At 52.9% G+C, this 216650-nt stretch carries 171 protein-coding genes; 76 read left to right on the top strand and 95 right to left on the bottom strand.

Annotated features, from left to right (window positions below; genetic code table 11):
• The 9 genes from J2I48_RS13500 to J2I48_RS13460 form a co-directional block, all read right to left on the bottom strand.
• A partial coding sequence (locus J2I48_RS13500) for a DUF8812 domain-containing protein (RefSeq protein ID WP_207335988.1) occupies positions 1-1200 on the bottom strand: 1200 nt, incomplete at its 3' end.
• Positions 1201-1233: 33 nt separating this feature from the next.
• Positions 1234-2016: an OmpA family protein gene (locus J2I48_RS13495; protein ID WP_207335987.1), complete on the bottom strand. Its 783-nt coding sequence runs from the start codon at positions 2014-2016 to the stop codon at positions 1234-1236.
• Positions 2017-2052: 36 nt separating this feature from the next.
• On the bottom strand, positions 2053-4125 hold the full coding sequence (locus J2I48_RS13490) for a hypothetical protein (protein ID WP_207335986.1): 2073 nt from the start codon (positions 4123-4125) through the stop codon (positions 2053-2055).
• Between the two features lie 16 nt (positions 4126-4141).
• On the bottom strand, positions 4142-5227 hold the full coding sequence (locus tag J2I48_RS13485) for a hypothetical protein (protein ID WP_207335985.1): 1086 nt from the start codon (positions 5225-5227) through the stop codon (positions 4142-4144).
• Positions 5228-5269: 42 nt separating this feature from the next.
• Entirely contained in the window at positions 5270-6481 is a 1212-nt protein-coding gene (locus tag J2I48_RS13480) for an ATP-binding protein (RefSeq protein WP_207335984.1), read from the bottom strand.
• Between the two features lie 41 nt (positions 6482-6522).
• The gene (locus J2I48_RS13475) at positions 6523-7689 is read right to left on the bottom strand and encodes a glycoside hydrolase family protein (RefSeq protein WP_207335983.1); all 1167 of its coding nucleotides are present in this window, start codon (positions 7687-7689) and stop codon (positions 6523-6525) included.
• 48 nt (positions 7690-7737) lie between these two features.
• Positions 7738-10056: a WG repeat-containing protein gene (locus J2I48_RS13470; RefSeq protein ID WP_207335982.1), complete on the bottom strand. Its 2319-nt coding sequence runs from the start codon at positions 10054-10056 to the stop codon at positions 7738-7740.
• 71 nt (positions 10057-10127) lie between these two features.
• Positions 10128-11345, bottom strand: a complete 1218-nt coding sequence (locus tag J2I48_RS13465) for a GTPase domain-containing protein (protein WP_207335981.1) — start codon at positions 11343-11345, stop codon at positions 10128-10130.
• A 20-nt stretch (positions 11346-11365) separates the two neighbouring features.
• On the bottom strand, positions 11366-11971 hold the full coding sequence (locus J2I48_RS13460) for a GTPase domain-containing protein (protein WP_207335980.1): 606 nt from the start codon (positions 11969-11971) through the stop codon (positions 11366-11368).
• A 271-nt stretch (positions 11972-12242) separates the two neighbouring features.
• Here J2I48_RS13460 and J2I48_RS13455 point away from each other — a divergent pair, with 271 nt between their 5' ends.
• Entirely contained in the window at positions 12243-13637 is a 1395-nt protein-coding gene (locus tag J2I48_RS13455) for a helix-turn-helix domain-containing protein (RefSeq protein WP_207335979.1), read from the top strand.
• 408 nt (positions 13638-14045) lie between these two features.
• Here J2I48_RS13455 and J2I48_RS13450 read toward each other — a convergent pair whose 3' ends face one another.
• The 3 genes from J2I48_RS13450 to J2I48_RS13440 all read right to left on the bottom strand — a co-directional run bounded on the left by J2I48_RS13450 (position 14046) and on the right by J2I48_RS13440 (position 26248).
• Entirely contained in the window at positions 14046-15047 is a 1002-nt protein-coding gene (locus J2I48_RS13450; protein ID WP_207335978.1) for a glycoside hydrolase family 26 protein, read from the bottom strand.
• A gap of 137 nt (positions 15048-15184) precedes the next feature.
• Positions 15185-22108, bottom strand: a complete 6924-nt coding sequence (locus tag J2I48_RS13445; RefSeq protein WP_207335977.1) for a cellulose binding domain-containing protein — start codon at positions 22106-22108, stop codon at positions 15185-15187.
• A 132-nt stretch (positions 22109-22240) separates the two neighbouring features.
• Entirely contained in the window at positions 22241-26248 is a 4008-nt protein-coding gene (locus J2I48_RS13440; protein ID WP_207335976.1) for a cellulase family glycosylhydrolase, read from the bottom strand.
• Positions 26249-26487: 239 nt separating this feature from the next.
• On the opposite strand from J2I48_RS13440, the gene J2I48_RS13435 reads away from it, so the two are divergent.
• From J2I48_RS13435 to J2I48_RS13380, 12 genes are all read left to right on the top strand, one after another.
• Positions 26488-27102: an RNA polymerase sigma factor gene (locus J2I48_RS13435; RefSeq protein WP_207335975.1), complete on the top strand. Its 615-nt coding sequence runs from the start codon at positions 26488-26490 to the stop codon at positions 27100-27102.
• Between the two features lie 78 nt (positions 27103-27180).
• Entirely contained in the window at positions 27181-28308 is a 1128-nt protein-coding gene (locus J2I48_RS13430) for a FecR family protein (RefSeq protein ID WP_207335974.1), read from the top strand.
• A 162-nt stretch (positions 28309-28470) separates the two neighbouring features.
• Positions 28471-31887: a TonB-dependent receptor gene (locus J2I48_RS13425; RefSeq protein WP_207335973.1), complete on the top strand. Its 3417-nt coding sequence runs from the start codon at positions 28471-28473 to the stop codon at positions 31885-31887.
• A 34-nt stretch (positions 31888-31921) separates the two neighbouring features.
• Positions 31922-33592 (top strand): RagB/SusD family nutrient uptake outer membrane protein, encoded by a 1671-nt coding sequence (locus tag J2I48_RS13420; RefSeq protein ID WP_207335972.1) that lies wholly within the window; start codon positions 31922-31924, stop codon positions 33590-33592.
• Between the two features lie 179 nt (positions 33593-33771).
• On the top strand, positions 33772-36573 hold the full coding sequence (locus tag J2I48_RS13415; RefSeq protein ID WP_207335971.1) for a DUF1553 domain-containing protein: 2802 nt from the start codon (positions 33772-33774) through the stop codon (positions 36571-36573).
• A gap of 13 nt (positions 36574-36586) precedes the next feature.
• Positions 36587-38071 carry a DUF1501 domain-containing protein gene (locus tag J2I48_RS13410; RefSeq protein ID WP_207335970.1) on the top strand — a complete coding sequence of 495 codons (1485 nt, stop codon included), beginning with the start codon at positions 36587-36589 and terminating at the stop codon, positions 38069-38071.
• A 164-nt stretch (positions 38072-38235) separates the two neighbouring features.
• Positions 38236-38814, top strand: a complete 579-nt coding sequence (locus J2I48_RS13405) for a TetR/AcrR family transcriptional regulator (RefSeq protein ID WP_207335969.1) — start codon at positions 38236-38238, stop codon at positions 38812-38814.
• A gap of 73 nt (positions 38815-38887) precedes the next feature.
• Complete coding sequence (locus tag J2I48_RS13400; RefSeq protein ID WP_207335968.1) at positions 38888-39742, top strand: SDR family oxidoreductase; 855 nt, start codon at positions 38888-38890, stop codon at positions 39740-39742.
• Positions 39743-39745: 3 nt separating this feature from the next.
• Positions 39746-40864, top strand: coding sequence for an L-dopachrome tautomerase-related protein (locus tag J2I48_RS13395; protein WP_207335967.1), 1119 nt, complete (start codon positions 39746-39748; stop codon positions 40862-40864).
• 436 nt (positions 40865-41300) lie between these two features.
• The gene (locus J2I48_RS13390; protein ID WP_207335966.1) at positions 41301-41915 is read left to right on the top strand and encodes a Crp/Fnr family transcriptional regulator; all 615 of its coding nucleotides are present in this window, start codon (positions 41301-41303) and stop codon (positions 41913-41915) included.
• A gap of 57 nt (positions 41916-41972) precedes the next feature.
• Entirely contained in the window at positions 41973-42950 is a 978-nt protein-coding gene (locus tag J2I48_RS13385; protein ID WP_207335965.1) for a DUF4267 domain-containing protein, read from the top strand.
• A gap of 101 nt (positions 42951-43051) precedes the next feature.
• Positions 43052-43702: an NAD(P)-dependent oxidoreductase gene (locus J2I48_RS13380; RefSeq protein ID WP_207335964.1), complete on the top strand. Its 651-nt coding sequence runs from the start codon at positions 43052-43054 to the stop codon at positions 43700-43702.
• 152 nt (positions 43703-43854) lie between these two features.
• Here the strand turns inward: J2I48_RS13380 and J2I48_RS13375 are convergent, their stop codons facing one another.
• From J2I48_RS13375 to J2I48_RS13340, 8 genes are all read right to left on the bottom strand, one after another.
• Positions 43855-44760 carry an oxidoreductase gene (locus J2I48_RS13375; protein WP_207335963.1) on the bottom strand — a complete coding sequence of 302 codons (906 nt, stop codon included), beginning with the start codon at positions 44758-44760 and terminating at the stop codon, positions 43855-43857.
• 11 nt (positions 44761-44771) lie between these two features.
• Positions 44772-45209, bottom strand: coding sequence for a DUF2141 domain-containing protein (locus J2I48_RS13370; RefSeq protein WP_207335962.1), 438 nt, complete (start codon positions 45207-45209; stop codon positions 44772-44774).
• 92 nt (positions 45210-45301) lie between these two features.
• Positions 45302-46213 (bottom strand): helix-turn-helix domain-containing protein, encoded by a 912-nt coding sequence (locus J2I48_RS13365; protein WP_207335961.1) that lies wholly within the window; start codon positions 46211-46213, stop codon positions 45302-45304.
• A 445-nt stretch (positions 46214-46658) separates the two neighbouring features.
• Positions 46659-48074, bottom strand: a complete 1416-nt coding sequence (locus J2I48_RS13360) for a glycoside hydrolase family 28 protein (protein WP_207335960.1) — start codon at positions 48072-48074, stop codon at positions 46659-46661.
• A gap of 38 nt (positions 48075-48112) precedes the next feature.
• A complete protein-coding gene (locus tag J2I48_RS13355; protein WP_207335959.1) occupies positions 48113-49969 on the bottom strand; it encodes an alpha/beta fold hydrolase in 1857 nt (618 codons plus the stop codon).
• 18 nt (positions 49970-49987) lie between these two features.
• Entirely contained in the window at positions 49988-50950 is a 963-nt protein-coding gene (araD1, locus tag J2I48_RS13350) for an AraD1 family protein (RefSeq protein WP_207335958.1), read from the bottom strand.
• Positions 50951-50967: 17 nt separating this feature from the next.
• Positions 50968-51762, bottom strand: a complete 795-nt coding sequence (locus J2I48_RS13345; protein WP_207335957.1) for an SDR family NAD(P)-dependent oxidoreductase — start codon at positions 51760-51762, stop codon at positions 50968-50970.
• A 17-nt stretch (positions 51763-51779) separates the two neighbouring features.
• Complete coding sequence (locus J2I48_RS13340; RefSeq protein WP_207335956.1) at positions 51780-53507, bottom strand: IlvD/Edd family dehydratase; 1728 nt, start codon at positions 53505-53507, stop codon at positions 51780-51782.
• 137 nt (positions 53508-53644) lie between these two features.
• Here J2I48_RS13340 and J2I48_RS13335 point away from each other — a divergent pair, with 137 nt between their 5' ends.
• Entirely contained in the window at positions 53645-55069 is a 1425-nt protein-coding gene (locus tag J2I48_RS13335; RefSeq protein WP_207335955.1) for a sugar porter family MFS transporter, read from the top strand.
• A 118-nt stretch (positions 55070-55187) separates the two neighbouring features.
• On the opposite strand, the gene J2I48_RS13330 is transcribed toward J2I48_RS13335, so the two are convergent.
• The 5 genes from J2I48_RS13330 to J2I48_RS13310 all read right to left on the bottom strand — a co-directional run bounded on the left by J2I48_RS13330 (position 55188) and on the right by J2I48_RS13310 (position 58381).
• Positions 55188-55658, bottom strand: coding sequence for a hypothetical protein (locus J2I48_RS13330; RefSeq protein WP_207335954.1), 471 nt, complete (start codon positions 55656-55658; stop codon positions 55188-55190).
• Between the two features lie 225 nt (positions 55659-55883).
• Positions 55884-56339 (bottom strand): YybH family protein, encoded by a 456-nt coding sequence (locus tag J2I48_RS13325; RefSeq protein WP_207335953.1) that lies wholly within the window; start codon positions 56337-56339, stop codon positions 55884-55886.
• A gap of 10 nt (positions 56340-56349) precedes the next feature.
• Positions 56350-56772: a DUF2141 domain-containing protein gene (locus J2I48_RS13320; protein ID WP_207335952.1), complete on the bottom strand. Its 423-nt coding sequence runs from the start codon at positions 56770-56772 to the stop codon at positions 56350-56352.
• A gap of 6 nt (positions 56773-56778) precedes the next feature.
• Positions 56779-57417 (bottom strand): NAD(P)-dependent oxidoreductase, encoded by a 639-nt coding sequence (locus J2I48_RS13315; RefSeq protein WP_207335951.1) that lies wholly within the window; start codon positions 57415-57417, stop codon positions 56779-56781.
• Positions 57418-57490: 73 nt separating this feature from the next.
• Positions 57491-58381, bottom strand: coding sequence for a helix-turn-helix domain-containing protein (locus J2I48_RS13310; protein WP_207335950.1), 891 nt, complete (start codon positions 58379-58381; stop codon positions 57491-57493).
• Positions 58382-58682: 301 nt separating this feature from the next.
• On the opposite strand from J2I48_RS13310, the gene J2I48_RS13305 reads away from it, so the two are divergent.
• Positions 58683-59570 (top strand): glycoside hydrolase family 16 protein, encoded by an 888-nt coding sequence (locus tag J2I48_RS13305; RefSeq protein ID WP_207335949.1) that lies wholly within the window; start codon positions 58683-58685, stop codon positions 59568-59570.
• Between the two features lie 11 nt (positions 59571-59581).
• On the opposite strand, the gene J2I48_RS13300 is transcribed toward J2I48_RS13305, so the two are convergent.
• From J2I48_RS13300 to dgoD, 4 genes are read right to left on the bottom strand one after another with little or no spacing between them, the layout of a single operon-like run.
• Complete coding sequence (locus J2I48_RS13300; RefSeq protein WP_207335948.1) at positions 59582-60430, bottom strand: SMP-30/gluconolactonase/LRE family protein; 849 nt, start codon at positions 60428-60430, stop codon at positions 59582-59584.
• 11 nt (positions 60431-60441) lie between these two features.
• A complete protein-coding gene (locus tag J2I48_RS13295) occupies positions 60442-62433 on the bottom strand; it encodes a galactocerebrosidase (protein ID WP_207335947.1) in 1992 nt (663 codons plus the stop codon).
• Positions 62434-62482: 49 nt separating this feature from the next.
• Positions 62483-63226, bottom strand: coding sequence for a FadR/GntR family transcriptional regulator (locus tag J2I48_RS13290; RefSeq protein WP_207335946.1), 744 nt, complete (start codon positions 63224-63226; stop codon positions 62483-62485).
• Positions 63227-63251: 25 nt separating this feature from the next.
• Positions 63252-64421 carry a galactonate dehydratase gene (gene dgoD, locus J2I48_RS13285; protein ID WP_207335945.1) on the bottom strand — a complete coding sequence of 390 codons (1170 nt, stop codon included), beginning with the start codon at positions 64419-64421 and terminating at the stop codon, positions 63252-63254.
• A gap of 171 nt (positions 64422-64592) precedes the next feature.
• On the opposite strand from dgoD, the gene J2I48_RS13280 reads away from it, so the two are divergent.
• The 15 genes from J2I48_RS13280 to J2I48_RS13210 all read left to right on the top strand — a co-directional run bounded on the left by J2I48_RS13280 (position 64593) and on the right by J2I48_RS13210 (position 85203).
• A complete protein-coding gene (locus tag J2I48_RS13280; protein WP_207335944.1) occupies positions 64593-67730 on the top strand; it encodes a SusC/RagA family TonB-linked outer membrane protein in 3138 nt (1045 codons plus the stop codon).
• Positions 67731-67745: 15 nt separating this feature from the next.
• Positions 67746-69383 (top strand): RagB/SusD family nutrient uptake outer membrane protein, encoded by a 1638-nt coding sequence (locus J2I48_RS13275; RefSeq protein ID WP_207335943.1) that lies wholly within the window; start codon positions 67746-67748, stop codon positions 69381-69383.
• Positions 69384-69568: 185 nt separating this feature from the next.
• Positions 69569-71695 (top strand): beta-galactosidase, encoded by a 2127-nt coding sequence (locus J2I48_RS13270; RefSeq protein WP_207335942.1) that lies wholly within the window; start codon positions 69569-69571, stop codon positions 71693-71695.
• Positions 71696-71974: 279 nt separating this feature from the next.
• Positions 71975-72781 (top strand): AraC family transcriptional regulator, encoded by an 807-nt coding sequence (locus J2I48_RS13265; protein WP_207335941.1) that lies wholly within the window; start codon positions 71975-71977, stop codon positions 72779-72781.
• 107 nt (positions 72782-72888) lie between these two features.
• Positions 72889-73683 (top strand): SDR family NAD(P)-dependent oxidoreductase, encoded by a 795-nt coding sequence (locus J2I48_RS13260; RefSeq protein ID WP_207335940.1) that lies wholly within the window; start codon positions 72889-72891, stop codon positions 73681-73683.
• Between the two features lie 28 nt (positions 73684-73711).
• Positions 73712-74140, top strand: coding sequence for a VOC family protein (locus J2I48_RS13255; RefSeq protein WP_207335939.1), 429 nt, complete (start codon positions 73712-73714; stop codon positions 74138-74140).
• The gene (locus tag J2I48_RS13250) at positions 74137-74832 is read left to right on the top strand and encodes a hypothetical protein (protein WP_207335938.1); all 696 of its coding nucleotides are present in this window, start codon (positions 74137-74139) and stop codon (positions 74830-74832) included. The genes J2I48_RS13255 and J2I48_RS13250 overlap by 4 nt, the downstream gene beginning before the upstream one ends.
• Positions 74833-74852: 20 nt before the next feature.
• Complete coding sequence (locus tag J2I48_RS13245; protein ID WP_207335937.1) at positions 74853-75236, top strand: nuclear transport factor 2 family protein; 384 nt, start codon at positions 74853-74855, stop codon at positions 75234-75236.
• 19 nt (positions 75237-75255) lie between these two features.
• Positions 75256-76104 carry an SDR family NAD(P)-dependent oxidoreductase gene (locus J2I48_RS13240; RefSeq protein WP_207335936.1) on the top strand — a complete coding sequence of 283 codons (849 nt, stop codon included), beginning with the start codon at positions 75256-75258 and terminating at the stop codon, positions 76102-76104.
• Positions 76105-76303: 199 nt separating this feature from the next.
• On the top strand, positions 76304-79783 hold the full coding sequence (locus J2I48_RS13235; RefSeq protein ID WP_207335935.1) for a VCBS repeat-containing protein: 3480 nt from the start codon (positions 76304-76306) through the stop codon (positions 79781-79783).
• 71 nt (positions 79784-79854) lie between these two features.
• Positions 79855-82407, top strand: a complete 2553-nt coding sequence (locus J2I48_RS13230; RefSeq protein ID WP_207335934.1) for a glycoside hydrolase family 127 protein — start codon at positions 79855-79857, stop codon at positions 82405-82407.
• 165 nt (positions 82408-82572) lie between these two features.
• Entirely contained in the window at positions 82573-83175 is a 603-nt protein-coding gene (locus tag J2I48_RS13225; protein ID WP_207335933.1) for a Crp/Fnr family transcriptional regulator, read from the top strand.
• 58 nt (positions 83176-83233) lie between these two features.
• Positions 83234-83683, top strand: a complete 450-nt coding sequence (locus J2I48_RS13220) for a DMT family transporter (RefSeq protein WP_207335932.1) — start codon at positions 83234-83236, stop codon at positions 83681-83683.
• Between the two features lie 85 nt (positions 83684-83768).
• On the top strand, positions 83769-84452 hold the full coding sequence (locus J2I48_RS13215; RefSeq protein WP_207335931.1) for a hypothetical protein: 684 nt from the start codon (positions 83769-83771) through the stop codon (positions 84450-84452).
• A 13-nt stretch (positions 84453-84465) separates the two neighbouring features.
• Positions 84466-85203 carry a GNAT family N-acetyltransferase gene (locus J2I48_RS13210; protein ID WP_207335930.1) on the top strand — a complete coding sequence of 246 codons (738 nt, stop codon included), beginning with the start codon at positions 84466-84468 and terminating at the stop codon, positions 85201-85203.
• Between the two features lie 26 nt (positions 85204-85229).
• Here the strand turns inward: J2I48_RS13210 and J2I48_RS13205 are convergent, their stop codons facing one another.
• From J2I48_RS13205 to J2I48_RS13155, 11 genes are all read right to left on the bottom strand, one after another.
• Positions 85230-85589, bottom strand: a complete 360-nt coding sequence (locus J2I48_RS13205) for a DoxX family protein (protein WP_207335929.1) — start codon at positions 85587-85589, stop codon at positions 85230-85232.
• A gap of 30 nt (positions 85590-85619) precedes the next feature.
• Positions 85620-86099, bottom strand: coding sequence for a hypothetical protein (locus tag J2I48_RS13200; protein ID WP_207335928.1), 480 nt, complete (start codon positions 86097-86099; stop codon positions 85620-85622).
• Positions 86100-86186: 87 nt separating this feature from the next.
• Positions 86187-86750 (bottom strand): Crp/Fnr family transcriptional regulator, encoded by a 564-nt coding sequence (locus J2I48_RS13195; RefSeq protein WP_207335927.1) that lies wholly within the window; start codon positions 86748-86750, stop codon positions 86187-86189.
• Positions 86747-88048: a glycosyltransferase gene (locus J2I48_RS13190; protein ID WP_207335926.1), complete on the bottom strand. Its 1302-nt coding sequence runs from the start codon at positions 88046-88048 to the stop codon at positions 86747-86749. Before J2I48_RS13190 ends, J2I48_RS13195 begins: the two co-directional genes overlap by 4 nt.
• Before the next feature lie 24 nt (positions 88049-88072).
• Complete coding sequence (locus J2I48_RS13185; protein WP_207335925.1) at positions 88073-89542, bottom strand: sterol desaturase family protein; 1470 nt, start codon at positions 89540-89542, stop codon at positions 88073-88075.
• A gap of 46 nt (positions 89543-89588) precedes the next feature.
• The gene (locus J2I48_RS13180; protein ID WP_207335924.1) at positions 89589-90938 is read right to left on the bottom strand and encodes a TolC family protein; all 1350 of its coding nucleotides are present in this window, start codon (positions 90936-90938) and stop codon (positions 89589-89591) included.
• The gene (locus J2I48_RS13175) at positions 90938-92050 is read right to left on the bottom strand and encodes an ABC transporter permease (protein WP_207335923.1); all 1113 of its coding nucleotides are present in this window, start codon (positions 92048-92050) and stop codon (positions 90938-90940) included. Before J2I48_RS13175 ends, J2I48_RS13180 begins: the two co-directional genes overlap by 1 nt.
• Positions 92051-92058: 8 nt before the next feature.
• Positions 92059-92994 (bottom strand): HlyD family secretion protein, encoded by a 936-nt coding sequence (locus J2I48_RS13170; protein ID WP_207335922.1) that lies wholly within the window; start codon positions 92992-92994, stop codon positions 92059-92061.
• Between the two features lie 12 nt (positions 92995-93006).
• The gene (locus tag J2I48_RS13165) at positions 93007-93696 is read right to left on the bottom strand and encodes an ABC transporter ATP-binding protein (protein WP_207335921.1); all 690 of its coding nucleotides are present in this window, start codon (positions 93694-93696) and stop codon (positions 93007-93009) included.
• A complete protein-coding gene (locus J2I48_RS13160; protein ID WP_207335920.1) occupies positions 93693-94475 on the bottom strand; it encodes a DUF4249 domain-containing protein in 783 nt (260 codons plus the stop codon). The genes J2I48_RS13165 and J2I48_RS13160 overlap by 4 nt, the downstream gene beginning before the upstream one ends.
• 2 nt (positions 94476-94477) lie before the next feature.
• On the bottom strand, positions 94478-96841 hold the full coding sequence (locus J2I48_RS13155) for a TonB-dependent receptor (protein WP_207335919.1): 2364 nt from the start codon (positions 96839-96841) through the stop codon (positions 94478-94480).
• Between the two features lie 190 nt (positions 96842-97031).
• Here J2I48_RS13155 and J2I48_RS13150 point away from each other — a divergent pair, with 190 nt between their 5' ends.
• From J2I48_RS13150 to J2I48_RS13135, 4 genes are all read left to right on the top strand, one after another.
• Entirely contained in the window at positions 97032-98141 is a 1110-nt protein-coding gene (locus J2I48_RS13150) for a sensor histidine kinase (protein ID WP_207335918.1), read from the top strand.
• Positions 98138-98851, top strand: coding sequence for a LytR/AlgR family response regulator transcription factor (locus J2I48_RS13145; RefSeq protein ID WP_207335917.1), 714 nt, complete (start codon positions 98138-98140; stop codon positions 98849-98851). The genes J2I48_RS13150 and J2I48_RS13145 overlap by 4 nt, the downstream gene beginning before the upstream one ends.
• A 47-nt stretch (positions 98852-98898) precedes the next feature.
• On the top strand, positions 98899-99492 hold the full coding sequence (locus tag J2I48_RS13140; protein WP_207335916.1) for a Crp/Fnr family transcriptional regulator: 594 nt from the start codon (positions 98899-98901) through the stop codon (positions 99490-99492).
• Between the two features lie 65 nt (positions 99493-99557).
• Positions 99558-100568 (top strand): NAD-dependent epimerase/dehydratase family protein, encoded by a 1011-nt coding sequence (locus tag J2I48_RS13135; protein WP_207335915.1) that lies wholly within the window; start codon positions 99558-99560, stop codon positions 100566-100568.
• A 19-nt stretch (positions 100569-100587) separates the two neighbouring features.
• Here J2I48_RS13135 and J2I48_RS13130 read toward each other — a convergent pair whose 3' ends face one another.
• The 4 genes from J2I48_RS13130 to J2I48_RS13115 all read right to left on the bottom strand — a co-directional run bounded on the left by J2I48_RS13130 (position 100588) and on the right by J2I48_RS13115 (position 104241).
• The gene (locus tag J2I48_RS13130) at positions 100588-101070 is read right to left on the bottom strand and encodes a hypothetical protein (protein WP_207335914.1); all 483 of its coding nucleotides are present in this window, start codon (positions 101068-101070) and stop codon (positions 100588-100590) included.
• A 54-nt stretch (positions 101071-101124) separates the two neighbouring features.
• Positions 101125-101718 carry a Crp/Fnr family transcriptional regulator gene (locus tag J2I48_RS13125; protein WP_207335913.1) on the bottom strand — a complete coding sequence of 198 codons (594 nt, stop codon included), beginning with the start codon at positions 101716-101718 and terminating at the stop codon, positions 101125-101127.
• 111 nt (positions 101719-101829) lie between these two features.
• On the bottom strand, positions 101830-103527 hold the full coding sequence (locus tag J2I48_RS13120; RefSeq protein WP_207335912.1) for an FAD-dependent monooxygenase: 1698 nt from the start codon (positions 103525-103527) through the stop codon (positions 101830-101832).
• 102 nt (positions 103528-103629) lie between these two features.
• Positions 103630-104241 (bottom strand): TetR/AcrR family transcriptional regulator, encoded by a 612-nt coding sequence (locus J2I48_RS13115; RefSeq protein ID WP_207335911.1) that lies wholly within the window; start codon positions 104239-104241, stop codon positions 103630-103632.
• Positions 104242-104415: 174 nt separating this feature from the next.
• Here J2I48_RS13115 and J2I48_RS13110 point away from each other — a divergent pair, with 174 nt between their 5' ends.
• The 3 genes from J2I48_RS13110 to J2I48_RS13100 all read left to right on the top strand — a co-directional run bounded on the left by J2I48_RS13110 (position 104416) and on the right by J2I48_RS13100 (position 106528).
• Entirely contained in the window at positions 104416-104994 is a 579-nt protein-coding gene (locus J2I48_RS13110; RefSeq protein ID WP_207335910.1) for a Crp/Fnr family transcriptional regulator, read from the top strand.
• A gap of 55 nt (positions 104995-105049) precedes the next feature.
• On the top strand, positions 105050-105778 hold the full coding sequence (locus J2I48_RS13105; protein WP_207335909.1) for an SDR family oxidoreductase: 729 nt from the start codon (positions 105050-105052) through the stop codon (positions 105776-105778).
• A gap of 114 nt (positions 105779-105892) precedes the next feature.
• The gene (locus J2I48_RS13100; protein ID WP_207335908.1) at positions 105893-106528 is read left to right on the top strand and encodes an endonuclease III domain-containing protein; all 636 of its coding nucleotides are present in this window, start codon (positions 105893-105895) and stop codon (positions 106526-106528) included.
• A 40-nt stretch (positions 106529-106568) separates the two neighbouring features.
• Here the strand turns inward: J2I48_RS13100 and J2I48_RS13095 are convergent, their stop codons facing one another.
• From J2I48_RS13095 to J2I48_RS13045, 11 genes are all read right to left on the bottom strand, one after another.
• Positions 106569-108740 (bottom strand): alpha-galactosidase, encoded by a 2172-nt coding sequence (locus J2I48_RS13095; protein WP_207335907.1) that lies wholly within the window; start codon positions 108738-108740, stop codon positions 106569-106571.
• 113 nt (positions 108741-108853) lie between these two features.
• Positions 108854-109588 (bottom strand): SDR family oxidoreductase, encoded by a 735-nt coding sequence (locus J2I48_RS13090; RefSeq protein ID WP_207335906.1) that lies wholly within the window; start codon positions 109586-109588, stop codon positions 108854-108856.
• Complete coding sequence (locus J2I48_RS13085; RefSeq protein WP_207335905.1) at positions 109585-109929, bottom strand: darcynin family protein; 345 nt, start codon at positions 109927-109929, stop codon at positions 109585-109587. The genes J2I48_RS13090 and J2I48_RS13085 overlap by 4 nt, the downstream gene beginning before the upstream one ends.
• Complete coding sequence (locus J2I48_RS13080) at positions 109930-110412, bottom strand: RidA family protein (protein WP_207335904.1); 483 nt, start codon at positions 110410-110412, stop codon at positions 109930-109932.
• Between the two features lie 62 nt (positions 110413-110474).
• Positions 110475-111053 carry a Crp/Fnr family transcriptional regulator gene (locus J2I48_RS13075; protein WP_207335903.1) on the bottom strand — a complete coding sequence of 193 codons (579 nt, stop codon included), beginning with the start codon at positions 111051-111053 and terminating at the stop codon, positions 110475-110477.
• A gap of 51 nt (positions 111054-111104) precedes the next feature.
• A complete protein-coding gene (locus J2I48_RS13070) occupies positions 111105-112625 on the bottom strand; it encodes a RagB/SusD family nutrient uptake outer membrane protein (RefSeq protein WP_207335902.1) in 1521 nt (506 codons plus the stop codon).
• Between the two features lie 7 nt (positions 112626-112632).
• Positions 112633-115980 (bottom strand): SusC/RagA family TonB-linked outer membrane protein, encoded by a 3348-nt coding sequence (locus J2I48_RS13065; RefSeq protein ID WP_207335901.1) that lies wholly within the window; start codon positions 115978-115980, stop codon positions 112633-112635.
• Between the two features lie 42 nt (positions 115981-116022).
• Positions 116023-117039, bottom strand: coding sequence for a FecR family protein (locus J2I48_RS13060; protein WP_207335900.1), 1017 nt, complete (start codon positions 117037-117039; stop codon positions 116023-116025).
• Positions 117040-117079: 40 nt separating this feature from the next.
• On the bottom strand, positions 117080-117718 hold the full coding sequence (locus J2I48_RS13055; protein ID WP_229376215.1) for a sigma-70 family RNA polymerase sigma factor: 639 nt from the start codon (positions 117716-117718) through the stop codon (positions 117080-117082).
• Between the two features lie 192 nt (positions 117719-117910).
• The gene (locus J2I48_RS13050; RefSeq protein ID WP_207335898.1) at positions 117911-119329 is read right to left on the bottom strand and encodes a glycoside hydrolase family 140 protein; all 1419 of its coding nucleotides are present in this window, start codon (positions 119327-119329) and stop codon (positions 117911-117913) included.
• A gap of 38 nt (positions 119330-119367) precedes the next feature.
• On the bottom strand, positions 119368-120819 hold the full coding sequence (locus tag J2I48_RS13045) for a hypothetical protein (RefSeq protein WP_229376213.1): 1452 nt from the start codon (positions 120817-120819) through the stop codon (positions 119368-119370).
• Positions 120820-121015: 196 nt separating this feature from the next.
• Here J2I48_RS13045 and rbsK point away from each other — a divergent pair, with 196 nt between their 5' ends.
• The 8 genes from rbsK to J2I48_RS13005 all read left to right on the top strand — a co-directional run bounded on the left by rbsK (position 121016) and on the right by J2I48_RS13005 (position 135452).
• Entirely contained in the window at positions 121016-121987 is a 972-nt protein-coding gene (gene rbsK / locus J2I48_RS13040; protein ID WP_207335896.1) for a ribokinase, read from the top strand.
• Between the two features lie 8 nt (positions 121988-121995).
• Complete coding sequence (locus tag J2I48_RS13035; RefSeq protein WP_207335895.1) at positions 121996-123564, top strand: ADP-ribosylglycohydrolase family protein; 1569 nt, start codon at positions 121996-121998, stop codon at positions 123562-123564.
• Positions 123565-123567: 3 nt separating this feature from the next.
• A complete protein-coding gene (locus J2I48_RS13030) occupies positions 123568-124578 on the top strand; it encodes a GRP family sugar transporter (RefSeq protein ID WP_207335894.1) in 1011 nt (336 codons plus the stop codon).
• Between the two features lie 55 nt (positions 124579-124633).
• The gene (locus J2I48_RS13025; protein WP_207335893.1) at positions 124634-125251 is read left to right on the top strand and encodes an RNA polymerase sigma factor; all 618 of its coding nucleotides are present in this window, start codon (positions 124634-124636) and stop codon (positions 125249-125251) included.
• A 118-nt stretch (positions 125252-125369) separates the two neighbouring features.
• Positions 125370-126425 (top strand): FecR family protein, encoded by a 1056-nt coding sequence (locus tag J2I48_RS13020; protein ID WP_207335892.1) that lies wholly within the window; start codon positions 125370-125372, stop codon positions 126423-126425.
• 42 nt (positions 126426-126467) lie between these two features.
• Complete coding sequence (locus J2I48_RS13015; protein WP_207335891.1) at positions 126468-129938, top strand: SusC/RagA family TonB-linked outer membrane protein; 3471 nt, start codon at positions 126468-126470, stop codon at positions 129936-129938.
• A gap of 27 nt (positions 129939-129965) precedes the next feature.
• Positions 129966-131723, top strand: a complete 1758-nt coding sequence (locus J2I48_RS13010; RefSeq protein ID WP_207335890.1) for a RagB/SusD family nutrient uptake outer membrane protein — start codon at positions 129966-129968, stop codon at positions 131721-131723.
• 108 nt (positions 131724-131831) lie between these two features.
• Positions 131832-135452 (top strand): VCBS repeat-containing protein, encoded by a 3621-nt coding sequence (locus tag J2I48_RS13005; RefSeq protein WP_207335889.1) that lies wholly within the window; start codon positions 131832-131834, stop codon positions 135450-135452.
• A gap of 50 nt (positions 135453-135502) precedes the next feature.
• Here the strand turns inward: J2I48_RS13005 and J2I48_RS13000 are convergent, their stop codons facing one another.
• The gene (locus J2I48_RS13000) at positions 135503-136726 is read right to left on the bottom strand and encodes a hypothetical protein (RefSeq protein WP_207335888.1); all 1224 of its coding nucleotides are present in this window, start codon (positions 136724-136726) and stop codon (positions 135503-135505) included.
• Positions 136727-136826: 100 nt separating this feature from the next.
• Between J2I48_RS13000 and J2I48_RS12995 the strand changes: the two genes are divergently transcribed.
• The 3 genes from J2I48_RS12995 (at position 136827) to J2I48_RS12985 (ending at position 139355) form a co-directional block, all read left to right on the top strand.
• Positions 136827-137726, top strand: a complete 900-nt coding sequence (locus J2I48_RS12995) for a helix-turn-helix domain-containing protein (protein WP_207335887.1) — start codon at positions 136827-136829, stop codon at positions 137724-137726.
• A 98-nt stretch (positions 137727-137824) separates the two neighbouring features.
• Positions 137825-138511, top strand: a complete 687-nt coding sequence (locus tag J2I48_RS12990; protein WP_207335886.1) for an NADPH-dependent F420 reductase — start codon at positions 137825-137827, stop codon at positions 138509-138511.
• 4 nt (positions 138512-138515) lie between these two features.
• Complete coding sequence (locus tag J2I48_RS12985) at positions 138516-139355, top strand: SDR family NAD(P)-dependent oxidoreductase (protein ID WP_207335885.1); 840 nt, start codon at positions 138516-138518, stop codon at positions 139353-139355.
• Positions 139356-139379: 24 nt separating this feature from the next.
• Here the strand turns inward: J2I48_RS12985 and J2I48_RS12980 are convergent, their stop codons facing one another.
• Genes J2I48_RS12980 through J2I48_RS12970 form a run of 3 tightly spaced genes read right to left on the bottom strand, consistent with a single transcriptional unit; the run spans position 139380 to position 145075 of the window.
• Positions 139380-140372 carry an aldose epimerase family protein gene (locus J2I48_RS12980; RefSeq protein ID WP_207335884.1) on the bottom strand — a complete coding sequence of 331 codons (993 nt, stop codon included), beginning with the start codon at positions 140370-140372 and terminating at the stop codon, positions 139380-139382.
• Entirely contained in the window at positions 140360-143713 is a 3354-nt protein-coding gene (locus tag J2I48_RS12975; RefSeq protein ID WP_207335883.1) for a tetratricopeptide repeat protein, read from the bottom strand. The genes J2I48_RS12980 and J2I48_RS12975 overlap by 13 nt, the downstream gene beginning before the upstream one ends.
• Positions 143714-143728: 15 nt before the next feature.
• Entirely contained in the window at positions 143729-145075 is a 1347-nt protein-coding gene (locus tag J2I48_RS12970; RefSeq protein WP_229376211.1) for a sugar porter family MFS transporter, read from the bottom strand.
• A gap of 110 nt (positions 145076-145185) precedes the next feature.
• Between J2I48_RS12970 and J2I48_RS12965 the strand changes: the two genes are divergently transcribed.
• Positions 145186-146058 carry an AraC family transcriptional regulator gene (locus J2I48_RS12965; RefSeq protein ID WP_207335881.1) on the top strand — a complete coding sequence of 291 codons (873 nt, stop codon included), beginning with the start codon at positions 145186-145188 and terminating at the stop codon, positions 146056-146058.
• Positions 146059-146078: 20 nt separating this feature from the next.
• On the opposite strand, the gene J2I48_RS12960 is transcribed toward J2I48_RS12965, so the two are convergent.
• The 6 genes from J2I48_RS12960 to J2I48_RS12935 form a co-directional block, all read right to left on the bottom strand.
• The gene (locus J2I48_RS12960) at positions 146079-146672 is read right to left on the bottom strand and encodes a hypothetical protein (RefSeq protein WP_207335880.1); all 594 of its coding nucleotides are present in this window, start codon (positions 146670-146672) and stop codon (positions 146079-146081) included.
• Positions 146673-147367: 695 nt separating this feature from the next.
• Positions 147368-147946 carry a hypothetical protein gene (locus J2I48_RS12955; protein WP_207335879.1) on the bottom strand — a complete coding sequence of 193 codons (579 nt, stop codon included), beginning with the start codon at positions 147944-147946 and terminating at the stop codon, positions 147368-147370.
• A 315-nt stretch (positions 147947-148261) separates the two neighbouring features.
• Positions 148262-148564: a hypothetical protein gene (locus tag J2I48_RS12950; RefSeq protein ID WP_207335878.1), complete on the bottom strand. Its 303-nt coding sequence runs from the start codon at positions 148562-148564 to the stop codon at positions 148262-148264.
• Positions 148565-148597: 33 nt separating this feature from the next.
• The gene (locus J2I48_RS12945; protein ID WP_207335877.1) at positions 148598-148867 is read right to left on the bottom strand and encodes a hypothetical protein; all 270 of its coding nucleotides are present in this window, start codon (positions 148865-148867) and stop codon (positions 148598-148600) included.
• Positions 148868-148939: 72 nt separating this feature from the next.
• Positions 148940-149611: a relaxase/mobilization nuclease domain-containing protein gene (locus tag J2I48_RS12940; protein WP_207335876.1), complete on the bottom strand. Its 672-nt coding sequence runs from the start codon at positions 149609-149611 to the stop codon at positions 148940-148942.
• Complete coding sequence (locus J2I48_RS12935) at positions 149608-150114, bottom strand: hypothetical protein (RefSeq protein WP_207335875.1); 507 nt, start codon at positions 150112-150114, stop codon at positions 149608-149610. Before J2I48_RS12935 ends, J2I48_RS12940 begins: the two co-directional genes overlap by 4 nt.
• Positions 150115-150384: 270 nt before the next feature.
• Here J2I48_RS12935 and J2I48_RS12930 point away from each other — a divergent pair, with 270 nt between their 5' ends.
• Genes J2I48_RS12930 through J2I48_RS12920 form a run of 3 tightly spaced genes read left to right on the top strand, consistent with a single transcriptional unit; the run spans position 150385 to position 152481 of the window.
• The gene (locus tag J2I48_RS12930) at positions 150385-151275 is read left to right on the top strand and encodes a ParA family protein (RefSeq protein ID WP_207335874.1); all 891 of its coding nucleotides are present in this window, start codon (positions 150385-150387) and stop codon (positions 151273-151275) included.
• Positions 151272-151772 (top strand): hypothetical protein, encoded by a 501-nt coding sequence (locus tag J2I48_RS12925; RefSeq protein ID WP_207335873.1) that lies wholly within the window; start codon positions 151272-151274, stop codon positions 151770-151772. Before J2I48_RS12930 ends, J2I48_RS12925 begins: the two co-directional genes overlap by 4 nt.
• Before the next feature lie 4 nt (positions 151773-151776).
• Entirely contained in the window at positions 151777-152481 is a 705-nt protein-coding gene (locus J2I48_RS12920) for a hypothetical protein (RefSeq protein WP_207335872.1), read from the top strand.
• Positions 152482-152830: 349 nt separating this feature from the next.
• Here J2I48_RS12920 and J2I48_RS12915 read toward each other — a convergent pair whose 3' ends face one another.
• The 8 genes from J2I48_RS12915 to J2I48_RS12880 all read right to left on the bottom strand — a co-directional run bounded on the left by J2I48_RS12915 (position 152831) and on the right by J2I48_RS12880 (position 164532).
• Positions 152831-157924 carry a helicase-like domain-containing protein gene (locus tag J2I48_RS12915; RefSeq protein WP_207335871.1) on the bottom strand — a complete coding sequence of 1698 codons (5094 nt, stop codon included), beginning with the start codon at positions 157922-157924 and terminating at the stop codon, positions 152831-152833.
• A 442-nt stretch (positions 157925-158366) separates the two neighbouring features.
• Entirely contained in the window at positions 158367-159077 is a 711-nt protein-coding gene (locus J2I48_RS12910) for a PD-(D/E)XK nuclease-like domain-containing protein (protein WP_207335870.1), read from the bottom strand.
• A gap of 81 nt (positions 159078-159158) precedes the next feature.
• The gene (locus J2I48_RS12905; protein ID WP_207335869.1) at positions 159159-159824 is read right to left on the bottom strand and encodes a hypothetical protein; all 666 of its coding nucleotides are present in this window, start codon (positions 159822-159824) and stop codon (positions 159159-159161) included.
• 177 nt (positions 159825-160001) lie between these two features.
• Positions 160002-160349, bottom strand: coding sequence for a hypothetical protein (locus J2I48_RS12900; protein ID WP_207335868.1), 348 nt, complete (start codon positions 160347-160349; stop codon positions 160002-160004).
• Between the two features lie 51 nt (positions 160350-160400).
• On the bottom strand, positions 160401-161090 hold the full coding sequence (locus tag J2I48_RS12895) for a hypothetical protein (RefSeq protein WP_229376207.1): 690 nt from the start codon (positions 161088-161090) through the stop codon (positions 160401-160403).
• A gap of 39 nt (positions 161091-161129) precedes the next feature.
• Positions 161130-163886: a toprim domain-containing protein gene (locus J2I48_RS12890; protein WP_207335867.1), complete on the bottom strand. Its 2757-nt coding sequence runs from the start codon at positions 163884-163886 to the stop codon at positions 161130-161132.
• Between the two features lie 17 nt (positions 163887-163903).
• Positions 163904-164203 carry a hypothetical protein gene (locus J2I48_RS12885; protein WP_207335866.1) on the bottom strand — a complete coding sequence of 100 codons (300 nt, stop codon included), beginning with the start codon at positions 164201-164203 and terminating at the stop codon, positions 163904-163906.
• An 8-nt stretch (positions 164204-164211) separates the two neighbouring features.
• A complete protein-coding gene (locus J2I48_RS12880; RefSeq protein WP_207335865.1) occupies positions 164212-164532 on the bottom strand; it encodes a hypothetical protein in 321 nt (106 codons plus the stop codon).
• A 168-nt stretch (positions 164533-164700) separates the two neighbouring features.
• Here J2I48_RS12880 and J2I48_RS12875 point away from each other — a divergent pair, with 168 nt between their 5' ends.
• From J2I48_RS12875 to J2I48_RS12850, 6 genes are all read left to right on the top strand, one after another.
• The gene (locus J2I48_RS12875; protein WP_229376205.1) at positions 164701-165396 is read left to right on the top strand and encodes a M23 family metallopeptidase; all 696 of its coding nucleotides are present in this window, start codon (positions 164701-164703) and stop codon (positions 165394-165396) included.
• Positions 165393-167561, top strand: a complete 2169-nt coding sequence (locus tag J2I48_RS12870) for a YWFCY domain-containing protein (protein WP_229376204.1) — start codon at positions 165393-165395, stop codon at positions 167559-167561. Before J2I48_RS12875 ends, J2I48_RS12870 begins: the two co-directional genes overlap by 4 nt.
• Positions 167562-167775: 214 nt before the next feature.
• Entirely contained in the window at positions 167776-168825 is a 1050-nt protein-coding gene (locus tag J2I48_RS12865; protein WP_207335863.1) for a DNA cytosine methyltransferase, read from the top strand.
• A 7-nt stretch (positions 168826-168832) separates the two neighbouring features.
• Positions 168833-169930 carry an HD domain-containing protein gene (locus J2I48_RS12860; RefSeq protein WP_207335862.1) on the top strand — a complete coding sequence of 366 codons (1098 nt, stop codon included), beginning with the start codon at positions 168833-168835 and terminating at the stop codon, positions 169928-169930.
• Entirely contained in the window at positions 169930-171759 is a 1830-nt protein-coding gene (locus J2I48_RS12855; protein WP_207335861.1) for an ORC-CDC6 family AAA ATPase, read from the top strand. Before J2I48_RS12860 ends, J2I48_RS12855 begins: the two co-directional genes overlap by 1 nt.
• Positions 171746-172750 carry a hypothetical protein gene (locus J2I48_RS12850; protein WP_207335860.1) on the top strand — a complete coding sequence of 335 codons (1005 nt, stop codon included), beginning with the start codon at positions 171746-171748 and terminating at the stop codon, positions 172748-172750. Before J2I48_RS12855 ends, J2I48_RS12850 begins: the two co-directional genes overlap by 14 nt.
• Before the next feature lie 99 nt (positions 172751-172849).
• Here J2I48_RS12850 and J2I48_RS12845 read toward each other — a convergent pair whose 3' ends face one another.
• The 11 genes from J2I48_RS12845 to J2I48_RS12800 form a co-directional block, all read right to left on the bottom strand.
• Positions 172850-173848, bottom strand: coding sequence for a hypothetical protein (locus J2I48_RS12845; RefSeq protein ID WP_207335859.1), 999 nt, complete (start codon positions 173846-173848; stop codon positions 172850-172852).
• Positions 173849-174041: 193 nt separating this feature from the next.
• A complete protein-coding gene (locus tag J2I48_RS12840; protein WP_229376203.1) occupies positions 174042-174362 on the bottom strand; it encodes a hypothetical protein in 321 nt (106 codons plus the stop codon).
• A gap of 2 nt (positions 174363-174364) precedes the next feature.
• The gene (locus J2I48_RS12835) at positions 174365-174628 is read right to left on the bottom strand and encodes a hypothetical protein (protein WP_207335858.1); all 264 of its coding nucleotides are present in this window, start codon (positions 174626-174628) and stop codon (positions 174365-174367) included.
• A 221-nt stretch (positions 174629-174849) separates the two neighbouring features.
• Positions 174850-175155: a hypothetical protein gene (locus J2I48_RS12830; RefSeq protein WP_207335857.1), complete on the bottom strand. Its 306-nt coding sequence runs from the start codon at positions 175153-175155 to the stop codon at positions 174850-174852.
• A gap of 131 nt (positions 175156-175286) precedes the next feature.
• Entirely contained in the window at positions 175287-175772 is a 486-nt protein-coding gene (locus J2I48_RS12825) for a hypothetical protein (protein WP_207335856.1), read from the bottom strand.
• A gap of 155 nt (positions 175773-175927) precedes the next feature.
• Positions 175928-179038: a lantibiotic dehydratase gene (locus J2I48_RS12820; RefSeq protein WP_207335855.1), complete on the bottom strand. Its 3111-nt coding sequence runs from the start codon at positions 179036-179038 to the stop codon at positions 175928-175930.
• Between the two features lie 59 nt (positions 179039-179097).
• On the bottom strand, positions 179098-179220 hold the full coding sequence (locus tag J2I48_RS28465) for a hypothetical protein (protein ID WP_262899089.1): 123 nt from the start codon (positions 179218-179220) through the stop codon (positions 179098-179100).
• Positions 179221-179274: 54 nt separating this feature from the next.
• A complete protein-coding gene (locus J2I48_RS12815) occupies positions 179275-180012 on the bottom strand; it encodes a LytR/AlgR family response regulator transcription factor (RefSeq protein WP_207335854.1) in 738 nt (245 codons plus the stop codon).
• Positions 179981-181201 carry a sensor histidine kinase gene (locus J2I48_RS12810; RefSeq protein ID WP_207335853.1) on the bottom strand — a complete coding sequence of 407 codons (1221 nt, stop codon included), beginning with the start codon at positions 181199-181201 and terminating at the stop codon, positions 179981-179983. The genes J2I48_RS12815 and J2I48_RS12810 overlap by 32 nt, the downstream gene beginning before the upstream one ends.
• A 65-nt stretch (positions 181202-181266) precedes the next feature.
• The gene (locus J2I48_RS12805) at positions 181267-181710 is read right to left on the bottom strand and encodes a hypothetical protein (protein WP_207335852.1); all 444 of its coding nucleotides are present in this window, start codon (positions 181708-181710) and stop codon (positions 181267-181269) included.
• Between the two features lie 138 nt (positions 181711-181848).
• Entirely contained in the window at positions 181849-182718 is an 870-nt protein-coding gene (locus tag J2I48_RS12800) for a hypothetical protein (protein WP_207335851.1), read from the bottom strand.
• A 648-nt stretch (positions 182719-183366) separates the two neighbouring features.
• Here J2I48_RS12800 and J2I48_RS12795 point away from each other — a divergent pair.
• Positions 183367-184374: a replication initiation protein gene (locus J2I48_RS12795; RefSeq protein WP_207335850.1), complete on the top strand. Its 1008-nt coding sequence runs from the start codon at positions 183367-183369 to the stop codon at positions 184372-184374.
• Here the strand turns inward: J2I48_RS12795 and J2I48_RS12790 are convergent.
• Positions 184344-185558 carry a tyrosine-type recombinase/integrase gene (locus tag J2I48_RS12790; RefSeq protein ID WP_207335849.1) on the bottom strand — a complete coding sequence of 405 codons (1215 nt, stop codon included), beginning with the start codon at positions 185556-185558 and terminating at the stop codon, positions 184344-184346. The two genes, J2I48_RS12795 and J2I48_RS12790, sit on opposite strands and share 31 nt — an antisense overlap.
• 14 nt (positions 185559-185572) lie before the next feature.
• Positions 185573-186274, bottom strand: coding sequence for a hypothetical protein (locus J2I48_RS12785; protein WP_207335848.1), 702 nt, complete (start codon positions 186272-186274; stop codon positions 185573-185575).
• A gap of 124 nt (positions 186275-186398) precedes the next feature.
• Between J2I48_RS12785 and J2I48_RS12780 the strand changes: the two genes are divergently transcribed.
• On the top strand, positions 186399-186917 hold the full coding sequence (locus tag J2I48_RS12780) for a hypothetical protein (RefSeq protein WP_207335847.1): 519 nt from the start codon (positions 186399-186401) through the stop codon (positions 186915-186917).
• 392 nt (positions 186918-187309) lie between these two features.
• Here J2I48_RS12780 and J2I48_RS28275 read toward each other — a convergent pair whose 3' ends face one another.
• The 6 genes from J2I48_RS28275 to J2I48_RS12750 form a co-directional block, all read right to left on the bottom strand.
• Complete coding sequence (locus J2I48_RS28275; protein ID WP_229376201.1) at positions 187310-187474, bottom strand: hypothetical protein; 165 nt, start codon at positions 187472-187474, stop codon at positions 187310-187312.
• Positions 187475-187502: 28 nt separating this feature from the next.
• The gene (locus J2I48_RS12770) at positions 187503-188954 is read right to left on the bottom strand and encodes a class I SAM-dependent DNA methyltransferase (protein WP_207335846.1); all 1452 of its coding nucleotides are present in this window, start codon (positions 188952-188954) and stop codon (positions 187503-187505) included.
• Position 188955: 1 nt separating this feature from the next.
• Positions 188956-190464 (bottom strand): RNA-binding domain-containing protein, encoded by a 1509-nt coding sequence (locus J2I48_RS12765; RefSeq protein WP_207335845.1) that lies wholly within the window; start codon positions 190462-190464, stop codon positions 188956-188958.
• On the bottom strand, positions 190461-191762 hold the full coding sequence (locus tag J2I48_RS12760) for a restriction endonuclease subunit S (protein WP_207335844.1): 1302 nt from the start codon (positions 191760-191762) through the stop codon (positions 190461-190463). Before J2I48_RS12760 ends, J2I48_RS12765 begins: the two co-directional genes overlap by 4 nt.
• Before the next feature lie 33 nt (positions 191763-191795).
• Entirely contained in the window at positions 191796-192983 is a 1188-nt protein-coding gene (locus tag J2I48_RS12755) for a DUF5677 domain-containing protein (RefSeq protein WP_207335843.1), read from the bottom strand.
• Between the two features lie 306 nt (positions 192984-193289).
• Complete coding sequence (locus J2I48_RS12750; RefSeq protein WP_207335842.1) at positions 193290-196061, bottom strand: type I restriction endonuclease subunit R; 2772 nt, start codon at positions 196059-196061, stop codon at positions 193290-193292.
• 420 nt (positions 196062-196481) lie between these two features.
• Between J2I48_RS12750 and J2I48_RS12745 the strand changes: the two genes are divergently transcribed.
• Positions 196482-197111, top strand: a complete 630-nt coding sequence (locus J2I48_RS12745) for a TetR/AcrR family transcriptional regulator (protein WP_207335841.1) — start codon at positions 196482-196484, stop codon at positions 197109-197111.
• Between the two features lie 125 nt (positions 197112-197236).
• The gene (locus J2I48_RS12740) at positions 197237-198847 is read left to right on the top strand and encodes an FAD-dependent monooxygenase (RefSeq protein ID WP_207335840.1); all 1611 of its coding nucleotides are present in this window, start codon (positions 197237-197239) and stop codon (positions 198845-198847) included.
• A 404-nt stretch (positions 198848-199251) separates the two neighbouring features.
• On the opposite strand, the gene J2I48_RS12735 is transcribed toward J2I48_RS12740, so the two are convergent.
• The 3 genes from J2I48_RS12735 to J2I48_RS12725 form a co-directional block, all read right to left on the bottom strand.
• Entirely contained in the window at positions 199252-199536 is a 285-nt protein-coding gene (locus tag J2I48_RS12735) for a hypothetical protein (RefSeq protein ID WP_207335839.1), read from the bottom strand.
• Positions 199537-199548: 12 nt separating this feature from the next.
• Positions 199549-200145 carry a nucleotide-binding protein gene (locus tag J2I48_RS12730; protein ID WP_207335838.1) on the bottom strand — a complete coding sequence of 199 codons (597 nt, stop codon included), beginning with the start codon at positions 200143-200145 and terminating at the stop codon, positions 199549-199551.
• Between the two features lie 163 nt (positions 200146-200308).
• Positions 200309-200908, bottom strand: a complete 600-nt coding sequence (locus tag J2I48_RS12725; protein ID WP_207335837.1) for a hypothetical protein — start codon at positions 200906-200908, stop codon at positions 200309-200311.
• A gap of 256 nt (positions 200909-201164) precedes the next feature.
• Between J2I48_RS12725 and J2I48_RS12720 the strand changes: the two genes are divergently transcribed.
• The 14 genes from J2I48_RS12720 to J2I48_RS12655 all read left to right on the top strand — a co-directional run bounded on the left by J2I48_RS12720 (position 201165) and on the right by J2I48_RS12655 (position 215631).
• Positions 201165-201503, top strand: coding sequence for a DUF4134 domain-containing protein (locus J2I48_RS12720; RefSeq protein WP_207335836.1), 339 nt, complete (start codon positions 201165-201167; stop codon positions 201501-201503).
• Positions 201504-201513: 10 nt separating this feature from the next.
• Positions 201514-202050 (top strand): DUF4134 family protein, encoded by a 537-nt coding sequence (locus J2I48_RS12715; RefSeq protein ID WP_229376199.1) that lies wholly within the window; start codon positions 201514-201516, stop codon positions 202048-202050.
• Positions 202047-202499 carry a DUF4134 family protein gene (locus tag J2I48_RS12710; RefSeq protein WP_207335835.1) on the top strand — a complete coding sequence of 151 codons (453 nt, stop codon included), beginning with the start codon at positions 202047-202049 and terminating at the stop codon, positions 202497-202499. The genes J2I48_RS12715 and J2I48_RS12710 overlap by 4 nt, the downstream gene beginning before the upstream one ends.
• A complete protein-coding gene (locus J2I48_RS12705; protein ID WP_207335834.1) occupies positions 202496-202834 on the top strand; it encodes a DUF4133 domain-containing protein in 339 nt (112 codons plus the stop codon). Before J2I48_RS12710 ends, J2I48_RS12705 begins: the two co-directional genes overlap by 4 nt.
• On the top strand, positions 202831-205326 hold the full coding sequence (locus tag J2I48_RS12700) for a TraG family conjugative transposon ATPase (protein ID WP_207335833.1): 2496 nt from the start codon (positions 202831-202833) through the stop codon (positions 205324-205326). The genes J2I48_RS12705 and J2I48_RS12700 overlap by 4 nt, the downstream gene beginning before the upstream one ends.
• A 22-nt stretch (positions 205327-205348) precedes the next feature.
• Positions 205349-206347, top strand: coding sequence for a TrbJ/VirB5 family protein (locus J2I48_RS12695; protein ID WP_207335832.1), 999 nt, complete (start codon positions 205349-205351; stop codon positions 206345-206347).
• A gap of 45 nt (positions 206348-206392) precedes the next feature.
• Positions 206393-207676 carry a TraJ family protein gene (locus J2I48_RS12690; protein ID WP_207335831.1) on the top strand — a complete coding sequence of 428 codons (1284 nt, stop codon included), beginning with the start codon at positions 206393-206395 and terminating at the stop codon, positions 207674-207676.
• Positions 207677-207716: 40 nt separating this feature from the next.
• On the top strand, positions 207717-207974 hold the full coding sequence (locus J2I48_RS12685; protein WP_207335830.1) for a hypothetical protein: 258 nt from the start codon (positions 207717-207719) through the stop codon (positions 207972-207974).
• Positions 207971-208585: a conjugative transposon protein TraK gene (gene traK / locus J2I48_RS12680; protein WP_207335829.1), complete on the top strand. Its 615-nt coding sequence runs from the start codon at positions 207971-207973 to the stop codon at positions 208583-208585. The genes J2I48_RS12685 and traK overlap by 4 nt, the downstream gene beginning before the upstream one ends.
• A 228-nt stretch (positions 208586-208813) precedes the next feature.
• Positions 208814-210334 carry a conjugative transposon protein TraM gene (gene traM / locus J2I48_RS12675; protein WP_207335828.1) on the top strand — a complete coding sequence of 507 codons (1521 nt, stop codon included), beginning with the start codon at positions 208814-208816 and terminating at the stop codon, positions 210332-210334.
• 350 nt (positions 210335-210684) lie between these two features.
• Positions 210685-211536: a conjugative transposon protein TraN gene (gene traN, locus J2I48_RS12670; RefSeq protein WP_229376197.1), complete on the top strand. Its 852-nt coding sequence runs from the start codon at positions 210685-210687 to the stop codon at positions 211534-211536.
• 3 nt (positions 211537-211539) lie between these two features.
• On the top strand, positions 211540-212100 hold the full coding sequence (locus tag J2I48_RS12665) for a conjugal transfer protein TraO (RefSeq protein ID WP_207335826.1): 561 nt from the start codon (positions 211540-211542) through the stop codon (positions 212098-212100).
• Positions 212101-212466: 366 nt separating this feature from the next.
• Positions 212467-214341, top strand: a complete 1875-nt coding sequence (locus J2I48_RS28725) for a YecA family protein (protein WP_207335825.1) — start codon at positions 212467-212469, stop codon at positions 214339-214341.
• A gap of 189 nt (positions 214342-214530) precedes the next feature.
• Positions 214531-215631, top strand: a complete 1101-nt coding sequence (locus tag J2I48_RS12655) for an SMEK domain-containing protein (RefSeq protein ID WP_207335824.1) — start codon at positions 214531-214533, stop codon at positions 215629-215631.
• Positions 215632-216650 lie beyond the last annotated feature (1019 nt).

The following is a 216650-nucleotide window of genomic DNA, read 5'->3' as shown; positions in this document are numbered from 1 at the left end:
AGTAGGCTGAAAGCCGTTGCCTGTTAGATCAGCATACTGTGGTTCAGTAGGTTGAAAGCCGTTGCCTGTTAGATCAGCGTACTGTGGTTCGGTAGGCTGAAAGCCGTTACCAGTTAGATCAGCATACTGTGGTTCGGTAGGAGCGGGTGTAGTTATTTCTGTCGAAGTATTCTCTATTAATGTAGTTAGATTAGTATAATTGGGACTGTGGGATGCATGTTCAGGTATTTGAGAATCGAGATAAGTAGAGGATTGGTTTTGTCCCAAAATTTCGTTTTGTAAAGTGTCTGGTGTATGAGGAACATTATTTTCATTTAGCTGAAAGCTCTGATTGTCAATTATAAACTGATCTGGATTAGTTTGTGATCCGAAATATAAATCCTTCAATGATTCACCATAATGATTATCAAAGTCAGCCCTTACCGCATGCGGATCGACATGAGGCAAGCCATCATGAGTAACACTTTCTGATGGAAGTTCCTTTGAAATGTCTAACTCTTGAATTCCCAGTTTCGCTAGTGTTTGTTCTTGCTCATAATTTTCCCTCATTCCAGGGTAAATAAATTCATTAAAATAGTTTTCATTTCTGCCAAGCGGTGCTCCATTTCCATCAACACGTGTATATTCAGCAGCAGCAGCTCCCCAGTTGTTATGTATAACGGCATCAGTAAGCATGGGAAAGTTACGTATACCACCGTTATACTCAATATCAACAAGAGCTCCTCGCTGTCTGTCATCTAAGTTAGCGAGTTTAACATCTTCTGGGTCGAGACCATTTTTTTGTGCAAAATTATTTAAAGCAGTTTGAGCCCTTTCTTCATATTGTGGAATCAAAACGTTAAACAACTCAATACGTTCAGCTGGGGTAATGTTAAGCTGTCTATGATCTGATGCCCATTCGCGAGCCTCTTTACCTTCTAAACCAGCTCCTTCTGAGAAGGCCGACGCACGTTCTTCACTCATACCAATACCTATTAACGTTGCACGTACCTCCTCTGGAGATCGCTCTTTCATATCGTACCCAGGACCTAATGTCACGCCTGAACTCGAGCTTCCTGGTGGAATATGTGGGTGTAAGCTGATCTCTTGAGTTTTAGGGTCTTTTCCCACTTCTTCTTTAAAGGTGAAATGATACCCATTCAAACTGGGAAGAGTAGGAAGAGACGGACCATATACTGGTTGATTATCTTGCTTTGCCATCCTTATAAAAGTTTTAAAAAATAGCTTTTGATTTCATTGAGAGATTGCAGAAAATTCAGTCGGGTCCTTAGCTATGTATGTACTCCGCTTTACATTTAATTCTACCTTGAAAATGACCCGTCGATTCTGGTCATTCGACAGGTTATCATCATATTTGGTTGAGCCGTATCCCGCTACGACCACGCGTTCAGAAAGCCCTAAATTCCAACCCTTGGTAAGCCTTCGTTTGCCCTCCAGTGCCCGGGAGGCTGACAATCCGATATTATCTGAGAAACAGTGATTCTCGTCAATATCCATTCCCTCACATGGCTTACATATCACTTTTCCCCCAAGAAAGGTGTCTCTGTCAGCATAGCCTTCGATGATCACAATAGAATTGGGTTCCTGTTCCAGCAGAGACTGTAGGGCTTTCCAGAAAGGTTCTAGGAGTGTCGGATCTTTAACTTCGAAACAGGGGTTCTCTGACTTGAATGTAATGTTTGTAAAAGTAAATTGCAGTTGGTCCGTATTCAGTTCAATGTACTTTTCCAGCGATGTACCTTTGATTACATCGACATAACATTGCTCCATCATCCTGCTTATCTCTTGCCGACTCTTAACAGCTTGAACCATGGCGGGATCAATCTTACCTGTATGCGTGGGCATCAGAGAATCTACAGTTGTTTGTAATTGCGATATTTTTTTTATCAATTCCGGCACCTTCTTTGTCTGCTTCCCGGAACTGAGCAAAATGGCGATCATAAAAAAAATTAGGATTGCAACGATTGAAGCCATAGCATCGCTAATCGTTATCCATTCAGTTTCTCTTTCTTTCATCTGCTTAAAGGAGCGCAAGTGTAAACGACTGGCATATTAGTTTCTGGGCAATTCGGAATCCTTTCGGTACTCACCGTTCTTTTCCTGCTCACCATTGGCTTTTTCCTTACTGTTGTGGACGACTCTGTCAGTATTTGCCTGAATGGCATCTACGATCTTTTTATATATATCCTGCTGATTATCAATTAGGCTACTCAGTTTGGTGCCCAAGAATCCGCGACCATCAAGCGATGAGGGTAGCTCGTTGTACAGCGTCGAAGTACTGTTCGTCAGGCGTTCAACGATATTCTTAATTTGCCCGAGTTCCTGCCCAATTTCAGTTAAACGTTGCTGGGGAAATGCAGTCACTAACCCGTTTAACTTTTCCTGGCTATTGAGTAAGGATTGCAATTGACTGTTTAACAACCCATTTTCTTTGAAAACATCCGTGATTATTGCGTTACTGTTCGTCAGGCGTTCGATGGTGTCCTTAATCTGACCCAGTTCCTGCCCGATTTCAGTTAAGCGTTGCTGGGGGAATGACGCAACCATTCCGTTCAGTTTTTCTTGACTTTCGATCAGGGCTTTCAACTGTTTGTTCAGTATGCCGTTCTCTTTGAAAACGCCAGTCAACTCAATGTTTGCCTGGGACGAATCGCCAGCAACTTGTTCAGCACTTTTGGCGACTCGATCAATGACTTGGTTTATGTCACTGAATTTTTCGTGGATATCTTTCAGCGTCGATTTCGTTTCACTTAACACATCGTCAATCACGCCGAGGTGTCTGTCCAGTTTTTCAATAACAACTTTAGTATCAGCAATGCTATCGGCAATGGTTCTCTTCATCTCATCCGTCGACTTTTCCAGAGTAGCACTGATTGTCCCAAGGGTTCCGTTCACCGATTCCGAAAAGGCACCAAATGATGTTTTTATTTGCTCATTAAAGCGGTTTATACTATTTCCCATCTCACCCGCATTTTTAGTCATTATATTTGATGAATCTTTCAGGGCCTTCTCAATCTCTGTTTTGAAGGTAGATACCGATTCTTTGAGCCCCTCAGCGACTTCTCCGAAGTCTTTCGTGGCGGTAGTCAGTGTTTTCGATACCATATCTACTAATTCCTTCATGTCCACAATGATAGGCCCGAGGTCTTTCACACTCTGACCGAAAGGGACCAATGTCTCTGAAACAGATTGCAGGTACTTCATGGATTCGTCTTGGAGCTGTAAAGATTTGTCCCAGTGAGCAATAGTCTCATTCCGGAAATTTTCTTGAAACCGCGACTGATACTCGTGAAAAATGGTGCTGATTTGATTTCCCTTGCCCACTTCTTTCACCAATCGGTCCTGAGTACTGATTATATCGCGATTTTGATCAACTAACTGGTTGTGTCGCTCGTTTTCGAGACGCAATGATTCAACTTGATACGTCCTCGTTCCTCGCTGGAAATTTTCTTGAAAAAGCATCTGATCTTTATAAAACTCAGCACTTTTCTGGTTTCCCAGATCCATTGCCGTTGCTATTCGTTGTAGGGCGGTAATAATCTCATTATTCTTCGAAATCACCTGATTATACCGCGTGGTTTCTGTATTGGAAAAGGATGCTTCTTTCGACTTCCATTTTTTTGAAAGGTCTGAGAGGTTCTCCTCGATGATCTGGCTCAACGTATTTTCCAGACGGTATAGAAAACCCAGCCTGAAAATTAAGTTGAATAGAATCCCCCAAATGCTGGTTTTGAATTTGGTTCCCAAAGCTTCAAGTACTTCCTTTATGCCCGATGGATCCCCGATATCCATTTTATCAATGGCCGGAGATAATTTGGTCAGCGATATGCCCAAGCTAATGAATGTACCCAATAGCCCGACGATCAGGAAAATACCCGGTAGTGACTGCAGAAACGAGTCCTGCCAGGAAGTAGTAATTAAATCTTTGATCGACTTGTCTGCGCCAGCATCAGTCAGCATCGACAAATCCGACTTCAATTCTTTAAGCTTTGCCTGCCAACGTTCCTCTGATTGGGTATACAAGTAAATGCCGACAGCCATGAGCAACACGAAGACCACCAACAGGATAATTTGTATCCATTGTATCGGGTCGTGGTCTGGTAAAAGAATTCTAATGATTTCCATGCATTTGATTTATGCTTTATTCAACATTGATTGTTTCATTCATTCCCATCTCCCTCATTTTGGCTTGGGCGGCTAAGCCAAACCGACGCATCCTCGATTTCTTGTGTTCCGCTGGTGGCACATTGCTATCCTGCCATTCAACGAAATCGGCCCCTACTTCAATCGCTTCTTCGCGCATCGCAGTAGAAATACGAGGGTCGTTTTCATGCTGAAAAATAAAGTGAATACCATTCAGTATATTCTTCATCTCGGTAGTATCTGCTTCCTTGGTCTTGCGGTCGCTGATGTCCGCTTTCAGGGCTTCAATAGATTTGCGGAGATCCTCTACTTCCTTGCGTTCCTCGTCTGTAATAGACTCAGGTTCGGATCTTTCTTTACGTTCGATTCGATCAGCCTTGGTGGTTAGCGCAATTTTGGCACTGTCTAATTGTTTGTTCAAAGCTTTCAATTCCTTGATGAGGGAATTACCCTGGTGCTGCCAGATGTCGGCTAGAGCTTCGCTTCCGATGATGAGTAGGTCTTTCCCATTGTAGAGTTGCTGGATCTGCTTATCAAGTTCCTCCAACTCCAGGTTAGATATCGAATTGGTCAGGAATTTCTGAATCAGGTTTAGAAAGGCGAGGTCGATCTCAGCAGGGGATCGGATCTCCTCCCGTTGGCTGACCAAGTCTTGCAGGAACTTGGCCGAGACGTAGTGGCGAGTATAATTCTGGAAAATCTCGAGGGAGTTTTCGCCCTGGTTTTCGTATTGAATCCCGATCATTTCCCGAACCATTCGGAAGATCTGTTTAACCTGCTCTTCCCCTTTAGTGCGTTCGCGATAGTTTTTCAGTTGCTTTTCGAGTTCGTTGATATACTCAGCCATTGCCACATCCTCTCCTACCACCTCAGCTCGGGTCTCATCGTAGCCCTCGTTAAAAATGCGAGCGACCTTGCCAGCGAACTTGCCAACTGCCTTGATAGCTTTCTTTGCCCCCTCTTTGATATAATCATACCCGGCACGGGTCGCTTTCACGATTGTACTACCTACGTTCGAAACGGCGCGAGCAAAGGATTTATAGCCACTACTCACTGCTGACTTGACATCACTCCAAAATCCCATGATTTTTAGATTAAAAGGTTACAATTAGGTATCAATGTCTTATTAGTTCTCACTGTTCCCGTTGAGGCCATACTGTTCACGGATTTCGTTAACCTTGGTGCGAACCCCAACAGTTCGGTTGCTTCGCTTAATAAAATCTACTGCCTCCAGCAGATGCTGTAGATGGAGAATGGGGTTTTCCTTATCAAGCATGACCGATTTTGGAAAGGCCAGTACCACAACCGTTGCAAGATCGGATCCAGAGAGTCCTTCGCTCTCATCTACTAAGCGGTCAATCACTTCTTCCCGTGGCTCGTTGAGAGGAATTGTAGGCAGAAGAATGTACTCCCAAAGCCGACGCAGCGTGCTCGTGTCTGGGAGCGAAAACGGTATGTGGTACGCAATGCGTCGCACGAAAGCCCGGTCAATGTTGCCCTCAAAATTGGTAGCAAAGACACAGACCCCCTCGAATCGCTCAAGCTCTTTCAGCATCGTCGAGCGCGACATATTAATTTCTGCATCTATTCCCTGAGTGACCGTACCCAATCGTTTCCCCAAAACCGTGTCGGCTTCATCGAAGAAAATGAGGGCATTCTCTTTCGTAGCTACCTGGAATGCTTCGGCTATGTTCTTGCTGGTCTGAGACATGAATTTGCTTTCCAGGTCCGCCAGGTTAACATCTATGAATGGCTTCCCTAAATCGGCAGCCAGTGCTTGGGCCGTGCGTGTTTTACCAGTTCCAGGCGGGCCAAAAAAACTCAGGATAGTTGCTTTCCCATAAGGCTTAATCTTCCTGTATTCCCAGGTTTCGTACAGCGTTTTACTGTAGACCATATTGATCTTAGCCTCCTCTATGCTCTTGGTAGTAGCCTCATTCAGAATAACATCAGCCATTGTCACCTGAGGTTCAGTCAGTTTGAAAAATGACACCTCGGCTGAGTCGCTGGCTTTGGGCTCGTTCATGTTCAGAAACACGACCGACTTAGCCAGCTCTCCAATCGAAATAGTGATTTTGTCGGATGGATTGTATAACCGCATGAGCGACTTGCTCATATTGGCCAGCTCTTTCAGCTTCTTCTTGTCACTCTCCTGCAACAATAGTTTCCGGCAAACCAAGCACTCCTGAATTCTGGATCCCGAGATGTAGAGATTATATTCCCTGAGTTCGCTCAGAGTGGGAAGCAGTTTAAACAAATGAATCGCGCCCGCATCGATCACCTTTTCGTGCTGGCATTGGTTCTGTTTTTCAATACTTAATCTTTCTAATTGTGTCATTGGGATTTGTTTTTGGTTGGTCGGAAATAGAACAGCAGGACTTAGTCTATTGAGGTAAAATCATGACCTCCATCCAAGTGACTATCTGGAAAACTCTGATCCGTATAGACCTCCAGTCCAGGGCTGCCGTTGGAAGGTGGGTTGGTTTCAAAACCATTTCGAGCCATGAACTCCTGCAAATCGTCGGGGGTCCGCCAGCCGCCCTGTACATTGAGACAATCGTTGTTCAGATAAATATCATCTGCAGTAGGCAGCTGGAGTAGATCAGTATTTTGTGGAGTAGTGTCCACCGGGATGCCATCTGCTGGATATGTCTCGGTGGTATCCACATACGTACCTGGGGCCAAATCAGTCGGCGTATGATCGGGAACGGAGGGATACCCAGGGTCACCAGGCTGATCTGTCACTAAATAAATATCATTTGCAGTAAGATGCGGGGAATAATCGATGTATGGTGAAATGTTGTCCACTGGAATGATCCCCACTGGCTGTGTTTCGGTATGATCAACAAGGGTATCTGGAGACGGAGTGGTTGGTGAATGGTCTACCGCAGAAGGATGCTCAGGATGTTCATGTTGCATATCCATCAAGTGCATCAAGTGAATCGTCGTTATAGCAGTATCCAGACTGTTAAAAGGTGAGTCTACGTAGTGGGATACAGAACTGGATGGATAATACAAGTCCGTGTTGTCATTATAACTACCGTTGTCGTTTAAATTCGGTAATGGATTCGTGTAATCATCCCGTATCAGACTGATTTCTTCCGTTGCCCGGTGACTAAGTTGGTTAAAAAGAACCGACTCCTGCATCTTAGTAGAAGCGTCAGTCCAGTGCTGCTGTTTGATAGCATCAATTACCGTATCTAACTTTTTAAAGTCTCTTTCTCCAAGATCATAAACCATGTCAATGATGGCAACTTGCTTGTTTGCCGGATAAGCATCCAAGTCGGGAAAGATAGAGCGGGCAGCGTTAATAGAGTGATCGATATCTTGGTTGAATAATTCTTCAATCTGAGTCTCTGTTAAGGACTCCGTACCATCTAACACACTCTCGAAGTTAGCCCCAAGACCTTCGATTCTTTCCCGAGCCCCAACTTCATCCAAATCAAAGCCAATACCGATAGTCGAATGACCATCTGGATCCGTATAGATCTGACTATCTGCTACCTCGTGCGAACGAATCCAGTTTGCGATAACAATTTTGTCCATGATTCCTTCCGTTTACGGTATTGTTGTTTAACAGTTGACAATTCATCATCATGTTTTGGCTTCGACCAGGATATTGCCCACGTTATCCAGGATAGCCCAGTTATCTCGATTGGTATAGCGGGCAAAAGCACGACTCTCTTGAAAAGGACTAACTTCCTGAAAAACGTAGTCGATGACCGTATTGCCTCCAAGATCAATAAAACCCCACTTACCCTCGACCCGTACAGCAGCGAGGCCATCGGAAAAAGGTTTTACCTGTTCGTAGATTGCCGGCACGATGAATTTATTGGCTGAGTCTATGAATCCCCAATAATCCCCCTGTTTGACAGCAGCCAGTCCTTGACTGAAAGGCATTATCGCTTGGTATGTGCAAGAGATCAGAGGGGTAAGCGAGGGAGATAGAAACCCTGCCCCTGTGCTACTCACTACCGGAATTGGCATCGAATCCGGCAGTGATACGTCAGGAATTTCTGATCGTCCAGCATCGGCTGATTTGTAGAGACGAATCGTATTCGATTCTTTTTTCAGAAGATAGGCCTGATTGATTTTCGATTTGTCGCCACTAACAGTGGTCCGATTAATCGAGAACAGATAGAATGAATCCGATAATTGATAAAATGAGTAGGCTTGCCAGGGAGACCCGTGAAACTTGTTTACTTCAGTAGTCGCCAGCGGGGTAAATTCCCAGTTTTTTAAGTTAGCATCACGAAGCTCGATCAGAAGCTTACTCGGGAGGTGATAAATGTAAAAGTTCGTTTCCTTGGAAAGCAAACAGAACTCATGATTCAAGTTTAGAATTTCATCGAATTCAGAATTCAATAAAATTTCACCCTCAACGCTGACCAGTCCCCATTTTTTATTTTTAACTATGACCCGGTCGTATTCCGCTACTCGGACCATTTCAAATTCTGGTGCAATTACTTCTGTGCCGTTAATACCAAGCAACCCCCATTTTCTATTGCGTTTAAAGCTTGCAAATCCTCCTCTTGGTGAATACAGGTCTTCGTACTTAAGAGCAACAGTTAATCTGCCATTTAAGCCAACCAACCCCCACTTACCATCTTTGCAAACAGCCGCCTGGTCTTCCGACATAAAATCAGCACCTTCATAGGTAAACGGGATAATTAGATAGCCATCCGTATTGAGGAATCCATACAATCCATCCTTGTTTTTCAACAGTAAGGTGCCGGACTTGAATTCAGGTTGGTGGCTACTATTCCAAAAGACCAAGTAGGGCGTTTGCAAAGTATTATCTACACCTCGAAATGACCATTTATTACCAACCACTTCAACGACTGATTTTGATTGAAAAGGATCGAAGTGTCCCAGATATCTGGCATCGTTGTCTGAAAGCAACTTGTTGTTTTTTAGTTTATTGAGTAATAAAGCTTGTTGCTGCTTGATACGAATTTGTCGGTTAGTAATAATCTTTTCAAAGCTGTCCCAAAGTCCAATAGGTTTTAGTTCATGTTCTTTGTCTTTCAGATACCTGGAGGTTTGAGATTGGTAAAGATTTGCAGGAACGTTTCGAAAGTACTCATCTAACAGAGTTTGAGTGTTTAGACCAATGAAGGTTTCCGTATAGGTCTCGAGCATATCGAGCCAACCGAAGTTGTTAGGTGCTTTTAAATTATCTGCCTTTATCGCTGCAATTCTGTTATATGAAATCTCCCAAAGGGTAGTAATCCGCGGACTAAAGTCGATTGAGGAAGTAGTTTCATCCAACTGGGTCTGGCCTTCCAGCATACCTGCGTAAAGGGCGTTTATTAATAAGGCAGAACCGGAGAATTCGGCGTAGAGAACAATGCATGGGCAGTTTAATTCCCGGTAGTAAAACGCCAGAACATCTGAATCGCTGGAGAATGATTCCATTGTTGTAATAATGGACAGCAGGTCGTGCTCGTAAAGAAAATTATAATGCCGTAACCGGCGGGCCACGCTACCCAATGGCGCAATACGGGGAGCCTCCTTTTGGAACGGATTAAACTCTTGTCGAGTATTTGTACTGATTATAATGAACGGAGCTGGCTTGTTGGGTAGATGAGTCTGTATCCAACTCCCGGGTGTGTAGTATGATTCGTTGGCTCGTTCCAATCGGTTCTGGTGGGCCCTTAATGCATATTCGTTTTCCTGGTGTTGGCGCTGATGCAGGGCACGTTGGTTAGCTTCCTGCCAGCGTGCCTGATTCTGGTATTCCTGTTGCAGCCTAAACAATTTAATTTGATTATCATGGCTAAGTTGCGCTCCTGTAATGGCAGCGTCCATAGAGGCTTTCCGTATCTGAGTCTGTAGCAGTAAATTCTGAGTACTGAGTACGGCAGAACCAGCTTGGGCTAAGATGCCGATGGTGGCGGGGTTAATTAGCATATATGGGTAGAGAGTTGGAAAAGCGAACTGATCTGGGTGATACTCCCGAATCAGTTCGTTATAAACCAGGGTTATTTACGTTTGCTGAAAGAAGCATAATGCTGAGACGCTTCCTGTTTCGCTTTCTCAATTGCAGTCCTGGCATCGTTTCCGAACGTGAAGCCGTTTGCAATATAAAGTAGCGTAGCCTCCCCAAAAATTAGGGTTCTCTTATACTTGTAAAAAGACAATGCAGCCCAGTCGACCATCCAACCGATTGGGCCAAGTGCTGAGGTAATGGTTTCGGCTACTGCTACAGCAATAAATTCCGCTCCAAGGAAGGTTGCACAGGCCTTCAGAATGTCAATCGCCATTCTCTTTTTGTCAAAATCGACCGGTTCTTTCCCACCCATAATCTTCACTAATGCATAAGCTAAACTGCCATACATGGCGGGAGCAACGATCAGGCTGTCAAATGGAATAAAACCGGTACCAACAGCACCGATAGCGTAGGCCTGAATGACTCGTCGGGCGACCTTTTTGCGGATTTCAACGATCTTATTATTAATGCCGTGCGAAAGGTCGGCAGCGCGTTTCGCCGGGTCAAGAACGTTAACAATCTGCCCCAGGGTACCTGCATCAGCATACAGCCTATCTTCAAGCTGGGGCAGTTTCTGGCGTACCATTTCGTCTGTTTCATCGTCCTTTAACTGGGCACTGCCGAAGACAATGTCCTCATCGCGCTTAACGTATTTCCGCATTTTCTCCTTGATGCGCTGAATGACCATGTCCCGGTCGCGCTTGGTCATGTGCTGCAGCCGATCAAACTTATTGACAAAAACAACCCGAGGAGCGTCTGGCATGTAGTTGCTAATTAAGTCAAAGAGCTCGATCTCCAAGTCGAACGGCTCCTCCTCTACCACAAATATGTGTCCGTGTGCCTTTCTCGCTTCTTCAAGTGCAGTTTCGGCATTGACCTTTTTACCCAAAATGCCTGGCACATCGACAATCATCCACGGCTCTTTGCGGTAAGGGGTTGCCCTATCGGTTAGGTCGTGTTCAACACCTACTTGGTGTATGTCTTCCCCAATTATGGAATTAGCGATAGCGGATTTACCTACCGAGGTTCGTCCGAAAAGCGCAATCCAGATCAGTCCTGTTTTCAGACGTTCGATCAGTTCAATGATCTCATCGACTTCCTGCTGAATAGCCGCTTTTTCTTTAGCATTCAGCTTGTTGCCAACTTCGGCAAGCATTTTATCCAAACCCTCCTGCAGTTCCTTCTGAAGAAGTGCCATTTCGTCCTTCATCTGATTATACTCCATTTGTGCTACATGAATTGGTGAATAAGTGATTTAAGTTCGTTGATATCTGGGCGTTGTATCTTCCCGAATTTTACCGGTGCAGAGCTGCCGAAAGCAATTTTAGAGGCAGGAATCCATTTGGCAAGCTGATTAATAATGGCCTCCCGCTCGGTTTTAATTTGCTTGCTATTCAGAATATTTTTCTTCTCATCCTGTCGGTTAACGAATAATAAAAAGATATGCTCATTGAGATACTGATCGTGTATCTTAGCGAGGAAATCAAGCTCAGGCTGGTATAGCTGACCACTGGTGACGTATACGATGATGCTGCTCTTCCACAAGTGCCTGATGACGGAGCTCTCGTAATCGATCTCGTCTAGTAGGCCTGGGGTGTCTGTCAAGGTATACCCATCCTCGTAGTCAATCCAGTCCGCGACCGATGTCAGGCCGTTCTCGGCTCCTGAAATGAAAAAATTGTAGCCGAGCAATGCATTTCCAGTGCTGGATTTTCCGCTGCCAGTCCGACCGATCAGGCAAATGTTTCGGGTGAGCTGGGGGGGACGGCGTGCGGGGCGATTGGAAGTTGACGAATCACCCCCTTCCCCTTTCAGGACTCCAGGTGAAGTCTTCATTACGATTGGTATGAGTAACTGGCGTGTCATCAGGCAGATGTTGTCTTGTTACAAAGTTAAATAATAGCAATTTTTAATTAAAAAATATTACTATTTAAAGAATTATTGATAACCTGACTAGTAATTGGACCGATAAACACAGAAATAAGCTAAATTAACGTATTTTTGTGTATTGTTGGACAAAATTACTAATTCTGTCCAAAAAACAGTGGTTCAAAAAAAATAGTTTAAATTTTTTTAAACTATTTTAGTTAGATAAACGAATCAAAACATGAACATTGGAGAAAAAATTCGATTCCTGAGAAAGACACAGGGCTTGTCCCAGACAGTATTGGCACTTAAGGCGCAAGTGAGCCTGCCTTATCTGAATCAGATTGAGAAAGGAAAAGCGGATTCCGTCAGTGATGATATTCTAAAGCAAATTGGTTCTGTTCTGGACACCTCACTTGCTGAATTGAAAAGTACGGATACGGGGCTTAAAATAGGGTTTAGCCCAACAGTTTGGTCTATCCCACTCCTTAGCATGCTTATCAATAAACCCAGCATCCCAATCAAATTCGCGTATTCCCACGAAATTAATCATTCCCAAGAGACCAGTCGGCGGTTGAATTTTGTGGATTTGGAATCGGATGAACAGGGTGCAATTGTATCTGTAACTGGTAAGGAGCTCTTTGAAGAGGGAAACGAGCCGGAAGCATCCTTTGAGTTAGTCACTCACAAGGATCTTCAGTTTGGCATCAATTCGCAGTTATTTGACTTGGTCTTTATTCCCTCGATTACAACGAGGGCACAAGGTACTATTCCTATTGCTACGATCTGTGATACCATCAAAGGAGGCTTGTACGCCATTGTTTTCGCAAATAATCCACGAGATAAGGGCTGGGTGGTGGAACCAGGTCAAGACCTTGAAAGTCGGCGAAAACTGGCGAAATCGGATTTTCTACACTATCACCGTTTAGAAAAGGAACAGTGGTTCGATTTTGTGAAGAACAGCATCTTCTATTATCAGAAAGATAGTATATCGGAGTTTATTATCAACGATGTCATCGCCAAATACAAATTAGAAGGAAATCAGCGAGTTGAGATAAAAAGTGACAAAGTTGAAGACAACGTCTTTATAATGTCCAATATCATGAAAACAATCTCTGGCTCAAACCAAGGGAGTGCCAGCAACGTCACTCAGTATATCAGTAGGATTGGGGAAGCCTTCGCCATGCTCACTCTACCGTCGGCCATTATTTTGAAACAGGTGGTCAAAGCGTTTAATGAAAAATTTACGGGGAATACTTACACAGTTTACATTGGCTGGGAACCTTTTATTTCTAAGATCAAACAGCAATATGAACAGGATCACGCCAATACTTTCTGTCTACTGTTTAATGTCAATCGATTTCTTTATTCCGATGACTCCCTGATTCAGCTCAATTACGAGTGTCTGATTAAGAATGACAAACTTGATATCTTTAAAAAAAACGCCGATATCCGGTTGTTTTTTACTGAACTGGATAAATCCGTTCAGCGCGTAAATCAGCTAGCCCACTCTGAATCGATTAGCCCGGAAATCAATGCAATCTCGGATCTGCTGGAAATGCCAGCCGATAAAATCCAGGCTCTCATTCGTAAGGTTAACTTCTCCTTGAAATTTTATCCTGACTGGGTATTATAACGGTTCCCTTCATCCGCCATCCCGGCTTGTCGACTTTGCAAATCGAGGTGACTTGTCCTGAAAAAATGGAGTGATTGTTTCGGTACAAGCTACAAGCTGATTATTTGTAATCCTAACAACTTTTCAAGCTATTAAAGCTTTGGATACTCACAGCTGCACTTCGACAAGCTGCCTCTGTACCGACGAAGTAGCTGATAGGGAACAGGATGTTTTTGACAGTGCTTAGATAGGTGAAGCTACGGAAGAAAACCACATAACTCCATTTGGCCAAAGCACGCAAATTATTGCTTATTAGTCCCAGATATGTCAGCGTCAAGAGACTGCTCACTACAGTGTGTCAAGGAGTGTGATGAATATGAGGTGAAGAAAAAACTTGTTTCAGCGCTATTTTCTATGAATTTAAGTACACTATTTACCACTTAGCAGGGCCTCAGTGGTCTGACGGTCCGCGCCGTGAGCTATCCGCTTGTAGCGAATAGCCCGCTGGTAGTGTTGGTTGATGTAAGCGTTCTGGCCGACACGGGCATCACCCCAGTCTTTCCAATAGTCAAACCGTGCCCAGTTCCAGTTGATGTAACAAAACGCTTTGATGTGGGGATTCGCCTGGACCAGGGCAAAGTAGGGCCGAAACCACGTTTCCCAAGATCGTTTACCATTGGATACCCCCACGAATTTAGGCGTCGATTCGCCGATCATTACTGGCTTACGATGTTGGCGGGCATCGGCCAGAAACTGGATAGTGGATGGGTATGTGAAAGAGGCAGGCTTAAATAGATCAATGCCCCACCAGTCCACAACATCATCGCCGGGGTAGAACGCCGCGTAGGTGTCTGTCTCACTGTCGGGGCCGTAGCACCAGACTGTGGCCACGTTGTTGGCATTTGCTGCCCGGAGCCGGTCGTAAATATGCCGGAAGGCCTGTTGATATGTGGCAGGCTGATAGCCGTTCCAATGCCCGTTGAACTCGTAGCCGATGCGCAGGTAAATTGGTCGGTCGTACCTCTTCAGCGTCTGTACCAGCGTGTCGATCAGGGCATCGTAACGGCCTGCAGCAACCTCTCCTTCGTAATGTTTGTCGGGTTGCCCGTCGGTAGTCATGCTCAGGCCAATCTGCGGAATGACGAACCAGGAAAACTGGCGGCATTTCGTTAAAATAGACCGGAGTTGATTGCCAATTTTGGGGCTGTTTAAACCGGCATAATCCATGAACAGAATAGGCCGGGTAGCCGCCGACAACGATTTTGTGTATTCGGCAACGGCAACCACTTCGGCCTGACCCGCGCCGTGCAGCACGGCCTGTCGGGGTTCGAGACGGGCACCGTAATACGGCACCCGGGCGGTTGGTTGCGCATATAAGGTCACTACGACAGCAAATGTTAGCAGCGCGGTCAGCGTAAGTCGTTGGCTCATTTTTGGGGATACGTTTTTGAATTGGTATGGCCGCTGGCCAGCTAGTGGCCAAGCGAATGGCTTTGTTGCTGATAAAAAATGGGCCAGTTCGCCAGAACTGACCCGATGATAGTGACCTGGCTCGTGTTGCCCGTGGCCTACTCGTTCAGCAGTTTAACGGTCTGCGTTTGGGTAGGTGTCGTGACCCGGAGTAGTAGCAGACCGGGTCCGTGGCCGTCGATGGGAACGCTCATACGCTCGACCACCCCGGCAACCTCTACCCGATGAATGCCTACCTGCCGACCCTGCACGTCCGTCAGTGTCAAGATAAGCGGGTTGCCAGCGGCCCCGCGCACCTCCAGCTCCGCCGACTGCCGTACAGGGTTGCCCAGCAGCATGACCGTAAAGGGCACCTCCGGCTCGGCGGCTATGCGTCCGCCCGACGGGGGTTCGGTGCCGTAGATAAGCTGCGGTTCGCCGTTGGCCACCCGGCGGTAGATGGTGATCTTCGCGTTTTCGCCCATCGCCCCGGCGGCTTTATACGAATAATCGTTCGTTTCGCTGAAAGCCGACCAGTCCGATTTGTAAAGCCGGCACTGTACGTTGCCCGTGTTGCTGAGCGGGTAAAGGCTACCCAGCGACTCGTCGAAGCTCAGTTCGAGGTATGTGTCGGCTCCGTTGCGCACGGGATTCAGCTTTTTCACCCACCCTTTCACTTTACCATTGCCCAGTTCGGCGTAGTCGAGTGCGAACGTGAGGGGCTGGGTGCCGTCTGCTGTAAACCAATAGCGCACCAGCAAGTCTTTGTAGGCCACGGGCAGGTTGCCCTCGTTACTCAGCTTCAGGTACGTACTGATGGCATTGCTGCTGGTATTGCCGTTTTTGTTTTCATGCCACACCTTCAGGCTCGTCAGCGGGGCGGCAAGCGTGGGTTCACTGCCCCATATTAGCTCGCCGTTGCGGTAAACGGTGATACGGCGGTTGGCCGTGTACGCGCCATTGGCGGCAAACGAGTAATCATCGGTCTCGTTAAAATTCGCCCAGTTCTGCCGGGCGATGCGGCTCTGAATGGGACCGGTGTTGCTGCCTGCGGTAAGGTCGCCCGCGCTGGCATCGAAGCTGTACTCCACGTATCCGTTGGCCCCGTTGCGCGGCTCGTCGAGGTAAACGTATTTCGTTTTCACCCGGTTGCTACCTATCTGCGCCCAGTCGATCCATATGGTTATGGGTGGCGTGTAGTTCTCCGCCGTGAACCAGTAGCGCACCGTTAGCTGAGCCAATGGTACCGCCGTATTGCCCGTATTCGTTAGCTGGAGATTGGGCCGCAACGTGTTGTTGGTCGTTTGGCCGTTGTCCCCATCCTGATGCAGCACGTTAATATAAGGTGCTACGACCGTCAGGCTCACCGGAAGGCCGTCGCTACGGCATCCGTTCTGCACACATACGGCCGTGTATGAATATACACCTGCTACCGCCGTGGCGGGCAGGGTCAATAGCCGGTTACCATCGCCGGATCCGCTGCCGCCCTGCCACTCTACCGTGCCGGGGCAGTTGGTGACGGTGAGACTGATAGTCCCCGTGTTCTGATAGATAGACAGGCTGGCCGGTTGCGCGGCTATTGCCGGCCTGGGCACCGTGTTAACAATGGTGATTATCGCCGTGGCGGTTGCCAGGTTACCCACCGCGTCCGAGACGGTCAGCGTAACGGTGTTCTGGCCCACGTTTGAGCAGTCGAACGACGATTTGCTGAGGCTGTAGCTGAGCGTACCGGCACAATTGTCACTACTGCCGTTGTTCAGGTCTATTGCCACAATGCTGGCCAGTCCCTGTGTATTAAGTTGAACGATTAGGTTTTTGGCAACGGCCATTGGGGCTATCTTGTCTTCCACCGTTACGGTCGCTGCTGCCGTAGCCGTGTTGCCACTGGCATCGGTAACGGTCAGGATTACGGCATTGTCGCCTTTCGTTGAGCAATCAAACGCGGTCTTATTCAGGCTGTACGTCAACGTACCTGCGCAGTTATCGCTGCTGCCATTATTGATAGTCTCCGCCGAAATCGTGGCCTGTCCCTGACTATTGAGCTGTACCGTCACATTTTTGGCAACCGCCGTTGGTGCGATGTTGTCCTGTACCGTAATCGTAGCGGTGGCCGTGGCCGAGTTACCCGCTGCGTCGGTGACGGTCAGCAGAACGGCATTAGCGCCTTTATTGGTGCAGTCGAAGCTCGTTTTGCTCAGTGACTTGCCCGTAATGGCCCGGTTATCGGTGCTGCCATTGTCGACCTGATCTGCAGTAACCACCGCCTGCCCTTGACCATTGAGCTGCACGGTCACGTTTTTAGCACGGACCACAGGTGGCGTTTGGTCGGGTGCTCCGACAACAACCAGTTGGTCGAAGGCAACATACTGACCCCCGTTTTTCAACACTAGCGTGTGTTCACCGGCGGGCAAATCGGGCGTGGCCCAGATGAACGTGGCCCGCTGATCGGCCCCTGCCGTTTTGAAATTGACGGGGATGGCGTAAGCCGCACCCCCATCCAAACTGGCTGTCATCTCGCCGTGGCCGGTTTTCTTCGTGCCGAACACACGCGCCTGTGTGCCGTTAAAGCGGATGGTGATGGTCGCGTTGTTCTGCGTGGTGTACGTTTCTGAACCGCCGAAGTTGGCCACGTCGTCGTACCGTACCCAGCCGTTGGTAGCGGTGGCGTTGGGGTCTTTGGCACTGTACAGCACCTGATTCAGCCCAGCCCCTTCCGTCTTGTCATCAATGCTCAGCGGTTCTGTCGGGGCGGCAGGCTGAACGACCGTTAACACCGCCGACGCGTCCGATACGTTGCCTGCCAGATCCATCGCTTTCACCGTGAAGGTGCCCGTTTCGCCCGACGTACCCGCCCAAGCATACTCAGCGTAGAGCTTCGTGGTTTTGCCCAGCGACGTACCACCGTTGAACACCTCATACTCCTTCACGCCGACCGCATCGGTCGAGGCATTCCACTGGAGCATCACTTTCTTCTCAGTAGTATAGAACACGCGCAGCGCAGCCGGGGCCGTGGGGGGCGTGTTGTCAACGGCACCACTGAGAGCCGCTACGTAATCGAACGACACGTATTGGCCCAGATTGCGCAGCACAAGCGTGTGAGGGCCGTTGGAAAACTTGGGCGTGGCAAACACAAACGCCTGCCGTGTGTCGGCCCCTGACGTGTAGAAGCTTGCAGGAATAAAGTATTCAGCCCCACCATCTACCGACACCATCATCTCGCCGTGACCCGATTTTTTGGTGCCGTAAACCAACGCCTGCGTGCCCGTAAACCGGATCGTCACCGTCGCGTTGGCCTGGGTGGTGTAGGTTTCGGTACCGCCGAAATTAGCCGCGTCGTTATTGCGTACCCAGCCGTTGCGGGCCGCGCCGTCTGCATCCTTAGCGTTGTAGCTCACCTGATTCAGATCAGTCCCTTCGGTCTTGTCGTCAATATTGGTGATCACCTGCACGGGGTCGGTGGTGAGTGCCAATCCCGCACTAGCCCCCGACGTATTGCCGCTATAGTCGATGGCTTTGACTGTAAACGTGTAGGCCGTGTTTTGGGTCAAGCCCCCCACTGTGAAGTAAGTCTTGCCTGTTTTGCCCACCGACGTACCGTCGCGGAATACTTCGTAACTGCCGATACCTTCGTTGTCGGTCGAGGCGCCCCACTGCATCACGGCACCATTGCTGGTACGGGTAAACTCGCGCAGGTTGGCAGGGGTGCTTGGTGGCGTGGTGTCGGGCACACCAAGTTTGATATCCAGGTACGTATACTGCGCATCAACGGCAGGCACCCGCACCAACCGGATAATCTGATTGCCCGCGGGCAGGGTCATGGCCGACGAGGTAAACGTACCCACGGCGTTGGTGTTGGCCGGAATCGTCACCTGACCCAGGAGCGTATAATCGAACGCCCGGATTTGGAACAGCGCGTCAGTACCTGACTTGTTAAAGCCCCGCAGGTCGATCTTGTAGACGCCCGCCGTTTGTACGTTTACGTCCCACTCGTTCCAGGCCAAGCCTTCCGTACCGCCCGAATACCGGTCGGCCAGACCAGTGCTGAGCTGATTGAGGTTAGCATCGAGTGCCTGTTCGTAGGCATCTTTCCACTGCCGGGCATCTTCCAGCCGCAGGCGGGTGGTGCCTGCGTTGCTAATGGGCAGAAAATCGACTAAGGACGATGGGTTGTGGATCTGGTCCCAGACCCAGCCCCCCTCGCGGTTGAGGTTGGTTGGGCGGGTGTTGAAATCGTTGCTGTTGACGGTCTTGCCACCACCTGTATAAGCTAGTTTCTGGCCGCCGGAGCCGTTCCAGTGCCACATCATCCAGCCCGACGATTGGGCGTGGCCCGTTTCCCGGTAGTATTTGAAGATGTCCCATTCGGCCCGGCTACTCCAGCCCGCCCGCCAGCCTACGCCGTTGTCGTAGCGGAAAGCGGGCATCCCCTCGGTGACGATGACCGGATAGCCCGCGCCCGTAACCATGTCCATATAATTTTTGAACTTGCCCGGTGTATCCCAGCCCGTGTAGGGGTGAATGGCGAAAATAGTGTTGCGCTTCGTGTCATAACTGAGCACCTCGGTGCCATCAGTCATCACGCACGACATGGCGGGCGTTACCACGTTCGTGCGGTGCTTTTCGTCGTCGGCCACTGTGCCGTAGCCTACCGCTTCGGAGGCATAGTTGATCACATCGGCCACGATGATGTTCTCGGCCTGGGTGCTGCGGATGGCCTCAATGGCTCCTTGGTGCAGGGCTTTCCAGCTGTTGCGGAGGCTGGCGTTGCCTGCGTAGTCGATGCCGCCGGTATAACCCGGCTCGTTCTGGATGTTAAACCACACGTAGGGGTTGTTGCGGTATTGCCGGGCCTTCTGCCGCCACCATTCGTTGAGTTCGGGTTGCGTTACGCCACTCTGGGTGGGGTCGCTCACACCCGAGGAGGCCGGGAAGCCGCCTGTATTGTCATGCACCTCGATCATGCAGACCACACCCTTGGCGGTGTAGCGCTGGATGAGCGTGGTCAGTTTGGCCTCATCGTTCGCATCCCATTTGCGCTTGTAGCTCTGGTAGGAATTAATAAACAGGTTGATCCGCACAGCGTTGAATCCCCACACGTCGGCCACTTTGGCAGGCATGGCCGGGTCGGTCACTTCATTGTCGAAATCCCAGTTCCAGTTGGAACCGTTGATGTTAATACCCCTAATTTTGAACAACGTACCCGGATCGCTCGCGCTGGTTTTCTTCTTGATCACTGTGCCGTCGATGACAAAACGGGGATACACGTTGGGGTCGTAGGCCGCAATGGTATACGTACCCGTGGCGATGGGCGAATTAGGTACGCCCCCGCCAAAGGAAGCAGCTTTGAGGGTGGTTGTGGTGGCTATCGTAAACGGGCCGGTATATTGGGAACTGCTGGCCGTGGGGTCGGTGCCGTCGGTAGTATAGCGGATCACGGCCCCCGCTACGCTGGTTGTTAACGTAACCGAAATGGGATCGTCATACACAGCGGCGGTCAAAGGTGCAAAGGTGGGTGGAGCCGGAGCTACTGTGAAGGTAAACTTCTGTACGCCTGTACCTCCAGGGAAGCGGGCCGTGTACTTTGAGGGCGGCGTGAGGGCACCCGTTCCGTTGAGGCGTTCATACTGCTCATAGGTGTAGTAGCCTTCGAGGGTGTACGCGCCCGGTACGTTGCCTGCCAGCCCCTGTAACGTCAGCCCGCTGGTGCTGAAATCGAGGAAAATTACCCGGTTGCCCAGCAATAGGTTTGGGTCGTTGAGCGTCAGGTTGGCCGATGTAAACGTGGCCGGTGGGGTGCTGCCAGTGGCATAGACGCGATAGTAGTACTTGCCGTCGTTGAACCCCGCACTGGGTACGTCGGAGGCACCGTGCCCTTCCACGCCAAACCGCATGGGTGTGCCGCCAAGAGCCGCCGTTGGCCCGGCGATAGTTTCAGTGCCGTAATACCATTCGTAGTTGGTGCCGTTCACGCGCACTTTGGCCCCCCACAATCCCGGATCAGAACGGGTATATACCGCCGACGTGATGGGCGAATCGTCGGCTCCGGCTTTAAACGCCTTTGCTTTTACCGTTGTCGAGCCGATAACCTGAAACGGGCCGGTGTAGGCCGTACTGGTGGCGGTGGGGTCGCTGCCGTTGGTAGTATAGCGAATCGTTGCGTCGGCGGTAGTAGTGGTCAGTGTAATGGGCTGCGCGTAGGCGAATTTGGTGGCCGTGACTGGAGAAAAACTCACAGGAGCCACCGCATTGGTGCCTATGATGGTATAGGTAGCCGACGCAATGGGCGAATCCAAATTGCCTACCTTAAACCCTTTCACCTTGATGGTCGTGATAGACGTCGTGGCGCCCTGTGGCAGCGCAATGGGGTCGGTGTATTCGGTGCTACTGGCGGTGGGGTCGCTGCCGTTAGTGGTGTAGCGCAAGGTTGCTCCCGCCGTGGTGGTTGAGAGCGTGACGGTCTGGCTGCTGGAGTAACTTCCCCCGCCCGGCGCGAAGGTCGGTGTGGCAATGGGTTCACCTAAGCCGAAGGCCAGTTTCCAGAACTTACCAGCACCCGGAAAGCGGCGAACCGTACCGTTGGTGTAGCTATACGTCAAATACCCTTCAAACAGGTAGTTCCCAGGCTGGCCGTTCACCAGTTCGTTGAGGTTTACACCGACGGTATTACTGGGTTCAAGATAGTTGATATCGCCTGAGGTGGTAAGCGTTAGGCTGGTATAGGTTGGCGAGGCGGGTCTGGCTCCCGCCGGATAGGCCACATAGTTAAGCACCACGCTGGCGGTGGTGCCCCGCACATCGGCCCCCACCCGAATGATAATCGAGGGCGTGGTGGCCGGAATGGTCATTGTCTTGTCTTCGTCGTAATACCATTCGTAGCTGGCTACGTCGCCGTTACCGACTTTGACACGATACTTACCACCCCAGATGTCGCCCTGGGCAAAGGCATTGAACTGACTGATGAGCAATAGCAGAAATAACCCCATCTGCCAGCACTGCCCACTTGGTTTGTTCGCGTTGAGCTTGTTGAATAAAAACTTGGCCATTTGACTATTTTTTAGGATTGAACAAGGGAGAAGAGTCTGATTGAGGCGGGTTTAACCCCACCTGTACCTTACAATTCACGGACTAGGTAAGCCTTAATTATCGCAGCCTACCTAATCCGTGAAAGGCAGTGGTTAGTCCGTGACCAGCAAGCGAAGGCCGCTGCTGTCGTTAAGCCGAAGTACATACACGCCCGGCACCAGTGGCTGCTGCGCCTTCACCAAATACGTGCCGGGTTCGTCAGCCCGCCAGTCGATACCAATCCGGTTGCCATTGGCCGTGTGCAGGCTCATCTGTTCAACGGGGTGCATTGAGCGTACCCGGAACGTACTTGCTTTAGTGGGGTTTGGATACACTACCGGCTCAGGGCTTGGCTCAGCATTCGTTATTTCCACGCTCCGACGAGCACCGGCGGTCGTGAATTGCCACTTCTGCCCGTTCTCTGCCGTGGTGGTATTAAAAGCCCGCTGTACTAGCAACGTCCCATCGGCGGTGGGGTCCGCCGTAGCCCCGGCTGACTGCGCCGAGATTACCAGGCCGCTACGTTTGTTGGTGATCTTGTAGAAACCCGTCGTGCCAATGGCCTCGAACTTCCAGAGAAAGCTGTCGTTACCTGCCACGAATGTTTTTTGTACTACGGTCGTCGTGGACGTAATGTCGCTGCTGAGCGTGACGGCCTTCGTGGAGTTGTTGTTGACCAGCTTATACCAGGGGGCTGACACCAGCGATACGGTGAATTTCTGCGCCGCCGTGTGGTTGTTGAAATACTGCTGCATCGAGCCGCCTTCCGCTGTTGAGGATGACTGTATATCTATTGCCTGCGACCGGCCATTCAGGATCTCATAAACACCATCAGCTACGGGGCGGTCAGGGTCAACGAATGTGTCGATGTTGGTGCCACCAATGACGCTGATGGTACTGCTGCTGGGGGTTGTCCAGCCCACGGCGAGGTTGTCGCTCCCCGTATCGTCGCCCATGCGCACTTCCAGGTAGTATTTTGTTCCGGCGGTCAACGTGCGAGCCGTTGATTGCTGGCTGCTGTACTTTGTCCACTGGCGGGGCGAACAGTAACCGTTGACGCTGGCAATCAGGGTTTTACTGGCCGGATCGCTGCTGGTGCTTAGGTATAGTTCCGAATTATTATCCGAGGCGATATAGAACGTGTGGCTACCCGTCTCGCAGGGTATCAAGTTGGTCCGGATACGTACCCCGAAGCTATCGCCTGTGTTTTGTGGCGATTCCAGGCTGGTCAGTGTCTGTGAGGTGCTGGGCGTGGTGTTGACGGGGATGTTGTTGAGAATGCCGTACTGCACGTTGTTCCACTTTTCCCAAAGCACCTTCCCGTTGCCATTGGCGGCGCAGTTTGCTCCCAGTGCTTCGGTTACAACGACCGCCCGGTCGAAGGAGACGTAGCTGCCGAGGTTACGCAGTTTCACTGTATGCGTAGCGTTAGTTAGTTCGGGCGAGGCCCAGATAAACGTGGCCCTTTGGTCGACTCCTGACGTGACGAAACTGGCCGCAACGGCGTACTCGGTGCCCCCGTCGATGGACACCATCATCTCGCCGTGGCTGCTCTTGCGCGTGCCGTAGATACGTACCTGCGTCCCCGAAAATTGAATCTGAATCCTGGCGTTAGTTTGCGTGGTGTAGTGTTCGCTGCCGCCGAAGTTGGCCGCGTCGCTGTATTCATACCAGCCATCGGTGGCCGCCCCGCCCGTAGCCGTAGCACTAAACTGCACCTGGTTCAGCCCCGTCCCCGTCGTTTTGTTATCGACACTATAGTTGGTTTTCACTCCAATTGTCCCTACCGATAGACTGCTGCTGGCCGCCGATTTATTACCGGTGTAATCAATCGCTTTCACTGAGTAAGCATAGCTCGTTGACGACGCCAAGCCCCGGTCGGCGTAGTAGGTACGTGACGTCGTACCCACCACCGTACCATTGCGCGAGAGTTCGTAGCCGCGAATGCCCTCATTGTCGGTGGCCGCGCCCCACTGCACGGTCACGGTAGAGTCGGTTTTAGAAAATAGGGCCAGACTACCCGGCACGGTCGGAGCCTGCGTATCGGGCGTACCCACGGCTAGGTCAGCGTAGGTATACTGCGCGTCGACGCCCGTTAGGCGGTTAACGCGCAGAATTTGCTGCCCCGCGCTTAGTGAGAACGTGCTTGATCTGTAATCGCCGTCGGTAGTCGTGTTGGCGGGAATGATGCAGGTGCCGATCACCGTGCCGACGGCATTGCGCACCTCGAAGGTGGCGTCGCTGGTGGCGTTTTTATTATAGCCTCGCAGCGTCACGCGATAGGTGCCCGCCGATGCTACGTTGATGTCCCACTCGGTCCAAGCGTTAGCATCGGGGCTGCCGGTGTAGCGGTCATCTGTGCCGGCGCCGTTGGGCGAGTATTCTTCGGCATCTTTCCAGCCCATTGCCTGCTCAATTTGCAGGCGAGTGGTGCCGCTGGCCGGGACAGAAATATAGTCGGTGAAGGCATTATTTTTCAGCATGTCCCAGGTCCAATATCCCTCTCGCGAGAGGTTAGTGGGCCGGGTGGTAGGGCTGGTCGAGTTGGCACCTGTGGCCCCGCCGTTGTAGCTGAGCAGTTGTTTGCCCGCGCCGTCCCAATGCCAGATCATCCAGCCCGACGAGACGCTGCTACCTGTGTTCCGGTAATACTTGTAGACATCCCAGAGTGCTCGCGAACCCCAACCTGCCTGCCATCCTACCGTGGGATCATCTCGAAATACGGGCATCGCCTCCGCCACAATTACGGGCAACCCCGCCGTGTTGACCAGGTCCATAAAATTCTGAAACTTGCCAGGGGTTTCCCAGCCGGTGTAAGGGTGTAGAGCAAATACGACGTTGCTCTTGCTGTCATAGCCTTTCACGGTAACCCCGTCGGTCAGGATGCTGCTCATGGCCGCCGTGACGGTCGCCGACCGGTGGGGCGAGGCATCTAGCACGGTGCCATAGCCAACCGCTTCCGAGGCGTAGCTTACCGCATCGGCCACAATTATGTTAGGCGCACCGGTGCTACGGATAGAGTCGATGGGCATCTTGTGCAGGGCTTTCCACTTGTCACGGAGGCTGGTGTTGCCCGCATAATCGGTGGTGCTAGTGAAGCCCGGCTCGTTCTGGATGTTAAACCAGACGTACTGATTGTTACGGTATTCGAGGGCTTTATTTTTCCACCATTTGCTTAAATACTGGATAGTAACCTTACTACCAACGGTGTCTTGAGCGGCGTTACTAGGAGGAAAATCGCCCGTATTATCGTGCGCTTCGATCATGCACACAACGCCTTTCCCGCTGAAGTAGCGGATTATTTCGGCTAGCTTGCCGTCGTCGCCTGCAACCCAGAACCGGCGGTCGGCGGCAGCTTTTTGGTAGGAATACAGGAAGCAGTTGATCCGCACGGCGTTGAAGCCCCACGTGTTAACAATCTTCAGCGAGTCTTCGAGGTTATTACGAAAATCCCAGTTCCAGTTGGAGCCATTGATGTTGATGCCTTTCATCGTAAACACCGTGCCTGCGTCGGCTGCCGATGTCTTTTTCCTGATTAGCTTACCATCCACAAAAAACTTCGGGTACGTATCGGCTAGCGGGGCGGGCGTGTTAATCTGGAAGGTGTACAGATGGTTACCCGTCTGCGGAAAGCGGGTCGCAATGCTGGTGTTGTTGTCGGTATTCTGAACGGTATAGGTCAGGTACCACTCCAACACGTAGTTCCCCGGCAGCTTATTGACGATGGCCAGCAAATCGACAACCGGCATGGTGGTGGTTACTTTGCGCCAACTATTACCGCCTGAATTAGGCATGGCAAACGAGGCAAACGTACCCGCGCTCTGACCAGCGGTATGGACGTTGTAATACAACGTCACATCGTTGTTCACCACACCATTGTAAACGTTCGAGTTGGCAAAGCCGTAAGCCTCAGCACCCAGCAGTTGCTTCGTGTTGGGACCGATACTCGTGGTCAGCAGCGTAAAGCCCGCCGCCGACTCGCCCGTACTCGACCCATATTGGCGGGTTTTGCTACCATTGAGCACCAAGGGGGCACCGAAGATGCCCGCATTGGCGAGGGCAGCCGTGACGGCCCCGAATAAGCCCAACAAGATGACAATGAACTGTAGTAACTTTTTCATGTAAACCAAGATGTTAAAAGTAGGAACAGGCAGATACACTGGAACACCCGCTATTCAAGCGGAAGTCGTTAGTGGGTAAGAGCCATTTTTTTCTTCGTTTAACCCTACTTATAAAAAATAAAGTAGGATAAAATAAATTATACCCTATACTGAGTGAATGGCACCAAGAGAAAGACGCTGGTTTTGCTTTGTAGATTATTTGGATAAAAAATTGTCTCTTTGCTCTTTAGCCTTGTGTGATGCCATCCAATCTGACCGATACGGACGATCTTACACTCTGGAGCGCCTTACGCTCCAGCGACGAGGCAGCTTTTGCCACGTTATATCATCGGTACGTCCGGGTGTTGTATAGCTACGGACTGAAGGTAAACCCCAACACAGCGCTGGTTGATGATGCCGTGCAGGACCTGTTTGTCGACCTGTGGCGGATGCGTTACAACCTAGGCGACATCACCGCCGATTCGGTGCGCTTCTACCTGTACCGGTCGTTGCGCCGTAAAATTCACCGCTCCCTACGTCCCGAAGAAACGCTGGTTGATGAGTCAACCGACTGGGTGGCCGGGCGGGCGGATTTACCCGTCGAAACGGTTATCATCGAGCAGGAGGATGACAAGCACCGCAATCGGCAGTTGCAACAGTGGCTGGCTAATTTATCGTCGCGACAGTATGAAGCCTTGATGCTCTATTATTTTCAGGATTACACCTACGCCCAAGTAGCCGAGGTGATGCAGATCAATGAACAGTCGGCGCGGAATCTGGTACAAAAAGCGTTGCATCGCCTGCGGGAACTAACCGCCTTGTTGCTATTGCTGGGTAGTTTTAGCAGTTTACTCCAATTTTTTTGGGCGAAATAGGGTTAAATCCGGTTTCGGTATGCTCTTACCGGTTACTTGGCCAAAAACGGTCAGGACTAGCTTTACTAAGGGCTATTTATGGCTATCCCCACCGACGCGTCTGCTAACCTGCCACTACTGGATCAACCCACGTTTCGAGAGTGGGTGTATGCCCCCACACCCCCATCGGACGCCTACTGGCGGGGTTACTTAGCCGCCCACCCTGACCGGATCACGGAAGCTGATGAGGCGCGAGCGCTGCTGTTGACCCTGCGCGACGACATAACAGAACGACACCCGTCAGACGATAAGGTTGCGACATTGTTTGCCGCCATTCAGGCGGAGGCTTTCTCGCTGCCCGTGCGGAAGGTCCGGTGGGGCTACCGTCGACTAGGCTGGGCCGCAGCAGCGCTAGTCGTATTGGTGGGTGGCTGGCTGACCTGGCAGGCGGTTCAACCCGCGCCTACGCTCTATGCGCAACAGACGGCCAAGACCAACATACCCCTGCTTGAATCGGTCAACCGGACCAACCGTCCGCAGTTAGTTATGCTAAGCGATGGCAGCTCCGTGATGCTTCAGCCGGGCAGCCGCCTTAGCTACGCCGCCCACTTCGACACGGTCACCCGCCGCGAGGTGTACCTGACGGGCGATGCGTTTTTTGAAGTGGCCAAACAACCCAACCGTCCGTTCTTTGTCTATGCCGACTACTTGGTAGCGAAAGTGCTGGGCACCAGTTTCCGCATCCGGGCGATGGCGGGGCGGGCGCAAATCCAGGTACGTACCGGGCGCGTAGCAGTGTATGACCGGGCCGATGCCTCTCTGACAGACGCCCGCAACAACCCTACTGAGCTGGCCGGGACAGTGCTGCTACCCAACCAACAGGCCGTACTCACCAACCATCAGATTCAACTTAGCAGCCCGGCTGTTGCGTCAACGGCCGAAGCCTACAAGTCTATCCCGCTTCAACCAACCGTACCTGACGCGGGCGCGATGGTGAAGCAGTCGTTTGATTTCGACGACCAGCCCGTAGGCGATGTGTTTGACCTGATGGCCCGTACCTACGGCGTGACCATCGACTACGACGCGCCGGTGGGCCGCTGCCTGCTGACGGCTTCGCTGACTGATGAACCGTTCTACCAAAAACTAAACCTGATCTGTAAAGGCATCGAAGCCCGCTACACCGTCAAGGCCGACCGCATTGTGGTCAGTGGGCGCGGGTGCCCTTAACCGCTGCTTGCCAATGACCAACTGAGTTTAACATCACAAAAAAACGGACGGTGTTTGCCGCACCGTCCGCCCTTACTAGGTACGCATGGCCTGGTTCGCTGTTTGCCGCAGGAGCCAGGTAATGTTCTGCGTTTTTCCCAAATCACAAAACAGGTTAAATCTATGAAAAAACATCGACCCTACGATGTTAACTGGCAGCGTCTTATGCAGTTAGGTGCCCTACAGGTCGTGCTGGCCCTACTTTTTGCCACCATCTCGCTGGCCACACCCTCGCGCGGGCAAGACGTGCTGAATCAACGGGTGACGGTTCAGGCGCAGAATCAGCACGTGAAAACGATCCTCAACACGCTGGAAGCCCAGGCGGGCGTACGCTTTGTCTACAGCACCAACCTGATTCAGATAGGCCGCAAAGTAAGTGTGCAGTCGCAACAGGAGCGGTTGAGCGACGTACTCGACGGCCTGCTGGCCCCGATGAACATTCGTTACGAAGTCATCGGCAAACAAATTATTTTGAGCCGCATAGTAGCCCCGTCAATGGGGGGAAACTCAGTCACCGAAACCGAGCACCCCGCTGAGGTCCCCACCGACCGTGTGGTGACGGGTACGGTGACCGACGAAAACGGGGCCGGGTTGCCGGGGGTATCGGTGGTGCTAAAGGGCACCGCGCGCGGCACCACTACCAACGAACAGGGAGCCTACAAACTAAGCCTGCCCGAAACCGCCGGCACGCTGGTATTCAGCTATGTCGGCTACCTGACGCGGGAAGTGGCCCTGTCGGTAGGCCAAACAACGGCGTCGGTGAAGCTAATGACCGACACTAAATCGCTGGACGAAGTGGTGGCCGTGGGCTACGGTGCCCGGCGACGGTCGGAGATTTCCGGCTCGGTGGGGCTGGTCAGCGCGAAGCAGATCGAAAGCTTGCCCGTGGTCAATTCGGAGCAGGCGTTGCAAGGCCGGGTTTCGGGGGTCAACGTGGTGCAGAATGGGGGTGCTCCCGGTGCGGGGGCCTCCGTGCAGATTCGGGGTATTGTGGGCGTAGGTGCCAACGAGCCACTTTACGTCATCGATGGCGTGACGATTCGGCCCGGTGCCACTGACCAATTGGGGTCGACAGTGCTGGCCACCTTGCCACCGAATGATATTGAGTCAATTTCGGTACTAAAAGATGCTTCCGCTGCGGCTATTTACGGTGCTTCGGCAGCCAATGGTGTGGTCATCATTACCACCAAACGAGGTCGGGCGGGGGCACCGCGCGTATCGCTGGATACGTATTACGGTACGCAAAACGTGTCTAAAAAGCTGGATCTGCTCAACGGTGAGCAGTACCGCACGTTTGCCCGCTTTCAGCGCGGCGCGGCAGCTTCACCCCGCGTACTGGGCAGCACCAACGCCAACACCAACTGGCAAGACGAGTTCTTCCAGACGGCCCCGCTGTCCAACATCGCCCTCAACGTGTCGGGCGGGGGCGAGCGCAGCACCTACTCGCTGAGCGGCAACTGGTTCAAGCAGGACGGCATTGTACCCGGCACCAATTTCGACCGCAAAAGCCTGCGCGTGAATACAGATTTTCAACTCAGCAGCCGCCTGAAAGTGGGTGAATCACTGCTGTTTAGCGAGTCGCAACGGACGGGCGAACGTCGGCTAGATGCCGGGGCGCGGTACATTAACCAACTGCTGAGCCTATCGCCGCTGATTCCGGCCAGTGACAACTCCGACCCGCGCTACTATGGTTATGGCCAACCAAGCAAAGACGACCTGCTTGGCGACCCCATTCAAAACCCCATCGCCATTGCCAATATCCTGCAAAATAATAGTCCCCAACGTCGCGTACTGGGCAACGTGTATGCTGATTTGCAGTTGATTAAGGGCCTGAGCTACCGCACCGAATACGGCCTCGATTTCAACGTGTACCGAGGCCGAACGTTTGTACCGGCCTATTATCGCAACAATAATCGCCTGGAGCCAAACTCGTTCGGTACGTCGTTTGCCACCTCGGAGGTGCAACAATGGAAAAACCTATTCAACTACCGCACGGTGGTGGGCAAACACAGCCTAGATGCCTTACTGGCCCACGAGTGGTGGTTTTCGCGTGACGAGTCGGTGGGGGCAAGTGTGACGAACCTGCCCAGCGAGACGGCGCAATCGATTGGCTTAGTCGATCAGAAAGACCGCTCTTCGTATGACGGCTACTATGAGCGGGGTATTCTAAGCTACTTTGGCCGGGTCGACTACGCCTACGCCAACAAGTACCTGCTGACGGCTTCGTACCGCCGTGACAAAAGCTCGAAGCTGAACCCGGTGCTCTATTACCCTGCCGTCTCGGTAGGCTGGCGCATCTCGGAAGAAGCCTTCATGAAGTCGCAGTCGGTGATCAACAACCTGAAACTCTCGGTGGGGTATGGCATCACGGGCGACATCAACAACGTAGGCGACTACTCCCTGTCGGCCAACCTGCGGTCGCAGGCGTATTACGTCTTCAATGGCGCATCGAGCGTGGGCACCATCGTGACCAGTAACATCAACCCCGACCTACGTTGGGCGCAGAACCGGGGCATCAACGTGGCTCTCGACGGGTCGCTGCTCAACAATAAGCTCGACTTCCTGGTGGAATACTTCGACCGCACAACCACAGATTTGATTCTGGCCAATACTGTGAACCCACCGTCGGCGGGCATTGGGGCGGCGTTGGTCAATACGGGCAAAATCAGCAATCGGGGCATCGACTTTTCGCTCAACTACCGCAATCAGGCGGGTAAGCTGCGCTACACGGTGGGGGTTAACGGCGGCACACTAACTAACCGCGTGGACGAACTGTATAGCGGCAACACCAACCCCATCATTCAGGGCAGCGACAACGACCTGAACGTGATCCTGCGCCCCGGCGATCCCATCGGGGCCTATTACGGGTATGTGGCCGAAGGCTACTATCGCACTGATGACGAAGCTAAGTCACAGTTGAGCAAGACGGCAGACAAAGACCTGCCTAAAGCGGGCGACGCGCGCTACGCCGATATCAACGGCGACGGCGTACTGAGCACAGCGGATCGCACCATCATCGGCAACCCGATTCCCACGTTTTCGTATGGTCTCAACGCCACAGCAGAGTGGGGCGGCTTCGATCTGACCTTGTTTTTCCAGGGGGTGTCGGGCAACAGCCTCGCCAATGTGCTGCGGCAGCAGACGCTCGAAAACAGCACGCTCAGCTACAACGGCAACCGCTCGGTGGAAGCTCTCAACTACTGGACCGCAAGCAACCCCAATCCGTCGGTGGCCAACCCACTCTCCAACCGGAGCGCCAATCAGTTTTTCTCCACGCGCTACGTAGAGAAGGGCGATTACTTGCGCCTCAAGAACGTGTCGGTCGGCTACCGGTTGCCAGTATCTGCTATTAGCCGCCTGGGGCTAAGTCAGGCACGGCTATATGTGACGGCCCAAAACCTGCTGACGTTCACAGCCTACAAAGGCTACGACCCCGAAGTGGGCAATTACGATGGCGGTAAAGTGCTGTTCCGGGGTGTCGACGGTGGCAACTACCCCCAACCCCGCACACTCATCGTAGGCGTACAGATTGGCTTCTAATGACTGACTCTTCCAACCAAGTATAGGTATTCTTATGCGCAAACTAGTCTCCCCCAGCCGTGTGGTTGGTGCCGCCCTGATTGTGGGGCTGTCGTTCAACCAGTGCACCGATAAATCGATTGAAACCAGCAACATTAACAGTATCAACGAGTCAGTTTATTTCAATAACGTTACTGAATTATCGGAGGCGCTTACAGCAGTCTATGCAGGCCTGCAACGGGGCGGTCTGTACCAGGCCAGTTTTCAGATGATACATGGCTACGCTTCCGACGAAATGACCACCACGCGTAGCCTGGAGCAGTATGACCGCTACATCGATGGCAAGCAGTACTTGCTCCACGACTACCGCCCCACCGGCCAAAGTGACGCGAACCTCTCGCGCAGCTACTGGTCAGACGCCTACGCGACGATCTACCGAGCCAATTATTTTCTGCAAAAAGTAGAGAATTACAAATCCACCGCTGCCGACGACAAAGCGGTAGTGGATCGGATGATCGGCGAAGCCAAGTTTTTGCGGGCTTTCCTGTACTTCAACCTAGCCACCGACTACGGAGCCGTGCCGCTACGGACCCGCACCAACGACCCCGGCGCCTTAGGCGCTACGTCGCAGGCTGATGTGTACAAGTTTGTGGAAACCGAGCTGCTCGATGCCAAACAACGCCTCTGGGACCGCACCAAACTTTTCGCCGACGCAGGCAACATTGGGCGGGCGCAAAAAGCGTCGGCTACCGCCCTACTGGGTAAGATGTACCTGTACCAGAAAAGGTACGCCGAAGCAGCTGCCCAGTTTGAGGAGATCGTGACTCCCAAGAACGGCGAGTTTCAATATGCACTGATGCCGAATTTTGGGGACAATTTTCTGGAAAATGCTGAAAACAACGCTGAGAGCCTGTTTGAAGTGCAGTTCCAGTATGGCCTTAACGGCACCACCAACCCTGGGTACGTCATCGACGACTCGGGCGCGCAGTGGGGCGCGGGACACTATAATCCAGAGACGAACCAGTTCAACGGCAATCTTGGTCCCGACGGTCACGGCAACTTCAACGCCCGGCCCTCAGCGGCCTTGGTCGCTGCTTTTGAAAAAGGCGACCCTCGCATGGACGCGACCGTGTATGGCCGAAATACCCGCTTTGTGCTGAGCAAGGTGCGCAAGAACGGCAAAGACGACCCCGACTATTCACCCGACAACACGTTCGCCGTCACCTTCGACCGGCTAAAGGCCACCGTGGCGCAGGACCTCGGCACGCCCACCGACCTCAATGCGGGTTACGCCATCGCCAAATGGAACACCCCCGACCTGACCAAGTTTGACAATGATGAAAACTCCAATCTGTCGGGTACTGGCCGGGGGGGCATTAATCAGCGCGTGATCCGCTACGCCGACATACTCTTGATGCTGGCCGAAGCCAAACTAGCGGGCGGCAAAGGCCCCAACGGGGAGGCGGCCAAATACATCAATCAGGTACGTGCCCGTGCCCGCAGCGGCAAGAATGTGTTGCCCGACGTGACAGGTACCTTCGACGATTTGGTGCATGAGCGGCAGGTGGAACTGGCCTATGAGCAGGTTCGGCGGCGCGACGTGATCCGTTGGGGACTGGCTCCGCAACTGTTTAAGGGCTTCCAGGCGAGTAAACACGAATTATTTCCTTATCCAGAAGCTGAGGTAAATGGAAACCCGGACCTTAAACAAAATCCGAAGTATTGATAAACCAGGCTCTTAACGGATTGGCCTAACAAAGTAGGACTTAATGTAATGTTAAGTCCTACTTTCGTGTTAAAGGGGTGGCTACCCGTCTCATTTATTCCATTGGTACATCGAGCAGATAGCCAGCTATGCACAAGTGTAGAGGCTAGTTTAGTCTTGATTGACAGCGTATTATGTCCATGAAAACGTCAATTTATGGAGTAACAGGGCTGGTTGTTGTCCTGATTGGTGCCCTATCTATCTGGGATGGCTCTAACGCCGTGGACTACAGCACGCAGGTGAAGCCTATCCTCAACAAGCATTGCATTGCCTGCCACGGGGGCGTGAAGAAACAGGGGGAGTTCAGCGTGTTGTTTGAAGAAGAGGCCCTGGCCAAAAACAAGTCGGGGCATGCGGCCATTATTCCCGGTGATGCCAAAAACAGCGAGTTCATCAAGCGGCTCACCGCCACAGATCCCGACGAGCGGATGCCCTACAAAGAGGCACCACTAAGCCCGGAAGACATCGAACTGCTGACTAAGTGGGTTGATCAGGGGGCCAAATGGGGCGACCACTGGGCATACCAAGCGCCTGATCTCCCCTCCGTGCCGGGCCGGTCCATGTTTGCCAGTGTGACGGATTGGTTTAGCCATCGCTGGGAGCAAAACGACATCGATTATTTCATCACCGACAAGCTTAACAAAGAACAGCTCAAACCCGCCGCCCCCGCCGACAAAGCCACCCTGCTCCGGCGCGTGGCCCTGGACCTGACGGGCCTGCCGCCCACCGAGCAGCAATACAAGACCTTTTTGGCCAACCCTTCTGCCGAAACCTACGCAACGATTGTTGATGAGCTACTGGCCTCACCTGCCTACGGCGAACGCTGGGCTGCCGTCTGGCTCGACTTGGCCCGTTACGGCGATTCGAAAGGGTACGAGAAAGACAACCGGCTCTGGAATCAGTGGCATTTCCGCGATTACCTCATCAAGGCGTTCAACGCCGACATGCCCTACGACCGGTTTACGAAGGAACTGCTGGCGGGTGATCTGCTACCAAACCCCACGGAAGATCAATACTTTGCTACTATTTTTCACCGCAACACGCCCACCAACGATGAGGGCGGCACCGACGATGATGAATTCCGGTCGGTAGCCGTTATGGACCGGGTAAACACCACCATGGAAGTCTGGCAGGGCACCACCATTGCCTGCGTACAATGCCACAGCCACCCCTACGACCCCTTTCGCCACGAGGATTATTATAAACTCATGGCCTTTTTCAACAACACCGCCGACGAAGACCTGCGTACTGAACACCCGACGTACCACCTGTGGCGCACACCGGAGAAAGCCCAGATCAACGCCCTGAAAAGCTGGGTACGTACCAACGCCACTGCCGCCCATGAAAAAAAATTAACGGACTTTCTGAGGTTTGCACAACCCACTTTCTTCTACCACGATTACAAGGAAGTAACCGATGCCGCCTCGGCACCCGTGGCTGATTTGATGGTGCTGAAGCCCGGCACGGGCACCGTGATGCTGCCGCAAGTGGTGCTCACCGGCAAACGGGAACTTTACCTTATGTACTTTACCATGTTGCTGCGCACCACCCTCGACGTGCATCTGGATTCGCAACAGGGGCCACTGCTGACCCGCATTCCGCTGGATACCTGCGCGTTCTACCACGAAAAGCTGGCGCACGTTACGCTGCCCGCCACGGCAACGGGGCGGCACGACCTTTATTTTACGCTTAATTCGCCCGGCCAACCATTTCCCGGTGCCAAGGGAGCCGATGCCAATTTTATCACGGAAAAAGACGCGGGTCTAAGCTGGCTTTTGCTACACGAAGGCCTGCCGGGCCGCGACAAACCGGGCTGTGCCGCTCAAATGGCCCTCTTCCAGTCCCTGCTGACGGCGGGCTTCGACGGAGTACCCGTTACGATTGATCTACCTGCTGAATACGCCCGCAAGACGTACCTGTTTGAACGGGGTAACTGGGCCGTGAAAGGCAAGGAAGTGAAGGCCGACGTACCGGCCTCGTTGCATCACCAAGCGGTATCACCTTTTGTGAAAGACCTGCCCAAAAATCGCCTGGGGCTGGCCACCTGGTTGACCAGTAAAGACAACCCACTCACGGCACGCACTGCCGTCAACCGCCTGTGGGAACAGTTATTCGGCATTGGACTGGTGGAAACGCTGGAAGATTTCGGCACGCAGGGCATGACCCCCTCCCACCCCGAACTGCTCGATTACTTGGCCGTGAAATTCCGGGATACCTATGGCTGGAGTCAGAAAAAAATCCTGAAAGAGATTGTGCTGTCGGCCACCTACCAGCAAGACTCCCGCGCCACGCGGGCGGTGCTGGAACGTGACCCCTACAACCGGCTGCTGGCCCGTGGTCCCCGCTTCCGGCTCACCGCCGAGCAGGTACGTGACCAGGCACTGGCTATTAGCGGATTGCTAAGCCATAAACTGCTGGGTCCCAGCGTGATGCCCTTCCAGCCTGAAGGCGTTTGGCAGGTGCCGTACAACGCCGACAAATGGCAGTTATCCAGTGGCGAAGATCAGTACCGCCGCGCCGTTTATACGTTTCAGAAACGCTCTACGCCCTACCCCTCACTGATGACCTTCGATGGCTCGAACCGGGGTACGTGCCTCTCGCGCCGCATCCGCACTAATACGCCCTTGCAGGCACTGGTCACGCTCAACGACCCGGTGTATGCCGAGGCAAGCCGCCACTATGCCCAACAGATGATGCGGCTGGCCACAACGCCCGACGAGCAGATTCGCCGTGGCTATCAGCTAGCGATGGGGCGGTCGTTACCTGCCAGTCGGTTAAGTGTGTTGCAGACGCTTTACCGGCAGTCGCTGGCCAGCTACCGGGCCAACACCGCCGAAACGGCCAAGCTCCTGCAATCGCCCGCCGGCAAACCCGAATTAGCCGCCCTAACCACCGTGGCCAGTGCCTTGTTGAACACTGACGAGTTTACGACCAAAGAATAAGCCTCAACGCCTCATGAACCAGCTACCGAACGAATTACAGCAAATTCACGCGCAGCACCAGACCCGGCGTTTGTTCCTCCAAAACCTGTCGTATGGGCTGGGTGGGCTGGCCCTGGGTACGTTGTTCAGCGGCTGCAAAACCACGCCCGACAATGCACCCCTGCAGCAGGCCATTGGCTCGCCCATGATTCCCCGGCTGTCGCAGTTCGCGCCCAAAGCCAAACGGGTGATCTACGTGCACATGGCCGGATCACCCAGTCAACTGGAGTTGTTTGATTACAAACCCGAACTCCAAAAAGTGAGTGGACAAGCCTGCCCGCAGTCATTTCTGGAAGGCAAAAAATTTGCCTTTATCCGGGGCATTCCCAACATGCTGGGGCCGCAAACCAATTTTGCCCAGCACGGCCAGTCGGGCGCGTGGGTGTCGGATCTGCTGCCCCAGTTTGCCCAACACGCCGACGACGTGACTTTCCTGAAAGCGATGTATACCGACCAGTTCAACCATGCCCCGGCGCAGTTGCTACTGCTGACGGGCGCGGCCCGGCAGGGTCGGCCCAGTATTGGCTCATGGGTAACCTATGGGCTAGGGTCGGAGAATCAGAATTTGCCGGGCTTCGTGGTGCTGGTGTCGGGTGGCAACCAGCCCGACGCGGGCAAGAGCGCCTGGGGTAGCGGCTTCTTACCGTCTGTATATCAGGGAGTTCAATGTCGGAGCGAAGGCGATCCGGTTCTGTATATTAGCAACCCGGAGGGTGTTACCCGCGATGTGCGCCGCAAGACTCTCGACGCCATAGACGCGCTTAACAAAGCGCAGTACGAAGACTACCAGGACCCCGAAACCCTGGCCCGCATCGCTCAGTACGAACTCGCCTACAAAATGCAGGTGTCGGTGCCGGAGGTTATGGACATTAACAAAGAGCCTGACTCCATCAAGCAACTCTACGGTATTGAGCCGGGCAAGGCATCACTGGCTAATAATTTATTACTGGCCCGAAAGTTGGTTGAAAAAGGCGTTCGATTCGTGCAGTTGTTTGATTACGGCTGGGATAGCCACGGCACTAACGCGGCCCTGGGCATCGACGCCGGTTTTCGGGAAAAATGCGGTCAGCTCGACCAACCCATTTCAGCCCTGCTGACCGATCTGAAGCAGCGCGGTCTGCTCGACGAGACGCTGGTAGTGTGGGGGGGTGAGTTTGGCCGGACACCCATGCAACAATCCGTAAATGGCCGCAAGGTGCCGTTTGTGGGGCGTGACCACCACGTAGAGGCCTTCACCATATGGATGGCCGGCGGGGGCGTGAAGGCCGGAATGACCTACGGCGAAACTGACGCGATGGGCTATTCGGGCGTCAGTGGCCGGGTCCACGTGCACGACCTGCAAGCTACGATCCTGCATTTGATGGGTTTCGATCATGAAAAACTCACCTTCGATTTTCAGGGCCGCCCCTTCCGCCTGACCGATACCGCCGGAAAGGTGGTCAAACCCATTTTGGTGTAAGCCAATTTCAATAGAATACACTTTGCATTGCAGCGGGGCTTACTTACGGCCAAACCAGCAGTCTGTAAAGGAACACGGCTGGATCTTAGGTGAAAATAAATTCACTTTCATTTTGTAAATGAATTTTTATTCACCTATCTTTGTCCTGTTAATGAGCCATAGCCATGCGCACGAGAGACGAAGCAAAAGAGACACAGATTTTGGAGGCGGCCCTGCGGCTGATTGCTCAAACCGGGCTGTCAGGCCTGAAAATGGCTGATTTAGCCCGTGAGGCAGGCCTGGCTACCGGCACAGTGTACATCTACTTCGTCGACAAGACGGCCCTCATCAGTCGGCTACATATTCACTTGGTACGTACCGCCTGGCGCGACCTGACAGCTGGCGTCGACAAGGTCGATCCAGTACGCATTCAGGTACAGAAGATTGCGCATAACTACCTGACTGAGAATATAGAACGCCCCGAAATTGGTGCGTTTTTTGAACAGTATTACCGGTCACCGTTCTACACCAAAGCCGAAGACCCCCTGGCCGAGGAGAACACCGCCTTGCAACCCATCTATGACGTGATCGCCCGCGGACAAACCGAGACGATCATCAAAAACGTAGACCCCGACCTACTGGTGAACTTGGTCTGTGGCCTGCTCAACGAAGCCGCCAAGATGCCTCTGTATACCGGGCAACCCTTTACCGATGCTGATTGGGAAGCCACCTTCGCTATCCTGTGGGATGGCATTAAGCGCTGACCCGCGCTACCAAAGTCAGTCAATAGGCTGGCTTATCTTTACAGCTAAGCTGAATAAATAATCATTTTTCATCATGAACAAGACCGTTTTAATCACCGGTACGTCGTCGGGCATTGGCCGGGCCACCGTTACTTACTTTGCCCAGCAGGGCTGGAATGTGGCCGCTACCATGCGCTCACCACAAAAAGAAACCGCATTGGGGGCTGCTTCGCTGGGTGCATTGCCTAACGTAAAACTGTTCCGGCTCGACGTGATGGATACCGACTCTATCCGGCAGGCCATCACGAACACCATTGCCACTTTCGGGCGCATCGATGCGATCATCAACAACGCGGGTTACGGGGCTGTGGGACCGTTTGAAGCCGCCACGCCCGAACAGGTGCAACGGCAATTCGACACCAACGTATTTGGCGTCATGAACGTGATCCGCCAGATACTGCCCCACTTCCGCGAGCAGCGCGACGGCACCATCCTGACCGTCACGTCGATGGGTGGACTGATTACCTTTCCCATCTATAGCATCTACCACGGCACGAAATGGGCGGTGGAAGGCTTTACCGAAGCCCTGTCGTTTGAGTTAAAACCGTTCAACATCCGCATCAAAAACATCGAACCGGGCGCCATCAAAACTGACTTCTACGACCGCTCGCAGGATGTGCTCACCAAGCCCGGCCTGACCGCCTACGACGAGTACGTACTGGTAGCGATGGCTAACTCCCAGAAAGCAGGAGCTACTGCGCCGGGGCCGGAAGTAGTGGCTAAAACGCTCTTCAAAGCAGCCAATGATCCTTCTGACCGGATGCGCTACGTGACGGGCGACAGCCAAACGGGTATGTTGCTGTTTATGCGCCGCCTGTTGCCCCTCACTTGGTTTCACGGCATCATAAAGAGCGTGGTTGAGAAAAGCTACAAACCCGCAACTACCTGAGCTATGCGCCGCTTACGAACTGCTTTGCTGATTATTAGTCTACTGCTAATCGGCATTCTGACAATTGTGTATGTCCGATTTGGTGGCGGACGTACCTATCCGGATTTATCGGGTAAGCCCGTGCTGACAGCCGGAGCACTCGAAACGGTGCTTGCCTACGCCGAACCCATCGGCAACGTAGCCGCCTCGACCGATACCGGCCGACCCACGCGGGTGTTTTTTACGGTACACCCTGAATCGCGCCCGGAGGGAGCCAAGCTGCTGGAAGTGGTTAACGGCAAGGGAGTCCCCTACCCCAGCGCGGCGGCTCAGGCCCTTTTCAATACCCCGCTGGGTGTTTACACCGATCAGCAACATCGTCTGTGGGTGATTGACCACGGCAATCACGGCACCACCACTGTGACGCTGACGGCGTTTGACCTGACAAATAATCGGGTGGCGCACCAGTACACGTTTCCGCGCGAAGTGGCCGAACTGGGGTCTTTTTTTAACGACCTGTCGGTGTCGCCCGATGGCCGGTATGTCTACATAGCAGATGTCAGTTTTTGGCGAAAACAACCGTCTATCGCCGTGTACGACACCCAAACGGGCCGGTCGGCGAGCCGGTTAGACAACCACCCGTCGGTTGCCAGCCAGGGGTACGTACCGGTGAACCCGATCAAGAAAATGCGCTTTTTCGGTGGGTTGGTCGATCTGATGCCTGGTGTGGACGGCCTCGACGCCAGTCCCGATGGCAAGTACGTGTACTACGCCGCCATGTCGCACGATGGGCTGTACCGGGTGCCGGTGGCGGCACTTACCAATTTCTCGCTCAGCAACGAGGTCGTAGGCGAGCAAGTACAATTGGTGAGCAAAAAGCCCCTCAGTGACGGCATCCGGGTGGACAGTCGGGGTAACACGCTCATCACCGACGTCGAGCATTCAGGCGTGGCCATCATAGCACCGGATGGCCGCAGCCAAACGTTGCTGAAAGATCCCCGCATCCGGTGGGCCGATGGCCTGAGTTTTGGTGGCGACGGGTATACGTACCTGGCTGACAGCGATATTCCTGACCAGATGCTCCAATCCAAAGCCCATATCACCTCTCACAAACCCTACTACATCTACCGGTTCAGGTATTGACTTGGCTGACGATATAGTATTTCGATAAGGAATCATCGATCATTGATTTAGTCGTTCGCGTTGATGGGCACCCGGTGCAGGTACAAATGTCAGCCTCATGAACTTTTTCAAGGCTGACAGCCAACTTCCGACCGTACGTTCCCGGTAGGGTGACCGGGCAAAATAGGTTCGCGTGATGGTTTCGAAGTCTTACGGTTCCCGACCACTGAGTTGTTTTGCCACGTTGGTTGGCCCAGCGGTTCGATCTTCGTAGCTTGTTCATCCGCACAAATTACAACTAAGTAACTAGGCAGGGCTTTCACATAAAACCCGTTTCAGCTTCAGGAAATCAAACAGGATCTTGAGTAGGGCATAAAAGACGGTCTGCCGCTACGGTAGTATCTTGGGGCAGGCAATTAGACCAGTTTGCATAACTCCCGAAACTATCACATTCCTTATGCTAAACTCTCCCCAATCGGCCCTGATTGAGACGATCCAACAAATCATACCGCTCAACGAAAAAGAGGCCGCGCTGATCCAGACGTTGTTCCAGCCCTGGCTGTTGGCAAAGGGAGATTATTTTGTACAACCAGGGCTGGTTTGCCAGCATGTAGGCTTCATTCAGACCGGCCTGTTACGGTATTTTGTCAATCAGGATGGGGACGAGAAGACGTATAGCTTTGGTGCAGAAAATGAGTTTGTCTGTGATTATGAAAGCTTTCTTCCGCAACGACCCTGCCGACGAGCTATTCAAGCCATTGAGGATTCAGCACTAGTCTTTATCTCGTTCGCCAATCTACAAAGGTTGTTCGCAGAACTGATGTATGGTGAGCGGTTTGGCCGGGTAGTGATCGAACAGATTTTCGTGAAAACGATGGGACAACTCATCTCACTCTATACGGATCCCCCGCAGGTACGTTATCAGACATTCTTGAATGAGTATCCCTCGCTTTCGGCCCGTATGACTCAGTACCATATTGCCTCCTACGTAGGAGTAAAGCCCCAGTCGTTAAGTCGCATCCGGGCGCGTTGGGCGGGTAAGGAGTATACACGTCTTTCTTCACCTGAGTGAATGCGTAGGTTTCGGCAGCGGGGCAATTTTGTGCGGTACTTTTAAACGCACAAGGTTATGACAACGCAACGTATTTCGTCTCCAATTCGGGTTATCAGCCTACTACTTGGTGTCGGGCTGCTCTTCATCGGTGGTCGTTTTTTGCTCGCTCCCGAAGCCGGAGAAACAGGGTTTGGTCTCAATTACGCGCAACCCAATTACGCTTTTCACTCTATCAAAGGCATTCGGGATCTATTTTCCGGCTTGGTCATTTTCCTGCTGGCCTGGTATCACTACCGACAACCGCTATTTCTAACCCTGCTGGCGGGTTCAATCATTCCCGTTGCCGATATGCTTATTGTATGGCAGACTCCCGGCAGTAACCTGGGGGCTATGCTCATTCACGGCGGCACAGCGATTACATTATGGACACTATGTTATTGTCTGCGGCGACCAACCCCTGAATCGACGGCGAATCCGTCCAGGATTGGAAATGCCTATGCGAAACGCATCACTTCAGCATCGGAAGGCGGAAACAGTGTGTTGGAATTCAATATACTCCCCGGCGAAAGTACGCCCTGGCACTACCACAACTTATTTTCAGAAACGTTCGAGATGCTGAAGGGAGAATTAACCGTTGGCCAGGGTGATCAGACCCTGACGCTACATGAAGGGCAGACAGCCACCATCCAACGGGAGCAAAAGCATTTTTTCAACAATACATCCGGTAAGGAAAGCGTAGTCAAAGTGACCATTTCACCGGGCAATCAGGAGTTTGAAGAAGCACTCCTTATTTCTAAAGGGTTGGCGAATGATGGGTTAGCCAGCAAGAGCGGAACACCGAAGAAGTTAAGTGATTTAGCGTTATTCATCCGCTTAAACGATTCGCACATGGTGGGCTTCCAAAAAGTAGCTGAACCTCTCTTTGCTTATTTGGCGACTCGTGCCATCAGACGGGGAACATTGTCTCATTTGAAAGGAAAGTACATCAACAACGGGTACATGCCGAATGGTGATACGAAAACGTACCAGTTAGGTGCGAAAGAGGGTAAATAAAGGGTCGGCAGCAGCTCGCCGGCACTAATCTCTTCTCGCTGTTACGCATCGGTCGGAGACTTTACCCGGCACGTTAGTAACTCCATTACAATCACTCTATCATGACTACTATTGCCGTTTTTGGGGCTACTGGCCGCACTGGAATTCCATTGGTCAAGCAAGCGTTAGATCAAGGATATACCGTGAAAGCCTTAGTACGCAACCCGTCGAAAATGCCCATTACACACAAAAATCTTCAACTAATCGTAGGTGATGCGCTCGACGTGAGCAACGTGCAACAAACCGTTCACGACACCGACGGGGTAGTGAGTTGTCTGGGGCAGAATAAAACTAGTGATCCTGATCTCCAGACGAAGGTTACCCGGCTGATTGTCGAGGCGATGAAACAAGTGGGCATCAGGCGACTCGTTAGTCTGACGGGGGGCGTGGTGGGCGACCCGGCCAACGATAAACCTGGCTTTATTGATAACCTGATCGTATTTATCATGAAGCAAATGGCGGGCAAAGGCGCGAAGAATGAACTGATGGACGGTATCAGCCACGCCGAGGTAGTGCGAAACAGTGGCCTTGAGTGGACCATTGTTCGCGCGCCCCTGCTAACTGAAGCTCCCGCCAAAGGCAGCTACCAGGTTGGTCACGTCGGAACGGTGAAAGGCATCAAAATAACCCGTGCCGACCTAGCTGATTTTATGTTAAAGGAGTTCGCCAAAAAAAAATATGTCGGTAAAATGCCGTATGTCACAAACGGTTGATCCAATATGATTGGCTGTAGAGAATGAGCGTATTATCCAATTACACTGAGCCGCTGACGGGCCGGTGCGATGCCTCAGTGGATAATGAAATGATGAACCGGATCGGGAGGAAATTTACCGGTATCAATCTCGCAGTCAGGCTTTTGGCGGACTTATGCACCAAGATAGTAGGTATTGGTCATCTCCTCGCTTGCCTTCCACAAACGTTTAGCCACCTGTTCATCTTTTGAATAGTCGTCAGAATCTACCTCTGTTGGATAACCTCTCATTTGCTGAAAACCGTCGGGGCCAATGAATTCCCCTCCTTGTATGTCGTTGGCCAGTGCAGCGTACAGAACGGGGAGTGCCCCCTGTTTAGCGGTTTGCAAAAAGAGATTGCCGAGCGGTCTTATCAAAGCAGGAAAGTACTGATCAAGATTCGTTTTGCAAAGCCCCGGGTGGGCGGCTACCGACAGGGTGTCATAGCCGGCAGCGGCTAGCCTACGTTGTAGTTCATACGCAACTATCAAGCAAGCCCGTTTACTCTGCCCATAGGCTTTACGCCGACTGTAGCCTTCCTTAGCGTGAAGATCGTCGAACTGAATCTCCGCCCACTTGTAGGATAAACTGCTCAGAGTGACCACCCTAGACCTTGGTGTGGCCGTGAGTATGGGTAGCAATAAGCCGGTAAGAGCGAAATGACCGATGTAATTGGTGGCCAACTGATTTTCAAAGCCATCCTCTGAGACTTTGTAGGGAGACATCATGATGCCTGCATTATTAATGAGCAGGTCTAACCGTTCATACTGCTTGCGGAACTGATTGACAAAGTCCCTAACCTCACGAAGGCTACTTACGTCAACCTTCCTAATTTTAATTTTTGCAGTGGGGCACTTAGCTACTAGCCTGGATCTTGCCTCTTCTGCTTTTCTCAAATCTCGGCAGGCCATAACTACCTCAACGCCTTTTTGGGCTAAGCCAAGGGACGTTTCGTAACCTATTCCACTATTCGCCCCCGTAACAATAGCAACTCTCCCCTCCTGTGAAGGAACCTGTTCCAGAGTCCATTTTTTGTTCATTGACTCCTCTCTTAAAGCGCGTTAATTAATTTGATTGATTCCGGCTTTGATGCTGAGGTAAAGTCAATTGACGCTGACTCAAATTTTGGCTTACCAAATGGCTTGTAATTATTCCCAAAGCCTATCGGTTCTTTGGGAATACCAAGGAAATTCTGATCTAGTTTACCATTCCCATTTACATCCTGGTAAATGGATATAGCGTATTTGCCTTGTGGTACGTTGAATGAAGCTGTTTTTGTACTTTCATCCGTCGATAACGTTAACCGCTGAAAAGGGGTCGTCAACCAGTTCGCTTTGTCTTTGTATAGTTCGACAATAATTTTTCCGCTGTTCTTTCGAACAGCGGAAATGTCAATCTGCAAGGTTGACGGCTGGCCCACCGCTTTAACGCTGCCTAGCGTTATTGCCAACAGGCTGAGAGTAACAAACGGATAATTACAAAATAGCATGGCTCGTGTTTGTTGAGATTTACTGGCTGATTACTCTTACTTGAAGCAGCTTTAGTCCGGCAAAGTTGAGCGCATCAGTTGATATTCCACAGTCAGAAACCTTGACTTTGCTCGGACAATTCTTGCCTAAGTGCGTCTCTGTAAGCTGTAGGTGTTTGCTTAGTCAATTGCTTAAACAGCCTGCCAAAGTAGGATGGGTTTGAAAAGTTCAGGTCAAAGGCTACTTGAGAAATATCCCTCGACCAGTCTTGTAGGAGTATTTTACTGTGACCAATCACCATTTCGTTGATATGTTGCTTAGGCGGTTTGTTGGTGCAATAGTTCACGCACTTGTTTAAGTAATTCTCTGATATAGCTAACGCGTCAGCATAAAACTTCACTTCTCTGTTTATGATAAAATTGTCATACAATAGTCTTTTAAATTGTAAAGTAATATCGGCCTGCCGGTCTGGTTGGCAGATTGTTGTAGCAGAGGCTTCTGCTAATTTCAAGAAAATTGCTTTAAGCAGGGCAGACTGAATTTGATTGGTATGAATAGCATCCGTTTGTTGAGCAGCGATCAAATCGCAGCATGTACAAATCCACTCCATTTCTGGGACAGCGATGGTATGTTTTGGATAAAAAGTAAGCCGATCAATTAAGGTACCGTCTGTTATAATCTGCGGTAGAAGGGTGCTGTCAACATGAATAAAATAGCCAGTTGTATTCTGATCGATGGCTATAATTGAATTAAGATGACCTTCCCTAATAAATAAGACATCGTTAGCATTTAAGTCTATAATTTCGCTATCAACCTGTTGCCTACCGCCGCCCGATAAAAAAAGAAGTAAAAAATTATAATTCGTTCTGAAGAGAGGGCTAGGAAGTTTTATAAACGAAGAGGCAATGGATAAAGGATAAATCTGTATTGCACTTGATTTGAAGTTGTACGATTCAGAAATCGCGTCTGTGTATTGGGCAACGAACTTATCGTGGTTTACAGTGTCAATATGTTTATTGCTCATGCTTTTACTCGTTCTCTTCTTGTATTTGGGGTTATTACTACTAAGCTAGGGCTTTGTCATAACGGTGAAAGTTAAGTCCGCTTCAGCACGATTATACCAATACTAACAAACAAAGGACCCTTGCAGCCTCCCAAGGCCCCACAATGGGTCGTTGTTCATGTAGAAGTGAAATTTTCCTACTCAGTAAGGGTTTCGTAGCGTGTTCGGTGTATGTCTACGCAGGCTTCTAATAGGCCGCGTGGCTAAACAATATGATAGACTGGCTACGGCTTTTTACTGCCCCCTTCCGACAGGCAATGGCTTCCGACGCTCAAGAATTGCTCTCCAGCACCGTCTATAACGCGGACGACCTTCCCGTTGACCGGCTTGCCGAAGCGGAACAGTTTATCCAACGGGCCTCTGATACAAACCCGCGAATAGGGTGCGAACTGCTATTCCGGCACTACTATAGCCCACGTACCTGCCGCACGTTTTGCGACTTTACTCCCGGCTGACCCGCCTGACCCGCCGGTGCCACGACGCGTTCCAGCGATGAATCGCTGACATCGTCGAGGAGGACGGCCGGGCGGGCATCGGTGCCTTCGAGCACAAACTGTACATTGTCGAGCGTGAGGCCTTTGGCGTGCCGCACGTAAAGGCCATAACTAGGCAGGTTGCCCCCAAACCAGCGCGGGTCAGGATAGCCGCTCGTGTTCTCCCCTACGCTGGTCACGTTAGCATCGGCCACCGTGCCGCCACCTTTGCAGGAAATATAAATGTCTTTTAACACCACGTTCTCCACTAGGCGGCCCGGCATGCCGGTGATGGAACTGCTGGTGATGCCTGCGTGGTAGGCCGTGATGTTTTGCAGCCGAATATTCCGTAGCTGTGCCACTTGAGCTAGTGACCGACGCCCTCGGTCGCCGATTTTCAGGAAGATGGGGACGTGAATACTGTCCATCATGATCTGCTGAATTAGCACATTCTCCAGGGTGCCACCATCCACTGATTCCAGGGCAATGCCCGTAATGCCCTCTCGCAGACCAAAGGGGCTGTTGAAGGTCTTGGCCTCCGAAGGACGGACGATGATGTTCGAGATGCTAATGTGCTTAAACCCACCATTGCTGACAGTGCCAAACTTGATGGCGTTACTGTGGGTAGATAGCACACAGTTGGTGACGGTTATGTACTGACAAGCCCGGTTTTGCGCTTTCAGGCAGAGTGCATCATCGGTGGCATCGATGAGGCAGTCGGCGACTGTTACGTTATGGCAACCGTCCAGGTCAAGGCCATCGTTGTTTTGGTTGGCATGGCCCCATATGTGTAGCCCGCGCACCGTCACCTGATCGCAATCGGAGAGGTGCGTTGTCCAACTGGCCGCGTTGCGAAAGGTGGTTTTCTCGAGACGTACCTGACGGCAGCGGTACAGCACCACCAGGAATGGCCGTTCGTAGGCATCATCCTTGCCCGATTGAAACACCCGTGCGTCACCTTGCCCGTCGATGGACCCGGCTCCGGTGATGCCGATGTTGTACTGCCCATCGGCAAAAATCAACGCATAGTTTCCCGCAATGCGTCGCTCGGTTGATTTGAGCAATGGGTACGCCGACCGGACGGCCGCGCCCAATAGCACCGCCCCTGGCGACAACTCCAAAGTAACGTTCGATTTAAGCTGCAATGTACCGGTCACAAACCGCCCCGTGGGTACATAGACTGTACCACCCCCGTCTCTGCTGGCCCGGTCAATGATGCGCTGGATGGCATTGGTGTTAATAGTCTTGCCATCTCCTTTGCAACCCGATTTACTAACATCGTAGGTGTTGGCCAAGACTAGCTTGTAGGTAGTACAGAGCAAACAAAGCAGCGCGACAAGTCGGAACATATGTATGAGTTAGTTAACAGAATGATGAGGGTAGCACATTAAATAAACGCCTCCAACGCCTGAACAACCCGCCCGGCGGCTTCTAGCTGTGGATAATGACCGATGTGATCAAGTTGTACGACGTTCGGATGGGGTACCTCGGCCAGGTATTTTTCCACTACCGGCAACCCCGACACGGGGTCGTCGATGCCGTTGATGAACTGAAGCGGTACGTCTGTTTGGGTCATGGCCGTTGTCCAGCGCAAGGCGTGGGTACGTCGGTCAGCGACGTAATGAAGCAATTTTTTGGCCAGTAATTGTCCCTCGTTGTACCGAACCAACTGCCACAGGTTGGCTACCTCGGCGTCGTCAGGTTGGGTATCATGGCCAAATACCGCTTTCAGGCTTCGGGCGAAAAGCCCTTTGGTGGTTAGTCGCACCAACACCGCCCCCAACGGACTAAGCAGTAGTTGTTGAACAGGCGTTGGCCGGTGGAGTTCAGGGAATAAGGCCCCGTTCAGGAAACTAACCCGATTGAGCCTAATAGGCAGCGTACCATCCCGCTGCCTAGCCAATAGCTCCTGCGCCACGATGGTGCCATAGTTATGTGCCACTACCGTTACCGCCTTGATTTCAAGCTGTTGCAGCAACGACACGATGCTATCCGTTTGATGCTGAATGGAATAAGTGTGTTGGCGGGGTTTGTCAGAGAAGCCAAAACCCAGGAAGTCGGGGGCGATCAGCCGGTGATGCTGACACAACGAGAGCCATAGCCGGTGGTAATCCCAGGAAGAAGTTGGGAAGCCATGCAACAGTAGCACGGTGCTTAGGTGGTCAGTGAGCGTGTCACGGTAAAACTGCCGATAACCATTGTAGACGGTGTATCTCCCTTGCCCTTTCCAGTCAAACAGCGACTCAGGGGGATTAACCACGCTTGGGTCGAGGTACGTTATGGCGTCGGCTACGGCTTCTTCCAACGAAAAGCGAGGTCTGAAACCCGTGTCGGTGAGCCGCTGGTCATTGATGAGTACATCTTTTGTGAAGAGGTCAACGGCCAGGGGGGTAATAGTCGGTTCGTGGCGGTAGGGTGTCACCTGCTCCAGTAGTCGGGCCAGCCCTGCCATCAGGTATGCTGGGGGTTGAATGGTCCGAGCGATCCGGCCAGTGAAGAGGTCGATGGTCTGCTTTAGCTCGTGCCAGGTGGTGTTGAATCCTTTCAGCAGGTATGTTTTACCCAGCGGTTCGGGCTGTTCGGCCAGATGCACCATGGCCCGGCCAATATCGCGGGTATCGACCAGCGACACGCGGGCTTTGCCGCCATCGAGCAACGGGTATAGCCCCTCGCGGTGGGCTTTATAGAGGTGTGCGAAAAACGATGAGTTGCCCTCACGCCGACCAATAGTGCTTGCGGGTTGCAGTATGGCATAGTCTATTAACGAACCAGCCTGTTTAGCCTCGGTCATCAGGACTGTAAACGCCTGCTCTTTTGAAGCAAAAGAGCGTTGAAAGGCATGCGTAGGCCAATACGGCTCCGTTTCAGTCTTTACCGGATTACCCCCGAACCCATAAATCTCGACTGTGCTTAGCAGCAGGCACCGACCTACCCCGGCTCGGATAGCCGCCCGCGTCACGCGCTCGGTCAGCGTTACCTGCACCGTGTTCAACTCCGCCAGTGTGGCATGGACTTTCACCCGCGCGAGGCAATTAACCAGCAAGGCAAAACCTGTCAACTGGGTAGTTAGGGCGGCTTCATCACTAAAATCAACGGAACAAATTTTGGTGCAGAACGGGCGGATAGCAGTAGTATCGCTGCCCGCCCGCACCAGGGCCGTCACGGCGTAGCCCGCCTGATGAAATTGCTCGGCCACGTGGCTACCGATGAAGCCGGTGGCCCCTAGAATAATGACTTGTTTCATGGCGGGTTAAGGGGTTATTTAGGGCAAAATCAGTTGCAGCGGATTTCGGAGCGGTGCTCCAAAGGAATCAATCTGGATCTCAAATACATCACCATCAATCGGTTGGATGCCGTCGGCGAAGCTAATTACAGCGGTGCCGAAGAAATGCACGTGCATGTCGCCCGGTTGCCGGAACAGATCGTATTTGAAGTGGTGATGTTCGAGATTAGCCAGGTTATGGCTCATATTAGCCTCGCCGGTCAGAAACTCTTTCTCCCAGATTACGTCGGTCCCGCGCCGAATACGGCTCACCCCTACGAGGTGATCGGGCAGGTCGCCCAGCAGCAGTTCAGGGCCGTAGGAACAGGGGCGCAACTTGGAATGAGCCAAGTAGAGGTAGTTCATCCGTTCCATCTGATGATCGGAAAACTCGTTGGCCACGGCAAACCCAATCCGGTGGGGCGTCCCCGTGGCATCGTTGACGTAAATTCCCACCAGTTCGGGTTCTTCACCTGCGTCGAGCGCGAACGGCGGCGAGGGCAGCGGATGGCCCGGCGCAACGGCCATCAGGCCGTTGCCTTTGTAGAACCATTCGGGTTGCGCACCTGGTACGTCGCCCTGCATCTGCCCGCCCTCCACGCCGAGTTTGAACATTTTCATGGTGTCGGTTAGCTCAGCGTTGGCTGTCAGCTTCTGGTGCATGGCATCGCGCGAGGCGGCACTGCCTAAGTGCGTCAGGCCCGTGCCCGTAATCCAGGTGTGATACGGGTCGGGGTGAGCCAGTGGCACTAGCACCCGGTTATCGCTGAGCAGCGTGGCGTAGTCTTCGTACCGGTCCGATGCTAATTGACGGGCCAAATCAACCAGCGGCGTGTTTGACTCAAAAGCCAGTTGGGCTAGCTCATACGTTGACGAAACGGTATGCAGCATGCAGATACGGTCGTTATCCACAATGCCAACGTGCGGCTGCTTTATGTGGTCGACAAATTGGATTAATCTCATAATGTAATAGGAAGTTATTAATCGTCCATCATTACCGCCGCTTTGCCCCCATCGATCAGGTACGTTTGGCCGGAGGCGTAGGAGCCAAACGGGCTGGACAGAAACACGAACCAGGCACCGATGTCGGCAGGAGTTCCAAGCCGTTTCATCGGAAACCGATGCTCCGTTTTCCGCTGCTCGGCGGCGGGGTCGGGGAACGTATCGAAATACACCCTCGTGAGGTCAGTGTCGATGAATCCGGGCGCGACCCCCACCGTTCGGATAGCCGGTGCCCATTCGAGCGTCAGGCTCTGTACCAGGGCCTTGAGGGCCGTTTTGGCAATATTATACGGAAAACAGCCCGGCAAACTGCTGAATGCATGACACGAGCTGTTGATGACGATGACCCCCTCGCCCGATGCCTCCAGGTAGGGTTTACACAGTCGCGCTAATTGCCAGTGTGACTCCAAGTTCAGATTCAGGTTGTGCCGCCACTCGTCAGGGGTGCACTGGTCGGCTCCCGAAAAGACATTGGCTCCAGCATTGGAAGCCAGCACGTCGATACGCCCAAACCGGGCTACGGTAGCCGCTACAAGGGCTTCCAGGTCAGTCAGCCGCGTTACGTCGGCTTGTACATACAACGCCTCGCGGCCCGATTCAGTCAGTACGCTCTCCCTAAACTGTTGGACATGGGGGTGGGGATTGGGTTCGAGGGCGCACCCTGCGATTTGTGCGCCTGCTTTGGCGTACATCCGGGCAATGCCCGCCCCAATGCCCGACGACACGCCGGTAATGAGAACTATTTTCGACGATAGATCAATGTCAAAAGCCATAGTACTTGACAGGTACGTTAGTGTGATTCCCGCGTAATGATACTGCCCGAATGGCCGCGCAGAAAATCGAGATCGGCTCCCAGGTGAGCCTGCTGCACGTGGGTTTGGTAGAGGTGCCAGTAACCGCGATTCATATGCAGGGGAAGGGGTTGCCACTGCTGTCGGCGGTGGTCCAGTTCGGCTTCATCGACCAGCAGGGTCAGCGTGCGGCCAGGTACGTCCAGCTCGATCCAGTCGCCGGTCTCGACCAGGGCCAGTGTCCCTCCCACAGCGGCTTCGGGCGAGACGTGCAACACCACCGTACCGAAAGCCGTACCACTCATGCGTCCGTCGGAGATGCGGACCATGTCGGTCACGCCCGCCCGAAGCAGCTTTTCGGGCAGGCCCATGTTGCCCACTTCCGGCATGCCGGGGTAGCCCACCGGCCCCACGTTTTTCAGTACCAGGACACTGGTTTCGGTAACAGCCAGATCCGGGTCGTTAATGCGGACCTTGTAGTCCTCAATCGTCTCAAAAACAACAGCTTGCCCCCGGTGAGTGAGCAAGTGGGGCGATGCTGCCGAGGGTTTGATGACGGCCCCATTGGCGCACAGATTACCCGTCAGCACGGCCAGCCCGCCCTCGGCCTTGACGGGGTTGTCGACCGGGGTGATCACATCGGTCGGATGCTTCGCCACCTCCCCATAGTTTTCGGCGATAGTTAGCCCATTGGCGGTACGGCACCCACCGTGCAGGCGGGGCAGCAGCTGGTTGATGACCACCGGCAGGCCACCCGCGTAGAAGAAGTCTTCCATGTAATATTGTCCTGACGGTTGCAGGTTCACGATCAGCGGTATGTCGCGGGCCAGGTCGTCGAACTCATCGAGGCGCAGGTCAACGCCAATCCGACCCGCAATGGCCAGCAGGTGAATCACGAAGTTCGTGGACCCGCCAATGGCTGTGTTTATGCGGATGGCATTCTCGAAGGCCTGGCGCGTGAGCAGGTCCGAAAGCAGGAGGTTTTCGCGCACCATCCCCACAATCCGCATCCCTGAGTAGTGGGCCAACACCTTTCGCCGCGAATCGGCGGCGGGGATGGCGGCATTACCGGGGAGGGTAAGGCCCAGGGCCTCCACCATGCAGGCCATCGTGGAAGCGGTACCCATCACGGCGCAATGCCCCCGGCTTCTGCAAGTGCAGGCCTCGGCTTCCTCCATCTCGTCGGTACTCACCTCCCCGGTTTTTACCCGTTCGCTTAACCGCCAAACGTCGCTGATGCTGATAGGCTGGCCCCGCTGCATCCCGGTCAGCATCGGACCACCCGACACCACGATGGTGGGGATATCGACGGAGCAGGCCCCCATTACGGTGCTGGGGGTTGTCTTATCGCAACCCGCCAGAATGACCACGCCGTCGAGCGGGTTGGCCCGAATGGATTCTTCCGTGTCCATGCTGGCCAGGTTGCGGTACAGCATGGCCGTAGGCTTCATCATCGACTCGCCGAGCGACATTACCGGAAATTCAAGCGGAAACCCACCGGCTTCGATGATGCCCTCCCGTACCGACTGCGCCAGTTCGCGGAAGTGGGCGTTGCAGGGCGTGAGTTCCGACCAGGTGTTACAGATGCCGATGACGGGCTTGTTGTTGAACTGATGAGCGGGAATGCCCTGATTCTTCATCCAAGCGCGGTAGATGAAACCATCTTTGCCGCGTTTGCCAAACCACTCTTGGCTACGAAGGGGTATCGGTTGAGGTAACTCGCTCATGTTGTTAATGGCCCGATTAGAGGCCGACGCAGCAACTTACTTAAAAAGTAGGACTAAATACAATATTTAGTAGGACATAAAATTGAAAGCCACGATCTTGTCGGCTGTTCCGTCATATCAATCTCAACTTTTCCTTTATGGCTTCTTCCGTTCAGCCAACCACGTCCAGTGCTATCCGGTCTTCATCGTACAACCGTTCGTTTGTGCTGACGGTCAGCCTCATTGCTTCGTTGGGTGGCTTCATGTTCGGGTTCGACCTGGGTGTCATCACGGGCGTGATCCCCTTCATCAAGCGGCAATTCGCACTCGATGGGTTCGCGCTGGGGTGGGTGGTGGCCATTTTTGAGATTGGCTGTATGGTAGGTACGTTCCTCACCGCGGATATGGCCGACCGGCTGGGCCGCAAGAAATCGTTGCAACTCACGGCCCTGTCGTTTTTGGTCAGCACCGTCGGCGTGGCCCTAGCAACGGGTCCGTTGTCGATTGCGGGCTGGCGACTGGCGCAGGGTATCGGCGTGGGGGCGGCCTCGGTGCTGTCGCCGATGTACATTGCCGAATTGGCACCGGCGGCCATCCGGGGGCGGTTGGTGGCCCTGAATCAATTCACGATCATCGCGGGGATTCTGGCGGCAACGCTGGCCTGCTACGCTTTCGGCGACCCTGCGCAGCTTGATAGCTGGCGATGGATGTTCGGGTCAGCCCTGTTGCCGTCGGTGGTGTTTGTGCTGGCCTTGCTGCTCATTCCCGAAAGCCCCCGCTGGCTGGTGAAAATGGGCCGTACCGACGCTGCAATCCAGGTGCTGAGGAAGTTGATGCCAGAAACACAGATACGTATTGAACTCGCTGATATCCAATCAGCCATGCCGCAAAGCGAGTCGGCAGCGGTCTTACGGCTGGGAACGTGGAAGGCCTTGGGTAGTCCGGTCGTGTTACCGGTGCTGCTGGTGGGTATTGGGCTGGCCGTGTTGCAACAATTTTGCGGAGCTAACAACGTGACGGGCTACCTGCAACTCATCTTCGAGAAGGCGGGTATCAGTATTAAGGATGGCCTGCTCAATGCTGTGTTTGTAATGCTGGTGTTTCTGGTGTTTACCGTGCTGGCCATCGTGCTTATCGACCGGCTGGGGCGGCGGCGGCTAATGCTGGTGGGTACGTTCCTGATGGCCGTATCGCTGCTGTTGCTGGCCTGGTCGTTTAGCAACGATACCGTCGATGGGCGGCTGGTGCTGCTGTTCGTGATGGTTTACATCGGTACGTTCGCCTTTACGCTGGGACCGGTAGTGTGGGTGCTGCTGTCAGAGTTGTTCCCCCTGTCAGTGCGGGGTAAAGCCTTGTCACTCTGTTCAGGCGTGCTGTGGCTATCCACGTTTTTAGTGGTGCTTGTCTCGCCCTCGCTGCTCAGGCTCAGTCCTGTTATTAATTTTCTCCTGTTTGCGGGCCTGAATATCATCGGCTTTGGCTTCGTGTGGCGATATGTACCCGAAACGAAGGGCAAGACGCTGGAAGAATTGGAATCGATTGTAGCAGGTAAGCATTTAGGTGAGATAAGAGCTACCACCTAAAAATAACCCTCTTATCTCACGTTGTACTAATTATAAAGCCACTCTCTGAACAACACAACGTCTGGTTAACTCTTGCGAATGGATTGGCCTGACGGTCTAGTTTTCTGCTTTGGGCTCATTACTGCTTGTTGCCGAACAGGCGTATAAACATCCATCCGTTGAGTATAACGCCCACGAAGGCCGCTATCTGGCGGTAGATTAGATCAGTGTTGCGTAATCGCTCGTAAGCTGCCTGGTCAAAACCTTTCTCTAAGTCGAATTGAATCGGTAATTGAATCCACAGCGTGGAGACGGTTGGAATAATCATCAAGACTAATGAAGCCCACACCATCCAACGCGGAACCACAATCGGGCGAAACCAGAACATCAGGATGGCCGGAATGAAGGCTAAGAACGTCGGTACGACATAAAGAGGAATGATGAGTTGATCAATAGAAACCTTGAAATTTACCCAACCGCCAGTGATGTACTTCCAGCTTGGGTAGTAAACAAATACCTCGATAACGGTGGCCCCGTATATGTAGAAGCCTAAAGCGATTCTGAGCACGGTTACCCATGCTGATAGGCCAGGGGCGGCTGTTGATTGCATATTGTTACTGTTTAGTCGGGTAATTCTTCACAGGTAAAGCCCGCTCGTCGAACCAGGTTCTGCACTTGATTGGTGTCAACCCCGTTCCCCTCAAGCCGTAGCACCTTATCACAATCCTCCAAGTCTACATTCCAGCGAGTAAGCTCGTGTACTGAGGTGAGCCACTGAGCCAGCTTGCTTACGTCCTGCTGGGTTTGCAAACTGGTTCTAAACACGGCAATCATGCTACTTCTTGATGAAGCGTTCCTGACGCTCGTACATCAGATTCGTATCCGTATTGTGAACTAGTCGAATCAACCACGTACCGGCTTCGTCGCGCTGACAAACAAGTTGAACTACCCCATGCCGAGTGGGTAATACCTGACCAGTGGGGGTCGTACTGTTCTCGCAGGACCACTGGGCCGTTACCAACACTAACTCGTCACTGAGCGGACGGATGTATAAATCCTGCATGGCTAATACCGCTTCTTTATTGACCACGGCAAAGGGATAACGGTGCTGTTCAATAAGTGCCCGGCGACCTAACGCCGTTTGCCCAACGATATCGGTAAACTCGGCGTTTTCGGTAAAAATCTGGCCAAATGCATCGGCATCTTTAGCGTTCCAAAGGGTTACAAATTGCTCCAGCAACCGTAGAGTCTGCTCTGTATCGGGTTGTGATAGCTGGCTGGTGTAATTCATACTGTTTGGGTTAAAAAACTTTGAATAGGTTGACTGTAAACTGGTTATCGTCATTGTTTACTAGAACGGCGCAATCCTCAAAGCGGGGGGCTGACAGACGCGGACGAAAATTGTTGCCAAAACCAACCGGCTCTGTCGGAACGTTAAACCATCCCTGGTCAAGCCGCTTATTGTTGTTCGTGTCCTGGTACACCGAAAGGGCGTATCGTCCTGCTGGCAGGTCAAACAGCACGGTTACCGTGGACTGGGCATCGTTAACCGTCTTCGTGTAAGCGGCTTGTTTGAAGAAGTGGTCGGCGGAATCATAGATATTGACGACCACCGGCCCTTTGCCAACCGCTACGCCGGTAACGTCGATCCGTACCTTCGCCGACTGTGCCGATGTCATTAGTGACCACAACAGCAAATGCCAACCAATCAGATAGGCGTTCATAGGCGGTTAGTAGCCGATCACTGGCTTTTTGTGAATGTATTGCGAACTGGCTATTTGCTTCGTGATGAAGTCGGCCAAATCAGTCCGCGAAATCTTCCAGCCGCCTTCCGGGGAGTACGTCTCCCGAACACGGTACACCCCCGTCAGCGGGCCGTTAACCAGGTAGGTCGGACGAACACAGATCCAGTCAACGTCTATGCTTTGGCTTAGCAGGGCTTCCCACCGTTTCATATCAGCGTAGATGTGACGTAGCCACCACAGCCCAACGTATTTGTAGAAGAAACTCCGTTGAATCGTGGGGTCGTCTTCCTGTACCCCGCCTGATGTAATGGTGATGAGTTTCTTGACATCTGCCTGTCGCATGGCTTGCACAATGGCCTGCCCACCGGCTGAGTAGATCCTGGTGGGTTTGGTACTGCTGCCCGTGCCAAGTAAGGAGACAACAACGTCTATCCCCCTTAGCTGCTCCTGATAAGTGAGAGGATCCATTACGTCGCCCTGTAGTCGCTGGAAACGGGGCGAATCAGGAGCCACTAACTTGGCCGGATTACGCGCTAAAGCGGTTACTTGGTGGCCTGCCTGTAGCAGATTACTTAAAACCAGTTGTCCAGTCGGTCCGGTTGCGCCGAAGATGAAAACGTGCATCGTCTCTTGAGATGTTAACGACGCAAAATTGATTAGACAAATCCCCTTTCTGTTAGGAGTAAACCGGACAAGATCAAGACAAATCCTGCCGAGCCGTTCGGCGATACTCGGTTGGGGTCATGTGGGTATGCTGCCGAAAAAGCCGCCCAAAGTACGACACATCAGTGATGCCTAGAGCGTCGGCGATCTGACTTACATCGAGCGTCGTATCTTGTAGTTGTACCATTGCATAGAGTACCAACGTCTCAAGTAACAGTGTTTTAGGCGACTTTCCCGTTGTTTGCTTCACGCACCTAAACAAATAATTTTCCGATATAGCTAACTGATCGGTATAGAAAGGTAGCCCGTGCTGTTGGTAGCAATGCTGGTTGAGTAGCCGCTTAAACTGAGTGGTTACGATCTGCTGCCGATTCACATCCTGTGACGAATCCTGCGCTTTGTCGAGCAGTTTAGAAACGAAAGCCGCTAACAGGTGGCGGGCGGCACCAGTGGGCTTATTGGTCGGCAAAGCCTTTTCCTGTATCAATAATTCACAAAGCGCAACGCACCAGGTTTGTTCAACCGCACTTAGTGGTAAACAAGCCGGTAAACTATACCACTGCTCCATTTGAACGGGTGTTAGTAACTGCTGAACGAACCGACTGTCAAAACCCACAAAGAAGCCCCGAACGTCTTCGTCAATCTGCTTAATTGCGGTGATCGTATCCACATGAACCAGTAGCATAGCCCCCGGTCCAATGGTGATCTCATCCAGATTGTGAAGCTGCCGCCCCTGGCCGTTGGTCAGCAAGACGAAATAATTGTAGGTCGTTCGGTGTAACAGAGTCGGCACCAGTAACCGAGAAGCTACGTCTTCAACTCGAACAATTTGAAAGTAATTTACCGAATCACCCTCACCAAACGGTTGTCGAATATAGGCCTGCTGAAACGTATCGGGGGTTACATGTTGAATAAGCGATGTCATAATAGAGGGCAAGCTACCAATTGACATGTTGACATGTTAAAAATATAAGTAATTAATTGCGAATAATCGTTTGAAACTGCATACAAGCCGCTGTTACTTTGTTCGGGTGTGCTATGGCTATCTATGTTTTTAGCGGGGCTTGTCTCGCCCTCGCTGCTCAGGCTCAGTCCTGTTATTAATTTTCTCCTGTTTGCGGGCCTGAATACTATTAGCTTCTGCTTTGTGTGGCGAACGTACCCGAAACGAATGGTAAACGCTGAAGGAATTAGAATCGATCGTTCTACAAAAGCAACGTTATGACATGATACTGCTCAACCAACTACGGCCATCGGCACTACTGGTAGGCCTATTCATTGTTACCGCCTGCTCAAAGCCCGACCCGGCTCTAGTGGTGCCACCCACGCCCGTTAAACCACTGGTAGTTGTGAACAGCGGCCCCGAAACAACGCCGGCTAGCCAGTCAACTGCCTGGGAGTTGACCCTAGATGAATCGTTCGACAAAAGCCTCGACGACAGCCGATGGCGGCCTGAATGGCCCTGCCAGAACGGTAATTCCACCTGTTTTTTCAACGGTCGTTACGAAGCCGTGTACCTCGCACCCAACGTGTCGGTGGCCGATGGCAACCTGACGCTGGAGACCAAGCAGCAGAATTACATCGACTGGGACAAGAAAGAATACGCGTTCTCGTCGGGCGTAGTGACGAGCGCGGGAGGGCGGTTTAATCAGCAGTACGGTTATTTTGAAGTGCGCATGAAACCCACGTCCACCCCGGGTAATGACCCCGCGTTCTGGCTGGCAGCCATGAACGGATGGCCCCCCGAAATTGACATCGCCGAGATTCCGGGGGGGTATGCCGGTAAGCTCTGCGGGCAGTCGCTCCACGCCGGTCCCAACGATGTATTTAAAAGCGATGGCACGATCAAAAACACGGACGTGGGCATCAGCAACTTTAACGATGCCTACCACACCTACGGCCTGCTATGGGAAGCCAACAAGCTGGTCTGGTACGTAGACGGCAAAGAAACCCGGCGCATCACCAACAACGTCAACGTACCGGACGAACCTCTGTTCGTACTCCTCTCCGACGAAATCCGCCGCGACAACGGCGAGTGGTTTGGCAATCCCACCGCTGGTACGTACCCCGCCAAAACCCAATTCGACTGGGTACGGGTCTGGAAGAAGAAGTAATGGGGGCAGTGTTAACCGACCAGCAGAACGCTCCCCGTCAGCGGGTACGTAGCCAGTTGTTCCGTCGTCAAACCCACCCGCGCAGTCGTGACCAGCAGGCCGTTGGTGCGGGGGTCAATCGCTACTTTGGTGGGGTTCATCACCGGCAGGGCAATCGCGTGTAGCAACATACCATCCGGCAAGAATTGACGCAGGGTGGTCCCGCCCCACTCGCCGACCCACAGGTTTCCGGCCTGATCCGTACAAACGCCATCCGGGTACGTATCGGCATCGGGCCACACGATAATGAGCCGATCAGGGGTCAGGCCTTGTTGGGTGAGTTGGGCGGCGTAAACGGCTTTGGGCCGCTTGGCGTGGCCGATGGTTTCCACCATGTACAGCACCGACTCATCGAGGCTGAGGGCCGGGCCATTACCGACTACGTACCCCGTTGATAGCACCGTCATGGCGTTCGTGGAGTAGGCATACCGGCGCAACGTGCCCAGCGGTTCCGTGCCCTGCATGTCCATCGTGGTGGCGTACAGATTGCCTGCGCTATCTACGCAGCCGTCGTTAAAACGCAGCCGATCAGCATGGTCCGTGAATGCATCGACGCGGGTGGTTGTGAGGGTGCCGTCGGGGTGTAGCTTCCCAACGTGCAGACCCGACTGGTAACCCAACCAATGCGTGCCGTCGGGGCGAGGCAGGGCAAAACCAACCAGTTCTGGTACAAGCCATTGTTGCACAGCATCGCCCCTTTCGGTGGCCCGAAAGATGGTTTTGCCCAAAATATCGACCCACCATAGGCAGCGGTTCGCCTGATCCCAATAAGGTCCCTCGCCCAATTGGTTATTGCCTTGCCAGAAGGTGCTGATCTGCATAAACGCGGGTGTTATGGGTTGATGCTCAGGTTATCAAACTCGGCGAGGTTGTAGCCGCTACCCAAACTCACCATGCCCCGCTTATAGCGGGTGTCCTCTACCGTAAAGAGCGGCCTACCATCGACGGAACCCGTTATGGTGTTGCTCCGAAACTGTAGTTGGTACGTATGCCATCCGAACGGGTACAGCCGATACGAATCACCATCTTTAAGTTTACGAGCACCGGCATACAATTCCCACTTTGAGCGCGTAAAGCGGAGCCAATACCCTTCAAACGGGGCTATGCCCCGGTGGGTGTCGATGATGCGGCCACCCAGGGTTAACGTACCTGTGTTTTCGGCCAGGCGACCATCGACCCGGATGGTATAGTCGGTCCAGGTGGTGTCGCCAACAATGGTGGCGGGGTGGGCATCATCGCCGGTTTCCCACTCGATACCCCGCTGACGCACCAGCTGCCGGATGGCGTGCCCAGCGGTAGTCTTGCCGTCATCACCAAGGCGGGGCACGACCTCAAAGCTCCCACCCTGGTCGGCCAGGTAGCGTGGCATCTGACCGATGGAATCGGCCTCAAAATCGGTCTGGTACGGCAGCGGAAAGGGTTTGTCGGCAGGTACGTTGGCGAAGCTACCTTTCTGCTGCCCCGTGGTGGTCGTAATCGTGTAAATCGACGCGGTATCGGCCTGGAACGTGATTATCGACTTATAGGGAAGCGTTTTCCACCGCACAAACTCATCACCGCCTACCTGACTGCGCCAGATGGTAACCGTCTTTCGGTCGGCTAACCGGGGCAGTTGAATCGTCACGGCTTCGGGCTTGTTAGCCTCGAATGTTTCCAGCACCATGCTCACATCGTGGCTGTCGGGGCTGCGCAGGGTCACGTAACTTCCCCCCGCCGGTAGGTAGCCCGACGACCGGTCGAGGTACTGCCAGCCGGGATGCGCAAACTGCGTGGTGTGGGCCACGATCCAGACGGCGGGTTGCACCTCGTAGTGACCCGACCAGGGCGTCTTGGCAATAAAGAGGCCCGAATTGGGCAGCGACAGGTTATCGTAGTACGATGTAACGAGGCTCCAGATAATGCTCCGGGTGATACGCCCGTTGAGGTATTCGCGGTTAAAAATCTGCCCCAGCAGCCGCGCCCCCGCCCAGTCGCCCCGCCAGGGGCCACCTTCCGAATAGTACAGCGGCTTACCCGACTGCTTGGCTTGGGGCGAACTGCCGAAGGGGTTGTCTTTCCACTGCATCTGTGCCCAGGCATTGGGCATCTGTGCTGAGTTGGGGTAGTTTTCGTTGTAATGAACGCCATAAGCCTGTACCGCCTTATCCAACTCCTGGTCGGCAGCGCATTGCTCGGCGATCTTAAAATCAAAGACATCCCCGGCAACGATCTTGACGCTATCAAGACCGCTCTGATTTAGCGTTTTACGAAGGATTTTGATCCAGTTCGTATCGTAGGCCCGTTCGTTCCAGATACCCGTGTAGTCGAAGGTGAGGTTGTGGTGTTGCCTGGCTCCTTTGATGAACGAGGTCAGGTAGTCGGCGTTCTGCTGACTGTAGTACCGTCCCTCCCCTATCCAGCCGGGTACGCCCCAGGCCAAGCAATCGAGCTTGATGGCGGGGTTACGTTTCTTCGCTCCGCGCAGCAACATCCACTCATAGCCCCGTTGGAAGTAAGCCGGTTTGGGATGTAGCCACTCGTCATACGAATGCGCGTGGCTGGGTTCAGTGCCGTCGGTGGAGTTGACGTCCCCGCCAATCTCGACTTTTAGGTGGTTCAGGCTGGCCCCGAAGTTGGGTTTGAAGAGCAGGTCGAGCACCTGACTTTTTTGGGGTTCGGGGTAATCGGCTAATAGGCGCGACGATGCCCCAGCGCTCAGGCCTCCAATACCTTCGTAAACCCTGCCCGGCGACGACAAATCGACCGAGATAACCGATGATTGAGCCAACGCCTGCCCCGTTAGCAAGGTCAGCGCAGCCAGACGCAACGTAATTTTTTTTCGCATGTAGAAAACGTACCCCCACGCTTAGTGACTGAGGGTCAAGAGACGATGGTCAATCTATTCCCCGCAGCCGGAGCACCGCTTCGGCGTGGCCGAGCAGTGCTTTCATGGCCTCGCGGGCTTCGTCGGCGTTTCGGAGCCGAATGCATTCCAGTACGTTTGCGTGGATGGCAATGGTATGCTCCACGTCGGCAGCGTCGTGACTGTGGCGGAAAGACTGCATGAACGCTTCGGAGAGCAACCTGCCAAACTTGAACCACAGTGGGTTATGACTCGCCCGAATCACGGCTAGGTGGAAGGACAGGTCAGCTGTGAAAAATGAATCCGCGTTGGGGTCTCCCGTAGCCATCGTGGCCAACGCTTCCTCAATCTGGTAAATGTCTTTACCCGTAGCTCGCTGGGCAGCCCGGTAGGCTGCTTCGGGTTCGATCACCAAGCGGGCTTCACCCAGACTATGCACAATCTGATTTAACAAAGGCGTGCCTACCGCCCACCGGATCAGTTGAGGATCGAACAAATCCCATGACTCCACGGGCTGAACAATGGTGCCTGCCTTCCGCACAGATGTAATCAACCCTTTGGCGGCCAATACCTTATACACTTCACGCAGCAGGTTTCGGCCAATGCCATATTTTGCACCCAGCAGCGTTTCGTGGGGCAACACCTCACCGACGGGGTACTCCCCCACCACAATCGCTTGGCCAATGCCGTTCAGGACTACCTCGTGCAGGCCACCCCGCCGGGTATCCAGTTCGACCTCCGGCTGATCAACTAACCCTGTTTTAGATTCTTCCATGCCTGTTTACAACCCTGATACGTACCTACCAATGTACAATGGTTCCGTCGGAAATGGTAGCCGCCTGAATAACGTTAGTCGGTTCCTGTTTGTAAGGATGCTGAGCGGCCACATCCTCGTTGATCTCAATGCCCAGTCCCGGCTCTTCCGGCAATAGCCAATAACCATTACGAAGGTCTGGGTGCCCGTCGATCACGTCGTGAAACCAAGGTACTACTTCCATCCGCTCCTGGATGATGAAATTGGGCGTGGCAATGTCGTAGTGTAGAGCCGCCACCCCTGCAATCGGCCCCAGGGGGTTATGAGGAGCAATACCAATGCCCGCCACCGCCGCCATCGCCCCAATGCGCATGGCTTCGGTGAAGCCGCCGCAGTGGCACAGGTCGGGCTGGGCCACGTCGATAGCCCGGAGCATGAAGTATTTCTCAAATTCGGCGGCAGACGTCAGCCGTTCGCCGGTAGCCAGAGGGCAGAGAATCTTGTTTCGAATATCGCGCATGGCCATGGGGTCGCCGGGCTGAATGACCTCTTCCACAAACAGCGGGTGGGCGGGTTCGAGAGCCTTAATAAACTGCACCGCCGCCGATGCAGAGCCGGGTCGCCCGTGGAAATCGACCATGATGTCGATGTCGTTGCCAACAGCTTCGCGCAGGCGACCCATCATGTTTTCTACGTGCTTCACTTCCCGAAGCGAAGCCGTGTAATTGATGTAGGGGATGAACACCACTTTCAACGCCCGATAACCCGTCTCAATTACTTCCAATGCCTGCTCAATGACCCGGTTGGTCTCCAGGCTGTCATAGACCGCCGTTGATTCGCCGAGGCCCAGATGAGTATAGAGCTTGATTTTGTCGTGGGTTTTACCACCCAGCAGCCGCCAGACGGGTTCGCCCAGGGCCTTGCCGCGAATATCCCATAAGGCAATGTCGATGCCACTGATGGCCGTTTTGCCGATTACGCCCAGTTGCCAGAAACTATGCTTGGTCATAATCTCCGAGAGCCGTGTGATATCGCGGGCATCTTCGCCGATGAGCAGCGGCTTGAGGTCATTGATGGCACCCACCACTGCCCGCGTCTTCCATTCCAGCGTGGCTTCGCCCCAGCCATACAGGCCCTGATCAGTCTCCACTTTAACAAAGATCCAGTTGCGCAGGTGGGCGTTAACGACGAGCGTTTTGATGTCAGTGATCCGCATAGAGGTTACGAGAGGGAGGGGTGAGTTGGTTTGCTCTGCCAAACTTAAAAAGAAAAATGATGAAATAATTATTAAGTAGGATTTAATAATTATACTTGCACCACTTATTACATGGCTAATCCCATACTGAGTTTCATTTTAAATAGATCATCTTGCCTAGTTACCCCGCTTATGAACAAGACTACTCCCTGTCATCACTCCGCCCGCCCGTCTGTTTTCGGCTGGATTCGGATTGCTCTGCTGGCCCTGTTGTTGGGGCCGGTATTTGCTTTTACGTCCCGTGGGTACATCCCGCCAACGGTAGCCACCATCCCAATCCGGGTGTCAGGAACGATTTCGGATGCAACTGGCAACCGGCTGGCCGGGGCCAACATTGTGGTGAAGGGTACCCAACGAGGTACCAGCACCGACGCCGAAGGTCGCTACTCACTGTCTGTTGATGATGCCGGTACTACGCCTACGCTGGTGGTGTCACTGCTCGGCTACGCCACCCAAGAGATTGTGGTAGACGGACGAGCGACCATAGACGTGCGCTTGGCCGACGATAGTCGCAGCCTGAATGAAGTAGTGGTGCTGGGCTACGGTGCCCAACGTAAAGACGCCCTCACGGCTGCTGTTTCGACGGTAAAAACAAAGGAGCTGACCATCTCGCCAGCGGCCAACGTATCGAACCTGATTGCCGGGCGGGTAAACGGGGTACTATTTGTGCAGGATCAGGGACAACCCGGCGACGATCAGACCCGAATTTTTGTGCGAGGCCTGGCCTCGTTCTCATCGAGCAATGATCCGCTCTACGTCATTGATGGAATTCCACGTGATGCCAACGCCTTCAACAGACTTACTCCCAGCGACATCGAGTCGATCTCAGTGCTGAAAGACGCTGCTGCTGCTGCCGTGTTCGGCGCGCGGTCGGCCAACGGCGTTATTTTGGTAACAACTAGGCGCGGTGTGGCGGGCAAAACGTCGTTTTCATACACGGCCAATTTTGGTACACAGACTCCAACGCAACTACCTAAGTTTGTCAACTCGGCTGACTTTGCCACGCTCTACAACGAAGCGCGGGTCAACGACGGACAGACGGTGCGCTACACCGACGACGAGATTACCAAATTTCGCGACGGGTCGGACCCTATTTTTTACCCCAACACCGACTGGGTGGATCTCCTCTATGGCAAATCGGCCCCGATTACGCAGCATAACCTCACCGTCAACGGTGGTACCGAGAAGGTCCAATACCTACTGTCGGTCAATTATCTGAACCAGCAAAACCTGTTAGCAAAAGGCATCGGCCTTGATCGCTACAACGTCCGCTCGAACATTGACGCCCGCGTGACCAACACCACCCGCGTATCGCTCGATGTAACGGGTACATTGCAGAAGAATGAGAAACGGTTTGGCTCGTTTTCCGACGTGTTCCGCGAGCCAGCCACCATTCCGGCTATTTTCCCCAACGGGCTGTATTCGGCAGGGCGGTTTACGCGCAACGACCTGGCCAACATCCGCGAGGGTGGCTACCAGCGCGAATCGCGTAATAACCTGTTTGCCCGGCTCGATATTCGGCAGGAGATTCCGATGATTCCGGGCCTGTCAGTGCGTGGCATCGCCGCCTACGATGTGTCGTTCGACCGCAACAAAGAGTGGAGCAACTTGCAGCAACTCTACACCGCCTCGCGCGACAATGCGGGCTTGGTAACCTATAAACTGACTAAGCCTAGCGACCCCCAACTGCGCGAAATTTTGGTGGATGTCTCGAAGCTGACGCTTGAAGCCCAGGCGAACTACAGCCATTCGTTCGGAAAACACGACGTGGGCGGACTGTTTGTGGTAAACCGGATTCAAGAGGGCGGTTCGTACCTGAATGCCAGTCGTAGCGGCTACATTCTGCCGGTGATTGAGACGATTTTTGCCGGATCTGGCCCTGTGGCATCGGTATCCAACAGCGGCAACGAGCAACAAACCAACCCCATCCGGCGGCAAAGTCTAGTGGGTCGGGCCACCTACGGCTACAACAATCGGTACTTGCTGGAAGGCAGTTTCCGCTACGATGGCTCCAATATTTTTGGGCCGGGCTACCGTTACGGCTTCTTCCCGGCAGTGTCGGCGGGCTGGGTTGTGAGCGAAGAATCGTTTATGAAAGGCGCGAGTTTTCTTGATTTCCTGAAAATTCGCGGCTCATGGGGGAAACTGGGCAACGACCGTATTAACGGCTACCAGTATACGCAGTTGTATAATTTGGGGTCAAACGGGGCCGTAATAGATGGAAAGACGCAGGGCTACATCGTGCCGGGCGTAACGGCCAACCCGTTTGTTACCTGGGAAAATTCGACTAAAACCGACGTGGGTTTTGAAGCCCGGTTCGGGCGCGGCCTGAGCGTAGAGGCCGATTATTTCTACGAACGCCGGTCCGACATTCTCACCAATCGGTCGCAGGCAGTGGCCACCGTATTCGGCGGTTCGCTACCTGCTGAGAACATTGGCCAAACCCAGAATCAGGGTTTTGAGGTGAGCCTGGGCTACCAGAAACAGTTCGGTAAAGACCTGACGTTCAACGCACGGGCTAACTTCACGCGGGCAGTGAACAAGATCATTGACCGGGCCGAACCCGCCAACATTAATCCGCTTCGGCGGCAGGCAGGCCGGGCGCTGTTTACAAGCGATGGCTACATTGCCGACGGATTGTTTGGGACACAAGAGGAAATCAACACGTTTTTCGGAACAAACATTGCCCAGTATAAAAACGTAAAACCAGGCGACATTCGCTACCGCGACCTAAACGGCGACCAGAAGATTGACGGCAACGATGTTACGCAGATTGCGCGCACCAACCTGCCCCCCAACGTCTATAGCCTCAATCTGGCCGTTAACTACAAAGGCTTTGAACTAACGACCTTGTTTCAGGGCGCGTGGGGCGGGCAGGTAGCTCTCGACAACTGGTTGATGCACCCCTTCCGGCAGGACGGCAACGTGCTCGAGATTGCCAAAGACCACTGGTCAACCGCCAACCCCAACCCCAACGCGCTCTTTCCGCGTCTATCCACCAACAGCACCTGGAACTTCATCCCGACAAGTACTTTCTGGGTGCAGGATACCGATTATCTACGCCTGAAAAACGTGCAGCTCAGTTACACCCTACCCCGTGCGGTGAGCGCGAAAATCCACGCCCAAGCCATCCGGTTTTACGCTAACACGTCGAATCTGCTGACGTTCTCGGCCTTGAAGTTTAAGATCGTTGACCCCGAACAAACCAGCAGCGGGGCCATTTATCCGCAGCAACGCGTTATTAATGTCGGTGCCAATATCACGTTTTAGTCCCCTAATTGTCTCATGAAAACAAGCTATATCAACCGGCTTTTAGTGCTTGTTGCCCTATCAGCCCTCTTCGGCTCGTGCAAAGACGACACCGACTTTTTCAACGCCCCTAACCCTAACGCGGTGCAGAAAGAGGTGCTCTACAATAACCCCAAGGCGGTGCAAACGGCCTTGTATTCACTTTATCGCGAAGCATACCAGCCCCTGACGCGCGGCGGTAAGCGTCGGCTAGATACGTACGGTCCAGAGTCATCCATTTACTTCGACACATTCACCGACGACGGTGTCAATGCCTGGACATCATGGTACAACGTGTCGGCGATGGAGAACGGGAATTTCTCGGCCAACAATGCGCCCTCGCAGATGGCTAACCCGTGGTTTTTCAGCTACGCCAGCCTTAGAAGTGCTAATGAACTGCTGGAGAACGTCGGCCAGCTCAATGACGCAACACTGGTGGCGAGCGTGACCACAGAAACCAGATTCGTTCGTGCGCTGTACTACTTCGAACTCTGGCGGTGGTACGGTGGCGTACCTATTGTAACCAAAACGCTCACCACCGACGAGGCTAATCAGGTGAGCCGAAGCACATCGGCAGAGACACTTAATTTCATTGTCTCTGAACTGGATGCCGCCGCTAAAGACTTACCCCTGACCAATCAGCGAGGCCGGGCCACAAAGGGTGCTGCGCTAGCCTTCAAAACCAAAGCATTGCTTCACGCCGGTAATTTTGCCGCCGCCGCCGCCGCCGCCAAAGCCGTTATGGACTTGGGCGTGTATGCGCTGCATCCCGATTTCAACACCCTGTTTATGAACAAGGCCAACCAGGACAAAGAGTACATTTATCTGGTTGACCATGTGGCAGCCGACGGTAACGGAACAGGTGTGTTGCAGATGCATATGCCGCCCTCGGCGGGTGGCTGGGGCGCGGGGCGTCCGTCGCAGAATCTGGTGGATGAGTATGAACTGACAGACGGAAAATCGTACACCGAATCACCCCTCTACAACGAGCAGGATCCTTACAAAAACCGCGACCTACGCTTCTACACCACAATTCTGTTTCAGGGGGCACCCTTCCGGGGTAGTGCATTTACGGTGTTGCCAGGTACGCCCAACGCCGACGGCTCCGGCAACATTCCCACCGGCTATTTTGTGCGGAAGTTTGCGTCGGAAACCGAAACCAACTTTCGGAAGTCGCCCGCGCAGGACTACGGCGACGGCTCGGATTTGACCGAACCGCTCATCCGATACGCTGATATTTTGCTCATGTACGCCGAAGCTCAGAATGAAGCTTCCGGGCCGGATGCCTCAGTGTATACTGCGGTGAATCAGGTGCGCCAGCGAGCTAAAATGCCCGTATTGGCAACGGGCTTAACCAAAGACGCGATGCGGGCGGCCATCCGGCACGAGCGGCGGGTAGAGCTGGCCTTTGAGGAAAGCCGCTTCTGGGACGTTCGGCGGTGGAAGCAGTTACTCGAACTTTCCAATAAACCGGTTACGGGTATAAAAATCACCCAGGGTACAGATGGTAAGCTGACCTTTGCCCGCATCCCCAACGTGCGCACCCGCACCATGCAGGAACGGCAGTACCTGGCCCCTATTCCACAGCGTGACATTGACGCCAACAAGAACTTAGCCCAGAATCCAGGCTGGTAACTCACTATGTTAACTATTGAGTCAGATTCCTAACTGGCTTAATCGAACTGCTATTTCTTCATAGGTTAGTAGTGCCACTTCCGGCTGGTTGCTTAACCAGCCGGATTTTTTCTGTCCCTTTTGCCTATAATCACCTAGCCCCGGCATCTCAACCGAGAGCTGCCCGTGACGCCACACTCAGTTGTATGAAAAACTACTTTTTTTACCTGCTTTTATTGGTAAGTCAGTTCGCGGTAGCGCAGCAGACCGAGTTTCTGTACGGAGCCAGCGTATACCCCGAATTTCAGACGAAGGCCGAGCAACAAAAGCTGCTCGATTATTTCCAGCAAGCCAACATCAATGTGATCCGCGTAGGGGAAACCTCCTGGGGCAATCTCCAGCCCGACTCGACCACCTACACCTTCGGCTGGCTTCGCGAATACTTAGACGAGATGCACCGGCGGGGCCTAAAAGCCATTTTGGGCACGGCCAGTTTTCACCCACCCCAGTGGCTGGCGGCGCAACACCCGGAGATCCTGTTTCAGTTTGAAGACGGGCGCAAAGCTCACCCGTTGGGGCGGCGGGTATGCAGCCGGTCGCACCCGGTGTACCAAAAATACGTCTACGCCTTCGTGCGCCGGTTGGTGGCCGAGTTTCACGATCACCCCGCCGTGGTGGGCTGGCAGGTCGATAATGAGATTGACCTGGAGATCGAGCAGCCCACCAAACAGATCAACTACAACCCGGCCCATCAGCGGGCTTTTACCGATTGGCTGCGGACTAACTACCACACCATCGGCGAGTTGAACGAACGCCTTCACTTTACCGAGTGGGGGCTGAAGGTAACCCGCTTCGAGGACCTGGCCCTACCCCGCGAAACCATCGACGGCAGCGATTTGCCACTGCTGAAACTGGCCTATTACAAATTTGAGGGCGAAAGCATCGCCAATTTCCTCAAGCAACAGGCCGATCTGCTGCGGGCGGGCGGGACCAAAGGGGTCATCATGACCGACTGGACAACCCGGATGCTGAGTCCGTTCGACGTACCGGCAGCGAAGCAGGCCTTCAACCTGTCGGGGCTGAACATCTACCAGCCGAAGCAGGACAACACGGGGTTCTGGCAGTTTGGCTCGATGAGCATGGACTGGCACCGGTCGCTGCTGGGAAAGGGCAATTTCTGGCTCACCGAAACGCGCATCGGCGTGGCGGGGGCCACGAGCTTCTGGGACCACGCCCCCGAACGCGCCCAGTTTCTGATGTGGATGATGCAGCCCGCGGCCTTCGGGGCTACCTCGCTCATGCACTGGTCGGGCAATCGTTTCTACGGCGGCCACTGGCCGCACTGGGGCGGCATCATCGACTGGAATGGCGAACCCGACCTCGACTATGCCTGGGTGAAGGAGTTGGGTACGTTCTACAAAAAATGGGGTAAAACGCTGATCGACAATCCCGTGCAGGCCGACGTGGCGGTACTGACCGACTTCACGCTGCGGGCAGGGCTGCGCGAATACCCTCACACGAAAGAGAAAACAGGCGAACAAATTTTCCTGAACGTCTTTAGCGCGTTGCACCGCCTGGGCGTGGGGGTGGATGCCATCGGCACTGACCGCGCTGCTGCTGTGGCGAACCTGAGCCGGTATAAGCTGCTCATCATTCCGGCGGCTTCGACCCTCGATGGGGCGCGGCTGCTGCCTGCGCTGGAGGCCTACGTGCGGCAGGGCGGGCAGGTGATCGTCACGCCGATGTGCGAATACCAGAACGCCGACGGCATTTTCCAGAAAGAAGGTTTCCACCGGGCGATGGGGCAACTCACGGGCGTATTGGTGCCTCATATCCGGTACGTTGACGTAAGCAAAAACTCCGCGAATCGCCTGGTGTGGAGCGCATTAGTAAAACAAACGGCCACCGACCCGACCGGCTTCTGCGAGGTACTCGAAGCCCGAAACGAGGCATCGCCCGAGTTGGCGCAGGTCGTGGCCCGCTACACCCTGCCGGGTAGCATCATGGATGGCAAACCAGCCGCGTACCTCCGCAAGCTGGGCAAAGGGCGGGTGTTGAAACTGGGCAACTGGCCCGGCGAAACCGATTTTGTCGCTCTGCTGAATCAACTGGGTTTCCGGCATTCGTCGCTGGCACGTGCCGTAGCCGCCGAGGTCCTGACCGTGCCGCGTTCGGACGGCAGCTTGTTTGCTATCAACGTCAGCAGCAAGCCGCAGGTGCTATTGCTTGCCCGGCCCGTGAGTAACCGGGTTGACAGCCGTAAGCTAACTGGACGGGTGACGATGAAGCCCTACGAAGTGCTATGGCTGGAAGCCGTTAGTTCGATTAGATAAAAACTGGCTAGTAAGGAAAGTAACGTACCTGCCGCTAGTTGAATGAACTCCTGAAGTCAAGTGGAGAACTAGCTGTCTTCTGCTTGACCAGTTTGCTGAATGAGGAATGACTGCTCATATTAAAAGCTATAGAATGAGGTAAAAAGCAGGTCTTGGCTGCAAACAAGCACGTCAAACTACTCCAGCAGAGTATACGTAATCTGGTAAGTTGGTGAGGCTATCCAGCAATGGCATGAAAACAACAGACAAGCCACTAACCGCCGAGGCGGCTAGCCAATCATGATAGAAGCATGGTCAGTCGGGCCGTTGGTGCTCGAACGCTATGAGTTCGAGCCGGGACAGATCGTGCCCCTGCCGCCGCACGCCCACGAGGCAATTCAGGTTTGCCTGAACAGCGGCTCCGGGGGGCAGTATCGCTACCGGGGCGGTACCCACTCGTTTGCTCCTGAAAGTCTGACGATCATCAATTCGGGCGAAGCCCACGCGCCGGGCTACAAAGGTGAGTTTGCCCAACCTACGTCGTTCCGAATGCTTTATCTGCCCCCGACGCAGTTGCAGACGTTGGCCCACGACCTGATGCCACAGCCTGTTCAAGAACCTTTTTTCGTTGAGTTGATCCAGGGGCTGTCGCCTGCGGCGAGGCTGCTACGCCTTGCCCATGACTCGCTTCAATTTGCCCCATCCAACCTCTCCACCGAAACGTACCTACTGCTGTTCCAAGCCGCTTTGCTTTACTACCACGTCGGCGACCGCGTTCGGCCCCGCCGTTGGACCGACGACCATCCGGCCCTCCGGCAGGTGCGTGACTTTATCCACGACCAATACCACGTACCGATAACACTGGCGGAGTTGGCCGACGTGGCCTGCCTTAGTCCATACCACTTCGTGCGGCTGTTTACGCGCCGCTACGGAGTCGCGCCGCACCAGTACCTCAACCAGGTACGTATCGACCGGGCGAAGCCGCTGCTGTTGGCCGGGCACCGCGTAGGCGACGTAGCGAAGCAAGTGGGTTATTTCGACAACAGCCACTTCACGCGCCACTTCCATCGCATCGTGGGCCTCTCGCCGGGGCAGTACCGTCGCTGACTAAATGCGCAAGAACGTACAAGAACAGACTGGTTTGCTATCGGTTGTACAAGCAAACAAGCTAGTTAATCTGTATGGTAAGCGGAAAAAGATTATCCAACAAAATCGTGCTCATCAGTGGCACAGCAGGCGGACAGGGGCGAGCAGCGGCTAAGCTGTTCGCTCAAGAAGGAGCAACAGTTGTTGGGTGCGACATCAAAGCGGCTGAGAACGACGAAACGGCCCGGATGATTGCCGAGGCAGGTGGTACCATGAACGCACTGACGCTCGATGTGACGGACCTGGTGCAGGCCCGGCAGTGGATCGACTATGCCGTGTCGCGCTACGGCGGCATAGACGTACTGTACAACAACGCAGCCCTGGAACGCTTCGCACCCTTTGCTGAGATGAGTGCCGACGATTGGCACTACGCCCAACGCCATGAGCAGGACGTGGTCTTTTTCCCGACGCAGGCTGCATGGTCCCATCTAATCGCGCGGGGTGGTGGTTCAGTCATCAACACCGGCTCGGTATCGGGGATGCGCGGGTCAGAGCGGATTGGGTCTATTGGGCACGCGGCTGGTAAAGGAGCCGTTATTGCCATGACGAAGCAATTGGCTCTGGAGGGTGCCCCGCACAACATCCGGGTCAATGCGATTTCGCCCGGTCCCATCGATACGCCGGTAACCGCCGCTGGCCTCGCGGCGGACCCCAATTTCCGGTTGACTTATGAGGGATGGCCCTTACTGCACCGTACTGGTAAACCTGACGACGTGGCTTATTGCGCACTGTGGCTTGCTTCCGATGAGTCGGGCTTCATTACGGGCATCAACGTACCAGTCGATGGCGGCTGGAGTGCAAAGGGTGGGCTAACGGCTAAATCAGGTGACCTGGTGGGCCTTCAGGCAACGACAGCTTCATAAAAAATTAAACTAAATAAACTCGATGACGATGAACACATTACAGGGCATTCATCATGCGGCATTGTCCGTATCCGATCTCGATGAAACCATCAATTGGTACAGAGAGAAATTAGGTTTTACAGAAGAGTTTCGGTATGAGTTTCCGCCGGAGATGAAAACGAAAGCGGCCTTCGTTCGGCTTGGCGAGTTGCGAATTGAGTTGTTCGAGGTAACGGGAGCTGACCCTGTGCCGCCAACGAGCACCGATTTTGCCAGCGACCTTCATGTGCGTGGCATGAAGCACATGGGTTTGCGGGTAGCCAACGTTGATGCGGCCCGTGCTGAACTGGAGCAACGGGGCGTAACCTTCGTGACGCCCACTGGCGACGTACCCAACTCGAATGGAGCACGTTACGCTTTTTTTCACGACAATAACCGCGTGCTGATTGAGCTTTATCAACCCTCGGCACATTCATGAATGGGTTCGGCGTTCGCCTGAGCTGGCGGGTGCTACTATTGGCCGGGCTGATGCGCACAGGTACGTTGTTTGCTCAGAAACAGCTAGATACGTCCAGGATTTTACCGCCAAATCCGCCTGTTGGATTGGAAGTTTTGGTTGGTACGCGGTATTTGAATACCCAGCTTACTATTCGGAAACCGTTCACGCCAACTAGTAGGCTGGCGTTTTTCAACGTGACGATTAGCAACGGCTCTTACGGCAATGAGCGTGGGCAAACCGAGTTTTTGAGCCAGTCTTACATCTGCATCGAACTTCTGAAGGGTTTATCCATTGCCCCAGGTGTCGTAACCAATTACATAACCGGCTTTCGGCCTACACTGGGGCTGAACTATGTGATCACGCAACCTAGCTGGTCGGCGGTGCTTTTACCCCGTATCGACTTGCGCGATGAGCGCAACGTGGAACTATTTGCTCTAGTTGACTATAAGCCCCAATTGTCAGAACGACTGAGTGGCTACGTCCGGTTGCAAGGCCTTCTGAATGCAGCGACACACCCCGCTAACCACAGCCGTAGCTACGTGTTTGGGCGACTAGGCATAGGCCGAAAACCCTACACGATTGGCCTCGGCCTGAATTACGATAATTATGGACCCGAACGACGGCAGTATGTCAGCTATGGCCTCTTCGCCCGCGTGGATTTGTTTAATTAATCACGTTTAACTAATCAATCATGACAACGCCAACCAATCCGCCCATCAACGAACAATGGGGCTACGACTTCTTCCGCATGGTGGACCGCATGGACCCCGACGAGTACGTGATCTACTTCCAACCCGATGGGCGCGTGATTTTTAGTAATGATCCGCCCATTGTGGGCACTGAGGCCATCCGGCAGGCGATGCAGCAGTTTTACGCCACCATCGATAGTATGCACCACGAGATCGTCCACCTGTGGGCTGAATCGAACACGGTCATCAGCCGGGCCGAAGCGCAGTATGTTCGGAAGGCTGACGGTAAGGCCGTTAACCTTCCCGCCGTCACTATCATCGACCTCGTAGGCGACAAGGTGCAGCAGGTACAGTTCTACATGGACATGACACCACTTAAACAATAGCAAACCAACTCAACAAGCCATGCAACCACAACCAAAGTCGTTTCCCAATGTGGCCGATAAATCGCTGGCCAATCTGCTCTCGCTAGCGGGCCGCACGGCGGTCGTGACCGGGGCTGCACGAGGTATCGGCGCGGCCATCGCCTACCGCCTCGCCGAAGCCGGAGCCAACCTGATTCTAGCCGACAAACGCACCCAAGAACTCGACGCGACCGTCCAGCAACTTTCGGCCAATGCCGCCAACGCGGGCCGTGTCGTTGCTCAGCCAACCGACATTAGTCAATCGGCGCAGATAGAGCAGCTTGCCGAACGGGCCATCAACGAGTTCGGAAAAATTGACATCTGGGTAAACGATGCCGGTACATTGCAGCCCATTGTGTCGGCCCTCAATGTAACCGATGCCATCTGGCAGGACGTGATTGGCACCAACTTATCGGGTACGTTCTACGGGTGCCGGGCGGCAGGTTTGCGTATGAAAGAACGCGGAGGCGTGATCGTCAATATCGCATCGAGTTTAGCGTTTCATTCGGTGCCAAAGCAGCCGCACTACATCGCCAGCAAATGGGGCGTTCGCGGCCTCACGGCGGCCTTGGCCAACGAGTGGGGACAATACGGCATCCGCGTGGTGGCCGTGGGGCCTGGCCTGACCGATACCCCTGGCGTGGAAGAAAATATGGACTTGCTCGACGGAGTTAACCACGGTGATACCCGGCAAATGGTCAGCCAGGCCATGCCCGCCGGGCGACTCGGTGATCCCGACGATATCGCCCGGATGGTGCTGGTTCTGGCCAGCGATATGGCCGCTTACGCCACTGGAGCCGAGTATTTAGTGGATGGCGGCGAAGTCTATTCCAGCCCGGCAGGGCGGTAAGTAACGGTGACCGCTCCCTGTCTCATTGCCGCAAGTTTGTTCTCCATCAACGTTAGTAGCAAGCTGCTGTCATTATCGCTGACAAAGTCGTTGCAAAACCGGATAGATGGGCGTAAGTTAACCGGGCCGGTAACGATGAACCCTTACGAAGTGCTTTGGCTTTCACCCACTGGCACAGCCCGCTGACCGCCCCCGTTTCATGTCTATCCGATGCTTTTCTGTTGTATTCTGCCTACTGCTCGTAACCGGGTGCCGTTCTGACCCGAATACGCTCTTTACCCACCTCAGCCCCGACGAAACCGGCGTGACGTTTGCCAACACCGTCACCGAAAACGCCGATCAGAACGTACTGACGTATGAATACCACTACAACGGCGGGGGCGTGGCTATCGGCGACATCAACAACGACGGACTGCCCGATCTGTACTTTTCGGGTAACCAGGTCAGCAACAAGCTGTATCTGAACCGAACCCAACAGCCCGGTCAGTTTCGCTTCGACGACATCACCGAAACTGCTGGAATAGGCGGGCGACCGGGCCACTGGAAAACCGGCGTGACGATGGCCGACGTCAACGGCGATGGGTGGCTCGACATCTACGTGTGCTACTCGGCAATGCCCGCTGCCGCCGACCGGGCCAACGAACTGTACATCAACAACGGTGCCGGGCCGGATGGGCGGGGCGCGGGCCAGACCCCGACCTTCACCGAGCGGGCGCGGGAATACGGGCTGGATGCGCCGGGTACGTTCTCGACGCAGGCTACGTTCTTTGATTATGACCGCGACGGTGACCTCGACCTGTTTCTGGTCAACCACGGCAACATGTTCTATTCGCCATTTTACAATACGCAGAAAGTCCGCACCAAACGCCACCCCTATTTTGGGAATCGCCTGTATCGCAACGATTTCCGACCGGGCAAACCCATGCATTTTACCGACGTGAGCGATCAGGCCGGAATTCACGGCGGGGGCATTAATTTCGGCCTGAGTGTGAGCGTTAGTGATCTGACCGGCGATGGCTGGCCCGACCTCTACGTCGCCAACGACTACGAAGAGCAGGATTATTTCTACGCCAACAACCGCGACGGTACGTTTCGGGAAGTTACGAAAGATAGTTTCGCGCATCTCTCGCGCAACACGATGGGCACCGACATCGCCGACATCAACAACGACGGCCTGCCCGACGTCATGACGCTCGATATGCTGCCCCAATCCTACGAACGGCAAAAGCTGCTTAAAGGCCCCGACGATTACGACCGGCAGCAACTCATGGTCGATAGTGGGTTTCACCACCAGTACATGCGGAATATGCTGCACCTGAATCGTGGTGCCGGCCAGGCGGAAATGCCCCTCTTCGCCGAAATTGGTCAGTTGGCGGGTGTATCGAATACCGACTGGAGTTGGTCGGCCTTACTGGCTGATTATGACCTCGACGGGCAGAAAGACCTGTTCGTGACCAACGGCATCGTCAAGGATTTTACCAATCTGGATTTCGTCAAGTACGATTTTCAAGCGGCCCGCGATAAGGCAATGGCGCAGGGGGCCGACCTGACCACGCAGCAGGGTCTGCAACAAAATATGCCCAACGCCGACCTCATCGCCAAACTCCCCTCCGCGAAGGTCAACAACTACATATTCCAGAATCGGGGAGCTGACGAGTCGGGCGTACCCACGTTCACCGACCAGACCGTGGCCTGGGGTGTAAGTGAAGGCGAAGTCTCAACGGGGGCCGCCTACGCCGACCTCGACAACGACGGCGATCTGGACTTGGTCGTTAACAACACCAATGCCCCGGCGGGTATCTACCGGAACAACGCCGATCAGCAACGCCAACACAACTATCTAAAAGTCAGGCTGGCGGGCAATGGCCTTAATCGGTTTGGTGTCGGAGCGACGGTATGGGTGGAGCAGAGCAATCGGCGGCAGGTGCAGGAAGTGTATCCGGGTCGGGGGTTCCAGTCGTCGGTCGAACCGATGGTGCTGTTTGGGTTGGGAACCGAATCGCGACCGGTGCGGGTGACGGTTCGCTGGCCCGACGGGGGTGAGAGCCAACTGACGAACGTATCACCTAATCGGTTACTCACCATCCGTCAGGAAACGGCCCTGACGGGTACTAAGCCAGGACCCGTTCCGCCCACACCACTATTCTCGGAACTACCAGCCGGTACGTTACCGTTCGTGCATCACGAAAATCCGTACATCGATGTGAAACACGAACCCCTTATCCCGTACCAACTTTCGCGGCAAGGCCCGGCCATAGCCTCGGCAGACGTAAACGGCGACGGGCGTGAGGACGTGTTTCTGGGTGGAGCCGCCGGGCAAAGCGGGCAACTGTACTTTCAAACAGCAGCGGGCGGTTTCGCGCCTGCTCTGGCGCAGCCCTGGGTACGCGACAGTCTGCACGAAGCCATCAACGCGCGCTTCTTCGATGCAGACTCCGACGGCGACCCGGATCTGTACGTCGTCAATGGTGGGCATGAGGTCAGCCCCGGTTCGCCACTGCTTCGGGACAAATTGTACCTCAACAGTGGGAAAGGCGTTTTTTCATCCGCACCCGATGGCGTTTTACCTCCAGAAGCGGACGCGGGCAGTTGCGCCACAGCCGCCGACATCGACCACGATGGCGATCTCGATCTGTTCGTCGGCGGGCGATGCGTTCCGGGTCGTTTTCCTGAATTTGCCCAGAGCCATCTGCTCCGAAACGACAGCAAAAACGGGCAGGTACGTTTCACCGACATCACCGCCAAAACCAGTGGCCTGGTGCGTCCGGGCATGGTGACGGATGCCCTTTGGACCGACGTAAACAATGACTCCTGGCCCGACCTGCTGCTGGTAGGCGACTGGATGCCCGTTCGATTGTGGCTGAACCAAGGCGGAAAACTCGTGGAGGCACGACCCGAAACGGTTGGTTTAGAAAAATCGGCTGGCCTCTGGACGCGCATTCTGGCTCATGATCTCGACCGGGACGGCGACACCGATTTTGTGCTGGGTAATATTGGTACGAACCTCCAATGGAAGGCCGGGCGGGACACCCTGCTGACGATGCTCGTGGGCGATTTCAATGCCGATGGGCGTCCCGATCCGGTCATCTGCCAGACGGTTGGCGGGCAGACGTACCCCACGGCCTCGCGGGACGAACTGCTCGACCAAATCGGTAGTCTGCGGAAACAATTCGTCCGCTATGGTGACTATGCACCCGCCAGTATCGAAATAATTTTTGGTAAAACGGGTTTGGCACAGGCCGTAACGTATCCAATTAATACGTTGAAAACCAGTTATGTTGAGAATCTGACGGGCAAAACCAGCCGCACTCCTCAGTTTCGGCTCCGCCCGTTGCCCATTGACGCGCAGGTATCGCCAACACAGGGTATGGTGGCAGGTGATTTCACGGGCGATGGACTGGTGGATCTGTTGCTGGCGGGCAATTACTTCCCGATGCGGGTGCAGCAGGGCCGTTGCGATGCCGGGATGGGCGTGTTGCTCCGGGGTAACGGGCGCGGGCAATTCACGGCTGTTGATCGAAAAACAAGCCGGTTCGCCGGTGCGGGCCTGACCCTAACCGGCGACGTGCGAAACCTGATTCAGGTGCCATCGCGCCGGGACAATTTAATCATGGTACCCGCGAATAATGGGCCTGTCCGGGTACTTCGGTTCGGTACAACAGGGAAAACCGGGCCGTAACGCCCTTTATCAGCCTGACAACTAACGAACGCCTCATATCTATTTTTTACAAGAATTTAGTCCCGTTTTTCATGAACCGTATCCTTATCTTATTTTACTTACTGCTCCCACTCCCGGTGTTGGCGCAATCGCTGCCTATTGAGGGCTCCTGGCAATTTACCACCGGCGACAACCCCGCTTGGGCCGCGCCGGGCTTTGACGACACTGCCTGGAAATCCATCCAACCCACCCGAACGTGGGAAGAACAGGGCTTCGCTGGATACGACGGGGTAGGTTGGTACCGCAAACGGATCGTGATTCCATCATCGCTCAAAAACCAGTTGGAACGGGGCGTACTGGTGTTGTCGCTGGGCGTGATCGATGATGATGATCAGACGTACCTGAACGGCAAACTGGTTGGTGAAACCACTGGCTACCAGGTACCGCGTACCTACCGCTTGGCCGAAAATCAGATTCGCTGGGATGCCGAGAACGTACTTGCAATCCGCGTGGCCGACCTCACGGGCGGGGGCGGGCTGTACGACGCGGGCGGACGGTTATTCCGGCGAGCCAGGTTGACGGATTATTTTGCGTTTACGGTTAAAAACACGTCGGCAGCAGCCTCTGCCACGGACGCGCTCAGTTACCGGATAACCTGGAAAAACGGCTCCGATGAACCCATCGCGGGTACGTTGACCACGACCCTGACGGATCTAACGGGCCGGGTGCTGAGCCGCGACGAAAAACCCGTGACCGTTGCCCCCGGTACGCCCGAACAGACCCAAACGTACCCCCGACCATCATCATTGCCTGTGCGGGTAACGACCGTTTTTCAAACGAAGCAGGGCAACCTGCCGCCGGACACGCTGACGGGCAGCACCATCATTGGCTCGTCGCCCATTGTCTATCAGTCGCCCCGGTTTCCGTTGCGGCCTTACAAACTCCCCGAACGGTTTGTGGCGACACCCTACGAGCAGCAACAAATCGGGGGCTGGCTCGGCGAGCGCATGGACCGCAACTTGACCGAGCGGTTGCTGAAAGTTGACGAAACGGGCCTAATGGCGGGCTATTTCAACCGCCCCGGCGAACAGGAATGGATCGGTGAACACGTGGGCAAATACCTCGAAACAGCGGCTAACACGTACCGCTACTCACGCAACGCGGCCCTGAAAATCCAGATGGACCGCATGGCCCAGCAACTTATCGCCAGCCAACTACCCAACGGCTACCTCGGCACCTACACGCCCGATCAGTACTGGACCAGTTGGGACGTATGGAGCCACAAGTACAACCTGCTGGGTCTGTTGGCCTACTACAATCTGTCGGGCTATGAACCGGCCCTGACGGCTAGCAAAAAGATGGGCGATCTGCTCTGCAAAACCTTTGGCACCGGCCCCGGTCAGCTTGATATAGTAGTCCACAGCACCCACGAGGGTATGGCCGCCATGAGCGTACTGGACCCCATGACTGACCTGTACCGGCAAACCGGCGACGCGAAATACCTGGCCTTCTGCCGGTATCTTATCAAAGCCTACGATCAGCCCAATGGGCCTAAAATCATTGCAACACTCAATAGCATCGGGCGTGTAGACAAAACGGCTAACGCCAAAGCCTACGAAATGCTGTCGAACCTGGTGGGCCTGGTCAAATACCACAAGCTCACCGGTGAGGCCGCTCCGCTGAAAGCCGCGCAGACCGCATGGAACGACATCACCGCGCACCGGCTGTACGTGACCGGCTCGGCCAGTTCATTCGAGCATTTTCAGGACGACGACAAACTCGCCGCCGAAGCGGATAAAAACATCGGCGAGGGCTGCGTGACCACCACCTGGATACAGTTTAACTACCAGCTACTGACCCTCACGGGCGAGGTAAAATACCTGAACCAGTTGGAGAAATCGGCGTATAACCACCTTACGGGGGCCGAAAACCCCGAAACGGGTTGCGTCAGTTACTACACGCCCCTGCTTGGCAAAAAGCCCTACAACTGCGGCATCACCTGCTGCACGTCGAGCGTTCCGCGCGGCATCGCCCTGATCCCAACGTTCAGTTCCGGGCAGTTATCGGGCAGTCCGGTGGTGATGCTGTATCAGGCGGGTACCATTAATTCGACGTTGAACGGTCAGCCGATCACCCTTACGGCCACTACCGATTTTCCGGCTTCGGGGCAGGTGGTGTACACGGTCAAAACGGCCAAACCCGTGCGCGGCGGGCTGTATTTCCGAGTACCGGACTGGTGCAATCGGAAGTTCACCCTGAACGGCCTGCCCGTAAAAGCCGAAACCGGCTACGCCCGGCTTGATGGCAACTGGAAAACCGGCGACCGCATCACGGTGGTGATGGAGATGGCCGTGCAGGTACTGCCGGGCGGCAGCAGTTACCCCGGTCGCATCGGGTTTCGGCGCGGCCCGCAGGTACTGAGCCTGGACGCGCTACTGAACAAACTACCCGTCGAGCCAACGGCGGTGCAGCTCACGGGCCAGTCGTTGCGGCCCGTTCAGGCTACGCTGCCCACCGGCTGGATTGGTACGCAAACCTACGGCGTGTCGGCGACCGTCGGCGACCGGCAGCAGGAGCTGGTGTTGGTCCCCTACGCCGACGCGGGCCAAACCGGCGGGGCCAGTGCAGTATGGTTGCGGCAGTAGCTGCGTCTGTTCAAGAGAAAACCCCCGATTATCAACGACAACCGGGGGTTTTCGTTTCTTAGTACTTAAAGGTAGTTACCAACATGTCCGCAATCGGAAACATTTTCCCGGAATGTTGGTAACTACGAAGTATGGCCGGGGGTGTATTGCTGATGGCATTCAGGCATGGTAGCAAACGAGATATTCTATATCGACCAATTCCGGAACCGGCTTAATACTTACGCCCCCGTCGCAACCGATACATTCGATAAACTCCGGCCTATTCTGCGACTCAGACCCGTAGCAAAAGGAGAGTTTATGGTGCGGGCCGGTCAAACCGCCACCGATTTTCACTTCGTCTGTGAAGGAATAGTCGCGTCGCTGATCGTCAATCGGGAGGGTAATACGCACATCAAGAATTTTTTTACCCCCGGTAATTTCGCCGGATCGAAAGCATCGCTGTTGCGGTCGTCGCCCTCTTCGTTCAGTCTTCAAGTCCTCGATGCCGGGGTTATCATTAGTTTTGATTACAAAAAGATCAAGCGACTTATTTACGACCACGAGGACCTGAAAAACTTCTATATCGCCTATTTAGAAGAAAACTGGGTGATTGACAACGAAAAGCGGCAGCTTGCTTTTGCTACGCAAACCGCCAAAGAACGCTACCTCACCTTTCTGGAAACCTACCCTGGGTTAGATAAACGGGTGTCTCAACATCATATAGCGTCTTATCTGGGCGTAACCCCAACGCAACTAAGCCGCATCCGAAAAATCGTTTATCAGAAATAAAAAGGCCGTCTCAACATTTGTAAAGGCTATTGGCATAAGCCACCGGTAATTTTGGGCCATGAATCAACTAACGCTGGCCGCTTTAGCTTTCGTTGGCGGCATCTGCCTGGCCGTTCAGGGTGGGCTGAACGCGCAATTGGGGGTCATCCTGAAAAACCCACTCATGGCGGCTGTGGTCGCTTTTCTTAGCAGTGGCGTTATTGCCTGTGTCGTGGTCGCATTCAGTGCGAAGACGTACCCAACCGTTCAGCAGCTAAAAGACGTACCCTATTATTTGTGGTTTTCTGGCGGGCTGCTCAGTGTGGTGGGGGCGGGCCTGTATTATTTCACGATGCCGAAGCTGGGCATTTCCAGCATGATTGCGCTGGGGTTGGGCGGGCAAATCATGTTCTCGGTTATCGCCGGTCATTTCGGGCTGTTCAATTTGCCCGTACAACCCATTGACGTTAAGCGAGTTGCGGGCGTATTGGCCATTCTTTTGGGCTTATTCTTAGTCAACCAAAAATAACGGAAACCACCATAACACGTACCTGAAATGGCTACGCTCCCGGTAGGGGTTATCGGTTTCTGACAGCGGAGAGCCAGCCATCGACATGCGAAACGGGAAACTACTTGGTTCAATAGCCCTGCTGCTGATTGCGGGCGTAACCCTTGCCCAACCAACGGATAGCTTGACAACCAGCCTATCGGCGAAACCGGAGCCGCTCATTCCAGTTGAGGTTTTTGCCGCTGGTAAGGGGGTTAATTTTCAATGTATTCTAAGTAAGCGGTTCGCGCCGGAATGCCGTTTTGGGTTTTTGAACATCACTACGTTTTTTGGCAGTTATCAGAACGATAAGTCCACCAATGAATACATTTCCCAGTCATTCCTGACCGCTTACGTGGGCAATGGGATTTCCGTTAATGCGGGGCTTTCGGTGAACCATTATTCCGGGTTCAGACCAACAGCCCGGTTAAAGTACGTTTTTGCCACCAAATCCTCGTTAGTGCTGCTCCTACCCCGCGTTGATCTGACCGAAACCCACAATCTTGAAACCTTCGGGCTTATCGAATACAAACCCAAACTGACGAAACAATGGGGTTTGTATACCCGGCTCCAGGCCCTGCTCAACTACAATACCAAACAGAACATACACGAGCGAAGTCATGCCTATCTCCGGGTGGGGGCATCGTACCGGCATAGTCAGTTGGGCGTGGGTGCCAACGTCGATGGCTATGGCTCCGAACGGGTAACAGATACCACTTTTGGCGGTTTTTTGCGCGTCGAGATTTTTTAATTAATCAACGACTATGACTTCATTGATTCATGAAAATACCGGGAACCTGACTTCGCTTTGGCAAAAAGTCGGCGAAAAGGCAGGCGGCTACACGGCAGGCCTGGCGTTTGATAGTTGCGCCCTATACCACACCGACTGGCCCAACCGGCTGTGGTTCCACCAAGACGTTACGGCAGAGGGGCTGGCAGCCGCGAAAAGCGACTTAACAACCTTGCCCACTAAACTCCTTATTCCGTGTTGGGACGATGACCAAGAGCGGGCCGGAGCACTGTTTGAGAGAGCTGGTTTCCGGAAAGTTTCCGAGCAGGTGGGTATGTCGCTCCGCTTGACGCGCACCTATGTCGTTGCCCAAACCCTGAGCTTAGTGCCAGTTTCAACCACCGAACTGGCCATCCTGTGGGAGGCCGTCTTCAACCAGGCATTTAGGTATCAAATCGGCCACGAACTGCTCACGCCGACCTACCCGGACATCCGTTTTTTATTGGCTTTCCATCAGGGCAAAGCCGTTGGCACCGTTTTGCTGCACCACGCGCCAAAACCAATTATAGGCATTCATTCTATGGGAGTTATTCCTGAGATGCGTGGGAAAGGGTTTGCCGAACAAATGATGATCTTACTACTGAATCAGGCTCTGGAGCAGGAAATCGACTACGCCGTGCTTCAGGCATCAGCGATGGGAAAAGGCCTGTACCTGAAATTGGGGTTCGACCAGCAATTCGTGATGAGCAATTACAGCCTGCCGCAGACGTAACCATGTATGACAGGAAGGCAGGAACTTTACCGCAACAAGGGGGTCCAGAACAAACCGGGTCGGGTCAGGAACAGGGCTACCCAGTAGACAATCAGCACGACCATCGGGCTGGTGAAGGGTTGCCCGTATACCACGTGCGCGGCCATAGCCCCGCCGAAGTAGCTACACGCCAGAAAGAAGCCGATGTTGCGCGTGGCCGGAATCAAAAACAACACCCCCGCCGACAGTTCAAGCAGGCCGAGTTGAATCAGATATGACTCGGCATGAACGGCGGCCATGCCTTGCCTGACGGGTTCGGGAGCGAAAAACTTGCCCATCGCACTGGCAACGGTCATTACGCCGGGCAGTGCGACGACGATCCCGGCAATCCATTTATTCTTAATCATGGTTGTATGGTTTACTTCTTTAAAGCTAAACTACTCCATTCGATCAAGTTTGCGAAAGGCACTGAATAAATAGTGTACCGTTGTGCCAACCAGTATCATACGCACCAAATTCAGGACGTTCCACCGCCAAGCCAACGTAGTCAAGTAATCGCCATACCGGTCAAAATCGCTGGCAAACAGTTTCAACACGATGGTCGACACAATGAAGCCATTGAGGAGTGTAGCCGCCAATGCCCAGAGGGAAGCCCTTATTAACGCTGCTTTTACGCTGGTCTCCCGGTTTTTCCAGAAAAGCACCCACACGCCAATCGTAGCCAGTTGGGTGATCGGCACAAAGTAGATGGTCGGGCTGGTACGAACGAAAAATTCGTTGAGTCGTCTTAATTGAGCGGGACTGTCAACGACCCAGTTGGGCGAAATGACGATGGCTTCATAGAGATTACCAAAAAGCCAGTAGGCAAGCCCAATAATACTGAGCAGCGCAAGCTGCTTTTGAGTACGGATAGTCATTTTATCCTAATGATCGTCTGAGTTTTACACTGCGACAAAACTACAGGGCGACCACATCGGCCAAATTACCAATTGGTAATAACGAACTTAGCGGATGTTTTTTCGGATTCGACTGAGTGAATTAGGCGTGATGCCGAGAAACGAAGACAGGTCTTTCAGCGGTAGTCGTTGTAGTAAATCCGACTCGTGCATGGCGGCCAAGTACCGTTCTTCGGCGGTCATCGTCTGGAACGCTATGAAGCCATCAATGAGTCGAAGAAAGGCATTTTCCCAAATTTCCCGAGTAAACTGCTGCCATTGAGGAACCTGCTGATAAAGCCATTCTGCTTTCTCCCGTTTGATCGTCCACAATATGGTGTCTTCAATAGCCTGAATGGAAAACTGCGACGGCTTCTGGGTCCGATAACTCGCTAAATCGGTGAAATAATAGCCCTCCAAAGCAACCCACCCGGTTACCTGACGTTCACCGTCGTCATAAAAAACGCGCAAGGCTCCCGACTCGATAAAGTAGTACTGAGTAGCGATTTCGCCTTTCTGCAAAACGAATCGGTCTTTGCTAACGGCTCGTTTGGTGAATTGAGCCAGCACAATGTTCAGCTCATCCGCACGTAGTTGAACCGCCGTTCGGATGTAATCAGCTAGTGGTGTCATGAAGGTAAGTGGGCTTTACGTGCCAACGTCGTTTTCAGGTACGTATCAATCTGAGCCACTGCTTCCCGAATGCCGTTTTCCTCAGCCATTAGGGAGCCCAATTCGGCGGCTTTTGCCCTCACGTCTGGGTTGAAAAGCACCGGCAGTGCGGCGGCCAGGTTATCAGCCGTCAGCTTTTTACGGGGGATGGGTGCTGCGCCCGCGCCCAGTTCATACACCCGCCTGCCCCACGCGGGCTGATCGGCAGTGTGGGGAATAATCAGCGTCGGGCGGCCCGCGTTGAGGCCCGCGTGGGTTGTGCCCGCACCCCCGTGATGCACCACCGCGGCCATCCGGGGAAAGAGCCATGAGTGGGGCGCGCTACCCAGCACAAACACCGAGTCGGGAAGCGGGTCCAGCGCGTCGGGGAGGTTCCAGCCGAGGGCGATGAGGCCCCGCCGTTTGGCTTTGGTTAATGCGCTGACAATGATCTTACTCGTTTCACTGAATGTACCCGCATCTTTTATGCTGCCAAAGCCAACATAAACGGGTGGCTCCCCCGCTTGCAGAAAGTTGACCAGATCGGCGGGAGGAGTCCAGGTGGGGTCGTCGGGTAGGCTCCAACTACCGGTAACAACCAGGTTGCCGGGCCAGTCGTGGGGGCGAGCAAAGAGCTGTTCGCTGTACCCGTAGAGGGTTGGCATTCCGCTGGCGGCCTGTAGCCGGGAGGGTGGGGTCATTGGCACAAGGTTTGCCTTGCCGCGTTTTTTCCAGAACGCCTTAGCCGACGACCGTGAGAGCTGCCAGAAAGCGTTTTCAAAGATGAAATGGGTGAGCCGGTTATACAGTTTACCCAGCCGGGGACCATCATAAAAGAGAATCGATGGATAGTCGCCCTTTGTACTCAGCGGGAATGGGCTTGCCAGGATACTGGGGATGCCCAACTCCTGCGCCATCAAATAAACGTTGGACATACCGGGATGATAAATTAGGGTATCGGCCCCCTGACAGGCCTCCCAGATTTCGTCCTGCACGTCGATCATCGTCTGCTTCATCGAGTCGTTTCCACTTAGGTGACTCAGGATGAACGACAGCGGGTTGTCGCCCTTCGCCATCTGTTGCACCGCCTGGTTTTCCATCGCCTGTTGCACATCGACATTGAGCGCGTGATAGGGCAATCCGTACCCCCTAACAAACTCCGTCTCGTTTTTCGACGATATCAGTAGCACGTCGTACCCGGCCCGTTGCAGGCCCAGACCGAGGGCGATAAAGGGTTGCAGGTCGCCCCGCGTACCGAGGGTTACAATGGCAATTTTCATAATTCACTTCTTTGAGGTCACTACTTATACAAGCCCAAACCAGGGAACGTACCCATCGACATAATGCTCGACTTGAATCTTGGCCTTGTCTATTTTCAATTCCGCTAAATTTGCCATCATACCTGCTTTCAAGGCATCAGGGCCGCAGATATAAAAATCAGCATCCGTGTCTGGCCTCAGGTCGTCAATCGATATCCGTTTCTGACCCGATAGGAAATCGCTGTAGGTCAGGTTCTTGTGCGACTTGGCCAACTTATCCAACGCCTGTTTGAAAATGATTGAGTCGGCAGATTTATTGGCATACAGGAGCGTAATCAGCGACTGCGGCTCCGTATGTAGTACCTGCCTAAGCAGGCTGAACAGGGCGGTGATCCCACTGCCACCGGCGATCATCACATACTTTTTTGCCCCCACCGGAGATGGCTTGACCACGAAGTCACCTACCGGGTAGAGCGAAGCTACCACATCGCCCGGTTTGGCCCGGTTCAGAAAATAATGCGACACCGGGCCATTGCGTTTTACGGTGATTCGCAGGAACGCGTCGAGCTGCGGTGTCGAACTCAGCGAGAAACAGCGGTCGTAGGTGCGGCCATCGATCTTAACCCGCAGGGTGAGGTATTGCCCGGCCCGGTACCGATAAAACTGGTTGTCGGTGGGCGTGAAATAAACCGATATGCTATCAGCTGTCTCTTTCTTTAATTTGCTGATGGTCAGCGGTTTGTAGTGCGTATTATCGACGACTTTTTCATTCTTTCGGTGATGAATGTCGTTAAACAGCGTCGTGGTTGCGTTGAATTCCGTGCCGCACACAATGTCCCAGAAGCGGAAAAACAACCCGTAATTGCCGTTGTATTGGGTATGGTGCAGACTATGGTTGGTGGCCGTCACCAGCATGTTGAAGGGGAAGACGCGGAAGAAGCCAGGAAAGAGTTCGTACCCCAGATGCGATTTCAGGTTGTTGAACAACCCCAATGCCTGCACGACTCCCAAAGCCCCCGCTGAAACCGGAACCAGCATCACGAATGGTAGTACCCAGACATTCAGCCAGACGGCCTCAACAACGTGGAAGGAATTCGATGTAAACGGATTCACGTCCAGGCTTTTGTGGTGCAGGGCATGGACGTACTTGTACACGCGGGGGTGATGCATCCACCGATGGAACCAGTAAAACCAGGTATCACTAAGCAACACCATCACCACTACCGTCAGTATTTCGTAGCCGATGCCGTATTTGCCGGTTTCTATGTAGAATTTGGTCAGCCCCTGATCTCTCAGGCTGAAAATGATGCTGGCAAAAGCAGCACTGCCCAAAACAACTAAGAGCGCGTGCAGAATCTCCTCGCGGATTTGCGGCCAGCCGGCCCGTTTGGAGAGCTGGATTTTTCGGTTTTTGAGCTGTTTACGAAACAAAAACCACACGAAGAAGTAAGCCGCCCCCATAACGGCCAGCGAAGCAGCTAATGAACCGAGGTAACTCTTCAGGAAGTCAAGCATGGTATACGATGGTTTAGCTGAATGAAAACACTGTGAGTGGCAGGCGTTAATACGTCCCGATGGCTTTTTCGTAGGTCAGTCTGGCGACCAGAAAGTTGTAAGCGGCTTCGAGGTAGTTCTGCTCGGCAGTTTGCAGCGACTTCTCGGTGTCCAGCACCTGACTGTACAGCCGCGTACCGAGCCGGTACTGCTCCTGCTGAAGTTGATGCAGTTGCGTCGATAGGTCGAGGCTGGCTTTGGTGCTTTGCAGATTCCGGGCCGCGTTCGTCAACTCATCCCGGCCCTTATCGATTTCGTTGGCGATGTCGGCCTCGGTTTGTTTCAGGTTCAGCGCGGTTTGCTGCTGATAAAGCCGGTACGTGTTCAGGTCAGTTTTGCGGGTGAACTGTCCCGTCAGCGGTAAGCGGAACTGCACCCCTAAGTAATTAAACGGACTCCAGGGCTGGCTGAAATACCGGAAGTCGTTTTGCAAAAACTGCGTCGAGTAATTGGCGAAAAACGAGACAGTCGGTCTGAGCAGGTTCAGCACGTTGCGGCTCTGGAGCGCGTAGCCCTCCTGCCGAAGCCGGGCCTGCCGAAGCTCAGTTCGCTCGGTGGGGTTTGCTTCCAGTTGGTAGGCGGCTACTTGCTGCGGGTCGATGCGGTCGGTCAACACGAGCGTCGTGTCGGTCGGGATGTTTAGTTCGTAGCAAAGTGTGGCCTGTGCCTGCCGGTAGGTCTGCTCGGCTTTTTGGGCCGTAAGCTGACTGTTTTGCAGGTCCAACCGGCCATTGAGGTAATCCGATTCGAGCAACGCCCCCAGCTTATACTTTCCCTCCGAGATGGCGAAATAGGCCACGTAGCGTTGGGCATCGGCGCGGGCGATGGTCCGTTGCAAGTCGCGGAGCAGGACGTTCAGGTACGCTTCGGCGATGCGGATTTTCACGCTGGTTTGTTGCTGACCGTTCTGTTCTTGGGTCAATGCCTTGTTGTTCTCAAGGATGGCGCGGTCCGTTTTTGCCTGGGGCCGGTAGAGCGGCTGCGTCAGATCGAGGGCAAAAACGGTGCTGTTCTTGGTGCCGAACGCGATGCGCTGGGCTTCGGTGCTGCCCGGAAACAGTCCGGCAGGAATCACCGTCGTCTGAAGCTGCGTGTTGTAGCGAACACTGCCCGATGCCGCGATGTCGGGTAGCCAACCGGAGCGGTTTTTCTGGATCGAATTCTCCGACAGGGCCAGACTCACCTGGTTGGCTTGAAGGTCATAGCGATTTTTAAGACCCGTTTCCAGGGCTTCGTTCAGGCTCAGCGGAGTGCCGCCCAAGCGGGTCTGGGCGTTGGCCGGTGTGGCAAGTGTCAGGACGAACAGGCCGCAACCTATCAGAAAGCCGTTGCAGCCTTGTAAAAGCAGATTTTTCATTACATTCTAAAGATTTGCACCGGCTCCAGCCGCGTGATTTTCCGCATGGCAATCAGGCTGCTGACGATGCTGATAAAGAGCGTGACCCCAATGAGTGCCCCCACCAGCCAGAGGGGGAAGCCGTCGTCAGAGCCAATTTTGGTCAGGCTCAGGATACCAAACGCGATGCTGAAACCAATGAGGGCGTACAGGACACCCTGGAGCAGAATCAGCCGCCGGATGAGGCCGTTATTACCGCCGATGGCCTTGATGGTGCCGTAGTCCCGAATCCGGTCGTTGACAGAGGCATAAAGCGTGACCCCGACGATGGCAAACCCGCCGATCACCGAAAAGACGACCATCATTAAGAAACCGAGTACCGTGTTGTTGTTTTTCAGCATGTAGCGTACCGTTTCGCCACCGAGTTTAGTCCCTTCCACCGCCCGCGCCGTATTGATTTCCCGGTTGATTCGATCCATTACGGTCGCTTTAGTTGCCGCGTCCCCGTCCACCATGAGCAGATAGGCATTGACGAAATTGGGACTTAACTGGCTCAGGACACGGGCGCGTTCGAGCGTGGTGACCACGTAGGACGTGCCGAAGCCGGTCAGTCCTTTCGAGAGGCCGCTCATATAGACCCGCTGATCGTTGATGGTCAGGTAATCGCCGACGTTCAGGTTATCTAAGCGGGGCAGTTCCGACTGGTCGAAGATCACCGCGCCTTCGTTGATGAGGTCGTTGACGTTGGTTTCGGGCGTGTAGGAACGGGCGGCTCCCACAAACGCCGGGGCCTCGATACCGATCATCTGCACCGACACCTTGCCGCCTTTGGGCAGCTTGGCCGAGCCAGACGCGAACACAATAGGATAAACCTGCCTAACGCCCGGAATGGACTGTAACTCCCGACCCACGCGCACGTCGAGGTTCTGCAATTGCAGGGCCGACTGCGTTTTGGGATTGATGACCCAGACATAGTTGGGGTACTGAATGGTCAGGCCCTGGACGTTGGTAATCATCCCCTTGAAGATGTCTAATTCCAGCCCCACCAGCACGATAGACACCACAATGCCGGACAGTATCCCGGCTAGATTGGAGCGGTCGTAGGTCAGGAAGCGAAACGCTGTTTTTAACATGATTGGGGTCAGTTGAGCAAAATAATACAATCGACCCGGCTGTTAATCAGCACATTGGCACCGGGATTGAGCCTAATGCGGACCTCGCGTACCCGGCGGTCTTCCTGGGCGGTTTCGTCCTCGAAAAGCGATTTCTTCTTCAAAAAATCAGCCGCGAAATACACTGTCCCCGACCCGATAATCTTGCCCGTTGCCTGCGAACGGATGTTGGCCCGCTGCCCCGGTTTGATGCGTTCGGCAAAGAGTTCGTCCACCTCGGTGCGGGCAATCAGGCTGCCGTTGGGAGCCATCTGGCCGACCTGGGTATTGCCCGTCACGAAGTCGCCGATTTTCACCGTCCAGTCGAGGAGTTTGCCCGTGTAGGGCGCGCGGAGGGTTTTGTCTTTTGCGCCCACAAGGGCCGAGTTTACGTCGGCATTGAGTTCGGTCACCACCGCCCGCGTTTGCTGCAAGTCGGCCTGCCCTTTTCGATAGTCTTGCTGCCGGGTAGCGAGAGTCGCTTCGCTGTCACGCAGCGTTTGCTCAGTGATGCCCTTTACGGCCAATAGCTTCCGATTTAATTCCACATCGGCCTGCGCCTGCTCAACGGCGAGCCGGAGCGTGGAGATAGTGGCTTCTTGTGCAGCAATGGCGGCCCGTTGAGTCCCGATTTTGGACCGTGCCTGCGCCACCTGCGCCTTGTCGGTCTGGCTATCCACGGTGAGCAGTACCTGCCCGCTGGTGAGTGCCTGGTTTTCACTGACGTTAATGGTCGTGACCCGGCCATCGGCCCCGGCATAGAGATTGATTAAGCCGCGTTCGGGTTCGACCCGCGCCACGCCCACGACCTGCGTAATGGGCTTGGCCGGGGTCGCATTCTGTTGCGGTTTTTCTTCTTTTTGGCAGGCGACAAACAGGGTGCTGGCTGCGAGAAAGATGAGTGTGTATGTAGGTTGTAGGGGCATGGTGTCTGGCCGTTAGGCCGTCATTTTTTGAACATCAATAAGTGTCGCCATACCGTTTTTGACCTCGACGGCCCGGTCAGCATACTGGGTCAGGCGGGGGTCGTGCGTGACGACGGCCACGGCTTTGCCCGATTTAGCGAGGGCGCGGAGTTCGTTCATTACAGTATCGACGCTGTCTTTATCGAGCGAGGCCGTTGGCTCGTCGCACAGCACCAATTTGGGGTTTGTCACCAACGCCCGCGCAATGGCGATGCGCTGTTGTTGGCCGCCCGATAGCTGCTTGGGAAACTTGCGCCGGTGTTCGGTCATATTCACCTTTTCCAGTGCCTCGGCCACCCGCTTTTTGATCTCACTGCCCGGCACCTTCTGCATTTGCAGCGGATAAGCCACGTTTTCCTCGGCAGTCAGCGGAGCCAACAGGTTGAATTGCTGAAAAACAAACCCAATCAGATTGAGCCGCAAATCCGCTTTCTGGCCCGACGACAGCGTGGCCACATCCTTTCCATCGACCCACACCTGCCCCTCGGTGGGGTCGATCAAACAGCCAATCAGCGAGAGCAACGTGGTCTTGCCCGACCCGCTGGGTCCGATGATGAGCAGCAACTCGGCTTCGTTGATGGTCAGCGTCGTTTTGTTAAGCGCGACGAACTTCCCTGCTGGGCTGTCGTAGATTTTATTGGCTTCGCGGAGTTCAGCGATCATTTGATGGTCAGACTATTACTCGTTATACTGTACGCGCTGAAATAACCCAGTGCCCCACCCGACAGGTTGCTGGTAGGGTTGGCGGGCGTAGCGGCCTGATTGTTGCCGCTACCCAGCACCTGTGCCAATCCGAAAAAATATTCGTATGTCGGCGCGTCGATACACTGCATGTCCACCCGAATCCGGTCGCCGGTTTTGAGGTCGGGGGCGTTAGGGCTGGTTAGGAACAGAGCCTGCCGAGTGCGGATACCGTTGTTGAGCCGGTCGTTGACGGCAAACACATCGCCCTGCTGTTTGTCGTTGACATACATCACCCAGCGGTAGGCATTGCCCGTCGCGATAGGGTCGGTGTAGTTGGCGTAGATTATGTCGCCGAGGGCCTGTGCTTCGTAGGTAAGCGATTCGAGTGGCACCGGCGCGGGCATGGTCGAGGTGGCCTGGTAGGTTGCGCCATTGGCCGTTACCCGGAGCGTATAGGTACGTCCGGCTGTGCCTTTGGTGGTCTTTGTCTGGTAGGTACCGTTGCTCGTGTAGGTCAGCGATTCGGTGGCACCGGTGTTGTCGCTGAGCGTCACGGTAGCATTAGTAATGGCCTCACCCACGCCAGCCTGATAAAAATCGGCAGATTGGGAAACGCGTACCGAATACGGCCCTGCTTCGTTGCTGATGCCGCCTTCGATCACCACGCGCTTGTTTTCACCTTTGAGGTCAAGGGTGATGACTTTTTCGCATGAGGAGAGGGCGAACAGGCTGGCTACTAAAAAGATGCTGTTTTTCATGATCAGAATTTGATGTTGTACGTTACCGACGGCACCCACCGGAAAAGAGTGGTCTGGACGGCTTCGGTGCGGGTGGGGTCGTCGGCGTTGGCGCGGAACGAGATCGTGTAGGGGTTTTCGCGCCCGTAGGCGTTGTAGACCGAGAAGTTCCAGCTTCGCTCGGTGTCGGCGGTACGTCGGCGGTACCAGGTCAGGCTCAGGTCGAGCCGGTGGTAGGCGGGCATTCGCTGGCTGTTGCGGTCGGAATAGAGGCTGATGGCCTGCCCGTTCAGGAAGTACTTGCCCACCGGAAACGTAACGGCGTTGCCGGTGTAGTAGATGAAGTTGCCCGCCAGCAGCAGTTTGTCGCTGAGCTTATATGTACCGACCAGGGCAATGTCGTGGGTGCGGTCCTGCCGGGCGGCAAACCACTCGCCCCGGTTCACGGCATCGAACTGGCGTTCGGTGCGCGAGAGCGTATAGCTGATCCAGCCCGTGAACCGCCCCGCGTTTTTCTTTAACGACAGTTCCAGGCCGTAGGCGCGGCCTTTGCCGTAGATCAAATCGGCTTCGACCTGCTCGTTGACCCGGATTTCGGCCCCGTTGCGGTAGTCGATCTGGTTCTGGAGTTGCTTGTAATAGGTTTCCGCCGAAAACTGAAACTGATTCTCGCCAATCGTGCGGAAATAGCCCACCGACAACTGGTCGGCCAGTTCGGGCTTCACGTTGTTGCTGCTCGGAATCCAGAGGTCGGTGGGGTTACTGGCCGTGCTGTTGCTGAGCAGGTGTAAGTTCTGGGCGTTGCGCTCGTAAGCAAATTTGACCGACGATTGCGGATTAACCACGTAGTTCAGGGCCAGCCGGGGTTGGGCGTTTACGTAAGTGTTGACAAACTGGCCCGACGTGTACTGATACGTTCTGGCGATGCTGCGGTCGGTGTTGAAGTCAAAGTAGGTGCCCGGCCCTAGCGTGGTGAACGCCGATACCCGCAGGCCGTATTTGACCGTAAACTGCTCCGACACCCGGTATTCGTGTGCCCCATAAATGGCCGATTCGAGGGCGTATTTTTCCGTCAGGCTGACCGGGTTGAACCCCGATTCGGTACCGGTGGTGGCCGCGCCGGGCTGGATCGTGTGGTGGATCGCGTTCACACCAAACCGGAACGTACTGCGGTCGTTGGCGTAATACTCGAAGTCTTCTTTGAGGTTCCAGTCCTTGATCCGCGAGTCAATGGTCACCTTCGCGTTGCCCCCACCCAGGCCAATCTGGTAGCGGTAGTTGCTGTAGATAAGCGATGAGTTGAGGAATAACTTGTTGTTAAACACATGGTTCCAGCGAAGGGTGGCCGTGGCGTTGCCCCACTCGATGCCGAACAGATTCCCCACCCCCAGCACGTCGGTGCCGAAATAGCCCGATGCGTAGAGCCAGTTCTTGTCGTTTAGTTTGTAATTGGCCTTCGCGTTAAGGTCGTAGAAAAACAGCTTGCTCTGATTCACGGTCGAGTCCTGTACCCCCTTGAGCAGCAGGTCGGCGTAAGTACGTCGGCCCGACACGATAAACGACCCCCGCGCAGGTTGGCTCTTGTGCGGTCCCAGCGGGCCTTCGACCGTCAGGCGCGAGGCAATCACCCCGATGCCCGCCGTGACGCCGAACTTACGGTTGTTGCCTTCTTTCATCTTGATATCCAGCACCGACGACAGCCGCCCACCGTATTCTGCCGGGATGCCGCCTTTGTAGAGCGTAGCATCTTTGAGCGCGTCGGAGTTGAAGACCGAGAAGAAGCCGAGCAAATGGCTGGCGTTGTAGACCGTTGCTTCGTCGAGCAGGATCAGGTTTTGGTCGGCGGCCCCACCGCGCACAAAGAACCCACTGTTGCCCTCCCCCGCTGACTTCACGCCGGGCAGGAGCTGAATCGTTTTGAGGATGTCTTTCTCGCCAAACAGCACCGGTATCGTGCTGATGGTCTGAATATTGAGCTTTTCAGCCCCGATCTGGTTGCGCGTGATGGGGTCTTCCTCGCGGTCGGCTTTGACCTGCACTTCTTGAAGCGCAATGCCCTCATCGCTGAGTTCAATATCGAGCGTTTGGTTGGCTTGCAGCGTGACGGGCAGCGACTTTTGCGTGTAGCCCACAAACTGCGCCGTGAGCGTATAGGAACCGGGTGGCAGGGTAATCGAGTAGAACCCGTAAGCGTTGGCTGCGGCCCCGGCACTACCCGCTTCACCTTTGGCAAAGGCCGTTGCGCCCAGCAGCGACTCGCCGTTACGGGCATCTTTGATGGTGCCGCTGATGGTGACCTTCGTTTGTGCGGTGGCACACTGAGCCAGCAGACACAGCAATAGAAGCAGCGTTGAGCGGGTAAAAAATGGCTTAAGCGGAACAGACATCTCTGTGTATCGTTGTTGAATGACACAAAGGAAACGGCTGATTTCCAGGCTTAAATTCGGTCAGTCGGGCAAGTGCCTACGCATCGGGCAGTGTGTCGAGATTGAGGTTGTTTTCGTAGAGATTTAATAGCGCGACGGTTTCGCTTTTTGCGCTTAGTTTGTCCAACTATGTACCCATCGTTTGTTTACCATGACCGGCAATCAATTTTTCGAGTACATCAAACAACGTTACGAACGGTATCCGCTGGCGTTTCACCTGCCGGGCTGGGCATTGTATGTGGTGCTACCCTACCAGATTCTGCCGCTGACGCAGGTGTTCAGCCCGCACGAAATCACGGTATTGTTCGGCATCAAAGCCCTAAATGAGGCCCTGATTATTGCGTTTTTCTACCTCAATTACCACATTCTGACCCCCGACGCGCTCCGGCGGGGACAACTCGCCCGACTGCCGCTGGCAGGGCTGGGTATGAGCGCGTTGCTGACGGCGACCAACGCCTTGTATTACCACTACGTCATCGTGGCCGATCTGCCCCGGTTCTCGGCCAAACTCACCCAGGCAGGCCTGACAGTCCCTGGACAGAAAGAATGGCTTGGCACACCAATTCCACTGATTATCACGTCATTGATTTCGCTGCTCCTCCTCACCAGCGTCAGCACCGGATTTGCCATGTATCGCGAACGCACCGAGCGCGAAGCCCGGCATCAGCAGATGGTTATCGAGAAAAAAGAAGCCGAACTGAGCGCGTTGAAGTTGCAAATCAGCCCGCATTTTCTCTTCAATACGCTCAATAACATGCGGTGGCTGGCCCGCCAAAAGTCCGATCAGACCGAAGAAGCCATCATGCGGCTGTCGGATATGCTGCGCTACATGATCTACCAGGCAGATCGCGGCCCGGTAGCTTTGGCGAAAGAAACTGACTACCTAACCGACTACGTTACCCTGCAACAATTGCGACTGGCTCCGCACAACCAACTCGTTTTTGAGACCGACTTGGACGATGACCGAGTACTGATTGAGCCGTTGCTGTTGATCCCGTTTGTGGAAAACGCGGTCAAATATGGCCTACACCACGAGCATGAGTCGGCGGTGGTGATCAGGCTGCGGCTGAAGCAGGGGACGTTGAGGTTTTCGACCCGCAACCACCTGTATGTCAGCAAACCAACGGACGATTCGGGTATCGGCGTTCAGAACGTAAAACGGCGACTGGCGTTGCATTACCCCGACCGGCACACGCTGGCAGTTGGCCCACATGGAGGGGAGTTTTGCGTTGATCTACAGATTGATTTGATAGAACGATGAAACTAACCAGCATCGCCATTGACGATGAACCACCGGGTCTGCACATTCTAGCCGATGATCTGCGGAAAATTCCAACTGTTGACCTGATCGGCACCTTCACTAAGCCCTTCGACGCGTTGGAATTGATCCAGCAGGGCCGGGTTGACCTATTGTTTCTCGACATTCAGATGCCTACGCTGCTCGGCACCGATTTTCTCCGCGCCCTGACCAACCCGCCGATGGTGATTTTCACAACCGCCTACGAGCAGTATGCCATCGAGAGTTATGACCTCAACGTGGTGGACTACCTGCTGAAACCCATCCGGTTCGAGCGGCTGCTGCGGGCCTGCACCAAAGCCTACCAACTGTATCAGCAGACCACCAAACCCGATGCCGACGTACCCACGTTTTTCTTCGTCAAAACCGACTACAAAGACACCAAGATCTACCACCACGACATCCTGTATGTGGAGGGGTTAAAAGACTACGTGAAAATTTACCTCGAATCGCAGCCCGATAAGCCCATCCTGACCCGCCTGAACGTGAAAGCGATGGAAGCCAAATTGGAGTCAGCAGGCCGGTTTTGCCGGGTGCATCAGTCGTTCATTGTGCCGTTGAGACGCATCACCGGAGTCAACAAAACCCAGATTTTATTAGACGGGACAATCCCGATTCCGGTTGGCGAGCGGTATGTCGAGGGGTTTCAGGAACGGTATCGGGCGGGGGCGTGAATGGGGCAAGGCAAACCATATGAATAAGACCATCGTTAACGTACTCAATGCTAAACGAACCAGCCATTTCTCATCACAAACTGCTGCAACTGGTTAACGAGTTGGTGCCGCTCGATGCTGAGAGCCAAACACTGATCCAGTCGTTATTCCGGCCGGTTTTTTTGCCCCGGCATACCCGACTGGTCGAACCGGGTCAGATTGCCCGGCAACTCTATTTTATCAATGCAGGCTACGTTCGGGTATCGACCCTGGAAGATGGCGAAGAGGTGACGACGCATTTGAATTGCCCGCCCGGTTTCATCACCTCGTTTGAAAGCTTTACCCGGCAGGAACCCGCCACAAATTCCGTCGAATGCCTGACCGACAGTGCGTTACTGGCCATTACCCGCCCCGATCTGGATTTGCTCTATGCCCATAGCCATCACCTGACCGAATTTGGGCGGCTTATTTTTGAGCAGTCTATCCGCTACAACGAGCAACGGATCAAGGACTTAATGGTGCTGACGGCAGAACAACGATACCTCAAGCTACTTCGTCAGCATCCCAGTATTATCCAGAATGTTCCGCTCCAGCATATTGCTTCGTTTATCGGTATCAAACCCGAATCGTTGAGCCGCATCCGGCGGCAGATCATTTCCTAACCTACATCAAGAGAAGTCGCCAGGCCGGGTTAGACCTTTGTAGCGTAATCAAACCAATACGCACAATGAATGGGAAACCTGTTTCTTTGATCACGGGGGCCAACGGACACCTCGGCAACAACCTGGTCCGGCACCTGCTCGCGCAGGGCGAAACGGTTCGGGCATCGGTACGAAACCTAAAAAGCCGCGAACCGTTTGCTGGCCTCGACTGCGAACTGGTGCCTGCTGACATCACCGATAAGTCGTCGCTACTGCGGGCAATGCAGGGTGTTACCACGCTCTATGCGGTAGGGGCCGCGTTTAAGTTGTGGGCGAAAGACGAAGAGAAAGAAATCTACGAGGTCAATATGCAGGGAACGCGCAACATCATCGAAGCGGCTGCCGAAGCCGGGGTACGTAAGGTGGTCTATGTCAGTTCGATTGCCGCCCTCAACTACGCAACGCTGCCTTCGAAAGAAAGTTATGGCTTCAATCCCGACCGGCGGAACGCGTATTACAGGTCCAAAAACGATGCCGAGCAACTGGCCCTGGCGTTGGCAAAAGAACACAACCTACGTGTAGTCACGGTGTTACCATCGGCAATGATTGGTTCGGAAGCCTTTACGCTAAGCGAATCATTTGGCATTTTGAAATCCGTTTATGACGGAAACGTGCCAATTGAAACCTCGTTTACGCTCAACTGGATTGATGTCAAAGACGTAGCTGCCGGTTGTTATGCGGCTGCCCAACGCGGAGTCAACGGTCGGCGGTACATTCTGGCGAATGAAAAAAGCATGACCCTGCGCGAAACCACCACCCTGACGATGGAATTATTCCCCGAACGGGGGCTGAAAATTCCACCCGCCGTACCCAAAGCGGTGTTGTATGCTATTGCTTTCATCATGGAGCAGAGTAGCCGGTTTACGGGCAAGCCACCGTTGCTGCGGACCAACTTAGTGTCGATGCTATTCGGTGTGCCGCAGGATTTCGACATCAGCCAGGCCCGGCGCGAGCTGGGGTTTACGCCTAAATCACCGGACCAGGCCGTTCGGGAAGCACTGCTTTACCTGAAAGCCAACTACGCCCGGCTGTCGTAGGCGAAACCAGCGAATGCCGTTATGTCCGTAGCCGGTCACGCACACTGAGCGCATACCTGAAGGACATACCCACGCAAAATAACCGAATGCCATTGCCAACCATCCAGATCAACCCCAGCCGGTGGGCTTCGGTCTCGGACAGGGTCAACTCACCCACAAACAGGCGGAGATTCAGGTTGATAACGATCAAGGCCGTAAGCACCAGGCCCAATGTACCCCACAAGGCGGCCCGGCGCAGGTTGGAGGGGTCGGTCTGCCGGGCCGGATTGCTGGTAAAACACAGCGCAACCAGCACGACAACAGCTACTTGTGTAACCGGTACGTAATAGTGGTATTGAATCACGACCGAATAATAGCGGTTATACGCCTGTAAAACAGAGAGGGAAGCCGCCAGCCAGTTGGGAAGCAGAATAACTTCCTCGTAGAGGTTGCCGAAAAACCAAAGGGCCAGCCCGAAAAGGGCAAAATGCAGCCAACGTAGGGTTGTTATTGTACTGTTCATGCCGCAAACGTACTGTGTTGCGGTAGGCCAACGCTTGCCAAAAGGCAATATCGGTCATAGCTTCTGCCGTTTGCTCTGTCGGCGGCTGGCGTAGCGTCGGAGCCGGCTTAGGGTGTGGGGCGTAATACCCAAAAATTCGGCCACAAATTTGAGCGGAGCCGTTTGCAGCAGTGTGTAGTTCTGGCTAATCCGCTCGTAGCGTACCCCGGCAGATTCGGCCTGAAAAGACAAAATCATCCCGATCAGATTGACGCTGACCTCTTCCCAGAGTTTGCGCCCAAACTCCTGCCAGACGGGTAGGGTCTGATAGAGGTGTTGCATATCGGCGTAGGACAGCGTGATGAGCGACGTATCGGCGAGGGCCTGTACCGAGAGTTGGGTAGGTATCTGCTGGCGAAAACTGCTGAGGTCACAAAATGACTGCCCTTCCACAGCCAGCCAGGCCGTATGCTCCTCGCCATCGGCGGTGATCTGAAACACCCGTAGTCCACCCTGGTCGATAAACACGAACTCCTTGTTAACCTGCCCCGGCTGGAGATACAACTCATTCCTTGCTACCTCGCGCCGGTGCGAACGCGCCTGCACATCAGCCCATTCGGTGGGAGTCAGGGAGGCATAACGTTCTATAAATTTCTGCCAGGACTGCATATAAAACACATCATTTCAATCTGCCAATTCACTGCTTACCCGTTGAGTCCCCACCGCTGTCACCTGCGGCACCTCACTCCTACGACCATCTGCAATGAGGAACGAACCCAGTTAGGAAACGGGTGCGTATCGCTGGGTCAGGTATGTTTCCAACTCCGGCAGTTGAGCAGGTTGACTGCGATAGCCGATAAAGCCATCGGGCCGGAGCAAATACAGGCACTCGTGCCGGGCTCTGTACCGCTTGTGCAGGTTATAGTCGGTATCGGTTAATGTTTCTATGCGGGGCGTTTCCGAGATTAACGTACCGGGAAGCACCACCAGTATGGGGCGAAGAAATGCCCCCCTTTTCTCTTGTAAATCAGTGAGTTGCTGGTAAATTTTGGTTAGTTGGTCGGGGGTGGCGTGTTGACCCGCAAAGACCAGCAGCCGGTGCCGAAAATCGCCCGCAAAGTAGGTCAGTAGCCGTTGGGTAGTGCCGTTAGCAGCCCGCAAGCCGAACGCATCCGGGGCGCGTTCGCCCGGCTTTGGTCCTTTGGCAAAGGCCAGATCGTCGGCGGGGTCGGGGTGAAAAACCCTTTGGCTGATATGCGCCAATCGTTCGCTAGGGGTCAGGGTACGTTCCTGCAAGTAGGGGTTGGGGGCGTAGGCACGGGTGGCCCCCGAGAACAACTCGCGCAGGGTGGGCTGAGCCGCATCGATGCCCGTCACAAGCGACATAAACTGGTTTCGCAAGCCTACAGCGATTGGGTTAGTCCACAGTAGCACCTCCGACATCAGGGCGGTATCTTTCAGCACGTCGGCAATGAGCGGGCCGCGTTCGGCTTGGTAGGTGTCGAGCAGCGAATCGTCGGCCCGGCCTGCTAGCCGGAAGGCTAATTTCCAGCCCAGATTCAACGCATCCTGCATCCCCTCGTTCATGCCCTGCCCACCCATCGGGCTATGAATATGGGCCGCATCGCCCGCCAGAATCACCCGCCCGTGCCGAAACTGGCTCACCATCCGGGTGTTAATTCGGAACGAAGATGTCCACAACGGCGTGTGCAACCGGCAACGAACCCCCTGAGCGTCGGCACTTTGCTGCAAAAAGGCCACAATCTCGTCGGGGCTGGCCTGATCGGGAAATCCGTCGGGCATGAGCGTCGCCATTTTCCAGTTACCGCTGGGTAGCTGACCGAAGAGTAGCACCGGGTCCATAAAAATGTGCAGGTCACCGTCGAGAGGTTGGTCGGTGAAGTCGATAGACACGTCGGCCAACACAAACCGGCTGGGGATTGCCTTGCCGTCAAACTCGGCCTTCAGTTGGTGCCGAATCACGCTCCGACCTCCGTCGCAGGCTACCAGATAGTCGGCCCGGATGGTGTGGGTTTGGCCGTCGGGTTGCTGTACCGTCGCCACTACCCGCGTGTCAGTTTGGTCAAAACCAACAAACGTAAGCGGTCGCTCGACGGAACCACCCAGCTTTTCTAACTGACTGATTAAGAGTTGTTCAACTAAACTCTGTTGCAGAATGATCGGTCCCGAATGCGTTAGGGTTGGTTCTTCCAGACTGATATGGCCGAGCGTGTGTCCCTTGGCGTAGAGCGTGGCGGCTTTCAGCGGACGGGCCATCGCGTAGGCTTCGTCGAGAAAACCGAGTTGTTCAAACAGTTCCTGTGTGCGGACGTGAACGCCTTCGGCCCGCGATTCGACTTCGGGGCGGGGCGGAACCTGGTCGATGATCTTACAGCGAACTCCGTGATGGTGCAACAAATTGGCGAGCGTAAGACCCACAGGCCCGGCTCCAACAATCAATACTTGTGTGGTATCCATTTGGTTTAACTATTTGGTTAATAACTGAGTAAAAAAATGAGCCGCAGATTTTTATGATTAAAAAAGATCACATTTTATCATAACGATCAGCGGCCCATTAAATCACGGCCTTAATGCATGAATCAAAAAATCTGCGGCCTGTTGTTTTCGATCCTCGATAAACTGCGCGAAGGCTGGTTCATTCAGCGTCATAAATCCCTGCAACATCGGTTTCGCCACGAACGGGAAAACGGTCAAGGACAGCAGGTTAGCAAACAACTGTTGCGGATCAACGGGCCGGATCAGCCCCCGGCGGGCCTCGTCGTCAACCTGCCTGGCGAAGGCGGCAAAGAGACCATCGGCGTTTTTATCGCGCAGTTTCTGCCGGACCAGTTCGGGATTCTGGCTGATCTCGTGGAAGATGAATAGCGGGATGACCGGCTCCTGGCTCAACTGCGTAATATCCAGCTCAACCATGCGCCGGATTTTGTCATGCAGCGAACCATCCGACCCCAATACTGTCCAGATGCTGTCCAGAAACTGGCCCATCTTCTCCTCGAAGATGAGGGCAAAAAGTTTGTCTTTGGAGCGGAAATAGTAGTGCAACAGGGCTTTGTTGATGCCGGCTTCGTCGGCGATGTCCTGCATTCTGGCCCCGTCGAATCCGTCGCGCACGAACACGCGCTGGGCAGCTTGCCGGATGCGGGCTTCGGTGGTGTCGGCGGTATCAGGCACAAACTGTATGGTTTAACCGTTTGGTTAATCAACTGATCTACTCCGCTGTTCGTTCCATTGAATGACTTTCTATAAATGCGTTTTAGTTATCGCTCCCAACTGTCATGTTGGGTGAGAAACTCGTTGGTAGCAGGGATAAATGATACTTATCGAAATCCGCGCTACGTTTGCTGAATGTTCGATCAGCTTTGCGACTATATACAATGCCGACACCCGGTTACTGCCGCCGAGTTAGCTGACATTTGCCTGCACTTTACGCCCTGTCAAGCACCGAAAGGTACGCTGTTGGTTTATGAGGGGGCTATTTGCCAGCAGTATCCGTTTGTGAATCAGGGTGCCTTGCGGATGTATTTTGTGGATCGGAACGGCCATGAGCAGACCCGCTATTTTGCGCTGGAAGGCAGCTTTGGCTCGGCCTTAGCCAGTTTTATTTATGAGGAGCCCGCCGTTGAATTTGTCGAAGCCCTCGAACCTGTCTCGTTGCTGCTGATTCGGCGACCTGCGTTTTATCACCTTGTGGATACCGTACCAGCTTTTGCGTTTGTTTACCGGGAGATTCTGGAGCAGGCATACCGGGCTTCGGTGAAACGGATCGGCTCATTCATGGCGATGGATGCCCGCCAACGGTTTGAATGGGTGCTCGCCAACCAACCCCATCTGCTGCAACGGGTATCGGGCCGGATTTTGGCGTCTTATTTAGACATGACCCCGGAGACGTTGAGCCGACTGAAAAAAGAAGTTTGGAATCCTTGATATACATCAAGACTTGAGTTGCCGGATGAGCCGTGTTTTGCAGGAAAAAAGACTTATGCAACTTTCCAACAACACAATTTTTATTACGGGTGGCTCGGTCGGCATTGGCCTGGCCCTGGCAGAATCCTTCCTCAACGCGGGCAACACCGTCATTGTTTGCGGGCGACGGGCCGATAAACTCGCCGAGGCAAAAGCCCGCTTCCCGCAACTGCACACCATCGTGGCCGACCTGGTACAACCGGCAGAACGCGAACGGCTCCTGGAGACCCTACAACGGGATTTTCCGGGGCTGAACGTACTGGTCAACAATGCGGGTATTCAGCGGTTTGTAGATTTAACAAACGGTGATGGTGCATTCAGTGCGGGCTTGAGCGAGATCGAAACCAACCTGATTGCGCCGTTTCACCTAGTCACCCTGTTTGCGCCCCTGCTACAAACACAACCCAGCGCAGCCATCATCAACATCACGTCGGGTCTGGGTTTCACTCCACTGGCTATTTTTCCGGTTTACTGCGCCACCAAAGCGGCCATGCACGCCTTTAGCCTGTCGTTACGGTATCAACTTCGGGCCACGTCGGTGCGGGTTTTCGAGATCATCCCGCCCATCGTCAACACCGAACTCAAGGGCGATGCCACCCCTGACCCTCGCGGTATCCCGGCCAGCGTAGTTGCCGACGAAACCATGAAAGCTATCGCGTTGGATACTTACGAAGTGGCCATCGGCATGGCCGACATGCTTCGGGGCAAGCGCGAAGCCGCTTTCGGAATGATTAACCCGGACTGATTTCCATATATAATTTGATCAAAGGTGACCGAACCTCATACCACAAAAGGATTAGTTGAGCTAGTCGCCCAGCGACTGAAGGCACGATACGGTTACTCTGCTGACCAACCGAATGTGTTTAACACGGACACAACCATCGTTGCCGGGCCAGAGTCGGAGCCGTTGGATGGGTTAATTGAAACGATCCTGTCTCAGCAAAGCCCAATTGTACCCACCCAGCGTATGGCCGATGCCCTGCGGCAGGCCTTTCCGAACTGGAATCAGGCCTTGCTTGCCGGGCCGGACGTCATTCAGGTAGTGCTGGCTGGCGCACGGGGTAACCTGACCAAGGCGAAGGCCGGTTATATTCATCGGGTGCTGGGACGGTTACTGGCCGAGCGGGGTGATCTGTCACTCAACTTCTTACGAACTTATTCGGCGGCAGATGCCCGGCAATGGCTACTGACGTTGCCGGGCGTTGGGCCAAAAACAGCGAGTTGTGTACTGCTCTTCAACCTGCAACTCCCGGCCATGCCAGTTGACACACACGTTCTGCGGATTGCGCTACGGTTACGGCTCGTGGCTGAAAACACAAAACCCTCTGACGTAGAAACCTGGTTTGAACAACAGCTACCCCAACAATGGGAATCTCACTATGAATTTCATCTGAACGCAATCGTTCATGGACAAACCACCTGCAAAGCACAGCACCCTAAGTGTGCTGACTGTGTGCTGAATGACTGTTGCCCAAGTTCAAATTTGTCAGGCTAATAATGTAGCAATAGTATCAGAAAGAAGGTAGTTGATCTGCTCACTGCCCCACCGCCGTCACCTCCAGCACCACGCTCGTGCGGCCACCACCCACAACGGGGTCAAGGCCCACGCTCATCAGAAAATCACCAGAGTAAACTACAGTAGGGTCAATGGGGGATTTGCTGCCGGGCATCAGGTTGGTTTCCTGCACGGTGTAGCGTTTGGCGGGGTCGAGACCGCGCAACCGGATGGGGGGCTGGTCGGCACCGGCTTTGAACCGGTCGCTGATCAGGTACGAAAACCACACGGCCTTATCCTGCTTGTCGCTCACGTACAGCACCGACATCACGTCGTGGGTGTGGGGCGACTGCAACCGGAACAGATCGCCCTGGTAGATCACGGGCTTCAGCCGGGCGTAGGTTTTCAGGGCTTCCTGGCTGAACGCCAGATCGTTGGCGGGCATCCGGCTCACCACAATGTCGTAGCCCAGTTTGCCCATCATCGCCACGTCAGTGCGGAATTTGATGGGTGCGCTGCCGGAGTTGGTAACGTGGTTGCAGGACGCGATGGCCGGGAAAAACGAGGAATAGTTGTACTGGATAAATGTCCGTTCGGTGGGGTTGGTGTTGTCGCTCGGCCAGTATTCGGTGAAGTACTGCAAGGCACCGTAATCAACCCGCGCCCCGCCCCCCGAACACAGCATCATCGGCACGGTAGGGTACTTGGCCCGCAGCCGTTCCAGCACCCGGTAGAGGCCCCGGCCATAATCGACATACAGATGGTTGGCGGGATTGGTGGCGGAATAAGCATTGTAAATCACCGCGTTGCAGTCCCATTTGATGAAGCCCAGCGTCGGATTTTTGGTGAACAGGTCATCCACTACGCCATACACAAAGTCCTGCACCTTCGGGTTCGAGAGGTCCAGCACCTGCTGATTGCGGAACACGGCATCGGGGCGGTTGGGTAGCTTAATCACCCAGTCGGGGTGCTGGGTGTAGAGTTCGCTTTTCGGGTTGACCATCTCCGGCTCGATCCAGATGCCGAATTTGATGCCCGCTCCTTCGGCTTCTTTCACCAGATAGCCCAGGCCGTGGGGCAGCTTGGCGCGGTTCTCCTGCCAGTCGCCCAGCCCGGCGCGGTCGTTATTGCGGGGGAATTTGTTGCCGAACCAGCCATCATCGAGCAAAAACAGATCGACACCGAGCTTCCTGCCGTCTTTGAACAACTCGACCAATTTGGGTTCGTCGAAGCCGAAGTAGGTCGCTTCCCAGTTGTTGAGCAGCGTCAGGCGGTCGCCGTTGCCGTTGGGGATGCGGTGGTTTCTGGCCCAGCGGTGCAGGCTCCGGCTCGCCCCGCCCATGCCCTGCGTCGAGAAGGTGTAGATCAACGCGGGGGTAGTGAAGTCGCGGCCCGGTTCCAGCGTGTAGGCCGATGCGTAGGGGTTCATGCCCGCCAGCAGCCGTAAGTTATGCTGCGGGTCCAGCTCGAACTGAAACTGGAAATTGCCCGACCACGCCAGCGTCCCCGCCAGCACCTCGCCCTGCTCTTCCTGAGCGGGTTGGTTGAGCGAGAGCATAAACATGGGGGCCTGGAACATCTGGGCGCGGGTGCCGAGCTTGCTGTCCAGCACCTTCATCCCACCTGTCAATTGCGTCTCTTCGGGACGTACCTCGCCCGCGTGAATGCCGTGATAATGCGTCAGGTAATAGTGGTTGGCTGACAGATACAGGTTGGCCGACGCGAATTTCTGGAGCGTCACCGCCTTTTTCTCTGTATGCCGAATCGTGCTCCATCCTTCCAGTACGTCCTCCTTCTGGTAGGCTTTGTAGTGTAGCGTTACCTCGAAGGGGTACTGCGGGTCTTTCAGCAGAATATCGGTTCGGGTGATGCCTGGCCCGGTGGGTTTGGTCTCGTGGCGCACATACATCAGATCGAGCGAGGGGTTGCCGTCGGCGTGGGTGGCCTGGATGGCCGGTTCGAGGAGGTTGCGCGACCCGGCGGGCGTGTATGCCGAACTATAAAATTCTGAATAACCCTCGTAGAGCCGTGCATTTCCCGGTAGCCGGGCATATTCGGTGGCCTGTTGCAGCCGCTTGCCGTGATGGACGATGGTTAAGTGGCCTTCATTATCAACCCGGATCACGAGTGCCGTGCGGTTGGTCTCGATGGGTATTTCGATGGGAGCGGCAAAGGCCGGGAACGTGAGTAAGAGCAGGAGAAGTAAACGCATGGTTTTTGTTTTAAACTGATGGCCGATGATTGTTATAGCCTGCTATTCCTAACAGGTCACAACAATCAACGGCCCACTACTATGAAACAAAGGCAATCACATACCAACTTTCCCTACCCATCCCGTAAGATTCGATCTGCCAGGGCGGGGGCCAATCGGTGAATAAGACGGAACAGCTTCACCTTCCCCACATTTACTACCTGCTGCCCCCGTTCTACTCCCCGGATCAGTTCACGGCTGACTTGTTCAGGACTGATTTTGCCTCGCCCCCGCCTGGCGGTCATCGGCGTATCGACCAGCGGCAGCACCACATCGACCACCTGAACCGACGTACCGGCCACCTGATAGCGCAGCCCTTTGGTGAAATTCTGCAAGGCGGCTTTCGAAGCTGAGTACACGGGAGCCGACCGTTTCGGCGAAATACCCAGCCCTGACGTAATGTTGATGATAACCCCTTCGGATTTTTCTAACAGCCCTGGCAGCAAACCAGCGCACAACTGAATCACCGACGTAAGGTTTGTTCGGATTTCTGTCTCGATTCGGGTGGGTGCGTGCGGCGTATCGGCCAGGTTGTAGTTAAACTGAACCCCCGCGTTGTTGATGAGTACGGTTAAGTTCGGATGCTCCCGGCGCAGGGTGTCGAGCAGGGAAACCACGGCATTTTCCGAAGCCAAATCAGCCGACAGAAACACCACGTCGGGGTACGTCTGACGGAGTTCGTCGGCCCGGTTTGCATCGCGGGCCACAACCACCAGCCGATTGCCCCGTTGGTGCAGGTCCCGAAGCAGGGCCAGCCCGATGCCCGACGTGCCGCCCGTGAGCAGGATGTGTTGCTTCGTCAGGTTCATGGCTGGTTGGTTTCATAATCCCGGAAACCATTTTCCCGCGTCATAATCACGTCCTTCAGCACGATATACGGCTTGGCGAACAGGTCGGTGTCGCGCAGGGCTTCCATGAAAAAGTAGTAGGCGTTGAGGTCGTCGGTGGTGAGGAGCAGCACGTCGGACACATCGGCGTGAAAAGCCTCGGCATCGAACAGCCGTACCTGCACCTGTTGCTCGTAGCGGGCGAAAATTGGCCCTACCTGCCGGGCAAACACCTCGTTGCGTTCAGTCCGCGACAGGCCGAGCCAGGCGGGCAATGCCCGATACAGCACAAAAACGGTGTAGGTGGTTGGGGTCGGGGCCATCTATCTGGTCGCTAAAGATTCGATTTCGATCAGTGAACCCGGTGCCGTCGCCAGCACTGGCAAGGGAACGATCACACTCGTTGGGAAGACCTCGGCACCCCATTCGGTGGCGGCAACTTTCATCAATATCCGTTTTTTGTCGGGCGTGTAATCGGCAATGTAAATCGTTTGTTTCACTACGTGGCGGGTCGAAACGCCAGCCGCGCTAAGGGCCGTTTTCAGGTTTTTCAGCGTTTGGCGTACCTGCGTCTCAAAATCGTCGGCTACCAGCTTGCCCGTTGCGTCGGAAGCCCACTGACCCGAAATAAAGACCACTTCCGTGCTGGCGGGAACCACTCCGATATGTGAGAACCCGTTTCGGGCGGCATTGAACAGCCCGGCGGGGTTGATAAACGTGTTTTTTTCTTGTTTCAGCACTGTTTGGGCGTGAGTTGTTGTCAGTGTTACCATTAAAAATGCCGTGAAAAGCAGTGTCGTTTGCATAAGTCCGTATCTGTTTAGTTAAAAGACAAGGCAAAGCAACGACAACCACCCGCGACAGGCATTTACATAGGTAAAGAAATGACTGCCCGAATCCGGCTCAACTGCGTGGGCGTAATGCCCAGATGCGACGCGATGTGATACTGCGGTATCCGCTGTTCCAGGCCCGGGTAGAGCCGCTGAAAGTTGGCATACCGGGCGGTGGCATCGAGCATAACCAGATCAATTTCACGTTGTTCTTTCAATACAAACAACTCCTCAGCCATTCGTCGGCCTGCCCGCTCCAAAGTGGGATACTTACCATACAAATCCGTAATTAATTTATAGTCAGCAACCAGCAACCGGCAGGGCGTGAGCGCCTGCACCGACAGGTGGCTGGGTTGCCCGGTAAGCAGGGCATAATAAATTCCCCACAGATCGTGCTCAACAAAAAACGCTTTGTTGTATTCCGCACCCTCCGCCGAGGACGAATAGGCCCGCAAAACGCCTTCCTCCACAAAAAATATCTGCCGGGTTTGCGCCCCAGCCCGGATTACGGTCTCCCCTTTGGCGACGGTCTGCTCCCGGAAAGCGGCCAGAAATGCCTCCGCAGCTTCGGCTGGCTGGGGCGTTAGCTTGGTTAGTACTTGCTGTAATGGGTTCATGTTTAGATGGGCCTGCACCAGCTAACCGGTGCAGGCCCATTACACCCTGAATCACCAGCCCGGATTTTGCACCAGACTCTTGCTGATGTCTAATTCGCGTTGGGGTATCGGCCAGAATTCGTGCTTACCCTTCACTACGTTAGTGGCTGCCTGTGGGTTCCAGGCTTTGACCCGCTCAGCGTACTTGCCCGACCGCACCAAATCCATCTTCCGGTCGCCCTCGAAACACAGTTCCCAAGCCCGTTCCAGCAGCATGGCATCACGGAACGCTTCCTGACTCATCGTCGGCAAATCACCTAGCCCGGCCCGCTTCCGCACCTGATTAATATAGGTGTAAGCACCGGCATCGCCGAGTTCGTTCAGCACTTCCGAGTACATCAGCAGCACGTCGGCGTAACGGATGATGTTGTGATCTTTGCCGCTACGCTCGGCGTTGTTGACCGGCAGTTTATCCCGAAATTTCTTGATGTGCGGCTTCTCGAACACCAGCGGAGTGGGATACATACTGGCGTATTCTTCGGGGATGTCGGCGGTCGAAGTCCAGAACAGGTATTTGAACCGCTTGTCGGCCTTCTGGTCGAAACTCTTGTAAAACGCATCCGTTGGCAGGCCGTTGCTCCAGCCGCCCCCAGCAGCGAGTCCTTTGGTCGAATAGATTTCGAGCGGGCCGTAGTTTGTCGGGATGTCGTTACCCTGGCCAAAGCCACCCCGCGTGAAGTTGATGCTCCAGACGCTTTCTTTGCCGGGTACGTTCTCTTCCTGAAACGCGTCACCGTAATTGTCGAACAGGCCATACTGCACCCCATATTTCTTGTCCACCACAAACTCTTTCAAGAGTGTGCGGGCCTGCTGGAGTTTATCTTTCTGGTTAAGCGGGTAGCCCGCCATCGTCAGATATACCTTGGCCAGCATAGCCGCCGCGCCTCCGCTCGTGATCCGGCCCTGATCGTTGGCTCCGGTCCAGACGGCGGGCAGATTATCTTTAGCAAAGGTCAGGTCGGCAATAATGGCCGCGTACATCTCCTCCGGCGTGGCGCGTTTCAGGGCATTCAGTTTTACCGATTCGCTTTCAGGCACCAGCAGCAATGGCATTCCGTTGAAGACGCGCACCCCGTCGAAGTACAGTAGCCCCCGCATGGCCCGCGCCTGCCCGATAATCTGATTTTTGCGAGCCTCGGTGATGGGTACGTCGCCGAGGTTGGCCAGCAGGGTGTTGATGTTTTTGACGTGCCGGTAGGTGTAGTTCCAGAAATCCGAAGGAATGCTCAGTGTAGCATCGAAGGTGCTATTGAGCCGGGCTACGGCATTGTGGTGTGCCCACTGGCTGCGGCTCGTAATCTCCTGAATATCTGTGCCCCACTCGAACCAGTGCGGAGCCGCCCACATATTGGAGTAGCGATCCTGCGGGGCGCGGTAAATAGCCGACAAGGCGGCATCAAGGTCTTTTTCGGACTTGTAGAACGTACCCGGCGAGAGAAACGACTTGGGTTCTTCGAGCAGGTAGCTATCCGAACAGGCCGACAGACCAGCGGCCAGCAGCAGTGTGTAGAGGTATTTTGGGGTCGCTTTCATGAGTCAATCAGAAACGGAGGTCTAAACCAAACAGGAACGAACGGGTGACAGGATAGGCCCCTGCCCGCTGGGTGTTGTCATAATCATAATCTTCAGGGTCCATGCCGGTGTATTTTGTAAACCGGGCCAGATTGGTGCCGGATACGTAAAACCGGGCCGAGCGGACGCTGGCTTTGCGAAGCAGCGCGTCGGGCAGTTGGTAGCTCAGCGTGACGCTGCGAATCTTGAAAAAAGAGGCATCTTCCAGAAACTCCGACGAGCGGAAGCTGCGCCGGTTGGTCGAGTTTTTCGAGGCTCGCGGATACTGGTTGCTGGGGTTGGTAGGGGTCCAGCGGTTGAGCATCTCGGCCCGGTTGTTGTCAAATCCCGTCCCCGACAGTAGGATGTAGTTCTGCCCGTTATACACGTCGCGGCCCTGCTCGAAGGTCGTAAACACGTTGAGCGAAAAGCCTTTGTAGGTCAGGTCGTTGGTGAACGAACCGTAGAAATTGGGCTGGATGCTACCGGTAAACACCCGGTCATTGGCATTGTCGATCTTGCCATCGTTGTTCTGGTCGATGTACTTCACGTTACCAGGCACATCACCGTATTTTTTGGCCTCCTCCGCTTCGCTGGTCTGCCAGATGCCATTGGCCCGCACGATGTAGCGGAAGTCGCCGTAACCCAGCGGTTGACCCACCCAATGCGTCGTGCCGATACGGTCCGAGCCATCGCCGGTGTTCAGCAGTTTTTGACGGTTGCGCGAAACGAGCAGCGTGGTGCGCCACTTGATGGCCTTGTCGATGTTGAGCGTGTTGAGGCCCAGTTCCCAGCCCCGGTTTTCGAGCGTCCCCACGTTGACCGGCACACTCTGGAAGCCCGATACGGCCAGCAGCGGCAGGTTGCGGATAATATCGACCGTGTTTTTGTGGTAATAGTCGGCAGTCAGGTTGACCCGGTTGTTCAGCACCGATACGTCTAAGCCGAGGTCGAATTGTTTGGTGGTTTCCCATTTCAGGTTGGCGGCCGCTATACTACCCACTTCGTAGCCCACAGCTTCTTTACCATTGAAGTTGTAAGGCGCGTAGCCCAACCGCGACAGGGTGCCATAGACCCCGATGGCTTCGGCGTTGCCCGCCAGCCCATAGCTTGTGCGGAGCTTGAGGTCGTTAAATACGCCAAGGTTTTTGATGAATGGCTCTTCGGCCATCCGCCAGGCAAACGCTCCGCTCGGAAAAATACCCCACTTGTTGTTGGCCCCAAATCGGCTCGACCCGTCGGCCCGGAAGTTTCCCGTCAGGATGTACTTGTCGTTGAAGGTATAAACCGCCCGCCCGATGTACGACATCAGTTTCCACTCCTCCAGGTACGACTGAGGTTTCACCGCCGGGTTAGTACCGAGATTCAAGTTGTAGGTCTCGAACACGTCCGACGAAAAGCCCGACGACTGCGCCCACAGCCACTCGTAGCGGTTAGCCTGGGTCGAAACACCTGCTAGCCCACTCACCGTGTGCTTGCCGCCAAAGGTCCGGTCGTAGTTCAGCACGGCCTCGCCGAGGTAATTGTAGTTGACGCTCGGCACTACCCTCGCCAGACCGCCCGCTACCCGTCCGTTAGTTTCGTCGTCAGCACTAATCAGCGAGGAGACGTAGGTTTGTTCCTTGCGGTTGTTGATCTCACCACTGCCCTGGACCCGCAGTTTCAGTCCTTCGGTCAGGTCTACCGTCAGAGCTAAAGTGGAGTTGATGATGGTGCGGACATCCTGGTATTTGCTCAGGTCGCTGAAGGCCACCGGGTTGGAGCGAGGTGTGCTCGACAGGCCCTGAATGTTGGTGTAATACTGGCCGTTGGCATCGCGGATGGGCGAGAGCGGGTTGCCGATCAGGGCCGAATACAACACCGTGTTGTTGCTAATGCCCCGACCTTCGGTATAGGCCAAGTTGGTGTTGCTGGTGAGCGTAAACCGCTGCCCGATGCGCTGGGTGATGTTACCCCGGATGCTGCCGCGCTTGAAGCCCGACCCGTTAATGAGACCCGCTTCGTTAAAGAAATTACCGCTCACAAACACCTTACTGCGGTCGGTGCCACCCGTGAAGGCTACCTGGTAGTTCTCGACCGGGCGAACCGCGTTGGTGATGGACTGCCACCAGTCGGTTGTCTCGCCCTTATCTAGCTGCTGCTGCTCGACGGGCAAAAACGGAGCCACAGCCCCATCGTTGGCGTAGGCTTCCCGGCGCAGGGCGGCATAGTCGGCCCCATTGAGCATCTTGATCGGGTTAAACGCCGAGTTGACCCCGCGATACACGTTTACTTCTAAGCTGCTTTGGTTACTGCGCCCGGCACGGGTCGTAATGAGCACCACGCCGTTGGCCGCCCGCGCCCCGTAAATCGCGGTGGATGAGGCGTCTTTCAGGATACTGACGTTCTCGATGTCGTTGGGGCTGATGGCACTCACCGCGTCGTAGGTCAGGGGAAAGCCGTCTACCACGTACAGCACGGTACCACCCGAAAACGAGTTGTTCCCTCGGATGCTAATGGATGGCCGCGCACCCGGACTGCGGTCCTGTTGTGAGGTAAATACGCCACTGGCGGCTCCCTGAAGGGCCTGCGTTAGGTTCGCCGAGGTGGGCAGCCGTTTTAAATCCTGAGCCGAGACCGTCGAGACCGCGCCCGACAGGTTGGCCCGCTTCACGGCTCCGTAACCTACCACCACTACTTCGCTCAGGGCACGAATATCGGCTTCCATGTCTAGGTCAACTACCGACTGACTACCCACAACCACTTCCTTGTTGAGGTAGCCGATGTAGCTGAACACCAGTGTGGCTGTTCCGTCGGGTACGTTGATCTGGTAACGACCCTCGGCATCGGTCGTGGTGCCGCGAGCGGTGCCTTTCACCACCACGCTCACGCCGGGCAGCCCCCCGCTGTTGTCGCGCGAAGTAACACGCCCGCTCACTGGCTGTTCGGCTACGGCCTGCGTGGTGGGTGCGGTTTTCAGCAACGTTGCTTTTGGCTCGACGCGGTCAGCGTCAATTTTTAGGATTAGGTACGTGCCATCTTTTACTTTCTTGTAGCGCAGGGCAAACGGTTTCAGCACCGCATCCAGTGTACTTTCCAACCGCGCCCGACTGCTAACGGCATCCGATGCGACGGTATAGCCGCTGACCATCTGATCCGCAAACAAAATGTTGACCTGATGGCGGGTTTTCAATTCGTACAGCACCTCGCTTAAGGCGCGAACGCTCACGGCAGGGCGGGCCGTTTGGCCCGTGCGGACCGAGGCTAATGTCTGAGCCGACAGCCCCGCCGGGGTACCGAGCAATAAGGCCAGCAGCACCGGCCCCGTTCGGCATACTTGCATGAATAGGTTTTTCATATACTTTAGGAATTGGGTGTTTTGTACATTGAGGAAAATGGATTAGTCGGTTTTGCTGCGGAAAATGACCCGGTTGTTTTTGCGGATGTAGCGGATGTCGAGCACTTCTGCCACGGCGGTCAGTACTTCGTCAGCGGTGTGGGCATCGAATGAACCAGAGAGCGTTTGTTGGGCCAGCCGTTCACCTTTAATGTCGGCCACCAAACCGAAGGTTTCCTGGATCATGGCACCCACTTCGCGTAGCGAGGTATTGTTAAACACAAACTGGTGGTCGGTCCAGGCCGTTTGCTGTTCTGGTTTTGGTAGGGTCTGCCGGTGGAGTTTTCCACTCCCGTCAAGCGTCACCATATCGCCGGGTTGCAAGGTCAGTCTTGTTTCGGGTCGACCGCCAGGCTGGTAGTTAACGGCGACTTTGCCGCGCATCAGCACTACCCGTGTGGCGCGGGGCCGGGCAAAGACAGCGAATTCCGTGCCCAGCACCGTTACGGTTAGGTTAGGCCCGGTTTCCACCACAAAAGGCTGATGGTCGGGGGTATGAACAATGGTGAAGCGGGCCTCTCCCACTACCCGAACCGTGCGCGTTCCAGCTCCGAACCCAAGCCTCGGCACCAGCAGGCGCGTGTTAGCGTTGAGTATTACGCGGCTGCCATCGGTAAGCTGAACGGAACGGGTTTCGCCATAGGCGGTGCGGTAGATGTGATAGAGCATCGGTTCGCGAAACAGCCATCCCGACACGCCCAACAGCAACACGATTGTAGCGGCAATACTCCAAAATCGTAGTCCAACGTGCCAGCGCCGTCCTCTTGTGGTAGGGGTAGCAGGCTCATCCGTAATGACCCTATCGGATTGCTGGTATAGAAATGTCTGGTAGCGGGCGAGGGCCGCTGACAAATCGGGTTCGTACTGAACCTGTGCCAGTTCGCGCTCATGCAGACAGGCGTAGAACAGCGGCTCGTTGGCCGGTTCGCGCAGCCAGTCGTCGATGAGCTGTTTTTGCAGGGCCGTTACGCGCCCGGCGTAATAGTCCATCAGCAGTTGCTTGGTAACGGATGATTTCATGAAATACGCTTGTCAGGTTATACAGTGGTAAAACGGAGTCCTATGCGGTTAACCAGCTCGAAACAGCCAATAGTACCAGCGACCATTTAGCCCGAAGCAGATCGCGTAAGGCGTGGCTGGCCCGACGTACCAATACCTCAACCGTGCGGGGTGACAGCTTCAATTCGGTAGCAATGTCGGCGTGGGTTTTACCATCAAAGCGGTGCATCAGATACACGCGCCGGGTTTGAGGGGGTAATGTATCAATGGCCCGCTCTACATCGTGATACAGGTCTTCGTAGTGCGTAACCGCATCGGGGTGCTGCGCGTCGCTGCTCGCCACGCCATCGGCCGCCGACAGATCGGTGGACCGTTTGGTTTCGTCGCGCATATAGTTGTAGGCGCGTAACCGAACGGTTTTATACAGAAAAGGGCCGTAAAATTGGGTGATTTTGGCGAAGGTGCCGTTGGCGTAGAACTGGCAAAACACGTCGGCCACAATGTCTTCGGCCACCGCTCTGGACAGGACGAATCGAACGGCGTGGTTGCAGAGGGGTTTATAATAATGCCGAAATAGCAACTCACACCCCAGCCGGGCGTCGGTCTCGAAGGCCTTACGGATAAAACGCTCCGAATCGACCGGTCCGTCGGTATGGGGGCCATCCAGCCGGGGGCCATCCTGTTCAGGTGGAACACCCATAGCACGAATCGATTGGGGAGAGTGAAGCCCGTAAAGTGGTAAAGGCTCGGTCATAACGTGAGGTGACATGACCCAAAACAGTAGGCCATTTCAATAAGACACCGAAGCCCGCTAGAAACCCTTACTGATTTTTAAATTTATTTCACATTTTTTTTAATTATACCCAGACCACCAGAGGACTCCCTATAGTTCTTACTCCACAACTAATACCCAATCATTCTGTCCTGTGCCGTTGTCGCCGGGGGTGGTTAGGGGTTGGCGGGTTGATGTTAGCTTTAGTAACTGACTAACCGCTCCGGTAGCCGGGTTGAGCCAACGAGCATGTCGAATGCGCGGGAACCCTCGCAAGTCCACCGTAAACGTTCTTTGGGCAGTTCCGGTGGGTGGGATGTAGCAGACGAACAACCGTTTATCGGGCGAAGCTGCCGACGCAATGTAATCCGCGCCTACATCGTTGGCAGGACCGGGGTACGGATAAAAGGTACCAAAGCCCGCCACCACAAGTCGATGGTTGTCAGGTTGGGCGGGGTCGGGCAAACCGTCGGGAATGAGCGTGTGCCAGGCAATTTGGTTCATCAACGTCCCCAGGTGCCGCATCTGTCCCGCTACGGGCATTGTCAGGATGGTTCGCCAGTCGGCCCGTTTGCCGCAGCAATTGGCCGAACCGTAGGTGACGCCTGTGGCCCCGCTCAACGCCGACCACCACGCCTGTCGCCGTAGCACCTCCGCCGTTGTTCCGGTAGAAATATCGGCGGCATCGGGCGATTCATAGTGGCTCTCAATCAGGAAAAACGGCTGCACCGGCACTCGCTGGTAGTCACGCAGGGAAGCCGCATAGACCTGATACTGATACAGGCCGAGATCGGTACGGGTAGGGTCGTAGGTGTAGGTCGCGTTCAGGTTCAGCCACGACACCTGGGGCGTTTGGTCACGGGTAGAATAGGGCGATCCCCAATGGCCGGTGTGTAGCCGGGGATACGTGCCTTCAGTTTGCCGAATGCCCTCGGCCAGTGCCTGTAACTCGTCCATTTCGCCACCAGGGTTCGAGTCGCCCCCGTGAATCCAGCCTAGTACGTTCGGAAACCTGGTGTGGTGATACCGCTGCCCCAGAAACACGCCGAACGCCCGCGCTTTATCTGTTCCGTTGTCGCGTAACCCCTGATGCCAGCCCGGTGAGCAACAACTCAGCCAGGCGGGCGCAATCATGACGGCCATGCCGTAGTCAGCCGCCCGGCGAATGCACGAATCCAGATGCGCGAAAAACGGTTCATTGCGGTTAGCTAAATCAAGCGTATTGTTCAGTGCAAGCTGACCAGCTGCGGTTTTGTTATAGCTGAACTGGTCGGTCAGGAACTGAATCTGGATCACATTGAATCTCTGCGTCTGTCGGGTACGGAGGTAGTCGTCTACTTCGGCCATCGTGAATTGGTACCCCAACGTCCAGGGCGTGTCGGCGAGGTAAAAAAAGGGCCGATTCTGCCTGTCAACGAGGTGATGCCCGTTGGCAGAGGAACGTAACGGAAAGCGATTGGTAAAATCAACCGACTGCCCAAGGGCCGTTGTAGCAACCAGCAGCAGGGCGATGAGTGAGTGAGCAAGTTGTTTTTTCATACAGATCTGCACACTGCGAAAGGGCTGACTAACACGAATTACTTGCTTACGGCCTTCACCCAAGCCCCTAAATCCAGATTTTGCCGTAGTTGACGATCCGCCGGGCTATCGCCAATCTCCTTAGGTTGCGTTAGCGAATTAGCCCGAAGCCGCCCACCAAGCCATTGCCGTATTAAAACAAGAGTCGTTGTTTCGCTCGGTAACCGTTTGCCTTGATAAGGTGGTTTTCGCTCTACAGCTCGAAGGGCATACGTCAGGTATTCGGCGTTGCCCAACCGGGCATGCAATAGCAGGTTCATGAGCCTAATTTGGGTGTATAACGTCTGGGGAAGCGACCGGACCGGGCGACTTATTACCCGGTTGAGCCGCGACAAGGCCACCGAAAGGTGGCCTAACCCAATATCAAGCCGCACCAGCAACAGGTCCATCTCAGTCCGAAAGATCAATGAACGTTGCGCCAGGCCACGCTCAAACACAACGCTATCGGGCCATTGGGTACCTAGTATCGCAACGGCCTCATCAAACAGGCCCTGGTCTACCATAATCAGGAGTGAATGATAGAGCACGATGTAGGCAACCGTCTGGCGTAGGCCCAAGTCATTGATAGCCCGAAGCCGGTCAATGAAATACGGCATCTGATCGTACTGCCTCAGCATCCGCAAGTCAACCAAAATTCCGTCGAGAAGTTGTACGTAGTACTGAGGCTGCTCGGCCCATAGCATCGGGTTCTGCTGAAATAGCGCGTCGAGTTCCCGGTACACGACCAAGCTTCCGGCTTCGTCGCCAATCATCCGAAGGTAAGCCGACTGGAAATGCAGATGTTGCTGCTGCATGGCGAACGACCGGGCCGTCGCTCCGGTACCCCGGTTAGACTTTTCTTTCTGACGGCTAAGCAGTTGGTATTCTTCCAGCAACAAATCATTCAGTTTAAGCGTGTCGGCAGGGGTGCTAACAGTACCGTTGGTATGATAGCGCAGTAGCAGCGTTTCATAGAGGGCCGCGTGGTGTACGGCAGTCTGAGTTTTGGTTAACTGCCAGTCAATGTTGGCGTGGTGGGCGGTCAGAGCATCTAAGCTGACGCCATCAAATTGCCCACGTACCCATTGCTCGGCACGCTGCCGGGCAACCAATACCGCATACTCTCCCCGTTCGTGCTGCTCGGCCAGCCGTTGCGCTCTTGCCAGTTGCTCCCCGCTGAACTGCACTAAGCCTCGCTCATAAAGCAACTGACTCTCGTGCATCAACTGCCCGATGCGGACATCAATACGCCGGTCGCCATCGAACTGCCGGAGCCGCTGCATCAGCGTTTGGTACAGGTGCTTGCGGGCGGGGTCGAGTGTTGCACCCGGAAATAACTCCGCTAGTTCGGTGGTCAGCGTATCATCCATCGTTTCGTGGCGCAGCAGGCAATCGAACAACCGCCAGTAAGCATAATCAGGGTCGGATTGATTACTCGCTAACCGACAGTACCGTCTCTCAGATTTGGTCAATGAATGAACAAGTGGATGCAGTACATCAATAGTCACGTAGAAATAGCTGATTTGATGATAATTATCTTGGATTAACTAATAATAAACAAGTTTTCTATCTAAAAAGTCAAGCATTGAGATAGCTGATTTGGAAAAAACTGGTCTTCTCTCCGTACAATTATTCCATAGGTTTGTTCAACATCATTGTCTACCCACTATGCCTCCATTTGTTTGCGTTATCGGTTCTTCTAATACCGATATGGTTATTAAAGGGCAAAAACTGCCTGCACCCGGCGAAACCGTTATTGGCGGTACGTTTCTAATGAATCCTGGTGGCAAAGGGGCCAATCAGGCAGTAGCTGCCGCACGGCTAGCCGCCACCGCGCCAATGCTTGGTTCTAATGAATCTGTTACGACCACCTCGGTTACGTTTGTGTCGAATGTTGGCAATGATGTCTTTGGCCGTCAGGCCCGTCAGCAGTTCGAGCGCGAAGGCATCCGCACCGATTTTGTCACAACGGACGCCGACGAACCATCAGGCGTAGCCCTGATCGGCGTTGATAGTCAAGGCGAAAACTGCATCATGGTCGCCTCGGGGGCCAACGCCCGGCTGAGTCAGGTACAGGTGTCAATGGCCCTGGCGGCGGCTGTCAGTACAGAGACAACTGTGGTGTTGTTGCAATTAGAATCACCCGTGCCGACGGTGGAGTACGCCATCCGGCAAAGCCATGCACGGGGAATGCGGGTCGTGTTGAACCCAGCCCCAGCCCAGCCCCTCGACCCGGCTGTGCTGGCCTGCCTGCACCTGATCACACCCAACGAAACCGAAGCCGAACTGCTCACCGGTATCCGCGTAACCGATGAAGCTACCGCCCTGAAAGCCGCCCACAAACTGCACGAATCCGGCGTACCGAACGTCGTGATTACACTCGGCGCAAGAGGAGCGTTTCTCTCCACCCGAACCGGTGCCTCGCTGGTAGCGGCTCCGCCCGTGACGGCCGTTGACACCACCGCCGCCGGCGACTGCTTTAACGGGGCACTCGCCGTTGCCATCGCCGAGGGGCAGTCGCTGCCCGACGCTGTGGCGTTTGCCTGCAAAGCCGCATCAATTTCTGTAACGCGCATGGGCGCGCAAGTATCTATGCCGCACCGCCATGAAGTGGATGCACTCCCGCTATTAACTCATTGATTTACGATATGAAAAAGCTCCTCCTGGTCCCACTCCTAACGCTGCTGGCATTTAGCCGGACCGCCGGTGATGCGGCAGTCCGACCGCCCGCGTCAGCACCCAAAAAAGCGATAACCCTCGCCAAAGCCACCCTCCAGGACAAAATCAAGGGCGGCTGGGCTGGGCAGGTCATCGGCTGCACCTTCGGCGGCCCTACCGAGTTTCGCTACACTGGCACGATGCTCAACGACTACCAGCCCATTCCCTGGTATGACGGCTACATTAAGAAAACGATGATCGAGAACTTCGGCCTGTACGATGACATCTATATGGACCTGACGTTTGTGGATGTGTTTGAGAAAAAAGGCCTCGACGCACCCGTCAGTGAACATGCTAGCGCCTACGCCACTGCCGGGTATATGCTCTGGCACGCCAACCAGGCCGGGCGCTATAACCTGCTCAATGGCATGAAAGCCCCCGACTCCGGCCACTGGCTCAACAACCCCCACGCCGACGATATTGACTTCCAGATCGAAGCGGACTTTTCGGGGCTGATGGCTCCCGGCATGCCCAACACCGCCGTGCAGATCGGCGATCCCATTGGCCACATCATGAACTACGGCGACGGCTGGTACGGCGGGGCCTACGTGGGAGCCATGTACGCCCTGGCGTTTACCTCGTCGGATGTCAATTATGTGGTGAACGAAGGGCTGAAGGTTATTCCCCAACAGAGTACGTTCTATCAGTGCATTGCCGATGTGATTAAGTGGCACCGGCAGTACCCGACCGACTGGAAACGGACCTGGTTTGAGGTGCAGCAGAAATGGGCCGACGAGGTGGGTTGCCCCGACGGGGTGTTCCAGTCGTTCAACATTGACGCTAAACTTAACTCGGCCTATATCGTGCTGGGCCTGCTCTACGGCGGGGGCGACTTTACCAAAACGATGCAGATTAGCACCCGCGCCGGGCAGGATTCCGACTGCAACCCGGCGTCGGCGGGTGGGATTCTTGGCACTATGCTCGGCTACGCTAATATCCCGGCTTATTGGAAAATGGGACTGGCCGAAGCCGAAGACATCGACTTCAAATACACGACCATGTCGCTCAATGACGTGTATGCCCTGGGTATGAAACATGCCTTGCAGGTAGTAGCCCGCAATGGTGGCAGCGTCAACGGGGATCAGGTTACGATTGTGCCCCAGACACCCAAACCCGTCCGGCTGGAACAGGCTTTTACGGGCCATTACCCACGGTCTGTAACCGGGATCAACAAAGACCTGACGGACGAATATAGCTTTGATTTCGAGGGCAACGGGTTCGTGCTGAAAGGAGAAGCCAAGCCCAAAAACCGCAGTTCATGGCAATACGAAAACCCCTTTGCCTTCACCGCTGAACTGTTTATCGACGGGCAGAAAGTGGAGACGGCCAAGTTACCCGCCGGTTTTACGGCGCGTCGGCATGACCTGTTTTGGAAATATCAGTTAACCCCCGGCAAACATACCGTCCGGGTACGGCTCCTCAATCCCGATGCCGACCACGTGGTCAGGATAGGTGATCTAATGGTATATGGCGACAAACCCCTAAAAATCAAGTATTAAGCCATGTTCATCATTGAGTCCTACGGCACAGCGGTGCTGTTTTGCGTCGTCACCATGCTTTGTTGGGGGTCGTGGGCCAACACCCAGAAGTTAGCCGCCGGTACGTGGCGCTTCGAATTGTTTTACTGGGATTACGTGCTGGGTATCGTCGGGCTGGCGTTGCTGTCGGCTCTCACGCTGGGTAGCCTCGGCGACGGTGGCCGCCCGTTTCTGGCCGATCTGCAACAGGCCGACAGAGCCAACATCGGCTCGGCCCTGTGGGGTGGGGTCTTATTTAACGCGGCCAACATTCTGCTGGGTGCGGCCATTGCCATTGCGGGCATGTCGGTGGCCTTTCCGGTGGGTATCGGGCTGGCGCTGGTCATAGGCGTGGTGGTGAATTACCTCCATGCACCCGTAGGCAGTGCCGGGCTACTGTTTGGCGGTATGGGCCTGGTTGTGGTGGCGATCTTGCTCAACGCCGTGGCTTACCGCAAGACAACCACCGCCGACAGAGCCACATCGGCAACGAGCCTATCAACCAAAGGTCTGCTGCTGAGTGTGGTGGCGGGTTGTCTGATGGGCCTGTTCTATGGGTATGTTGCCCAGGCCATGTTTCCAAACTTCGAACAGCCCGAGCCGGGTAAACTCAGCCCCTATACAGCTGTCGTTTGTTTTGCGGTTGGTATTCTGGGCAGTAATCTGGTGTTCAACACGCTGTTGATGCGTCGCCCTTTCGTCGGTACGCCGGTGAGCTACGCCGACTATTTCAGAGGCAGCGGGCGCGATCATTTAACGGGCGTACTGGGGGGGGTAATCTGGTGCATTGGCATGTCATTTAGCATTTTGGCTTCCGACAAAGCAGGGCCGGCCATCAGTTACGGATTGGGTCAAGGGGCTACGGTGGTGGCGGCTCTATGGGGTATTTATGTTTGGCGCGAATTCCGGGCGGCTCCCCAGGGTGTCAGCCGGTTGCTCAATGGCATGTTACTGTGCTACATCGTTGGGTTGGGATTACTGATTATGGCACGGTGATTAATTGGCCAATCGAGTTGACTCCACTACTATATATTTTTTAAGTCCAAAACCTATGAATAGCTCATTAACAAGTACCGATACTGACCTCTGGAACGCCTTCCGGCAGGGTGACGATGGCGCCTATGAGTCCATATACCGGGAGTTTTCGCCCGTTTTGTACAGCTATGGCTATCAACTTTGTCGGGACAGCAGTCAGACCGAAGACTGTATGCATGACCTGTTTGTGTATTTGTATCAGCATCGCAATACCCTGAACGAGACCAATTCCATCAAGTATTATCTGTATCGCTGCTTGCGTCGGCGCATTTCGGAAAAAGCGCAGGCAGCCAGCCGCTGGGTATCGGATGAAGATCCATTGACAGCTGAAAAGTTTGAGCCTACGACACCTCCCGAAATTGATTTTATGCAGGAACAGACTGCCTGCGAAGTCAAACAAAAATTAGATTATCTGCTCGGGAAGCTACCTAAGCGGCAGCGGGAAGCCCTGCATCTACTCTACTTTCAAGAATTGAGTTATCCTGAGATTGCCCAGATAATGGGGTTGGAAGTCAAAAGTGTGTACAACCTTACGTACAACTCACTGACATCACTGCGGGACCACATTCGACAAAGCAACCTTCAGTTTTTCGATTTCGCTCTGGTTGTTTTCTTTGGACTATTGCTCCATTAGTGTTGGCTGGCGATGATTTAGAGGCGTTTTGTACGATCCAGGAAAAAATTTGTATTTCAACAGGGCAAACAGCCAATTTTCCCCGTTTCTCTAGCCAGTTATACTTGAGTTTCCCAAAATGGATTTTGAAAATTACTCTGCTATTGATTTGGCCCTTGATGAAGGCTTCAAACAGTGGGTTCAGTCGCCAACGCCAGAGGCCACGTTGTTCTGGACGCAGTTTCTTCAACAACATCCTCACCAGGAGGAGGCCGTACTGGAAGCCCGGCTGCTGGTCGAGCAACTGTCTGTTGCCTCCGAGGTGGCCTCACCCGAACGGCTAGAGTTGCTTTGGGGACGGATTCAGACGGAACTACAAACTACAGTTGCTACTAAGAGGAACAGTACTCCCGATGTGATGCTACTTAAGTCGACTTGGTTCATGCCCATTCGACGAGCAGCAATCTGGGTGGGGCTGCTACTGGGCGGGGGCGGTTTGGCTTATTATCACTTCGGTTACGCCCCAACCATCCAGTATGAGACAGCTTACGGCGAAACCAAAACCCTCACTCTGCCCGACGGCTCTGTCGTAACCCTCAACGGCCACTCAAAACTGACCCTCCAGGCTGACTGGACCGGGCAACCTACCCGTGACGTATGGTTGGCAGGCGAAGCGTTTTTTGCGGTGAAGAAGCAAAAAAGCAACGGCGGTCAACCGGTGAAGTTTCGGGTACTGACCCCCGGTATGCGGATTGATGTGCTGGGGACACGGTTTAACGTGAACAGCCGTCGGCGCGAGACCGTGGTTGCTCTGGAAGAAGGGCAGATACAAGTGTGGAGTGAATCAACTGCCCACCAATCAACCGCCAAGCATCCAGTTGCCCTGATGCAGCCCGGCGACGTACTCAGCTATTCGGAGGCAAGTCAACACCTTGTTAACCAGCAAGCCAACCTAACTACGTTGGCCTCGTGGCGAGATAAACGGCTGATTTTCAACGATACGCCTATTGGAGAGATCGTACAGGCCTTGTCTGACAGCTACGGCATCGAGGTTGAGTATCAACGTCAGGGTATAGCCAACAAGCGGTTTTCAGGTTCTGTGCAAACCGACTCGGTTGCTGTCTTCTTCAAAAAGCTGGAGAAGATCTACGGTGTTACCGTTTTGCAAACGGCCAACCGCTTCATTATCAGGTAATAGTCAATCAAACCCTTACGGAATTAACAGTCCAATATGTCTATGAAACAACACCTACTCAACCGCCGGTCTTCCTGGATGCGGCCCTTCCCGCTAACCCTACTGCTTGGGTGTGCGGCTACCACTGGCTGGAGTCAGCACTATGCCTCGGCCCGCCCCCTGAGTCATGCTTCAGGTGTTGACATGAATCGGCAGGCCAATACGCGAGCCTTACCAACGAAGCCGCTGACCGATGTACTGGCTGAACTGGAACGCAAACACCAAGTCGTTTTCGACTTCGACAGCGATGTTGTTCGCAACAAAGTGGTTGGCATTGCCAATCGGTCTTCACGGACTGCTAAACTGGAGAACGTACTGGCTGAACTGCTAACCCCACTTGATCTGGGTTTTGAGAAGTCAGATAGCCGTTCTTACGTGATCTACAGCAAAATTGCCCGGCTACGCACCAGTACGAATCCGGAGCCGGCGTTGCCCGCAGCCGATGGAAAAACAAGTCCAGCTGTTGAACGCGTGTCAACTAATCAGGCCTCCCTTGATCGTACCGTGACTGGAATCGTTACGGATGCGAGTAACAGCGGCTTGCCGGGCGTGAACGTGGTGGTAAAAGGTACCTCAACCGGCACATCGACTGACAACGACGGGCGGTTTCGGTTAAATGTGCCCGAAGGACCGGCTACGCTGGTCCTATCCTACATCGGTTATGTCAGCCAGGAGGTTGACGTAACGAACCGCACCACGATCAGCGTCAGTTTAGCCACCGATGACCGTTCACTAACGGAGGTGGTAGTGGTTGGCTACGGTACCCAAAAGCGGTCTGACCTGACAGGAGCCGTATCATCAGTAAAAGGAGAAGTGTTCAGAAATTTGCCTGTATCTGACTTAGGGACCGCCTTGCAGGGGCGCGTACCGGGGCTACTGGTTACACAAGATGGTGGGCAACCGGGCAGCGGGTCAGGCATCGTGCTGCGCGGGCCGGTCAGCATCAACGGCGGTAGCCCGCTGTTTGTAGTTGACGGGGTTCCGCTCGATGGGTTGGGGTATAACTTCAATAACCAGGATATTGAGAGTATCGAAGTGCTGAAAGACGCGTCGGCAGCAGCCATTTATGGTGCCAAAGCGGCGGGTGGGGTCATTCTGGTCACCACCAAAAAAGGCAAATCGGGGCAATTGCGGGTAGGTCTTACGACCAACTACGGCGTTCGGAATGCCATCAACATTCCCAAAACCCTGCGTCGCGACGATTATTTGCGGGCTAAGGAAGCGTTCGGGTTCGATGTGGTTGATCTGTATGGTCCTAAATCAGGCTGGGGGCAGTTGCCCGACACCGACTGGTTTAATGCGGTGCTGCGGCAGGGGCAAGAGCAGAACTACACGGCTTCGCTATCGGGTGGCACCGAAAAATCACGATACTACCTGTCGGGCAACTATAATCGGATCGACGGCATCCGCATCGGCAACTGGCTCGAACGCTATACGTTGCGACTGAATTCGGAACACCAGATTAGCAGTCGGCTCAAATTTACGGAGACTTTTCTGGCCAAAGCGGGTCGGGAAGACCCCAACAGCAACACCAACCAGGGGGCATTATCATTTCGGAACACGCCGGTGATGGCCGTCTATGACCCGACCAACCCGAACGGCGGCTGGGGCAAAACCCCACGTGGATTTCAGGGTGGCCACGACGTGTACTCGGCCATCGGCAACGACCAGAAAAACCGCGATTCCGAGTTTTATGCCTCCGGTTCGCTGGAGTACCAGATTCTGGACGGGCTGACGGCTAAACTCACGGGCGGAACCCGCTTCCAGACCGGCGACAATTACAGCTATTCCTTCCCGGCTGACATCGGCTCCTTGCAGACGGAGTATTTCAGCAAAGGCATGTACCGTAACCAGAACTACGTGGGTACGTTGACGTTGAATTATGCCAAATCGTTTGGTAAGCACACGGTTTCAGCCCTGGTGGGCTACGAAGCCCGACGTAGTGATTACGCCAACCTGAGCTACTTTAACCTCAGCCCGCTGGTGTATTCGCCCCAATCATCAGATTTGTTCAAGAGTACAGCAACAGCCTCCGGCGGCTTCAGCCAGGGCGATATCTACGACCGGATTCTGTCGCAGTTCGGACGGGTTGAATACAACTACGCCGGGAAGTATCTCCTGACAGTAAACGTCCGGAGGGATGGGTACGCATCGAAATTTGGCCCCAACAACCAATTCGGTACGTTCCCCGGTGTGTCAGTCGGCTGGAAGCTGTCGGATGAAGCCTTCATGAACGATGTTACATTCCTGACTTCGCTGAAACTGCGGGCGGGCTACGGTCAGTTGGGCAACTCGACTCAGGGCGACTTTTTGTTTCAGGGTAGCTACGGAACAGGCTACTCCTATGACTTCGGGGCTGGTCGGCAAAGTAGCATTAGCCTGTCGAGCAAACTGCCCAACCCTGACATCCGTTGGGAGTCAGTAGCAACCACCAACGTTGGTGTAGACGGGGCTATTCTGAACAACCGGTTGTCGTTCAATTTCGATTACTACAGCCGTCAGACCCGTGATATGGTGTATAACGTTAATATTTCCCCATCAGCAGGGTTAGGGGGCGGCGTAGCCCGGAATATTGGCCAGTTGAGCAATGTCGGGTTTGAGTATAACCTGGACTGGCGCGACAAAATTGGAGACTTTACCTATGGCGTTGGGTTCAATGGGGCCTTCAACACCAACAAACTGCTGACGCTCAACCCAGACCTCGGTAACCAGACCCTGCGGAACGGCAACTTGACGGAACTGCACGATAACCGGGTTACGAGCCGGTCGGAGCCGGGACTGCCACTGGGGCAGTTCTATGGTTATCAGGTACTGGGTATTTACCAAACCAAAATAGCCGGTAACGAAACCCGGCCCAAAGTGGGTGACTACGTGCCGCAGGCAGGCGATCTGATTTATGGCGACCTGAATAACGACGGGCAAATCAACGACGATGACAAAACGTACATCGGTAACCCCTGGCCCAAGCTTGTCTACGGCCTCAACCTGACGGCTGGCTGGAAAGGAATTGACGTGACCATGTTGTTCTCCGGGGTGTCGGGTAACCAGATTTATAATGGCCTCGAATCCTACGAACACACGTTCTTCAGCGATTACACTACGACGAGCAAAATTTTTGAAACGTCGAATTTCGCAGGCAACGGCGTGACCGGTAAGCCTCGTGTAGGTACGTTGAGCGATCTCGATAAGAACGGTAACTGGTCAGCAGTATCGAGCTATCACGTGCAGAACGGCTCCTACCTGCGGCTTCGTAATCTACAGGTTGGCTATACCCTACCTCGGTCAGTGCTTGATCGGGCCAAAATCTCGTCGTTGCGCGTGTTTGTCATGGCCGACAACCTATTTACCATTACAAGCTACAAGGGTATCAATCCTGATCTCGGAGGTGGTTTTCTGAACCGGGGCATCGATAACGGTAATTTTAGGTACCCCGTTTCCCGCCTGGTTTCGCTGGGTATCAACGCGGAGTTTTAACAGACATCAAATATGAATCAATCTTTTATGAAACCCACACGCGGTTTCCGATTTTCGCAGGTAGCAGCCGCCTTCGTTTTTACGGCGGGCTGTTCATTGGCCACTGTGTCCTGCAAAGAGGACTCGTTTCTGAACGTCAGCGATCCCAATGTGCTGTCAACAACGACTTTTCCGGCAAAGGTTGCTGACCTCGACCTGATGGTGATTGACCTTTATGGGCGGCTACGCACGGGCTTTTACAACGGCGATAACTTCCGCTGTTCCGGTGTGCTACCCGACCACACCGCCGATATGGGATATAACGGGGCCAACTTTCCTGAATTTGCCGAACTACGGACGCTGCCCAGCGACGGGAAGCTGGGGGCTATCTGGCAAAACCACTACGAAAACATTGCCCGGACCAACTCCTTTCTAACCGAACTGGCTAAGATCCGAAAAGGCACGACCGACAAGGGGCAACTAACTCACCTGAACGAACTAGAAGGTGAAGCGCGGTTTCTGCGGGCAGTCAATTACTTTCCGTTGATCAACCTCTTCGGCGAAACCATGATCCAAACCGAAGCTGACCGCGTCAAAATGGGCATCCCCCTTCCTGACCAGGTGGCAACTGAACTGAGCCAGACGGTACGCGAACGGGCCACTATCGGGCAAGTGTGGGATTTTATCATCGCCGACCTCAAGAAATCCGACGAACTGCTGACGGGTAAAGTATGGGACGATGCCAACAAACCCCGCGTGAATGAGTGGGCGGTAAAAAGTTTGTTGGCCAAAAGCTACGTGTTTACCCAGCAATGGACCCTGGCCCGCGACCTGCTGAAGACCGTTATTGACAAAAGTGGGAAGCAGCTGGTAGACTACGCCGTGTACGCGAAGATGTTCAACGGGCAGAACGAGTTTAACAAAGAATCCATCTTCGAGATCAACTACACCAGTGATCGGCGGGATGTCTGGAACAGTACGCTCAATACCTCGTCGCAATACGGGATATTTATCAGTCCCGGTTACCTCGAAGACGACGGCGTGGGCGAAGGCACGAACGGCTTTGGCAACCTGTTCATCCACGATCAGAACAACGACCGCTTTGGGTTTACGGACACTACCGCCAGCACGGCGGGCATGAAAAGTGCCACCTACTACAAAAAGTCGGTTGAGTTACGCCAGAACAAGCTGGTTGACCCGCGTATGACGGTAGGAACGCTTCAGCCCTGGGTTGACTCGATCTACCTGTACAACAAATGGCGCAAAGTCACCAAAGCACGGGGGGAAGGGTTCCCGCTGGCGCAGAACCAGGCCTGGAATCACCGCAAATACGTGGTCATTGACCGGGGGTTGTGGGGTGGAGAGCCTGCCGAGAGCATCGCGACCAACTTCTACATGCTCCGGCTGGCCGATGTATACCTGCTCTATGCCGAAGCACTGCAACGCACGGGCAACACAGCCGGTGCATTGGAATACGTGAATAAAGTGCATCGCCGGGCTTACGATGTGCCGGTTGATGTGGCCTCGAAATACGATTACAAAAGCCTGACCGATCGCACGATGGCCCTCGGCGCGTCGGACCACCTGGCCAACGACCCACTCAAATACGAGCGCTGGGCCGAGCTTTTTGCCGAAGGACAGTGGTGGTTCGACGTGTGCCGCTGGAAAATTGGTCCGCAGGAAACGGCTTATTACAAACGGGTGAAGAGTGGTCTGCTGACCTGGAATGACCGGAAATATGCGTTTCCGATTCCTGAGAGCGAAATAATCAGCAACGCCAAAGTGAAGCAGAACCCGGGTTATTGATTAAAATTCATAGGTTTATTACCTAAATGCCCTGGTGTTTCGCCAGGGCGTTTTTTGTGTTAACCTACAGTGTGGCCCGCTGATTTGACCGATAGCTAACAAGACGTTATGTGCCTTACCCAACGACTACTACCCTGGCTGAGTTTGTTGCTGCTCGTTGCGGGGTGCAACCAAAAACCACGCTTCGAGCGGCTCACCCCAGCCGAGACAGGTATAGACTTCGCCAACACGATTGTTGAAGACGACAGCCTTAACGTGCTCGATTTTGAGTACATCTTCAACGGTGGGGGCGTAGCCGTAGGTGACGTGAACAATGACGGATTGCCCGACGTGTTTTTCAGTGGTAGTCAGGTGCCAAACCGGTTGTACCTCAACCGGTCGGACGGAAGCAAAATCCGGTTCGAGGACGTTACCAAGCAAACTGGTCTGCTGACACCCCATCGCTGGAGTACGGGCGTGAGCTTGGTAGACATCAACGCCGATGGGCTGCTCGACATCTATGTCTGCACCATCAACCCCAAACGCGGTGCTACCGGGGCTGCTAACCAGTTCTTTATCAACCAGGGTATCGGTCGTGATGGCCTGCCCCACTACCGCGACCTGGCTCCGCAACTGGGTCTCGACGACCGGGGGTACAGCACACAGGCCGCCTTTTTCGACTACGACCGCGACGGGGACCTGGACATGTACCTGCTGACCAATGCTTTAGAAGGGTATAACCGCAACCAGCCTCGCGGCCCGGTTCGGGATGGATCTGGCAAAAGTACCGACCGGCTTTACCGAAATGATCAGGGACGGTTTCGCAACGTTTCGCAACAGGCGGGCATTACTATCGAAGGCTGGGGATTGGGCGTTGCCGTTGCCGACATCAACGAAGATGGTTGGCCCGATGTGTATTGTGCCAACGATTTCCAGTCAAATGATCTGTTGTGGATCAACAATCAGGACGGCACGTTCAGCAACCGGCTCACCGACTACATGAAACACGGCAGCTATAACGCGATGGGCCTCGACATTGCCGACCTCAACAACGACGGCCACCCCGAACTGATGACCCTTGATATGATGCCCGACGATAACCGGCGGCAGAAATCGATGTTCGGCCCTCACAACCCGGATCGTTATCAGATGGGCCTTGATCGGGGCTACGCACCCCAGTTTGTGCGAAATGCCCTGCAACTGAATCGGGGGCTGGTTCGGGGCCGCGACGGTCGGATGCAGATCAGTTTCAGCGAAGTAGGTCAGCTATCGGGCGTGGCGGCCACAGACTGGAGCTGGAGTACGCTCATGGCCGATTTCGACAACGACGGCCTGCGCGACATTTTTATTACCAACGGCTATCCACGCGACATTACCGACCTTGATTTTGTGGCGTACAGCAGCCAATCCCAATCCACTTATTTCGCGTCTGACGCTAAAACCGACAATAAGACGAAAGAGAAACTGACGGAACTGATCGGCGTGAAAAAGTCGAATTTCATGTACCACAATCGGGGCGATATGGCCTTCGACGACGTGACTGAAGCCTGGGGGTTATCAATCCCTTCATTCAGCAACGGCGCGGCCTACGCTGATCTTGACAATGACGGCGATCTGGACATCATCACCAACAACATCAACGGCACGGCCTTCGTATACCGGAACCGTACCGACGAACGAAGCGCGAAGGCCGAGGCCAACAAAGCCAGCGGGCATTACCTGCGGGTAAACTTGGTTGGTGAGCCGGGCAACCCCGCAGGGTTCGGAGCAACAGTAGCCGTGCACTACGCCGGACCAAACAACACCCGGCAACGCCAAATCAGTGAACAGTCGCCATACCGGGGCTATGTTTCCACGGTAGAATCAACAGTACATTTCGGGCTGGGGGCCGTTGATCGGGTAGATACAGTACTTGTCCGCTGGCTCGACGGGCGAACGTCCCGGCTGGTCAACCTGCCTGCCAACCAGGTTGTGACGGTCAGGCAACGAGAGGCCCGCGTTGACCCGCCCCCGTCTGCCCACCCCGTCGAACCGCTTTTTGTTGAACTGACCGCCAATAACCCGATCCCGTTTGTACAGCGGGAAAATCCGTTTGTCGATTTTAAGCAACAGGTGTTGTTACCACATCTGTACTCGCGCAATGGCCCCGGCATGGCCGTGGGTGATGCCGATGGCAATGGCCTCGATGATGTATACGTGGGCGGGGCGGCCCTGATGAATAAGGCGTTTTTCTACCAGATGACGCCCGGAACATTCACCCAGAAGCCGCTGATGGTTGGCCAACGTCGTAATCTGGCCGACGAGATGGGGAGCCTGCTGTTCGATGCCGATGGCGACGGTGACCTGGACCTTTATGTCGTCTGCGGGGGTAATGAATGGCTGCCCAATGACCCCCGTTATCAGGACCGGCTTTATCGAAACGACGGCCCCCGTGGACACGGGCGCGGTGCCGACGGATTGCCCTTGTTCCGGGCCGACTCCGCTGCCTTGCCTGATACGCGCGCCAGCGGCTCGTGCGTGGTAGCTGCCGACTACGACCGCGACGGGGACCTGGATTTGTTTGTGGGAGGCCGCGTGACGCCGCACAGCTATCCGCTGCCACCCCGGAGTTACCTTCTCCGTAATGATTCGGGGCCGGGCACCGGGGTAAAATTTACGGACGTGACCGACCGGGTAGCTCCCGGCCTGTCGGGCATCGGCATGGTCACCTCAGCCCTGTGGAGCGACTTTGATACAGACGGACAGATTGATCTAGTGGTGGCGGGGGAATTTATGCCTATCTGCTTCATCAAGAATCAAGCGGGTAAGCTAAAGGTGAGTCCCACCAACTTGCCTGCTGGTTGGTGGAACTCACTAACCGCCGGCGACTTCGACAACGATGGCGACATCGATTATGTGGCTGGTAACATGGGAGTAAATAGCCGGTTTAAGGCATCTGCGGCCCAACCCATCAGTGTGTATGCCAAAGACTACGATCAGAACGGTACACTGGACCCGGTAATGTGCCAGTACATCCAGGGGAAATGTTACCCAGCCCACCCCCGCGATCAACTTGCCGAGCAGGTACCAAGCCTCAAGAAACGGTTCACGTCTTACGCTCAATACGGCGAAATGACCTTCGATCAACTCCTCAGACCCGACGATATGCACGGCGTGTATGTAGCCACAGCTACTGAATTCAGCTCTTCATACATCGAAAATCAGGGCAAAGCGGGGTTTCGGATCCGACCGCTACCGATGATGGCTCAGGCCGCGCCCGTATTTGGTATGCTGACCGACGACTACGACAACGATGGCAACCTGGACCTGCTGCTCATCGGCAATTCCTACGCTACCGACGTGCAGGTTGGCCGCTACGATGCGGGGAAAGGACTGCTGCTGCGGGGCAATGGACGGGGCGGTTTCAGTGCCCAAACGCTGGCCCGTAGCGGCCTCTGTGCCGACCGAGATGCCAAAAGCTTGGTGTGCGTTTCGACCGGGCCGGGGCAGTCGCTGCTGCTGGTGGGCAACAACAGTGACACACTCCAGACCTTCCAACCGACCACGCGAACGGCTCGTCAGATCACCCTCCGCCCCGATGAGTACGCTGCCACCTGGCAGAAGGCCGATGGGCGAACGCACCGCGCCGAGGTCTATACCGGGTCGGGGTATCTGGCCCAGTCCTCGCGGGTGCTGACCGTTGGGCAGCACCCGCGAGACGTAACCGTGCTGACCTACAAAGGCCAGCGACGACGGATAGTCGTCAGGTAGTTGTATCGCTCTGGCAAGCTTTTGGTAGTTGGGGACATTGTGGGGGCTGCTTATTTTTGCTCGGCCAGGAGCAAAAACATTTCAGCCGCGTGCCAGGTGTGGGGCGGGCTAAGTTTTTGCCGGATTAGGTCGCTATCCAGCAGTTGCAGTCCGGGGTAATAGGCATCGCTGGCGTTGGCTTCCCACGACAGCGGGTAGTCCTGATCGGTCATAATGCCGTTTACCTCCGGTGCGCCGGGGCGGCTATAAAAGTGATCCTCCGCCCAGGCTAGGTACGGGTAGTCACGGCGGTTGGCTGCGTCGAACCGTTTACCTGCCACATGCTGGTTTTTATAGCCCCACCAGAACAGCGACGAGTAGGCATCATACACCGCCGGGATCTGGTAAGGATCGGGCAGACCGAGCGCGTTCAGGCCGTATTTCATCCATTTTGTCTGAAAAACGGGGTGTAGTGCGTAATCGGTCTTGCCTTCGATGCAGGGGCCGGTGGCTGTTTGTTTTACGAATTGCCGAGCCGAGTCAAGTGTGGGACCAACGAGTGGGTGGTTTTTGTTGCTCACCAGGGAGATCAGAAACAGCACTTCTCCCGGATTGTCGGCTTCGGCAACGCCGTGATTATTGCGGTCGAAAGGATCGCGCAGGGCCATGATCCAGTCTTTTATGAGCCGGAGATTACCCGTTTGCTGCATCACCATGCCCATCAGGGCGGCATCGCGGAGCCAGGGTTTTTTGTAAACGAAAAAGTTGGGAACTGGTAGGCCCTGGTTTACATTGATGAGGATTTCATGGTGTAGCACCCGCAACACGGGGCCGTACCGATGCTGGTTGAAGTGGGGCAACCGAAGCGGAAACGGGCTGTTACTCAGAGCCGTGCTCTGATTACCTTCTCGCAGGAAAACACCTTGTTCCGTTTCAGTGATCAATACCAGTTGCTGCTGGTTGGTTTCAATGGCCACGGTATACTCGGAGGGAACGATAACGGCCCGGCGCACGGCCCACCGGCGTAGCGTATCGCCCGTGAGCGCGTCGGTGAGCAGCCCGTTTCGGTACACGAATTTTCGGCGGTCACCCATGCCGAACAGAAAAAACGGACGGTCAGGCATTGGCCGACTAACCGAATGCACCCGCCGCAGTTGGTTTAGGGAGGCGCGATAGCTAGCTAGTTGTTGGTCATAACGTGCCAACACAGACGTTGACCCCTGCCCAAAGGCCATGACCAAACCAGTCAGCAAATGAATCACTGCTACCCTCAGAAGAAAGAAAGAGATACGCATATAGTAAGCCAGATACAAAAACCTGCCAAAGCTAGGACACGGTTGCTCACTTTTAATACTACAAACGGGAAACAGCCGCCCACTTCCCCAATCAGCTACGATGAATCCTGCTACTATTCCCTGCTTCGAGACGATCAACGAGTTTCTGGACGCCATTGGGTCGCGGCACCGGACGCTAAACGATGACCTATTCTGCCTCCGGCTCGAAGATACCTACCCGCACACCCGCAATGTGATGCCGCCCTTCCGTAAGAACTTTTACTTTATGTCGCTCATCACCAATCCCGGCACCACCCGTATCGGCTACGACGATCAGTCGGTAGACAACCTAAACGCATTTCTGGTTTTTCAGGCTCCCGGCCACGTCTACAGCTGGCACCGCGACCAAACGCCTAAGGGGTTTTTGGTCTATTTTCGTAAAGAATGTTTCGATTTTTACCGGCCTGATTTCGACCGGGAGTTTCCGTTTTTCAATAGCCTGCACACCAACCTTTTGGCCATCCGGCAGGACCATTACGATACCTTCGCCAGTATGCTTAACACTGTCTTCGCGCACTACGACCGGTTTCCCCAACCCGGACAGCCGCCCGTTGCCGCCCTGAGTCTGCTGGCTGTTTTTCATCAGCTAAACGGCTTTGTGGCCGACTTGAACCGCTACGAGGAACGGTTTGTGACCACCGAGCAACGCCTGTTTCGCCGGTTCGTGCAGTTGATCGACAATGAGTACCTCGACAAACGCACCCTTGAGCAGTACGCCGACCTGCTACACGTTACGCCCCACTACCTGTCTGAATCGGTGCGGCTGGTAACAGGGCAGAAAGCGCTGCATTTCATCAATCGGAAACTGCTGCACGAAGCCCGGATTCTGCTGCGCCACACCAACAGCGACATTGCCGAAGTTGCTTATAGCCTAAACTTCAGCGATCCGGCCAATTTTGGGCGTTTTTTCAGAAAACACACCGGTCTGACCCCACTGGCCTTTCGCCAGCAAAGTCAATGAGGAATTGACCAGCAAGCCCCCGTTTCCGACCATACCGACTGCCCAACCCGGTCCTAATTTTGCCCCGAAATTAGCTACGACTCCCACAAATCAGAGTTATGAACATCGGAATCTTAGGTACAGGTATGGTTGCCCGCACATTCGCCCAGACACTACTTGCCAAAGGGCACATCCTCAAACTCGGCACCCGGAACGTGGCCGACACGCTGGCTAAACCGGGTAATACTAACACCGGTTTGCTTTCGTTTGCTGACTGGCTCCAGAGTCAGCCGGGGATTGAACTTGGCACATTTGCCGAGGCAGCCGCTTTCGGCGAGTTGCTTATCAACGTCACGTCGGGTGGTGCTTGTATGGTTGCTCTCGAAGCCGCCGGGGAGGCCAATCTGGGTCAGAAGGTATTACTAGACGTGGCAAATCCGCTTGATTTCTCGAATGGAATGCCACCCACGCTATCCATTGTCAATGATGATTCGCTGGGCGAGGCCATCCAACGGCGGTTTCCCAATGTGAACGTGGTAAAGACGCTGAATACCATGACGGCGGCTATCATGGTAAACCCGACGGCAGTGTCCGGTATGCACAACGTGTTTGTCAGTGGCAATGGTACCGCCGCCAAAGCAACGGCTTCTGCGTTTCTGACGGAGCAGTTCGGCTGGCCTGCGACTTCGATCATTGACCTCGGCGACATCACCACAGCGCGGGGTAGCGAGCAGCTATTACCAATCTGGATTCGGCTATGGGGAGCCTTGCAAACGCCGATGTTCAACTTTGCCATTGTCCGATAAGGCCATGAAAACGATCTTGATTACGGGGGCCACCGAGGGCGTGGGCAAAGCAACGGCACTCGCTCTGGCGCAACAGGGCCATCGGCTCATCCTGCACGGGCGCAACGCCGACAAACTTAACACGGTCATCTCCGAGTTAAAAGCCACTACCTCCAATGCCCGCCTAGAACCGATAGTGGCCGATTTTTCGTCCCTTGAGGCAGTTACCGCAATGGCCCAGACCCTGCTTGATACGTATGACCGGCTTGATGTGCTGATTAATAACGCGGGGGCTATGTTTAGCCACCGGCAGGTTAGCCAGGATGGTTTTGAACAGATGGTGACCATCAATTATCTCGCGCCTTACCTACTAACGGAGAAGCTGTTGCCCCTACTGCGGGCCACGCCTAACAGCCGCATTGTCAATGTGTCGTCGGTGGGTTACAAATCGGCCAAACCAAATTTCGATGACTTCATGGCCGAACAACACTACAACATGCAGCGGGATTATTTCAACAGCAAGCTCTACGGGCTGTACCACACCCTCGATCTGGCCGAGCAGTTGAAAACCGATGGCATCACTGTCAACGCGGTGCATCCGGGCGGGGTACAAACCCAACTGGCGCGTGATTTCAAAGGGGGCATGAAATTCCTCTTCAACCTAATGATGCCCTTGTTTTTCGTCAGCCCCGAAAAAGGAGCCGAAACCTCGGTATATGTCGCCACTAATGACGAGGTGGCGGGCCTGACGGGTCAGTATTTCGTCAAAAAAAAGCCGGAGAAGCTGCTGCCAATTGGCACTGATTCCGCCAACCGGGCGCGACTGCGAACGCTGACGTGGCAGTATTTGGCCCCGTATCTGTAAAAAATCCCCTTCCCTCTGTGTTGCTCACACCACGTCGAATCGGTAATAAGTCGTTTGCTGATAGACCGCATCCGGCTCCAGCACTGCCGTCGGAAAAGCAGACTGATTGGGGGCATCGGCGTAGTATTGCGGCTCTAAACAGATGCCCCCAAATGAAGCAAACGGCTTACCCAGATACTGACCGCCGTAGACTTGAAGCGCAGGAGCCGAGGTACAAAGTGACAGTCGCCGTCCACTGTCGGGGTCTGTCAGGATCGCAGCAGGGCGCAATCCATCAGTCCCGTCCAGGCAATACTGGCAGTTCGGATTTGCCTGCACGAAAGAACCCACCTGTCGGTCGGTTTGCAGGTCAAGCTGGGTATCTCCAACGGCTAATCGCTGGCCGGTGGGCAGGTGCCGGTCGTTGAGGGGCGTGTAGTCAGCCGCCGCAACGGACAGGGTGTGATTTCGGACGTCCTGCCTGCCCGCCGATAAGTTAAAATAGCTATGGTTGGTCAGGCTGACGACCGTTGGCCGGTCGGTACGCGCTGAATAGGCCACGATCAATTCATTCCGGTTGGTCAGGTAGTAATGAATCGTTGTGGTCAACGTACCCGGATAGCCTTCCTCCAGATGCGGACTCACGTAAGTAAAATACAGCCCGTGCTTGCCCTCGGCATCAGCTTCCGTTACCTCCCAAAAACGCTGGTTGAAGCCGCTGAAGCCGCCGTGCAAGTGGTTGGTCAGCGCGGATTCGTTCACAGAAAGTTGATACACGTCATGACCAATCGGCAGCCGCCCCCGGTCGATCCGGTTGGCAAACCGACCCACCACGCAGCCGATATAGTAGGGGTCGGTCAGGTAGTCCTGTTCGTTGATATAACTCAACACGACGTTGGCTAAAACGCCAGTCCGGTCTGGCACCCAGATGCCCGTTATAGTGGCCCCGTAATTCAGCAGCGAAACCCGCATACCGCAGTCATTGCGCAGCACAAACGACCGCATGGGCGACAGGTCGGCATCGATCACTGCGGCCATAGGTGTTGCAGGAGTGCTTGATGGACGATGGCTCCCTGATGGCTTCGATCCATCGTCAGCACTATGTTGAACTGCTCGGTGGCTTCCGTACAGTGTCCCAGTCCAAGCTGACCCAACCCTTGCAGATAATGACAGTGAATTCGGTTGCGTCGGGTCAGATCATCATCGAAGATGAGCAGGTCGGGCAGCGATACGGCAAAGAAATCCAGTTTCACTTCGTCATTCAGGTGCTGAATGCCGTAGGTAAGCAGATTGGCAAATCGCAGCTGCGCTTCGTCGTCGCGACCCAGCCTGCGTAGAGCCAACCCCTGGTAGAAGATTGTTTCGGGGGGCTGGTCGTTGTAGAAAATGGCGGCAGTCGGCTGGTCAATGCCTACGGACGCTTGCTGCCACTCTTGTTGGGCCTGCACCGTGTCGCCTAGCCCGGCAAAGGCCTCGCCCAGCCAGAAATGAAGGTCGTTTTCTTGTGCGCCGAACAACTTACCCTCGCCAAGATTGGGCGGAAACGCATAGGCCAATTGCAGTTTCTCGATGCTCTTCCCAAACTGCCCGTTCCAAAGTGCATCTTTAGCCTGTCCAATCAATGCCTGAACGTACTGCTTGGACACCTTGCCCTCTCCCCCTTCCCAAGGGTGAAACGTGCGGGTAGCCAGTGAGCCAGATGCTTCCTCAAACTGACCAAGCAGATTATACAGCGTTATCCATTCGATATACAAATCGTCGCGTTGGTTAACTAACTGACGATGAGCTAATAATAGGCGAATGCGCTCGTCAAGGTGCCGATTAAGCCGTTTGTAAAGCTGGTCGAGTTCATACAGTACCCGCGCGTCGGATGGATCTAAGCGGAACGCAGTTTCGTAAGCACTTACGGCGTTGTCAGTCAGGCCAAGCCGGTTGTAATACGCCAGACCTAAGTTGCGGTGGACTGTTGGAAACTGATCGAAGCAGCTTCGGGACGCCTCCCAGGCCGTTATGGCTTCGGTGTACTGCCGTTTATCGTACCAGAAGTTGCCGAGGTAATACCAGGCTTTGTAATCCTGCGGCTGATGAGCCACCACCCAGTTCAGCACCAGCAACTCGTCGAGCCGGTTAGAAAACACTCGGTCGGGCGAGCAGGCAAATCCCCGGTCGGCCCATTGCTTCGTGGCCTGCTCGTCGCCGGTCTGCGCCGAAAAATAAGCCAAGTAATAAAACAGACGCGGGTCGGTGGCGATTGAGGCCTGCCGCAGCAGTAACGCAGTGGCCTCCTCGAACAACCCCGCCCGCCCGTAGTCAAGCGCTATTTCCAGGTACGTGTGTACACTGTCGCGCATGACGTGGCGAAGCTGATGCAGGTGTTCGTCGGCCCGTTGGACATCGCCTTTTTGACGCAAAAGCAAGTACAGCTCGTTAGCTGCCCCGAAGTCGAGCGGGTCGATCGTGAGCGTTTCGCGGGCAAGGGCTTCGGCCTGAGCCAGCCGGTTTAGCCGACGCAAGAGAGCTACCTTGAGATGGCGAGCCTGAAACCCGTGATATTGCCGAATGATGGATTGGTCGGCATAGCTCAGTGCCGTCTCGTACTGACCCTGCCGACTGCTTAGGCGGGTCAGTTCCAGGTAGGCTTTATCCTGCCAGGCTGCATTCCAGGCTGCTTTATGAAAAAGTAGGTAGGCTTCATCAGGCCGTTGCTGATACACCAGGGCCAGTCCCAGATTATAGAGCGGTTCACCCTCATACGGGTTCGGATTGTGGGTTGTCAGGGTTTGTATGGCTTGCCGGAAATACGGTTCAGCCAGGGCAAACTGCCCCCGGCGCAGATACCATAACCCTAGCGCATTGGCACAGCGGCTGTGACCCGGCTCCCGGCGCAGGCCCTCTTCGTAGTATGGAACGGGCGAGTAGTGGGCATGGCGGTACTGTTCCAGGTGCAGCCCGGCCAGATACAGGGCTTCGGTGGTAGACAAGGTTGACGGCTCGCCGATGGGCGTTGCCGGGTCAGGAATCGCCTCGCCCTGCCGACTGACGGGCGTATAACGCACCAGCAACCGACCCGCCCGGTCGATAACCGACACCATAACCTGCTGCGGCAACGTACCTGCGGGCAGCGATATCCGGTTTTCATACGTCAGCATCGGTGAAAGGTCGGCTTGTTCATCGACCAACACAGTTTCGTCAACAGTAAGCTGAACACGCAGGCCCGGCTGAACGGCGGTTACGTACACGGCAACAGAAGCAGTATCAGCGTCGATGTCCAGATTGACAAGCGCGTCAATCGTAGCGTTTTTCACGTACCCGATCTGTTTGTAAGGCATGAAATATTGCCGGAACGTGCGGGACTCGTTGGGCATTATCCAGCCAAAATCAGGCTGATTGTCGGTGAAAACCCCGGTCATTAGCTCAAAATAAGGACCATCTTCGTCAGTCAGTTGATGATCCCAAGCCTGCCCAAATTCACCGTGCCCCCAGGTCCACTGCTTTTTCCCCGGTGAGACGTGGTGACTGGCCACGTGCAGAAGTCCCGCCCGTTTGCCGTGATGATACCCGCCCACAAAGTCGAAGCCTGAATTAACGGCCATGTAGGAGGTAGGAACAGGGATGTTTTTGTACCACGAAATGTCGGTACCGGGGGCGTAGTCCACCTTGTAATAGGTACCGGTAGCAACGGGAAACGAGGATACATCGCGCCGACCGTGGTCATAAACGGCGTGTACATCGGGCGGGAAAACGGATTGGTAAAATTCATCGACGGCCACCGCCGGGTTAGCCCACCACAGAAATGTCTGCGGCAGTGACGTTCGGTTATATAACTGCCCCGTAATCTCCAGGTACGCCTTGCCGGGGTAAAGCGTAAAGCCAGCCATCCCTTTGGTATGAAAAAGCTGCTCAATTTCACCTACCCAAACGGTCTGGCTACCGTCGGCGTTGTGCTCAATCCGGTAATCGATGGGGTCGAAGGTGCTGGGACGGTGGTGTTGCGGCCAGTTGAACTCAATACCTCCTGATAGCCAGGGGCCAGCCAATCCGACTAATGCTGGTTTAATCACCCGATTGTAGTACACAAAGTGATAGTCGTTGGTTTTGTCGAGTGCCATCTGAATCCGGCCTCCCAACTCGGGAAGGATCATGATTTTGAGGTACTCGTTCTCCAGAAAAAGGGCCTGATAGGTCTTATCGCTTTTTTCGTCGAATACTTTATCAATGACCGGGTGCGGATACACCACCCCGCTACTGCCCTGATACACTCGTTTCTCCAGAAACATCGGGTTCTTGTCCGGCTCGCCAACCCGGTAGGTTGGAATCGTGATTGTTTCTTCCCATGCCTTTGCCCCGGCCACAGGCGATGTACTTGTTATCAGGTTCATTAGAAAGGAGTTGGATCAGTGGCCCGTAAAGATGGTTTCGAGTTCTTCGAGCGTTTTGCCTTTAGTTTCGCGCACGTTCCGGCGAACGAACAAAAAGCCGATCAGGCAGATACCGGCATACAGCCAGAACGGGCCGTAGGTGCCGAGGTATTGAGCCAGAATCGGGAAGGTGAACACCAGAACAAAGTAGGCTCCCCAGAGGGAGATCGTGGCGACGGAGATGGCTGTGCTACGGATGGCCGTCGGGAAAATTTCGGCGATGAGCACCCAGGTTACGGGAGCCAGCGAAGTTGCATAAACGGCAATGGCGACCAGTACCGTGGCAGAGACCCAGCCGGTGGCCGCGTGGGTTTGGAGCAATAAGGCTAGCACGATATACGAAACCCCTAACCCCACCGCCCCAATCAGCATCAGGGGCCGACGACCCAGCCTGTCTACCAGCCGCATGGCCAGCAGCGTGAACAGCAGATTGACCACACCGATAGAAACCGTCTCAAAAAGCTGCCGGTCCAGACTCGCCCCAACGGACTCGAAGATGGTGGAGGTATAATTGAACACGACATTGATGCCACAAAATTGCTGAAAAACAGCCAGGCCTATGCCCACAAATACAGCGGGCCGCACTCCGCGTTCGAACACGGCTGCAAACGAAGGAGGAGTCGTTTTGGGTAGTGACCGCTGGATGTTATGCAGCGTTTCCTGCACAAAAACCGGATTGCCAAGCTTGCCCAGCACCGCCTGAGCCAGAGCAAGCCGACCAGCCTTTACCAGCCAGCGCGGACTTTCTGGGAGCCAGAGTACACCGACAAAAAACAGAACAGCGGGCAATACGCCCAGGCCGAACATCCATCGCCAGGCTTCCGGCCCATCGTCCGATAGGTAGTAGTTGACTACGTTAGTCACCAATACGCCAATGACGATGGTGAGTTGATTGATAGCGACATTCCGCCCCCGGATGGCGGCTGGCGACACCTCGGCGATGTACATCGGGCTGAGCATGGAAGCCATACCTACTCCAATACCTGCCCCAAATCGCATGGTGACAAAACTGGTCAACGAACCAGCCAGGGCCATTCCTAGGGACGAAAGAGCAAAGAGCAGAGCCGCCAGTAATAAGCCTGGTCGCCGACCGTAGCGGTCAGATAATCGACCAGCCACCAGACAACCAACTATACAACCCAACGCCAGCGACCCCGTCAGGAAGCCTTCCCACCAGGCATTCAGACTAAACTCGACGCGCAGGAATGGCAGTGCCCCGGAAATAACGGCAAAGTCGAACCCAAAGAGATACCCGCCTAATGCCGAGATAAAGGAGATACCCAGAATGTAGGCATTATTGACAGAAGCTCCGGATGTTGTCATGAAATTATTGACAGAATTTTTAGCAAAAATCATGGATCGCTGATTAAAAGACCATGACGGTTATGCGGATTAAGCTGGATAATCTTATGATTTGATAAGTACTTTGTTCCATGAAAAGAGAGGAGGGGTTCGAGGGACAACGTAGCTGTATCTTATCGTCCGAATCAATAAACCAGGTCACGAGCTACCCGCATTGTCAAGGCCTGCACATAACCGACATTGGTTACTACCCTAACGCCCGTTTTCATTTTCGGGAACGCCCTAGAGGTAGCTCGGAGTGCATACTTATCTATTGTACACGGGGGGCGGGGTGGTATCAGGTTGGGCTAAATAAACACGAGATGACGGCAAACCAGGCTGTTATCCTACCCGCATGGGTACCGCACCAGTACGGAACAGAACCGGCCAACCCGTGGAGTATATATTGGCTGCATTTCGCGGGAAGTCAGGCTGCTTCTTTCCAGCAATACCTGCACAATGGCGATAGCGGCCCGTTAACAATTGCGCCAAATGAGGTAAGGCTCCAGCTTTTCGACGATATCTTTTCGCACCTGACAATGGCATTCAATGCGGACAATCTGCTGTACGCGACCAGTTGTCTGCCTCATTTTCTGGCTACGTTCCGGGAATCAGTTTACAAACAGGCAGTGCAGGATAATGCAGGGGATGTAGTAAATACTTCTATCAACTACATGAAACAGCATTTGCATCAGTCTTTGGCCCTAACCAAACTAGCTGAACAGGCGGGTTTGTCTCCGTCGCATTATTCGGCCCTTTTCCGGCAACAGACCCAGAGTTCACCCATTCATTTTTTCAGTTTCCTGCGAATGCAGCAAGCGTGCAGGCTTCTGGAGAATACGTCGCTTCGGATAAAGGAAATCAGTGATCGGCTTGGATTTGCGGATCCCTACCATTTTTCCAGAATGTTTCGTCAGTTTGCTGGCCAATCGCCCCGTCAGTATCGCGCAGCTGAGAAGGGATAGTCGTTAGCCATCAGTAGCACTTATTCAATGGTGAGTTGCGCTGACACTACGACTTGTTTGTGTGAGCGATGGTGGTATCTTGAACGAGGTGGAGCTTTGTCAAATAAGGAGGACTTGAGGAGATAGAGTGCTGGAAACCACAGCAGTCCACCCGGAATAGCCAGCCAGTAACCCGCTCCTATGCCAAGTACAAAAGCCAGTACAGCCCAATAGAACAAGCCTCGATTACCGATCCAGTATTGGCCAGCAACCAGCATTATGCAAAGCAGATGCAACCCGGCCAGCACCGACAACCCGCCGCCAAATGCACTGATGAAGAGCAATGGGTGCCAGGCATACGAGGCTGTCCAGACCACGAGCCACTCAGGCTGCAACGACCGCCAGAACAGACGGTTGGCCGGGAGTAGATGGGCTACTCCGCCCCCAACCAAATCCCAGGCCAACACAACGATAACCACCTGCTGACAAATAGAATGGTGGTACGTCAACTTACTGAGCGCCAGCAGTATGCTACTGGCTATCAAAGCACTGGTACCAATAAGTAGTTGGCTGCGACCATTAATTTCTTCACCAAAAATAAACTGAAGGACAGAGGGAACCTGTTTGATAGCCATACATCGGGTGTTTGCTGATCATTAAAAATGGGGGCCACTGAGGTAATGATTTGGCAACAACTGAGTCACATCTACGTAACAGCCAACAGTAGATTGTGCGGTCAGATACGAACCGCCTGGCCACAGGTTGTTCAATCGTTGGCTTAAGCAGAGATGTTGACCACTCAACGTATGAACGGACTAAGTAAGGTGGCTTGTCTTTACCTCGGATTAGGTCTGTTTGCTTGGCAATTGGTCCAACAATCAAAAAGTTACTCTGCTAATTCATTGGAATGGCGATTGAGCGATCCATTGAAACTTGAGTAGGGCAACGGAAATGACAACGTTATGGTTCAATCATTCTATTGGGTAGACGGTAATGTCCGCATGGAACCTGCCCAACTGCGCAGTCAACCGGGGCGGGTGGATAGTAACACTTGAACAGCCTCAAAATTAAGCACTTAGCTCACTTTTCTGTTTTTATGAGAAAGCCCATGTTCCGAGTAAACGTAATCTATAGTCAATCTGTCATTTGCAGAGCATTTTATTCTTTGCCTATACATCAAAAAACTTAATTTACAATAAGTTACTAATGACACCTAACCAAAAATTTGGTGAGACAATTAGCTCATTTCCATTCCCAGCCCAAGCTCATTGCAGCTTTATTTTGCAAGAGAGAAGCCACTTTCTTTACTGACTGATTCATACATCAATTTTTATAATCTCTTCCATATCTTGCCTTTATCGTCTCCATACTCAATGAGTCCTAGTTCTTGTGAAATTTTATATGATGGAAATAACAGTTTATCGCATGAGGTTAAGCTTGTACAATCACTACTAAGGAGGTGAATGAATGAGCCTTTATATGTGTAATTTTCAAAATATTCAACTCGGATGGCAGAAGGCTTTTGAAAAATTGATTTATCTTTTACATCATAACTTATGTATAGATATTTCGAATCTATATCATTATTTATAGCAAGGAGATTATTGAGTCTTATGTCAATTCTAATCACGATAGTTTTATTACTACTAGAAGTAAGCAAAATTTGCTCTGATTCACAAAGTGTACCACATTCTTCTCCACCACAGAATTCATTAAACATCTTGTACTGTATTGAAAGTGTGTCTATATCTCCTTGCTGGCTCCCAAATAGCAAGAAATTCTGTTTTTTATAAGGTACTAGCCAGTCTCTTACCGTGGAACTCAACGATGAGTCCAAGGGCTGAACACATTTATACGAACAAGTAGTCGTTAATATAAAAATCACTACTATTGAGACGATCAGTTTCATGATATCATTGATTAATTAATACGTAAAATTAACCTTAACAGGCAAGTAGACACCACTGAACGGCGATTGTTGAGAGAATATTTAGGTGATTCACGCAGTTCAGCGAAAACCGTGCGTTACAAGACGATTTTGACCATTTTCGAGTGGCTTGTCCTGCTATAATGGGTGATTCTAGCGGTACACCCACGGTCATGAAAAAGCCGCGTCCAGGCTCAACTGGCGCGGCTTTTTGACGAGGTAATTCTTTCTGTACTGTTTACTCCTCTGGAGTATATTATTTTGTATTTTTGACTACTTACATAAAATGTTTTTCCTTTATGATTCGACCAGATGGAGAAGTCGGTTCATCGCACTCTGTTGGTTTGTCTCGCCCAAGCCGTAGAAAAGAACAGCTCCGTTTACTAACCGCACCCCGTCCCAACGTCCCAGACTATCCCGGTAAATAACAGCATAGCCAGCTAGCTCACCCAGTTCCGTACGAATCTCGGCAAGAACGTTCTCGATATCATTCGTTACACTTTTGTTGCCCAGATCGAGGTCTGTGATAACAATGATGTTGCCTTCAACCGTATACGTATAATCAGCGTGGAGTGTCTGGTAGCGAATCATCTGCTGCATATTTAAGTTGATCTTTCTATGTCGGTGTAAGCATTACACCTCGGCTGGCCCCTCCCACTTTGATCCATTGTAGTACTCGTCCAAAGCCAGCATTTTCATGGCATCCTGTTCGGCCACCGGACGTGCCCGAAATTGTTCCGGCTCATCAACTCCCTCTGCGATGACAATACTGACGACGTCACCCACGCTGTCGCGCACTTCGTAAACAGAAACCGATTCCTGACGAACAAAGACAAATTGAACGTCGTCGTTATCGCCTCCCGGCAAAGTTTGATCACCTCCTTTTTTAGCTGGATCTTTCATATTAATAGCTATATAGTTGACTAGTCAAATATACAACTATACGAGTAAAGATGGTGCGTAATGGCTTTAAAATTAAGGTTTGAGCTTTTGCTGTAGGACATGAACGGGTGCGGGTTTCACCGTACCTGGGACTGTTTGATCTCCTTCATTAGCCTGCTTGTTCTCCGCTGGCGTTGGGTCCGTATCCACTACTGTTGCCTTCTGGTCAGTGGCCATCGGTGTACCCGGCGTTAAATTGAACCGCGTTTCCATAGTCCGGCAAAAGCGCCCGACTTCCCGATAATTGAAACTTGTTTGGGCCGTATTCAGTCCCTCCAAATCAATCCGGCTGGCGATGATGTGAAAATGGTCGTGTTGCCGGTCTCGATGCCGGAAGGCCACCATTGGGTTGTTTTCCATCCCGAATGTCTGGGCGAAGGATTGACAGATCCGAATCAGCACGTCGGCAGAGGGACTCTCACCGACGGGGAAGGAAAAACTTTGATGCCAAACCGGCTTTCGGGTACGTTCGTTTAGCTCGGCTACTGATTTCATCGAAGCCGCCAGCGCATGAATATCCAGCCGTTGTTTCGATTCAGTGCGCAGGCTGTTATCCGTCACCTGCGACAGACCCACGTGCTGCGCGTATAGTAGTTCGCCGCGGATTCGAGTCCGGTCGAGGCTGCGGTTGGCTCTGGTTTCGTAATAACAATACTGGATCGCTCCCAGAAAGCTGGAGCCAAAACGAGCTATTTTGCCAATCACTGAATAAGGTCATTTTGGAAGCTTTCGCGTAGGGTTCGTAACTGACTTTTCACCTCAATTGCGTTCGCATCGGTGCTATTCTTCAATTGCTCAATGAGTATTTCAAGCTGCGCTACCGATCCATAACTGGCCATATTGTTGGCACAGAACTGCCGGATTTGCCGGATCACATCACCTACCTCGTACACCAGTTGCCTGATGTCCTGAGCATAGATCGCATCCTGCTCCGCCCGGCCACTGAGATACACCATTGCCGTTGTCAATCGATCCAGCGTTGATAAGGTGGTCGTGACGGTTGGCGGTAATTTCCGAAAGCGGGGCAGGCGATGCAGACCATCCAGGGCACCTGACCGCAGGAGTTGCGACACACTGATGCCTGACTCCCGACTAAGTTCTTTTAGCTTCAGTTGCTCAGCCTCCTTCAGTCGGACAAACACACCCTTCGACCGCCTGTCTAGTCGCTTTTCACGCTCGTTCTTACTAACGGACTTCTCTTCGTTCATCTCGCCCATCCGTATTCTGTATATACAAAAACATAGCTTGCTGCACACCAAAGGGCCAAGTGGAGCCACCAACCCGGTTGATCTGGTTGCCTTCGTTGCTCCGGTTGCATCGGTTGTTACTCACAACCAGGTTGGTCAATACACCCCAGTTAGTTAGGTTGCTCCAGTTGGTTTATGCATTCTACCCAACCGAGTTGCACTGATTGCTTCAGTTGCAAATCTATATTTTATTATCTTTATTTGTTTAAAATATTAAACAAATACCAATCGATGTCCGGTAAGCTTATTACGATTCATACCTCAAAAGGTGGTATGGGGAAGTCTACTTTGACCGTTATTCTGGCTTCGTACCTGGCCTACGTGGCTAATCAACGAGTCATCGTGTTCGACTGCGACCCGCCTCAACACTCCATCGCCGACCTCCGGGAAGAAGAGGAGGCCGGGTTAGCCATGCTGACTCAGGCTTATGAGCACTTAACCGATGCTGAATTAACCACAAAAGCCCAGCCTTACACCAGTACCAACGACCAGGCTGCTTTTGAGCGATACCGGCACAATCGGCAACAGGCTATCCGGGAACACTACCCGATTCACCCCCTCCCCTTCTCGGCCCTGAGCGAACTGGACATGGCGCGGGTCCGGGAAGATTTTGATTACATCTTCCTGGATATGGGTGGTCAATTTAATGCAGGCGTTCTCCGGGCGTTGGCCGAAACGGATGTACTGCTTGTTCCCTTCACTACGCAGCAGGTCGATGTCAACGCGTCCATTCAGTACGTAGGGGCCATTATTGACTATACTACGCGTAGACAGCTACCTGACTATCTAACTATTCGCTGTTTCTGGAATAAATACAAGTTCACCTTCGCCCGACGGGCCGATGCGTTGGAAGCCTACTTTTCCACCCTCTTTCGTAATGATGCCGTTCCCGTCCATTTCCTGAAAACCCGCCTCAACGATGCCGATGCGGGGTTCGACCGGGCCAAGATGCTGACCACCACCTCCTCGCCGGTGGTACTTCCTGCTGGCCGGTACGTTCGGCGGAAGGATGAACAGAAGCCAGCTGAGTGGCGTGAAGCGCAGTATTTACAGGATGTGGTGAGTCTAATTGCGGAGGTGAACGCGCTCTTTCCCGAATTAACTAATCAGCCATTAGGATGAGCCTGGACAAATACCGCCGAACAGCCCCCGCTCCTACCGAATCTGCCCCGTCGCTGGATAACCCAGGTGAATCACTTCGACAAAAGGCGGATCGGTATCATCATTTCGTCGACGCCGATATTCCTAACGCGCCAACACAACCAGTTAACGCACTTGAACCAGCCTCTAAACAGCCAATTCCATCTGACCCGGATAAAACCACTGCTCAGTTGCTAACCACGAAAGGCAATAAATTTAAGTCGAATAAACCGACCCTGCCGCGCCCCAAGGCCGCTTCTCGAAAAGAACCAACTTCTCAATCCGGGGTGAAGATTGTGTTCGTCGATGAGACGATGCGGGATGAATATATTCAACTAGCTGGCTACCTGATGGTGAAGCACCGGATAAAGCTGACGATGACGGCATACTTCTGTTTCCTACACGATCAGGCCGTGGCGCAACAAGCCGACGAAACCTTCCTGAACGCTCTGGCCCAATTCGCTCAACCTCGTTCCTAATCCAATGTTCCTTGTTATCTCAACCAGCACATTCATTGTGTTGGCTACCATCGCCCTGGTAGTCTGGTCTGGCCTTGTCATCTGGTTCACGGGACGCTCCCGGACCAAAAAGAAGACCCGCCCAACGCCGACGGTCATGACGTTTTTCCAGCCGACTGCCGGAAAAATAGCCGTCGACGTACCGATGCCGATGGCCAATTACACCCGAAGTGAACTGATTCCATTGCTTAAAAAAAGCCAACACGCTGCTTCTGAGGCCATTTTAACGCAACAAGCGACACCGCCAGGCGATTCCGTTCCAACGCCGCAGCAGCCCCTGTCTACCGAATTAGATGACCCGACCTTCGCGCCTGCTGAGCCAAACGAGACAGGACAACCAGCCACGGTTGAGTCGTATCAACCAATACCAGATGCATTCGATATACCCGCTTCACCGATTGGCGCAGAAGCCCCCTACCCTACCGGCTTCCGGCTCTTGCTTGACCGCCAGCTCCTGAGGCGGTTACTCAGCGACGATTCAATTTGCCAGGAATTTGAGGAGGCTCGCGCCCTGACCCTCGACCGGCAACGCGATACGGGACGTACCTACGCCAGTCTCTTCCGCGAGGTTATTTCCGATAAGCCCGCCGACGTGCAGGCCATGCTACTTAACCTGCTTGATGACGATGAAGTAGACGATTACGAACGCACCTACCCGGCATTTGCCTAACCCGGCTTTATCCGCCCGATGTGATTTTTTCATTGCCTTTGCCCTTCCCCTTGATTTGTGCGCGGACCGGGCAGGGTCTTTTGGGGGGCAACCGGCCACGCAGTGGTGAGGGCGCGACCCGGAAGATGCTGCCCGCGCGCACCCGGCGGGGATGGCCCGAAGGGTGTTCCCCGCCGGTACCCCTTGATTAATGACGCGCAATGGGTTTACCTGCCTGCTGACCTAGGTATAGAATCAAGTTTTCATAACCTGAGTTATACAAGGGTTCTTGAAAAAGTAATGTTTCGATTATTCCCCTTTAGTTCTTTTTTCCCGCGCCGATACCCGTAAGCATTGGCGCGGGTGACAATTAGGCAACCAACTCAGCAACGTTTGCTTCTGCTGATTCGCCCTCGGTTTCCATCTTCCGCTTCAGGTCGGCTACTTCGGTTTCGAGGCGGTGTAACTCCGCTTCCTGCCGGAAAGGCTGGGCGAGTTTCCGGCCAAATTCCTGCTCGGTGAGCCGGGCGCGTTCCAGGTCGCGGATGAGTTGGGCGGGGGCCTCGTAAACACGGGCAATGGCGGCTTTCAGGGATGAAAACAGCCCGTTAGACGAACCTACCACACCCGACACATTGCGGCCCCAACTGTAGCGGACAACGACTTGACCAGGCAAAAGCTCACCGATCAATTCTTGGGAGCGTTCACCCGTCAGGGTCAGCGTAAGGCCATTTACCTGCATTGTTTTCGGCTGCACGTCGTGGCGTTTCACGGCTCCTTTAACCTGTTCCATAAGATGCTGAACAGCTTCACCCCACTTCTCGGTGTAAGTCGTGCCGTTTACCGTTACGTTCCTCACGGCGTAGGGAATGCCAAAATGCGCTTGTAAGATGGCGGTTTCGTGCTCCAACTCGGCTAGTAATGGGGTGTTGACTTTGATAAATTGCCGGGCGTTTTCTACCTGCCATTGGGCATCCATCAGCCCCCGTTGCCAGTTCTTACGGGCCTGCATCACCCGTGACAAATCAAGCTGTTTCGTGGTGTATAACAGGGCATATTGTGAACCCGACAGCGTCGCCATCATCTGATCGAATGACATGGCGGCGAAGTCATCATCCGCGCTGATATCGGCCATTTGGTCGTCGGCAATATGGCCTTTCAATACCTGATTGATAAACTTCTGTTTGATGGCCAACCGCCCGTAGGCCGTAGCGTCGAGCGTCCGGTCAACGCCGTAGGTCAGCACCTCTACCGGTAAGTCCCAGGCAGCATGTAAGTTGCCCTGCCGAATCAGCCGCCCGTTTCGCTGCTCGAAGTCGGTGGGGCGGTTTGGCGCATCCATATGGTGAACGGCCACTAACCGTTCCTGCACGTTGACGCCCACGCCTGCCCGCTCCGACGTACCCAGCAAAATACGTACCCCACCCGTGCGGACTTTGGCAAACAGGGGTTCGCGCTTATCAGCCTCGGCGGGTACAACTGCCACTTCGATAGCCGGTACGCCCTGTTCAATTAGCTTCGCCCGTATGTCGTCAAATAGGTTAAACCGTCGGGCTGTCCGCTCTTCGCCTGCTTCATCCAGCCATCCACGAACGGACGGGCTTTGGTAATTATCGGCAAAGACCAACTGTGTTCCCCGGTACGTGGCCGATTCCCAATAGATCCGCAATACCTCTGTTACCAGTCGGTTACACTTCGACCCGGCTTCGTCGGGGTTTTCGGCATCCAGCAGCCGTACATCAATTGTCGCTTTGCGGGCCTGCCCGAAACACACTAACGGAATGTGTGAGTTATCGCGCTTCTCGGCTCCGCTTAAGTTCTCAAACCATCGTAACGTGTGCTTGATGCGGTCCAACTCGTCGGCCACACCCTCTGTTTGTGGCAGTACAATCCGGGTATGTTGCCCGTCTTTCAGTATCGGTAACGTAGCATCCCGCTTGAATTCGATTACGTCTTCATTCAGCACCACGTCAACGTAAGCGCGGTACAATTCCGACAACTGCGGCACGTTGACAAACTTGGCGAACCGCTCAACGGCCTTGAAATTACCCGTTGCGGTCAGTTCAAACGACTGAATGACGGTACCAAACGCCCCGGCAAACTGGTCAAACGTAGCCAGCAAGGCTCGGTTTAGCCGGTCGGGTGCAATAAAGCGTAACGTCGTCCAGGCTTCCGCCATCGTATTGCTAATGGGCGTACCCGTTGCCAGCACCACCCGTCCCCGCCGTGCCTGCACTGTGCGGCACTTGAACAACGCGCTCAGCGCATCCTCCGACCCTGCCGTATCAATGCCTTTCACATTTTGGCGGGCCGTGAAGAAGCCAAGCCGTTTGTAGCGGTGCGCTTCGTCCAAAAACAGCGCGTCGATGCCCAACTGGTCAAAGGTCAGCATCTCGTCTTTTTTGCGGTCGGCCTGCCGAATGCGCCGGTTAGCCAACCGTAATTTCAGTTCGTTCAACCGTTTCACGCTCATAGGTTTCTGGCGACCCTGCCGGGCGGCGGCGGCAATGGCATAGGCTACCCGGCCTATTTCTTCCTGAATAAACGCTTCCTCGCTGGCCGGGTCGTCGGGAATGAGTTTGAGGAAACTTTGCGGAATCAGCACCCCGTCAAAATTATTGGTAGCGATGCGCTGCAAAAACCGCTTGCGGTTGCCTGCTTCCAGGTCGGCAGGTTGCGGCACGTAAATAATAGCCGATGGATACAGCGTTCGCCACGCACGGGCAAAGTCATTCAGCGTTGAGTTTTGTACCACGATCATAGGCTTGTGCGCTACGCCCAACCGCTTTAATTCCATCGCCGCCGAGATCATAGTAAACGATTTCCCCGACCCCACCGCATGAGCCAATAACGTATTCTGCTCCTTGATCCGCTCCACGCCCCGGAACTGGTGTAACCGTAACTGAATGGCTGGCGATGCGCCCGGATAGTGCGTCAAGGCCGGTTCACGGTAGGTTTTACGCACGTGGCTGTTATACAATTCGTTATAAACCGGCTCAATATCCGCGCTGTGGTGGTCACGCACAAAGTCAATAAATAGCTCATTTAGAGCCTCCTGCGCTTGTACCGCCTGGCTAGTCGCCTCTATGTCTTTGACCGTTCTCTCCTGCCCTTCCGCATCAACTATAGTTTTAGTAATCACGACGGTACGTTGTTGTAAAGCAGCTTCGATCAGTTGCATGGCCGTTCGGCGTGACGTACCCAACGAGCGGTTTTGCACCGATGAAACGTTGCCCATGCCATCCAACTCATACTGCCCTACCCGACCATTATACCGAACCGTTACGCAATTGGTCTGTAAAGTCTGCTCGATGAATGCGTCGATGATCTGCGCCGGAATCCAGGCCGACCCCAACCGAAACGTAATGAGCGGGGCGGGTATAGTCGCGGGTAAAACGGCAGTTAACGCCCGCACATTTACGGCATACTCGGCATACGTTTGGGCGGCGTTGGTAGCCTCGGCCAGCTTTTTCCGCACGTTACCAGATAGGTAGGTATCCCGGTCATCTAACTGGCCCGAAACCGGATTTGGGTAGGCCATTTCTGCGGCTATTAATTCGCGTTTTACATCAGCCACGGGCTTTTGCAGCCAACGGCCTATCTGCTCTAAACTGACCCGTCCCGTTAAGGCAATCGACAACCGCAGGGCATCGGCCAACGTCTCGACCCGTTCCGGGGTATGGGTGGCGGGGTGTACGCGTTGCCGGAATATATCGGCTTTGGTAATCGTGTGGCCTTTATCCATTCGACTAACAATCTCTAACGCCTGAACGGTGGCAAACTGCGGGTCATAGTCCTCCAAAAACGCAACGGCCCGGTTTCGGTTGAGCGTACCGAAATAGCGCGTAAATAACCCGTAGGTCTGGTTTAGGGCAAACCGCAATTCGTTGGTAAGGGCCTCTCCCCTATCAGCCTGTTCTGCTATTCTTAGGTCGGCAAACGCCTTTTTTACTCGTTCATATTGGGCAATGATGAGCGGTTGGCTATAGCGTTTGCCTTTAATCGTTACCGATTCGCTAAAGTGGGCTGAACCACTTTCCAACCTCGTTGGCGCTGTTTGGGGGCCACTGCTGTTATAAATGGCGGTTGGTAACTGAGCAATGGCATTAGTCAGAAGCTGGGGCAACTGGTCGGGATTTTGTTGGTATAGCGTCGGCTGGTCGGCCCGGTACAATCCGCCTTTGCCTACCTCGTCAGCAAAGTGCATATCGCCGAGCATCATGGCGAGCCGAGCGTGGTAATACTCATTCACAGCCAACGTTCTGACAGACTCTAATTCATTGCCTTTCGCGTCGTGTGTTTCGGCCCGGACCGTCATTGTCCGTTCAAACGGATGGGCAGCAACAGAACGCCCCGCACCTGTCCGCTTCTGTAGAAACAGTATGTCGGTGGTAACAACGGTTCCGGCGTTGGCCTCAAACGCGTTGGATGGTAACCGGATGGCCCCTAACAGATCGGCGTTGGCTTCATTGGTTAGGAAGTGCCGAAACTCTGTACCCGCTGCGTCGAGCGTACCCGCCGACGTGATCAGCGCAACCAAGCCGCCCGGCTTCACCAACTGCACCGCCCGCCCGATGAAGTAATTATGAATTGGGAACGTGGTTAGCTCTGGGTGCTGCCGGTCATAAACGGAGTAACTGCCAAACGGTACATTCCCAATGACTAAATCAAAACTGGCAGCCTCAAAGTGGGTTTGCTCCAGTCCGCAAACGTAGGTCTCAACGTCGGGGTAAAGCTGTTGGATCACCTGCCCCGACAGGCTATCTTTTTCAACCGCTACCCACGCCGACCGTTCGCGGAGTGCCGGGGGCATCATCCCGATAAAATAGCCGATTCCTGCGGCGGGTTCCAGGATGCGCCCACCCGTAAAGCCGAACTGTTCAACGGCCTGCCACATAGCCGCTATGACTTCGGGAGTTGTGTAAAATGCGTTTAGGGTTGAGGCTTCGGCGGCGGCTTGCTCGGCGGGGGTTAGCAGGTCGGCCAACCGTTGCCGGGTATGTCCGTACTGGCTCCCCCATCGCTTTACCAATTCGTCAATGAATACGGTGGCATTTGTTTGGCTATCCTGCCAGGCTCTATATTCATCCGCTTTCCAGATGGCCGACAGACCGCCCCAGCCTGTGTACTGGGCTAGTAGCCGTTGCTCGTCGGGTGTCGCTGGGCGGTTCTGCTGCTGAATCGCTTTCAGCGTATCAATGGCGGCAAGGTTGGCCCGCAATTTGGCGGCATTGCCAACGGGTATACAGGCTGCATCCGGGCAGAAGCTATGTAGCCGCTCAACCGGGCTTTTGTCCGTGCCTTCGCCCGTTACAGCTTCTGTTTGGTGCGAAATAGGCGGTTGCGGGTTGGTACGGGTTGGTGGGATAATGCCGGGCTGACCAAACAGCACAACTTGATTGGCAATTAGGATAACAGGCCGGGGAGAGGCCGGGCGGGTACGTGGTGTAGGGTAACGGGTCATAGATAGCTGACTAGTTTAACACTATAAAGATAGCCAAATATTCAGCTATTTATATAGTCAACTTGCTATCTATCAGGCTTTTACGACCCGCTTGATTTATGTGGCTTTCACCCTACCCCTTTGATTTAATCGGCACTATAACAACTCAATTTCGTCCGCATATACCCTAAAAATGAGATCATGGTTTGTGGCTGATACAAATCGGAATGACTGTTTGACCCCTCTCACTGGGTGTTTTTCGTTTTCTGTTTTTACCCACCCTTCCTTCCCTACCAGCAATAGTGGCCCAAGCTCGACAATCAGTCTGGCTCGCTGGTAGCCATCGCCGGGCGGGGTAAGTAGCGCAGTAGTCATATAGCTATATAGAAAACTTACGGGATAGATTACCCCTTGATTAGCAGAGTAGCTAAATAGTTATCTATTCAGCTACTCTGCTTGTAAATTAGCAGGCTACTAAACTAGTGACCAAACTGACTTGCGATGTGTGCAACTCGCTCAGTTGCATCATGCTGTCACCCGCATACTCATGTGACCAGGACGAGGGACGAAACGAAGAACGGGCAATCATGGATAATAACCGATTATACCGTTCGCGCCCTTGCTGAATAAACTCTTGGCCGATAGCATCGGCGGTCGGCTCAAAGTAAAACACCTGAAATGGGGCCGTTTTTTGAACGCCTAACAGCACAAACCGTTTAGCCGCTAATCCATCTAAGTAGAAAGCTGCCTGTCGGTCATACTGATATGCCTCGCAGCACTCCAGAAACTGTCGGTACGTGCGGGCGCGGGTCGTTTTGATGTCGATGACCAGGCCGTGGCGAAGCGTTAGGTCCGTTTGGCATTTGCAGAGTAAGCCCGTAGCCGGGTGCCGAAACAGATGGGGCTGTTCTTTTTGTCCCCATTGCAACGCCCAGCGTCCGAATCGGGTGGTCCGAACGGCAGCGGCCATTTTTTGTAGTCGCTCCCGATCAATGTCGGAAGGGATTGGTCGGCCACAGCGTGGTTCAAGGACAAGCTGATGGAACGCCGATCCTTCGGCAAAAGCAGCTACGGGTAGTTTGTTAGGCTGTGCGGTTAAGAACCGCTCAAATTCGGTCAGGTCAGAATTGGCATACGCTGGGTACGACCGGTAATTGGCTGGTTGGAATAGCATGATAGTGAACTAACTGGTTAGCTAATTTTAAACTTATTTCTCTAGTCAGATAGTTAACTAGCTGGCTAGAGAAATAAAAGACTACACAACTAGGGTAGTGGCTTCCTGCCCGATAGCTGTAGAAACGTCTTGTTCGCCAGCAGGCAACGCGATAACGTCAGTGGTCGGTAGCGCGAACGTCTCGGAAAAGCTCAGGTAATTGGCTGTCTGCTTGAGCGTATCACGGCGGTAGATCGGGTAATCAGCGGCGTATTCGGCTAACTCCTGCACCTTTTCAGCAGGGGCAGGGCCGAAGGTGAACCGGCCAATAAACCACGATTTTGTCGGGTCGGTCTTGCTGGTCAATTTTTCTGGGCGGACCGTGAGCACCACATGACAAAGCGACTTGGGTTCGGCACCTTCGTACAAGAGCTTTTTGAAAACGCCCCGCAACTCCGCGAGGGTTGTACCGTTGAACATGATGCTTGACACGCAGTTCAGCGCATCGACAAAAAACAGTTCGGCCCACGGTTCGCGGTTTCGGTTGAACAGGCCATCTTCAAAAACCCGGAAGACAAACGGCTGAAAAGAAAACTCCCGGACAGGCTTGCCGTTGCTGTCAAGTACAAGCGTGTCCCCGTCGATATTGAACTGCCCGGTTTGCGAGTTATAGCGGTACTGTTTTGGCTCGCCTTCGATGTAGCGGTAGCGGTTGGCAATGACAACTTCGCCCTGAGTGTTGACTGTTTCGTGCTGGTACGATTTCATAATTGATTAAGAAAAATAAGTGAGTTAGTGCCTGGGTTCATCCGGCCAAGCGTCTCCGGTTTCAACAGCACAAAGATAGCTATATAGCTGAATAGTTAGCTATCTTTGTATTGATAGTCAGGACTTTACGCCCGCTTCTGGTTAATGGAGGCAGTTTGTGGATACCCCTTGATTGCCTTATTGCCGCTTAGGATTAATACGACCGGGCATAATTTGGGCTTCACGAACTGACTGCTCAAACTCCTGACTGGTCAACTCCTCCAGTTCATAAATCAATAAAACGGGTTCATCATCATACTCATTGTAGTCGGTTCCCATCCGCAACCACATCCCCCAGTCGGGAACCTGCATGTGTGACACCGTGCCCACGACCTGCTCCGGGTCAGTGCGATCTTTGTATAGTTGAGCGTATTTTGTGATTAGCTGCGGCAACTGTTTCAGAAAGGCAGCCTGCACGTCAATGGGCAGCCGGTTGAACGTCAGTCGGGCTTCGTCCGACCAAAGCAGTTCGAAAGGAGGGTTCATAAACAGAGGCGTTAATTGACGCCTAAACTACGACTGGTAGTTCAGAATTGCCTATTGCTTCACCGCCTTCAGCAACGCGCGTTCCCGCTGTTTCAGCAGGTATTGCTGGTGGCGCGCCTCGACAATATTTTCCAGACGGGTTAGCTCCTGCTTAAAATCCGGCGAAGCGTAAAGCGTATCTGCGCCTTGTAGCCACCGGCAAAGTAGGGGAGACCCCTCCACAGAAGCTTTGGCCGTTGCGTAGCGATGTTGCCAGTAGCCGGGCGCAAACGCGTCGCGTTCCTGTCGCAGGTGCAGTAATCCATATAGTAGGCCGCCGACCAGCAAACCTGACAGCACCATACCAGCAGTTAACCAGCGAACCAGCAGGAGCAGGAGCCGACCAGGGTGTTCGACCTTGACAACCTTCGGAACGATCTTATCTAAATGCGCCTCCACTGCGGGCGTTAGTTTGGTGGGCAATTGAGGAAGCCAGTCGGCCAACAGGTGAGACAGTTCATCCCGATGTTGCTGGCCAGCTTCGTGCACCGCCTCGCTGATCGCGCCAATCAAGTGGGGATCAAACAACGGGGGGTGACCAGCCGACTGCGGTTTGGCATTGGGTAACGGCGGAGAAACCTCAGCACCGGACTTAGACCAGTAGGGATTAGTTGGATAAGCGTCGGCGGGCGAGGTAGGTGCCTGACGGACCGGGCCAACCTGATCCAGTTCAGCGTGGGTAGGGGAGGGGGTATCTTTCATAGGGAAAAGACCCCGCCGTCTGTCTGACGGCGGGGGTGGTTAAAGTTTAGTACGGTATGACCGGCCCGTTTCAGCCACGGGTTCCGGCGTTGACTGCTTTACAGATTGTTCCACGTTGGCTTCGCGCTGCGGACGAATGGTAGGCGGGGCACCCACCTTCAGCGGACTGGAATCGGGGAGGGGTTCGCCCTGCCGGTTTTGCAGTACGTCGTTCAAATCTTTCTGCTGCCGGGTCGGGCGCACCACATGGTAGAGCGACTGACCCTGTCGCCCATTGATCTCCTCCGTCAGCATGGTCAGGGCTTTGACCAGCAAGCGGCCATCGTTAGGAAAGTGGATACGGGTACGCGTTACAGCCTGACCCAATTGCCCATCGAGCAGTGTTTCTCGTTGAAACTCCTGCACCTTTTTTTCCTTGTCATTGGCATCGCCGTTGTAGTGAAACTGCTTCGTGAAGCGATTCATCTCGTCGAGGAATTTGCCCAGAAACACCTCGTTTCGTTGCTGTGCCTTGTCTGATCCCCCTGCACCGGGTGTGAGGGGCTGACGCAATTCCAGTTCCAGCTTGTTGACACCCGAATAGAGGTCCTTCTCCAGTTTAGCATCCTTGTGGTGCTGAATCCGTTTGTCCATCTCATCGGCTGAGATCATGGCCCGCTCCCGCGCAAACCGGAACTCGTTGCCCACCTTGCCCACCATATACTCGGACTGCGCCAGCTTGCCCACCTCCTCCTGCAACGGCACACCATACGCTTTGGCGTAGACGAACGCCGGGATCACCGACTGCACCATCTCGACCGCCGCTTTTACGTAATCCTCCGGCATAATTTCTCTGAATCGATCCTGATGGTTAATGGCCAGCTTGTGGCCATCCGACAACGTACCGTCCACGATGTCGAACCGTTTGAGTACGTCGGCAAAGGTTTTCACCTCTGGGTCAAATACGAACTTTGGTCCCAGCACGTTGGCCAGCGGGTTGGGCGGGAGGTTCGGGCCGGAGTAAGCAATCTCTGGTTTGATACGCAGGGCCGGATCAGCCGCCGGGTGCGTGAGGCCGAGGTAATTAATCGCGAAGCGCAACCCCGCATTGTCGCCGTCCTGCGCGATGACGAACTGAGCTTCCGGGTTTCGATCTAACACCTTTTGGATAAAGCCCATTTGCCGACTGCCCGGCTGGCCACCCGTGGCCATGTAGAACCGGCGTTCTCCCTCTACTTCCGGGTTGAGTTGCTTGAACGACAAGGCATCGATGGCCGACTCCGCCACAAGGATGCGCTGCGCGGACACCTCTTTGAACGCACCACGGGCCGATTCGAGGGGCAACTGCACCTGACGCGGCTTCCCTTCTTCCACAAAATTGAACGAAACCGTATCGGCACTGTGCCGGTGCACGGTGCCCGTGGTGCCAACGGGTAATGCGTGCCGCTCGTGCATGGCCAGTGGCATGATCAATTCGTAGAACCGATTGGAATGCCACATAGCCTCACCCCGCTCCCCCGATGGAAACGACTTGAAGCGTTCGTTTCGAATGTCCATCGAGACGAGGTGACCGTCCTGCGCGTACATCGGGAAGGCCGTGTTATGGTGCGTCGTGCCTTTGTCGGAGGTGAAGGAAACGTTCTTGATGCGCCCGTCGAACTCCGGAGAAAACAAGACGTCTTTTTGCAGCGAACGGCCTTCGAGGTAGCGCGTATCGGTCAGGGGCGCAATAGCATAGCGGCCGTGCAGGTCTTTCTCGCGCAGTTTTGTATCGATCAGGCTCTCCTTCACCGACTTGAGTGGAGCCGTGACGGTTTTTTGCAACGTGTAATCTGCCGACGACATGATGCGGTCAACGGCTTTGAATACGTTTCGGTAGATACCGTTTTCAACCCGTTCCAGAAACTTGATCACGTCGCCCCGCCAGCCGCGCTGATCGTTCATATCGACGAACATCTTCTGCCCGTACTTATCACCCGTGTATACGGCCAGCCGTTCCTTAGCCCCTTTTTCTCCCCGTTCGTAGATAAGCCATTCATCGCTCGGCTTCGACTTTTTGGTGTCGAGTTGAAACCCATAATCCTGGAGCACCACTTCCAGATCAAGATCCCGTTTGATAGCCTCGAAGTCCCGAACCAGTTTTTCCGCATGAGGCTTCGGTGACGTAACCGGCTCTGTCGGCTTTTGCGTCGGTTCAGACGGGCCAGATTGCGTATCCGGTTTTACCGCTGGCTGCTGCTTTGATTCAGCTACATTTGGGTTATTACGTTGAGCCGTGGGTAGTTCGATACGGTGGTCATCAGCGTACTTCTCCAGCGTCTGAATGTTCCACGCTTTGTGGTAAGCCGTTGATTCACGCACATTCTGATACAGATCGGGTACGTCGAGCTGCCGGTAGGCCACCGACCCGTCTAGTTTCCCCCGATTGGTAATCAAGGCGGCGCGGTTAGTCTGAGCTCGGGTGAACAACTCACCGAACTCCGTGGCCCCGAACCCGTTGATGGCGGGATACAAGCCCACTTTTTGCGGCCCGTCGCCTAGGGTCAACATCTTCTTAGGCTGAGGGTTGTCAGTCAGGTCGGGGTTCGAGCGCGTCAGAACGCGGGGGCCGTAGACTTCCTTAATGGCGGTGTCGAGCCGCTCAAAATTGGCACGGGTTGGCTCGATCCAGAGCTGCACGTTGCCAATGGCCCTGGCCGGGTCGATGGCATTCATGGCATAGTCGCCAAACGCCAGGTAACGTACCCCTGCTTTGTTGAGGTGGCGCAGAATAGCCAACTGTTCGCGGGTAGCGCGGTTTTGTGCTTTTTGTTTCACGAAAAGGAAGCGTTGGATTAAAGCGGATGAGACAGGTCGCGGTTCAACTCGAAGCCACCGAGGGCAGGCTCCGTCACGCGGTGCAGGTCGCCCGCCAGTTCGGTGAGGTCGTGCTGAAGCTCGGTGAAGGCCAGGAACAGCCACTCGCGTTCGTCGAGCGTGAGAGCATTCCATAAGTCAGGATCATTGACCGAGGCGTTCAGAACGGTGATAGGTGGGTCGCCGGGTTCTTCGCCGTCGCCAATAAACAGGGGTTGAATAGCCTGGTGTATGCGCTCCCGGCCCCATTTTTCTTCCAGGGTTGTCAGATAAAGCATGGTCAGGATTACAGCGTTTGTTTGGGTATCGGTACCAGTTGATCAGTAACGCCCTGACTGTTGACCGCGCCAATCTGCGGTGTTGACTGAGCCGTTGGCGGGGCCAATAGAATCAACGATAGGGTAGGGGGTAGCCCCGCTAATGCTACCTGCTGCCGCACCAGCACCGGACTGATGGTGTGGACCACCTGGTCGTGAATATCCGTCAGGACGGGGTGCCAGATAGTTGGTTCGCTGGCCATTACTTGTGCCGTTGGTAACGAACTGATGGTGGGCGAGAACCGGAATAGTTGCATCAACCGCGCTGACTGCTCCGCGTTTAGCGGCATTGGGGACGGATTACTTTTATTCATTGCTTTAGTTTAATTTTTTATCTAAATTACTTTACTATTTTAAATATTTGACTCTTTTGCCACTATTTTTGCTGTTTATAGAAAAGGACAGCCAGCATGATTATAGTGAAAATAATAGCGAATTGGCTGATACTGAGTGGGCTTATGGGTGGTCTTCTAACGGGAAAGGCAATAGCTCAGAGTAGCAGTAGCACGTACCCAATGGCAGGCTCGGTCAATACCTGGCAACCGCCAGTAGACGAGCCAGACAGCACGGCGGATAGGTGGCGAAGACACATTCAGGCGGTATCGTCTGACGAGGCAGTCAGGCTGTTTGACACGCTGTTTTGGCTGTCGCCGGAATTGGCGCAGTCGATACCCTGTCTTCCTCCGCTGGGCGACTGGTCGGGCAACCGGATCTCGTCGGGATTTGGCTGGCGTAGCCACCCGACCCTACGCACCATCCGGCATCATGATGGCATCGACATAGCCGGCCCGCATCAGTACGTGCGGGCCGCTGCGAACGGGGTGGTGGTGGCCATTGGGAAGTCAGCGAGCTTGGGGCAGTACATCCGGGTAAATCACCTGAACTCCTACACAACCTTGTATGGCCATTTAGCCATGACGCTTGTGCGAGCGGGACAACGGGTGCACATCGGTGAAACGCTGGGCATCACCGGCCGTACCGGACGGGCCACGGGTGTTCATCTGCATTACAGTGTGCTGAAGCAGGACGTACCAGTTGACCCCGCGCGATACCTCACGCTGGCCATTGAATTTGTAAACACGTACCAGCGGCACCTCAACCGCATTACCAATTACCAACCCACTAACACTGCATTACCAGTATGGCAGAAATGACCGCCAAACAACGGGAGGGCCACACCCAGACCGTTGAACTCTTCATTATCGTGGCCGTGGGCCTGCTCCTGCTCCACTGTTTGTGGTTCTGCCACGAACTAACACAAGGAGCTACCTGGCTACGTAGCTATTTATATAGTTTTCTATCTACACTCAATAATCGGATGGGCCTGTTCCGAAACCCGTTTATCAGCAAGGCGTTTGTGCTGCTGTTACTCTTTCTATATGCAGTTGGTTCGAAGGGTAAGATTGACCCGACCATTGGCCAACATCAGGTGCTTCGTTACACATCGGTTGGGCTGCTACTATTTATTGGCTCCATTCCCGTGTTGTACGCAAAGACACTGATCACCCCGCTAGCGGTCGATGTGCTATACATCGGCCTAACCATTGCCGGCACGATGCAGCTTATCAAAGGTGGGCAATACCTCTCGCGGATCCTCTTCATGCGGTCACCCAACGACATTTTCAATGATACCAATGAAGAGTTTCCGCAGAACGAGACGCTGGTGCAGAACGAGTTTTCGATCCATTTCCAGACAACCTACTTCTACAAAGGGCAATGGCGGCGGGGGCTGATCAATGTGGTCAATCCGTTCCGGTCGAACATGGTGCTGGGCTTGCAGGGGTCGGGTAAGTCGTTTGCGGTGCTCATTCAGGCGTTGTGGCAGAGCCTGTTCAAAGGCTACACGGCCTATATCTATGATTTTAAATTCCCGGACCTAACCGAGGAAGCCTACAATGCCTACCGCAAGACGCTGGCCGAAAACACCTACGCCTGGACGCCCGCCGATCAGCTAGCCGAACGTAAGCGCCGACGCGATCCGGTCATCCCCAAGTTCTACGTGCTGAACTTCGACGATATCGAATACTCGCACCGCTGCAACCCCATCGACGCCGACGGCATGACCGACGTGATGGACGCCTATGAAGCGGCCCAAACGGTGATGCTGAACCTGAACCGGACGTGGGCGCAGAAACAGGGTGAGTTTTTCCCCGAATCGGCCATCAATTTCCTGACGTCGGTGCTCTGGTATCTGCGAACTATTACCCTAAAATACCGGGCATTGCTGACTGCGGAATTGGCGAAACCGGAAACCGACCAAAACCCTGATCTGATTGCCGCCTACCAACGGCTGGCCAACTGCTGCACCTTCCCGCACACGCTGGAATTCATCAACCGGCAGTATAACGAGACGTTTGCCCTGATGGAGCAGTACCCGGAGGTCGAAATCTACGTGCGGCCGTTCATCGATGCCCGCGACGGGGGTGCGATGGAGCAATTAGAAGGGCAGATCTCATCGGTGCGGATTCCGATGGCGCGGCTCAGCAGCCCGACGCTGTACTGGGTGATGACGGGCAATGACTTCTCGCTCGACATCAATAACCCCAACGACCCAAAGATTTTGTGCTCCGGCAACAACCCCGACCGCACGGCCATCTACGGCACGGCGTTTTCGCTCTACACCGCCCGGCTCATGAAGCTCGTGAACCGGAAAGGCCGACTCAAATCGGCCCTGTTCTGGGATGAGTTACCGACGATGTTTCTGAAAGGGCTGGATCTGCTGATTGCCACCGCCCGCTCGAACCGGGTGGCCACGTGGCTGGGCATCCAGGATTTTGAGCAACTCACCCGCGACTACGGCGAGAAGGAGGCCAAGGTCATCATGAACCTCGGTGCCAATGTGTTCTCCGGCACGGTGGTCTACGAAACGGCGGAGAAGCTCTCGCGCCGGTTTGGCAAAACCAATCAAGCGAAAGAGTCCATCACGTACTCGAAAAACGACACGACCATCAACGTCTCGCAGCAACTCACGGAGATGATTCCGGCGGCTAAAATCTCCCGGCTCAAACAGGGCGAGTTCGTCGGGCAGTTCATGGACAATTTCGGCGAGGAGCAGGACCTAAAAACCTTCAAGTGCTTCATCGGCGTGGAAACCGAGCAGATGAAAAAGCCCCACAAGCTACCACCCATGCTCGATCTCAACGCCCTCATTCACGACGTGTATGGCATTGACCCCGCCAACCTAACACCCGCCCTCCGCCAGACATACAAAGCCCAGCTCCTCCAGGACAACTACAAACGGGTGAAGGAAGACATTCAAATCTTGGTCGATTTCGAAGTAGCCGATTTTGGAATTGTGTTTAGGGAGAAAAAGATATAGGTTCAGCCTAAAGAGCGTTTAAATTCTAGTAATCCGTTCCCTTTGATGAGTGAGTTGAAAGATTAAGACCAGATCTAGAGTGGCTTTTATTTGCCATATTTTCCCTTATGTGTTTGATAGATGCTGTTAAGGCATTATGTTACGAACATCAATGATCTTATGTAACTCATAAAATCGTTTTTTTACTTTGTTCATAACAACTTGCATAACAGAAATGATTGGTGTTGACCTCTTCTCAGGGGCTGGTGGCATGAGTGTTGGTGCTAGCCAAGCAGGTATTCGTGTATATGCTGCTGTAGAGAACGATCCTCAGGCTGCCCATACTTACCGCGCCAACCATCCCAACGTAATACTTTTCGATGACGACATAAGAAAGTTGGAGCATCTTGACGTACCCAGACATAAACCACTTATTGTCTTTGGCGGACCTCCATGCCAAGGCTTTTCAACTTCTAATCAACGTACACGTTCAGCACAAAACAGTAATAATTGGTTATATGCCGAGTTTTTGCGGGTGGTGCAAATGTTTTCACCCCTTCCCGAGTGGGTTGTTTTCGAGAACGTAAAAGGTTTCACGGAGACAGCAGATGGTCTTTTTCTTCACACTGTCCTTGACCAACTACAATCACTCGGCTATACCGTTTCTTCTCAAGTGCTAAACGCTGCGAACTTCGGCATACCGCAACGACGTAACCGTTTTTTTGCAATTGCCTCCCTGCATGGCCATAGTGTGTACGTACAACAACCATGTACCCCAACTGTAACTGTCGAAGAAGCATTAGCCGATCTACCTCCACTTGAAGTAGGTGCAAGTCTTGATCGATTACCTTATCGTAAGGTAAAACCCTCACTTTATGCACAAACACTAAGAGGAAATCTTAAGGAATGTGTTGGTCACCTAGTATCTCGTAACGCCACTAGTGTAATTAGACGATATGCTCACATTCCACAAGGTGGCAACTGGGAAAATATCCCTGTTGAGTTGATGGACAATTACAAGGACCACTCGCGTTGCCATACCGGTATATATCATAGATTACATGCCCAGCGTCCATCTATCGTAATTGGTAACTACCGTAAAAATATGCTTATCCACCCAACTCAGCATCGAGGTCTATCCGTACGCGAAGCTGCGCGTCTCCAAAGCTTTCCTGATGGTTTTGAGTTCAAGGGAAGTATTGGTTTTCAGCAACAACAGGTGGGAAATGCTGTACCGCCTCTGTTAGCTCGAGCTGTATTTAACGCTATATTAGAGTATAATTAATATAGTCATGCCACGTGTCAAGACACTTGTTACGCGTCTTAAGGAAGCAACTGAGCAACCTGATCAAGCTAACCACTTCCCAGATGTTGCAAATGACAATTACTATCATGCATACACCCAATTTGAATCTTGGTTGAAGCGTAACGTCCATAATAATGTGAATCAGGTGGCCATGATGATCGATGGTGGCTATTTAACTGACCACGGACCAGGGCACATTAAAACTGTTATACAGCGAGCATCAGACCTATTGGGAACTACAGAGCCTTACCCGTTAGGCCCATATGAGATATTCATGCTATTAACAGCCATTCAAGTTCATGATGCTGGACACATTATTGGAGGTCGAACCGGGCACGAACAGAATACTCAACCGCTACTAAAGCATTTAGATGTAGACCGGACAGAACAGGTTTACATCGGACGTATTGCTAGAGCACATGGTGGTAAATTGCCTGATGGAGATAAGGATACTATAGAAAAAGGATTGCCTATTAAAGATACTTTCAATAGTGTATCCTTTCGTCCAAGATTTCTTGCATCTCTCCTTCGATTTGCTGACGAGTTAGCTGATGATCGCACACGGAGCGCGAGATACGTTCATGAGCAAGGTATACTTCCAACTTCAAGTGAAGTATACCATGCGTATGCTGAAGCCCTCTATTCGGTGGATGTTTACTCGGAAAAACAGGAGATTGAGCTTAGTTTTGAACTACCTGCTGCTAAGGTTGACACTCCCAGCACCAAGGGCAAGAAAGACGAGGAAGGGAATGAGATAATAGATAACGTCTATCTACTCGACGAAATATTTAATAGGACATATAAAATGTACCAAGAGTGTGTTTATTGCATGCGTTTTTTTCCGGCAGAGTTACAAATAAAAACTATCACCGTGAAAATCAACGTAGTTGACGACGATACACGGTCTCCAATCCATGAACCTATTGGCTACCAATTAAAAGAGCGAGGTTACCCACAATTTTTGGCAACTACGATTGAGGGTATGTGTGGTCCAGACATCATGTTCGAAGGTACAATCATCAATGGTGCTATTCTAAAGCAACGTATTCAGCGCCGTTTCACAAGTTCTACTCCAACAACATAATGAACATATCTTCAGACCCATTTGCAGTACAAACACCTGAAGATATTTCAGCGGAAGACACTGTTGAATTATTTGTGGATGTATTCGCTGACTTTAAGCGGGTACCCAAGCCAGGCCATACTTTTTTGAATGGCCCTCGCGGTTCAGGAAAAAGTATGATGTTCCGTTTTATGTTGCCTGATTGCCAAGAAATAAAGCAGGAAAAGAAACTGCGCGAACACGACTACTATGCTATTTATGTACCAATCAAGCAAACTAGCCTTAATATAGTTGATCTTGAACGTATACAAAGACATGCGAACCTGCTTCTTAACGAGCATCTGCTTGTAACATATATAGCTACTCGAACTTTTAACAGTCTGTCCAAAATTGTTAACTCTGATTTTTATAGTAGTCCAGAAGTAAACCAAGAAACGGTAAATTTTTACAATTTTTTTATACAGAAGGTACGGGAGAGCGGCTATGATAAAGTGATAGATTCCTTGCCTGACGATGCATCAGCTAGTAAAATATTTGAGGAGATAGAGAATATTTGTTTTCGCTTAAAAAATGATGTTGACAGGTACGTAAGAAGTATTTCCTTCAGCGAGGAACCCCTGCGCTACAATGATTCTATTTGCGTATATTTAGATTTTCTATATCCGTTACTAGATCGATTACGGCAGCTTTCATTTATGCCGACAGGACCGATTTTTCTTTTAATTGACGACGCTGACAATTTGAGTACTACTCAGACTCTTATACTGAATACATGGGTGTCTTATCGTACAAGCGCACGTGTAAGTCTTAAAATTTCTACGCAATTAAACTATTTGACATTCCGAACCTCAAGTGGAATCACTATAGACTCTCCACACGACTTCAATGAGGTAAATATTGCTACGCTGTACACATCCCAGAAAGACCATTATCGGGACCGCATGTGTGCTATTGTAGAAAAGCGTCTAAGTAATTCAGGTTTTGACATCTCCGCTTATGAATTCTTCCCTGCTGACAAGGTGCAGACAGGCAAGATTGACGCTATATACGATAAAATAAAATCAGGAGAAATATCCACGCCTGATGCGTACCGCGCAACAGATAAAAGCTATAGATATGCGGCCTCTGAATATCTTAAGAGTTTGGGTGGGCCAAGCAAGTCAAGAATGACTTTCCTTTACGCTGGGTTTCGAGATATGGCAGATATATCATCTGGTATAATCCGGCATTTTTTGGAACTAGCTTCCCGTATGTATAGTGCCGAGAGGGCAGCTCTTGAAAAGGCAGCTAAGATAAAAGCTCACGAAAGTGAGCAGGTGTTAAGTATAAACCCTTCTACCCAAAGTAGAATAATAAGAAATTATTCAGAAGAGTACTTACACGAAGATTTGGACAAGTTGGTAAGTGATGATTCCACCAGCACAGGCACTGCTCTTAAGTTGCGTAACTTAATAAATTCGATGGGAGGCATGTTCGAGGTTATTCTCTTCTCTGAATCTTCTACGCGCCGAGTGATCTCAATCGCTCTGACTCACAATCCTGAACCAGATATCCAAGAAGTGCTTAAACTTGGAGTCCGTTACGGCTATCTTCAGGAAAGCACTCTAAGTAACCGTGAAGGTACTGGCCGTACTAGACGTTACACATTAAGTAGACGTCTTGCTCCATCTTTTAATTTAATCGCTGAGAGTTTTGCAGGTGACAAATTTATTACTAATTCAGACTTAAGAGCAGCAATGAAAGACTACAAAAGCTTTGTAGCAAAATTCAAGACAAAATGGTTGAGCGAGGATAAACTTCGCAAAGAAAACGGACAACAAACACTCTTCAAAGACGATGAAAATAACTAATGTTAAAAAGGTTAAACTATCTGATTTAACCTCATTTTATCAAGAAAATATTGATTTGTTTATATGTTGTGTCAGCTTCGAGAGCAGGTGTTTATCAGTTGCTGAAGCTATAACACAAACTAGCATCAGTAACTCATTAGTATGCTATAGCGAAAATTCGGTTGGATTGGGGTCCAAGTTCGTAACTAACAAGTCTGTGTTATTTAAACAGTTTGAAAATTCAGTTGTAGAGGTACCGATGAAATTAAGTGATCCGATATTCACTGCCAACAGTTTTGTCAATTCTTTTAACAAACTTGACGTAAAAGGCATTCGAACTTGTGTGATTGATATTACCACTTTTACGCATGAGGCGCTTTTAATACTAATTCGAGTATTGACTATATTTTTTCATAATTCAGAATGTAAGATTACATTTATATATGCTGCTGCGAAGGAATATTCTGTTGGTGACTCTCAGGCTACTAAGTGGCTTACAGAAGGAGTAGGAGATGTACGTTCGATATTAGGTTACGCGGGGAATATGAATCCAGCTAAAGCTATACATCTTGTCATCTTACTTGGATTTGAAGAGGAACGTGCTAGGAAACTTATCGATATCTTCGAACCATCTAAAGTCTCGTTCGGGATTGGCAAGAAATCTACCTCTGTTAATGAAACACATTATAAAGTAAACAAATTTAATTTTAGAAACTTAACTATTCGTAGGGAGGAAGTTAACCAATTTTCTTTTTCTTGTACAGATCCTGACGAAACTCATAAAAATTTAAAACAATATTTATCTAAGTACAGAGAATTCAACACAATTATTGCAACGCTTAATACTAAGCTGTCAACTCTTGGAGTATTTTTATACTGTCTTGAATTCCCTGAAACTCAAATCTGTTATGCTGCTGCAAATAAATATAACATAAGAGGATATTCATCCGCTGATGATTTTTGTTACATATACACTCCCAATATTTTATCCAGTTTTCATGTGTCTCAATAAATTTGGATTAATTCTTAAGTAATTGTTCTTTCTAATTAGCGTAAATTTTACTTACCCCTTCATTCACTTCTGACTGCCATTCAAGGCAGTCAGGTTACTCTACAGAATGTATTGCGAGGCGATGGCGTGGAATGCCTTTTCGTCGAGAGCGTAGCGGGCGGGTAGGGTCAGTCCGGTGTTGCCGTTGAACAGAGCGTGGTTCACGCCGTTGTACAACAGCCAGGCGTTGGGGCGGGTGCCTAACAGGCATTCCTCGGTGGCCATACGCTCCAGAGCGGCCTCGACCAATTTTTGTGAAATACCCACCTTCCGTACCAGTTTAGCGGCTTCCTCCCGGTTGGTAACTGCCGTGTCCTGCATCAGGTTAAACACGTCGTGCGTGGGGCTGGGGCACTCTTTGGCATACGGCATGAAGTCGCGGAGGAAGTTGACCAGAAACGCCTGGAACTGCTTCAGGTTGATGCCCCGGTGGGTAAAGATGTGCTGGTAAGCCCGTTCTGTTTCGGCGCTCTCATACACCCATTCCAGACCCTTTACTTTCGCCTTGTCGGGGGTTGTCCCCGTCGCCAGCCAGTTAAGATACTGGTCGAGGCTGACGAACTCGTCGGCCCAGCCCATCATGCCGTTTGAACAAATTTGGCGGTAGTAGGCCACCCGTACCTTTTGCTGCCGTACCCGCTTCATCTCCGTCCCCTGAATGGTAAACTGTGATTTGCCCGTATACGAATTGGTAAACGTCAATTGCCGCTGAATCACGTCGTTTGGCCCAACCGTCGTTTCATCAGGCAGGATCACGTTAATGTTGTATTCACCGTTCCGGCTGTAGCGGATATGCACCGGCTGTTCTACGCCGGCTACCTCCGTCACGGCATCGCGGATCACCGAATTAGGCACCAGCGAGTAGCCCGCCGACTGCACGGCGAAGATTTGCCGTTCCTCGTCGGGCATGGTGCCGACAATAAAGTTTTGCCGGTCGGTGGGAATCATCCGGTACGGGCTATCAAGTACCGAACGAACGGGTTCAGAGTTAACGGGAAAGCAAATCGTATCCCATGATTCGGTAGTCAATAAGTGGTTGTTAACGTTGGCCTTACGCATGGCTATCAGTATGATTGGGGTTAAAATCCGGCCTGTCTCTCAGGCCGTTTACTGATATAAAAATAGCCAATTCAATAAAACATAACTAATTGTAAATCAACGATCTATAACTTTATAACCCACTGTTTTAGGGCATATTTTGGCCATACCCCTTCGTTATTTTTCGCCCGTTTCCGGGCATTTTTGTTACTTGTTAACGGGCGTATACCCGTGATAGAGACAGCCGTAATCCGGTATAGCGTTCAATTGTAGCGTGCAGTTCATTCGCCTCCAACTGCTCAATAATCACTTCGGATACAGTCGCCCTGGACTCCGTCACGAAAGTGATTCGATACAGGTCTTCGCCGATGTCGTAACAGACACTAATTTGGTTAACTGTCGAGTTGGCAATTCGCCACCGGAGTTCATTCGTCGCATTGTTAAACGTCATCTGTTTGGCTCCCATCATGAAGAAGGCCATGCCGCCGATCTGTTCGCGCAGGGTTTGTAGGTAGTGATTCATCACCGTTGCCATGGTCAGCCAATTGGGTTTGAGTACGATTGATAGAGTTGAAAAAGCGTGACTTCAATGGCCTTGCCCATCAGCCAAATGGCCACGTCGGGGGAGCACATATGGGCGGGATTTTCTAGATCGGTTTCGGCGACGCTGTGCCAGATCGGCAAATCATCGTCGGGATTACTGAAGTCGAAACCCGCTTGTAGGGCAGTTAAAATAAGGTCGCGGTTTATCCGGCTGTCGATGGCTAACCGGATGCGGGCGGGGCTGCTGAAGCAATGCATAGGGACGGTAGTAGTCAGCGGGTTATGGTTTGTTTCGCGCTGAATACTTACCTAAAAATACAATCTCGATTATTAATATAAAGCTCTGGCTATCAATACATTAACCTTCTAAAATCCACTTGATCATACACTACATATTAGCTTATAACCCCTTGATTATTTCTGACAATGGGGCATAAAAAAACCCGCTTGTCAGCGGGTACATCAATCGCAGCAGCGTGTTATTTCGTCACCTGATCAACCTTCGCTTCTTCATCCAGTTCCGCATTTGCGGCCTGCTGTTTCTCAAGCCAGGCCCGTTTATAGACGGCATAGCAAAGGCTGAATACCTGTTCGGGCGGCAGCTCCAGGAACATGGCCAGTTCGTCAACTTCGTTGATACTGATGTTCCGCAGGTTGTTGAGTTTGGTCTTGTACCAGTTGTTGTACGACATCTTCATCACCTCGGCAATCTTGCCTTGCTTGATGCCGCGGAACTCGAATAAGCCGTGAATGTCTTCGTAGAGGAGTTGGGGTTTCTTGTCCATAGTTGTGGGATAGTGGCGTACTCAGCTTACCCGTATATGTAGATTCGGGTAAGTGGTCGCGATAGTCCGCACAAATAAATGACTATTTCAACGTATCTCTACTCCCTATGAATCGTTTTTTATTTAATTTTTTAACTATTTTCTTTTATTATGAAACCGTATTCCTGTAACAGAGTACGAAATCCGGTACTGTAGTACAACTTTCCAGCTTTTACATTTTGTAGCATTGCCCTCAGCTCGTCGACGGTGTCCGTAGCGGTACAGTAACCCGCCAAGTCGGCATTGAACGTATGGATGACCTTACCCAAGTCAGGCCGATCAAAGTAGATTACGGGAATAAACCAACTGTGCTTCTCCCGAAGTAGGCGAATGCTGATGATGTCTTCGTGGGAAAGCACACTACTATCACAGACCAAGACAACCCGCTTTCGGCAAGAGAATCGTTTCGACAACACCTCCTGCCGGAACGCCTTCCAATCGTTAACACATTGAAAGTTGGCAGGCACTGTATCCAGACTATGCCCGTCGATGCCCTGAAGTTGTTCAATAGCCACTTGCTGAATTGTTGTGCCAAGCAGCCAAAAATCAGTTGTTTGAGTTGAAAAAATCGTACACATACGGTGGTGAAGACAATCCATTTTATGCCTCGGCAGTAGCCAATAGCTGGGTTATCCATCAAAAAAAGGGGCAGAATTAGGCAATTCAAACCCCTTTTCGGTCAACCTAACCGGGTGTTCGACTAATCGGTGAACGGGCGTTCCTGTTCGGTGAACTACGCGTCGACGGGTAAGTGCTTCGGCTGTTTTCTCGCTGTTTCAGCGGCATACCGTCGGGCCAGAAAATGATACACGACGCCCTCACTGAACCGCTGGCCATTGGTAAAGAATCGGTTAAACAGCATGTGCAGCAACGCTATGATACGATCAGCCTGCGATGGGCCTTCTGAGGGGTGTCTGGCCATTATTTCTCGCAATTGGGCAATCAATCGATACGTGTCAGCGGACAACTCCGCTAAGGTATCAACTGAGCTAATTTCGAGTGAAGAGAGCCGACCAAACCAGGCACGGTACTGCTCGTTGAGTTGTTTGCGCAGACTCACGTTGGCCCCGTTCTCCGTCAGGAACCGCTCCTGAAGGCTGGTCATTAACTTATCTTTTTCGTCCAGAGACAGGCCAAACGCATCGAGCAGTTGATTTCCTCGTTGGCAGGCAACCCACCATTGTTGATCTTCATCAAACTCATCCCGGATGGCCACCCAGTTCAGGTTCCACTCGCTATCCTGCCAAAAAAGTTGTTCGCACAAGTCGATAGTCCGGGCACCGTATCGCTCCAGCTCGCGCTCGTAGGTATCAACCTGCACACGCTGCACCCGGCTTGCGTCAACCCAGGGATTTAGCTCGGTCATAAGCCAATTAAGCAGCGCTGCGTTGTCTTTTGGCGGGCACCGCAATCGAAGCCTGAGATGCGGCTTAGGATCGTGATAGCGGATGAAGAACCAGCACGTTACCAGACGCTGCGCTACGGCATGATGGACAAATGGCTTGACAACATGGCTCAACAACTCATCGGCTGTTTGCTCACCTGCATATACCTTGACGTACAACCATTCACTGCCGGGTAAGAACGTTCGCTGCACAGCCAGATCAGCCATGAGTCGAAACGGCGACTGCCGGGTTGGTAGGGGAGGGGCACTACTGGTAAATGGAATGACTAGTTCGCTGGTGTAGCGTTGTCCGTCACACGTTAGCCAGCAAGATGAGGGCGTGGCCAGCCACTCAACAATTCGTACCTGTTCACGTTTCGCCAGTTCAGCATACAATAGCTGCTGACATATAGTTATGTCAAGATCAAGGAGCAATTCATTATCCGCCTCGACGAGTGCCACGTACCTGGGCAGCGACGTCGCCTGTGTCAACGCTGCCATCATCGAAGCGGCCGACGGCCACTTTTGCTTGTTGATCGTCCACTGAGCACGAGCCAGGATAATCCGTTTATGTGTTACCCGTGGCAGAGCGGGTTGATCAGCTAACGTACCCCACGACCAGCGTAACGACAGCGATTCGTCCTGATGGTTTAAATCACTCAGAAAGCGGTAAATATCATCGGAGCCGTGATAATTATGGGCGGTGGTATTCCTGGGTAACACCTGCCTATCGTGTTTCTTCGACCACAGTTCTACCGTCTTCCCATCAGGCACCCGCACCCAGAGATCAGAAAGTGGCAACGTATGGGCGTCATCAACGGAAGAAGGTGTCAGGTAAGGAATCTCGAACGCCCGGAGTGTGGGACGAGCAACGACGTTACCAATTCGCCCGGCAGGCAGATGAACCAGTTCGGCCAGTAGCCTATTCGGCTGCTGACCCGCTTCCCAATCCACAACACGTTGCACCTCACTGGTCAGCGAATTGCTGGAACCACAAAAACGCGCCATTAACGAAACGCCCGATGGGCCACTGGCACTCTTCAACAGAAATTGGTAATCCCCTTTGTCAATGGCCTCTGCATCAGTTCCATACAACTCACCTAACGCCGACCAGCTTCGGGAAAGTGATGTCGCCGGTGCCGTAACGGCTGCGGCAGCCAGATCGCCATCCGTAATGATCTGCGGCTGATCAGTTTGCAGGAAGTTCGTTAGCAGCTTTAACCGAAGTGGATCGAGCCGGTCGCCGGTTGCTGAAGTGGGGCGACGTACCTGAGCCATCAGTTGCTGTAGGAGGGACGATTGCCCTGCTCCACCCTGCGCCGACCTAGGTCCGTAACCAATGCCTGATTCATGATCTAACGCCACCAGCAGGGGTTGAGCCTGTCCACCAAATCGGGCATAGTACCGCTCGGCAAACGTTCGTAAATCCGTTGGCTGGCCAGTAAACCGAAGCGGCATTAATTGAGTAAGCTGCTGACCGATCTGCGAAACAACTCGTTCACTAACCGTGATGGCATCACTGGAACGAACCATATCGGTTTGCAACACGTCGCCCGGTGGGCAGGCGTCCCCCAGCATCCGGCGCATTCGCTCCGCAGTCTGCTCTCGCTCGGCCACAGGTAGACTTGACTTGTTAATAATAGCATGAAGTCCTTTCAGTTGCCGAGCAATGGCGGCGGCTGTCGGCACCGGCCGCAATTGGGTTAACAGGCGATCCATTGGCAGTTCACCCGTAACGCCCGGCTCCAGTTCGCTAATCAACAGATGCGCGTTGATCAGCTCATCGACGTACTCGGTAGCTTCCTCCGTCGATTGTCTGAACTGCTGTTTTATCAGCTTGATCAACTGTTCGCCCGTTGCGCCCTCAGATTCTTTTTGAGCATAGGCCAACACAGTATCAAGCAGCGTATCCTGCTCAACAGAATTGATGAAAAAGCTCCGCTGGCCATTGAGAATGGTGTAATCAGAGTACCGATACTGATTGCCCAGTTGATACAGGCTATTGTTGGGTCTATACCTGAGTTGGTACCGGATTGTAGGCTGCTGTTCGATGATGTTGATCAACGTAGTCAGCCAACCCATATCAGGGCGTGTAGCTTCGTCCACTTCATTAGTTGACCCATCGCCACAGGTATGCTCCGTTAGTTTGACCGTGCTGACACCTGCAAACAATCCGAATGGTGTACTGCGGCTACTCATCCGAATTATGTATCGCCAAAGTGCCAGTCGTGCGGTTAGCGGCGGTATGGCGATCACACCATCTCGCCAATCCTGCCAGATCCGGTACAGAGCAGGGGAGGCGACATAAAGGGCTTTTTCGACCACTGGTGACGTCAATTGCTGAAACAGCACGTCAGTTTCCGACCTATCAGCCTCTTGCCACTGGGTAATTAAGCAGTCAATAGGTAGTAATGGTGAGCGTAGCAGGGCAAATGAATGATGCCGGGGCGAGGTACTCATCGGTAATCTTTCTTATGAAAAAGGCCGTCAGCGTGGAAGTTGACGGCCTTTTGTTAGGGTTAGATTGTGAAGATGATCGTTAGATCAATCGTGGTTGGGTAGTTGATTGGCTGGGTGCTTGTCTGCGGCATCCGTGAGCCAATTGCTTTTGTTTTCAGGCGGCTTGCTTTGTTAGCAGTCATGTGAGTTAGAAGGTAAAATGAAACAGATGTATTAAAAAACAGGTACTCGCTTCGTTAAAGACCATTGCGGATCAAGCTGCCAACCACACCCCGGTACGTCGGTCCTACCCGGATGGTGTGGCCGTTTTGCATTTCGATTCGCTGACCATTTGTTTCCAAGATCTTGGCCGTGTTCACAATGAATGACCGATTGACCCGGATGAACATGGGGGCTGGCAGTAGCTTCTCCAGCGCTGATACCCGCTGATGGCTGACCACGACCTGCCCCGGTAATTGAATTTTGACGTAGTCGCTCATCGCCTCAATCAGGATAATGTCCTGACAGACGATGTTGATCAGCTTATTACCGTCTTTGATAGACAGTTGCCCGGTTGGACTCAACACCTGCGTAGCCAACGGTAGGGTAGGGGAGACCCCTTCTGCCGCCTGGATACGCTCCTGCACTTTAGTCACGGCCCGCACAAACCGGCTAAACGTGACTGGTTTTAGCAGGAAATCGACTACGTTATTTTCAAAGCCTTCAAAGGCAAACTCCTGATACCCCGAGATCACAATAACCCAGGGTGCTTTGCCCGGCAAGCTGCTTAATAGCTCATACCCGTTCATACGAGGCAGGTTGATGTCCAGTAGCAGCAAATCAGGTCTTAACTCCTGGTATAATTCAATAGCTTGCAGCGCGTTACTGGCTACTCCAACTACTTCCAGGGCTGGCAATTGGGCAATATGATCAAGTAATAAGTCCTGAGCCAATGGCTCGTCGTCAATGAGTAAGCATCGTAATGGCGTTACCATGATGATAAATCGACTCTCCTTTCGGTTTAAGTGGAATAGACAACCTGACGCCGAACTGGTCAGGCTGTTCTGAAATCGTGAGTGAATAATCGGTGGGTGGATAGAGTAAGGCTAATCGACGCCTGACATTGGCCAATCCGATACCACCGTCAGTTTGTTGTCCGGGCACAGTATCACTCTTGTTGTTAGTTACCGTCAAGGTTAGCCTGCTCTGAATGGTTAAGTCAGTTTCGATAGCAATCTGTACCCAACCACCTTCATAGACCGTGTGGAGGCCGTGTTTGAATGCGTTTTCGATAAACGTTACCAGCAGCAATGGCGGAACCAGCCAATTTTCCATAGCCTCGACAACATCAGGCAATTGACAATCAATCACACCGGGTTGTGTGTGCCGAATCTGCTCCATACAGATATAGCCGCGAATGAATTCTAACTCATCGGTCAGCGGGACAAAATCCTGTCCGGTACGGTACAACGTGTAGCGCATTAGGGTCGATAAGTTAGCCAGCGTATCAGCCGCCCGGTTATCTTTCCGGGTGATCAATGCGTAGATATTGTTGAAGGCGTTGAGCAGAAAGTGCGGATTGATCTGCTGGCGCAGGAAAATCAATTCCTTGGTTACGTGCTCTTTCTCCAAAGCCAAATGATCTATCTCCAGGCGCCGACGTTCTTTTTCGGCAGCCAGTTGCGCCTGACTGCGGACGTAGCCGTCACGAACTGCTTTAATCAACAAAGGCGTGGTCACGTAGGAAATGAATTGCCCATAAATGAAGAACAGGATCGATGGGTCAACCAAATACTTGTACCACGGGGCCTTAAGGAACAGTTCAACCCGTCGAGACAGGTAGATGGGTAATGAGCTAAAATGGGTATTTACATATGTCAACAGGGCGTAGGTGTTCACACACGAAAACACGTAGTACATGACCAAAGCACCGGTTATCAGCAGAGCGCGATCCCAGGCGGAACGTGGTCGGTACCAAATGTTGGGTATGACTATATACCCCAACACGAAGAATGACAGTAACGTGGTTAAGCAATGATGCCCGCTCACGAGATACAGTAGGTGCTTATTGGGCTTATCCTGCAACGCCCGCACAAATTGAGTGTGCGTTACGGCGGAACTGATACCCCAATAGAGCAAGTGGCAGGCTACTCGCTGCCAGGTTATGGGGCGTTTGAAGAGCATAGTGGTATTGTTGTCGTTCGGAAAACGAAGACAAATTGCCATGCGGGAAAGGTTAATAGATCTGCTTACGCCTTGGTCTTCTGTATAGTTACGTACAGCGTGGCCTCTGTACTAATCTCCATGCTCTTACGTCCAGGTGAGGCAGTGGCCCGAAGGAAAATTCGATTGACAGAGGCATTCCTGTCTGCCTTGGCCTGCGAAAACACGCTCCAGGTGTGGCCTGGCCCCGCTACCCATTCTGACGACCCCTCCATGCCTTCAGTCGGGAAAGCCCGCTCTAGATCAAGATGGTGACTGATGTACCTATAGCCTGGCGGGATAGGTACGCTTTTTTCTACGATGACCGTCGGGCGGTTGTCTTTATTCTCGGCCTTGATAGATGCAGTGAAGGTCGAATCTGAATACGTACCTGGTGAGATTGGCTGAGTTACAAGGTTACTGTTTCCGTTGATACTCAGGTACGTTATGGCACTGGCAGCGGCAAGTGCTCCAAAGATTGGATGAAGCATTACTTAGTTACGGTTGATTTTAAGTCTATTTACTTGACAAATTTAACAGAGTAGCGCGCTATAATATCTAAGATTATTAAAAAAATTATCTTTTTTTATATCTTATTGAGTATCAATATATTGCAAAGTAGGATTAGTTCAGTCAAATAGGGTTGGATTACGAACCACCTTCTCTAATTCTGGTTGCGCCTGAGCACTCTCTTCAAAGGCAACAAGCTCATCTTTAGGCTTTACCCGGGCATACAACTGCTGTTTCCCGGTCTGACTGGTCAGGGTAAAATTGTTTAGGAAATTTTCAATCTCTTTGTGCTGGTGCGGATGTTCTCGGTTGATCTCATACACGTCGATGAAGATGATGTTATATCGTTGCTGTGTAATCACGCCTCGCCCATCGCGTTGCGGATTCAGCAAATGTTCCTGCCCATTCTTATATTCTTGCTCCTGGTCTTGTGCGCGATATTTATAGTTAAGCGTTAGGTATTGATAGTCACGCTGGTAGTTAGAGACCGCCATGTCATAACCATCCAGGTTATTTAGCACCTGCTCCCAGTTATGAACCTCTTCCTGCATGCGTCCGATATGGCCCTTCGCATCTGACAAAGCCATGCCCGACAGATTGTCTGTCTTGTCGATCAGGATCTCCCGCTTCACGATCAACTCATTAATGTAGGCGTTAATGCGCGTCAGCTTATCCTCCCTGGTGAGGTCATCATTTTTCAGCACCCAATACCGATGTTTTTTGAAAAAGGTGAGCCGAGCAGCAGGCCGATTGTAGTTCACCAGCTTGATACTTCGGCAGTCAAAGTCAACGTAGTCGGCAAACAGCGACTGATTCCGACTGTCCACAAAATAGATGACACCGGTTCCGTTCCAGTCGCCTTCAATATCCCAATCGTTGCGATCAGCATGTAGTTTGTCGACAACGTTCATTAACAGGGTCAATCCACGAAGCTTTATCGCGTATTCTTCCGGCGTATAACTCTTGCGTTTCCGTGATTCCTTTTCCATTCGTGTAATTTTTAGTAGGGGCGGTGCAATTTCGTTTAAGTTTCCTTCTAAAGGAAACTTAGTTTTTACACAATACTAAATTTCGCTGATTTTTTTGACAATTCCTTGATCTGCGCGAATGCACAACCCTCGATGCCCATTGTCAAAAAACAAAAATTGTATTTTCAAATTGTATTGAGATTGACAATAGTAGCTGTGGATAGTATGTTGTAACAGGCTAACTGTCAGTCTTTAGCAATGTGGATAACTAGTTTATTGGCAATGGATTAGAGTAGTTAGGCAAGGATTTAGAGTAATTAGGCAATGAAAAAGAGTTAACAACCGGTGCAAAAAGCAATAGATTAGAGTACCAAAGGCAAGCAATTAGAGTAGATAAGGCAATAGATCAGAGTAGACCGGCAATAATACAGAGTAGATGAGGCTCCGGCACCGATCATGGTGTACGGGAATATTTGTGAGGCAATAAATTATCGGTCAAAATGTTTAAATTTTTAAAGTATTCTCCAGAATCTAAGTCTTTGTAATTCAGTAAGTTAGCTTTTTTAGGCAAGGATCTAAAGTCAATACCGACTGATTTGATCTTTGGTAGCTGGCAAGCCTTATGCGTAATCTCTTGCCTTTGAGCATATTAACTGTTTATTTAGGCATATGAATGATGAGATCGTAATCCGCGAACCGCTCACGCTGCTGTTAGGGCGTTCCGAATTTTCCTTGCATGAGCGCCGGTTATACTGGACCATTCTTAAAGCACTAAAGGGTGAGCAGACTTTTGATGTCAAGTCCTATCGGGTTGAAGATAAACAGTTCAGGATACATTACTCCGATGTGTTTGTCGGTGAAAACTCACACGCTCAAACCAACGTAATCCTCAAGATCTTAGATAAGGCCACGTCGCGGAAGATCAAAATTTTTGACCAGGATAGAGGCAAGTATACGTTCATTGTCCCCATCCCATATATCCATTACGAGGCGAATAAGGGCTACTTCGACATTGTAGTCAACTCGATGGTGTTACCCTATTTCATCGATTTAAGCAAAGGCTATTCACAATACGAACTAAATGCAGCGGTGTCGCTCAGCAGCGAATACTCGCAAGTGTTATTTCCCCGGATGACTCGCTTTATTGACACAGGTTTGTGGCGGGTGGAGCTTACTGAGCTTCGGGAATTGATGAACGCGCAGAAATACCTCCGGTATTCAAATTTCAAACAGATGGTACTGTCGAATGCCATTGCCGAAATAAACCGCAAGACCTACTTGGATATCAAGCTGGTAGAGCAGAAGGAGGGAAGGGCTGTGAAGTGGATCAACTTCATTATAAAGCGGAAAGGAAAACCAAATCCCAAAGCAGCCAATTATGCGTTGGTTAATCAGGACTTGCAGAAAGCCAGCGAGTTATCGGTGACCGAAAAGCAATCAAAGGCAACTGAGTACCTATATAATTATCAATTTACTGATAGTCAGAAGAAGACCATTCTGGCCAATGAGCAGTATTTGAACGAGTTCCTGCGGCTTGATAGCATGGTTACACATGGAGCCGTCACGGTAGCCACAACGCCTACCCGGTACATTGCCGGCATTCTTTTCAAGGACATAGCGGGACCAAAACCAAAGAAGGGTAAGAGTCAGACTGATCCAGGCATCTTTACAAAGTAATCTCGCTCTGTCTGCTTTTTGATATAAAACTGGGTTGTCTCAAACAGCTCATGCCGCAAGTGCCGCTGCACCCACACAGGTTCGACCCCTTTGTCGATCAGTAGCTGGCCAGCCGTGTGGCGGAGGCTATGTGCTGACATACCTTTCCGTTTCAACTCCAGCGCAGTAAGGTATTTATCCACCCGGTAGCGGATCTGTGCTGTCTTCAACTCTGGAAAGAGCAATAGTGACGAAGCAGGATTCAACGGAAGCACCTGACCCGATTGTAAATAGTGGTGCAACACCTCGGCGCAAGAGTCAAACAGCTTGATGGATTTTTTAGTGTGCTTCCCTTTCCCCCGAACGTGCAGCAATTTTTTGGTTAGGTCAACATCACCAACCGTCAGGCGCGTCACTTCGACGGTCCGCAATCCTTCCAGTGCTAGCAACGCGATGATAGCTTTGTCAGCAATGCGCTCGATGCTGCCAAGCAGCTTATCACGTTCCTCTTCGTCGAGGCTGTCCTTGTAAAAACCGCGCTCAATGGTTAATCCCCGAATAGCAGCCACATCACGCAGGTCGTCGGCTTGCTTCTCGGTGAGCACCAAGCGCGCCCGGTGCTTGATAACCCACTCGGTAAGCTGTTTGATCGTAGACAGGTAGAAATTGACCGTGAAGGCTGATAGCCCACGCAGATGTAAATCATTCACGTATTGGCCGACGGTCTGTGAACAAAACGTGGCCAATCGTCCTTCTTCGTATTCCTGCGCCAGATATGTAAAGTAGGCGTTTAGTGCCTGGGTGTAATTCTCTTTTGATTTATCGCCGCGTAGATGCGTTGCCTCGGCCAGATAACCCAAGATTAGCTCGTTCGCGGCTGGCGAAGTCCGCTTTCGTTTGGGCGGGTCAGGCACCACCGTGGGGCAACCCTGCATCTGATAAAACAGGATAAATTTCTTCACCGGTGAAATCTGGTTGCCCGATTTACCACTCGCATACAACTTCAGGCTGCTGACATCAAGTGGCACTTTATGCTCCAGGCAATACAACACAAATTGCCGCGCTAGCCGGGGGTAGTTGCCCGGTTTGCCGAGCCATACGGTGAACTGGTTGATTAGTTGGCCTACAGTCACTCGCCCAACGCCCAACGGTTCGACGGCCGTTGCTGTTGACACACGCCGAGAGATGGAGGTAACTTTTGCCATAAGATATAGATACGTTACGCTTTTGAGCCCTTAATCCGTTTTCCCGGAGTCGGCTTCGCCACGTCGGCAACGGTAGCCGTTTGCGTATCATCAGCCTGCTTTTGGATCAAGTTCATTATCAGCGATTTAAACGAATCGAATTCACTACGAAACGATGTTTCAATATCTAATTTACGCTGTGTATCCGTCAAGGCCTCAGTCAGACTTTTTAGTTCGCCTTGTAAGGTGGCGACCTGCTCTGTGCGTTGGGCAAGATCCGTTTGACGGGATTCAATCTCAGCTTCTATCTGTTGCTGATAGTTCGCCATTTTCTCTACAGTCTGTCTGGCCTCATCACGGTCCGCTTCGGTGCGCTGGAGCATATTCACCAGCTGGTCTAGCTGGGTTTGTTTTTCGTTGAGGAGCGTCTGGGCGTTACCATTCTCATTGGTCAGGTCATGCACCAACTTACCCACCATCAGACCCAATTCTTTATACGAGTACGTGTGGATCGCCTGGGATGTACTGAACCGGGCCTGTGCCAGGGCCTGCTCATCATCATCCAGGACGATGAGTTGCAGATTGTTCAGTTCGGGATAGTCACGCACCTTTAACTTGCCCGCTGACACGAGTTGCGAAATTCGGCTCTCGCTGATGGTCTCGCCTTTTGTCTTTTGCAAGAAATCTACGTATTCCTTGCGCGTCAGTTCTTTCGATTTGTCAATGGTGAGTATCATCTTTGATCCAAAAATTTCAGGAAAGGAAGATAATTAAACTGATATTTACAAAATATTAAAGTTTAATTTCAACATTAAATTTTAGTTTAGATATTAAAGTTTAATCAAGTATAATCTGTAGCGTATGATTACTTATGAACTTGGTCAGCCTTATCCACACAAGGCGTATTATCCGAAACGCGAGGAGATACGGGCTGTCATGGACCATTCATTCTTCCATATCGTGTACTACTGCACGCAGCCGGAGGCCGATGGGCCGAACTGGCAAAAAGGGCCACTGAGTTATGGAGTACATGTGAGCGAGGACATACCCTGCTTTCTGGTTCATCTCACCGGCATTGGCCTGGCCTTTGAAGTGACCCTGAATGTGCACACGCTGGGCAATGACCTGGTAGATGGCTGGCTAAACAGTGACCGAACATTGGTGCCGATGCTGCTCATGGATGCGCAGACGAATGTAATTCGGGCTATGCGGATGTTGTCGATCAAGCCCGGTGTAGCCGCAGCCCTACGTGATTGCCTTGAACGGCAGGATGCCCGCTACGCTGACGTGGCAGCCGTAGATCAGGCAACGGACGATGTACTAAACAGCGTGAACACCCGACAGCTTTTGCGGTCAACAACGATGTACCGAGCTTCATAGGCTACTTAGTACACTGATTATGACTGCTCTCGCCCGACATGGTCGATGAATTGTTGAAGTAGGTCTTGGGGTTGTGGTAGCGACAGCACATAATTTCCTCAGTTGGCCGTGTTTCCAAATCGCTTATCCATCTCATCCGGCAATATGGTCAACCATATGCCGGGAGTCAGTTGCTCATTGATACCATGGTTTTCGAAAAACTTAACCAGTTCGTGCAGTTGCCACACAAGGGCAGGCGGTCTCTCCATAAGCGCGAAGGCAGGGTTTCGCTCGCTATCGAAGAGATAAATGGTGTCTCCTGCCCCCTGAATGCCCCAGTGATGCAGTAGGTAGATCTGCCGGTAGTACGGCAGGTTAAGGTAAAACCGCCCGAAAGCTCGCTCCTTACTGTATCAGTGATTGCGGAAATGCTGCTGAAGCGGCAGGTCACCTCCCTCCTTATCGAACTCAGTCAGACAACGTAGTTCAGCAAAGCCATCTTCCAGAGGCATCTGCTCTAATCGACGGTAGCATTGAATGAACTGGATAACCGTTTCGGTGGCGAGGGTAGGCATCATACTACTGGCTAATTTGTACTGGTGACGGCTACTGTAACTGCCCGGCGACAGTGCGGAAGCTGCTGAGGGCGGCTTCCAGATTCTCGACGATTGACAGGGCTAATTCATCGGGGTTGGGCAGGTTGTCGAGGTCGCTGAGGCTGTCGTCTTTGAGCCAGAAAATGTCCAGGCTGGTTTTGTCCCGCGCCATGATGTCCTCGTAGCTAAATCGCCGGAATCGCTCGGTTTCCTGCCGCTGCTGCCTGTTGTCGGGGTTGTAGGCCGTGATAAAGGCCGCGAGCTGATCGTAGCGAAGTGGGTTGGTTTTGAGCGTGTGCTTGACGTTGGTCCGGTAATCATACACCCACACGGCTTTGGTCCAGGGATCTCGGCTGGCGGGCTTGTTATCGAAGAAGAGGACGTTGGCTTTCACGCCCTGGGCGTAGAAGATGCCCGTTGGCAACCGCAGAATGGTATGCAGGTCTGTGCTACGCAGCAACTGCTTACGGATGGTCTCGCCGGCACCGCCTTCAAAAAGAACGTTGTCGGGCAGCACCACCGCCGCTTGTCCGTCGATTTTGAGCATCGAGCGGATATGCTGCATGAAGTTGAGTTGCTTGTTGGAGGTGGTGGCCCAGAAATCCTGCCGCTGGTAGGTCAGGGCTTCCCGCTCCTGATCACCATCGTCATTGGTGAGGGTAATGCTGCTTTTCTTGCCAAAAGGCGGGTTGGCCAGGATATAGTCGAACCGTTGCGTGGGTTGTTCGAGCAGGCTGTCCCGACGGTCAATGGGTGGCTCGGAATTGAGGTCGCCGATGTTGTGCAGGTACAGGTTCATCAGGCAGAGCCGGGCCGTATTAGGCACGATCTCCCAGCCTTTGAAGGTGTTGTACTTCAGAAATTTCTTCTCCTCGATGTCCATCGGCAGTTGGCTCAGGAAGTCGTGGGCGGCCAGGAAAAAGCCACCCGTGCCGCAGGCCGGATCAGCAATGGTTTTCATGGGCTGTGGCCGTACACAGTCGACCATGGCCCGGATGAGCGGGCGGGGCGTGAAGTACTGCCCCGCGCCCGACTTGGTGTCTTCGGCGTTCTTTTCGAGCAAGCCCTCGTAGACCTCGCCTTTCACGTCGACATCGAGCATGGTCCAGGTTTCGGCGTTGATGAGCTGCACGAGTTTGTAGAGCTTGGCCGGGTCCTGAATCTTGTTCTGGGCCTTGAAAAAGATCTGTCCGATCATGCCCTGCTGACGGCCCAGTTCGAGCAAAATATGGATGTAGTGCGCTTCCAGGTCAGAGCCGGTGCGCCCTAGGAGGCTATCCCACGATAGGTCGGCGGGGATCTGGGTATCGCGCGAATGGGGTGGCTTGCTGTATTCGTCGGCCATTTTCAGAAACAGCAGGTACGTGAGCTGTTCGAGGTAATCGCCGTAGCCCATGCCGTCGTCGCGGAGGGTGTTGCAGTAGTTCCAGATTTTCTGAACGAGGGAATTGGTATTGGTCATGTTACTCAGTTGGAATCAATTGTTGGCGGCCAATGTCGGTCAATACATATCGGCCTGATTTTTTAGACCCGGCAAATTGGATCAGGTTGGCGTCACGCAGGATTTCCAGATCCCGACGGATGGTCTTTTCATTGACCCCGTATCGGTCGGCCCACTGCGTTGAACGCAGCGGTTTATCCTGGGCGATGTCGGTTAAGATGCCCTGAATACGCTGCCGGGACGACTCACTTATTAGGACATTTGTTGGGACATTTATTAGGACATCGGCTTGCTTATTAACCGATTCGCCCGCCTGTACGTCGGCACTGGGGGCGACCATCGCGTTCATCAGCCGCTCGTCGAGGGGGATGATGGTGCGAAACATATCGCCCTCGATAAACTGGGCTTCTTTGCCGTTGGCGTAGGCACCGATGTACTTCGTTACCTTCCTGACGCCCGACCCCAACTGATCCATGAAGCCGGTCTCTTTGAAGAAATTGGCCAGCGTGGGATTTTTGGTACGGGGCGTGAACGTGTCGGGATCAATGGCTCCCTGATGAAAGGCGCGGTTAGGGTTCTCGAACACAACACGGTCCCGGTAGATCATCATGCGGGCCGTGAACCCGCTGCTGTATTCGCGGTGGGCCAACAGGTTGACGATCACCTCGCGGAAAATGACCCCCCGGATGCTGATGCGCTGCGGCCCTTCCAGATAGAACGGGTCGTAGAGGTGCTTGCCCACAAAGTTGATAAGCCGGTCGTAGGTATTGAGCAGGTTGTCGCGGATGTAGTCGCGGTCGTCGTAGCGATCCTCATCGACGCGGCGCAGCAGGGCATCGACAAAAAACTGAGGTACGTTGGTCAGCAGGGTCTGGGGCGTACCGAAGAGCAACGCAGCGGCGAGCGTGTAGCCTTCCTTGCCCGTCTGCACGTCGCGCTGCCAGAACCCACCGCTACGAAGCATGGCCTCGTCGGTCATGGTGGCCCAGGGGTGTTCCTGATCGCGGTAGACCTGCGCTAGCCGCCGGGCGCGTTGCAGCGTTGCCGGGTCGAAATCGGCGAGCGTCAAATATGGGAACACCTGATTCTCTGAGAAGTAAGCAGCCTTGCGGAGGTACATCAGCCGCAAGCTTTCGGCATCGGTAATCTTAAAATCGCCGTCGGCGCTGCGGTCGTAAGGGTGGCCTTTAGTGCGGTGGACCTGCGAGCCGGGCGGCACCGGTAAGTAGAGCACGATCTTATCATCGATCTCTACGGCCTCCGGGAAGAGCATACAGATGGGCGACAGCTTTTCGGGGCTGTTGGCGGTAGTGACCAGGTCTTTGGTGAGTTTGCTCACCTTGTCGGGGTCTACGCCGGTGACGGTGCCGTCGTCGCGCACGCCGAGCAGGATGGTGCCGCCCTCGCGGTTGAGAAACGCGCAGATGGTCTCGAACAGCGACCGGGGCAGGTCGGTGCGGGCTTCTTTGAACTCGACGGTTGGCCCTTCGCCCTGCCGCAGCAGTTGCCGAATACGATCAAGGTCGGTCATGCTACGGACGACGCAGGTACGTCGGCTTTCAGGAACGTACCAGTAAAGGCCTGTTTCAGCACACTCTGCCGCAGCCGTTCAGCGCGCTGGAGTTCAGCACGTAATGTTGTCTCCAACATATCGGCTTGCGATAGCCGCGCTTCAATCTCTTGAACAACGCGGATTTGTGTGGCGAGGTCAGGGACAAATAAAGGTAAAGCATCAATACTCGGCACATTCAAATTGGGGCGTCCAACGCCCGCGCTACTATCCAAAAAGTGTCTTTGGGTTGTAGGGTTGGCGAGACAATAAAAAAGGAATTTTAGTGATAATCTTTCATCGACTCGATATTGAATGAGAAAAGCACCGGGTATCGCCTTAATGTCATCATTGAAAATTGTATACGTTCCAATACTGCCAGTGCGAGTAATCAATATGTCCCCTTTTCGACATTTATATTTCTCGAATTCTTTGTCGGAAATATTAAGTTTAGGGGCTCGAACAGTGTCAACTTTCCCCCGTGAATCAATGTCCGTTGTTCTTAAAACTACGATACCGTCGCGAGAATAATCATCTTTTGAAAAACGGGGGCCGTACATTGAAAACGTTTTAAAATCACCCAATCTCGCCCGTTCCCAATCAGAATTATTCAAAAAACGGTGCAAAACAGCCTGCCGGTACGTTTTGAGCCGCCGCAGAGCCGTTTCTACTTCCTGAACACCCGCATCAATCTCGGAGAACAATTCTTCAATTTTGGCAACGATGAGTTGTTGTTCGGCAAGGGGTGGCAGGGGAATCTTTACCTGTTTAAGCAAATTAGGTTCAATGCTTTCAACGGTAGTCCCTGCCTTAGAACAATTCGCCAGTATCTGCTGGTTGTTCAGCACGATGTAGTAATAAACGTACTGAGGAAGTATGTCTGCCGCGAGAGATAGCGTTTTAATGTCTTGGTTAACTGTCACTTGCTGTAAAGTGATTGCAACAGGCAAAACACGTCTCAGGATACCGCTACGGGTCACAAACAACAGCGAGGGGGCGTCAACGTATTTCGTGCTAGAGTTAGCTACCGCTTCAGAAGTTATTTTGTCTTCTGTGTCATGAATATACATCGACTTCATATCCTTAGGCGAGACCCAGAGCACCGTGCCGTTCTGCCAAAAACTATGATTCGCCTTACTTGGAGTGCCCCCACCTGACCACGTACCTAGGTCACCCAGATTCATCCACTGCCACCCTTTGGGCAATTTAGGCTTGTCAGTTGACGGTGAAGTAGTTAGAGCAGGTTCGGGTTGAAAAAAGGAAAGTTGGTTGGTAATCATTGAGCTAAAGTAAACCGTATTGACCTATTTTGATTAGTTTAAAGTCAATTTCTCGGCTTCAATAAATAATTTCCCAATATCTTCTGAAAAAGTATCGAGTACCTTACATAAGGCTACGTTGTCAACTGTGTTCTCAAAATTGAGGAACAAAGTAGTTATCTGCATTATTGCTACAGCAGTTGAGTGTCCTGGTATTGTTAACCCTTGTGTGCTGGGACCTGTAGACAAGACATCGTCCTCGATTCCAAGCAAACCCAAACTAGTGTGAAATCGCATTGGGCCTGCATGAATGTTATGACTGGCCCACTTATAATATGGACTCATATGTAGGAAACCAGACTTCTTGGCAATGTCCACAAATTTTGGATCACGATGTTCTTCTGATGAAGCCCAACCATATTCTTTTTTGTAGAATTTGGCATCGTTGTCATCGAAGGCTACTTCAGTAATAACATCTTTTTCCGACTGTTTAAGGTCTTCTAATTCTTTTTCATCAACTGGCAATACACCTAAAGCTAAAAAATGCTCTTGATACATTTTAGTCGCCTTATTTCTATCCACGACTTCATGTAATAGATAACGCTTTGCAGTTTCTTGTCCTTGATCACTAATGTAATAGGCTACTACTATTAATTCGTGTAAAGACCGCCACCTCGCATGTGCTCCATCAGCGTAACCGGCTCTAAGCAAAGTTAGTATTTCATATCCGATCTGGCAGGAACGAGCGTGTAACCGAGCTACTACGTCAAAAACGTAATCTTGATTTTTTGACGCTTCGTCTCTCAAACAATCATTTATATTATCACCAGCCTCAACCGCAATCACAAGTAAAGTTTCAAGCAAATCAAGTGATTTACCCCAGATAGAAGCAATTTTCTTTTGAAAATTAAGCTCAATTCTCTTGTGCTGCTTCAACATTCGAGGCGCATCTTTTTTGAGAGAGGATGTCAATTCTTCTGAAGCAATATCAACTGATTCATTAAGCAAACTGGGAATAGAGTTTTCTATTTGTTGAACAATAATCTCTAATTCTTCTTCTTGAGAGAAATTAATAATGATATCATCGTCGATTCCAGGAATATCGATATCAAAATTATCAGAGTTTTCTTGTTCGGAAAGTTGCACCCTCAAATGTTGTAACTGGCTTTCAGTCAGTAAATACCCTGCTTTTTCGACCTGGTCAGTAATGATACGAATTTGCCATTCCAAAGGGTTAAACATCTTCTCAACCACTTTATCGAACGCGTCCTAAAAAGTTCTCATCTGATTGATTATAAGTCAATGTGTTAGCACTGAAAAGATTAAAGCTTATGTTGTTATTCCTGAATTTAGTTTATTTTCTAAACGTGCAAATATTGTTCATATGCGGCATAAACCGGACCACCTAAATTACCCCACAACGTATCGACGAGCAATGTGCAACAGGCAATACTACCTTCTACACTATGGCATGATACTAGTGCATATATAAGCGAGGGGGTAACATCACGATACCTAGCCTCACTAGGCAAAAAGTTGATGTCCATATTATGCAGTCAACGCTTCGTTCAGTTCATCAATTAACGCTACACTCTCGTCGCCAAATAGCTTCCACATGCGGCCCAGGCCACCGCGGTCGGCGAAGGGAGCGTACTCGAAGGCATCACGGTCGAGGTGAAAGCTGTTGGCCACAACGTCGCGCATCATCCGCAGCCAGGTCATCTGCTCGTCCGAGAACTTGAGCGAACCTGCCTGCTTGCCAAATACCCACGTCTGGAAATTGCGGCCCACCGTCTGATCGTAGGGCGTTAGCTCCGCGTCGATTTCTAAAACCCGCCTTATGAGCGACACCAGGGCCACCAATTCGCTTTTGGGCGAGGGTACGTTCACGGCCTCCAGCGTCTGAAACGCCAGCCACACCCGCTCCGGCATCAGCACCGGCTGATCGGCCTTTAGTCGGTCCACCAGTTCACGTACCATACGGTGGGTCAGTTCGCGGCGGCGGAAGGGTGCCCCGTAAAACAGTTGAAGGGCCATAATCTCGTCTTTGTGGGCTTCCAGGTACGTTCTGAACTGTTGCACCAACTCGGTAGCCTGTTCCAGGGCGTTGGTGTCCCAACCCGAAAACCGCACCGCGTCGAGGTTTACGTGGTCAATCACCTGATCGTGTTGCCGCCGCACGGTCTCGATGTAGTCGCGCAGTTCGGCACTGTCGAAGGGGCGCGTCGCCGCGTCGGCCAATTGCTCGCGGGCCTCGTCGAGCAGCGCGGGCGGGTATCCTTCCTCCGTGAGTGGGTACGTTGCCTTCGCCCGTTGCTCCTGGCAGTCGGCATCATCCACGTCGAGCAGTTGTTTCACCAGGTCATTGATCGTCTGCCCCGCGTTCAGGTCGGCAAATCGGCTCCGTTCCGTGGGATTCAGTTGCTTTTCAAGCCGGGTCAGCCGGTTCGCCAGTGACAGCAGCACGTCTTCGCTCCGGTCACCCATCACTACGCTCATCATCAGGTCTTTGAGCGCTACCCCCGGCTTGCGTTCCAGCGGTCGGCTGTCAGTTTTCAGGCTCCGCGTCACGCCCACCGCATCCACAATCACGAAGTGCGTTTTGTTGCCCACCGCCGAGGGCGTCACCCGCAGCAGGTCATCCGAACCAAGCGTCCGGGTACCGCGTCCCTTCATCTGTTCAAAGTAAGACCGGCTCTTCACATCGCGCATAAACAGCAGACACTCCAGCGATTTCACGTCGGTACCGGTCGCAATCATGTCTACCGTCACGGCAATTCGTGGGTAGTAGGCCGTGCGAAACTGACTGAGTACGGCGGTAGCTTTCTCTTCGGTGTTGCCGTAGGTGACCTTCTTGCAAAACGCGTTGCCCTCGCCAAATTCTTCGCGCACAATGCGGATGATGTCTTCGGCGTGGCTGTCGGTCTTGGCAAAGATGAGCGTCTTGGGTACCTCATATTGCCCCTGACTGTTAATCCGGTTCGGGAAAATAGCCTCCTGCAACGCCCGCCGAAACTCACGAACTACGGTACGTATCTGGTCGGGATTCACGATATCGCGGTCCAGTTGCCTGCCACCATAATCGAGTGGCTCGTCGATCTGCTCCCAGCGTTTGCGGCGCGTTTGGCGGTCGCGCAGTTCAATGTATTCCCTGGCCCGCAGCCCCGCTCCCGCCGCCGTAATTTCCGTTTCGATGGTATAAACATCGTAGGGTACGTTCACGCCGTCGGCCACGGCCCGCTCGTAGGTGTACTCGCTCACCACGTTCTTGTTAAAAAAGCCGTAGGTACGGGCGTCGGGCGTGGCGGTAAGGCCAATCAGAAACGTGTCGAAATAGTCGAGCACCTGCCGCCACAGGTTGTAGATGGAGCGGTGGCACTCGTCGATAATGATAAAATCAAACGTCTCTACCGGCACTTGTGGGCTGTAGACCACCTCTTTGGGTGGCCCCGTCAGGTGCAGTTCATTCAGCGACGTCTCCTCAGCCGAGTCATCCAGGTGGGTGCCACGCAGGATCGAATACATGCGCTGCACCGTGCTGATACACACCTGCGCATCGGGGTCGATGAACGACGCTTGCAGCCTTTGCACCGTGTAAAGTTCCCGGAAGCTGCGCAGATCGTCGTTGGGCATAAACGCCTGAAACTCCGTTTCGGCCTGCTCGCCCAGGTTCTTGGTATCCACCAAAAAGAGAATCCGCTTGGCTTTGGCGTGTTTCAGCAACCGATATACCGACGTAATCGCGGTGAAGGTTTTGCCCGCCCCGGTGGCCATCTGGATCAGGGCGCGGGGACGGTTCTGGGCAAACGACTGCTCCAGGTTAGTCACGGCCCTAATCTGGCAGTCCCGTAGTCCGTCCGTTTGCAGGGGCGGTAAGGTGGTTAATTGCTGGCGCAACGACAGCGGCTGCCGTGTCCACTCACGAAGCTGATCGGGCCGGTGGAAATAGAACAGGTCACGCGCGCGGGGAGCCGGGTCGCGCAGGTCCGTAAAGTGGGTTTCAACGCCGGTGCTTTCGTAGAGAAACGGCAGTGGTTCCCCCTGCTGCTGCCATCGGAGGCGGCTACTGGCATATTTACCCGTCTGCTCCTCAACTGGTGTCAAGATCACGCCTTCTTTTTTCGCCTCGATCACCCCCACCGGCTTACGGTCAACAAACAGCACATAATCAGCCGGACCGTTGTCGGTATGGTATTCCCGGACAGCCACGCCAGTACCGGCAGAGGGATTAAACTGTTTTACTGACTGGACCAGCCAGCCAGCGTTGGCAAGCATCCGATCAATCGTTTGTCGGGCCTGCTGTTCAGGATCAAGGGGCATGAATAACCTTCGCCTAGATGCACTATCGATTAGCGTACCTGTAAATATACAAATTTGCCCTTCTTATCAACGTGAAGTTATTGTAGGGTACTTGCCCTGGTTTGGGCAGGTTCACAGCCCTTCTTTGCAGTCGAATTTTTCAACGTTGTACAAAAGCGTATTTGTACGAATTGTTGAAAATAGAAGCAATCTGGTTATCAGACTCTTTGCTACTTAGTCTCTCATTGTTCATTCTTTGTGTCATCAGCCAACTGGAAACGTCTTATTCGGCCTGGAAATAGAAATTACTGACGAAAGGTAGCGTTTCTTCCAGATAGACGGCACTAGGGGCAATCACGTCATCCTTCCGAATTTGACTATCAGGAACATTGTAGGGGAGCGTGTGCGTTATTGTCTATCAGATAGCCAACCTCGATACCTGTGTCCGAACTAACCACTACTCAACGTCGAAAACGTCGAGAAAAAGAAAATCGCCGCCAGCTCATTCTCGATACGGCAGAACGGCTTATGCTCGCTACCGGACAGATGGATCTGAACATGGATCAGGTGGCACACGAAGCCGAACTCGCCAAAGGGACGCTTTATCTGCATTTTCGTAGCAAAGAAGAAATTTTGGCCATACTGACTATCAAAGTGAGGCGGCTATTACTCCAAGCGTTCCAGCAGGCTGTTGAGGTTGAGAAACAACCACTGCGCCAACTCGAAGCCCTGTTGTGGGCATGTTACTATTTTTTTGGCAAAAACAAGCTTTATTACAACCTGTTAGCGTTTCACGAAAGCGGCAACCACTCGACCGATACGCCCGAATTAAAAGAGAGTAGTCTCGCCATTACGGCACTCATTCTCGACATACTGAACCGCGCCAAAGCTGAAGGTAGCCTCGCCTCAACTGCCAATCCAATGGACTTGGCCTTCGTGATTTGGGGAACCGTCGTGGGTATGACTCAATTGATCGACGCAAAAAGTGCAATCATGGAAGCTGACCATGAGATCGAACAGACCCGGCTCTACAGCCACTTCGTTTCGATGATGATCAAAGGCGTTCAGTAAATTTTTGAACTATGTTTGACCACAAGTCGTTTCTTGACTGACGGTCAAATTTTAGATAATTTATATATGGCTCTCTCATCGCATCATTAACCCACTTATCCATTTCCTAGTCAGAATCTCTGTTTATGAATCACACTGCCGACGTACTTATCGTGGGCGCAGGCCCTACCGGTCTAGCCCTCGCCAATGCTCTTGCCCACCATGGCGTTTCGTTCTCCCTAATCGAGCGCAAACCGCACCTCTCGACCCACACCAAAGCCACTAACCTCATGCAAGGCATTCAGGAGAAACTGGCCATTTATAACCTACTCGACCCAATGCTAGTCAAGGCCGGGAGCCTCGAACGCCTTGGCATGTACGGCTATGGCCAAAACCTCGGCCCGGTCTCGTATTGGCGAAACGATTCGCCGTTTCACAGCGTGCTACTGTTGGGGCAACACAACATTGAACAAGGCTTCAACCAATCACTGACGGAACAAGGCGTAGCCGTACGATTCGATAGTGCGCTGGTCGATCTCAAGCAGGATCAGCAGGGCGTTACGGTTACGATAAACGAAGATGGCATCGAACGGCTCGAACGGTACAAGTACGTGATCGGTGCCGACGGCCCGCGCTCAATCGTGCGCACCTTCACGAATCTCGATTTCACGCCTACCAAAACTGGCGTTACGGTACGGCAGGTAGATGCCCGCTTGACCTGGAAACGCCCGACATCAATGAAGCAGATGTGGCTATTCTACTATGACGGCGGCTTTGGCGTGGTGATCTCGCTGCCCGATGGTATCACCAAAATCATGAGCTTCGATGATTCCCATGTCATCCCTGACCGCACCCCTACACTCCCCGAGATGCAAACAGCCCTGCGGCAGTTCAGCGGCGACGACTCGGCCACGCTCGAAGACCCAATCTGGTTCAGCTACGGCGAACTGCTCACGGGCTTGGCCCCGGCTCTCATCGACGAACGAGTGATTCTGGCGGGCGATTCGGGCAATCCCATCCTGCCCAACGGGGGGCAGGGGTTGAACACAGGCATTCAGGACGCGGTGAACCTAGCTTGGAAGCTGACCGACGTTCTCAAGTTCGGGGCCAACAAAAGTCTGCTCAAAACCTATGAGATCGAACGGCTGGGCTTTAGAACCGAACTCGAAAAAGGGCAGAATTCGTCGCTGAAATACATCGTTCATCCGCCGAAGTTGGTGCAATGGGCCGTTAAAAAATTTGGCCGGTACGGTCTTAAAAAAGGTGGCGATGCGATGATCCGGTTCTTCAGTCAGTTAGGTGTCGAGTACCTCAAATCGCCCCTTACGGTCGAAAAAGTGGGTACCAAGGGCATCCGGGCTGGGCAAAACATTCAGGATGGCGACCTGCTGGAGGCCAAAACCCGCCGGGAGGTGTCGCTGTTCGGTCTGCTGGCTCAACCTAACTGGAAGCTGCTTTATTTCGACAAGGGAGTGGGTATCTCGGCTGAGCAAGCACGCTCTGTTAACGCGCTTCCCTACCCGTATCTGGACACGTACCTGATCTCGTCGTCGGTGAAAACCGCCGCTACGCTTGACAACTTGTTTTTCGACCTGGAGGCCATTGTGCATCGGACATACATTATTTCGCAGCCCATGTTCTACCTGGTTCGACCCGATAACCATGTGGCCCTGCGCACGACTTCGCTGGTTGACGTACCGATCTATCTCAACAATCTTTACCCACAGGCAGCGACTCAGTCAGCCGTTGTTTTATAAAAGTTTAAATGCAATATGGCGGAGTAAAGTAAAGCCGAGCTGTAAGCAGCTACTTTGCTCGCTGACTATGCCGTGAGTTTTCTCGGCAAACTGAGAGGCATCCTGGCAATTGGGGTTTGTCAGGATAGCCTTTCGGTAACTTTCATAATTAGACAGATGCGCTATGGCCAATCAAGTACGAATACGAAATAGAGGTGATGCGGCGGCTTAAAGGTGGTTGAGTAAAGAGTCGGCTTAAATTTGGTCAAAACGATTTAGTGGGCGTATCCGCATGGCTATCGGTTAACTACGGTTAAGGTATAGCAACGGTTAGGTGTTGAACAAACACTTCCATGAAGTGAATAGCTTGTATTGGTCCATTCTAAAAGTCGAATGATATAAAGCAAAGCGTGAACACTGACAACTCAACCTTTACGAGCGTCCAGGTAGGCTTTGATTGCTTCCTGCACAATGTCGCGGATGTCTTTGTCCTCATCGAGTGATACTTGGCGAACGGCCTTGGCCATCGCCTTAGGAACCTTTACGTTGAACTGGACCAGATCGTCAATCACTGAGTTATTGGTACTTTCTCGCTGGGGTGTTTTATCAGGCTCCGCTACTGGGTTTACTTCCTGGATGGGCGCTTTGTGCGGTTCGGTTTTGAGTTTCTCGGCCAGCCTTGCCTGGCGTTCCTTTAGCGATTCTGCCATGGTATCGGTTGATTAAATTTGATTGATAATTTCGTCGGCCAGATCCGCCATTTCCTCATGGGCTTTGCCGTCTTCTAACTGGACGATTCCTCCCGCTATTACGGAACGGATATAGCTTACTCGCTCGTGAATCCGCGTGTTGAGCGTTGGAATTGGGTACGCGTCTAAGATGTCCTTGATCTCCCGGTTCATCGACGTGCGTGGCTTCACCATGTTCAGTACAATGCCGGCTTTCAGATCAGGTCGCTCGGCCTGGCATTGCTGTAGCAAGGCCATCGTGGCCTTCAGTGCCATCGCATCGAGGTAGCTAACTTTGGTGGGCACGAGTACAAAGTCAGATACCGAAAACAGGTCATTGAGTCGGTTGGTCAGGTACGGGGGTGTATCGATGATGATAATGTCCAACTCCGGGTATGACCCTTCCAACAAGGCTTCATAGCTGACCAGCGTAATGCCGTCGAGCAGCGTTTCGAGGCCTTGTACACTACCCTGCAAATCGGTGTCGACAATGCCAACGCGCTTGATGTCCTTGAGGTAGAAAGCCAGATTCAGGGCCAGTGTCGTTTTGCCCACTCCACCTTTCTGATGAGCTACCGTAATTATTTTCATGGTCGGTTTAGCGTCTAAAATCGGTGGTAAGTAGGCGAAAAAAGCGGGCGAATCAAATAGTTGGCTATCTAATTTATAGGTTTATAGTTAACTAGTCAACTATCCAATTCATTTACAGACTATTGGCAATTTGAGTTATTTTAATTGGTCAGTTAGCTAACTACTAGTTTGCTAGCGTTACCGTTCGCTCGAAGGCGAAAATGGCAAGTGTCCGTTGCGTTGTCGTGAAAATGTCGGACGCTTTCACGGGGGAAAATTGCCCTGCTCTGGGCGTACCGACAACATACTGATAAACCGTAATGGGAAGTGAGTAGACGACCTGCCTACTAGACGTACCAGCAATTGCCCGGTCAATGACACTGACAGCAACATAATCCTTCAGTAGGTCTTTCTTTACGGTAAAATAGCCTCCATTACTACTGCCGTTGGGAGTATAAGTGACGGCATACGTACCTAAATCGAGACGGTCGTATGTTCCAGCCGTACCGGCACCGGAGAGGTTGATTTGTACAGAATCGCCTTTGGCCGTCACATCCAGTGAGTACGCGTTCGCCTTGTCACGACCTTCTGCATAGTTATTATCTAGCTGAAGTCGAATGCCCATGTACTTCCCACTGACCCGGATAGCGGCGTTGGTAGATTGTTCGTTCCGCTGCTCAATTGACAGAGGAACGTCAGCATTTTTGGTCGAGCAGCCCGTGAATACAGACAGACTTCCTGCGAGGCTGATGGTTGCTAGTGTACGAGTTACTATAGTATGCATAGCGATAAGAGAGGATAAAGTATGGACAAAAGTAGGACTGTGCCCTGTGATTGAAAAGCATTGTTTGCTATCGAAACAGGGCGACTAGTCCTTCACCAATTGAGGATAGATTCTATATCTTTGACAATCAGTCAATTAATTAATTATTTGATAGTATTCCAATAATTTTTTACTCTAAAATATTTAATTTATTAAACATTATTCTAATCTTTGTCCTGTCATCTGGCCGGAGACATAACGCTTTTTCAACTAATCCATGAAACGAATAACTACCGTTTGGCGGGGGCTGTTGCTGCTTGCGCTAACGACCAGTTCAACTTTTGCCCAGGTCGTCAACCAGACCAAAGGCATTGGGGCCGGTGTGCAGGTACTCACGCAGACGACCAAAGATTTACAGGACTATTTCCGACCAATGACCACGGTTATGTACGTAATCGCAGCCATCGTCGGGATTTTCGGGGCCTTCCGCATTTATTCCAAAATGCAGGCGGGCGATCAGGACGTCCAAAAATCAGCCGTCAACTGGGGTGGGTCAGTGCTGTTCCTACTGGCGTTCGCCGCCATCCTGGAGGCAGTCTTCTTCCAAACGCCCTAACCGTATCCCAATGATGTTCAAACTAAAAACGCTCCTGCTGATGGGGTGCTTAACGCTGGCTTTTGCGGCCAGTGGTCAGAACGTAGACTTGTCGGGGAACCCAGTTGCATCAGTCGGCATCGACGGGCAGTTTACCAATCCAATCTTAAGCCGGATGCCTACCTTTTTGAGCTTTGTCTGGGCTGTCTGTGGGCTGATAGCCTTGCTGGGTGGCCTGCGGATTTATGCCCGTGTGCAAGCCGGAACGGGTGATTTCGCCGTAGAGAGTTGGCGGCTAGGATCAGCCGTGATCGGCTTAGCCATCATCGCATCCTTTTTGCAAGGGTGGGTTAGTTACCGGATGCCCAGCGTCACCTCAGCCCGGTTCGGAACCGATAAGCTGATCTACCGAGGCGGTGACGACAACTCTGAGATCGCTAATCCGGCAACCGGCTCAGTAGGGGCAACACCGTACCAACCCGGCACTGATGCCGGTGTAGACTCCATCCGGAATTATTACCGCAACACGTCTGACTCGCTCAGACCCTATACGCAGATGCCAAAGTGATCCTGCTCTTCGACGAATTTCAGGCCTACGGGCTGGTGAAATCAATTGGGTTATGGCTGTGCGCGCTGGCGGCGATCATTGCCGGGTACCGGATCTATCAACAGTGGAACCGGGGCGAAGACGTGGAAGGGCCGCTGGTGCTGTGGCTAACCAGCATTGCCTTTTGTGGCGGCGTGGTCTTTCTGGTGGACCGGTTTATACTAAGTGGTGCCTTTTCGTCGTCCTTTGGCGGGAGCGATTACATGGCCCAGGTCTACACGCAGTCGATGGTTGTGGAGAGTAGTCGGGCGGCGTTGCTACTGGGCATCGTGGTGGCTATTATCGGTCTGATTCGCGTGTTTCAGAAATTTCGGCGGGGTGACGACGACCTCTATGACTTCATGTTTAAATGGTTTGGCTCATTGGCCTTCCTCTTCCTGATGAGTTCCATTATCTCCACTATGCTATGAAATCCTTTCCCATCTACCGGGGTGCCGACAATGAAATTGAGTTTCGGGGACTACGGGGTATTTACTTCTACTATGCAGCCGGGGGCCTGATTACATCCGTCTTCACGACCCTGTTCGGCTACATTCTGGGCGCACCAATTTTACTGGCTATGCTATGCTTATTGGTGGGCGGATCAGGTACGTTGTTTTGGTGCTATTCCCGGAACAACCGCTATGGCCGGTGGGGGGCCGTAAAGCAACCCATCCGGCAAGCGAAGCCCTCGTTTGTCTGTCAGCACCAGTCGTTCAACCGGCTCATTCCCGTCCGCAACACCTTTACTCGTAAAACCCGATGAAAAAAAGTAGATCGCTAGCTGATCTCTTCCCAATCCTCTGTATCGACGAGGTTACCCACTTCATCGTTTCTAAAAACGCCGACATCACGGCGGCATTTGAGTTGACGTCGCCGGAAATTTTTGCGGTGGCTGACGGGGAATACGATACGCTGCACGACATTCTGGTCAGGGCGACCAAGGTGTTACCGGTTGGCTACATGGTGCATAAACAAGACTTCTTCATTGAAGACGTATATACACCTACGTTCGGAAGCGACTTTTTGCGTACGTCGAATTACGTAGCCTGGGAAAACGAACGTCATTTCACGGATCGGCCCTACCTGCGGCACCGGTGCTACCTCTACGTGACACGCCCAGCAACGCCGCCACTGAAGCGAACAAGTAGCCAGTCCTCGCTCCTGCGGCGGCATTTAGTGCCTAAACACATGCTTGACGCCAAAACTTGGGCTGAGTTTACGGACGTGGTCAATCAGTTTGCCGCCATTTACCAGGATTCGGGTAAGTTGAAATTGAAGCGACTTGGGCCGGGTGACTTGCTGGATAACAAAGAGCAAACCGGTCTATACCAGCGGTACTTTTCGCTGTCTCTGGATGACCCGACGTTGTATGATGTTGATCTGACAGACGGCCTGCATGTTGCTGGTCAGAAGACGTATACTTACGCCATCTCGGAACTGGGCGACTACCCAAACGAGGTGTACAACTCGGCCCGGCTGGAGCAGTTTTCGACCGACAGCAGCCACTTCCCCATTTCGACCGGCTCGGCACTGGGTATGTTGCTGCCGTTCAACCACATCTATAACCAGGTGATTCTGATTGAGGATGGCAACGCCCTGACCAACCAACTGGTGAAAGAAGTGAAACGGCACCATTCGTTTGCAACCTGGTCGAAGGAGAATGAGGTCAGTATTCGCTCGAAGGACGCGTTTATGGAAGAGGTGAAGGATCGGAACCGGCGGGTGGTACGGTCGCACTACAACGTGCTGGTTTTTCATCACGATCCCGACGTGGCCGATACGTACCGGTCGCAAACGGCAGCCGCCATCTCGAAACTCGGCTTCAAACCCAAATTAGCCAATTACGACGCGGAGACGCTGTTTTGGTCGTGTATTCCCGGCAACATCGCCGAGATTGGGGCCGATAATCTGGCCACCTGTTTTCTGGAAGAGGCCACGGCTCTTTGGAATATGGAGACGAACTACCGGGATGATTTTTTCTGCAAGAATGGGCTGCTGCTGACGGACCGCTTCGGCAGGCCCTGCATGGTCGATCCGTTTTTCGGGCCGATGGAACGGGGCATCATCGCCAACCGCAACTTCATGGTGATTGGGCCGTCAGGATCGGGTAAGTCGTTCACGATGAACAACATGGTCTACTACCTGCTGAGTCACGGGGTTCATATCAGCCTGGTTGACGTTGGGGGATCGTACAAACGACTCTGCGCGATGATGGGCGGTCGTTATATTACCTACGAACCCGATAACCCGATTGAGTTCAACCCGTTCTACAGTGCCGATCTGGACCCGGACGAAGAAACAAAAGACGCCCTGGCCAACCTGCTGATGGCACTGTGGAAGAAAGACGGTGAACCTGCTACTAAAGCCGAGGAGGTAACCATCGCCAATATTGTGCATGAATATTACGGGACCATGCGCCGGGCGCGGCAGTCAGGTGATGACGCCTTCACATGTTTCGACAGTTTTTACGAGTTTACGCGCGATACATACCCGGCCATTTTCGAGCAGAACATGGGATCAGTCAAGGAGTTTGATCTAAACAATTTTCTCTATGTACTCCGGCCTTTCCACGCCGACAATCAATACGGTTACCTGTTGAATTCGCGCCGGAATATCGACCTGATGGAGTTGCCGTTCGTGATTTATGAACTGGACAACATCAAGGATCACCCCGTACTGTTTCCGATCACGACCATTATGATCATGAATACGTACGTGCGTAAGCTGTTCAGTGTCAAGGGTGTTTTGAAGATGTTGATCATCGAGGAAGCCTGGAAGGCACTGGCGAAAGAGAACTTTGCCCAGTTTCTCAAGTGGTGCTCCAAGACGGTTCGGAAACATTACGGGTCGCTGGGCGTGGTCACGCAGGAAGTAGATGACCTGGTTGGTAATGCAATCGTGAAGGATGCCATTATCAATAACTCGCCGATCAAGTTTCTGCTCGACCAGCACAACTACGAAAAGCGGTTTTCGGAAGTGATGCAAACGCTGTCGCTGTCGGAAAAGCAGGCCAACATTATTCTGAGCATCAACAAAGGCAAAGACGCGAACCGACCAGCGTACAACGATATGGCCCTGCTGCTGGGTGATTACTGCAAAGTGTACGGTGTGGAGGTGAGCAGCACGGCCTACGGCACCTTCACCACGGAACGCTCAGAGGTAGAGGCGATTAATGACCTTGCCAGCCAACACTACGGCAATGACCTCGAAGCGGCCGTGAAGGGCTGGGCACGGGGTGAGCGGGCCGACGGCTAACCAAGTTAAACCATTCATTTTTATGCAAACCACACGCATTTTTCGGGTGGCCGGGCTACTGCTTTGCCTCGTGCTTGCGTCACCCAACCTCCACGCTCAGTTCGTGGTCTCTGATCCCATTCATACGGCGGTATCGAACCTGATGCAGCTCATTCAAAAGCCCTCGTTTAAAACGATGGTTGGGGCTATCGAAAAGCTCCAGAAGGTAAAGGGAGCCGTGCAGAGCTACCACCGGGGGCAACAACTGATCTCGACCGTACAGCAGACGACCCGCACGTTACAAAGCATCTCGACCGTCGTGAGCAAAGATGGCCACATCTACCCCGCCGAATATTCGCTCATTGCGGATGACCTCAGTGCTATGGGTACCCAAGCCAACGATATCCTGAAAGATATGCGGCAGGGTACGTCGCAAAACCTGTTTGAGATAAATGACCAAGGCCGTATTGAGTGGATTTTCCGGGCTTACGAAAGTGCCAAGAAATTTCAGGGGCTGGTCAACAACTACTATTACAAGGTGCGTACGCTGTCGTTGCGCCGGGTACGTTCGCAGAAGGACTGGCAAATGACCAGCCGCCTGTATGCGATGGCTGAACCCACCCTGAATATGACCGGCAGTTATGGCGAAGTACAGGTGATGCTGGGCGAAAAAGGGTATGATGATGACTACACCGACCGGACCAAATCGGTGCTTGACGAGGAAACGATTGCAAAGCAGCAACAGCAGAAACAGGCCGAGTTGGACCGCAAGTCAGCGTTGATGCAGGAATGCCAGGACCGCCTACAGATTGCCGATTTGCAGGGAGAACAACAGGCTTTAGCCGAGTTGAAAATTATTTATCCGCCTTACTTAGACCCGGAGCAAAAGAAGTTTAACGGGTACGTTGACCCCCGTGACGGGCATGTCGTATCGGACGAAGAGTTCGGGATTCTGGTACGCATTCGGGGTCGGCAAATCGCCGCAGAGAAACGGGCCGCTATCCAGCGCGAGTGCCAGGAGAAAATGAACAGTGGCGGCTAAGTAGCTTACCCACAGCCTGTAATCGTACCAAATCACTTACACCCTATGTTATTCGACGCGTACAAAACGCTGCTTGGTCTCTACGCTGACATGACGGCTTCGACCATGGACATCACGGCCCTAATCGAATCCAAGATTCGGGCCGTAGCCGGCATCGGGGCACTGGTCTACATATTCTCCCGGCTGGTTGGCCAAGTTATGCGGAACGAAGCCATTGATTTCTTTCCCTATCTGCGTCCGTTCATGCTGATGGTGTTGATTGGCCTGTCGCCCCGCATTTGTAACGGCATCGACAAGCTGGGGGAAAGTATCCGCACGGCCGTGGAACGGCAAAACGGAACGCTCTACCAGAAGATTGGGGAACAGACAAAACTGCTCCAGCAAACCGTCGATGCCAAGTGGCAGGAGATTGGGGAACATCCCGAATTATTCCGACAAGTAGACCCGTCGTTCAACCCGGATGCCTTTGGGTCGAGCCTGAAGCTGAGCTTTGCGGAGTACTCGGAGAAGTTTAAATACGAACTGCTCTCCTACACCCAGGATATTCTGCTGGCTCTAATGCAGCTCGCCGAATGCATGCTGTTTTTGATCTCATTCACCTACCGGCTCGTGCTGCGCATGGGTGCTCCAATTGCCCTAGCGCTGGCTGTTTTCCCGGGCATGACGGGCAACATTGCTGAGTGGTTTGGCAAGTATATCAACTACACGTTGCTCCCGACCGTTGCGGCGGTGTATTCGTCCATTGCGTTCAAAGTCACGCTTAAGTACCTCAGCTATTATGATCCCAAGACGATTGTACTGGGCAACGCGGGGGGAGCCGAAGCGCACACGCCAGAATACATGGGTTTGGCGTTCATCGGCATTCTGGTCATGTGCCTCATCGGCTACTGCCAAGTGCCCTCCATGACTAACATGCTCGTCACGGTTGGCGGTGTCGGGGCCATGGTGCAGGGGGCCACCAGTCTGGCGAAATCTGGGGCGGGACGTGTATCGGCACCCGTTGCCAGGCCACTCAGCGCAGCCGGTCATTCCGTGGCTTCCCGCATAGGCGGCGGCATCACCAACGTGGCCCGATTAGGTGGGAATGTGGCGGGAGGGGTTGCCAAAGCTCCCTTTACGATGGCTGCTCACGTAGCGGGGGGCGCGGCCAGAGGCGCACGAGCCGGTGCGTCGTCGGGCGGCAGTGTCTTCAGTCGGGGCGTGAAAGGCGTAGCGGGCGGAGTTGTCGGCGCGGTGGTAGGCACCGGAGCTGGAGCGGTCGCAGCAGCAGAAGGAGCCACGCGCGGTGCTTATCGTAAGACTTTCCCCGGCAAGAAAAACCGACTCTAATAGCTTGCCTTTTCGACTCTGATATCTTGCCTTTCGCTCTATGAACACTACCAATTATTACCGTAAACACTTGACAAACAGCTACAAACAGCTGATGATGTTAGGCGTTTACAGTTTACTCTTTTTAACACTGTTTGTGATCGGCACCATCGTCTGGAGCTTTAGCCGATACCGTCACGCCACACAGCACACCTACGTTTTTCACCCTAAAGGTGCAGCGATTGCCATCTATGATGAGCGAACCAACTCAGCAACAACCAAAGCGAAAACTGCTACCATTTCCCTGCCAAAGCGATGAAGGAATTACTGCAACTGGAAACCGATTTTCAGCGTGGACGTTGGCTACTGATTGCCGCGTTCAGTTTCAGTCTGATTGTCGCCCTGACGGCTGTAGGGCTGGCATTCAAATACAGCAACGAGTTCAGCAAGCGAATCTACCTCGTCAACCGGGGCGAAGCCATTCAGGTAACTTGCGGCAACGTGACCGATAATCGCCCGGCTGAACTGCGCCACCACGTTGGCCGCTTCCACGAACTGTTTTTTACCGTATCACCCGATCCCAAATCCATCGACGACAATATTCGGCGGGCTATGTTTCTCTGTGATGAATCAGCCAAACGGCTGTATAACAATTTATCAGAACAGAATTTCTACCGCGATATGGTGCAGGGAAACGTGACGCAACGCGTACAAATCGATTCCGTTGTGGCCGATCTGCGGCACTATCCATACAGAGCCATAACCTACGCCCGGCTCGTGCAGGAACGGGCCTCGGCCATTGTGCATCGAAGCCTGGTTACGGAAACATCGCTGGTCGATGTCAACCGGTCGGATAACACGCCAAATGGTCTTCTCATGCGGGATTTTCACATCCTCTCTTCACGCGTTACGCAAGAATACAGTAAATAAGATGAGCCTATTTAGACAAACAAAAACGGACTATCCGCCCATCGCCGATGGACATCCCGCTTTCAGGTTAGGCACAGTCATAGCCACCAAACTAACTGACTATGAACGCACAGTGGCTACGCTGCTCAATCGCAGCCAACATCAACTAGGCTTCCGCTTTCGAAACTGTTTGTTGGCCCTGATCGGCCTTGGATTCCTACTCTATTTCATTGCCTTACTGACGTAACCATGCACCAAAATCAACCACACAAAGCCGCTGTTTCCGAAAGCTCGGAACCTGAATTGTCGGCACCAGGTAGCGAAACCGTCCAGAAAGGAAAGGCAGACAAGAAGCAACTACTACTCCTGCTGGGTGGGTTTGCGTTTCTGCTGGGCATCGCCATTTTCGGCTTTTTGGGCGGGTTTATTTCGTCGGATCAGCAGCCCAAAACAACCGAAGGCACAGATGGAGGTGCCTCATCTCTGGCCCCCCCTGAAGCGCGACCGCACGGCCTTGACCAGCACGATAAATACGACAAGTACGGCTACGATGGCACGTTAACAACACCGGGTTCACCATCGGCCATGGACCGGCAGTCAGCAGCAAGTACGCATTTGCTGATCGGTAAAGACCCTGCTGCGGCCAGAGGGTCTAACGAGACAATTACCGACGCTGAGCTGGCCACAATCAATCGTCAGGCGAAGCAGGCAACAGCACCGTATCAGACTGCCACTGAACGAAAATCGACGCGGCGGAACGAGCTAAAACGGCAGTTCGATCATCAACAAGCCGAACGGGACGCTATCTACCGAACCATGCATCGTTCACCAAAAGGGCGCGAACAAGTGGCCGAAGAGCAAACCGCCCAACGGGAACGTGAGCTCGACCGAAAAACGGCGGATGCACTGCTCCGTCAGATGGAAACCGCCAACCAACGTTTAGCTGGCAGTTCAACGGAAGGAGGTCCGAGTAGTCCAGCGTCGCTGAACATGGCCGAGTATGAGCAGTTGAAAAAACTGCATAATGGTGAGTTGCCCCCCTCCTACCGACCGTATTTCAAGCGCGAAATCGACGCTGAGACCGCAGCAGGGTTAGACAGTAACGAGGGTCGCATAGCTTATTCTTCAGGCGGTACGTCAGCTTCACCTGCCCAAAAGGCAATGAATTTAAGTAGTACTGGATTTTATGGATTGGCTGAGCAGCATGGTGTCACTAGTATTAAAGACCCTGTGCAAAGTCAATCCATACCGGCGGTAATCCACGGCGATGGCGATGCGGTAACGGTGCAGACTGGAAGCACGGTTAAGATTCGGCTACTTGAAGACACCCAGTTTACCATTGGTGGAAAACAAGTAACAGTCCCCGCGCACACGTTGCTTGCGGGGATCTGTACCATCGGACCAGATCGGGTGAACATTGCTGTGTCTACGTTGCGAATTGAATCAGACATCTATCCTATTTCGCTTAGCGTTTTCGACTTGGACGGCCACGCTGGACTCGCTGTGCCTAAACTAGCCGACAAGAACAGGGTAGCTCAAAGTGCCGCCAGCTCGGCAGGTCAGGCGGTGTCATCCCCCTATTATTTCGTCCCCCAGGGGACGTTTGGGCAGCAGGTAGGCAGTCAATTGGCCATGCAGGTAACGAATACAGCTTTTCAGGGAGTACGTTCCCTACTGCAATCAAAACTGGCTGCCGTGCATGTCACGGTAAAACCCAATTACCGGATTTTGCTTCGGCCAACTCAACAGGCGACCAGGCTCACGAATTAACGACTTTCCCTTCTTCAATAATGACACGCTTCATTCTATTTTATTCCCTTGTATTTAGTTGGTTAAGTTCTCAAGCTCAAGCGGTTAAGCCGAAACTGAGGCACTCCTCGACATTGTCCGCAGGTAAACAAAATACCAAACCGCCGATACTGATAGCTGCTCTTACACCGATGACAGTCAAGCCAGTTCAGCCTATTCGACCAACACCCCCTTTACATGCTCAAACAACTCCATCAACTATAGGTACTAAACCCTTCCACACTGAAACAAAGGCAGAGCAAGCTAGTGCTCCACCAGTCTGGGTAGCTAACCCAGCCCTGGTTGCGTCAATTCACACAAAACCGTATCTCTTGCCCATCGACCGATCAGCGGTCAAAGGGTCATACCCGTTGGGCATTTCGGATCGTAAAACGACGCACATCATTTTTCCGGCAACGATCAAAGAGTTCGACGCTGGTACAGATTACGTGCTGGCCCAAGTACCGCAGACAATCACGAATGTGCTACGCGTCAAGGCGAATCCGAAGGCCAGTGCATTTTGCCGGGCTGATTCAGGCCGGGAAACCAACATGACGGTTATCACGGAAGATGGCGGCTTCTATTCGTTTCTGGTCCGTTACCAGGAAGAGCCGGAGATCCTGAATATTAACATCGCCAACAACCTCACTGCCGATGATCAAACGAGCCGGGCGTTGGGCATTAACAGGTCGGCTGCCATCACGTTTACGTTGTCGGGCACGACTAACGAAGGAACGGGTCTAGTCAAGAGTGATGTGGCTTATCGTTGCGAACGCATTATTGATCGAAAGCCATTCATCCGCAATATAGGCGCATCGAAAATGCGCGTGACCAACTTATTGACAGGTATTTATGTGGCCGACAAAGTGATATATATGCAATTCGCCGTGCGTAACGACAGCCAGATTGATTACGAGGTAGACTTTTTCAAGTTCTATGTGCGTGATAAAGAGGTGATGAAGCGGATGGCCGCCCAGGATGTGGAGTTGAAACCCTACGCGCAATATCCCGAAACGCTGAGGATGCTTCGTGCCAAAACAGAACGGAGTTGTGTATACGCCCTACCGTTGACCACACTTACCGAAGACCGTATAATCGAGGTCGAACTGTATGAAAAAAACAGCGGACGACACCTTCGATTCCAGATTGAAGCAGATGTACTTCTCTTAGCTAAGCCACTATAAACAATGAAACAATTGATCTGTCTTCTGTTTTTTTGCGGCCTCACGTACACCCCACTAATAGCACAGGTTCATCTGAAGGGTCAACGATTTTATGACCTGCAAGTCGGGTTAACTGACGGTTTCCAGTTCGCCGATAATCAATTGGGCATAAACCTGCTGGTTAGCACAGGTGTTTACAACCGAAAATACAATGCTTGGAAGACCACCCTTGGCGTGTTGCAAAAACCCCTCCCTATTACCGGTTCTGAATCGCTCCATCATCTCTGCCAGTTTGGCGTTGGGTATGGCTACGAATTCAACCTATGTCGAAATCCCCTCCGCACCCGGTTTATTCGAGGCTTTATTCAACCTGTCCTTTTATACGAATCAGTTAGAACTGGGCAAACTACGCTTGATTCAACCAAAGCCCCTCAAGGCAACTCGCGTTTATTGCTTGGTGGCGACGTCGGCTTTGATATTGAACTATCGCCATTAGAGGTTAGCATTAGGCAACGATGGCAACCTAACTCAGGTATCCAACCTTTTCACACACTATTTTCAATTGGGTGGCGGTTCCACAGGTGAACTGTACCGAAATAATCACCCTAACCAAAAGCCGCACTAGCAGAGTCTGGATGCGGCTTTTTCACGGCTTTGAGTGTACTGGAGGAATTACCCTTTTCAGCAGGACACATCAGAAATACAATTCGGCCTTGTCGCTTGCACTGGCTGCTTGGCTCGTTCTTGAGCATTTTGGCGCAGTTGCTGGTAAAAATTCGACTGATTCACGAGAACTAAGCGACAGCCGTAGAGTCACTGCCGATCAAAAATAGACAGGGCAATCACCATCTGGTAAATTCTACTTGTGATTGGCTCTGACAATGAGGCTTCGCATCTTTGTGACAAAGCCCTACTCCATTAACTGTTGCGTGACCACCTGAAAGTAAAATAATGCATCCCTCACTTCACAAAGACCTAGAACGAGATATCAATCAACTGATAAGCTTTCTCGCTACTCGCTCTACCAGGTCAATTGTCAGTTCATGCGCGACCATGTTTTACTTGGATAAGGATGAGGAAATAGACGCAAAAACGCTAGCGGCTAAGGTCAAGCAAATCCCTTATCTCTTGGGGTTGATGCTGACTACAACTGAACCCAAGCACGCTGTTGAGTTTAGTCAGCAAGACTGGCGTAAGGCTAAGAAGCTACTCGAATCCATTGTATTCGCTTACGGAAAGATGTTCTTTCCTACCAAGGAGGAAATAGGTCAGTTGTCCAGTCAATGGCACAAGGTTCGGGAGGTGGCCATGCCCGTTTTCTTACAATATTTCACCGCTGGACTGTACGCTTCAGTAGAGCAAGTATCGAACCGGATTCAACATTACCTGACTCCTTTCGATGGGCAATTGCTCGATGCGATGGGGATCAGTGCCACTGATGTGCTTGCTATCACCAAATGGGTCTCCGCAAAGCTACAAACCCAGACCGACGAATTATTCGAATCAATGAGAGGCGTTCAGCAAATCCATGCTGATTTTGTCAAGTTTATGGATGAGAACGAAGGCCGTCTCGATATCGACGACGAAGTCATGCGCCGACGAGTTCAGACGCCGGAAGCGACGGCACTAGTTAGTGCAATGCAACGGGGCTTCAATCAGTATTTCAGCATCTCTCTGCAAGGGATAACTGAGGTTTTCGGCTTGACGAAAGCCAGGGCCTTCTGGAAAGCGTTCGTCGTGAAGCGAGGTGAGGCGAAAGGCTACTTCTACCTGACCGAGCGCAACCCTATGGAGGAAAAGCCACTGATCGAACTGACACCGGACGTAGCGATGTGTCCGTTGGCTAATCTGCTTTATATCGCTGTTGAACAAACGGGCTCTCGCCTTTTATTGGACAGTCAGTACAAAGAGGCTTTCTTAACCAGACGAGACGCTGTTTTGGAAAAAGAGGTTGAGAAATCGCTAGTCGCTTTTTTCACAGCTGATACGCAGGTGTTTTCCGCCGTCTATGAGACGCCTACCTCGCATTATGAACATGACCTAATCCTGCTTTGGAACAAGAAGCTGTTGATTGTCGAGGCCAAAGCCACTCCTCCAGCGGAGCCTTTTCGTGATCCCGAGAAAGCCTATGAACGCGTCAAGCGAGCTTTTAAGAGCAAAACGGGTATACAGAAAGCCTACGACCAGGCAGACAGGATCAGAAAGCAACTCGCCGAGGGTTCTCGCGTACCCCTATACGACAAGAAAGGTAATCTACTGTTAACGTTAGATCCCGCCCATATTGACGAACAGTATGCTGTTTGTGTGACCAGAGATAGTTATGGTATTGTAGCCACCAATCTCACTTTACTATTAGAGAAGGAAGAAGATGCCCCTTACCCCTGGGTGACGAACATATATGACCTCGACAATCTACTCGATGCTTGGCGTTACCTGGGTTGGGGACCGGATCGCTTATTCGATTATATACGGCAACGTATCGCATTGAGTGGAAAAGTATTCGCACTCGATGAACTGGAAATTGCGGGTTTCTACATTAGACACGATTCCCTAACACAGATAGCTGATTCTGATTACGATATAGTCACCTTAAATCACCTGTATTCTGACGTATTCGATGAAATCTATATCGCTAAACGCACAGGAGAAACTTACACAAGAGAGGTGATAGATCAACCGGTTTATACAAATATGAAGGACATGTTCGATTCATTTGCGCAGGAAAACGAGCGCTCGAATAACGCTATCAAACGACGAAAGCAGCGGCCCAATGACCGTTGCGCGTGTAATTCTGGTAAAAAGTATAAAAAATGTTGTGGTAGTTGATGAGTCGCTCTCAGGTCGACTAAGGGGCCAGAAAAGCCTTGATCGATTACACTCGTCAAGGGTAAACGTGAAAAATTACGCCCTTTTGAGCTTCGACCGGGGGTTACGGTGTGGCAACGGCTTTGTGACTTGGCAAACACAGATTTGGCCTAACTCTCAATATTATTACGCGCTAAAATATTACAATCAATGAATAGTCGTGAACTATTACTGAAGACCATTTCAAATGAATTTGCAAAGTGGCAAGTTCAAATCGCAAACCTGAATTCGTTAAATTTATATGACGCTAATATTTTCTCCGAGTACACCTTATGTGAAATGCTTAATCTAATATTTGACTACAAGTTGGTCAATGCTAATCTATTAGCAGCAAATTACCCAGCAGCGGATTTAATTGATAAAGAAAATAAAATTGCTATTCAAGTCACTTCAACTGCGCAAAAGAATAAAATACAGGCCACATTAAACAAATTTATAGAATACAATCTGCACCTGGATTATGATCAAGTATTCATTGTAATACTAGGTGATAAACAAAAAAGCTATTCGACATTAGTGATACCATCCGAAATTACTTTTGATAAGTCAGAGCAAATTCTTGATTTCAAGGATGTGTTGAATATTATAGCTAGACTACCACTTCACAGAATAGAGAAGATTGCTAAGCTCCTAAGTCGAGAGAGTATCCGTACGATGCACAAGAGGCCAAATAGTAGTGCTATAGCCCTGAAAAAGAAACTTTCGCTAAAGAAACGTATTCAAAAAGACCTTCTTAGGACAGTTAGTAAAGAGCAATGGGAATGCTTATGGTATGAACCTTGGGTTAAGTTTCGTTATCATAACGTAATCATTCGTTCCGTGAATGACAAAACTTGGCCTGAAGTGGACTACCCGCCTAAAACAAAGATTAGTACCTGGTTTAAGGGTGAATTCTGGAATTTTTATGAAAATGGGATAGAGTTAATCTCACACGGTGATCAAGCGATCTTTGATGAAAATGGCTATTGGGACCTCCTGGATTTGAGGGGCGATGCACGAGAAAATGATAAAAAATTCAGAGTAGCTAACTATCATACATTCTTGAGAATACCGTATGAGTATATAGTCGAGTATGACATGGAACCAGATGATTACTACGGTGTCCCAACAATTTATGTGGAATACGCAAATGACGATACACCTTATGAAAAGGTGTTATATGGACGTATGGGGCATTATGACAAGAAAAATCCCAGCAACTCGCACCACACATATTATTTCGAGGAAGAAAAGAGGCGAGATTTAAAGTAATTTTCTTGCCGTTTACTAAAATATGTTTGATCTGGCTACTGAATTAATAATTGGGCTAGATGATTTTCAGTTTTACTGATTTTGTGTTTTCAGTCCGCTTAATGATAATGCAACTCTTGAGCAGCATTCTCTCGAAGTGTTAATTGATATCCCAACCACCAAAAAGTGTCTAGGCGCAATCCTACCACCGGAAAGTTAAACCGGTTAAAATATGACATTGGAGCGAGTTGTAAGTTTGTACCCTAGGCACCAACCTCAATGACTCCGACGCTCTGTTCATCTATAGCTTCAAGGTCGTTTTTGGTAATGAGCGAAACAAGCTGATCCTGCATCGGTCTTTGCAAGTGCTCATACGAACCAAGTGGTTGGCCTTCCTATCGACTTAACCCGTAAGACCCACATCTCCAACTGATGGATCCTAACCGGTACCGGTTAGGCTTCGTTTTTTATTACTCGCACTGTCCTGAAACAAGAATTGATTTTAGCAGGACAATCGCCTTGAAAAGTGGTCAAGGTCGTTACGAAACGCCCAACTTTTTGCAGGGCTGTCGCAATCACCACTTTTTACTTGCTCTTTTGCTCACCAGAAGAGCTATTCTGAATTACTACTATCGTAAGAACTATTGGTCGATTCGTGACTATCTGATGAAGATGTGTCAGAACCCCAATTAGAGGAACTGCTCGACGAATCCGAACCCCAACTTGAAGAGTTCCCTGATGAATCTGAATCCCAGCTGGAAGAACTGTGAGAGGAATCTGACTGCCAGTTGGAAGGAGTATTGCTATAGCTATCATTCTCGTAGGAACTGGACGAATTATATGAACTGCCTCCCGAGTCATAGGAGGCTTCATTACCCGTCAGGTCAGCGTACTGTGGTTCAGTAGGCTGAAAGCCGTTGCCTGTTAGATCAGCGTACTGTGGTTCAGTAGGAGTTAGGTCAGTAGGTTGAAAGCCATTACCCGTCAGGTCAGCGTACTGTGGTTCAGTAGGCTGAAAGCCATTACCCGTCAGGTCAGCG

It is taken from the genome of Fibrella aquatilis, from assembly GCF_017353255.1.
Lineage (GTDB): Bacteria > Bacteroidota > Bacteroidia > Cytophagales > Spirosomataceae > Fibrella > Fibrella aquatilis.
Note: the sequence above shows the minus strand (reverse complement) of the source record. Positions and strands in the feature narration are given on the sequence as shown.

What these genes read in the sequence shown, in the direction of transcription:
- J2I48_RS12915 (WP_207335871.1), bottom strand. Translation starts at nt 157,924, where the DNA reads ATGACCCGTTACCCTACACCACGTACCCGCCCGGCCTCTCCCCGGCCT.
- dgoD (WP_207335945.1), bottom strand. Translation starts at nt 64,421, where the DNA reads ATGCGGATCACTGACATCAAAACGCTCGTCGTTAACGCCCACCTGCGC.
- J2I48_RS13280 (WP_207335944.1), top strand. Translation starts at nt 64,593, where the DNA reads ATGAACAAGACTACTCCCTGTCATCACTCCGCCCGCCCGTCTGTTTTC.
- J2I48_RS12820 (WP_207335855.1), bottom strand. Translation starts at nt 179,038, where the DNA reads ATGAGTACCTCGCCCCGGCATCATTCATTTGCCCTGCTACGCTCACCA.
- J2I48_RS13420 (WP_207335972.1), top strand. Translation starts at nt 31,922, where the DNA reads ATGCGCAAACTAGTCTCCCCCAGCCGTGTGGTTGGTGCCGCCCTGATT.
- J2I48_RS13440 (WP_207335976.1), bottom strand. Translation starts at nt 26,248, where the DNA reads ATGAAAAAGTTACTACAGTTCATTGTCATCTTGTTGGGCTTATTCGGG.
- J2I48_RS13385 (WP_207335965.1), top strand. Translation starts at nt 41,973, where the DNA reads ATGACAACGCAACGTATTTCGTCTCCAATTCGGGTTATCAGCCTACTA.
- J2I48_RS28465 (WP_262899089.1), bottom strand. Translation starts at nt 179,220, where the DNA reads ATGACTGCTAACAAAGCAAGCCGCCTGAAAACAAAAGCAATTGGCTCA.
- J2I48_RS13340 (WP_207335956.1), bottom strand. Translation starts at nt 53,507, where the DNA reads ATGAGCGAGTTACCTCAACCGATACCCCTTCGTAGCCAAGAGTGGTTT.
- J2I48_RS12965 (WP_207335881.1), top strand. Translation starts at nt 145,186, where the DNA reads ATGAAAAGAGAGGAGGGGTTCGAGGGACAACGTAGCTGTATCTTATCG.
- J2I48_RS13325 (WP_207335953.1), bottom strand. Translation starts at nt 56,339, where the DNA reads ATGAATTACACCAGCCAGCTATCACAACCCGATACAGAGCAGACTCTA.
- J2I48_RS13110 (WP_207335910.1), top strand. Translation starts at nt 104,416, where the DNA reads ATGTTCGATCAGCTTTGCGACTATATACAATGCCGACACCCGGTTACT.
- traK (WP_207335829.1), top strand. Translation starts at nt 207,971, where the DNA reads ATGAAGGAATTACTGCAACTGGAAACCGATTTTCAGCGTGGACGTTGG.
- J2I48_RS13175 (WP_207335923.1), bottom strand. Translation starts at nt 92,050, where the DNA reads ATGTTAAAAACAGCGTTTCGCTTCCTGACCTACGACCGCTCCAATCTA.
- J2I48_RS12735 (WP_207335839.1), bottom strand. Translation starts at nt 199,536, where the DNA reads ATGGCAGAATCGCTAAAGGAACGCCAGGCAAGGCTGGCCGAGAAACTC.
- J2I48_RS12975 (WP_207335883.1), bottom strand. Translation starts at nt 143,713, where the DNA reads ATGAACCTGATAACAAGTACATCGCCTGTGGCCGGGGCAAAGGCATGG.
- J2I48_RS12780 (WP_207335847.1), top strand. Translation starts at nt 186,399, where the DNA reads ATGATTACTTATGAACTTGGTCAGCCTTATCCACACAAGGCGTATTAT.
- J2I48_RS13460 (WP_207335980.1), bottom strand. Translation starts at nt 11,971, where the DNA reads ATGAAGACTTCACCTGGAGTCCTGAAAGGGGAAGGGGGTGATTCGTCA.
- J2I48_RS28725 (WP_207335825.1), top strand. Translation starts at nt 212,467, where the DNA reads ATGCATCCCTCACTTCACAAAGACCTAGAACGAGATATCAATCAACTG.
- J2I48_RS12980 (WP_207335884.1), bottom strand. Translation starts at nt 140,372, where the DNA reads ATGGCCGCAGTGATCGATGCCGACCTGTCGCCCATGCGGTCGTTTGTG.
- J2I48_RS13090 (WP_207335906.1), bottom strand. Translation starts at nt 109,588, where the DNA reads ATGAACCTGACGAAGCAACACATCCTGCTCACGGGCGGCACGTCGGGC.
- J2I48_RS12835 (WP_207335858.1), bottom strand. Translation starts at nt 174,628, where the DNA reads ATGCATTGCTTCAGCAGCCCCGCCCGCATCCGGTTAGCCATCGACAGC.
- araD1 (WP_207335958.1), bottom strand. Translation starts at nt 50,950, where the DNA reads ATGAGATTAATCCAATTTGTCGACCACATAAAGCAGCCGCACGTTGGC.
- J2I48_RS13245 (WP_207335937.1), top strand. Translation starts at nt 74,853, where the DNA reads ATGACAACGCCAACCAATCCGCCCATCAACGAACAATGGGGCTACGAC.
- J2I48_RS13270 (WP_207335942.1), top strand. Translation starts at nt 69,569, where the DNA reads ATGAAAAACTACTTTTTTTACCTGCTTTTATTGGTAAGTCAGTTCGCG.
- J2I48_RS13005 (WP_207335889.1), top strand. Translation starts at nt 131,832, where the DNA reads ATGTGCCTTACCCAACGACTACTACCCTGGCTGAGTTTGTTGCTGCTC.
- J2I48_RS12920 (WP_207335872.1), top strand. Translation starts at nt 151,777, where the DNA reads ATGTTCCTTGTTATCTCAACCAGCACATTCATTGTGTTGGCTACCATC.
- J2I48_RS13120 (WP_207335912.1), bottom strand. Translation starts at nt 103,527, where the DNA reads ATGGATACCACACAAGTATTGATTGTTGGAGCCGGGCCTGTGGGTCTT.
- J2I48_RS13290 (WP_207335946.1), bottom strand. Translation starts at nt 63,226, where the DNA reads ATGGAAGAATCTAAAACAGGGTTAGTTGATCAGCCGGAGGTCGAACTG.
- J2I48_RS13125 (WP_207335913.1), bottom strand. Translation starts at nt 101,718, where the DNA reads ATGCAGTCCTGGCAGAAATTTATAGAACGTTATGCCTCCCTGACTCCC.
- J2I48_RS12815 (WP_207335854.1), bottom strand. Translation starts at nt 180,012, where the DNA reads ATGGTAACGCCATTACGATGCTTACTCATTGACGACGAGCCATTGGCT.
- J2I48_RS13015 (WP_207335891.1), top strand. Translation starts at nt 126,468, where the DNA reads ATGAAACAACACCTACTCAACCGCCGGTCTTCCTGGATGCGGCCCTTC.
- J2I48_RS13225 (WP_207335933.1), top strand. Translation starts at nt 82,573, where the DNA reads ATGGTAGCAAACGAGATATTCTATATCGACCAATTCCGGAACCGGCTT.
- J2I48_RS13415 (WP_207335971.1), top strand. Translation starts at nt 33,772, where the DNA reads ATGAAAACGTCAATTTATGGAGTAACAGGGCTGGTTGTTGTCCTGATT.
- J2I48_RS13405 (WP_207335969.1), top strand. Translation starts at nt 38,236, where the DNA reads ATGCGCACGAGAGACGAAGCAAAAGAGACACAGATTTTGGAGGCGGCC.
- J2I48_RS12955 (WP_207335879.1), bottom strand. Translation starts at nt 147,946, where the DNA reads ATGAAACTGATCGTCTCAATAGTAGTGATTTTTATATTAACGACTACT.
- J2I48_RS12690 (WP_207335831.1), top strand. Translation starts at nt 206,393, where the DNA reads ATGTTATTCGACGCGTACAAAACGCTGCTTGGTCTCTACGCTGACATG.
- J2I48_RS13180 (WP_207335924.1), bottom strand. Translation starts at nt 90,938, where the DNA reads ATGAAAAATCTGCTTTTACAAGGCTGCAACGGCTTTCTGATAGGTTGC.
- J2I48_RS13140 (WP_207335916.1), top strand. Translation starts at nt 98,899, where the DNA reads ATGCTAAACGAACCAGCCATTTCTCATCACAAACTGCTGCAACTGGTT.
- J2I48_RS12960 (WP_207335880.1), bottom strand. Translation starts at nt 146,672, where the DNA reads ATGGCTATCAAACAGGTTCCCTCTGTCCTTCAGTTTATTTTTGGTGAA.
- J2I48_RS13370 (WP_207335962.1), bottom strand. Translation starts at nt 45,209, where the DNA reads ATGCTATTTTGTAATTATCCGTTTGTTACTCTCAGCCTGTTGGCAATA.
- J2I48_RS13430 (WP_207335974.1), top strand. Translation starts at nt 27,181, where the DNA reads ATGGCTATCCCCACCGACGCGTCTGCTAACCTGCCACTACTGGATCAA.
- J2I48_RS13360 (WP_207335960.1), bottom strand. Translation starts at nt 48,074, where the DNA reads ATGTTCCGACTTGTCGCGCTGCTTTGTTTGCTCTGTACTACCTACAAG.
- J2I48_RS13030 (WP_207335894.1), top strand. Translation starts at nt 123,568, where the DNA reads ATGTTCATCATTGAGTCCTACGGCACAGCGGTGCTGTTTTGCGTCGTC.
- J2I48_RS13085 (WP_207335905.1), bottom strand. Translation starts at nt 109,929, where the DNA reads ATGGCCCCGACCCCAACCACCTACACCGTTTTTGTGCTGTATCGGGCA.
- J2I48_RS13335 (WP_207335955.1), top strand. Translation starts at nt 53,645, where the DNA reads ATGGCTTCTTCCGTTCAGCCAACCACGTCCAGTGCTATCCGGTCTTCA.
- J2I48_RS13080 (WP_207335904.1), bottom strand. Translation starts at nt 110,412, where the DNA reads ATGCAAACGACACTGCTTTTCACGGCATTTTTAATGGTAACACTGACA.
- J2I48_RS12830 (WP_207335857.1), bottom strand. Translation starts at nt 175,155, where the DNA reads ATGGACAAGAAACCCCAACTCCTCTACGAAGACATTCACGGCTTATTC.
- J2I48_RS13485 (WP_207335985.1), bottom strand. Translation starts at nt 5,227, where the DNA reads ATGGGATTTTGGAGTGATGTCAAGTCAGCAGTGAGTAGTGGCTATAAA.
- J2I48_RS13375 (WP_207335963.1), bottom strand. Translation starts at nt 44,760, where the DNA reads ATGAACAAAAAATGGACTCTGGAACAGGTTCCTTCACAGGAGGGGAGA.
- J2I48_RS13215 (WP_207335931.1), top strand. Translation starts at nt 83,769, where the DNA reads ATGCGAAACGGGAAACTACTTGGTTCAATAGCCCTGCTGCTGATTGCG.
- J2I48_RS28275 (WP_229376201.1), bottom strand. Translation starts at nt 187,474, where the DNA reads ATGATGCCTACCCTCGCCACCGAAACGGTTATCCAGTTCATTCAATGC.
- J2I48_RS13235 (WP_207335935.1), top strand. Translation starts at nt 76,304, where the DNA reads ATGTCTATCCGATGCTTTTCTGTTGTATTCTGCCTACTGCTCGTAACC.
- J2I48_RS12755 (WP_207335843.1), bottom strand. Translation starts at nt 192,983, where the DNA reads ATGTTTAACCCTTTGGAATGGCAAATTCGTATCATTACTGACCAGGTC.
- J2I48_RS12705 (WP_207335834.1), top strand. Translation starts at nt 202,496, where the DNA reads ATGAAATCCTTTCCCATCTACCGGGGTGCCGACAATGAAATTGAGTTT.
- J2I48_RS13450 (WP_207335978.1), bottom strand. Translation starts at nt 15,047, where the DNA reads ATGAGCCAACGACTTACGCTGACCGCGCTGCTAACATTTGCTGTCGTA.
- J2I48_RS12800 (WP_207335851.1), bottom strand. Translation starts at nt 182,718, where the DNA reads ATGGAAAAGGAATCACGGAAACGCAAGAGTTATACGCCGGAAGAATAC.
- J2I48_RS13480 (WP_207335984.1), bottom strand. Translation starts at nt 6,481, where the DNA reads ATGACACAATTAGAAAGATTAAGTATTGAAAAACAGAACCAATGCCAG.
- J2I48_RS13455 (WP_207335979.1), top strand. Translation starts at nt 12,243, where the DNA reads ATGAACATTGGAGAAAAAATTCGATTCCTGAGAAAGACACAGGGCTTG.
- J2I48_RS12970 (WP_229376211.1), bottom strand. Translation starts at nt 145,075, where the DNA reads ATGACAACATCCGGAGCTTCTGTCAATAATGCCTACATTCTGGGTATC.
- J2I48_RS12730 (WP_207335838.1), bottom strand. Translation starts at nt 200,145, where the DNA reads ATGAAAATAATTACGGTAGCTCATCAGAAAGGTGGAGTGGGCAAAACG.
- J2I48_RS12720 (WP_207335836.1), top strand. Translation starts at nt 201,165, where the DNA reads ATGAAACGAATAACTACCGTTTGGCGGGGGCTGTTGCTGCTTGCGCTA.
- J2I48_RS12910 (WP_207335870.1), bottom strand. Translation starts at nt 159,077, where the DNA reads ATGCTATTCCAACCAGCCAATTACCGGTCGTACCCAGCGTATGCCAAT.
- J2I48_RS13495 (WP_207335987.1), bottom strand. Translation starts at nt 2,016, where the DNA reads ATGAAAGAAAGAGAAACTGAATGGATAACGATTAGCGATGCTATGGCT.
- J2I48_RS13220 (WP_207335932.1), top strand. Translation starts at nt 83,234, where the DNA reads ATGAATCAACTAACGCTGGCCGCTTTAGCTTTCGTTGGCGGCATCTGC.
- J2I48_RS13155 (WP_207335919.1), bottom strand. Translation starts at nt 96,841, where the DNA reads ATGTCTGTTCCGCTTAAGCCATTTTTTACCCGCTCAACGCTGCTTCTA.
- J2I48_RS12685 (WP_207335830.1), top strand. Translation starts at nt 207,717, where the DNA reads ATGAACACTACCAATTATTACCGTAAACACTTGACAAACAGCTACAAA.
- J2I48_RS12725 (WP_207335837.1), bottom strand. Translation starts at nt 200,908, where the DNA reads ATGCATACTATAGTAACTCGTACACTAGCAACCATCAGCCTCGCAGGA.
- J2I48_RS12750 (WP_207335842.1), bottom strand. Translation starts at nt 196,061, where the DNA reads ATGCCCCTTGATCCTGAACAGCAGGCCCGACAAACGATTGATCGGATG.
- J2I48_RS13395 (WP_207335967.1), top strand. Translation starts at nt 39,746, where the DNA reads ATGCGCCGCTTACGAACTGCTTTGCTGATTATTAGTCTACTGCTAATC.
- J2I48_RS12945 (WP_207335877.1), bottom strand. Translation starts at nt 148,867, where the DNA reads ATGAAAGATCCAGCTAAAAAAGGAGGTGATCAAACTTTGCCGGGAGGC.
- J2I48_RS12950 (WP_207335878.1), bottom strand. Translation starts at nt 148,564, where the DNA reads ATGCAGCAGATGATTCGCTACCAGACACTCCACGCTGATTATACGTAT.
- J2I48_RS13020 (WP_207335892.1), top strand. Translation starts at nt 125,370, where the DNA reads ATGGATTTTGAAAATTACTCTGCTATTGATTTGGCCCTTGATGAAGGC.
- J2I48_RS13470 (WP_207335982.1), bottom strand. Translation starts at nt 10,056, where the DNA reads ATGCTAATTAACCCCGCCACCATCGGCATCTTAGCCCAAGCTGGTTCT.
- J2I48_RS13105 (WP_207335909.1), top strand. Translation starts at nt 105,050, where the DNA reads ATGCAACTTTCCAACAACACAATTTTTATTACGGGTGGCTCGGTCGGC.
- J2I48_RS12825 (WP_207335856.1), bottom strand. Translation starts at nt 175,772, where the DNA reads ATGTGTACGATTTTTTCAACTCAAACAACTGATTTTTGGCTGCTTGGC.
- J2I48_RS12995 (WP_207335887.1), top strand. Translation starts at nt 136,827, where the DNA reads ATGAATCCTGCTACTATTCCCTGCTTCGAGACGATCAACGAGTTTCTG.
- J2I48_RS13200 (WP_207335928.1), bottom strand. Translation starts at nt 86,099, where the DNA reads ATGACTATCCGTACTCAAAAGCAGCTTGCGCTGCTCAGTATTATTGGG.
- J2I48_RS12765 (WP_207335845.1), bottom strand. Translation starts at nt 190,464, where the DNA reads ATGACCGACCTTGATCGTATTCGGCAACTGCTGCGGCAGGGCGAAGGG.
- J2I48_RS12935 (WP_207335875.1), bottom strand. Translation starts at nt 150,114, where the DNA reads ATGAACGAAGAGAAGTCCGTTAGTAAGAACGAGCGTGAAAAGCGACTA.
- J2I48_RS13475 (WP_207335983.1), bottom strand. Translation starts at nt 7,689, where the DNA reads ATGGACAAAATTGTTATCGCAAACTGGATTCGTTCGCACGAGGTAGCA.
- J2I48_RS13160 (WP_207335920.1), bottom strand. Translation starts at nt 94,475, where the DNA reads ATGAAAAACAGCATCTTTTTAGTAGCCAGCCTGTTCGCCCTCTCCTCA.
- J2I48_RS12905 (WP_207335869.1), bottom strand. Translation starts at nt 159,824, where the DNA reads ATGAAATCGTACCAGCACGAAACAGTCAACACTCAGGGCGAAGTTGTC.
- traM (WP_207335828.1), top strand. Translation starts at nt 208,814, where the DNA reads ATGCACCAAAATCAACCACACAAAGCCGCTGTTTCCGAAAGCTCGGAA.
- J2I48_RS12740 (WP_207335840.1), top strand. Translation starts at nt 197,237, where the DNA reads ATGAATCACACTGCCGACGTACTTATCGTGGGCGCAGGCCCTACCGGT.
- J2I48_RS13355 (WP_207335959.1), bottom strand. Translation starts at nt 49,969, where the DNA reads ATGAAACAAGTCATTATTCTAGGGGCCACCGGCTTCATCGGTAGCCAC.
- J2I48_RS12855 (WP_207335861.1), top strand. Translation starts at nt 169,930, where the DNA reads ATGAACATATCTTCAGACCCATTTGCAGTACAAACACCTGAAGATATT.
- J2I48_RS12715 (WP_229376199.1), top strand. Translation starts at nt 201,514, where the DNA reads ATGATGTTCAAACTAAAAACGCTCCTGCTGATGGGGTGCTTAACGCTG.
- J2I48_RS12805 (WP_207335852.1), bottom strand. Translation starts at nt 181,710, where the DNA reads ATGCTTCATCCAATCTTTGGAGCACTTGCCGCTGCCAGTGCCATAACG.
- J2I48_RS13050 (WP_207335898.1), bottom strand. Translation starts at nt 119,329, where the DNA reads ATGAAAAAACAACTTGCTCACTCACTCATCGCCCTGCTGCTGGTTGCT.
- J2I48_RS13205 (WP_207335929.1), bottom strand. Translation starts at nt 85,589, where the DNA reads ATGATTAAGAATAAATGGATTGCCGGGATCGTCGTCGCACTGCCCGGC.
- J2I48_RS13150 (WP_207335918.1), top strand. Translation starts at nt 97,032, where the DNA reads ATGACCGGCAATCAATTTTTCGAGTACATCAAACAACGTTACGAACGG.
- J2I48_RS13165 (WP_207335921.1), bottom strand. Translation starts at nt 93,696, where the DNA reads ATGATCGCTGAACTCCGCGAAGCCAATAAAATCTACGACAGCCCAGCA.
- rbsK (WP_207335896.1), top strand. Translation starts at nt 121,016, where the DNA reads ATGCCTCCATTTGTTTGCGTTATCGGTTCTTCTAATACCGATATGGTT.
- J2I48_RS12760 (WP_207335844.1), bottom strand. Translation starts at nt 191,762, where the DNA reads ATGATTACCAACCAACTTTCCTTTTTTCAACCCGAACCTGCTCTAACT.
- J2I48_RS13210 (WP_207335930.1), top strand. Translation starts at nt 84,466, where the DNA reads ATGACTTCATTGATTCATGAAAATACCGGGAACCTGACTTCGCTTTGG.
- J2I48_RS13035 (WP_207335895.1), top strand. Translation starts at nt 121,996, where the DNA reads ATGAAAAAGCTCCTCCTGGTCCCACTCCTAACGCTGCTGGCATTTAGC.
- J2I48_RS13345 (WP_207335957.1), bottom strand. Translation starts at nt 51,762, where the DNA reads ATGGCTTTTGACATTGATCTATCGTCGAAAATAGTTCTCATTACCGGC.
- J2I48_RS13010 (WP_207335890.1), top strand. Translation starts at nt 129,966, where the DNA reads ATGAAACCCACACGCGGTTTCCGATTTTCGCAGGTAGCAGCCGCCTTC.
- J2I48_RS13310 (WP_207335950.1), bottom strand. Translation starts at nt 58,381, where the DNA reads ATGACATCGCTTATTCAACATGTAACCCCCGATACGTTTCAGCAGGCC.
- J2I48_RS12845 (WP_207335859.1), bottom strand. Translation starts at nt 173,848, where the DNA reads ATGCGTAAGGCCAACGTTAACAACCACTTATTGACTACCGAATCATGG.
- J2I48_RS12655 (WP_207335824.1), top strand. Translation starts at nt 214,531, where the DNA reads ATGAATAGTCGTGAACTATTACTGAAGACCATTTCAAATGAATTTGCA.
- J2I48_RS13320 (WP_207335952.1), bottom strand. Translation starts at nt 56,772, where the DNA reads ATGAACGCCTATCTGATTGGTTGGCATTTGCTGTTGTGGTCACTAATG.
- J2I48_RS13465 (WP_207335981.1), bottom strand. Translation starts at nt 11,345, where the DNA reads ATGAAGGACGAAATGGCACTTCTTCAGAAGGAACTGCAGGAGGGTTTG.
- J2I48_RS12990 (WP_207335886.1), top strand. Translation starts at nt 137,825, where the DNA reads ATGAACATCGGAATCTTAGGTACAGGTATGGTTGCCCGCACATTCGCC.
- J2I48_RS13490 (WP_207335986.1), bottom strand. Translation starts at nt 4,125, where the DNA reads ATGGAAATCATTAGAATTCTTTTACCAGACCACGACCCGATACAATGG.
- J2I48_RS13380 (WP_207335964.1), top strand. Translation starts at nt 43,052, where the DNA reads ATGACTACTATTGCCGTTTTTGGGGCTACTGGCCGCACTGGAATTCCA.
- J2I48_RS12880 (WP_207335865.1), bottom strand. Translation starts at nt 164,532, where the DNA reads ATGCCGCTAAACGCGGAGCAGTCAGCGCGGTTGATGCAACTATTCCGG.
- J2I48_RS13410 (WP_207335970.1), top strand. Translation starts at nt 36,587, where the DNA reads ATGAACCAGCTACCGAACGAATTACAGCAAATTCACGCGCAGCACCAG.
- J2I48_RS12895 (WP_229376207.1), bottom strand. Translation starts at nt 161,090, where the DNA reads ATGAAAGATACCCCCTCCCCTACCCACGCTGAACTGGATCAGGTTGGC.
- J2I48_RS12885 (WP_207335866.1), bottom strand. Translation starts at nt 164,203, where the DNA reads ATGCTTTATCTGACAACCCTGGAAGAAAAATGGGGCCGGGAGCGCATA.
- J2I48_RS12985 (WP_207335885.1), top strand. Translation starts at nt 138,516, where the DNA reads ATGAAAACGATCTTGATTACGGGGGCCACCGAGGGCGTGGGCAAAGCA.
- J2I48_RS13365 (WP_207335961.1), bottom strand. Translation starts at nt 46,213, where the DNA reads ATGAGCAATAAACATATTGACACTGTAAACCACGATAAGTTCGTTGCC.
- J2I48_RS13195 (WP_207335927.1), bottom strand. Translation starts at nt 86,750, where the DNA reads ATGACACCACTAGCTGATTACATCCGAACGGCGGTTCAACTACGTGCG.
- J2I48_RS13445 (WP_207335977.1), bottom strand. Translation starts at nt 22,108, where the DNA reads ATGGCCAAGTTTTTATTCAACAAGCTCAACGCGAACAAACCAAGTGGG.
- J2I48_RS13070 (WP_207335902.1), bottom strand. Translation starts at nt 112,625, where the DNA reads ATGAAAGCGACCCCAAAATACCTCTACACACTGCTGCTGGCCGCTGGT.
- J2I48_RS13075 (WP_207335903.1), bottom strand. Translation starts at nt 111,053, where the DNA reads ATGAACCCATTACAGCAAGTACTAACCAAGCTAACGCCCCAGCCAGCC.
- J2I48_RS13330 (WP_207335954.1), bottom strand. Translation starts at nt 55,658, where the DNA reads ATGCAATCAACAGCCGCCCCTGGCCTATCAGCATGGGTAACCGTGCTC.
- J2I48_RS13390 (WP_207335966.1), top strand. Translation starts at nt 41,301, where the DNA reads ATGCTAAACTCTCCCCAATCGGCCCTGATTGAGACGATCCAACAAATC.
- J2I48_RS12930 (WP_207335874.1), top strand. Translation starts at nt 150,385, where the DNA reads ATGTCCGGTAAGCTTATTACGATTCATACCTCAAAAGGTGGTATGGGG.
- J2I48_RS12665 (WP_207335826.1), top strand. Translation starts at nt 211,540, where the DNA reads ATGAAACAATTGATCTGTCTTCTGTTTTTTTGCGGCCTCACGTACACC.
- J2I48_RS13190 (WP_207335926.1), bottom strand. Translation starts at nt 88,048, where the DNA reads ATGAAAATTGCCATTGTAACCCTCGGTACGCGGGGCGACCTGCAACCC.
- J2I48_RS13255 (WP_207335939.1), top strand. Translation starts at nt 73,712, where the DNA reads ATGAACACATTACAGGGCATTCATCATGCGGCATTGTCCGTATCCGAT.
- J2I48_RS12860 (WP_207335862.1), top strand. Translation starts at nt 168,833, where the DNA reads ATGCCACGTGTCAAGACACTTGTTACGCGTCTTAAGGAAGCAACTGAG.
- J2I48_RS13170 (WP_207335922.1), bottom strand. Translation starts at nt 92,994, where the DNA reads ATGCCCCTACAACCTACATACACACTCATCTTTCTCGCAGCCAGCACC.
- J2I48_RS13300 (WP_207335948.1), bottom strand. Translation starts at nt 60,430, where the DNA reads ATGCAGATCAGCACCTTCTGGCAAGGCAATAACCAATTGGGCGAGGGA.
- J2I48_RS13265 (WP_207335941.1), top strand. Translation starts at nt 71,975, where the DNA reads ATGATAGAAGCATGGTCAGTCGGGCCGTTGGTGCTCGAACGCTATGAG.
- J2I48_RS12810 (WP_207335853.1), bottom strand. Translation starts at nt 181,201, where the DNA reads ATGCTCTTCAAACGCCCCATAACCTGGCAGCGAGTAGCCTGCCACTTG.
- J2I48_RS13250 (WP_207335938.1), top strand. Translation starts at nt 74,137, where the DNA reads ATGAATGGGTTCGGCGTTCGCCTGAGCTGGCGGGTGCTACTATTGGCC.
- J2I48_RS12695 (WP_207335832.1), top strand. Translation starts at nt 205,349, where the DNA reads ATGCAAACCACACGCATTTTTCGGGTGGCCGGGCTACTGCTTTGCCTC.
- J2I48_RS13230 (WP_207335934.1), top strand. Translation starts at nt 79,855, where the DNA reads ATGAACCGTATCCTTATCTTATTTTACTTACTGCTCCCACTCCCGGTG.
- J2I48_RS13240 (WP_207335936.1), top strand. Translation starts at nt 75,256, where the DNA reads ATGCAACCACAACCAAAGTCGTTTCCCAATGTGGCCGATAAATCGCTG.
- J2I48_RS13025 (WP_207335893.1), top strand. Translation starts at nt 124,634, where the DNA reads ATGAATAGCTCATTAACAAGTACCGATACTGACCTCTGGAACGCCTTC.
- J2I48_RS13135 (WP_207335915.1), top strand. Translation starts at nt 99,558, where the DNA reads ATGAATGGGAAACCTGTTTCTTTGATCACGGGGGCCAACGGACACCTC.
- J2I48_RS13000 (WP_207335888.1), bottom strand. Translation starts at nt 136,726, where the DNA reads ATGCGTATCTCTTTCTTTCTTCTGAGGGTAGCAGTGATTCATTTGCTG.
- J2I48_RS13295 (WP_207335947.1), bottom strand. Translation starts at nt 62,433, where the DNA reads ATGCGAAAAAAAATTACGTTGCGTCTGGCTGCGCTGACCTTGCTAACG.
- J2I48_RS12850 (WP_207335860.1), top strand. Translation starts at nt 171,746, where the DNA reads ATGAAAATAACTAATGTTAAAAAGGTTAAACTATCTGATTTAACCTCA.
- J2I48_RS13145 (WP_207335917.1), top strand. Translation starts at nt 98,138, where the DNA reads ATGAAACTAACCAGCATCGCCATTGACGATGAACCACCGGGTCTGCAC.
- J2I48_RS13065 (WP_207335901.1), bottom strand. Translation starts at nt 115,980, where the DNA reads ATGAAAAACCTATTCATGCAAGTATGCCGAACGGGGCCGGTGCTGCTG.
- J2I48_RS13060 (WP_207335900.1), bottom strand. Translation starts at nt 117,039, where the DNA reads ATGAAATCATCCGTTACCAAGCAACTGCTGATGGACTATTACGCCGGG.
- J2I48_RS13425 (WP_207335973.1), top strand. Translation starts at nt 28,471, where the DNA reads ATGAAAAAACATCGACCCTACGATGTTAACTGGCAGCGTCTTATGCAG.
- J2I48_RS13305 (WP_207335949.1), top strand. Translation starts at nt 58,683, where the DNA reads ATGATACTGCTCAACCAACTACGGCCATCGGCACTACTGGTAGGCCTA.
- J2I48_RS12700 (WP_207335833.1), top strand. Translation starts at nt 202,831, where the DNA reads ATGAAAAAAAGTAGATCGCTAGCTGATCTCTTCCCAATCCTCTGTATC.
- J2I48_RS12795 (WP_207335850.1), top strand. Translation starts at nt 183,367, where the DNA reads ATGAATGATGAGATCGTAATCCGCGAACCGCTCACGCTGCTGTTAGGG.
- J2I48_RS12865 (WP_207335863.1), top strand. Translation starts at nt 167,776, where the DNA reads ATGATTGGTGTTGACCTCTTCTCAGGGGCTGGTGGCATGAGTGTTGGT.
- J2I48_RS13315 (WP_207335951.1), bottom strand. Translation starts at nt 57,417, where the DNA reads ATGCACGTTTTCATCTTCGGCGCAACCGGACCGACTGGACAACTGGTT.
- J2I48_RS13055 (WP_229376215.1), bottom strand. Translation starts at nt 117,718, where the DNA reads ATGGGTGTTCCACCTGAACAGGATGGCCCCCGGCTGGATGGCCCCCAT.
- J2I48_RS12900 (WP_207335868.1), bottom strand. Translation starts at nt 160,349, where the DNA reads ATGAACCCTCCTTTCGAACTGCTTTGGTCGGACGAAGCCCGACTGACG.
- J2I48_RS12875 (WP_229376205.1), top strand. Translation starts at nt 164,701, where the DNA reads ATGGGTGGTCTTCTAACGGGAAAGGCAATAGCTCAGAGTAGCAGTAGC.
- J2I48_RS12925 (WP_207335873.1), top strand. Translation starts at nt 151,272, where the DNA reads ATGAGCCTGGACAAATACCGCCGAACAGCCCCCGCTCCTACCGAATCT.
- J2I48_RS13185 (WP_207335925.1), bottom strand. Translation starts at nt 89,542, where the DNA reads ATGCTTGACTTCCTGAAGAGTTACCTCGGTTCATTAGCTGCTTCGCTG.
- J2I48_RS12790 (WP_207335849.1), bottom strand. Translation starts at nt 185,558, where the DNA reads ATGGCAAAAGTTACCTCCATCTCTCGGCGTGTGTCAACAGCAACGGCC.
- J2I48_RS13400 (WP_207335968.1), top strand. Translation starts at nt 38,888, where the DNA reads ATGAACAAGACCGTTTTAATCACCGGTACGTCGTCGGGCATTGGCCGG.
- J2I48_RS13130 (WP_207335914.1), bottom strand. Translation starts at nt 101,070, where the DNA reads ATGAACAGTACAATAACAACCCTACGTTGGCTGCATTTTGCCCTTTTC.
- J2I48_RS12770 (WP_207335846.1), bottom strand. Translation starts at nt 188,954, where the DNA reads ATGACCAATACCAATTCCCTCGTTCAGAAAATCTGGAACTACTGCAAC.
- J2I48_RS12870 (WP_229376204.1), top strand. Translation starts at nt 165,393, where the DNA reads ATGACCGCCAAACAACGGGAGGGCCACACCCAGACCGTTGAACTCTTC.
- J2I48_RS13435 (WP_207335975.1), top strand. Translation starts at nt 26,488, where the DNA reads ATGCCATCCAATCTGACCGATACGGACGATCTTACACTCTGGAGCGCC.
- J2I48_RS13095 (WP_207335907.1), bottom strand. Translation starts at nt 108,740, where the DNA reads ATGCGTTTACTTCTCCTGCTCTTACTCACGTTCCCGGCCTTTGCCGCT.
- J2I48_RS12785 (WP_207335848.1), bottom strand. Translation starts at nt 186,274, where the DNA reads ATGATACTCACCATTGACAAATCGAAAGAACTGACGCGCAAGGAATAC.
- J2I48_RS12840 (WP_229376203.1), bottom strand. Translation starts at nt 174,362, where the DNA reads ATGGCAACGGTGATGAATCACTACCTACAAACCCTGCGCGAACAGATC.
- J2I48_RS13275 (WP_207335943.1), top strand. Translation starts at nt 67,746, where the DNA reads ATGAAAACAAGCTATATCAACCGGCTTTTAGTGCTTGTTGCCCTATCA.